The organism is Escherichia sp. WS568 (assembly GCF_046486085.1).
Taxonomy (GTDB): domain Bacteria; phylum Pseudomonadota; class Gammaproteobacteria; order Enterobacterales; family Enterobacteriaceae; genus Escherichia; species Escherichia coli.
In genome coordinates, this window is record NZ_JBJQMC010000005.1 from 1 (window position 1) to 230,686 (window position 230,686).

General features: G+C 51.2%; 210 protein-coding genes, 15 tRNA genes and 5 pseudogenes (1 of these 230 cut by a window edge). 100 read left to right on the plus strand and 130 right to left on the minus strand.

Features of this window, described 5'->3' with window-relative positions; genetic code table 11:
* From ACJHWR_RS07020 to glxK, 3 genes and pseudogenes are all read left to right on the plus strand, one after another.
* Nucleotides 1–378 (plus strand): IS1 family transposase (locus tag ACJHWR_RS07020; protein WP_001513096.1); only part of this gene is annotated, 378 nt, incomplete at its 5' end.
* A 14-nt stretch (nt 379–392) separates the two neighbouring features.
* A pseudogene (locus ACJHWR_RS07025) lies at nt 393–629 on the plus strand (uracil/xanthine transporter); the annotation flags it as partial.
* A 21-nt stretch (nt 630–650) separates the two neighbouring features.
* The gene (gene glxK / locus ACJHWR_RS07030) at nt 651–1,796 is read left to right on the plus strand and encodes a glycerate 3-kinase (RefSeq protein WP_012311668.1); all 1,146 of its coding nucleotides are present in this window, start codon (nt 651–653) and stop codon (nt 1,794–1,796) included.
* Nucleotides 1,797–1,925: 129 nt separating this feature from the next.
* On the opposite strand, the gene allE is transcribed toward glxK, so the two are convergent.
* The 3 genes from allE to allD are packed head-to-tail and all read right to left on the minus strand — an operon-like array spanning nt 1,926 to nt 5,028.
* Nucleotides 1,926–2,711 (minus strand): (S)-ureidoglycine aminohydrolase, encoded by a 786-nt coding sequence (gene allE / locus ACJHWR_RS07035; protein ID WP_000540951.1) that lies wholly within the window; start codon nt 2,709–2,711, stop codon nt 1,926–1,928.
* A 10-nt stretch (nt 2,712–2,721) separates the two neighbouring features.
* The gene (gene allC / locus ACJHWR_RS07040; protein WP_012311707.1) at nt 2,722–3,957 is read right to left on the minus strand and encodes an allantoate deiminase; all 1,236 of its coding nucleotides are present in this window, start codon (nt 3,955–3,957) and stop codon (nt 2,722–2,724) included.
* Between the two features lie 21 nt (nt 3,958–3,978).
* Complete coding sequence (gene allD, locus ACJHWR_RS07045; protein ID WP_000703911.1) at nt 3,979–5,028, minus strand: ureidoglycolate dehydrogenase; 1,050 nt, start codon at nt 5,026–5,028, stop codon at nt 3,979–3,981.
* Between the two features lie 316 nt (nt 5,029–5,344).
* On the opposite strand from allD, the gene ACJHWR_RS07050 reads away from it, so the two are divergent.
* Genes ACJHWR_RS07050 through ACJHWR_RS07065 form a run of 4 tightly spaced genes read left to right on the plus strand, consistent with a single transcriptional unit; the run spans nt 5,345 to nt 9,997 of the window.
* Entirely contained in the window at nt 5,345–7,012 is a 1,668-nt protein-coding gene (locus ACJHWR_RS07050; RefSeq protein ID WP_000580809.1) for an acyl-CoA synthetase FdrA, read from the plus strand.
* A 9-nt stretch (nt 7,013–7,021) separates the two neighbouring features.
* Nucleotides 7,022–8,281, plus strand: a complete 1,260-nt coding sequence (locus ACJHWR_RS07055; RefSeq protein WP_000495396.1) for a DUF1116 domain-containing protein — start codon at nt 7,022–7,024, stop codon at nt 8,279–8,281.
* Nucleotides 8,282–8,291: 10 nt separating this feature from the next.
* Nucleotides 8,292–9,107, plus strand: a complete 816-nt coding sequence (locus tag ACJHWR_RS07060) for a DUF2877 domain-containing protein (RefSeq protein WP_012311617.1) — start codon at nt 8,292–8,294, stop codon at nt 9,105–9,107.
* A complete protein-coding gene (locus ACJHWR_RS07065; RefSeq protein ID WP_000855399.1) occupies nt 9,104–9,997 on the plus strand; it encodes a carbamate kinase in 894 nt (297 codons plus the stop codon). Before ACJHWR_RS07060 ends, ACJHWR_RS07065 begins: the two co-directional genes overlap by 4 nt.
* 232 nt (nt 9,998–10,229) lie before the next feature.
* Here the strand turns inward: ACJHWR_RS07065 and purK are convergent, their stop codons facing one another.
* The 4 genes from purK to ppiB form a co-directional block, all read right to left on the minus strand.
* A complete protein-coding gene (gene purK / locus ACJHWR_RS07070) occupies nt 10,230–11,297 on the minus strand; it encodes a 5-(carboxyamino)imidazole ribonucleotide synthase (protein ID WP_000815534.1) in 1,068 nt (355 codons plus the stop codon).
* A complete protein-coding gene (purE, locus tag ACJHWR_RS07075) occupies nt 11,294–11,803 on the minus strand; it encodes a 5-(carboxyamino)imidazole ribonucleotide mutase (RefSeq protein WP_001295318.1) in 510 nt (169 codons plus the stop codon). Before purE ends, purK begins: the two co-directional genes overlap by 4 nt.
* Nucleotides 11,804–11,919: 116 nt before the next feature.
* Entirely contained in the window at nt 11,920–12,642 is a 723-nt protein-coding gene (lpxH, locus tag ACJHWR_RS07080; protein WP_000212253.1) for a UDP-2,3-diacylglucosamine diphosphatase, read from the minus strand.
* 2 nt (nt 12,643–12,644) lie between these two features.
* Entirely contained in the window at nt 12,645–13,139 is a 495-nt protein-coding gene (ppiB, locus tag ACJHWR_RS07085) for a peptidylprolyl isomerase B (protein WP_000256006.1), read from the minus strand.
* Between the two features lie 173 nt (nt 13,140–13,312).
* Between ppiB and cysS the strand changes: the two genes are divergently transcribed.
* A complete protein-coding gene (cysS, locus tag ACJHWR_RS07090; protein WP_000912352.1) occupies nt 13,313–14,698 on the plus strand; it encodes a cysteine--tRNA ligase in 1,386 nt (461 codons plus the stop codon).
* Between the two features lie 35 nt (nt 14,699–14,733).
* Here cysS and ACJHWR_RS07095 read toward each other — a convergent pair whose 3' ends face one another.
* From ACJHWR_RS07095 to folD, 3 genes are all read right to left on the minus strand, one after another.
* Nucleotides 14,734–15,255, minus strand: coding sequence for a metal-dependent hydrolase (locus ACJHWR_RS07095; protein ID WP_001143518.1), 522 nt, complete (start codon nt 15,253–15,255; stop codon nt 14,734–14,736).
* Nucleotides 15,256–15,362: 107 nt separating this feature from the next.
* Nucleotides 15,363–15,575 carry a ribosome-associated protein YbcJ gene (gene ybcJ / locus ACJHWR_RS07100; RefSeq protein WP_000190288.1) on the minus strand — a complete coding sequence of 71 codons (213 nt, stop codon included), beginning with the start codon at nt 15,573–15,575 and terminating at the stop codon, nt 15,363–15,365.
* A gap of 1 nt (nt 15,576) precedes the next feature.
* On the minus strand, nt 15,577–16,443 hold the full coding sequence (folD, locus tag ACJHWR_RS07105; protein ID WP_000729161.1) for a bifunctional methylenetetrahydrofolate dehydrogenase/methenyltetrahydrofolate cyclohydrolase FolD: 867 nt from the start codon (nt 16,441–16,443) through the stop codon (nt 15,577–15,579).
* A gap of 471 nt (nt 16,444–16,914) precedes the next feature.
* Between folD and fimA the strand changes: the two genes are divergently transcribed.
* The 5 genes from fimA (at nt 16,915) to sfmF (ending at nt 22,554) form a co-directional block, all read left to right on the plus strand.
* A complete protein-coding gene (fimA, locus tag ACJHWR_RS07110; RefSeq protein WP_000776555.1) occupies nt 16,915–17,457 on the plus strand; it encodes a type 1 fimbrial major subunit FimA in 543 nt (180 codons plus the stop codon).
* Nucleotides 17,458–17,675: 218 nt separating this feature from the next.
* The gene (gene fimC / locus ACJHWR_RS07115) at nt 17,676–18,368 is read left to right on the plus strand and encodes a type 1 fimbria chaperone FimC (protein WP_000988384.1); all 693 of its coding nucleotides are present in this window, start codon (nt 17,676–17,678) and stop codon (nt 18,366–18,368) included.
* Nucleotides 18,369–18,398: 30 nt separating this feature from the next.
* On the plus strand, nt 18,399–21,008 hold the full coding sequence (locus ACJHWR_RS07120) for a fimbrial biogenesis usher protein (RefSeq protein WP_012311894.1): 2,610 nt from the start codon (nt 18,399–18,401) through the stop codon (nt 21,006–21,008).
* A gap of 12 nt (nt 21,009–21,020) precedes the next feature.
* A complete protein-coding gene (fimH, locus tag ACJHWR_RS07125; RefSeq protein WP_000691065.1) occupies nt 21,021–22,028 on the plus strand; it encodes a type 1 fimbria D-mannose specific adhesin FimH in 1,008 nt (335 codons plus the stop codon).
* A 10-nt stretch (nt 22,029–22,038) separates the two neighbouring features.
* Nucleotides 22,039–22,554, plus strand: a complete 516-nt coding sequence (gene sfmF, locus ACJHWR_RS07130; protein ID WP_001255235.1) for a fimbria assembly protein — start codon at nt 22,039–22,041, stop codon at nt 22,552–22,554.
* Nucleotides 22,555–22,556: 2 nt separating this feature from the next.
* Here sfmF and fimZ read toward each other — a convergent pair whose 3' ends face one another.
* Nucleotides 22,557–23,189 carry a fimbria biosynthesis transcriptional regulator FimZ gene (fimZ, locus tag ACJHWR_RS07135; RefSeq protein ID WP_000805414.1) on the minus strand — a complete coding sequence of 211 codons (633 nt, stop codon included), beginning with the start codon at nt 23,187–23,189 and terminating at the stop codon, nt 22,557–22,559.
* A gap of 241 nt (nt 23,190–23,430) precedes the next feature.
* On the opposite strand from fimZ, the gene ACJHWR_RS07140 reads away from it, so the two are divergent.
* Nucleotides 23,431–23,507, plus strand: a tRNA-Arg gene (locus ACJHWR_RS07140).
* A gap of 45 nt (nt 23,508–23,552) precedes the next feature.
* Here the strand turns inward: ACJHWR_RS07140 and envY are convergent.
* The 6 genes from envY to cusR all read right to left on the minus strand — a co-directional run bounded on the left by envY (nt 23,553) and on the right by cusR (nt 32,849).
* Nucleotides 23,553–24,314 carry a DNA-binding transcriptional regulator EnvY gene (gene envY / locus ACJHWR_RS07145; RefSeq protein ID WP_001177457.1) on the minus strand — a complete coding sequence of 254 codons (762 nt, stop codon included), beginning with the start codon at nt 24,312–24,314 and terminating at the stop codon, nt 23,553–23,555.
* A 182-nt stretch (nt 24,315–24,496) separates the two neighbouring features.
* Entirely contained in the window at nt 24,497–25,387 is an 891-nt protein-coding gene (locus ACJHWR_RS07150) for a DUF4434 family protein (protein WP_001224581.1), read from the minus strand.
* Nucleotides 25,388–28,360, minus strand: coding sequence for a bacteriophage adsorption protein NfrA (gene nfrA, locus ACJHWR_RS07155; RefSeq protein ID WP_012311579.1), 2,973 nt, complete (start codon nt 28,358–28,360; stop codon nt 25,388–25,390).
* Nucleotides 28,347–30,584, minus strand: coding sequence for a cyclic di-3',5'-guanylate-activated glycosyltransferase NrfB (gene nrfB, locus ACJHWR_RS07160; protein WP_000383926.1), 2,238 nt, complete (start codon nt 30,582–30,584; stop codon nt 28,347–28,349). The genes nfrA and nrfB overlap by 14 nt, the downstream gene beginning before the upstream one ends.
* Nucleotides 30,585–30,733: 149 nt before the next feature.
* Nucleotides 30,734–32,176, minus strand: a complete 1,443-nt coding sequence (gene cusS, locus ACJHWR_RS07165; RefSeq protein WP_410226684.1) for a Cu(+)/Ag(+) sensor histidine kinase CusS — start codon at nt 32,174–32,176, stop codon at nt 30,734–30,736.
* Nucleotides 32,166–32,849 carry a copper response regulator transcription factor CusR gene (cusR, locus tag ACJHWR_RS07170; protein ID WP_000770953.1) on the minus strand — a complete coding sequence of 228 codons (684 nt, stop codon included), beginning with the start codon at nt 32,847–32,849 and terminating at the stop codon, nt 32,166–32,168. Before cusR ends, cusS begins: the two co-directional genes overlap by 11 nt.
* Nucleotides 32,850–33,005: 156 nt before the next feature.
* On the opposite strand from cusR, the gene cusC reads away from it, so the two are divergent.
* The 5 genes from cusC to pheP all read left to right on the plus strand — a co-directional run bounded on the left by cusC (nt 33,006) and on the right by pheP (nt 40,616).
* Nucleotides 33,006–34,388 (plus strand): Cu(+)/Ag(+) efflux RND transporter outer membrane channel CusC, encoded by a 1,383-nt coding sequence (cusC, locus tag ACJHWR_RS07175; RefSeq protein ID WP_000074222.1) that lies wholly within the window; start codon nt 33,006–33,008, stop codon nt 34,386–34,388.
* A 23-nt stretch (nt 34,389–34,411) separates the two neighbouring features.
* Nucleotides 34,412–34,744 carry a Cu(+)/Ag(+) efflux RND transporter periplasmic metallochaperone CusF gene (cusF, locus tag ACJHWR_RS07180; RefSeq protein WP_000709860.1) on the plus strand — a complete coding sequence of 111 codons (333 nt, stop codon included), beginning with the start codon at nt 34,412–34,414 and terminating at the stop codon, nt 34,742–34,744.
* A gap of 15 nt (nt 34,745–34,759) precedes the next feature.
* Nucleotides 34,760–35,983 carry a Cu(+)/Ag(+) efflux RND transporter periplasmic adaptor subunit CusB gene (gene cusB, locus ACJHWR_RS07185; protein WP_000717105.1) on the plus strand — a complete coding sequence of 408 codons (1,224 nt, stop codon included), beginning with the start codon at nt 34,760–34,762 and terminating at the stop codon, nt 35,981–35,983.
* A gap of 11 nt (nt 35,984–35,994) precedes the next feature.
* Entirely contained in the window at nt 35,995–39,138 is a 3,144-nt protein-coding gene (cusA, locus tag ACJHWR_RS07190; RefSeq protein ID WP_000573983.1) for a Cu(+)/Ag(+) efflux RND transporter permease subunit CusA, read from the plus strand.
* Between the two features lie 101 nt (nt 39,139–39,239).
* Nucleotides 39,240–40,616 (plus strand): phenylalanine transporter, encoded by a 1,377-nt coding sequence (gene pheP / locus ACJHWR_RS07195; protein WP_000786307.1) that lies wholly within the window; start codon nt 39,240–39,242, stop codon nt 40,614–40,616.
* 67 nt (nt 40,617–40,683) lie between these two features.
* Here pheP and ybdG read toward each other — a convergent pair whose 3' ends face one another.
* The 6 genes and pseudogenes from ybdG to ACJHWR_RS07225 all read right to left on the minus strand — a co-directional run bounded on the left by ybdG (nt 40,684) and on the right by ACJHWR_RS07225 (nt 45,124).
* Nucleotides 40,684–41,931 carry a mechanosensitive ion channel YbdG gene (gene ybdG / locus ACJHWR_RS07200; RefSeq protein ID WP_001153128.1) on the minus strand — a complete coding sequence of 416 codons (1,248 nt, stop codon included), beginning with the start codon at nt 41,929–41,931 and terminating at the stop codon, nt 40,684–40,686.
* A gap of 107 nt (nt 41,932–42,038) precedes the next feature.
* Complete coding sequence (gene nfsB, locus ACJHWR_RS07205) at nt 42,039–42,692, minus strand: oxygen-insensitive NAD(P)H nitroreductase (protein WP_000351480.1); 654 nt, start codon at nt 42,690–42,692, stop codon at nt 42,039–42,041.
* Between the two features lie 78 nt (nt 42,693–42,770).
* A complete protein-coding gene (locus ACJHWR_RS07210) occupies nt 42,771–43,154 on the minus strand; it encodes an MmcQ/YjbR family DNA-binding protein (protein WP_000360950.1) in 384 nt (127 codons plus the stop codon).
* A gap of 64 nt (nt 43,155–43,218) precedes the next feature.
* Entirely contained in the window at nt 43,219–43,467 is a 249-nt protein-coding gene (locus ACJHWR_RS07215; RefSeq protein WP_000682524.1) for a DUF1158 domain-containing protein, read from the minus strand.
* A 65-nt stretch (nt 43,468–43,532) separates the two neighbouring features.
* A complete protein-coding gene (locus tag ACJHWR_RS07220) occupies nt 43,533–44,651 on the minus strand; it encodes a YbdK family carboxylate-amine ligase (protein ID WP_001130634.1) in 1,119 nt (372 codons plus the stop codon).
* Nucleotides 44,652–44,855: 204 nt separating this feature from the next.
* Nucleotides 44,856–45,124, minus strand: a pseudogene (locus tag ACJHWR_RS07225) (hypothetical protein).
* Here ACJHWR_RS07225 and hokE point away from each other — a divergent pair.
* Nucleotides 45,093–45,245 carry a type I toxin-antitoxin system toxin HokE gene (gene hokE, locus ACJHWR_RS07230; RefSeq protein ID WP_000956465.1) on the plus strand — a complete coding sequence of 51 codons (153 nt, stop codon included), beginning with the start codon at nt 45,093–45,095 and terminating at the stop codon, nt 45,243–45,245. The pseudogene ACJHWR_RS07225 and the gene hokE sit on opposite strands and share 32 nt — an antisense overlap.
* 121 nt (nt 45,246–45,366) lie before the next feature.
* Here hokE and entD read toward each other — a convergent pair whose 3' ends face one another.
* Both entD and fepA read right to left on the minus strand, forming a co-directional pair.
* Nucleotides 45,367–45,987, minus strand: a complete 621-nt coding sequence (gene entD / locus ACJHWR_RS07235) for an enterobactin synthase subunit EntD (RefSeq protein WP_012311827.1) — start codon at nt 45,985–45,987, stop codon at nt 45,367–45,369.
* A 174-nt stretch (nt 45,988–46,161) separates the two neighbouring features.
* On the minus strand, nt 46,162–48,402 hold the full coding sequence (fepA, locus tag ACJHWR_RS07240; RefSeq protein ID WP_001034891.1) for a siderophore enterobactin receptor FepA: 2,241 nt from the start codon (nt 48,400–48,402) through the stop codon (nt 46,162–46,164).
* A gap of 242 nt (nt 48,403–48,644) precedes the next feature.
* Here fepA and fes point away from each other — a divergent pair, with 242 nt between their 5' ends.
* The 4 genes from fes to wzz(fepE) all read left to right on the plus strand — a co-directional run bounded on the left by fes (nt 48,645) and on the right by wzz(fepE) (nt 55,294).
* Nucleotides 48,645–49,847, plus strand: coding sequence for an enterochelin esterase (gene fes / locus ACJHWR_RS07245; protein WP_000125861.1), 1,203 nt, complete (start codon nt 48,645–48,647; stop codon nt 49,845–49,847).
* A 2-nt stretch (nt 49,848–49,849) separates the two neighbouring features.
* Nucleotides 49,850–50,068 (plus strand): enterobactin biosynthesis protein YbdZ, encoded by a 219-nt coding sequence (gene ybdZ, locus ACJHWR_RS07250; protein ID WP_000885787.1) that lies wholly within the window; start codon nt 49,850–49,852, stop codon nt 50,066–50,068.
* A complete protein-coding gene (gene entF / locus ACJHWR_RS07255) occupies nt 50,065–53,946 on the plus strand; it encodes an enterobactin non-ribosomal peptide synthetase EntF (RefSeq protein WP_000077773.1) in 3,882 nt (1,293 codons plus the stop codon). Before ybdZ ends, entF begins: the two co-directional genes overlap by 4 nt.
* Before the next feature lie 214 nt (nt 53,947–54,160).
* The gene (wzz(fepE), locus tag ACJHWR_RS07260; protein WP_000096726.1) at nt 54,161–55,294 is read left to right on the plus strand and encodes an LPS O-antigen length regulator Wzz(fepE); all 1,134 of its coding nucleotides are present in this window, start codon (nt 54,161–54,163) and stop codon (nt 55,292–55,294) included.
* Here wzz(fepE) and fepC read toward each other — a convergent pair.
* From fepC to fepD, 3 genes are read right to left on the minus strand one after another with little or no spacing between them, the layout of a single operon-like run.
* The gene (gene fepC / locus ACJHWR_RS07265; protein ID WP_000140646.1) at nt 55,291–56,106 is read right to left on the minus strand and encodes an iron-enterobactin ABC transporter ATP-binding protein; all 816 of its coding nucleotides are present in this window, start codon (nt 56,104–56,106) and stop codon (nt 55,291–55,293) included. The two genes, wzz(fepE) and fepC, sit on opposite strands and share 4 nt — an antisense overlap.
* Complete coding sequence (gene fepG, locus ACJHWR_RS07270) at nt 56,103–57,095, minus strand: iron-enterobactin ABC transporter permease (RefSeq protein WP_000640926.1); 993 nt, start codon at nt 57,093–57,095, stop codon at nt 56,103–56,105. The genes fepC and fepG overlap by 4 nt, the downstream gene beginning before the upstream one ends.
* The gene (fepD, locus tag ACJHWR_RS07275) at nt 57,092–58,096 is read right to left on the minus strand and encodes a Fe(3+)-siderophore ABC transporter permease (protein ID WP_001295314.1); all 1,005 of its coding nucleotides are present in this window, start codon (nt 58,094–58,096) and stop codon (nt 57,092–57,094) included. Before fepD ends, fepG begins: the two co-directional genes overlap by 4 nt.
* A 110-nt stretch (nt 58,097–58,206) precedes the next feature.
* On the opposite strand from fepD, the gene entS reads away from it, so the two are divergent.
* On the plus strand, nt 58,207–59,457 hold the full coding sequence (entS, locus tag ACJHWR_RS07280) for an enterobactin transporter EntS (protein ID WP_001041787.1): 1,251 nt from the start codon (nt 58,207–58,209) through the stop codon (nt 59,455–59,457).
* Nucleotides 59,458–59,460: 3 nt separating this feature from the next.
* On the opposite strand, the gene fepB is transcribed toward entS, so the two are convergent.
* Nucleotides 59,461–60,417 (minus strand): Fe2+-enterobactin ABC transporter substrate-binding protein, encoded by a 957-nt coding sequence (fepB, locus tag ACJHWR_RS07285; RefSeq protein ID WP_001234346.1) that lies wholly within the window; start codon nt 60,415–60,417, stop codon nt 59,461–59,463.
* 188 nt (nt 60,418–60,605) lie between these two features.
* On the opposite strand from fepB, the gene entC reads away from it, so the two are divergent.
* The 7 genes from entC to ACJHWR_RS07320 all read left to right on the plus strand — a co-directional run bounded on the left by entC (nt 60,606) and on the right by ACJHWR_RS07320 (nt 68,030).
* Complete coding sequence (gene entC, locus ACJHWR_RS07290) at nt 60,606–61,781, plus strand: isochorismate synthase EntC (protein WP_012311984.1); 1,176 nt, start codon at nt 60,606–60,608, stop codon at nt 61,779–61,781.
* Nucleotides 61,782–61,790: 9 nt separating this feature from the next.
* The gene (entE, locus tag ACJHWR_RS07295) at nt 61,791–63,401 is read left to right on the plus strand and encodes a (2,3-dihydroxybenzoyl)adenylate synthase EntE (protein ID WP_000026787.1); all 1,611 of its coding nucleotides are present in this window, start codon (nt 61,791–61,793) and stop codon (nt 63,399–63,401) included.
* Between the two features lie 13 nt (nt 63,402–63,414).
* Nucleotides 63,415–64,272 (plus strand): enterobactin biosynthesis bifunctional isochorismatase/aryl carrier protein EntB, encoded by an 858-nt coding sequence (entB, locus tag ACJHWR_RS07300; protein ID WP_000997099.1) that lies wholly within the window; start codon nt 63,415–63,417, stop codon nt 64,270–64,272.
* The gene (gene entA / locus ACJHWR_RS07305; protein WP_000347636.1) at nt 64,272–65,018 is read left to right on the plus strand and encodes a 2,3-dihydro-2,3-dihydroxybenzoate dehydrogenase EntA; all 747 of its coding nucleotides are present in this window, start codon (nt 64,272–64,274) and stop codon (nt 65,016–65,018) included. Before entB ends, entA begins: the two co-directional genes overlap by 1 nt.
* Nucleotides 65,019–65,020: 2 nt before the next feature.
* Nucleotides 65,021–65,434 (plus strand): proofreading thioesterase EntH, encoded by a 414-nt coding sequence (entH, locus tag ACJHWR_RS07310; protein ID WP_410226686.1) that lies wholly within the window; start codon nt 65,021–65,023, stop codon nt 65,432–65,434.
* Between the two features lie 180 nt (nt 65,435–65,614).
* Nucleotides 65,615–67,720, plus strand: coding sequence for a pyruvate/proton symporter CstA (gene cstA, locus ACJHWR_RS07315; protein WP_001043116.1), 2,106 nt, complete (start codon nt 65,615–65,617; stop codon nt 67,718–67,720).
* Nucleotides 67,721–67,832: 112 nt separating this feature from the next.
* A complete protein-coding gene (locus tag ACJHWR_RS07320; protein WP_000460431.1) occupies nt 67,833–68,030 on the plus strand; it encodes a YbdD/YjiX family protein in 198 nt (65 codons plus the stop codon).
* 9 nt (nt 68,031–68,039) lie between these two features.
* Here ACJHWR_RS07320 and hcxA read toward each other — a convergent pair whose 3' ends face one another.
* A complete protein-coding gene (gene hcxA, locus ACJHWR_RS07325) occupies nt 68,040–69,128 on the minus strand; it encodes a hydroxycarboxylate dehydrogenase HcxA (RefSeq protein ID WP_001120404.1) in 1,089 nt (362 codons plus the stop codon).
* 108 nt (nt 69,129–69,236) lie between these two features.
* On the opposite strand from hcxA, the gene ybdL reads away from it, so the two are divergent.
* Nucleotides 69,237–70,397 (plus strand): methionine-oxo-acid transaminase, encoded by a 1,161-nt coding sequence (gene ybdL, locus ACJHWR_RS07330; RefSeq protein WP_000183920.1) that lies wholly within the window; start codon nt 69,237–69,239, stop codon nt 70,395–70,397.
* Here ybdL and ACJHWR_RS07335 read toward each other — a convergent pair whose 3' ends face one another.
* The 4 genes from ACJHWR_RS07335 to dsbG all read right to left on the minus strand — a co-directional run bounded on the left by ACJHWR_RS07335 (nt 70,398) and on the right by dsbG (nt 74,220).
* The gene (locus tag ACJHWR_RS07335) at nt 70,398–71,027 is read right to left on the minus strand and encodes an IbrB-like domain-containing protein (RefSeq protein ID WP_000502940.1); all 630 of its coding nucleotides are present in this window, start codon (nt 71,025–71,027) and stop codon (nt 70,398–70,400) included.
* Nucleotides 71,000–72,220, minus strand: coding sequence for a phosphoadenosine phosphosulfate reductase (locus ACJHWR_RS07340; RefSeq protein ID WP_000029771.1), 1,221 nt, complete (start codon nt 72,218–72,220; stop codon nt 71,000–71,002). Before ACJHWR_RS07340 ends, ACJHWR_RS07335 begins: the two co-directional genes overlap by 28 nt.
* A 146-nt stretch (nt 72,221–72,366) precedes the next feature.
* Nucleotides 72,367–73,269 (minus strand): DNA-binding transcriptional repressor CitR, encoded by a 903-nt coding sequence (gene citR / locus ACJHWR_RS07345; RefSeq protein ID WP_012311945.1) that lies wholly within the window; start codon nt 73,267–73,269, stop codon nt 72,367–72,369.
* A gap of 204 nt (nt 73,270–73,473) precedes the next feature.
* Complete coding sequence (dsbG, locus tag ACJHWR_RS07350; RefSeq protein ID WP_001301891.1) at nt 73,474–74,220, minus strand: thiol:disulfide interchange protein DsbG; 747 nt, start codon at nt 74,218–74,220, stop codon at nt 73,474–73,476.
* A 371-nt stretch (nt 74,221–74,591) separates the two neighbouring features.
* Between dsbG and ahpC the strand changes: the two genes are divergently transcribed.
* Complete coding sequence (gene ahpC / locus ACJHWR_RS07355; RefSeq protein ID WP_000052796.1) at nt 74,592–75,155, plus strand: alkyl hydroperoxide reductase subunit C; 564 nt, start codon at nt 74,592–74,594, stop codon at nt 75,153–75,155.
* A 128-nt stretch (nt 75,156–75,283) separates the two neighbouring features.
* A complete protein-coding gene (ahpF, locus tag ACJHWR_RS07360; RefSeq protein ID WP_410226687.1) occupies nt 75,284–76,849 on the plus strand; it encodes an alkyl hydroperoxide reductase subunit F in 1,566 nt (521 codons plus the stop codon).
* Between the two features lie 120 nt (nt 76,850–76,969).
* Here ahpF and uspG read toward each other — a convergent pair whose 3' ends face one another.
* The 11 genes from uspG to citC form a co-directional block, all read right to left on the minus strand.
* Nucleotides 76,970–77,398, minus strand: a complete 429-nt coding sequence (gene uspG, locus ACJHWR_RS07365) for a universal stress protein UspG (protein ID WP_001308472.1) — start codon at nt 77,396–77,398, stop codon at nt 76,970–76,972.
* A gap of 123 nt (nt 77,399–77,521) precedes the next feature.
* The gene (yldA, locus tag ACJHWR_RS07370; protein WP_001287361.1) at nt 77,522–77,611 is read right to left on the minus strand and encodes a small membrane protein YldA; all 90 of its coding nucleotides are present in this window, start codon (nt 77,609–77,611) and stop codon (nt 77,522–77,524) included.
* A 142-nt stretch (nt 77,612–77,753) separates the two neighbouring features.
* The gene (rnk, locus tag ACJHWR_RS07375; RefSeq protein WP_000089731.1) at nt 77,754–78,164 is read right to left on the minus strand and encodes a nucleoside diphosphate kinase regulator; all 411 of its coding nucleotides are present in this window, start codon (nt 78,162–78,164) and stop codon (nt 77,754–77,756) included.
* A 229-nt stretch (nt 78,165–78,393) separates the two neighbouring features.
* Nucleotides 78,394–79,200 (minus strand): ribonuclease I, encoded by an 807-nt coding sequence (gene rna, locus ACJHWR_RS07380; protein ID WP_012311587.1) that lies wholly within the window; start codon nt 79,198–79,200, stop codon nt 78,394–78,396.
* Between the two features lie 113 nt (nt 79,201–79,313).
* A complete protein-coding gene (gene citT, locus ACJHWR_RS07385) occupies nt 79,314–80,777 on the minus strand; it encodes a citrate/succinate antiporter CitT (protein WP_000050336.1) in 1,464 nt (487 codons plus the stop codon).
* Nucleotides 80,778–80,826: 49 nt separating this feature from the next.
* A complete protein-coding gene (gene citG, locus ACJHWR_RS07390; RefSeq protein ID WP_000062471.1) occupies nt 80,827–81,705 on the minus strand; it encodes a triphosphoribosyl-dephospho-CoA synthase CitG in 879 nt (292 codons plus the stop codon).
* Nucleotides 81,680–82,231 (minus strand): citrate lyase holo-[acyl-carrier protein] synthase, encoded by a 552-nt coding sequence (gene citX, locus ACJHWR_RS07395; RefSeq protein ID WP_000550418.1) that lies wholly within the window; start codon nt 82,229–82,231, stop codon nt 81,680–81,682. Before citX ends, citG begins: the two co-directional genes overlap by 26 nt.
* A 3-nt stretch (nt 82,232–82,234) precedes the next feature.
* Complete coding sequence (citF, locus tag ACJHWR_RS07400) at nt 82,235–83,767, minus strand: citrate lyase subunit alpha (protein WP_012311967.1); 1,533 nt, start codon at nt 83,765–83,767, stop codon at nt 82,235–82,237.
* Between the two features lie 10 nt (nt 83,768–83,777).
* Nucleotides 83,778–84,686 carry a citrate (pro-3S)-lyase subunit beta gene (gene citE, locus ACJHWR_RS07405; RefSeq protein ID WP_000622357.1) on the minus strand — a complete coding sequence of 303 codons (909 nt, stop codon included), beginning with the start codon at nt 84,684–84,686 and terminating at the stop codon, nt 83,778–83,780.
* Nucleotides 84,683–84,979, minus strand: coding sequence for a citrate lyase acyl carrier protein (gene citD, locus ACJHWR_RS07410; protein ID WP_000700703.1), 297 nt, complete (start codon nt 84,977–84,979; stop codon nt 84,683–84,685). Before citD ends, citE begins: the two co-directional genes overlap by 4 nt.
* Before the next feature lie 14 nt (nt 84,980–84,993).
* On the minus strand, nt 84,994–86,052 hold the full coding sequence (citC, locus tag ACJHWR_RS07415; protein ID WP_000467705.1) for a [citrate (pro-3S)-lyase] ligase: 1,059 nt from the start codon (nt 86,050–86,052) through the stop codon (nt 84,994–84,996).
* A gap of 378 nt (nt 86,053–86,430) precedes the next feature.
* Here citC and dpiB point away from each other — a divergent pair, with 378 nt between their 5' ends.
* Nucleotides 86,431–88,089: a sensor histidine kinase DpiB gene (gene dpiB, locus ACJHWR_RS07420; RefSeq protein ID WP_001305557.1), complete on the plus strand. Its 1,659-nt coding sequence runs from the start codon at nt 86,431–86,433 to the stop codon at nt 88,087–88,089.
* A complete protein-coding gene (gene dpiA / locus ACJHWR_RS07425) occupies nt 88,058–88,738 on the plus strand; it encodes a two-component response regulator DpiA (protein WP_000126500.1) in 681 nt (226 codons plus the stop codon). The genes dpiB and dpiA overlap by 32 nt, the downstream gene beginning before the upstream one ends.
* Nucleotides 88,739–88,778: 40 nt before the next feature.
* Here dpiA and dcuC read toward each other — a convergent pair whose 3' ends face one another.
* A complete protein-coding gene (gene dcuC, locus ACJHWR_RS07430) occupies nt 88,779–90,164 on the minus strand; it encodes an anaerobic C4-dicarboxylate transporter DcuC (protein ID WP_000955057.1) in 1,386 nt (461 codons plus the stop codon).
* Nucleotides 90,165–90,752: 588 nt separating this feature from the next.
* Here dcuC and pagP point away from each other — a divergent pair.
* The gene (gene pagP, locus ACJHWR_RS07435; RefSeq protein WP_001103097.1) at nt 90,753–91,313 is read left to right on the plus strand and encodes a lipid IV(A) palmitoyltransferase PagP; all 561 of its coding nucleotides are present in this window, start codon (nt 90,753–90,755) and stop codon (nt 91,311–91,313) included.
* A 174-nt stretch (nt 91,314–91,487) separates the two neighbouring features.
* Nucleotides 91,488–91,697, plus strand: coding sequence for a transcription antiterminator/RNA stability regulator CspE (gene cspE / locus ACJHWR_RS07440; RefSeq protein ID WP_000034825.1), 210 nt, complete (start codon nt 91,488–91,490; stop codon nt 91,695–91,697).
* A 53-nt stretch (nt 91,698–91,750) separates the two neighbouring features.
* Here cspE and crcB read toward each other — a convergent pair whose 3' ends face one another.
* A complete protein-coding gene (crcB, locus tag ACJHWR_RS07445; RefSeq protein ID WP_000939738.1) occupies nt 91,751–92,134 on the minus strand; it encodes a fluoride efflux transporter CrcB in 384 nt (127 codons plus the stop codon).
* Between the two features lie 95 nt (nt 92,135–92,229).
* Between crcB and ACJHWR_RS07450 the strand changes: the two genes are divergently transcribed.
* The gene (locus ACJHWR_RS07450; RefSeq protein ID WP_001305561.1) at nt 92,230–93,018 is read left to right on the plus strand and encodes a deaminated glutathione amidase; all 789 of its coding nucleotides are present in this window, start codon (nt 92,230–92,232) and stop codon (nt 93,016–93,018) included.
* Between the two features lie 128 nt (nt 93,019–93,146).
* A complete protein-coding gene (tatE, locus tag ACJHWR_RS07455; protein WP_000503931.1) occupies nt 93,147–93,350 on the plus strand; it encodes a twin-arginine translocase subunit TatE in 204 nt (67 codons plus the stop codon).
* A gap of 100 nt (nt 93,351–93,450) precedes the next feature.
* On the opposite strand, the gene lipA is transcribed toward tatE, so the two are convergent.
* From lipA to leuS, 15 genes are all read right to left on the minus strand, one after another.
* Nucleotides 93,451–94,416 (minus strand): lipoyl synthase, encoded by a 966-nt coding sequence (gene lipA / locus ACJHWR_RS07460; RefSeq protein WP_000042632.1) that lies wholly within the window; start codon nt 94,414–94,416, stop codon nt 93,451–93,453.
* A gap of 208 nt (nt 94,417–94,624) precedes the next feature.
* The gene (locus ACJHWR_RS07465; RefSeq protein ID WP_000378059.1) at nt 94,625–95,578 is read right to left on the minus strand and encodes a YbeF family transcriptional regulator; all 954 of its coding nucleotides are present in this window, start codon (nt 95,576–95,578) and stop codon (nt 94,625–94,627) included.
* A 259-nt stretch (nt 95,579–95,837) separates the two neighbouring features.
* The gene (lipB, locus tag ACJHWR_RS07470) at nt 95,838–96,479 is read right to left on the minus strand and encodes a lipoyl(octanoyl) transferase LipB (protein ID WP_000284018.1); all 642 of its coding nucleotides are present in this window, start codon (nt 96,477–96,479) and stop codon (nt 95,838–95,840) included.
* Nucleotides 96,480–96,579: 100 nt separating this feature from the next.
* On the minus strand, nt 96,580–96,843 hold the full coding sequence (gene ybeD, locus ACJHWR_RS07475; RefSeq protein ID WP_000850550.1) for a DUF493 family protein YbeD: 264 nt from the start codon (nt 96,841–96,843) through the stop codon (nt 96,580–96,582).
* Between the two features lie 109 nt (nt 96,844–96,952).
* Complete coding sequence (gene dacA, locus ACJHWR_RS07480; protein WP_001092082.1) at nt 96,953–98,164, minus strand: D-alanyl-D-alanine carboxypeptidase DacA; 1,212 nt, start codon at nt 98,162–98,164, stop codon at nt 96,953–96,955.
* Nucleotides 98,165–98,303: 139 nt separating this feature from the next.
* Nucleotides 98,304–99,392 carry an endolytic peptidoglycan transglycosylase RlpA gene (gene rlpA / locus ACJHWR_RS07485; RefSeq protein ID WP_001231428.1) on the minus strand — a complete coding sequence of 363 codons (1,089 nt, stop codon included), beginning with the start codon at nt 99,390–99,392 and terminating at the stop codon, nt 98,304–98,306.
* 10 nt (nt 99,393–99,402) lie between these two features.
* Nucleotides 99,403–100,515, minus strand: a complete 1,113-nt coding sequence (mrdB, locus tag ACJHWR_RS07490) for a peptidoglycan glycosyltransferase MrdB (RefSeq protein WP_000131717.1) — start codon at nt 100,513–100,515, stop codon at nt 99,403–99,405.
* 2 nt (nt 100,516–100,517) lie between these two features.
* Nucleotides 100,518–102,419, minus strand: coding sequence for a peptidoglycan DD-transpeptidase MrdA (gene mrdA / locus ACJHWR_RS07495; RefSeq protein WP_000776191.1), 1,902 nt, complete (start codon nt 102,417–102,419; stop codon nt 100,518–100,520).
* Nucleotides 102,420–102,449: 30 nt separating this feature from the next.
* Complete coding sequence (gene rlmH, locus ACJHWR_RS07500; protein WP_000776104.1) at nt 102,450–102,917, minus strand: 23S rRNA (pseudouridine(1915)-N(3))-methyltransferase RlmH; 468 nt, start codon at nt 102,915–102,917, stop codon at nt 102,450–102,452.
* Between the two features lie 3 nt (nt 102,918–102,920).
* Nucleotides 102,921–103,238 carry a ribosome silencing factor gene (gene rsfS, locus ACJHWR_RS07505; RefSeq protein WP_001161664.1) on the minus strand — a complete coding sequence of 106 codons (318 nt, stop codon included), beginning with the start codon at nt 103,236–103,238 and terminating at the stop codon, nt 102,921–102,923.
* A gap of 259 nt (nt 103,239–103,497) precedes the next feature.
* Nucleotides 103,498–104,109 (minus strand): adenosylcobalamin/alpha-ribazole phosphatase, encoded by a 612-nt coding sequence (locus tag ACJHWR_RS07510; protein ID WP_001241895.1) that lies wholly within the window; start codon nt 104,107–104,109, stop codon nt 103,498–103,500.
* Nucleotides 104,110–104,132: 23 nt separating this feature from the next.
* On the minus strand, nt 104,133–104,774 hold the full coding sequence (gene nadD, locus ACJHWR_RS07515; RefSeq protein ID WP_000838889.1) for a nicotinate-nucleotide adenylyltransferase: 642 nt from the start codon (nt 104,772–104,774) through the stop codon (nt 104,133–104,135).
* A gap of 1 nt (nt 104,775) precedes the next feature.
* Entirely contained in the window at nt 104,776–105,807 is a 1,032-nt protein-coding gene (gene holA, locus ACJHWR_RS07520; RefSeq protein WP_000620530.1) for a DNA polymerase III subunit delta, read from the minus strand.
* Complete coding sequence (lptE, locus tag ACJHWR_RS07525) at nt 105,807–106,388, minus strand: LPS assembly lipoprotein LptE (RefSeq protein ID WP_001269673.1); 582 nt, start codon at nt 106,386–106,388, stop codon at nt 105,807–105,809. Before lptE ends, holA begins: the two co-directional genes overlap by 1 nt.
* Nucleotides 106,389–106,402: 14 nt before the next feature.
* Nucleotides 106,403–108,985, minus strand: coding sequence for a leucine--tRNA ligase (leuS, locus tag ACJHWR_RS07530; RefSeq protein WP_012311951.1), 2,583 nt, complete (start codon nt 108,983–108,985; stop codon nt 106,403–106,405).
* A gap of 234 nt (nt 108,986–109,219) precedes the next feature.
* Between leuS and ACJHWR_RS07535 the strand changes: the two genes are divergently transcribed.
* A complete protein-coding gene (locus tag ACJHWR_RS07535; protein WP_001044880.1) occupies nt 109,220–109,702 on the plus strand; it encodes a zinc ribbon-containing protein in 483 nt (160 codons plus the stop codon).
* A gap of 70 nt (nt 109,703–109,772) precedes the next feature.
* On the opposite strand, the gene ybeQ is transcribed toward ACJHWR_RS07535, so the two are convergent.
* Entirely contained in the window at nt 109,773–110,750 is a 978-nt protein-coding gene (gene ybeQ / locus ACJHWR_RS07540; protein WP_001361274.1) for a Sel1 family TPR-like repeat protein YbeQ, read from the minus strand.
* A gap of 163 nt (nt 110,751–110,913) precedes the next feature.
* Here ybeQ and ACJHWR_RS07545 point away from each other — a divergent pair, with 163 nt between their 5' ends.
* Nucleotides 110,914–111,621, plus strand: a complete 708-nt coding sequence (locus ACJHWR_RS07545; RefSeq protein WP_000367049.1) for a DUF1266 domain-containing protein — start codon at nt 110,914–110,916, stop codon at nt 111,619–111,621.
* The gene (locus tag ACJHWR_RS07550; protein ID WP_000786592.1) at nt 111,618–113,045 is read left to right on the plus strand and encodes a J domain-containing protein; all 1,428 of its coding nucleotides are present in this window, start codon (nt 111,618–111,620) and stop codon (nt 113,043–113,045) included. The genes ACJHWR_RS07545 and ACJHWR_RS07550 overlap by 4 nt, the downstream gene beginning before the upstream one ends.
* A gap of 9 nt (nt 113,046–113,054) precedes the next feature.
* On the opposite strand, the gene ACJHWR_RS07555 is transcribed toward ACJHWR_RS07550, so the two are convergent.
* Nucleotides 113,055–113,609, minus strand: coding sequence for a tetratricopeptide repeat protein (locus tag ACJHWR_RS07555; protein ID WP_001035660.1), 555 nt, complete (start codon nt 113,607–113,609; stop codon nt 113,055–113,057).
* 101 nt (nt 113,610–113,710) lie between these two features.
* Here ACJHWR_RS07555 and ACJHWR_RS07560 point away from each other — a divergent pair, with 101 nt between their 5' ends.
* Together ACJHWR_RS07560 and djlC are read left to right on the plus strand one after the other, a co-directional pair.
* Nucleotides 113,711–114,418: a DUF1266 domain-containing protein gene (locus ACJHWR_RS07560; protein WP_001030943.1), complete on the plus strand. Its 708-nt coding sequence runs from the start codon at nt 113,711–113,713 to the stop codon at nt 114,416–114,418.
* On the plus strand, nt 114,415–115,866 hold the full coding sequence (gene djlC / locus ACJHWR_RS07565; RefSeq protein WP_001361275.1) for a co-chaperone DjlC: 1,452 nt from the start codon (nt 114,415–114,417) through the stop codon (nt 115,864–115,866). The genes ACJHWR_RS07560 and djlC overlap by 4 nt, the downstream gene beginning before the upstream one ends.
* Nucleotides 115,867–115,976: 110 nt before the next feature.
* Here djlC and hscC read toward each other — a convergent pair whose 3' ends face one another.
* The 11 genes from hscC to miaB form a co-directional block, all read right to left on the minus strand.
* A complete protein-coding gene (hscC, locus tag ACJHWR_RS07570; RefSeq protein WP_000367864.1) occupies nt 115,977–117,647 on the minus strand; it encodes a molecular chaperone HscC in 1,671 nt (556 codons plus the stop codon).
* An 83-nt stretch (nt 117,648–117,730) separates the two neighbouring features.
* Entirely contained in the window at nt 117,731–118,666 is a 936-nt protein-coding gene (gene rihA, locus ACJHWR_RS07575; RefSeq protein WP_001207493.1) for a pyrimidine-specific ribonucleoside hydrolase RihA, read from the minus strand.
* A gap of 117 nt (nt 118,667–118,783) precedes the next feature.
* Nucleotides 118,784–119,509: a glutamate/aspartate ABC transporter ATP-binding protein GltL gene (gene gltL / locus ACJHWR_RS07580; RefSeq protein WP_000631389.1), complete on the minus strand. Its 726-nt coding sequence runs from the start codon at nt 119,507–119,509 to the stop codon at nt 118,784–118,786.
* A complete protein-coding gene (gltK, locus tag ACJHWR_RS07585; protein WP_000272820.1) occupies nt 119,509–120,183 on the minus strand; it encodes a glutamate/aspartate ABC transporter permease GltK in 675 nt (224 codons plus the stop codon). Before gltK ends, gltL begins: the two co-directional genes overlap by 1 nt.
* The gene (gene gltJ / locus ACJHWR_RS07590; protein ID WP_000020944.1) at nt 120,183–120,923 is read right to left on the minus strand and encodes a glutamate/aspartate ABC transporter permease GltJ; all 741 of its coding nucleotides are present in this window, start codon (nt 120,921–120,923) and stop codon (nt 120,183–120,185) included. Before gltJ ends, gltK begins: the two co-directional genes overlap by 1 nt.
* A 169-nt stretch (nt 120,924–121,092) precedes the next feature.
* Entirely contained in the window at nt 121,093–122,001 is a 909-nt protein-coding gene (gltI, locus tag ACJHWR_RS07595; protein ID WP_410226688.1) for a glutamate/aspartate ABC transporter substrate-binding protein GltI, read from the minus strand.
* A gap of 396 nt (nt 122,002–122,397) precedes the next feature.
* Nucleotides 122,398–123,936: an apolipoprotein N-acyltransferase gene (lnt, locus tag ACJHWR_RS07600; protein ID WP_000853046.1), complete on the minus strand. Its 1,539-nt coding sequence runs from the start codon at nt 123,934–123,936 to the stop codon at nt 122,398–122,400.
* 24 nt (nt 123,937–123,960) lie between these two features.
* On the minus strand, nt 123,961–124,839 hold the full coding sequence (gene corC / locus ACJHWR_RS07605; protein WP_001278605.1) for a CNNM family magnesium/cobalt transport protein CorC: 879 nt from the start codon (nt 124,837–124,839) through the stop codon (nt 123,961–123,963).
* Between the two features lie 89 nt (nt 124,840–124,928).
* Complete coding sequence (ybeY, locus tag ACJHWR_RS07610) at nt 124,929–125,396, minus strand: rRNA maturation RNase YbeY (protein ID WP_000084467.1); 468 nt, start codon at nt 125,394–125,396, stop codon at nt 124,929–124,931.
* Nucleotides 125,393–126,433, minus strand: a complete 1,041-nt coding sequence (locus ACJHWR_RS07615; protein ID WP_001018040.1) for a PhoH family protein — start codon at nt 126,431–126,433, stop codon at nt 125,393–125,395. Before ACJHWR_RS07615 ends, ybeY begins: the two co-directional genes overlap by 4 nt.
* A 152-nt stretch (nt 126,434–126,585) precedes the next feature.
* On the minus strand, nt 126,586–128,010 hold the full coding sequence (gene miaB, locus ACJHWR_RS07620) for a tRNA (N6-isopentenyl adenosine(37)-C2)-methylthiotransferase MiaB (RefSeq protein WP_000162740.1): 1,425 nt from the start codon (nt 128,008–128,010) through the stop codon (nt 126,586–126,588).
* A 145-nt stretch (nt 128,011–128,155) separates the two neighbouring features.
* Here miaB and ubiF point away from each other — a divergent pair, with 145 nt between their 5' ends.
* A complete protein-coding gene (gene ubiF / locus ACJHWR_RS07625; protein WP_000184558.1) occupies nt 128,156–129,331 on the plus strand; it encodes a 3-demethoxyubiquinol 3-hydroxylase in 1,176 nt (391 codons plus the stop codon).
* Between the two features lie 215 nt (nt 129,332–129,546).
* On the opposite strand, the gene ACJHWR_RS07630 is transcribed toward ubiF, so the two are convergent.
* From ACJHWR_RS07630 to nagB, 12 genes are all read right to left on the minus strand, one after another.
* Nucleotides 129,547–129,621: transfer RNA gene (locus ACJHWR_RS07630), tRNA-Gln, on the minus strand.
* Nucleotides 129,622–129,658: 37 nt separating this feature from the next.
* A tRNA-Gln gene (locus ACJHWR_RS07635) sits at nt 129,659–129,733 on the minus strand.
* A 48-nt stretch (nt 129,734–129,781) separates the two neighbouring features.
* Nucleotides 129,782–129,858: transfer RNA gene (locus tag ACJHWR_RS07640), tRNA-Met, on the minus strand.
* 15 nt (nt 129,859–129,873) lie between these two features.
* A tRNA-Gln gene (locus ACJHWR_RS07645) sits at nt 129,874–129,948 on the minus strand.
* Nucleotides 129,949–129,982: 34 nt separating this feature from the next.
* A tRNA-Gln gene (locus ACJHWR_RS07650) sits at nt 129,983–130,057 on the minus strand.
* Nucleotides 130,058–130,080: 23 nt separating this feature from the next.
* Nucleotides 130,081–130,165, minus strand: a tRNA-Leu gene (locus tag ACJHWR_RS07655).
* A gap of 8 nt (nt 130,166–130,173) precedes the next feature.
* Nucleotides 130,174–130,250 (minus strand) — tRNA-Met (locus tag ACJHWR_RS07660).
* A 380-nt stretch (nt 130,251–130,630) separates the two neighbouring features.
* Nucleotides 130,631–132,295, minus strand: coding sequence for an asparagine synthase B (gene asnB / locus ACJHWR_RS07665; protein ID WP_000337077.1), 1,665 nt, complete (start codon nt 132,293–132,295; stop codon nt 130,631–130,633).
* A 256-nt stretch (nt 132,296–132,551) separates the two neighbouring features.
* Nucleotides 132,552–133,304, minus strand: coding sequence for a ribonucleotide monophosphatase NagD (gene nagD / locus ACJHWR_RS07670; RefSeq protein WP_000153129.1), 753 nt, complete (start codon nt 133,302–133,304; stop codon nt 132,552–132,554).
* Between the two features lie 47 nt (nt 133,305–133,351).
* Nucleotides 133,352–134,572 (minus strand): DNA-binding transcriptional regulator NagC, encoded by a 1,221-nt coding sequence (gene nagC, locus ACJHWR_RS07675; protein WP_000187594.1) that lies wholly within the window; start codon nt 134,570–134,572, stop codon nt 133,352–133,354.
* 8 nt (nt 134,573–134,580) lie between these two features.
* The gene (gene nagA, locus ACJHWR_RS07680; RefSeq protein ID WP_000271160.1) at nt 134,581–135,729 is read right to left on the minus strand and encodes an N-acetylglucosamine-6-phosphate deacetylase; all 1,149 of its coding nucleotides are present in this window, start codon (nt 135,727–135,729) and stop codon (nt 134,581–134,583) included.
* A 59-nt stretch (nt 135,730–135,788) separates the two neighbouring features.
* Complete coding sequence (gene nagB / locus ACJHWR_RS07685; RefSeq protein WP_001237072.1) at nt 135,789–136,589, minus strand: glucosamine-6-phosphate deaminase; 801 nt, start codon at nt 136,587–136,589, stop codon at nt 135,789–135,791.
* Between the two features lie 332 nt (nt 136,590–136,921).
* Between nagB and nagE the strand changes: the two genes are divergently transcribed.
* The 4 genes from nagE (at nt 136,922) to chiQ (ending at nt 142,959) form a co-directional block, all read left to right on the plus strand.
* Entirely contained in the window at nt 136,922–138,868 is a 1,947-nt protein-coding gene (gene nagE / locus ACJHWR_RS07690; RefSeq protein ID WP_001023111.1) for a PTS N-acetyl glucosamine transporter subunit IIABC, read from the plus strand.
* A gap of 202 nt (nt 138,869–139,070) precedes the next feature.
* The gene (gene glnS / locus ACJHWR_RS07695) at nt 139,071–140,735 is read left to right on the plus strand and encodes a glutamine--tRNA ligase (RefSeq protein WP_001287164.1); all 1,665 of its coding nucleotides are present in this window, start codon (nt 139,071–139,073) and stop codon (nt 140,733–140,735) included.
* Between the two features lie 441 nt (nt 140,736–141,176).
* Nucleotides 141,177–142,583 carry a chitoporin ChiP gene (gene chiP, locus ACJHWR_RS07700; RefSeq protein WP_001201177.1) on the plus strand — a complete coding sequence of 469 codons (1,407 nt, stop codon included), beginning with the start codon at nt 141,177–141,179 and terminating at the stop codon, nt 142,581–142,583.
* A 49-nt stretch (nt 142,584–142,632) separates the two neighbouring features.
* Complete coding sequence (gene chiQ / locus ACJHWR_RS07705) at nt 142,633–142,959, plus strand: ChiQ/YbfN family lipoprotein (RefSeq protein WP_000733582.1); 327 nt, start codon at nt 142,633–142,635, stop codon at nt 142,957–142,959.
* Nucleotides 142,960–143,042: 83 nt separating this feature from the next.
* On the opposite strand, the gene fur is transcribed toward chiQ, so the two are convergent.
* The 5 genes from fur to ybfF all read right to left on the minus strand — a co-directional run bounded on the left by fur (nt 143,043) and on the right by ybfF (nt 145,645).
* Nucleotides 143,043–143,489: a ferric iron uptake transcriptional regulator gene (gene fur / locus ACJHWR_RS07710; RefSeq protein ID WP_000131702.1), complete on the minus strand. Its 447-nt coding sequence runs from the start codon at nt 143,487–143,489 to the stop codon at nt 143,043–143,045.
* Nucleotides 143,482–143,568 carry a fur leader peptide gene (gene uof / locus ACJHWR_RS07715; protein ID WP_001406816.1) on the minus strand — a complete coding sequence of 29 codons (87 nt, stop codon included), beginning with the start codon at nt 143,566–143,568 and terminating at the stop codon, nt 143,482–143,484. Before uof ends, fur begins: the two co-directional genes overlap by 8 nt.
* A 209-nt stretch (nt 143,569–143,777) precedes the next feature.
* On the minus strand, nt 143,778–144,308 hold the full coding sequence (gene fldA, locus ACJHWR_RS07720) for a flavodoxin FldA (protein WP_001018618.1): 531 nt from the start codon (nt 144,306–144,308) through the stop codon (nt 143,778–143,780).
* Between the two features lie 139 nt (nt 144,309–144,447).
* The gene (gene ybfE / locus ACJHWR_RS07725) at nt 144,448–144,741 is read right to left on the minus strand and encodes a LexA regulated protein (RefSeq protein WP_001300829.1); all 294 of its coding nucleotides are present in this window, start codon (nt 144,739–144,741) and stop codon (nt 144,448–144,450) included.
* Between the two features lie 139 nt (nt 144,742–144,880).
* Nucleotides 144,881–145,645 (minus strand): esterase, encoded by a 765-nt coding sequence (gene ybfF / locus ACJHWR_RS07730; protein ID WP_000773282.1) that lies wholly within the window; start codon nt 145,643–145,645, stop codon nt 144,881–144,883.
* 184 nt (nt 145,646–145,829) lie between these two features.
* Between ybfF and seqA the strand changes: the two genes are divergently transcribed.
* The 3 genes from seqA (at nt 145,830) to ACJHWR_RS07745 (ending at nt 148,740) form a co-directional block, all read left to right on the plus strand.
* Nucleotides 145,830–146,375, plus strand: a complete 546-nt coding sequence (gene seqA, locus ACJHWR_RS07735) for a replication initiation negative regulator SeqA (protein ID WP_000848387.1) — start codon at nt 145,830–145,832, stop codon at nt 146,373–146,375.
* A gap of 25 nt (nt 146,376–146,400) precedes the next feature.
* A complete protein-coding gene (gene pgm / locus ACJHWR_RS07740; RefSeq protein ID WP_012311843.1) occupies nt 146,401–148,041 on the plus strand; it encodes a phosphoglucomutase (alpha-D-glucose-1,6-bisphosphate-dependent) in 1,641 nt (546 codons plus the stop codon).
* A 204-nt stretch (nt 148,042–148,245) separates the two neighbouring features.
* The gene (locus tag ACJHWR_RS07745) at nt 148,246–148,740 is read left to right on the plus strand and encodes a hypothetical protein (protein ID WP_000851059.1); all 495 of its coding nucleotides are present in this window, start codon (nt 148,246–148,248) and stop codon (nt 148,738–148,740) included.
* A gap of 40 nt (nt 148,741–148,780) precedes the next feature.
* Here ACJHWR_RS07745 and ACJHWR_RS07750 read toward each other — a convergent pair whose 3' ends face one another.
* From ACJHWR_RS07750 to kdpF, 11 genes and pseudogenes are all read right to left on the minus strand, one after another.
* Nucleotides 148,781–149,431 carry a DUF2625 domain-containing protein gene (locus ACJHWR_RS07750; protein ID WP_001209503.1) on the minus strand — a complete coding sequence of 217 codons (651 nt, stop codon included), beginning with the start codon at nt 149,429–149,431 and terminating at the stop codon, nt 148,781–148,783.
* Nucleotides 149,432–149,554: 123 nt separating this feature from the next.
* Nucleotides 149,555–149,688: pseudogene (locus ACJHWR_RS07755) on the minus strand (winged helix-turn-helix domain-containing protein); the annotation flags it as partial.
* A 91-nt stretch (nt 149,689–149,779) separates the two neighbouring features.
* Nucleotides 149,780–151,099 (minus strand): putrescine-ornithine antiporter, encoded by a 1,320-nt coding sequence (gene potE, locus ACJHWR_RS07760; protein ID WP_000084154.1) that lies wholly within the window; start codon nt 151,097–151,099, stop codon nt 149,780–149,782.
* On the minus strand, nt 151,096–153,294 hold the full coding sequence (gene speF / locus ACJHWR_RS07765) for an ornithine decarboxylase SpeF (RefSeq protein WP_000040183.1): 2,199 nt from the start codon (nt 153,292–153,294) through the stop codon (nt 151,096–151,098). Before speF ends, potE begins: the two co-directional genes overlap by 4 nt.
* Nucleotides 153,295–153,551: 257 nt before the next feature.
* Nucleotides 153,552–153,656, minus strand: a complete 105-nt coding sequence (locus tag ACJHWR_RS07770) for a leader peptide SpeFL (protein WP_211180488.1) — start codon at nt 153,654–153,656, stop codon at nt 153,552–153,554.
* Nucleotides 153,657–153,889: 233 nt separating this feature from the next.
* Nucleotides 153,890–154,567 (minus strand): two-component system response regulator KdpE, encoded by a 678-nt coding sequence (gene kdpE / locus ACJHWR_RS07775; RefSeq protein WP_000186076.1) that lies wholly within the window; start codon nt 154,565–154,567, stop codon nt 153,890–153,892.
* On the minus strand, nt 154,564–157,248 hold the full coding sequence (gene kdpD, locus ACJHWR_RS07780) for a two-component system sensor histidine kinase KdpD (protein ID WP_012311813.1): 2,685 nt from the start codon (nt 157,246–157,248) through the stop codon (nt 154,564–154,566). Before kdpD ends, kdpE begins: the two co-directional genes overlap by 4 nt.
* A complete protein-coding gene (kdpC, locus tag ACJHWR_RS07785; RefSeq protein ID WP_012311911.1) occupies nt 157,241–157,813 on the minus strand; it encodes a K(+)-transporting ATPase subunit C in 573 nt (190 codons plus the stop codon). The genes kdpD and kdpC overlap by 8 nt, the downstream gene beginning before the upstream one ends.
* An 8-nt stretch (nt 157,814–157,821) precedes the next feature.
* Nucleotides 157,822–159,870 carry a potassium-transporting ATPase subunit KdpB gene (gene kdpB / locus ACJHWR_RS07790; RefSeq protein WP_000088008.1) on the minus strand — a complete coding sequence of 683 codons (2,049 nt, stop codon included), beginning with the start codon at nt 159,868–159,870 and terminating at the stop codon, nt 157,822–157,824.
* A gap of 22 nt (nt 159,871–159,892) precedes the next feature.
* Nucleotides 159,893–161,566, minus strand: coding sequence for a potassium-transporting ATPase subunit KdpA (gene kdpA, locus ACJHWR_RS07795; protein ID WP_000741158.1), 1,674 nt, complete (start codon nt 161,564–161,566; stop codon nt 159,893–159,895).
* Nucleotides 161,566–161,655, minus strand: a complete 90-nt coding sequence (gene kdpF, locus ACJHWR_RS07800; protein ID WP_001365534.1) for a K(+)-transporting ATPase subunit F — start codon at nt 161,653–161,655, stop codon at nt 161,566–161,568. Before kdpF ends, kdpA begins: the two co-directional genes overlap by 1 nt.
* Nucleotides 161,656–161,967: 312 nt before the next feature.
* Between kdpF and ACJHWR_RS07805 the strand changes: the two genes are divergently transcribed.
* The 3 genes from ACJHWR_RS07805 (at nt 161,968) to phrB (ending at nt 164,199) form a co-directional block, all read left to right on the plus strand.
* Nucleotides 161,968–162,174, plus strand: a complete 207-nt coding sequence (locus tag ACJHWR_RS07805; protein ID WP_000424926.1) for a YbfA family protein — start codon at nt 161,968–161,970, stop codon at nt 162,172–162,174.
* Nucleotides 162,175–162,274: 100 nt separating this feature from the next.
* Nucleotides 162,275–162,784 carry a YbgA family protein gene (locus ACJHWR_RS07810; protein ID WP_001075781.1) on the plus strand — a complete coding sequence of 170 codons (510 nt, stop codon included), beginning with the start codon at nt 162,275–162,277 and terminating at the stop codon, nt 162,782–162,784.
* On the plus strand, nt 162,781–164,199 hold the full coding sequence (gene phrB, locus ACJHWR_RS07815; RefSeq protein ID WP_000207177.1) for a deoxyribodipyrimidine photo-lyase: 1,419 nt from the start codon (nt 162,781–162,783) through the stop codon (nt 164,197–164,199). The genes ACJHWR_RS07810 and phrB overlap by 4 nt, the downstream gene beginning before the upstream one ends.
* A gap of 41 nt (nt 164,200–164,240) precedes the next feature.
* Here the strand turns inward: phrB and dtpD are convergent, their stop codons facing one another.
* A complete protein-coding gene (dtpD, locus tag ACJHWR_RS07820; protein WP_001032680.1) occupies nt 164,241–165,722 on the minus strand; it encodes a dipeptide permease DtpD in 1,482 nt (493 codons plus the stop codon).
* Nucleotides 165,723–165,992: 270 nt separating this feature from the next.
* Between dtpD and ybgI the strand changes: the two genes are divergently transcribed.
* From ybgI to nei, 5 genes are read left to right on the plus strand one after another with little or no spacing between them, the layout of a single operon-like run.
* Nucleotides 165,993–166,736, plus strand: a complete 744-nt coding sequence (gene ybgI / locus ACJHWR_RS07825) for a radiation resistance protein YbgI (RefSeq protein WP_000798871.1) — start codon at nt 165,993–165,995, stop codon at nt 166,734–166,736.
* A gap of 22 nt (nt 166,737–166,758) precedes the next feature.
* The gene (pxpB, locus tag ACJHWR_RS07830) at nt 166,759–167,415 is read left to right on the plus strand and encodes a 5-oxoprolinase subunit PxpB (RefSeq protein WP_001188335.1); all 657 of its coding nucleotides are present in this window, start codon (nt 166,759–166,761) and stop codon (nt 167,413–167,415) included.
* Complete coding sequence (gene pxpC, locus ACJHWR_RS07835) at nt 167,409–168,341, plus strand: 5-oxoprolinase subunit PxpC (RefSeq protein WP_000912713.1); 933 nt, start codon at nt 167,409–167,411, stop codon at nt 168,339–168,341. The genes pxpB and pxpC overlap by 7 nt, the downstream gene beginning before the upstream one ends.
* Entirely contained in the window at nt 168,331–169,065 is a 735-nt protein-coding gene (pxpA, locus tag ACJHWR_RS07840; protein WP_000687175.1) for a 5-oxoprolinase subunit PxpA, read from the plus strand. The genes pxpC and pxpA overlap by 11 nt, the downstream gene beginning before the upstream one ends.
* Before the next feature lie 35 nt (nt 169,066–169,100).
* Nucleotides 169,101–169,892, plus strand: coding sequence for an endonuclease VIII (nei, locus tag ACJHWR_RS07845; RefSeq protein WP_001114010.1), 792 nt, complete (start codon nt 169,101–169,103; stop codon nt 169,890–169,892).
* Here nei and ACJHWR_RS07850 read toward each other — a convergent pair.
* The 4 genes and pseudogenes from ACJHWR_RS07850 to ACJHWR_RS07865 form a co-directional block, all read right to left on the minus strand.
* The gene (locus ACJHWR_RS07850; protein ID WP_012311780.1) at nt 169,889–170,935 is read right to left on the minus strand and encodes an AbrB family transcriptional regulator; all 1,047 of its coding nucleotides are present in this window, start codon (nt 170,933–170,935) and stop codon (nt 169,889–169,891) included. The genes nei and ACJHWR_RS07850 overlap by 4 nt on opposite strands.
* 151 nt (nt 170,936–171,086) lie before the next feature.
* Nucleotides 171,087–171,482: pseudogene (locus tag ACJHWR_RS07855) on the minus strand (type 1 fimbrial protein); the annotation flags it as partial.
* A 125-nt stretch (nt 171,483–171,607) separates the two neighbouring features.
* Nucleotides 171,608–172,891, minus strand: coding sequence for a citrate synthase (gene gltA / locus ACJHWR_RS07860; RefSeq protein WP_000785834.1), 1,284 nt, complete (start codon nt 172,889–172,891; stop codon nt 171,608–171,610).
* A 205-nt stretch (nt 172,892–173,096) separates the two neighbouring features.
* Nucleotides 173,097–173,204: a hypothetical protein gene (locus ACJHWR_RS07865; RefSeq protein ID WP_001305582.1), complete on the minus strand. Its 108-nt coding sequence runs from the start codon at nt 173,202–173,204 to the stop codon at nt 173,097–173,099.
* 380 nt (nt 173,205–173,584) lie between these two features.
* Here ACJHWR_RS07865 and sdhC point away from each other — a divergent pair, with 380 nt between their 5' ends.
* From sdhC to ACJHWR_RS07910, 9 genes are all read left to right on the plus strand, one after another.
* Nucleotides 173,585–173,989, plus strand: a complete 405-nt coding sequence (gene sdhC, locus ACJHWR_RS07870; RefSeq protein WP_000263355.1) for a succinate dehydrogenase cytochrome b556 subunit — start codon at nt 173,585–173,587, stop codon at nt 173,987–173,989.
* Nucleotides 173,983–174,330: a succinate dehydrogenase membrane anchor subunit gene (gene sdhD, locus ACJHWR_RS07875; RefSeq protein ID WP_000254365.1), complete on the plus strand. Its 348-nt coding sequence runs from the start codon at nt 173,983–173,985 to the stop codon at nt 174,328–174,330. The genes sdhC and sdhD overlap by 7 nt, the downstream gene beginning before the upstream one ends.
* Nucleotides 174,330–176,096 carry a succinate dehydrogenase flavoprotein subunit gene (sdhA, locus tag ACJHWR_RS07880; RefSeq protein ID WP_000775540.1) on the plus strand — a complete coding sequence of 589 codons (1,767 nt, stop codon included), beginning with the start codon at nt 174,330–174,332 and terminating at the stop codon, nt 176,094–176,096. Before sdhD ends, sdhA begins: the two co-directional genes overlap by 1 nt.
* A 15-nt stretch (nt 176,097–176,111) precedes the next feature.
* Nucleotides 176,112–176,828: a succinate dehydrogenase iron-sulfur subunit SdhB gene (gene sdhB, locus ACJHWR_RS07885; RefSeq protein ID WP_001235263.1), complete on the plus strand. Its 717-nt coding sequence runs from the start codon at nt 176,112–176,114 to the stop codon at nt 176,826–176,828.
* 200 nt (nt 176,829–177,028) lie between these two features.
* Entirely contained in the window at nt 177,029–179,830 is a 2,802-nt protein-coding gene (gene sucA / locus ACJHWR_RS07890) for a 2-oxoglutarate dehydrogenase E1 component (RefSeq protein WP_001181473.1), read from the plus strand.
* A gap of 14 nt (nt 179,831–179,844) precedes the next feature.
* Entirely contained in the window at nt 179,845–181,062 is a 1,218-nt protein-coding gene (gene odhB, locus ACJHWR_RS07895) for a 2-oxoglutarate dehydrogenase complex dihydrolipoyllysine-residue succinyltransferase (protein ID WP_000099823.1), read from the plus strand.
* Between the two features lie 93 nt (nt 181,063–181,155).
* Nucleotides 181,156–182,322: an ADP-forming succinate--CoA ligase subunit beta gene (sucC, locus tag ACJHWR_RS07900; RefSeq protein WP_001048602.1), complete on the plus strand. Its 1,167-nt coding sequence runs from the start codon at nt 181,156–181,158 to the stop codon at nt 182,320–182,322.
* Nucleotides 182,322–183,191: a succinate--CoA ligase subunit alpha gene (sucD, locus tag ACJHWR_RS07905; RefSeq protein WP_000025458.1), complete on the plus strand. Its 870-nt coding sequence runs from the start codon at nt 182,322–182,324 to the stop codon at nt 183,189–183,191. Before sucC ends, sucD begins: the two co-directional genes overlap by 1 nt.
* 665 nt (nt 183,192–183,856) lie before the next feature.
* Entirely contained in the window at nt 183,857–184,762 is a 906-nt protein-coding gene (locus ACJHWR_RS07910) for a LysR substrate-binding domain-containing protein (RefSeq protein ID WP_001214258.1), read from the plus strand.
* 33 nt (nt 184,763–184,795) lie between these two features.
* Here the strand turns inward: ACJHWR_RS07910 and cobO are convergent, their stop codons facing one another.
* The 11 genes from cobO to ACJHWR_RS07965 all read right to left on the minus strand — a co-directional run bounded on the left by cobO (nt 184,796) and on the right by ACJHWR_RS07965 (nt 196,833).
* Complete coding sequence (cobO, locus tag ACJHWR_RS07915) at nt 184,796–185,398, minus strand: cob(I)yrinic acid a,c-diamide adenosyltransferase (protein ID WP_000388207.1); 603 nt, start codon at nt 185,396–185,398, stop codon at nt 184,796–184,798.
* Between the two features lie 9 nt (nt 185,399–185,407).
* Complete coding sequence (locus tag ACJHWR_RS07920; RefSeq protein ID WP_000042466.1) at nt 185,408–187,060, minus strand: class I fumarate hydratase; 1,653 nt, start codon at nt 187,058–187,060, stop codon at nt 185,408–185,410.
* A 107-nt stretch (nt 187,061–187,167) separates the two neighbouring features.
* The gene (locus ACJHWR_RS07925) at nt 187,168–188,448 is read right to left on the minus strand and encodes a dicarboxylate/amino acid:cation symporter (protein ID WP_000724204.1); all 1,281 of its coding nucleotides are present in this window, start codon (nt 188,446–188,448) and stop codon (nt 187,168–187,170) included.
* A gap of 160 nt (nt 188,449–188,608) precedes the next feature.
* On the minus strand, nt 188,609–188,926 hold the full coding sequence (locus ACJHWR_RS07930) for a DUF4387 domain-containing protein (RefSeq protein WP_000813947.1): 318 nt from the start codon (nt 188,924–188,926) through the stop codon (nt 188,609–188,611).
* Nucleotides 188,923–190,293, minus strand: coding sequence for an acyclic terpene utilization AtuA family protein (locus tag ACJHWR_RS07935; protein WP_000124270.1), 1,371 nt, complete (start codon nt 190,291–190,293; stop codon nt 188,923–188,925). Before ACJHWR_RS07935 ends, ACJHWR_RS07930 begins: the two co-directional genes overlap by 4 nt.
* A gap of 3 nt (nt 190,294–190,296) precedes the next feature.
* Complete coding sequence (locus ACJHWR_RS07940; RefSeq protein ID WP_000695027.1) at nt 190,297–191,538, minus strand: methylaspartate ammonia-lyase; 1,242 nt, start codon at nt 191,536–191,538, stop codon at nt 190,297–190,299.
* Entirely contained in the window at nt 191,538–192,983 is a 1,446-nt protein-coding gene (locus ACJHWR_RS07945; protein ID WP_410226690.1) for a methylaspartate mutase subunit E, read from the minus strand. Before ACJHWR_RS07945 ends, ACJHWR_RS07940 begins: the two co-directional genes overlap by 1 nt.
* Before the next feature lie 18 nt (nt 192,984–193,001).
* On the minus strand, nt 193,002–194,390 hold the full coding sequence (gene glmL / locus ACJHWR_RS07950) for a methylaspartate mutase accessory protein GlmL (protein WP_001167698.1): 1,389 nt from the start codon (nt 194,388–194,390) through the stop codon (nt 193,002–193,004).
* Nucleotides 194,390–194,839, minus strand: coding sequence for a methylaspartate mutase subunit S (glmS, locus tag ACJHWR_RS07955; protein ID WP_000710397.1), 450 nt, complete (start codon nt 194,837–194,839; stop codon nt 194,390–194,392). Before glmS ends, glmL begins: the two co-directional genes overlap by 1 nt.
* Nucleotides 194,840–195,385: 546 nt before the next feature.
* The gene (locus ACJHWR_RS07960; RefSeq protein ID WP_000613114.1) at nt 195,386–195,808 is read right to left on the minus strand and encodes a hypothetical protein; all 423 of its coding nucleotides are present in this window, start codon (nt 195,806–195,808) and stop codon (nt 195,386–195,388) included.
* Between the two features lie 80 nt (nt 195,809–195,888).
* Nucleotides 195,889–196,833, minus strand: a complete 945-nt coding sequence (locus tag ACJHWR_RS07965) for a hypothetical protein (RefSeq protein ID WP_012311832.1) — start codon at nt 196,831–196,833, stop codon at nt 195,889–195,891.
* An 805-nt stretch (nt 196,834–197,638) separates the two neighbouring features.
* Here ACJHWR_RS07965 and cydA point away from each other — a divergent pair.
* From cydA to pnuC, 20 genes are all read left to right on the plus strand, one after another.
* Nucleotides 197,639–199,207, plus strand: coding sequence for a cytochrome ubiquinol oxidase subunit I (gene cydA, locus ACJHWR_RS07970; protein ID WP_000884361.1), 1,569 nt, complete (start codon nt 197,639–197,641; stop codon nt 199,205–199,207).
* Between the two features lie 15 nt (nt 199,208–199,222).
* Nucleotides 199,223–200,362, plus strand: coding sequence for a cytochrome d ubiquinol oxidase subunit II (gene cydB, locus ACJHWR_RS07975; protein ID WP_000568275.1), 1,140 nt, complete (start codon nt 199,223–199,225; stop codon nt 200,360–200,362).
* 14 nt (nt 200,363–200,376) lie between these two features.
* Entirely contained in the window at nt 200,377–200,490 is a 114-nt protein-coding gene (gene cydX, locus ACJHWR_RS07980; protein WP_000270282.1) for a cytochrome bd-I oxidase subunit CydX, read from the plus strand.
* Nucleotides 200,490–200,783: a cyd operon protein YbgE gene (gene ybgE, locus ACJHWR_RS07985; protein ID WP_000034602.1), complete on the plus strand. Its 294-nt coding sequence runs from the start codon at nt 200,490–200,492 to the stop codon at nt 200,781–200,783. Before cydX ends, ybgE begins: the two co-directional genes overlap by 1 nt.
* A gap of 149 nt (nt 200,784–200,932) precedes the next feature.
* Nucleotides 200,933–201,337 carry a tol-pal system-associated acyl-CoA thioesterase gene (gene ybgC / locus ACJHWR_RS07990; RefSeq protein WP_001098384.1) on the plus strand — a complete coding sequence of 135 codons (405 nt, stop codon included), beginning with the start codon at nt 200,933–200,935 and terminating at the stop codon, nt 201,335–201,337.
* Nucleotides 201,334–202,026 (plus strand): Tol-Pal system protein TolQ, encoded by a 693-nt coding sequence (gene tolQ, locus ACJHWR_RS07995; protein ID WP_000131314.1) that lies wholly within the window; start codon nt 201,334–201,336, stop codon nt 202,024–202,026. Before ybgC ends, tolQ begins: the two co-directional genes overlap by 4 nt.
* Nucleotides 202,027–202,029: 3 nt before the next feature.
* Nucleotides 202,030–202,458 carry a colicin uptake protein TolR gene (gene tolR, locus ACJHWR_RS08000; RefSeq protein ID WP_000090097.1) on the plus strand — a complete coding sequence of 143 codons (429 nt, stop codon included), beginning with the start codon at nt 202,030–202,032 and terminating at the stop codon, nt 202,456–202,458.
* Between the two features lie 64 nt (nt 202,459–202,522).
* The gene (tolA, locus tag ACJHWR_RS08005) at nt 202,523–203,803 is read left to right on the plus strand and encodes a cell envelope integrity protein TolA (protein ID WP_000030636.1); all 1,281 of its coding nucleotides are present in this window, start codon (nt 202,523–202,525) and stop codon (nt 203,801–203,803) included.
* Between the two features lie 132 nt (nt 203,804–203,935).
* A complete protein-coding gene (gene tolB / locus ACJHWR_RS08010; protein ID WP_001295307.1) occupies nt 203,936–205,228 on the plus strand; it encodes a Tol-Pal system beta propeller repeat protein TolB in 1,293 nt (430 codons plus the stop codon).
* Nucleotides 205,229–205,262: 34 nt separating this feature from the next.
* Nucleotides 205,263–205,784, plus strand: a complete 522-nt coding sequence (gene pal / locus ACJHWR_RS08015; RefSeq protein ID WP_001295306.1) for a peptidoglycan-associated lipoprotein Pal — start codon at nt 205,263–205,265, stop codon at nt 205,782–205,784.
* A 9-nt stretch (nt 205,785–205,793) separates the two neighbouring features.
* The gene (gene cpoB, locus ACJHWR_RS08020) at nt 205,794–206,585 is read left to right on the plus strand and encodes a cell division protein CpoB (protein WP_000097890.1); all 792 of its coding nucleotides are present in this window, start codon (nt 205,794–205,796) and stop codon (nt 206,583–206,585) included.
* A gap of 164 nt (nt 206,586–206,749) precedes the next feature.
* Nucleotides 206,750–206,825: transfer RNA gene (locus ACJHWR_RS08025), tRNA-Lys, on the plus strand.
* A gap of 35 nt (nt 206,826–206,860) precedes the next feature.
* A tRNA-Val gene (locus ACJHWR_RS08030) sits at nt 206,861–206,936 on the plus strand.
* A 2-nt stretch (nt 206,937–206,938) separates the two neighbouring features.
* A tRNA-Lys gene (locus ACJHWR_RS08035) sits at nt 206,939–207,014 on the plus strand.
* Between the two features lie 51 nt (nt 207,015–207,065).
* Nucleotides 207,066–207,141 (plus strand) — tRNA-Val (locus ACJHWR_RS08040).
* Nucleotides 207,142–207,144: 3 nt separating this feature from the next.
* Nucleotides 207,145–207,220 (plus strand) — tRNA-Lys (locus tag ACJHWR_RS08045).
* Between the two features lie 48 nt (nt 207,221–207,268).
* Nucleotides 207,269–207,344, plus strand: a tRNA-Lys gene (locus ACJHWR_RS08050).
* A 33-nt stretch (nt 207,345–207,377) separates the two neighbouring features.
* Nucleotides 207,378–207,453, plus strand: a tRNA-Lys gene (locus ACJHWR_RS08055).
* A 248-nt stretch (nt 207,454–207,701) separates the two neighbouring features.
* Entirely contained in the window at nt 207,702–208,745 is a 1,044-nt protein-coding gene (gene nadA / locus ACJHWR_RS08060; protein WP_000115281.1) for a quinolinate synthase NadA, read from the plus strand.
* 37 nt (nt 208,746–208,782) lie between these two features.
* The gene (gene pnuC, locus ACJHWR_RS08065) at nt 208,783–209,502 is read left to right on the plus strand and encodes a nicotinamide riboside transporter PnuC (protein ID WP_000345389.1); all 720 of its coding nucleotides are present in this window, start codon (nt 208,783–208,785) and stop codon (nt 209,500–209,502) included.
* On the opposite strand, the pseudogene zitB reads toward pnuC, so the two are convergent.
* A pseudogene (gene zitB, locus ACJHWR_RS08070) lies at nt 209,499–210,440 on the minus strand (CDF family zinc transporter ZitB). The gene pnuC and the pseudogene zitB overlap by 4 nt on opposite strands.
* A gap of 113 nt (nt 210,441–210,553) precedes the next feature.
* Nucleotides 210,554–210,934, minus strand: a complete 381-nt coding sequence (locus ACJHWR_RS08075) for a YbgS-like family protein (RefSeq protein WP_000784351.1) — start codon at nt 210,932–210,934, stop codon at nt 210,554–210,556.
* A gap of 315 nt (nt 210,935–211,249) precedes the next feature.
* On the opposite strand from ACJHWR_RS08075, the gene aroG reads away from it, so the two are divergent.
* Entirely contained in the window at nt 211,250–212,302 is a 1,053-nt protein-coding gene (gene aroG / locus ACJHWR_RS08080; RefSeq protein WP_001109194.1) for a 3-deoxy-7-phosphoheptulonate synthase AroG, read from the plus strand.
* 147 nt (nt 212,303–212,449) lie between these two features.
* On the opposite strand, the gene gpmA is transcribed toward aroG, so the two are convergent.
* From gpmA to modE, 7 genes are all read right to left on the minus strand, one after another.
* Entirely contained in the window at nt 212,450–213,202 is a 753-nt protein-coding gene (gene gpmA, locus ACJHWR_RS08085) for a 2,3-diphosphoglycerate-dependent phosphoglycerate mutase (RefSeq protein WP_001295305.1), read from the minus strand.
* A 202-nt stretch (nt 213,203–213,404) separates the two neighbouring features.
* On the minus strand, nt 213,405–214,445 hold the full coding sequence (gene galM / locus ACJHWR_RS08090; protein ID WP_000931389.1) for a galactose-1-epimerase: 1,041 nt from the start codon (nt 214,443–214,445) through the stop codon (nt 213,405–213,407).
* Nucleotides 214,439–215,587 (minus strand): galactokinase, encoded by a 1,149-nt coding sequence (gene galK / locus ACJHWR_RS08095; protein WP_000053426.1) that lies wholly within the window; start codon nt 215,585–215,587, stop codon nt 214,439–214,441. The genes galM and galK overlap by 7 nt, the downstream gene beginning before the upstream one ends.
* A gap of 3 nt (nt 215,588–215,590) precedes the next feature.
* A complete protein-coding gene (galT, locus tag ACJHWR_RS08100) occupies nt 215,591–216,637 on the minus strand; it encodes a galactose-1-phosphate uridylyltransferase (RefSeq protein ID WP_000191514.1) in 1,047 nt (348 codons plus the stop codon).
* A gap of 9 nt (nt 216,638–216,646) precedes the next feature.
* Nucleotides 216,647–217,663: a UDP-glucose 4-epimerase GalE gene (gene galE / locus ACJHWR_RS08105; protein WP_001265443.1), complete on the minus strand. Its 1,017-nt coding sequence runs from the start codon at nt 217,661–217,663 to the stop codon at nt 216,647–216,649.
* A gap of 261 nt (nt 217,664–217,924) precedes the next feature.
* Nucleotides 217,925–219,397: a molybdate ABC transporter ATP-binding protein ModF gene (gene modF, locus ACJHWR_RS08110; protein WP_000096846.1), complete on the minus strand. Its 1,473-nt coding sequence runs from the start codon at nt 219,395–219,397 to the stop codon at nt 217,925–217,927.
* Nucleotides 219,398–219,464: 67 nt separating this feature from the next.
* Nucleotides 219,465–220,253, minus strand: a complete 789-nt coding sequence (gene modE / locus ACJHWR_RS08115; protein ID WP_001147406.1) for a molybdenum-dependent transcriptional regulator — start codon at nt 220,251–220,253, stop codon at nt 219,465–219,467.
* Between the two features lie 128 nt (nt 220,254–220,381).
* Between modE and acrZ the strand changes: the two genes are divergently transcribed.
* The 4 genes from acrZ to modC all read left to right on the plus strand — a co-directional run bounded on the left by acrZ (nt 220,382) and on the right by modC (nt 223,221).
* Nucleotides 220,382–220,531 (plus strand): multidrug efflux pump accessory protein AcrZ, encoded by a 150-nt coding sequence (acrZ, locus tag ACJHWR_RS08120; protein WP_000891515.1) that lies wholly within the window; start codon nt 220,382–220,384, stop codon nt 220,529–220,531.
* A 166-nt stretch (nt 220,532–220,697) separates the two neighbouring features.
* Nucleotides 220,698–221,471: a molybdate ABC transporter substrate-binding protein gene (modA, locus tag ACJHWR_RS08125; protein WP_000113014.1), complete on the plus strand. Its 774-nt coding sequence runs from the start codon at nt 220,698–220,700 to the stop codon at nt 221,469–221,471.
* On the plus strand, nt 221,471–222,160 hold the full coding sequence (modB, locus tag ACJHWR_RS08130; RefSeq protein ID WP_000604037.1) for a molybdate ABC transporter permease subunit: 690 nt from the start codon (nt 221,471–221,473) through the stop codon (nt 222,158–222,160). The genes modA and modB overlap by 1 nt, the downstream gene beginning before the upstream one ends.
* Before the next feature lie 2 nt (nt 222,161–222,162).
* The gene (modC, locus tag ACJHWR_RS08135; RefSeq protein WP_000891660.1) at nt 222,163–223,221 is read left to right on the plus strand and encodes a molybdenum ABC transporter ATP-binding protein ModC; all 1,059 of its coding nucleotides are present in this window, start codon (nt 222,163–222,165) and stop codon (nt 223,219–223,221) included.
* Here modC and ybhA read toward each other — a convergent pair whose 3' ends face one another.
* Nucleotides 223,222–224,040 (minus strand): bifunctional pyridoxal phosphate/fructose-1,6-bisphosphate phosphatase, encoded by an 819-nt coding sequence (gene ybhA / locus ACJHWR_RS08140; protein WP_012311842.1) that lies wholly within the window; start codon nt 224,038–224,040, stop codon nt 223,222–223,224.
* 154 nt (nt 224,041–224,194) lie between these two features.
* On the opposite strand from ybhA, the gene pgl reads away from it, so the two are divergent.
* Nucleotides 224,195–225,190, plus strand: a complete 996-nt coding sequence (pgl, locus tag ACJHWR_RS08145; protein ID WP_000815439.1) for a 6-phosphogluconolactonase — start codon at nt 224,195–224,197, stop codon at nt 225,188–225,190.
* A gap of 40 nt (nt 225,191–225,230) precedes the next feature.
* Here pgl and ACJHWR_RS08150 read toward each other — a convergent pair whose 3' ends face one another.
* The gene (locus ACJHWR_RS08150) at nt 225,231–226,184 is read right to left on the minus strand and encodes a LysR family transcriptional regulator (protein WP_000679971.1); all 954 of its coding nucleotides are present in this window, start codon (nt 226,182–226,184) and stop codon (nt 225,231–225,233) included.
* Between the two features lie 183 nt (nt 226,185–226,367).
* Here ACJHWR_RS08150 and ACJHWR_RS08155 point away from each other — a divergent pair, with 183 nt between their 5' ends.
* The 3 genes from ACJHWR_RS08155 to ACJHWR_RS08165 form a co-directional block, all read left to right on the plus strand.
* Nucleotides 226,368–227,420, plus strand: coding sequence for a 4-oxalomesaconate tautomerase (locus ACJHWR_RS08155; RefSeq protein ID WP_000723627.1), 1,053 nt, complete (start codon nt 226,368–226,370; stop codon nt 227,418–227,420).
* Between the two features lie 75 nt (nt 227,421–227,495).
* Nucleotides 227,496–228,929, plus strand: coding sequence for an anion permease (locus ACJHWR_RS08160; RefSeq protein ID WP_001036491.1), 1,434 nt, complete (start codon nt 227,496–227,498; stop codon nt 228,927–228,929).
* 182 nt (nt 228,930–229,111) lie between these two features.
* Nucleotides 229,112–230,686, plus strand: the 5' portion of a protein-coding gene (locus ACJHWR_RS08165; RefSeq protein ID WP_000593889.1) for a hydratase. 687 nt of this gene lie beyond the right edge of the window; the window shows 1,575 of its 2,262 coding nt (coding positions 1–1,575); it begins with the start codon at nt 229,112–229,114; its stop codon lies beyond the right edge, outside the window.

Consider the following 230,686-nt stretch of genomic DNA (forward strand, 5'->3'; position numbering starts at 1 on the left):
ATGGACGAACAGTGGGGATACGTCGGGGCTAAATCGCGCCAGCGCTGGCTGTTTTACGCGTATGACAGGCTCCGGAAGACGGTTGTTGCGCACGTATTCGGTGAACGCACTCTGGCCACACTGGAGCGTCTTCTAAGCCTGCTGTCGGCCTTTGAGGTCGTGGTATGGATGACGGATGGCTGGCCGCTGTATGAATCCCGCCTGAAGGGAAAGCTGCACGTAATCAGCAAGCGTTACACTCAGCGAATTGAGCGGCATAACCTGAATCTGAGACAACATCTGGCAAGGCTGGGACGGAAGTCACTGTCGTTCTCAAAATCGGTGGAGCTGCATGACAAGGTCATCGGGCATTATCTGAACATAAAACACTATCAGTAAGTTGGAGTCATTACCATCTGCCTTTACTCTTTTCCGCGCTGGTGTTTAGCCAGCAAATAACGTTTACCGCTCGCAATATTTATCGACTCGCATTGCCGTTATTTGTCGGCATATTTTTAATGGCATTACCGCCTGTGTATCTGCAAGACCTTCCATTAACGCTTCGTCCTCTGCTCAGTAACGGCTTACTGGTCGGAATTTTACTGGCTGTTCTTATGGATAATCTTATTCCGTGGGAACGCATCGAATAATTTGTTGAAAAAGGATTGATAATGAAGATTGTCATTGCGCCAGACTCTTTTAAAGAGAGCTTAAGTGCAGAAAAATGTTGTCAGGCAATTAAAGCCGGGTTTTCGACCATATTTCCCGATGCGCACTATATCTGTTTGCCGATAGCGGATGGCGGCGAAGGGACGGTGGAGGCGATGGTCGCCGCGACGGGCGGTAACATCGTGAAGCTTGAAGTCTGCGGGCCGATGGGCGAAAAAGTGAATGCTTTTTATGGACTTACCGGCGACGGGAAAACGGCAGTGATTGAGATGGCGGCAGCAAGTGGCCTGATGCTGGTCGCGCCTGAAAAGCGTAATCCGTTGCTGGCCTCCAGTTTTGGTACGGGGGAGTTAATTCGCCATGCGCTGGATAACGGCATTCGCCATATTATTCTCGGCATTGGCGGCAGTGCGACGGTCGACGGCGGTATGGGCATGGCGCAGGCGCTCGGTGTGCGTTTCCTTGATGCCGACGGTCAGCCGCTGGCGGCTAACGGCGGCAATTTAGCGCGGGTGGCAAGTATTGAGATGAATGAATGCGATCCGCGTCTGGCGAACTGTCATATTGAAGTAGCATGTGACGTTGATAACCCGCTGGTAGGGGCACGCGGCGCGGCGGCGGTGTTTGGTCCGCAAAAAGGGGCAACGCCGGAAATGGTCGAAGAACTGGAACAGGGGCTGCAAAATTACGCCCGTGTTTTACAACAGCTAACTGAAATCAACGTCTGCCAGATGGCGGGTGGCGGCGCGGCGGGCGGTATGGGCATTGCGGCGGCGGTATTCCTCAATGCGGATATTAAACCGGGTATTGAGATTGTACTGCGGGCGGTCAACCTGGAGCAGGCGGTGCAGGGTGCAGCGCTGGTGATCACCGGGGAAGGGCGCATCGATTCGCAAACGGCAGGTGGTAAAGCGCCGCTGGGCGTGGCGTCGGTGGCGAAGCAGTTTAATGTCCCGGTGATTGGGATTGCTGGCGTATTGGGTGATGGCGTGGAAGTGGTGCACCAGTACGGCATTGACGCGGTGTTCAGCATTTTGCCACGTCTGGCACCTTTAGCCGAAGTGCTCGCCAGCGGTGAAACCAATCTCTTCAACAGCGCACGAAATATTGCCTGCGCCATTAAAATAGGTCAGGGAATTAAAAACTGACTATTACCTTTAAAGCGGATGCGATTTATATCGCATCCGTTTTTTACCTGAATTTACCGCAAAAAAAGCCACGGAATAAACCGTGGCAAAATCCAACATAGCTAAAAATAATCAGGCGAGTGGTATGACTTAAATCTCTACGTCGCGGTTGCAATCTTTCGAGTAAATATAGCTGAACGCTTCACCACGCCCTACGCCATAACCAGCCTGTAAAGAATAAGCGCCCATAAAGATGTAATCGCCTTTTTTCACCGGGATCCAGTTATTGTCGAGGTTATAAACCCCCTGACCGGAAAGAATATAGGCACCGTGTTCCTGAACGTGGGTTTCGATATAACCGTGGCTGGCACCTGGTGCAAAAGAGAGGATATGCATGTTCATATCAAAACCTAACTCTTTGGGCAGAAAATCCAGCAGAATAACATCGTCCATGCCTTCATAATGAATGCGTTCCAGTTCGCTGGCATTGCCAGAAACCAGCCACGGCGCATGACCTTCTACCGGAATATAGCGACGCTTATATAAAAAGATTTGGCTGTCTTCGGCCTGGACGTTAACAAACGTCATTAAGGAGCCTGGCGGGCAATAAAGATAGCCACCTTCGCTTAAGGCAAATGTTTTACCTTCGGCTTTGGCAGTGATATTTCCAGAGATCACATACAGGAACGTTTCAATGCCTTCGCCACCGAAGCCCTGTTGGTTGCCGCCGTTTTGATGCAGTGTGACCAGATAATCAACAAAAGAGGCACCCAGTTTTGGCGTGGAGAGGATTGTCGCGTCACAATTTTCAAAGCCCGGAATAATATTTTTTACCAGGCCGTCCGGGGTTAACAGCGCGAAATTACCATGTTTCACAATCGCACGGTTAGCCAGTAAATCATCGCGGTAACCGGTGACGTTATTTAAATATCCCATTTATGACTCCTTATTTCTGCCAGGCAAGTTGATAAAGCATGAGTGCCAACGTTTTGACCCCTTCGGCAAGGTCGGTAATATTGGTGCGTTCCGCCGGGTTATGGCTGATCCCGTTGATGCTGGGAATGAAAATCATGCAGGTCGGCACGCGAGGCGCGAAAATTTGTGCGTCGTGCCCGGCACCACTGTGCATTACCCGGTAATTCAGTTTTTCGCTTTCACACAATTCTGTCAGGGTGGCGACCAGCTCCTTATTCATCGGCACCGGTTCTTCGTCCATCCATAAATCGATATCAATACCAATGTCCATTTCATCGCAAATCGCCCGCATGTCGTTTTCTAACTGTTGGGTGAAATTGCGCAGCACGGCGGCGTCGGTATGACGACAATCAATGGTGAACGTGGTTTTCCCCGGCACCACATTTACCGTATTCGGGCGCGGTTCCACCTTGCCAAAGGTCAGCACCAGCGGGTCGCCCATCTTTTTCGCTTTTTCGATCGACTGATGGCAAATGCGACTGAAAGCGTAAACCGTATCACGACGATAACCCATCGGCGTGGTGCCTGCATGGTTTGATTCGCCATTCAGCGTCACCGTATAGCGACGTTGCCCGACAATTGCATTCACCACGCCAATTGATTGCCCATTACTTTCCAGCACACAGCCCTGTTCGATATGCAGTTCGACAAAGGCTTTAATATCCTGACGCGGAGTTAGTGGGGCGTTCGGCAGAGTAAATCCGCAAGCCTTCATCGCATCGACAAAACTATTTCCTTTGGCATCACAGATATTCCGCACGTCGTCAGGATTCGCCAGCCCAAAGATATTTTTACTGCCCCAGAAGACATACGGGAAGCGGCTGCCTTCTTCTTCTGCCATCGCCACCACTTCGACCGTACGTAACGGCGCGCCGTATTGCGTTTTCAACCAGTCAATTGCCAGCCACGCCGCCAGTGCGCCGAATTGTCCGTCGAGGTTACCGCCGTTAACCACGGTATCGATATGCGAACCGCTCAGAACCACTTCCTGTGGATATTCGGTGCCACTCAGGCGACCGTATAAATTCCCCACTTCATCGAAACGTGTTTCCAGCCCGCTTGCTGCCATTCTTTTTTTAAATTGCTGCTGGGTTTCCAACCATTCCGGCGAATAAAGTAAACGGGTCATTCCACCCGTTGGGTCAGAGCCAAAAGAGGAAAGCCAGGGCAGCGTTTCTTCTATAGCTTGACGGAAATGTGTAATCATAAGAAAGTCCTGTCTCAATAATTATTGCGCAAAGGGATTTTTCGTTTCGTATGACGTGTTATAAAGCGCGTCGGAAATCAAATACTGGTAAATATCATCAACAATTTCGATGCCTTCGACGGCGGCTTTGCGTTGTTTAATATCCTGATCCTGTCCGGGATAATAAACCTGATTAAAACCGGGCGCGGGGGTAATGGCATTTAATTCGCGCATGGTCTGGCTAAGATGTTGACGGAATAATTCGCTGGAGGAGAAAAAGTTCGGGTTAATAACGATATGTAATTGCCCCAAATTACGCCCGGCGTGTAAATCGTCATACATCGAACTAACCTGTCGCCCAAACGGTAAGCCGAGTAAGACGCCTGAGAGGACGTCAATCATCATCATCAGGCCATACCCTTTCGGCCCAGCGGCGGGGAGCAGAGCATGTACCGCGAACGGATCGGTTGTTGGTGCACCGTTTTTATCGACCGCCCAGGTATCCGGGATAGACATATTACGCGAACGGGCGTCGAGCACTTTTCCCCATGCCTGTACGGTAGTCGCCATATCAAAGGTAAGGATCTCGTCGCCTTCTCCCGGCGCGGCAAAGGCCAGTGGGTTAGTACCGTAGTAAATTTCCGCGCCGCCAAACGGCACCACCATTGGATCGGACTGGCACATCGAAATGCCAATTAACCCGGCGCGAGCTGCCTGCTGTACAAAATAAGAGATTGCGCCGCTGTGACCCATCCGGCTGATACCGACCACCGCAACGCCATTTTGCTGGGCGGTTTTGATGGCATGTTCCATACCCATTTTCGCCGCGACCTGTCCGGCGGCATTGTCGGCATGTAAAATTGCCGAGCACGGTCCGGTTTCTTCAAGACGAAATTCCGGTTCACGGTTGGTGCCGCCTTTTGAAATGCGTTCGGCGTAGTATTCCACGCGCACCGCGCCATGAGAGTGGATCCCTCTGGCATCGGCGTAAACCAATACTTCAGCCACGGTTGCAGCGTGCTCACGTTTTAACCCAGCCTGGCAGAGTTTATTCTCAATTAGCTGGTGGAGTGTTTCCCGACTGATTTTCATCTGTCTTCCTTTTTAACGACGATGTGAAGCATGACTGCAATTAACATACAGGGAAAATATCTGGATTATGTGATCCAGACAGGCAAAAAAATATAGTTAGAATTTATTTGATAATCCGCTCGCTTTTAACCTGGTTTTTAAAACAATCACGCTTATTAAAAAATAACGCGTAATAGCCCGGCGGTTATTTGAATTCTTTTGTTAATAATCCCTGTGTGATATTCATCACCTTATTTACTCGTTGTCATCGATACCGTAATCGCCACATTAACACTGCTCGTGCAATTGCCATGGGTGCAATTTTTAAGGAGTTGTTATGATCCACGCCTTTATTAAAAAAGGGTGTTTTCAGGATTCGGTCAGTTTAATGATTATTTCACGAAAACTCAGCGAATCAGAAAATGTTGATGATGTTTCCGTAATGATGGGTACGCCCGCCAATAAAGCGTTATTAGATACCACAGGTTTCTGGCATGACGATTTTAATCACGCCACGCCGAACGATATTTGCGTGGCAATTCGTAGCGAAGCGGCAGATGCGGGGATCGCGCAGGCGGTTATGCAGCAGCTTGAAGAGGCGCTAAAACAACTGGCGCAGGGTTCAGGCAGCAGCCAGGCGTTGACGCAGGTGCGTCGTTGGGACAGTGCCTGTCAGAAATTACCCGATGCCAGTCTGGCGCTGATTTCAGTGGCTGGCGAGTATGCGGCGGAGCTGGCGAACCAGGCGCTGGATCGCAACCTCAACGTGATGATGTTCTCCGATAACGTCACGCTGGAAGATGAAATCCAACTTAAAACCCGCGCGCGGGAAAAAGGCTTGCTGGTGATGGGGCCGGACTGCGGTACGTCGATGATTGCCGCCACGCCGCTGGCTTTTGCTAACGTGATGCCGGAAGGCAACATTGGCGTCATTGGCGCTTCCGGTACCGGGATTCAGGAGCTGTGCTCACAGATTGCGCTGGCAGGGGAGGGAATTACTCATGCGATTGGCCTTGGCGGGCGCGACCTCAGCCGTGAAGTGGGCGGCATCAGTGCGCTAACGGCGCTGGAAATGCTTAGTGCAGACGAGAAAAGCGAAGTGCTGGCATTTGTTTCAAAACCACCTGCCGAAGCTGTGCGTCTGAAAATTGTTAATGCCATGAAAGCAACTGGCAAACCGACGGTGGCGTTGTTTTTAGGTTATACCCCGGCGGTGGCCCGCGACGAGAATGTCTGGTTTGCCTCCTCGCTGGATGAGGCCGCACGCCTGGCTTGTCTGCTTTCACGCGTCACTGCGCGACGTAACGCGATAGCGCCTGTCAGCAGCGGATTTATTTGCGGTTTGTATACCGGCGGTACGCTGGCTGCTGAAGCGGCGGGATTACTTGCCGGACACCTTGGCGTGGAAGCCGACGATACCCATCAACATGGCATGATGCTGGACGCCGACGGACATCAGATCCTCGACCTGGGCGATGATTTTTACACCGTCGGGCGTCCCCATCCGATGATCGACCCGACCTTACGCAACCTGTTAATTGCCGATCTCGGCGCTAAACCGCAAGTGCGCGTGTTGCTGCTTGATGTCGTGATTGGCTTCGGTGCGACCGCCGATCCTGCCGCCTCGCTGGTGAGCGCCTGGCAAAAAGCCTGTGCCGCGCGTTCAGACAATCAACCACTGTATGCCATTGCCACGGTGACAGGCACTGAACGTGACCCGCAATGCCGCGCGCAGCAAATCGCCACGTTGGAAGATGCGGGGATCGCGGTAGTGAGTTCGCTACCGGAAGCCACCTTGCTGGCGGCGGCGTTAATTCATCCGCTCTCGCCTGCCACACAGCAACACACACCGTCATTACTGGAAAACGTCGCCGTGATTAACATCGGATTACGCAGCTTTGCGCTGGAGCTACAAAGCGCCAGCAAACCGGTTGTGCATTACCAATGGTCGCCAGTCGCCGGCGGCAATAAAAAACTGGCTCGTTTATTAGAACGTTTGCAATAAGGGGTTCCCATGTTTACATCAGTGGCGCAAGCCAATGCTGCGGTTATCGAACAAATTCGTCGCGCTCGTCCACACTGGCTGGATGTGCAACCGGCTTCTTCACTTATCAGCGAACTAAACAAGGGCAAAACACTGCTTCACGCCGGGCCGCCAATGCGCTGGCAGGAGATGACCGGACCCATGAAAGGGGCGTGCGTGGGCGCATGTCTGTTCGAAGGCTGGGCGAAAGATGAAGCGCAGGCGCTGGCGATGCTGGAGCAGGGGGAAGTGAACTTCATTCCTTGTCACCATGTGAATGCCGTCGGGCCAATGGGTGGCATTACTTCTGCCAGTATGCCGATGCTGGTGGTCGAGAACGTGACCGACGGCAACCGGGCCTACTGCAACCTCAACGAAGGTATCGGCAAAGTGATGCGTTTTGGCGCTTACGGCGAAGATGTCCTGACTCGCCATCGCTGGATGCGCGATGTGTTAATGCCAGTATTAAGCGCGGCGCTGGGGCGCATGGAGCGCGGTATCGATCTCACCGCGATGATGGCACAGGGCATTACCATGGGCGATGAGTTCCATCAGCGCAACATTGCATCCTCAGCACTGTTGATGCGCGCGCTGGCCCCACAAATTGCTCGCCTCAATCACGATAAACAGCACATCGCGGAAGTGATGGATTTCCTCAGCGTGACCGATCAGTTCTTCCTCAACCTCGCGATGGCCTATTGCAAGGCGGCGATGGATGCAGGCGCGATGATCCGCGCGGGCAGCATCGTTACGGCTATGACCCGCAACGGCAATATGTTCGGGATTCGGGTAAGTGGGCTGGGCGAGCGCTGGTTTACTGCGCCTGTAAACACTCCGCAAGGTCTGTTTTTCACCGGCTTCTCGCAGGAGCAGGCGAACCCGGATATGGGCGATAGCGCGATTACCGAAACCTTTGGTATCGGTGGTGCGGCAATGATCGCCGCCCCTGGCGTAACACGCTTTGTCGGTGCGGGTGGTATGGAAGCAGCCAGAGCAGTATCTGAAGAGATGGCAGAAATCTTCCTTGAACGCAATATGCAGTTGCAGATCCCTGGCTGGGATTTCCAGGGCGCGTGTCTGGGGCTGGATATTCGTCGCGTGGTAGAAACCGGCATTACACCACTCATCAATACGGGTATCGCCCATAAAGAGGCGGGGATCGGGCAGATTGGTGCAGGCACCGTGCGGGCACCGCTGGCGTGCTTTGAACAGGCGCTGGAAGCTCTGGCTGAAAGCATGGGTATTGGTTGAGGAACGCGCAATGACGATCATCCATCCTCTGCTTGCCAGCCGTAGTGCACCGAATTATTGCCAGTCCTGGCGGTTAGCGGGCATCTGGCGGCGGGCGATTAACCTGATGACGGAAAGCGGCGAACTGTTAACGCTGCATCGTCAGGGGAGTGGTTTCGGCCCCGGAGGATGGGTGCTTCGCCGCGCGCAATTCGATGCGTTATGCGGTGGATTATGCGGCAATGAACGACCACAGGTTGTGGCTCAAGGCATTCGCCTCGGACGTTTCACGGTTAAACAGCCACAGCGTTATTGTTTGCTGCGTATTACGCCGCCTGCGCATCCTCAACCGCTTGCAGCTGCATGGATGCAACGCGCGGAGGAAACCGGGCTTTTCGGGCCACTGGCGATGGCGGCAAGCGATCCGCTGCCTGCTGAGTTACGCCAGTTTCGTCACTGTTTTCAGGCCGCGCTCAATGGCGTTAAGACCGACTGGCGGCACTGGCTGGGTAAAGGCCCAGGATTAACGCCAAGTCATGATGACACGCTGAGCGGAATGCTGCTGGCGGCCTGGTATTATGGCGCTTTAGATGCGCGCTCCGGTCGCCCGTTTTTTGCCTGTTCCGACAATCTTCAACTCGTTACCACAGCGGTGAGCGTCAGTTATTTACGTTATGCCGCGCAAGGATATTTCGCCTCGCCACTCCTGCACTTTGTTCATGCTCTGAGTTGCCCGAAACGTACCGCAGCGGCGATCGATTCGCTGCTGGCGCTGGGGCATACGTCAGGGGCCGATACGCTGCTGGGGTTCTGGCTTGGCCAACAATTATTACAAGGAAAACCATGAAAACACTGGTTGTGGCTCTTGGGGGCAACGCCTTACTCCAGCGCGGTGAGGCGCTGACGGCAGAAAATCAATATCGCAATATTGCCAGTGCTGTACCCGCGCTGGCGCGCCTGGCCCGTTCTTATCGGCTGGCGATTGTTCACGGCAACGGGCCACAGGTGGGGCTGTTGGCGTTACAGAATCTGGCGTGGAAAGAGGTAGAACCGTATCCGCTGGATGTGCTGGTGGCGGAAAGCCAGGGGATGATTGGCTATATGCTGGTGCAGAGCTTGAGCGCACAGCCGCAGATGCCGCCTGTCACGACGGTGCTGACGCGCATTGAGGTTTCGCCTGATGATCCGGCGTTTTTGCAGCCAGAGAAGTTTATCGGTCCGGTTTATCAGCCAGAAGAACAAGAGGCACTGGAAGCTGCTTACGGCTGGCAGATGAAACGTGATGGTAAATATTTGCGCCGGGTGGTGGCGTCTCCGCAACCGCGTAATATTCTCGACAGCGAAGCCATCGAGTTGTTGCTCAAAGAGGGGCATGTGGTGATTTGCAGTGGCGGCGGCGGTGTGCCTGTGACGGATGACGGAGTAGGGAGTGAAGCAGTGATTGATAAAGATCTCGCCGCTGCGTTGCTCGCCGAGCAGATTAATGCCGATGGACTGGTGATCCTCACCGATGCTGATGCGGTATATGAAAACTGGGGAACGCCGCAGCAACGTGCCATTCGCCATGCCACACCGGATGAGTTAGCGCCACTTGCCAAAGCCGATGGTTCGATGGGGCCGAAGGTAACGGCAGTGAGTGGCTATGTCAGAAGCCGTGGTAAACCCGCGTGGATTGGGGCGTTATCGCGAATTGAAGAGACGCTGGCGGGCGAAGCGGGGACCTGTATTTCGCTGTAGTGATGGGCACCAGGCAATTGGCACATCTAGCCTGATGCGATGCTGGCGCGTCTTATCAGGTCTACAGGCGGTGTCGGAACGGTAGGCCGGATAAGGCGTTCACGCCGCATCCGGCAATCGGCACACCATGCCTGATGCGATGCTGGCGCATCTTATCAGGCCTACAGTCGGTGTTGGAACGGTAGGCCGGATAAGGCGTTCACGCCGCATGCGGCAAGAAAATGAGCATCAATTAACTGAACTTGCTCTGCGCCCAAATCACGCCGCTAGCATATTCTGGCGGCAGCAGCGGGATTAAGGCTTCCAGCGTCGCGGTCAGACGCGATGTGTCGCTGTCGGTCAAATTTAAATGCCCCACTTTACGCCCCGGACGGACTTCTTTGTCGTACCAGTGCAGATGCACCAGCGGCAGTTTCAGCCAGTCATAATTCACATCGCTACCAATCAGGTTGATCATCACCGACGGACTATTCACCACCGGTTGTGGTAACGGCAGATCGGTAATCGCCCGCAGATGCAGCTCAAACTGGCTGATGCTGGCACCGTTTTGCGTCCAGTGCCCACTGTTATGCACACGCGGAGCCAGTTCGTTGATCAGCAGACCTTGTGGGGTGACAAAACACTCCATCGCCATCACGCCCACATAGCCCAGCTCCTGCATAATCGCCGACAGCATCTCTTCGGCCTGCGCCTGCTGCTGCGCGTTGGCCTGCGGGAAAGCGACGCTGGTGCGCAAAATACCGTCCTGATGCAGGTTATGCGTCAGCGGATAAAACACGGTACTACCATCAAAGCCGCGCGCGCCAACCAGCGACACTTCACCAGAGAAGTTTATGCCCTGCTCGACAATACATTCGCCGTAGCATTCAGTCGGTAACTGTTCGGTTTCATCGGCGCGTAAACGCCATTGACCGCGTCCGTCATAGCCACCAGTGCGACGCTTAACAATCGCCAGCTCACCTAAACGATCAAACACCGCAGGCCACTCGCTGCGATCGGCAAGTAACTGCCACGGTGCGGTCGGCAGGTGGAGCTTATCGAAAAGCTGCTTCTGAGTCAGACGGTCAGCAATAATCGGGAACACATCGCGGTTCACAAAGGCCGGATGGCGCGCCAGCTCGCGGGTTAATGCGGTTTCCGGCCAGCGTTCGATCTCAGCGGTAATCACACTTTGTTGAAAAGGCACCGCCGCCGGTTCAGCGTCCAGCCCGACTGGCCAGACAGCAATGCCTAACGGTTCGCCTGCCTGACGCAGCATACGGCCTAACTGCCCGTTACCGAGGACGCAAACCTGTTTCATGCCGCACCTCGCGGGTCCGGGTTTTCCAGCACTTCGTCAGTCTGGGCTTTGCGCCAGTCATTCAGACGCTGGTGCAGTTCTTTATCATGAGTCGCAAGAATTTGTGCTGCCAGTAACGCCGCGTTTGCCGCGCCAGCTTTACCAATCGCCAGCGTACCCACCGGAATGCCGCGCGGCATTTGTACGATGGAGTAGAGACTATCGACACCGCTCAGTGCGGCGCTCTGTACTGGCACGCCCAGCACCGGCACCAGCGTTTTGGCGGCAATCATACCTGGCAGGTGCGCCGCGCCGCCTGCGCCCGCAATAATCACCTGATAACCGTTTTCTTCGGCGCTTTCGGCGAAGCTGAACAGTTTGTCGGGGGTGCGGTGAGCAGAAACCACTTCAACGTGGTGCGGGACATTCAGGATTTCGAAGATTTCGGCGGCGAACTGCATGGTAGCCCAGTCGCTTTTGGACCCCATCACGATGGCGACACGCGCCGGATTATTGCGGGAAGACATGCGTCTTAAAACTCCTGTGGTGCACAACTCTCGGCTTTAGAGGGCACAGAGAATAGCACGGAAAGAGAGCAAGGAAAACGGTTGCGTGGCTGTGAAATCAGCAAAGTTGCGGGTATTTAAAACGGAAAATGAATCAGCTCAACGTCATCCGCCGTGACTTTCACCATTGAACCTTCCGTATGCCAGGCACCCAGCACGACGCGGAAAGCAGGTTGCTGATTGGCGATAAGTTCATGTACTGCCGGGCGATGGGTATGCCCGTGAATCAGCCATTGCACCTGATGTTTTTCCATCGCACTGACCACCGCGTTTTGGTTAACGTCCATGATCGCCAGCGATTTACTGCTGTTGGCTTCTTTGCTGTTCGCTCGCATTCGCGCGGCAATGCGTTTGCGCACAAACAACGGCAGGGCGAGGAATAGCGTTTGCAGCCACGGCTTGTGGACTTTGGCGCGAAAAGCCTGATAACCGGCGTCATCGGTGCACAGCGTGTCGCCATGCATAATCAACACCCGACGACCATAAAGTTCGAGCACCTTTTCTTCCGGCAATAACGTCATGCCGCTTTCACGGGCAAAGCGTTTGCCGAGCAGAAAATCACGGTTGCCATGAATGAAATAACAGGGAACGCCGGAATCGGACACCGCTTTGATCGCTGCCGCCATCTGGCGATGGAGTGGGTTGGGATCGTCGTCGCCAATCCACGCTTCAAACAGATCGCCAAGAATATACAGCGCGTCGGCCTTGCGGGCTTCCCCCGCTAAAAAACGCAGAAAACCGGCGGTGATCGCCGGTTCTTCCACGCAGAGATGAAGATCTGCAATAAAGAGTGTCGCCACGATTACTCGCTAACGGTCACGCTTTCAATGATAACGTCTTCTTTTGGCACGTCCTGGTGCATACCGCTACGACCGGTTGCAACACCTTTGATTTTGTCTACCACGTCCATGCCTTCAACCACTTCAGCAAACACGCAGTAACCCCAACCTTGCAGGCTTTCGCCAGAGAAGTTCAGGAAGTCGTTATCAACTACGTTGATGAAGAACTGTGCAGTTGCAGAGTGCGGTGCCTGAGTACGGGCCATTGCCAGCGTACCACGGGTATTTTTCAGACCGTTATTGGCTTCGTTTTTGATCGGGTCTTTGGTGGTTTTTTGCTTCATGCCAGGTTCAAAACCGCCGCCCTGAATCATAAAGCCGTTGATTACACGGTGGAAAATGGTGTTGTTGTAAAAACCTTCGCGGCAGTAGTCCAGGAAGTTTTTAACTGTTTCAGGTGCTTTATCGTCAAAAGTTTTGATGACAATATCGCCGTGATTGGTGTGGAAAGTAACCATTTTTGCATCCTGTTCCGTTTGATTGGTGCTTCAACCCGGTTCGGGTCATATATAGGGGGGTGTTATAGCATAACCGCACGATCGGATCATCACGCAATGTATGCTGATTCGCGCGGGAAATATGGGTATTATACGCAACTCAATTACCCACACATGTCTAAACGGAATCTTCGATGCTAAAAATCTTCAATACTCTGACACGCCAAAAAGAGGAATTTAAGCCTATTCACGCCGGGGAAGTCGGCATGTACGTGTGTGGAATCACCGTTTACGATCTCTGTCATATCGGTCACGGGCGTACCTTTGTTGCCTTTGACGTGGTCGCGCGCTACCTGCGTTTCCTCGGCTATAAGCTGAAGTATGTGCGCAACATTACTGATATCGACGACAAAATCATCAAACGCGCCAATGAAAATGGCGAAAGCTTTGTGGCGCTGGTGGATCGCATGATCGCCGAAATGCACAAAGATTTTGATGCTTTGAACATTTTGCGCCCGGATATGGAGCCGCGCGCGACGCACCATATCGCAGAAATTATTGAACTCACTGAACAACTGATCGCCAAAGGTCACGCTTATGTGGCGGACAACGGCGACGTGATGTTCGACGTCCCGACCGATCCAACTTATGGCGTGCTGTCGCGTCAGGATCTCGACCAGCTGCAGGCAGGCGCGCGCGTTGACGTGGTCGACGACAAACGCAACCCGATGGACTTCGTTCTGTGGAAGATGTCGAAAGAGGGCGAACCGAGCTGGCCGTCTCCGTGGGGCGCGGGCCGTCCTGGCTGGCACATTGAGTGTTCGGCAATGAACTGCAAGCAGCTGGGTAACCACTTTGATATCCACGGCGGCGGTTCTGACCTGATGTTCCCGCACCACGAGAACGAAATTGCCCAGTCCACCTGTGCGCACGATGGCCAGTATGTGAATTACTGGATGCATTCCGGTATGGTGATGGTTGACCGCGAGAAGATGTCCAAATCGCTGGGTAACTTCTTCACCGTGCGTGACGTGCTGAAATACTACGATGCGGAAACTGTGCGTTACTTCCTGATGTCGGGTCACTATCGCAGTCAGTTGAACTACAGTGAAGAGAACCTGAAACAGGCGCGTGCGGCGCTGGAACGTCTCTACACTGCGCTGCGCGGCACAGACAAAACCGTTGCGCCTGCCGGTGGCGAAGCGTTTGAAGCGCGCTTTATCGAGGCGATGAACGACGATTTCAACACCCCGGAAGCCTATTCCGTACTGTTTGATATGGCGCGTGAAGTAAACCGTCTGAAAGCAGAAGATATGGCAGCGGCGAATGCAATGGCGTCTCACCTGCGTAAACTTTCTGCCGTATTGGGCCTGCTGGAGCAAGAACCGGAAGCGTTCCTGCAAAGCGGTGCGCAGGCAGACGACAGCGAAGTGGCTGAGATTGAAGCGTTAATTCAACAGCGTCTGGATGCCCGTAAAGCGAAAGACTGGGCGGCGGCAGATGCGGCGCGTGACCGTCTTAACGAGATGGGGATCGTGCTGGAAGATGGCCCGCAAGGGACCACCTGGCGTCGTAAGTAATTGCGCTATTGCCGGATGCGAGTTTTCGCATCCGGTTATCGTCTGCGCCACCACAACATTCCCATCAGTAGCATCCCCGGCAACCACACCCACATCAATTCAGAAATAATCACCTGATGCCCGTACGGCGTGGTGTAACGAGACAATGCAAACGGCGCGACTTTAATCACCTGCCAGGGAGCGAAAAAGAGTTCATCTGACCACGGCCACAGCCAGCCAACCCCTTTACCGCCAGTGGTTACCGAATCCAGCAAGCTGTGCGATAGCAACGAGACGGTTAAAAACAGCCAGCAGCGAATCAGCCCAGCCCTGAACCATCGACGTCCAATCAGCACACATAACAGCGGGACAACAAACGCAAACACCAGCGAATGGGTAAACCCGCGATGACCAAAAATGTTGCCGTAAGCAACGCCAAATTTAAACGATAATACGTCGGCATCAGGCAACATCGCCAGGACGATTCCGGCAAATAACAGACGCGGTGGGATGGCTTTCGAACCCAACCCTAAACCAATGCATAGGGGAACGGCGGCGTGCGTAATAACGGTTGGCATGATGATCGCTTCGGCAAAACGTCGATGCTATCAGCATGGATGAACGGGGCGTAGAGGGCAAAAGTCTGAAAAGAGAACCGGCCTGTTGATACAGGCCGGGAAAGGGATCAGGCAACAACCTGTACGCTGTGACCTGCAAAACTCACTGTCTGCCCGGCGACGATTTTGCAGCGTTTGCGCGTTTCAACCGCACCGTCGACTTTCACCTGGCCTTCGGCAATCGCGATTTTCGCCTGTGCGCCGCTTTCGCTCCAGCCTTCCAGTTTCAGCAAGTCGCACAGCTCAACGTGCGGATGTTTACCTAAAGAAAATGTCGCCATGTTACTCACCCTGTGGATCATGATATTCAACGCACGCCTGTAGCGTGTTTTCAATCAGCGTGGCAACCGTCATCGGGCCAACGCCGCCGGGAACAGGCGTAATGTATGAGGCGCGTTTAGCCGCGTCTTCAAACACCACGTCGCCCACAACTTTGCCATTTTCCAGACGGTTGATGCCGACATCAATCACAATTGCGCCTTCTTTGATCCAGTCACCAGGAATAAAGCCCGGCTTGCCGACGGCAACGATCAGTAGATCGGCATTTTCTACGTGGTGACGCAGATTTTTAGTGAAACGGTGAGTCACGGTGGTGGTGCAACCTGCCAGTAGCAGTTCCATGCTCATCGGGCGGCCAACGATATTCGATGCGCCAATCACCACGGCGTTGAGGCCGAAGGTATCAATGTTGTAACGCTCAAGCAGCGTGACAATACCGCGCGGGGTGCAGGGACGCAGACGCGGCGCGCGCTGGCACAGGCGACCGACGTTATAAGGATGGAAACCGTCTACGTCTTTGTCCGGGTGTATACGTTCCAGCACTTTGACGTTATCAATACCCGCCGGTAACGGCAGTTGAACCAGAATGCCATCGATGGTGTTGTCGGCATTCAGCGTATCGATAAGCTCCAGCAGCTCCGCTTCGCTGGTGGTTTCTGGGAGGTCGTAAGAGCGGGAGACGAACCCGACTTCTTCACAAGCCTTGCGTTTGCTTGCGACATAAATTTGCGATGCAGGGTTACTACCCACCAGCACAACGGCCAGTCCTGGTGCCCGCAGTCCGGCTGCAATACGCGCCTGAACTTTTTGAGCAACTTCAGAGCGCACCTGCTGCGCAATCGTTTTACCGTCAATAATCTTTGCTGCCATCAGAGAGAGGATTCCATCTGTTACGTAGGTCGAAGGGGATGCGCCTATTTTGTCAGAAGCGGGGCGCGCTGTCAGGTTTCGTTTCAGATTTATCGCGTGAAGCGACCTCTTGCGAAGGTGAGGCGCACCGTCGCTGAGATTGAAAGCTTCATTTTTCGTCCATGATGACGTTGTAAATCTGGAACTGATTTATTTCCTTGTCTAAGGATTAAGATAATTTAAGAAATACCTGACAATATAAAAAGAATTTTCAGCCTGGTAATTTACCGCTTCAGGTCTATATTTGTGTTGAATATATTTTGCGCGGAAATATTCATCTAACGGGGCTCTCTATTTTTTAGAATAGAGTGCATATTTTCAATTAAGACATTCTTAGAGGATAAAAAGGAATTTTACTACTATCAGTGTCTTAAATAAAGTAATCGGTTATATACGGATGTGGAGTCGATAAATGAGATTGAAGGAATATATATGAAATTAAGATTTATTTCGTCTGCGCTGGCTGCCGCACTATTCGCCGCTACGGGTAGTTATGCTGCCGTTGTAGATGGCGGTACAATTCACTTTGAAGGCGAACTGGTGAATGCTGCCTGTTCAGTGAATACTGACTCGGCAGACCAGGTTGTCACACTCGGTCAATATCGTACCGATATTTTCAATGCTGTTGGTAATACCTCTGCATTAATTCCATTCACTATACAGTTGAACGACTGCGATCCTGTCGTTGCCGCTAATGCTGCCGTTGCATTTTCTGGTCAGGCGGATGCAATCAATGATAATTTATTGGCCATTGCATCCAGTACTAATACAACAACAGCAACGGGTGTCGGTATTGAAATACTTGATAATACATCCGCAATTCTCAAACCTGATGGGAATAGCTTCTCAACCAACCAGAACTTGATCCCCGGGACCAACGTTCTTCATTTTTCTGCACGTTATAAAGGCACCGGTACAAGTGCATCAGCAGGGCAAGCAAATGCTGACGCGACTTTTATTATGAGATACGAATAATCAAAACCACGTTGTTTTGAATTATATATCACGTCTTATAACAAAGTAATGTACCGGTTGTCTGAAGCGGTATGGTGGCAATGTAAATCGAAATCATGTTCACTTTGTATCATGCCGCTTTATTAAATGAAAAGGGAATGATGTGTGTAAGAAACCAAAGCAATCATTTCTTTATACTCCTTATTTTTGCCGTCAGGAATACACAAGGCGTATTAACTATGATGACTAAAATAAAGTTATTGATGCTCATTATATTTTATTTAATCATTTCGACCAGCGCCCATGCTGCCGGAGGGATCGCATTAGGTGCCACGCGTATTATTTATCCCGCTGATGCTAAACAGACTGCGGTATGGATCAGAAATAGCCATACCAATGAGCGCTTTCTGGTCAATTCGTGGATTGAAAACAGCAGCGGTGTAAAAGAAAAGTCATTCATCATTACACCGCCACTGTTTGTTAGTGAACCCAAAAGCGAAAATACTTTGCGTATTATTTACACCGGTCCACCGCTGGCGGCAGATCGTGAGTCTCTGTTCTGGATGAATGTTAAGACGATCCCTTCGGTAGATAAAAATGCATTGAACGGCAGGAATGTTTTGCAACTGGCGATTTTATCGCGCATGAAATTATTTCTCCGTCCAATTCAATTACAAGAATTACCCGCAGAAGCGCCGGACACACTCAAGTTTTCGCGATCCGGTAACTATATCAATGTTCATAATCCATCACCTTTTTATGTCACCCTGGTTAACTTGCAAGTGGGCAGCCAAAAACTGGGGAATGCTATGGCTGCACCCAGAGTTAATTCACAAATTCCCTTACCCTCAGGAGTGCAGGGAAAGCTGAAATTTCAGACCGTTAATGATTATGGTTCAGTAACCCCGGTCAGAGAAGTGAACTTAAACTAACCGAATCATCTGACAATATCAGAGCTAATTATGAAAATACCCACTACTACGGATATTCCGCAGAGGTATACCTGGTGTCTGGCCGGAATTTGTTATTCATCTCTTGCCATTTTACCCTCCTTTTTAAGCTATGCGGAAAGTTATTTCAACCCGGCATTTTTATTAGAGAATGGCACATCCGTTGCTGATTTATCGCGCTTTGAGAGAGGTAATCATCAACCTGCGGGCGTGTATCGGGTGGATCTCTGGCGTAATGATGAGTTCATTGGTTCACAGGATATCGTATTTGAATCGACGACAGTAAATACAGGTGATAAATCAGGTGGGTTAATGCCTTGTTTTAACCAGGCACTCCTTGAACGAATTGGCCTTAATAGCAGTGCATTCCCCGAGTTAGCCCAGCAGCAAAATAATAAATGCATCAATTTACTGAAAGCTGTACCTGATGCCACAATTAACTTTGATTTTGCAGCGATGCGCCTGAACATCACTATTCCTCAGATAGCGTTGTTGAGTAGCGCTCACGGTTACATTCCGCCTGAAGAGTGGGATGAAGGTATTCCTGCTTTACTCCTGAATTATAATTTCACCGGTAACAGAGGTAATGGTAACGATAGCTATTTTTTTAGTGAACTCAGCGGGATTAATATTGGCCCGTGGCGTTTACGCAACAATGGTTCCTGGAACTATTTTCGCGGAAATGGATATCATTCAGAACAGTGGAATAATATTGGCACCTGGGTACAGCGCGCCATTATTCCGCTGAAAAGTGAACTGGTAATGGGAGACGGTAATACAGGGAGTGATATTTTCGATGGCGTTGGATTTCGAGGTGTACGGCTTTATTCTTCCGATAATATGTATCCTGATAGCCAGCAGGGGTTTGCTCCAACGGTACGTGGGATTGCCCGTACGGCGGCCCAGCTAACGATTCGGCAAAATGGTTTTATTATCTATCAAAGCTATGTTTCCCCCGGTGCTTTTGAAATTACAGATTTGCACCCGACATCTTCAAATGGCGATCTGGACGTCACCATCGACGAGCGCGATGGTAATCAGCAGAATTACACTATTCCGTATTCAACAGTGCCAATTTTACAACGCGAAGGGCGTTTCAAATTTGACCTGACGGCGGGCGATTTTCGTAGCGGTAATAGTCAGCAATCGTCGCCTTTCTTTTTTCAGGGCACGGCACTCGGCGGTTTACCACAGGAATTTACTGCCTACGGCGGGACGCAATTATCTGCAAATTACACCGCCTTTTTGTTAGGGCTGGGGCGCAACCTCGGGAACTGGGGCGCAGTGTCGCTGGATGTAACGCATGCGCGCAGTCAGTTAGCCGACGACAGTCGTCATGAGGGGGATTCCATTCGCTTCCTCTATGCGAAATCAATGAACACTTTCGGCACCAATTTTCAGTTAATGGGTTACCGCTATTCGACACAAGGTTTTTATACCCTTGATGATGTTGCGTATCGTCGAATGGAGGGGTACGAATATGATTACGATTATGACGGTGAGCATCGCGATGAACCGATAATCGTGAATTACCACAATTTACGCTTTAGTCGTAAAGACCGTTTGCAGTTAAATATTTCACAATCACTTAATGACTTTGGCTCGCTTTATATTTCTGGTACCCATCAAAAATACTGGAATACTTCGGATTCAGATACCTGGTATCAGGTGGGGTATACCAGCAGCTGGGTTGGCATCAGTTATTCACTCTCATTTTCGTGGAATGAATCTGTAGGGATCCCCGATAACGAACGTATTGTCGGACTTAATGTTTCAGTGCCTTTCAATGTTCTGACCAAACGTCGCTACACCCGGGAAAATGCGCTCGACCGCGCTTATGCCTCCTTTAACGCCAACCGTAACAGCAACGGGCAAAATAACTGGCTGGCAGGCGTTGGTGGGACCTTACTGGAAGGCCACAACCTGAGTTATCACGTAAGCCAGGGCGATACCTCGAATAATGGGTATACGGGCAGCGCCACGGCAAACTGGCAGGCCGCTTACGGTACGCTGGGGGTCGGGTATAACTACGACCGCGATCAACATGACGTTAACTGGCAGCTGTCTGGCGGTGTGGTCGGGCATGAAAATGGTATAACGCTGAGCCAGCCTTTAGGGGATACCAATGTTTTGATTAAAGCGCCAGGCGCAGGAGGTGTACGCATTGAAAATCAAACTGGAATTTTAACCGACTGGCGCGGCTATGCGGTGATGCCGTATGCCACGGTTTATCGGTATAACCGTATCGCGCTTGATACCAATACGATGGGGAACTCCATCGATGTTGAAAAAAATATTAGCAGCGTTGTGCCGACGCAAGGCGCGTTGGTTCGTGCCAATTTTGATACCCGCATAGGCGTGCGGGCGCTCATTACCGTTACCCAGGGCGGAAAACCGGTGCCGTTTGGATCACCGGTACGGGAAAACAGTACCGGAATAACCAGTATGGTGGGTGATGACGGGCAAGTTTATTTAAGCGGTGCGCCATTGTCTGGTGAATTACTGGTTCAGTGGGGAGACGGCGCGAACTCACGCTGCATAGCGCACTATGTATTGCCGAAGCAAAGCTTACAGCAAGCCGTCACTGTTATTTCGGCAGTTTGCACACATCCTGGCTCATAAAGGAAATTATCAATGAAGATAATCTGCAGATTATTATTGGCAATGGCATGTTTGTGTCTGGCAAACATATCCTGGGCTACTGTTTGTGCAAATAGTACTGGCGTAGCAGAAGATGAACACTATGATCTCTCAAATGTCTTTAATAGCACCAATAACCAGCCAGGGCAGATTGTTGTTTTACCGGAAAAATCCGGCTGGGTAGGTGTATCAGCAATTTGTCCACCCGGCACGCTGGTGAATTATACATACCGTAGTTATGTCACCAACTTTATTGTTCAGGAAACTATCGATAATTATAAATATATGCAATTAAATGATTATCTATTAGGTGCGATGAGTCTGGTTGATAGCGTGATGGATATTCAATTCCCTCCGCAAAATTATATTCGTATGGGAACAGATCCTAACGTTTCGCAAAACCTTCCGTTCGGGGTGATGGATTCTCGTTTGATATTTCGTTTAAAGGTTATTCGTCCCTTTATTAACATGGTGGAGATCCCCAGACAGGTGATGTTTACCGTGTATGTGACATCAACGCCTAACGATCCGTTGGTTACACCTGTTTATACCATTAGTTTTGGTGGCCGGGTTGAAGTACCGCAAAACTGCGAATTAAATGCCGGGCAAATTGTTGAATTTGATTTTGGTGATATCGGCGCATCGTTATTTAGTGCGGCAGGGCCGGGGAATCGACCAGCTGGTGTCATGCCGCAAACCAAGAGCATTGCGATCAAATGTACGAATGTTGCTGCGCAGGCTTATTTAACAATGCGTCTGGAAGCCAGTGCCGTTTCTGGTCAGGCGATGGTGTCGGACAATCAGGATTTAGGTTTTATTGTGGCCGATCAGAACGATACGCCGATCACGCCTAACGATCTCAATAGCGTTATTCCTTTCCGTCTGGATGCAGCTGCGGCAGCCAATGTCACACTTCGCGCCTGGCCTATCAGTATTACCGGTCAAAAACCGACCGAAGGGCCGTTTAGCGCGCTGGGGTATTTACGCGTCGATTATCAATGAGGTACGGAGAATGAGAAGAGTACTCTTTAGCTGTTTCTGCGGGCTACTGTGGAGTTCCAGTGGATGGGCAGTTGACCCTTTAGGAACGATTAATATCAATTTGCACGGTAACGTTGTTGATTTCTCCTGTACCGTAAACACAGCGGATAAGGATAAGACGGTAGATTTAGGCAGATGGCCTACGACACAATTACTGAGCGCTGGCGATACCACGGCACTCGTCCCTTTTAGCCTGCGGCTGGAGGGATGTCCTCCGGGTTCAGTTGCGATTTTATTTACGGGAACGCCGGCATCTGATGCCAACCTGCTGGCTCTGGATGATCCCGCAATGGCACAAACCGTCGCCATCGAATTACGTAATAGCGATCGCTCCCGGCTCGCACTGGGGGAGGCGAGCTCGACTGAGGAAGTTGATGCAAATGGCAATGTCACACTAAACTTTTTTGCCAATTATCGAGCGTTAGCCAGCGGTGTTCAGCCTGGTGTGGCGAAAGCGGATGCGATATTTATGATCAATTATAATTAATATTATATTAATTCATATAATTTGGCGTAGTCGATAAGCTCTACAATTGAATGCAAACCTAGCTTGCCATAAATATTAGATTTATGTGCACTAACTGTTTTATTGCTAAGTAATAACTTATCGGCAATTTCTTTATTAGATAATCCGCTAACCAGATAACGTAATATGGTTACTTCACGATTAGATAGCACAGTGACCGTTGAACTATTCGTACTACATTTATTGCTTTTTATATAGTTGAGCGTTTCGCTGGGAAAAAAAGTGTATCCGGAGAGGATCATCTGAACGGCATGAAAAATATCATTCTGATCATTGCATTTACTGACAAAACCGTTAGCACCAGCTTGTATCGCTCTGCCAGCATAAAAGCATTCTGATTTCGATGATAAAAATAATACTTTCACTGTACTCTGGATTTGTTTGATCCTTTTCAGGAAGGTAAAACCGTCTGTTCCGGGCAAGTCTATATCCATAATGATTAAATCAACAGGACGGGTTCGGAGATAATCGATGGTTATGCGATAATCATCCGTTTTCAGGACAATTTGCAATTCATTGTTTTTTTGCAACAGAACTTCAATAGACATTCTGATGATAGGATGAGTATCCATAATGATCACCGACGTTGGTTTCATAGTTACCAGTCTCATTGGATCGGACAATTTTCCGTTAGGGCGGGAAATTGTACTTGATACATGAAAATACGGGTTTTCTTGATTCAGACGCGCAGCGGTGTGCGTTTGTTTGCCGCTATAACGAAATAAATCAGAAAATCAGACGCGGTCGTTCACTTGTTCAGCAACCAGATCAAAAGCCATTGACTCAGCAAGGGTTGACCGTATAATTCACGCGATTACACCGCATTGCGGTATCAACGCGCCCTTAGCTCAGTTGGATAGAGCAACGACCTTCTAAGTCGTGGGCCGCAGGTTCGAATCCTGCAGGGCGCGCCATTTCTTCTTCATTTATCCCCGTCTTATCCGTTTCCGCTTTGCCCTTCACCACATCACTTTTTGTCGCTGTTTGGCGAGATAATTCAACGGTGTCAGGCCGTAAAACGCCTTAAAAACAGAGATAAAGTACGACGTGCTGCTATAGCCACATAATTGCGCTACCTGAGTGATATTTTTGTTATCCATCAATAACATCTGTACGGCGTAACGCATACGACACTCTGTGACAATCTGGCTATAGCTGGTATTTTCGTTTTTTAATTTCTTTTTGAGCAGGCTGGGGCTTAAACATAGCGAACTGGCGACAATTCGCAGATTCCAGTAATGCTGAATATCGCTTTGAATAATGCGGCAGACGCTGTCGCGGACGCTGCTGCGTAAGATATACATCAGTAGGGCAATAAACCGCGATTGCTCAAGAAAGTTAGACAATACGGTAAAAAGCAATGCGCGCGTCAACTCCGCTTCGCAGGGTTTGCTGGGTTGCTGCTTGCTGTGGTTGGCGGCTAGCCGGAACACTTCCGGTGTACGGCTATGACAAGCGATAACCGGAGTTGCCAGCCGCGACCAGGGCTTTATACAGGTTAAGTTCTTATTTAAAAACAACAGATAATCGTTGATGATGTTACGGTTGATGTGGGTGATTAATACGTGATTTAACGTTGAGAGTTCAATGACGTTATTGTTGCACGCGAAGGCGGCCAGGTAGTTTTTCGGAAGGGTAAACGTAGCATGGTTATTGACGCTTACCTCTACCTCTTTTTCGGTCAGGATCACCACGCAAGGTTCACTGCTGCTCAATTGCATTTCGCACTCCTCAGATATCAGAAACTCCGCTCAAAGGATCTATGCTTCCTGCATGAGTGATCGGCCCGTTCGCCGATAACGATCTTCTTTCTTTAGCACGCTTTTTAGCAATTAATCTTGATGGAATTCTGACGAGAGCGAAAGAGGTAAGCCAGGTCGTACCCGACTTACCTGGAGGAGATTTAATACTCGAGAATGCCGTGCGCGACGGGCAAATAGCGCAGAGAGAAATAGAGCGTGTCTTTACCGCAAGAGGAACGTTTCGCTAACAGCGAGGCAATTTCTGCGTCCGGTTTCGGTTTCGCTGTAAAGGTTTTGCCTTTGCCGGCGACAAACAGTTCATAAACAATGCCGCTTGCTGGGGCGGAGCTTTGGCAATCGGCGCTGGCCTGTAGATAGCGTTCACGCTGTTCAGCGGTCAGTTTATCCACGCCGCTGCCATCCTGTACCCAGACATTAACGCCGGTTGCTTTAACGTGTTCCAGCAGTTGGCGATAGCCATCGGGCGACATGTTTCCGGCGAAAAAACTACTGATATAAACCGGTTTTGCTGAAACATCGCTAATCAACCGCTGCGCGTTGTTTAACCATGTTAGCAAAGGCTGACGGGCGGCTTCGCTGCGCCAGTTCAGGTCGTCAATTTCCGCGCTGATGTACCAGCCATCCGGCGTTACGCCAGGTACGGCGCTCCATAATCTGGCTTGCTGGAGATCGGCAGCCAGCAGGCGGTTAAGATAGCTTTCCAGCGCTGCAGACGACTGTTTCTGGTGCATAAAAAATTCCGGATCGGCATTCAGCCCGACAATCAGCTTCAGGCCAGCCTGTTGCGCAGCTGCGGCACGCTTAAACAATAACGCGCGCTGTTCTGGCTGGGTGAATGCATCGCCGTAACGAGTCCATTGCAAAACCAGGGTATCGAAGCCTTGCAAACGTAACTGACTCATCAGCCCCTGCCACTGGGTATCGGTAACCTGACTATCACGGTTTTGTGGTTGCCAGATAATACCTTTCATCGCAAAGGAAAAAGGGCTGACCAAAAGCAGTGTCAGCAATACGAAAATGAACTTACGCATTTACCAGTGCACTCCAATGGTGAGAAACGCATTGTTGCGCTCTCCGTTACGTTGATTAATCGCCTTAAAGGTATGTTGATACTCGACGCCGAGACTGACTTTGTGCGGCCAGGCGTCGTAGTGCGTCTCGCCGGTCCAGATATTCCAGCGGACCCCGACACCGCCAAGCTGCGCGCCCTGAGTGCCTTTATCACGATAGCCGTTGTCCTGAACGTGAGCGTAAGGCTCAATAGTCTGTCCGTTAGCTACCTTCTGATGCCAGCTGACGCGATAATCTGCCGTCCACGCCTGAATATCCTGGCGGATATATTGCGCTGCATCGAGGTACAGGTTTTGGGCAAACCAGCCTGAACCGTTCGGGTGCCATTCGTCGCTGTATTTGCCGCCATTAAAGAATGAGGCGCTGGCGCGCAGCATGGTATCGGATGCACCATTTTGGCCGTTCAGCGGCAACTGCTGTTCGACGGCGAGGAAAAAGATCTGATCGCGCAGCGGCTTCCAGCGCAGACCGGTGCCGGACATCGGATTTTTCACCGGCATCATCACCCCGTTTTCTCCGGTATCGGCAAATACACGGCTGTAAACCGAGAGCAGGTCGCCTTCCAGCAGCATATTGCGTCCGATGCGATACTCGGCTTCCAGTTGCCCGTAGCTACGATAGCTTTTCCCTGGCGCTGCGCCGCCGACATTATTGTTAGCGGTACTCATTGCGCCGGAACGCAAGCCGATAGAAGAATCGAAACTGAACGTCCAGCGGCGACCGACCTCCTCATGCAGACGGCGGAAATTGAAGCGTTGCTGATTTTGCTCTGGGGTCAGTGGGGTTATCAGCGCCTGATTATCAATGTCATCAATCACCAGCCGGGCGTAGTGCTGCGTCGCAGGCATGTCATCCAGACGCTGGTTCACGTAGGCCAGTTGTCGGATAAGTGCCGGATCGTCCGGTAGCCCTTTATGCGCCTGTTCGAGCATTTCCCGCGACTGTGCGATATCACCGCTATCCCACAAGGCGTAACCGAGCGCTGCCTGGGTGTTGCTATTATTCGGTTCCAGTTCCAGCGCGGCGCGCAAATCACTCACCGCCGCCGGGACATTATGACGTTGGCGATAAATTGTCGCCCGCGCAACGTAAGCGTTGGCAGAAGGCGCAATATTGATTGAGCGCGTGAGATCGTTCAGTGCGAGTTCCGGCTGACCAGGAATGTAACGTTGCGCATGCAGCCACCAGTAGAGGGCATTGTTTCCCAGCCCACGTTGTTCTGCCTGCTGAAGCCAGCGATCGCGAGTTGCGCCATTTCCTGCCGCCTGGGCGGTATTGGCAGCAGCAAGCAGATCCTCATTGCTCATGTCGTGAAGACTGATTTTCTGCCAGGCCGCCAGTGCGGTGGCGTAGTCCTCAACCTGATACGCCTGATAGGCTACCGCACGATGTTGCCAGGCGTTCGGTTGTCGTTGTTCGGCCTGAAGCCATGCATACAACGCCACACCGGGTAGCGTGTCCCGATAACACTTTGCCAGACGGTTCCAGGCGGCGGCATCGTAGGAAGGCGACATATCGCCCAGCAAGCGAACTATAGCCGGGCAATTATCTGCAATACCCGGCAACTGACTTTGCCACTGACGTTGCTCCGCCAGCGGTAAGGGTTTCGATAAAATCGCCACCTTCGCCGGCGTTGCCAGGTAAGGATGACTTTCCAGCAGAGACGCCAGTCGCGCCATTAACGTCTGGCTGACACGCGCATCGCCCTGGAAAGGATAGCGTTGCAGCAATAAATCGGCAGCTTCGCGTGACTGCTCGTTCTGCATCAGTTGCCAGGTCAGTTGATCCAGGCGGGTAAGATTTGCCGGTTCTTGCTGATACAGCAATCGTGCCAGACGCAGAGCTTCAGCCTTGTTATGGGTCGCTACGCTAACGGTATAACGCTCCTCAAGCATTTCATTGGCGGGGAGGGTGGCGAGCAGTTTTTGCGCTGCGTCGTACTGACCTTCTTTTAACAGCACCGGTAGCGTCGCGCCAACAACATACTGGCGGTTATCGGCAAACTGTACCGTATAATTCGCCAACGCCGGAACGGGGTTGGCGCTGTATTTAGATAACAGATAGAGCCAACTTTTCTCTTGTGCGTCCGTGGTAAACAGCGGCTTATTTTCAATGAGATAACGCTGGAGGCGTGCTTTTTCGTCACGATAAGCCAGCGCGGTCGCGTAAGTAATATATGACTGCGGATCGGTGAAGATCCCCTGTGATTGCAGCGCCAGGATCCGATCGTCCAGCTGCCCGGCAAGAAGCACATCAAACCACTGGCGGCGTTCTGCCGCGCTTAATGTGTTCTGCTGGCGTGCTTCATTGTATAGCGTATCTGCCTGGGACCATTGTTTCAGGTAGATTGCGCGTTGCAGCAGATCGGTTCGCAGCGTTTTTCCTTCCGGCGATGCAGCAAACGTCGCATCGTTCAGTTGCGCTCTGGCGACAGGTAATTGTGCCAGCCGCAGGGCATTCTGCCCAACTTCACTGCGACAACGCAGGGTCGGCGCAGCGTCGCACGCTTTTTGCTGGGCAAGCAGTTCTTCAACAGTCGTAACGCTTTTCACTTCAACTGGAATAGCCGCCAGACTGCGCTCAAGTCGGGCATCTCCTGGGTGACGTTTCAGTTGATCCTCAAGCAATAGCCGCGCCCGGTCATCATGACCAAAATGGCGATAGGCTTCCGCAAGGTATAAAGTTAGTGGAATATTATCCGGCACCTGTTGGTGTATATATTCAAATTCGCGGATGGCGGTTGCTTCGTCGTTATTTTTCTGTGCCTTCAGCGCCTTGTCGAGACGGGGATAAATAACAAAATGGCGATAATCGCTCAGCCCCAGCTCTTCTGCGCTGGTGCCGATATTGTCTGCGAGTGCGCTGGTACTCAATAAAGACGTCAGCAGTAAACCAGACCATCCGATGACGCGATTAAGGTTATTCTCCTTCATTTTCGGACTCCAGTTGCGCAACCTTTTCTGTGTTTAAACCTGCTTTGAGTAATAGTGATTGCATCGAAACTTGTAATTCGCGTTGAATTGTCAGGACGCGATCCAACGTTTCCTGGCTGATAACGCCTTCGGTGACCAAAAACTTGCCGAGCGGCAGAGAACTGCGTTCATGGCGCAATAACAACACGTTAATTGCTGAACGATTAATATGACCGAGCGTGGTCAGTATTTCGGCGAACAGGAACTGATGCGGCACATATTGCCGCCAGATTTCACCGGCCTGCTGTTCCGTGAGCCACTGATGCTGAACTGCATTGTACAACATTGCCCGCGGATCGTGACCGCGTCGGCGTGCATACCAGTGGCGTAATCCGGTGACAATTTGTCCCCGCAGAACAATGACGTAACGCACTTTGCGTCCGACTTTACGCGTCAGGGCCGCCAGCGAAACCGGGTCAATACCATCTTCACTGCCGACAATTAACTCATCATTGTCCAGACGCAGCGGCAGTACCGCATAATGCAGCGCCACGGAGGCCGGCATTTCGGCAATCAGCGAGGAAGGGATCTGCCAGGCATCGATGGATTCCCACGCCACGCCGTTTTGCTCTGCCAGCGCCTGTGCCAGTTGCTCGGCGCTAATCAGCCCCTGCATCAGCATTGAACCGCCCAGGCGTAGACCTTCGACGCGATTACGCAGTGCTGTATCGAGTTGTTCTTCAGTGATGACCTGATTTTCCAGCAGGATTTGACCTAACGGGCGCAACGAGCGGGTATCGCCAGTCACGCTGGGGAAGTCATGCGTTGTTTTATCCCACGCCACTCGACGCGGATCGCCGTGTTGAAGTACCTGTTTTAACGCGCGCCAGTTGGCCATGAAGTTAATCAGGTTACCCCAGAAAAGACGCAGGACAGATAGCAGCCCCTGCGTCAGACCGTAGTAGCCAGTGACAAAAATCACCCGCTGCACGATGCGGTTAACCATCAAACCAAAGTTTAGCCACAGCAGGGTCATTAACCATGCGCTGCCGCTGAAAATAGAAAGGAAATGCCAGGCATCGGGCCACAAACTTTCATACGCCAGTAACAGCAAAAGCTGGATCATCACCAGCATCGCGAGGAAGCTGACAAAGTTACTGATTGCCCCTTTGCGGTCGCGCCAGAGAAAGTAGTTCAGCGTCAGGCTGGAGGTCCATTTGTGGGTTTTAAAGCCCTGGAAAACAATGCCGATGATCCAGCGAGATTTTTGTCGAACCGCAGTCGAAAAGGTATCGGGGAAATATTCGCGCACGCAGATCATGTTTGACGTCCGTGCGTGCTGTAAAAATTTACGCTGCTCGCGTTCTTTGGCTTCGTCCACCACCGGAAAACGGACAAAAATTTCCGTCATACCTTTTTCTTTCAGGCGGAAGCCAATATCGTAATCTTCAGTCAGACTCTGCACGTCGAAAGCAATACCGTCACCGTCAGCTAACAGAGCGGTCACGGCGCGGCGGCTGAAACAGGTGCCGACGCCTGCGCTGGGCACCTGTCCGGCGAGGGCTTCACGCACCGGAACATCTTTGCCATGCAGTTCTGAAAACTCATCAATGTAAGTCATGCTGGTGAAGTGCGTCCATTCGCGTTCGAACGGATACACTGGGATCTGAATCAGATCTTTACGCTCGACCAGATAGTTGAACAGACGCAATTCCATCGGTGAAATCACATCTTCGGCGTCATGCAGAATAAAACCAGCAAAAGCGAAATTGGCGCTACGTTCAAATTGGGTGATGGCGTCCAGCACGTTGTTCAGACAGTCGGCTTTGCTGGTGGGGCCAGGACGCGCGCAGACTACCTTATGCACGTTCGGGAAGCGAGCGCACACTTCGTCAACATCACGCTGAGTATCGGGGTCGTTGGGGTAGGTGCCAACAAAGATATGATAGTTTTCGTAGTCGAGCGTGGTCGCCGCCAGCTCGGCCATATTGCCGATGACGCCCGTTTCATTCCACGCCGGAACCATAATCGCTAACGGTTTTTCATCTGGTTTATACAGTTCGCGGTAACTCATTCGCGGGTAGCGGCGATAAACACTCAACTTGCGTTTAATGCGGCGTACCCAGTAGACGACATCAATAAAAAAATCGTCCAGCCCGCTGATGAACATGATGACCGCTAACGTTATCGCGATTACTTTTAAGCCGTAGAGCCAGGTAGCAAAAACATCAAGAAGCCAGTCCACACAAAAACCTTACATTAACGCTGGTTATGTTTAGGGTGGCGTATATTAAAGTTTTTTATGAATTGTGACAGCTTTTTATCATTAATAGGTAGGATTATTGCGGCACGTTATTTTTACACTGGTTATAAAAGTTGCCGTTTGCTGAAGGATTAAGCGGGTAATATGATAACAAACCTTGTTCCCCGCGCATCTGACGTTACCGCAAGCGTGCCTTTATGCGCGACAACAATCGATTTCACTATCGCCAGGCCAATACCGCTACCTTCGCCTTTTCGCTGGCGGGAAGGATCAATGCGGTAGAAACGGTCAAACAATCGCGGTAAGTGCTCAGGCGCAATGGGCGTACCAGGGTTTTCGACGGTAACTTGCACCAGGTGATCGACCGTCTGGCAGCGCACGACAATTGTCTCTCCGGTTGGCGTATAACGCAGGGCATTAGAAAGTAGGTTGCTTAACGCCCGACGCAACATCAGCGGATCGCCCGCAACCTGACACTCGTCACCAACAAACCGCAACTCCACGCCGCGATCTTCCGCTAACGCCTCGAAAAAATCGAACACTTTGCCGACTTCATCCGCCAGGTTGAGCATTTTCTTTTCGGGGATTAACTGGTTGTTATCGGCCTGGGCGAGAAACAACATATCGCTGACCATTTTCGCCATTCGCGTCAGCTCTTCGAGATTAGAGTAGAGCACATCTTCCAGCTCCTTCTGGCTGCGCGACTGGCTGAGGGCGATTTCCGTTTGCGTTATGAGATTCGTAATTGGTGTACGAATTTCGTGGGCGATATCCGCTGAGAAATTGGACTGGCGGGTAAAGACATCCTCAATACGCTCGATCATATGGTTGAACGACAGCACCAGTTGTTCGAGTTCAATGGGCACGGTCTGTGGATCGAGGCGAACGTCGAGATCTTTCGAGGTAATGTTCTGGATTTGACGGCTGACGCTGCGGATCGGCGCGTGACCTTTATGTACCGCCAACAGCACGATAAAGACGATCAGAATGCTGATTACCGATGCGGTCATAATAAGTTTATTCATCAAATCATTAATGTAATGAAGATGAAAATCGATAGACAGCGCGATGTAGAGCGTATAAATCGGTTTGCCGTCCACCAGCGGGCCAACCGGCAAGTTAATCATCCGCCAGTTGCTGTGTTCCATATGTCCGTGACCGTGGCCTGGCATCATCATTGTCGGGCCGGAAAGGAGATACACCTCGCCGCCCCGAGCGTCTTTATCGGGTATGGCATCACGTGCAAACTCGCGGATATCCGGCGCACCGGGGGAGTGATACACCGTTTTACCGTGGCTATCTACCAGAGAAATCAACACGTTGGAATAACCACTGACGATATCTTCCAGCGTCATTAAGCGTCGGGCTTGCGTTTCGTCAGGGTGATTAAGTACCCGTTCAAGGGTGGCGCTAATCTCTTTTAAATCATTAATATCCTGCTCGGCAAAATGCACTTTTACCGAGTGGATCATGATCCATGCAAAGGCGAAAAACGCCGCGATGGTGGCCAGGCTGATAAAAAAGGTCAGACGGGTTGCCAGCGAAAACGGGCGCTGAAATGGCTTACTGACCATCCGGCACCTCAAGCATATAGCCCACGCCGCGCACGGTCTGAATCAGCTTCGGCTCAAAGTCGTTGTCGATTTTGCCGCGTAGCCGCTTCACCGCCACATCAATGGCGTTAGTGTCGCTGTCGAAATTCATGTCCCACACCTGCGAGGCGATAAGCGAGCGGGGCAGCACTTCACCCTGATGGCGGAGGAAAAACTCCAGCAAAGTAAATTCTTTACTGGTCAACGTGATGCGCGTGCCGCTACGGGTGACTTTGCGGCTGACGAGATCGACCATCAGATCGGCAACCTGAAACTGACTTTCGATAATCACCGCCGCCCCGCGCCGCAGTAGAGTGCGCACCCGCGCCAGCAGTTCAGCAAAAGCGAACGGCTTAACCAGATAGTCATCCGCCCCCAACTCCAGCCCCTTGACGCGATGTTCAATGGTGCCAAGCGCGGTAAGCAACAGAATCGGCATCCCCTTATTGGCGGAACGCAACATGCGCACGATATCCCAGCCGTTCACGTCCGGCAGCATAATATCGAGGATTATCAGATCATAATCACCGGTCATCGCCAGATGGTAGCCATTCAGCCCGTTGTCGGCCAAATCGACCACAAAACCGGCTTCGGTTAACCCTTTGGTCAAGTATTCTCCGGTTTTCTTTTCATCTTCGACAATCAACAGTTTCATATTTCCTCCGCATGTTGCCCGGGCAATTCTAGAGTAGCGGGATCAGATGGCAATCGCTTATTGGCAAAATGACAATTTTGTCATTTTCCTGTCACCGGAAAATCAGAGCCTGGCGAGTAAAGTTGGCGGCATAAAATCACCAGAAATTATGAGCCTATGTCTCCTTGTAAACTTCTGCCATTTTGTGTGGCCCTTGCGCTAACCGGTTGTTCACTGGCACCGGATTATCAGCGTCCGGCAATGCCCGTGCCGCAGCAGTTCTCACTCAGCCAGAACGGCCTGGTTAACGCAGCAGATAACTACCAGAACGCGGGCTGGCGCACCTTTTTTGTTGATAATCAGGTGAAGACGCTGATTAGCGAGGCGTTGGTGAATAACCGGGATTTGCGCATGGCGGCGCTGAAAGTGCAGGAGGCACGGGCGCAATATCGTCTGACCGATGCCGACCGCTACCCACAGCTCAATGGCGAGGGCAGCGGCAGCTGGAGCGGTAATCTTAAAGGGAATACCGCCACGACACGGGAGTTTTCGACCGGCCTTAACGCCAGCTTTGACCTCGATTTTTTCGGGCGCTTAAAGAACATGAGCGAAGCCGAGCGTCAAAATTATTTAGCTACTGAGGAAGCTCAGCGCGCGGTGCATATTCTGCTGGTTTCTAATGTCGCGCAAAGCTATTTCAATCAGCAACTGGCGTATGCGCAATTGCAAATAGCCGAAGAAACGCTGCGTAATTATCAGCAGTCATATGCATTTGTCGAAAAACAACTGTTGACCGGTAGCAGCAATGTTCTGGCGCTAGAACAGGCTCGCGGGGTGATAGAAAGTACCCGCAGCGACATCGCTAAACGTCAGGGGGAACTGGCGCAGGCGAATAATGCATTGCAACTGTTATTGGGAAGCTACGGCAAGCTGCCGCAAGCGCAGACAGTAAACAGCGACAGCCTGCAAAGCGTTAAATTACCGGCGGGCTTGCCGTCGCAAATCTTATTGCAGCGCCCTGATATTATGGAAGCTGAACACGCGTTAATGGCGGCTAATGCCAATATTGGCGCTGCACGCGCGGCATTTTTCCCGTCTATCAGCCTGACCAGCGGAATATCGACCGCCAGTAGCGATCTGTCGTCATTATTTAACGCCAGCAGCGGGATGTGGAATTTTATACCCAAAATTGAGATCCCCATTTTTAATGCCGGACGCAACCAGGCCAATCTGGATATCGCCGAAATTCGCCAGCAGCAGTCGGTGGTGAATTATGAACAGAAAATCCAGAATGCCTTTAAAGAAGTGGCAGATGCGCTGGCATTACGTCAAAGCCTGAACGATCAAATCAGCGCCCAGCAGCGTTATCTGGCATCGCTGAAAATTACTTTGCAACGGGCGCGGGCATTATATCAGCACGGCGCAGTAAGTTATCTGGAAGTGCTGGATGCCGAGCGTTCTTTATTTGCAACCCGACAAACTTTACTTGACCTGAATTATGCCCGTCAGGTTAACGAAATTTCTTTATATACCGCCTTAGGCGGCGGTTGGCAGCAATAATTTTTAACTCCAGGAGAGAATAAATGAAAAAAGCACTGCAAGTCGCAATGTTTAGTCTGTTTACCGTTATTGGCTTTAATGCCCAGGCTAACGAACATCATCATGAATCCATGAGCGAAGCACAGCCACAGGTTATTAGCGCCACTGGCGTGGTAAAAGGTGTTGATCTGGAAAGCAAAAAAATCACCATCCATCACGATCCGATTGCTGCCGTGAACTGGCCGGAGATGACCATGCGCTTTACCATCACCCCGCAGACGAAAATGAGCGAAATTAAAACCGGCGACAAAGTGGCGTTTAATTTTGTCCAGCAGGGCAACCTTTCTTTATTACAGGATATTAAAGTCAGCCAGTAACCCAGGTTTAATGAGATGAAAAAAATCGCGCTTATTATCGGCAGCATGATCGCGGGCGGTATTATTTCTGCGGCAGGTTTTACCTGGTTTGCAAAGGCTGAACCGCCCGCAGAAAAAACGCCGACCGCAGAACGTAAAATCTTATTCTGGTACGACCCGATGTATCCCAATACGCGGTTCGATAAACCAGGTAAATCGCCGTTTATGGATATGGATCTGGTGCCGAAATATGCCGATGAAGAGAGTTCTGCGTCTGGTGTACGCATTGACCCGACCCAGACGCAGAATCTGGGGGTGAAAACGGCGACCGTCACGCGCGGGCCGCTGACTTTTGCCCAGAGTTTCCCGGCGAATGTCAGTTACAACGAGTATCAGTATGCCATTGTGCAGGCTCGCGCTGCCGGGTTTATCGACAAGGTGTATCCGCTTACCGTGGGCGATAAAGTACAAAAGGGCACACCGCTTCTCGACCTGACCATTCCCGACTGGGTGGAAGCGCAGAGTGAGTATTTACTGCTGCGCGAAACCGGCGGTACGGCGACCCAGACTGAAGGCATTCTTGAGCGGCTGAGACTGGCGGGAATGCCGGAGGCGGATATTCGCCGCCTGATCGCCACGCAAAAAATCCAGACTCGCTTTACGCTCAAAGCGCCCATTGATGGCGTGATCACCGCGTTTGATCTGCGCGCGGGAATGAATATCGCCAAAGATAACGTGGTCGCGAAAATTCAGGGTATGGACCCGGTGTGGGTCACTGCTGCGATCCCGGAGTCCATCGCCTGGCTGGTGAAAGATGCCTCGCAGTTTACCCTCACCGTTCCGGCGCGACCGGATAAAACACTCACCATTCGCAAATGGACCCTGCTACCCGGCGTGGATGCCGCGACCCGCACGCTACAACTGCGTCTGGAAGTCGACAACGCCGACGAGGCGCTAAAACCGGGCATGAACGCCTGGTTGCAACTCAATACCGCCAGCGAACCGATGCTGCTCATTCCGTCACAGGCGCTGATTGATACCGGCAACGAACAGCGGGTGATTACCGTTGATGCTGACGGGCGCTTTGTACCGAAACGCGTTGCCGTTTTCCAGGCATCGCAAGGCGTCACCGCGTTACGCTCTGGTCTGGCGGAAGGTGAAAAGGTGGTTTCCAGCGGCCTGTTCCTGATTGATTCTGAAGCCAATATTTCTGGCGCACTGGAGCGGATGCGCTCTGAAAGTGCTACCCATGCGCATTGAGGGAATAACCAATGATTGAATGGATTATTCGTCGCTCGGTGGCGAACCGTTTTCTGGTGCTGATGGGCGCGTTGTTTCTGAGCATCTGGGGCACCTGGACCATCATTAACACGCCAGTGGATGCGCTGCCGGATCTCTCTGATGTACAGGTGATTATTAAAACCAGCTATCCCGGTCAGGCACCGCAAATCGTTGAAAATCAGGTGACTTATCCGCTAACCACCACCATGTTGTCGGTACCTGGCGCGAAGACAGTGCGCGGTTTCTCGCAGTTTGGCGACTCTTATGTGTATGTCATTTTTGAAGATGGCACCGATCCGTACTGGGCGCGCTCGCGGGTGCTGGAGTACCTCAATCAGGTACAGGGGAAGCTGCCTGCGGGAGTCAGCGCCGAGCTGGGGCCAGACGCCACGGGCGTTGGCTGGATCTATGAATATGCACTGGTAGATCGCAGCGGTAAGCACGATCTGGCCGATTTACGCTCATTGCAGGACTGGTTTCTCAAATATGAGCTAAAAACCATCCCTGACGTTGCGGAAGTGGCGTCGGTGGGCGGTGTGGTGAAAGAGTATCAGGTGGTTATCGATCCTCAGCGCCTGGCGCAGTATGGCATCAGTCTCGCCGAAGTAAAAAGCGCGCTGGATGCTTCAAACCAGGAAGCGGGCGGTTCGTCGATCGAACTGGCGGAAGCGGAATATATGGTGCGCGCCAGCGGATATCTGCAAACGCTCGACGACTTTAATCACATCGTTTTAAAAGCCAGTGAAAATGGCGTGCCCGTTTATCTGCGTGATGTTGCGAAGGTCCAGGTTGGCCCGGAGATGCGCCGGGGCATTGCCGAACTGAACGGCGAAGGCGAAGTGGCGGGCGGGGTGGTGATCCTGCGTTCCGGCAAAAACGCCCGTGAAGTGATCGCTGCCGTGAAGGACAAACTGGAAACGCTGAAAAGCAGTCTGCCGGAAGGCGTGGAGATAGTTACAACATACGATCGCAGCCAGCTCATTGACCGCGCCATTGACAACCTCAGTGGCAAGTTGCTGGAAGAGTTTATTGTGGTGGCGGTAGTCTGTGCGCTGTTTCTCTGGCATGTGCGCTCGGCGCTGGTGGCGATTATTTCGTTGCCGCTGGGGTTGTGTATTGCTTTTATTGTCATGCACTTTCAGGGACTGAACGCCAATATTATGTCGCTGGGCGGTATTGCGATTGCCGTCGGGGCGATGGTCGATGCCGCTATCGTCATGATCGAGAATGCGCATAAACGGCTGGAAGAGTGGCAGCACCAGCATCCTGACGCCACGCTGGATAATAAAACGCGCTGGCAGGTGATTACCGATGCATCTGTTGAAGTGGGGCCGGCGCTGTTTATCAGTCTGCTGATTATCACGCTGTCGTTTATCCCGATCTTCACCCTGGAAGGGCAGGAAGGTCGTCTGTTTGGCCCGCTGGCGTTCACCAAAACCTATGCGATGGCGGGCGCGGCGCTACTGGCGATCGTAGTGATCCCGATCCTGATGGGCTACTGGATCCGTGGCAAAATTCCGCCGGAAAGCAGTAACCCGCTCAATCGCTTTTTGATTCGTGTTTATCATCCGCTGTTGCTGAAAGTACTGCACTGGCCGAAAACCACGCTGTTGGTGGCAGCGCTTTCGGTGCTGACGGTACTCTGGCCGCTCAATAAAGTTGGCGGGGAATTTTTACCGCAGATCAATGAAGGCGACTTGTTGTATATGCCATCGACGCTGCCGGGGATTTCCGCAGCAGAGGCGGCGAGCATGCTGCAAAAAACCGACAAGCTGATTATGAGCGTACCGGAAGTGGCGCGGGTATTTGGCAAAACCGGGAAAGCGGAAACCGCCACCGATTCAGCTCCACTGGAGATGGTAGAAACGACTATCCAGCTTAAGCCACAAGATCAGTGGCGGCCAGGCATGACGATGGACAAAATCATTGAGGAACTGGATAACACCGTGCGTCTGCCGGGGCTGGCGAATCTGTGGGTGCCGCCAATTCGTAACCGTATCGATATGCTCTCGACTGGCATTAAAAGCCCTATCGGCATTAAAGTTTCCGGCACTGTGCTGGCGGATATCGACACGATGGCGGAGCAAATTGAAGAAGTGGCGCGAACGGTGCCAGGCGTAGCTTCTGCTCTTGCCGAGCGGCTGGAAGGTGGGCGCTATATCAACGTTGAGATTAACCGTGAAAAAGCCGCGCGTTACGGTATGACGGTGGCGGATGTGCAATTGTTTGTGACATCTGCGGTGGGCGGGGCGATGGTTGGCGAAACGGTGGAAGGGATTGCTCGTTATCCAATTAATCTGCGTTATCCGCAAAGCTGGCGCGATAGCCCGCAGGCACTGCGCCAGTTGCCGATCCTCACGCCGATGAAGCAGCAAATCACCCTGGCAGACGTGGCCGACGTTAAAGTCTCTACCGGACCGTCGATGCTGAAAACCGAGAATGCGCGCCCGACGAGCTGGATTTATATCGATGCCCGCGATCGTGACATGGTGTCGGTGGTTCACGATCTGCAAAAAGCGATAGCTGAAAAAGTGCAGTTAAAACCGGGCACCAGCGTGGCATTCTCCGGGCAGTTCGAGCTACTGGAGCGCGCCAACCATAAGCTGAAACTGATGGTGCCGATGACGCTGATGATCATCTTCGTGCTGTTGTATCTGGCGTTCCGTCGGGTGGGCGAAGCGTTGCTGATTATCAGCAGCGTACCGTTTGCGCTGGTGGGCGGCATCTGGTTGCTGTGGTGGATGGGCTTTCATCTTTCCGTGGCGACGGGCACCGGTTTTATTGCCCTTGCCGGGGTCGCCGCCGAATTTGGCGTGGTGATGCTGATGTATTTACGTCACGCCATAGAGGCCGAGCCGTCGTTGAATAATCCGCAAACATTCAGCGAGCAGAAGCTGGATGAGGCGTTGTATCACGGCGCGGTCCTGCGCGTGCGCCCGAAAGCGATGACGGTGGCGGTGATTATCGCCGGTCTGCTGCCGATTCTGTGGGGAACGGGAGCAGGTTCAGAGGTGATGAGCCGGATTGCCGCGCCGATGATTGGCGGCATGATCACCGCGCCTTTGCTATCGCTGTTTATTATCCCGGCGGCGTATAAGCTGATGTGGCTGCACCGACATCGGGTACGGAAATAAAAGCAGGATACCCCGTTTAACCGTGTGGATTGTGTCTTGCGACGATGGGCACTAAATGTTAAAAGGTGCCCCTCAACAAAAAAGACACACAGGGGAAAGGCGTGAAAAACGCGTCAACCGTATCGGAAGATACTGCGTCGAATCAAGAGCCGACGCTTCATCGCGGATTACATAACCGTCATATTCAACTGATTGCGCTGGGTGGCGCAATTGGTACTGGTCTGTTTCTTGGCATTGGCCCGGCGATTCAGATGGCGGGTCCGGCTGTATTGCTGGGCTACGGCGTCGCCGGGATCATCGCTTTCCTGATTATGCGCCAGCTCGGCGAAATGGTGGTTGAGGAGCCGGTATCCGGTTCATTTGCCCACTTTGCCTATAAATACTGGGGACCGTTTGCGGGCTTCCTCTCTGGCTGGAACTACTGGGTAATGTTCGTGCTGGTGGGAATGGCAGAGCTGACCGCTGCGGGCATCTATATGCAGTACTGGTTCCCGGATGTTCCAACGTGGATTTGGGCTGCCGCCTTCTTTATTATCATCAACGCCGTTAACCTGGTGAACGTGCGCTTATATGGCGAAACCGAGTTCTGGTTTGCGCTGATTAAAGTGCTGGCGATCATCGGTATGATCGGCTTTGGCCTGTGGCTGCTGTTTTCTGGTCACGGCGGCGAGAAAGCCAGTATCGATAACCTCTGGCGCTACGGTGGTTTTTTTGCCACCGGCTGGAATGGGCTGATTTTGTCGCTGGCGGTGATTATGTTCTCCTTCGGCGGGCTGGAGCTGATTGGGATTACTGCCGCTGAAGCGCGCGCTCCGGAAAAAAGCATCCCGAAAGCAGTGAATCAGGTGGTGTATCGCATCCTGCTGTTTTACATCGGTTCACTGGTGGTTTTACTGGCACTCTATCCGTGGGTGGAAGTGAAATCTAACAGTAGCCCGTTTGTGATGATTTTCCATAATCTCGACAGCAACGTGGTAGCTTCTGCGCTGAACTTCGTCATTCTGGTAGCATCATTATCGGTGTATAACAGCGGGGTTTACTCTAACAGCCGCATGCTGTTTGGCCTTTCTGTGCAGGGTAATGCGCCGAAGTTTTTGACTCGCGTCAGCCGTCGCGGTGTGCCGATTAACTCGCTGATGCTTTCCGGAGCGATCACTTCGCTGGTGGTGTTAATCAACTATCTGCTGCCGCAAAAAGCGTTTGGTCTGCTGATGGCGCTGGTGGTAGCAACGCTGCTGTTGAACTGGATTATGATCTGTCTGGCACATCTGCGTTTTCGTGCAGCGATGCGACGTCAGGGGCGTGAAACACAGTTTAAGGCGCTGCTCTATCCGTTCGGCAACTATCTCTGCATCGCCTTCCTCGGCATGATTTTGCTGCTGATGTGCACGATGGATGATATGCGCTTGTCAGCGATTCTGCTGCCGGTGTGGATTGTATTCCTGTTTGTGGCATTTAAAACGCTGCGTCGGAAATAAGGCATTCACGCCACATCCGACAAAACGATGTCCGCTCTCATCCATGCGATGAGAGCGGTTTTTTTAATTACTGCTTAAATGCACCCGCCAGAGAGCGAATATCATTGCCGGTTGGCGACTGATGAAGTCGCAGACCAAACTCTTCGACAATCGCAAATATGTGGTCGAATATATCAGCCTGAATGCTTTCATATTCCAGCCACACCACGGTGTTGGTAAACGCATAGATCTCGAGCGGTAAACCGTTATCGCCAGGAGCCAGTTGGCGTACCATTAAGGTCATATCTTTACGAATCCGCGGATGGTTACGTAGATATTCGTTCAGATAGGCACGAAAGGTTCCAATATTGGTCATTCGGCGCAGGTTTAATACCGACTCCGTAGAACCTTGCTGGCGATTCCACTCATTAATTTCCTTGTGGCGGCTGGTTAAATAAGGTTTTAACAAATGCGCTTTATTCAGACGTTGCATTTCGTCTTCATCAAGAAAACGAATACTGGTGACATCAATACTGATACTGCGCTTAATACGTCGCCCGCCAGATGCTGACATCCCGCTCCAGTTTTTAAAGGAGTCAGAGACCAGAGACCAGGTGGGAATAGTGGTAATGGTATTGTCCCAGTTACGCACTTTGACGGTGGTTAACCCAATATCGATCACCGCGCCATCCGCGCCGTATTTCGGCATCTCCAGCCAGTCGCCCAGTTTCAGCATATCGTTCGCGGAAAGCTGAATACCTGCCACCAGACCAAGAATCGGATCTTTAAATACCAACATCAGCACGGCAGCCATTGCACCAAGACCGCTGATCAGAATCGCTGGCGACTGACCAATCAGCAGTGAGATCATCAAAATGCCGACCAGAATCGCGCCGATCAGTTTAATCCCCTGAAATATCCCTTTCAGCGGTAACTGAGATGCCGCCGGGAATTTCTGTGCCAGATTCAAAATAACATCCAGCAGAGAGAAAACTGAAAGCAGCGCATACATCATGATCCACAACTGCGCGCAGGTAGTCAGAATATCTGCCGCTTCGGTGCCTTTTTGCAGCCAGAATACCGCCTGAATATTGACGATAATCCCCTGCAGGGTAAAAGCTAAACGGTGGAAGAGTTTATTCTGGGTAATGATTTGCAACCATAGCCGTGAACTGGCGATGGCACGTTTTTCGAAGGTCCGCAGTACCACCCAATGCAAAAAAATATGCACCACGACGGCGGTCAGAAAAATAATACCGAAAATCATCACCATTGAGGTGGTGTGATCGATCTCAATACCCGCTAAATCTTCAACCTGGGATATTAAATCCTGCATAACGTCTCCTTTATACAACAGCAGACTATGATGACGGCTGAAACAGGGTTATGCAAATCAGGAGAATCTGAGGGGAAATAGCCGGGCAGATGCCCGGCAAGAGAGAATTACACTTCGGTTAAGGTGATGTTTTGCGGCAGACGAGATTTCGGCAGCGTAGCGTTAAAATCTTCAACGCTGTGATGACCCACCGGAACAACTACCAGACTGGTGTAGCCTTTCTCTTTCAGACCAAATTCTGCATCGAGGATGGCGGCGTCAAAACCTTCGATGGGTACCGCGTCCAGACCCAGCGCCGCCACGCCGAGCAGGAAGTTGCCGACGTTGAGATAAACCTGTTTTGCCATCCACTCTGCATCATCATGCAGATCTTTACGGTGCATATCGGCGAAGAACTTGCGACCTTTATCGTTCGCGGCTTTCGCTTCCGGCGTGGCAAAGCGGCCATCGGCATCTTCCTGGTCAACAACCAGCTTCAGCCAGGCATCGTCCATCGCGGTTTTTGCACAGAACACCACGACGTGCGAGGCATCAAGCATTTTACGCTCGTTGAACACGTAATTACCGGCAGCGGATTTGGCAACACGCGCTTTACCTTCTTCCGTGCTGGCAACAATAAAATGCCACGGCTGGGAGTTGGTGCTGGATGGGCTGTATTGCAGTAGAGTTTTTATCTGCTCGGCCTGTTCCGGGGTAAGTTTTTTGCTGGCATCAAATGCCTTAGTGGAATGACGCTTTAAGGCGACAGAAATGATATCCATAAAGACTCCATGTGAAAGTAATTTTGCGTGCCAGCAGATTACAAGGATCGAGATGAAATGGTAAGCGAGAAAAATGCGCTATTGATTTACGGTTGAGTCAGGACGCACTCTTTTTTGATCGCGTTTAGCCAGACCATCAACCACCAGATTCCACGAATCGTTGATCAGATCGCGAAGTAACGCTTCGGAGATTTCCTCGCCGGGATACACCGAAATCCAGTGCTTTTTATTCATGTGATACCCTGGCTTGATGCTTGGGTATATTTGCTGATTTAGCAGGGATTTTTGTGGATCGGACTTCAGATTGATAAAGGGGACGCCGCGCAGCTCCGACGACAGCATAAAAATCTTGCCGCCAATTTTAAAAACATCGAACTCCGGGCCAAAAGGCCAGCAAAGCTCGACAAAGGGTAACTCAAGAGCCAGGCGTTTCGCCGTTTCGTGCAGTGATTGCTTATCCATAAACGTTCCTTTAGGCGAAGGAGAATAAGCAAAGTATGCCGCGAAGTTCGGCGATAATCGACGTTTAATCCGCCAGCGAGAACCAGCGTCGCCAGATAAAGCGCAGAACAAAATACTCAATAGCGCCCAGCACTAAAAACCACAGACAAAACAATAAAGTGTAAAGCTGGCTAAGATCCATCAGATGGAACGTGGTCACCAGTTTTTGTGCCAGCGTCAGCCCCAATGCGGGGGCGGGAAGCAGCAGGCAAGAGAGGAAAGCCATCAGCAAAATGCCTGCTGCGGTGGTCAAGGTTTCTAAAGGGTGTTTCATAACATTGTTAAATGTAAGTTAAAACACCATTGTCAGGGATATTCTTCTGTAAGGCAATTCCCGGCTTAGTCACCGGCCCAGATCTCACAATGCTTTTTCACCAGCCCAATCAGCGAGCCGCCATCGGCGACGAAATCGCGCATCAGCTGCGCTTCATTCAGACCGCTGACGACCTGGCGATGCAGGGCTTCAATTGCGCTCGATGCGCCAATTTTATTTGCAGAAGGGGCGATTTTTTCCAGCAATCGCAAGGTGTCTTCCGTTAGCGGTCGACGATCGCCAGTGTGCGGATCGGTAATGACACCTGCCAGCCCATAGCGGCAGGCCTGGAAACGGTTGAATTTATACAGCAGGTAATCTTTCTCCTGATGTTTAAACGGGCGTTCCGTCAGTAACCAGTGGGCGGTAGCCTGAATCAATCCTGCCATATTTACCGCATGGCTAAGGGTTAACGGGGTATCCATTACCCGAACCTCCACCGTGCCAAAATGAGGACTGGGGCGAATATCCCAGTGCAGATCTTTAATGCTGTCGATCATCGTGGTGTAACTCAGGCAGCGAAACAGGGCTTCAAATTGTTGCCAGTTACTGACCCACGGCATCGGGCCATTATCGGGAAAGGCGGAAAAAATATTCGGTCGTGAGGAGGCAAAACGCGTATCCGTTCCTTGCATATATGGCGACGCGGCGGAAAGGGCGATAAAGTGCGGCACAAACCGTGACAGGCCGTGCAGCAAATAAATGGCATCATCGCCACTGGCGCAACCAACATGGACATGCTGACCAAAAACGGTCGCCTGTTGAATGAGATAACCAAAGTTTTCCAGCGTTCGTTGATAGCGTTCGTTATCGCATACCTCCTGACGCTGCCATTTCTGAAACGGGTGCGTGCCACCGCCGCAAATTTCCAGATGATGATCTGCGGCTGCCTGCAATACGACTTTCTGCATCGCTGAAAATTGCCCGGCAGCCTGGTTGATATCACGGCAAACATCCGTCGCCAGCTCCAGCATACTTTCGGTGATATCGTGCTTTACCTCTCCGGCCGTGATCTTATTTTTAACTGCGTCAATCAGCATTGAAGAGTCCTGGCTTAAGTCATAGCCCGGCGGATTAACCACCTGCATTTCCAGTTCAATACCGAGGGTAAAAGGTTCAGAAACATGAAAATCGGGTAATGGCATAGGTTTCTCTTATGTTGGCGTTTTCTATTCAGTATAGAAGTGGGAGCGACTGGGCGAGATGCGGAAGTTCTGGAATATTTCTTTTTTTGGTGATGGTGACTGAAGCAAATTGGCTACATTTTGCAATGTGACCAGTTGCGTCATAGTTGGCTGGCGGCGAAGAATTTTGACGATTGAGGCGTGCAGATAAAAACGGGTTCAGCTTCAGTTGATCAAATGGGGAGTGAGAAGTCCGAAACAGGATTTACTGTATAAATAAACAGCTATTTTGTTGAGGAAGGGTAAGATAACGGCGGGTGCCTGAAGCTTTCCGGTTTCAGGTTAACTTTGAGGTCTGGAAAGATGAAGCCCCAGGAGATATTTCTATCAACCCTGGGGCTGCCACTCCAAACCCGAACAATTTGGATGGTAGTCCCTTCTTCGCATGGAGGCAATATAAACATGCTGACGAAATATGCCCTTGTGGCAGTCATAGTGCTGTGTTTGACGGTGCTGGGATTTACGCTTCTGGTCGGAGACTCGCTGTGTGAGTTTACGGTGAAGGAACGTAATATTGAGTTTAAGGCTGTTCTCGCTTACGAACCGAAGAAGTAGCCGTTGTGCGGGGAGCAATCCCCGCATATCCGGTTGTCAGGTCAGGATGGTAAGGCACCTGCTTTACACTTTCGCCCGTGGTCAGTGATGGCTGCGGGCGAATCGTACCAGATATTGTCAATTAATTGTGTTGGCACAGCGTTATGACTATCTTTTCTTTTATCTGCCAGTGCACAGCAAACATCTTATTCTCACGATGAATGATGACCTGCTGTTTATTCCAGTTAATTATCTGATAGTCCAGAAATCCTGCATCAGTTTGTCTCTCACATGCCTTAAATGCGCTCTCTTTGGCGGAAAATGCCAGTGTCAGCGCCAGAGAAAAGGCTAAACCGCAGTCTGCGAGTCGCTTGTGTTCCGCTGGCGTAATAATGTTGTCTGTCAATTCTGCCGCTGTTTGCGCAGAAAAAATCTCTTCAATATCAATGCCAATCGGTTGACGAGATACCACGGCTAATGCCGTAGTCCCACAGTGACTAATGCTGCCGTATACCCCCGCAGGCCACACAGGTTGGCGTAGCTCGCCGATTGCGGGCACACATTTATAGCCATATTCCCGCAGCGCATAAACTGCAGCGATCCGTCCGGCTAAATGCTCTGTTTTACGTTTACGTCCAGCGTGTTGCAGTTGCGCGTAGTGTGGCAGCCAGAGTAAATCCTGCTCACAAAAACTCGCCGGATCGAACTTAACAAAATGCAGCGTATTTCCGGCAAAGGGGAGGGCGGTATGCGTAGTTTTCATGTCGACCATATTAGAGACTGATGACAAACGCAAAACTGCCTGATGCGCTACGCTTATCAGGCCTACACTATCCTGCAATATATTGAATTGGCAAGATTTTTGTAGGCCGGATAAGGCGTTCACGCCGCATCCGGCATGAACGACGCGCACTTTGTCAACAATCTGACGTTAGCATCAGAAGTGAGTGTTTACGCTCATATACCACGTACGTCCCGGCTCGTTATAGGTATACGCACCGGCACCGGCGATATAGTTGGCCCCTGCCAGATCGCCCGTGGTCTGGGCATTACCCGCACGCCACAAACGTTTGTCGAACAGGTTGTCCACGCCGCCGGTCAGACTGACATTCTTCGTCACATCCCAGGTCGCGCTCAGGCCAACAATGCTGTACGGGCTGATTTCTTTGGTTTCCGGTCCAACCGCTGGCTGACCTTTATAGTTGTACTTCTTCGGCTGCTGCTTGCCGTACCAGGTGAAGGTTGTTTGCATCGACAAATCTTCCCGTGCCTGCCAGCTCAGCGTTGAGTTCAACGTATACTCCGGGATGATCGACAAACGGTCGCCCGTGGTTTTGTTTTCACTCTTCAGCATATAAGTGATGTTATTGGTCCACATCACCGTTTCGCTAACCGGTACGTTTAACGATCCTTCCAGACCTTCAACCACCGCTTTCGGCACGTTATCCCACTGATAGAGATCGGTGCCAGCCGCATTTTGCCCTACAGCCACATAGCCCGCTTCAATCTTATTGCGATAATCGTTACGGAACCAGGTCACGCCCGCCAGCCAGCCGTCGCGTTTGAACTCCAGACCAATCTCTTTGTTGATACTGGTTTCCGCTTTCAGGTCATCGTTCCCCTGCAGATAGCAGCCGCCCGCGCTGGCGTAACAGCCCTGACCTTTACTGTAGAGAATGTAGTTCGGGTTAGTCTGGTACAGGCTCGGCGCTTTATAGGCGCGGGCAATGCCCATTTTCAGCGTGAAGTCATCACCTAAACCTTGCGATATGTTTAGAGCCGGACTCCAGTTATTGCCAACAATGCTGTGATGATCGAAACGCAGCCCCGGCGTTACGATGGTGCTGTCAGTCAGCTCCATATTGTTTTCGGCAAATAGCGAGAAAATTTCTGCTTTTGAATACGGGCTACGGTCGGTGGCACTCACACCATCAATAGCGCCGCCGGTATTCGTCCCGGTGAGCGCCTGGGTGTTGGAACTTAAATCCTTCATCCGCTGCTGATTCCACTCTGTACCCAGCGTCAGCGTTTGGTTTACGAGGAAATCAATCGGCAGGTTAACTTCGCTGTGCAGCATCACGTCATCAAGATCGATATCTACAAAATCCTGTGCCGCTTTTTCGTTAAATTTCCCTTCAGTACCGCCCGCCAGACCTTCCGGAATACGCGAGTTACGGGTGTGTTCGTACTGCACCCAGTTGCTGGTGGTCACGCCGTTATCCCAGCCACCGTTCCAGGTCAGCGAGTAGTTCTGGCGATACAGGCGGTTGGTTTCATCGCCATATTTCGAGCGAGTGTAAGCGTCAGAGTTGGTGTTCTGCGTATCACCCGCATACAGGTTACCCTGGCGGCTGTAGCCCGCTTCCAGTTCGAGTGACTGCAGAGGCGCGAAGTCCCAGCGCACCACGCCATTAATATCTTTGTTGATCACCCCTTCGCGCCCGGCTGGTAACGTCGTGGCATACGTTCCGGCACGCGCGGACTGATGGCCCTGGTTGATATCCCACGCGTCAGCCTGGGTTTTGTCGAGGTTGCCATACAAGCGGAAGCTGAATTCGTCGCCCAGCGGACCGGTCAGGCTGAAGTTGGTGCGTTTGGTGGCACCTTCCTCTTTATGTTCTGGCGCATTGAAATAAGCATCCCAGGAGCCGTGCCACTCACCGCTGCCTTTTTTGGTAATGATGTTAACCACGCCGCCCGCCGCGCCGTTGCCATAACGCGCAGCTGCCGGACCACGCAGAACTTCAATACGTTCAATCATTTCAGGCGGCACCCAGGAGGTATCACCACGGGTATCGCGCTCGCCACGCCAGCCCTGACGCACTGAGTTACGGCTGCTTACTGGCTTGCCGTCAATCAAAATCAGCGTGTTTTCCGGACCCATGCCGCGAATATCAATCTGGCGGTTATTACCACGCTGACCACTGGTGGAATTACCGGTCAGGTTAACGCCAGGCATGGTACGGATAATCTCCGATACATCGCGGGCAACCGGGTTTTTGCGGATTTCATCTGCGGTGATGGTCGAAACGCCGGGCGCCTGCAAGTTCTGCTCGGCGGCGGTAACAACAATAGTATCGTCATGTGAAACAGGAGTATCGGTCGGCTCTTGTGCCTGTGCTACCCCATAAATCCCCAGATTGACCAACAAGGCCAGGGAATGAATCTTCTTGTTCATTGTTTTATTCCTGCATTTTTGCCACGAATTGCAACTGTCGGGCATGGTCGTCATCAACACGACGCATCCCGCTACCGCGAAAACCTTTGATCCTGAAAGACACGCAGTGCAGCTGATTAATTAATGTCCGCGCTTCCCACGGCGCGCCATTACGCTATTGCAAATGCAAATAGTTATCAATAATATTATCAATATATTTCTGCAATCAATAAAAAATTGCACAGTAAACATGGGGTTATGGTGTGACGGCGTTAAAAGTAGGAAGTGAGAGCTGGTGGCAGTCGAAACATGGCCCGGAATGGCAACGTCTGAATGACGAAATGTTTGAGGTCACTTTCTGGTGGCGTGATCCACAAGGTTCTGAAGGCCACTCGACGATAAAGCGCGTATGGGTCTATATCACTGGCATGACCGATCACCATCAGAACAGCCAGCCCCGGTCGATGCAGCGAATTGCAGGAACCGATGTTTGGCAGTGGACGACACAACTCAATGCCAACTGGCGCGGCAGCTACTGCTTTATTCCTACCGAACGCGATGACATTTTTTCTGCACCATCCCCCGATCGCCTCGAATTACGCGAAGGCTGGCGAAAACTATTACCCCAGGCGATAGCCGATCCGCTGAATCCACAAAGCTGGAAAGGCGGGCGAGGGCACGCTGTTTCTGCACTCGAAATGCCGCAAGCGCCTCTGCAACCGGGATGGGATTGTCCGCAAGCGCCAGAAACGCCTGCCAAAGAAATTATCTGGAAAAGTGAACGGTTGAAAAATTCACGCCGTGTATGGATTTTTACCACCGGCGATGCAACAGCAGAAGAACGCCCGCTGGCAGTTTTGCTTGATGGCGAATTTTGGGCGCAGAGTATGCCCGTCTGGCCTGCGCTGACTTCGCTGACCCATCGTCGGCAACTTCCGCCCGCCGTGTATGTGTTGATCGACGCTATCGACACCACGCACCGCGCCCACGAACTGCCGTGTAATGCGGATTTCTGGCTGGCAGTACAGCAAGAGTTATTACCCCAGGTGAAAGCTATTGCCCCTTTTAGCGATCGCGCCGATCGCACCGTGGTCGCCGGACAGAGTTTTGGTGGGCTTTCCGCGCTGTATGCCGGACTGCACTGGCCTGAACGCTTTGGCTGTGTATTAAGCCAGTCAGGCTCGTACTGGTGGCCGCATCGGGGCGGGCACCAAGAGGGCATGTTACTTGAACAGCTAAATACTGGTGAAGTTAGCGCCGAAGGTCTGCGCATTGTGCTGGAAGCGGGTGTTCGCGAGCCGATGATCATGCAGGCCAATCAGGCGCTGTATGCGCAATTACACCCCCTAAAAGAATCCATTTTCTGGCGTCAGGTTGACGGCGGACATGATGCGCTTTGTTGGCGCGGTGGCTTGATGCAGGGGCTAATCGACCTCTGGCAACCACTTTTCCATGACAGGAGTTGAATATGGCATTCAGTAATCCCTTCGATGATCCACAGGGAGCGTTTTACATTTTGCGCAATGCGCAGGGGCAATTCAGTCTGTGGCCGCAACAATGCGCCTTACCGGCAGGCTGGGACGTTGTGTGTCAGCCGCAGTCACAGGCGTCCTGCCAGCAGTGGCTGGAAGCCCACTGGCGTACTCTGACACCGGCGAATTTCACCCAGTTGCAGGAGGCACAATGAGCCAGCATTTACCTTTGGTCGCCGCACAGCCCGGCATCTGGATGGCAGAAAAACTGTCGGATTTACCCTCCGCCTGGAGCGTGGCGCATTACGTTGAGTTAACCGGAGAGGTTGATGCGCCACTACTGGCCCGCGCGGTGGTTGCCGGACTAGCGCAAGCAGATACGTTGCGGATGCGTTTTACGGAAGATAACGGCGAAGTCTGGCAGTGGGTCGATGATGCGCAGACGTTCGAACTGCCAGAAATTATCGACCTGCGAACCAACATTGATCCGCACGGTACTGCGCGGGCATTAATGCAGGCGGATTTGCAACAAGATCTGCGCGTCGATAGTGGTAAACCACTGGTCTTTCATCAGCTGATACAGGTGGCGGATAACCGCTGGTACTGGTATCAGCGTTATCACCATTTGCTGGTCGATGGCTTCAGTTTCCCGGCCATTACACGCCAGATCGCCAATATTTACTGCGCATGGCTGCGTGGCGAACCAACGCCTGCTTCGCCGTTTACGCCTTTCGCTGATGTAGTGGAAGAGTATCAGCAGTACCGCGAAAGTGAAGCCTGGCAGCGTGATGCGGCATTCTGGGCGGAACAGCGTCGTCAACTGCCACCGCCCGCGTCACTTTCTCCGGCACCTTTACCGTGGCGCAGCGCTTCGGCAGATATTTTGCGCCTGAAACTGGAATTTACCGACGGGGAATTCCGCCAGCTGGCTACGCAACTTTCAGGTGTGCAGCGTACCGATTTAGCCCTTGCGTTGGCAGCTTTGTGGCTGGGGCGATTGTGCAACCGCATGGACTACGCTGCCGGATTTATCTTTATGCGTCGACTGGGCTCGGCGGCGCTGACGGCTACCGGACCCGTGCTCAACGTTTTGCCGTTGGGTATTCACATTGCGGCGCAAGAAACGCTGCCGCAACTGGCAACCCGACTGGCGGCTCAACTGAAAAAAATGCGCCGCCATCAACGCTACGACGCCGAACAAATTGTCCGTGACAGTGGGCGAGCGGCAGGAGAGGAACCGCTGTTCGGTCCGGTACTCAATATCAAGGTATTTGATTACCAACTGGATATTCCTGGTGTTCAGGCGCAAACCCATACCCTGGCAACCGGTCCGGTTAATGACCTTGAGCTGGCCCTGTTCCCGGATGAACACGGTGATTTGAGTATTGAGATCATCGCCAATAAACAGCGTTACGCTGAGCCAACGTTAATCCAGCATGCTGAACGCCTGAAAATGCTGATTGCGCAGTTCGCCGCGGATCCGTCGCTGTTGTGCGGCGATGTCGATATTATGCTGCCAGGCGAGTATGCGCAGCTGGCGCAGATCAACGCCACTCAGGTTGAGATTCCAGAAACCACGCTGAGCGCGCTGGTGGCAGAACAAGCGGCAAAAACACCGGATGCTCCGGCGCTGGTTGATGCGCGTTACCAGTTCAGCTATCGGGAAATGCGCGAACAGGTGGTGGCGCTGGCGAATCTGCTGCGTGAGCGCGGCGTTAAACCAGGCGACAGCGTGGCGGTGGCATTACCGCGCTCGGTCTTTTTGACCCTGGCGCTACATGCGATTGTTGAAGCTGGTGCGGCCTGGCTACCGTTGGATACCGGCTATCCGGACGATCGCCTGAAAATGATGCTGGAAGATGCGCGTCCGTCGCTGTTAATCACCACCGACGATCAACTGCCGCGCTTTGCCGATGTTCCAGATTTAACCCGCCTTTGCTATAACGCCCCGCTTACACCACAGGGCAGTGCGCCGCTGCAGCTTTCACAACCGCACCACACGGCTTATATCATCTTCACCTCCGGTTCCACCGGCAGACCAAAAGGGGTAATGGTCGGGCAGACGGCTATCGTTAATCGCCTGCTTTGGATGCAAAACCATTACCCGCTTACAGGCGAAGATGTCGTTGCCCAAAAAACGCCATGCAGTTTTGATGTCTCGGTGTGGGAGTTTTTCTGGCCGTTTATTGCCGGGGCGAAACTTGTGATGGCTGAACCGGAAGCGCACCGCGACCCGCTCGCTATGCAGCATTTTTTTGCTGATTATGGCGTAACGACCACGCACTTTGTGCCGTCGATGCTGGCGGCATTTGTTGCATCGCTGACGCCGCAAACCGCTCGCCAGAGTTGCGCGACGTTGAAACAGGTTTTCTGTAGTGGTGAAGCCTTACCGGCTGATTTATGCCGCGAATGGCAACAGTTAACCGGCGCGCCGTTGCATAATCTATATGGCCCGACGGAAGCGGCGGTAGATGTCAGTTGGTATCCGGCTTTTGGCGAGGAACTGGCAGAGGTGCGCGGCAGCAGTGTGCCGATTGGTTATCCGGTGTGGAATACGGGCCTGCGCATTCTCGATGCGATGATGCATCCGGTGCCGCCGGGTGTGGCGGGAGATCTCTATCTCACCGGTATTCAACTGGCGCAGGGGTATCTTGGACGACCCGATCTGACCGCCAGCCGCTTTATTGCCGATCCTTTTGCCCCAGGTGAACGGATGTACCGTACCGGCGATGTGGCCCGCTGGCTGGATAACGGCGCAGTGGAGTACCTCGGGCGCAGTGACGATCAGCTAAAAATTCGCGGGCAGCGTATCGAACTGGGCGAAATTGATCGCGTGATGCAGGCGCTGCCGGATGTCGAACAAGCCGTTACCCACGCCTGTGTGATTAACCAGGCGGCAGCCACTGGTGGTGATGCGCGTCAGTTGGTGGGCTATCTGGTGTCGCAATCAGGTCTGCCGTTGGATACCAGCGCATTACAGGCGCAGCTTCGTGAAACATTGCCACCACATATGGTACCGGTGGTTCTGCTGCAACTTCCACAGTTACCACTTAGCGCCAACGGCAAGCTGGATCGCAAAGCCTTACCGTTGCCTGAACTGAAGGCACAAGCGCCTGGGCGTGCGCCGAAAGCGGGCAGTGAAACGATTATCGCCGCGGCATTCTCGTCGTTGCTGGGTTGTGACGTGCAGGATGCCGATGCTGATTTCTTTGCGCTTGGCGGTCATTCGCTACTGGCAATGAAACTGGCTGCGCAGTTAAGTCGGCAGTTTGCCCGCCAGGTGACGCCGGGGCAAGTGATGGTCGCGTCAACTGTCGCCAAACTGGCAACGATTATTGATGGTGAAGAAGACAGCTCCCGGCGCATGGGATTCGAAACCATTCTGCCGTTGCGTGAAGGTAATGGCCCGACGCTGTTTTGTTTCCATCCGGCCTCCGGTTTTGCCTGGCAGTTCAGCGTGCTCTCGCGTTATCTCGATCCACAATGGTCGATTATCGGCATTCAGTCGCCGCGCCCCAATGGCCCCATGCAGACCGCGGCAAATCTGGATGAAGTCTGCGAAGCGCATCTGGCAACGTTACTTGAGCATCAACCGCACGGCCCTTATTACCTGCTGGGTTATTCGCTGGGCGGTACGCTGGCGCAGGGTATTGCGGCGCGGCTGCGTGCCCGTGGCGAACAGGTGGCATTTCTTGGCTTGCTGGATACCTGGCCGCCAGAAACGCAAAACTGGCAGGAAAAAGAGGCTAATGGCCTGGACCCGGAAGTGCTGGCGGAGATTAACCGCGAGCGCGAGGCCTTCCTGGCGGCACAGCAGGGAAGTACTTCAACGGAGTTGTTTACCACCATTGAAGGCAACTACGCTGATGCTGTGCGCCTGCTGACGACTGCTCATAGCGTACCGTTTGAAGGTAAAGCGACGCTGTTTGTTGCTGAACGCACGCTTCAGGAAGGTATGAATCCCGAACGCGCCTGGTCGCCGTGGATTACGGAGCTGGATATCTATCGTCAGGATTGTGCGCATGTGGATATTATCTCTCCAGGGGCGTTTGAAAAAATTGGGCCGATTATTCGCGCTACGCTAAACAGGTAAATTAATATTATCTATAAACCCATAATTACAGGAAATAATTATGGGTTTATCATTTATTTAATTTATAAGTTTGGTGGATATTTCTCTTAAATAGAGTGAATGTTGCATTCAGTGGAAGGAATTTACAAACTTCAGCTTCGGATAATTCTCACCAACTGGTAAAGTGAGCGCCGTGGAGATTTACTCTTATTGGACCCATTTCAGGTTATACCCCATGTCATCACTGAATATTAAACAGGGAAGTGACGCTCATTTTCCCGAGTATCCTCTGGCGTCGCCCAGTAATAATGAAATTGATTTACTTAATCTAATCGAAGTTTTATGGCGGGCAAAAAAAACGGTCATGGCGGTCATTTTTGCGTTTGCCTGCGCAGGATTGCTGATCTCTTTCATCCTGCCGCAAAAATGGACCAGCGCGGCGGTTGTCACGCCTCCAGAACCTGTTCAGTGGCAAGAACTGGAGAAAACATTCACTAAGCTTCGTGTGCTGGATCTGGATATCAAAATTGATCGTACAGAAGCATTTAACCTGTTTATCAAGAAGTTTCAGTCGGTTAGCTTGCTGGAAGAGTACCTGCGTTCATCACCTTATGTGATGGACCAATTAAAAGAGGCGAAAATCGACGAACTGGATTTGCATCGAGCTATCGTCGCATTGAGCGAAAAAATGAAAGCGGTTGATGACAATGCCAGTAAGAAAAAAGATGAACCGTCACTGTATACCTCCTGGACGCTAAGTTTTACCGCGCCAACCAGTGAAGAGGCGCAGACCGTTTTGAGCGGGTATATCGATTATATCTCTGCGTTGGTGGTGAAAGAGTCGATAGAAAACGTCCGTAATAAACTGGAGATCAAAACCCAGTTTGAAAAAGAAAAACTGGCTCAGGATCGCATTAAAACGAAAAATCAACTTGATGCAAACATTCAGCGCCTCAATTATTCACTCGACATTGCCAACGCGGCAGGAATTAAAAAGCCCGTTTACAGTAATGGTCAGGCCGTTAAAGATGACCCCGATTTCTCTATTTCTCTCGGCGCAGACGGTATTGAACGCAAACTGGAAATTGAAAAAGCGGTTACTGACGTTGCGGAATTGAACGGTGAATTACGTAATCGTCAGTATCTTGTTGAGCAGCTAACAAAAGCAAATATCAACGATGTGAATTTTACGCCGTTTAAATATCAGTTAAGCCCGTCATTGCCAGTGAAAAAAGACGGTCCGGGTAAGGCGATTATTGTGATCCTTTCTGCGATGATCGGCGGGATGGTGGCTTGTGGTGGCGTGCTGTTGCGCCATGCGATGGCATCCAGAAAACAGGATGCCGTGATGGAAGAGCACTTAGTTTAAATCTTGGCAGTTGAAGGTGCCGTTCGTCCGAGCGGCACCACGAGCGGCGTTCCGGCAACCGGATCGTCAATAATCATGCAGCGCAGACCATAAATGCGCTCAATCAGTTCAGCAGTGACAATCTCCTTCGGCGCTCCCTGAGCAACAATTTTCCCTTCCCGCAATGCAATCAAATGGCTGGCGTAACGACAGGCCTGATTAAGATCGTGCAGCACCGCCGCCAGGGTATAGCCTTTCTCGCGGTTCAGTTCGCTTAACAGTTCCAGGAGATCAATCTGATGACTGATATCCAGCCAGGTCGTGGGTTCGTCGAGCAGCATAATTGCCGTTTCCTGGGCCAGCACCATTGCTATCCACGCTCGCTGGCGTTGTCCGCCAGAAAGGGTATCCACGCTTTGATCTGCCAGATGAGTGATTCCCGTGGCCTGCATCGCTTTTGTGACTGCCTCTTCATCTTCTTTCCGCCAGCGGGTAAACAGCGGTTGATGCGGATAACGCCCACGCGCCACCAGCTCCTGCACGGTGATATCGCCCGGCGTGGTAGCATTTTGCGCCAACAGACCAATCCGCCGGGCAACTTCTTTACTGGCGTAATGTTGAATGTGCTCGCCATCCAGCCAGACATGCCCGTGAGCAGGCGTCATCAGGCGGCTTAAAGTACGCAGTAAAGTGGATTTACCGCAGCCATTTGGCCCGATAATTGCCGTGAAGTGACCATCAGGTATTTCTACAGTCAGATTCTCCGCAACGGTATATTTGCCATATCCGAGGGTTAACTGTTCGCCGCGCAAACGGGCTACTGATTCGGTCATTTTTTGCGAGACTCCTGAATTAACAAGACGATAAGGTAAATACCGCCGAGGCTGACGGTAACGACGCCAACCGGAAGTTGATACGGCATAAACAGTTGTTGGGCGCAGAGATCGGCCGCCAGTAATAACAACGCCCCGCACAGCGCCGCCTGGGTCAGCCCCCAGCGAGCGGTGCCGCTAATGCGGCGGGCAATGTGTGGCGCGACTAAAGCAATAAAGGAAATCGGCCCCGCCAGGGCAGTGGCAGCTGCGGTAAGCACTACGGCGACCAGCATCATTAACAGCCGCGAACGTTCGACGCTGACGCCCAGCGCACACGCGGTATCATCGCCCATTTCCAGCAAGCGCATCCGGCGTACCAGTAAGGCGGCGGCAATTAGCATCAATATAATGATGGGTGCGGAAGGCGAGGTTTTTGCCCACGTCAGGCCGTTGAGCGATCCGGCATTCCATAAACCCGCTGTTAGCGCCGTTTCTAAAGACGCTTTCAGCAACAGCCAGGTATTAAAGGCCACCAGCATGGCGCGAACGCCGATACCAATAATAATCAACCGAAAGGTGTCGATACCGTTACGCCAGGCAAGCAGCCAGACCAGCAGCGAGGTGACAATGCCGCCCGCTATTGCTGCCAGCGCGATAGCCGTCAGGTCCTGACCAAACAGCACCATCGCCACCAGCACGCCGCTCCACGCCCCGGTGTTAAAGCCCATTACGTCAGGGCTACCGAGCGGGTTACGCATCAGCGACTGAAAAATCGCGCCGCTGACGCCCAGAGCCGCGCCAATTAACAGCGCCATCAGCACGCGTGGTAAACGCCATTCAGTGACCACCATCGTCATACTGCGCGGCGCATCGCCCATCAGCGCGGCGAATACCTGCGAGGTTTCCAGCGTGACGGTACCGCTGCGTAATCCCCAGATACCTGCAACCACACAGGCGGTAATTAGCAGCAAACAGGTGATGATTAATCGGCGAGAGACGTAAATCATGCGCCACCTCGCGTTTTACGTCGCACGAGGAAGATCAGCACCGGTGCGCCAATAAACGCACTGACCACAGAAACGCGTAACTCGCCGGGCACAATCACCCGCCCGATGATATCGGCAAACAGCAGCAGGGCAGGGGTGGCAAGTAGCGTGACGGGCAGCGACCAGCGATGATCGGCACCTACCAGCCAGCGCGCCATATGCGGCATCATCAGGCCAATAAAGGCAATCGGGCCAACTACCGCCGTCGCACTACCACAAAGCACGGTAATCGCCAGCAGACCAATCAACTGTGTGCGCGCCACGCGGCTGCCCAGCGCCGTCGCGGTGTCACTGCCAAGGCTCAAACTGTTCAGTGCACGGCTCAGTAATAACGCAGTTGCTCCGGCGATCAGCACCGGGATCAGCACCACTTTTAAGGTGTGTAAATTACGAATATCCAGTGAACCGGCTTGCCAGAAACGCAGTTGATCGTAGACGTCAGGATTAAGCAGGGCGATGCCGCTGGTCAGCCCTTCCAGCACCGCCGCCAGCGCCACGCCCGCCAGGGTTAAACGCACCGGACTTAACTGCCCGCCGCCCTGGCTGCCGGTAAAGGCAACAATCAACGAGGCCACCAGCGCCCCGGCGAAGGCCATCGCCAGTTGTTCCTGTGCGGAAGAGTAACCAAACAGCGCCGCACCCAGCACAATGGCAAAACTGGCACCGGCGTTCACGCCAAGCAAACCAGGATCGGCAAGTGGGTTTCGGGTGAGGGTTTGCATTAACGCCCCGGCAAGGCCAAGCGCACCGCCTGCCAGTAAACCGGCAAGGGTGCGCGGCAGTCGTGCGTCGAGCACGATGGTGCAGTCGGCGCTCTGGCAGGTGCCGGAGAGGGCCTCCAGCACTACGGAAGCGGGGAGTGATTTTGCTCCAATGAGCAGGCTTAATGCCGTCGCGATAATCAGTAATAACAGCAATCCGGGCACGGCAATGGCGCGTGTCACGGCAACAGAACCAGACATACGAACTTCCATGATAATGAAATTAATTATCGTTATCGATCTTATTTGGATATGTTAGCATGTGCAGCCTAAGAATAGGTATTTAAAATATTTGATGGCAAGGCATTGTAATGAATAAACAATCCTGGCTGCTTAACCTCAGCCTGTTGAAAACGCACCCGGCGTTTCGCGCAGTATTCCTCGCTCGTTTTATCTCTATTGTTTCTCTGGGTTTGCTCGGCGTCGCGGTGCCGGTGCAGATCCAGATGATGACGCATTCTACCTGGCAGGTGGGGCTTTCGGTGACGCTGACCGGCGGGGCGATGTTTGTCGGTTTGATGGTCGGCGGTGTGCTGGCGGATCGCTATGAGCGCAAAAAAGTGATTTTGCTGGCGCGCGGCACCTGTGGCATTGGCTTCATTGGACTGTGCCTGAACGCGCTGCTGCCGGAGCCGTCATTGCTGGCAATATATTTACTTGGTTTATGGGATGGTTTTTTCGCATCGCTTGGCGTTACGGCGCTACTGGCGGCGACACCTGCACTGGTAGGGCGTGAAAACTTAATGCAGGCCGGGGCGATCACCATGTTGACCGTGCGTCTGGGATCGGTGATTTCGCCCATGATTGGCGGTTTATTGCTGGCGACCGGAGGCGTAGCCTGGAACTACGGACTGGCGGCGGCGGGCACGTTTATTACCTTGCTACCGTTGTTAAGCCTTCCGGCGTTGCCACCACCGCCGCAGCCGCGTGAGCATCCGTTGAAATCATTACTGGCAGGATTTCGTTTTCTACTCGCCAGCCCGCTGGTGGGAGGGATTGCGTTGCTGGGTGGTTTATTGACGATGGCGAGCGCGGTGCGGGTCCTGTATCCGGCGCTGGCTGACAACTGGCAGATGTCGGCGGCACAGATTGGTTTTCTCTATGCGGCGATTCCGCTCGGCGCGGCTATTGGCGCGTTAACCAGCGGGAAGCTGGCACATAGTGCGCGACCAGGGTTATTGATGCTGCTCTCCACGCTGGGATCGTTCCTTGCCATTGGTCTGTTTGGCCTGATGCCGATGTGGATTTTAGGCGTGGTTTGCCTGGCGCTGTTCGGTTGGTTGAGCGCGGTTAGTTCGTTGCTGCAATATACAATGCTGCAAACGCAAACCCCGGAAGCGATGTTAGGGCGGATTAACGGTTTGTGGACGGCGCAAAACGTGACGGGCGATGCCATAGGCGCAGCGCTGCTGGGCGGTTTGGGCGCGATGATGACACCGGTTGCTTCCGCAAGCGCGAGCGGTTTTGGTTTGTTGATTATCGGCGTGTTGTTATTGCTGGTGCTGGTGGAGTTGCGACGTTTTCGCCAGACGCCGCCGCAGATGACAGCGTCCGACAGTTAATGCTTAAAACAGCGCCTTAAGTCGTTCCAGCACTTGCATGGCGCTGTAGTAATCCAGGCGGAACGTCTCGGTTCCCAGCGCATAAACCTGCTTGTTTTGTACTGCGGGCAGGTGCGCGAGCAGTGGATTGGCATAAATCGCATCGGCATCTTTCTGATCACCAGCGAACAGGAATAGTGACTCGCCATTTAACCCTGCAGCCAGATTTTCTCCACCAAGCTGAATGATGTCATGGCGTTTGCCCTGGCTTTGGCTGGCGTTTAACCCTGCGGGCAATTTCGCCAACGTAAAGCCGAGTTGTTCCAGCATCTGCCCTTGTGCTGATTCCGGCGTCCAGAGATTGGCACTGTGTGCAGCGGCGGTATAGACAATGGCAGTGACCGGCTGCGGCGGTAATTTGATTTGCTCTTTCGCCGCCGCCAGTTGCTTATCAAACTGTGCAATCCGCTCTGCCGCTTGTTTCTCATGCCCGGTAATTTCGCCAAGCTGCGTTAACAGCGACTGCCAGCTTTTGTCGTCGTAATTGATGATTAATGTTGGGGCGATGGTAGAAAGCTGATCGTACAGCGCCAGCGCCGAATCCCCGCCGGTTGCGCTAATTAAAATCAGATCCGGCATTTGCGCGGCAACGGCTTCTGCACTCGGTTCGCCGATATAGAGCCGTTGCAGTTTGCGTTCTTTCGCCACCTTGCTCCACTGGCGTAAAAAGCCCTGGTCATCCGCGACGCGGTTATTCGGCGTGGTCGCGCCGCTGGCGATCACCGGAGCATCAATCGCCAGCAGTGAGCCAGTCAGGGTGACGCTGGTGGAAACAATACGCTGCGGCTGGCTTTCCAGGGTATGAGTGCCCCGGCTGTCAGTAATCTGACGCGGCCAGTCGGCGGCCTGAACTGCGACTATTCCTGAAAGCAAAAGTCCTGTTAATAGAAGGGCGTTGCGGTAGAGCGGGGCGAGTCTCACAAATTAGCTTCCTGTTATTAATAGAGTTAATGCTTCTCATTTTCATTGCAATCACAAACAGATGCAACCCCGAGTTGCAGATTGCGTTACCTCAAGAGTTGACATAGTGCGCGTTTGCTTTTAGGTTAGCGACCGAAAATATAAATGATAATCATTATTAAAGCCTTTATCATTTTGTGGAGGATGATATGGATACGTCACTGGCTGAGGAAGTACAGCAGACCATGGCAACACTTGCGCCCAATCGCTTTTTCTTTATGTCGCCGTACCGCAGTTTTACGACGTCAGGATGTTTCGCCCGCTTCGATGAACCGGCTGTGAACGGGGATTCGCCCGACAGTCCCTTCCAGCAAAAACTCGCCGCGTTGTTTGCCGATGCCAAAGCGCAGGGCATCAAAAATCCGGTGATGGTCGGGGCGATTCCCTTCGATCCACGTCAGCCTTCGTCGCTGTATATTCCCGAATCCTGGCTGTCGTTCTCCCGTCAGGAAAAACAAGCTTCCGCACGCCGTTTCACCCGCAGCCAGTCGCTGAACGTGGTGGAACGTCAGGCAATTCCGCAACAAGCCACGTTTGAACAGATGGTTGCCCGCGCCGCCGCACTTACCGCCACGCCGCAGGTCGACAAAGTGGTGTTGTCACGGTTGATTGATATCACCACTGACGCCGCCATTGATAGTGGCGTATTGCTGGAACGGTTGATTGCACAAAACCCGGTTAGTTACAACTTCCATGTCCCGCTGGCTGATGGTGGCGTTCTGCTGGGGGCCAGCCCGGAGCTGCTGCTACGTAAAGACGGCGAGCGTTTTAGCTCCATTCCGTTAGCCGGTTCCGCGCGTCGTCAGCCGGATGAAGTGCTCGATCGCGAAGCGGGTAATCGTCTGTTGGCCTCAGAAAAAGATCGTCATGAACATGAATTGGTGACTCAGGCGATGAAAGAGGTACTGCGAGAACGCAGCAGTGAGTTAAACGTTCCTTCCTCTCCACAATTGATTACCACGCCGACGCTGTGGCATCTCGCAACTCCCTTTGAAGGTAAAGCGAATTCGCAAGAAAACGCACTGACTCTGGCCTGTCTGCTGCATCCGACCCCCGCGCTGAGCGGTTTCCCGCATCAGGCCGCGACCCAGGTTATTGCTGAACTGGAGCCGTTCGACCGCGAACTGTTTGGCGGCATTGTGGGTTGGTGTGACAGCGAAGGTAACGGCGAATGGGTTGTGACCATCCGCTGCGCGAAGCTGCGGGAAAATCAGGTGCGTCTGTTTGCCGGAGCGGGGATTGTGCCTGCGTCGTCACCGTTGGGTGAGTGGCGCGAAACGGGCGTCAAACTTTCTACCATGTTGAACGTTTTTGGATTGCATTAAGGAGTGAGGATGAGCATTCCATTCACCCGCTGGCCGGAAGAGTTTGCCCGTCGCTATCGGGAAAAAGGCTACTGGCAGGATTTGCCGCTGACCGACATTCTGACCCGTCATGCCGCAAGCGACAGCATCGCGGTTATCGACGGCGAGCGGCAGTTGAGTTATCGGGAGCTGAATCAGGCGGCGGATAACCTCGCGTGTAGTTTGCGCCGTCAGGGCATTAAACCTGGTGAAACCGCGCTGGTACAGCTGGGTAACGTCGCTGAACTTTACATTACCTTTTTCGCGCTGCTGAAACTGGGCGTTGCGCCGGTGCTGGCACTGTTCAGCCATCAGCGTAGTGAACTGAACGCCTACGCCAGCCAGATTGAACCGGCGTTACTGATTGCCGATCGCCAGCATGCGCTGTTTAGCGGAGATGATTTCCTCAACACATTTGTTGCAGAGCATTCTTCCATTCGCGTGGTGCAGCTGCTCAACGACAGCGGTGAGCATAACTTGCAGGATGCGATTAACCATCCGGCTGAGGATTTTACTGCCACGCCATCTCCTGCTGATGAAGTGGCCTATTTCCAGCTTTCCGGCGGCACCACCGGCACTCCGAAACTGATCCCGCGCACTCATAACGACTACTACTACAGCGTGCGTCGTAGCGTCGAGATTTGTCAGTTCACACAACAGACGCGCTACCTGTGCGCGATCCCGGCGGCTCATAACTACGCCATGAGTTCACCGGGATCGCTGGGCGTCTTTCTCGCTGGCGGCACTGTCGTTCTGGCTGCCGACCCCAGCGCCACGCTTTGCTTCCCATTGATTGAAAAACATCAGGTGAACGTCACCGCGCTGGTGCCGCCAGCAGTCAGCCTGTGGTTGCAGGCACTGGCTGAAGGCGAAAGCCGGGCGCAGCTTGCCTCGCTGAAACTGTTACAGGTCGGCGGCGCACGTCTTTCTGCCACGCTTGCGGCGCGTATTCCCGCTGAGATTGGCTGCCAGTTGCAGCAGGTGTTTGGCATGGCGGAAGGGCTGGTGAACTACACCCGTCTTGATGATAGTGCGGAGAAAATTATCCATACCCAGGGTTACCCAATGTGCCCGGACGATGAAGTATGGGTTGCCGATGCCGAAGGAAATCCACTGCCGCAAGGGGAAGTTGGACGCCTGATGACGCGCGGGCCGTACACCTTCCGTGGCTATTACAAAAGCCCGCAGCACAATGCCAGCGCCTTTGATGCCAACGGTTTTTACTGTTCCGGCGATCTGATCTCTATTGATCCAGAGGGTTACATCACCGTGCAGGGGCGCGAGAAAGATCAGATCAACCGTGGCGGCGAGAAGATCGCTGCCGAAGAGATCGAAAACCTGCTGCTGCGCCACCCGGCGGTGATCTACGCCGCACTGGTGAGCATGGAAGATGAGCTGATGGGCGAAAAAAGCTGTGCTTATCTGGTGGTAAAAGAGCCGCTGCGCGCGGTGCAGGTGCGTCGTTTCCTGCGTGAACAGGGTATTGCCGAATTTAAATTACCGGATCGCGTGGAGTGTGTGGATTCACTTCCGCTGACGGCGGTCGGGAAAGTCGATAAAAAACAATTACGTCAGTGGCTGGCGTCACGCACATCAGCCTGAAGGAGAGAACACGATGGCTATTCCAAAATTACAGGCTTACGCACTGCCGGATTCTCACGATATTCCGCAGAATAAAGTCGACTGGGCCTTTGAACCGCAACGTGCCGCGTTGTTAATCCATGATATGCAGGACTATTTTGTCAGCTTCTGGGGTGAGAACTGCCCGATGATGGAGCAGGTGATCGCGAATATTGCGGCACTACGCGACTACTGCAAACAGCACAATATCCCGGTTTATTACACCGCCCAGCCGAAAGAGCAGAGCGATGAAGATCGGGCGCTGTTGAATGATATGTGGGGGCCAGGCCTGACCCGTTCGCCGGAACAGCAAAAGGTGGTGGATCGCCTGACGCCAGATGCTGACGACACGGTGTTGGTGAAGTGGCGCTACAGCGCGTTTCATCGTTCCCCGCTGGAGCAAATGCTGAAAGAGAGTGGACGTAACCAGCTGATTATTACCGGGGTATATGCCCACATTGGCTGTATGACCACCGCAACGGACGCATTTATGCGCGATATTAAACCGTTTATGGTGGCGGATGCGCTGGCCGATTTCAGCCGTGACGAGCATTTGATGTCGCTGAAATATGTGGCCGGACGTTCTGGTCGGGTGGTGATGACCGAAGAATTGCTGCCAGCACCTATCCCCGCCAGCAAAGCGGCGCTGCGTGAGGTGATCCTGCCGTTGCTGGACGAGTCCGATGAACCGTTCGATGACGACAACCTGATCGACTACGGTCTGGATTCGGTGCGGATGATGGCGCTGGCGGCGCGCTGGCGCAAAGTGCATGGCGATATCGACTTTGTCATGCTGGCGAAAAACCCGACCATCGACGCCTGGTGGAAGCTACTTTCCCGCGAGGTGAAATAATGGATTTCAGCGGTAAAAATGTCTGGGTAACTGGCGCAGGGAAAGGTATCGGCTACGCCACGGCGCTGGCGTTTGTTGAGGCGGGAGCGAAAGTCACCGGTTTTGATCAAGCGTTCGCTCAGGAGCAATATCCCTTTGCGACCGAAGTGATGGATGTTGCCGATGCTGCGCAGGTGGCGCAGGTATGTCAGCGACTGTTAGCGCAAACGGAGCGACTGGACGTGCTGGTCAATGCGGCGGGAATTTTGCGCATGGGCGCGACCGATCAGCTCAGTAAAGAGGACTGGCAGCAGACTTTTGCGGTCAATGTCGGCGGTGCGTTTAACCTGTTCCAGCAGACCATGAACCAGTTTCGCCGTCAGCGGGGCGGGGCGATTGTTACTGTTGCGTCCGACGCCGCACACACGCCGCGCATTGGTATGAGTGCTTATGGCGCGTCGAAAGCGGCGCTGAAAAGCCTGGCGTTGAGCGTTGGGCTGGAACTGGCGGGTAGCGGGGTGCGCTGTAATGTGGTTTCGCCGGGCTCCACCGACACCGATATGCAACGCACGCTGTGGGTGAGCGATGACGCCGAAGAGCAGCGTATTCGCGGCTTTGGCGAGCAGTTTAAACTCGGAATTCCGCTAGGGAAAATCGCCCGTCCGCAGGAGATCGCCAATACGATTTTGTTCCTCGCCTCTGACCTCGCCAGCCATATCACCCTACAGGATATTGTGGTCGATGGCGGCTCAACGCTGGGGGCATAAGCATGATCTGGAAACGCCATTTAACGCTCGACGAGCTGAACGCCACCAGCGATAACACAATGGTGGCGCATCTGGGAATTGTGTATACCCGTCTGGGCGATGATGTACTCGAAGCCGAAATGCCGGTTGATACCCGTACTCATCAGCCGTTTGGCCTGCTGCATGGCGGCGCGTCGGCGGCGCTGGTGGAAACGCTGGGATCGATGGCCGGATTTATGATGACCCGCGACGGACAGTGTGTGGTGGGCACGGAACTTAACGCCACACATCATCGCCCGGTGTCTGAGGGAAAGGTGCGCGGTGTCTGCCAGCCGCTGCATCTTGGACGACAAAATCAGAGCTGGGAAATCGTCGTTTTCGATGAACAGGGGCGGCGTTGCTGCACCTGTCGGCTGGGCACAGCGGTTTTGGGATGAACCCGACAGAATAAAATGAGATTGCAGGAAAATTCGGTTAACGGAGTGATCGAGTTAACGTTGTTAAGTTAAATATTGGTTTTAACTCTGATTTATATGGTTGCTGTGTTGTTAAATTGTACAAAGATGTTATAGAAACAAAATGTAACATCTCTATGGACACGCACACGGATAACAACTATGAACAAATCAGGGAAATACCTCGTCTGGACAGTGCTCTCTATAATGGGAGCATTTGCTCTGGGATACATTGCTTTAAATCGTGGGGAACAGATCAACGCGCTGTGGATTGTAGTGGCGTCGGTCTGTATCTATCTGATCGCTTACCGTTTTTATGGTCTTTATATCGCCAAAAATGTATTGGCGGTTGATCCGACGCGTATGACGCCAGCGGTGCGCCATAACGACGGGCTGGACTATGTGCCGACGGACAAGAAAGTGCTGTTCGGTCACCATTTTGCGGCCATTGCCGGAGCTGGCCCGCTGGTGGGGCCGGTACTGGCGGCGCAAATGGGTTACCTGCCAGGGATGATCTGGCTGCTCGCCGGGGTGGTTCTCGCCGGTGCGGTGCAGGATTTCATGGTGCTGTTTGTTTCTACGCGCCGTGACGGTCGCTCGCTGGGTGAGCTGGTCAAAGAAGAGATGGGGCCAACCGCCGGGGTGATAGCGCTGGTGGCCTGCTTTATGATCATGGTCATTATCCTTGCCGTGCTGGCGATGATCGTGGTGAAAGCCCTGACTCATAGCCCGTGGGGAACGTATACCGTTGCGTTCACCATTCCGCTGGCGCTGTTTATGGGGATCTACCTGCGCTATTTGCGTCCGGGGCGTATTGGGGAAGTGTCGGTGATTGGCCTGGTATTCCTGATTTTCGCCATTATCTCTGGCGGCTGGGTGGCAGAAAGCCCGACCTGGGCACCGTACTTTGACTTTACCGGCGTGCAGCTGACCTGGATGCTGGTGGGTTACGGCTTCGTGGCGGCGGTGCTGCCGGTGTGGTTGCTGCTGGCCCCGCGTGACTACCTCTCAACCTTCCTGAAAATCGGGACTATCGTCGGTCTGGCGGTAGGCATTCTGATTATGCGCCCGACGCTGACCATGCCTGCGCTAACTAAATTTGTCGATGGCACTGGCCCGGTATGGACCGGTAACCTGTTCCCGTTCCTGTTTATCACCATCGCCTGTGGCGCGGTGTCTGGCTTCCATGCGCTGATCTCTTCCGGCACCACACCGAAGATGCTGGCGAACGAAGGGCAGGCGTGCTTTATCGGCTACGGTGGGATGTTGATGGAATCCTTCGTGGCGATTATGGCGCTGGTTTCCGCCTGTATCATCGATCCAGGTGTGTACTTCGCTATGAACAGCCCGATGGCAGTGCTGGCTCCGGCAGGGACGGCGGATGTAGTCGCTTCTGCCGCGCAGGTGGTGAGTAGCTGGGGCTTTGCGATTACCCCGGATACGCTAAATCAGATTGCCAGCGAAGTGGGGGAACAGTCGATCATTTCCCGTGCGGGCGGTGCGCCGACCCTGGCGGTGGGGATGGCCTACATTCTGCACGGTGCGCTGGGCGGCATGATGGATGTGGCGTTCTGGTATCACTTCGCCATTCTGTTTGAAGCACTGTTTATTCTGACGGCGGTGGATGCAGGTACGCGTGCTGCGCGCTTTATGTTGCAGGATCTGCTGGGCGTGGTGTCTCCGGGCCTGAAACGGACCGATTCACTGCCTGCTAACCTGCTGGCAACGGCGCTGTGCGTGCTGGCGTGGGGCTACTTCCTCCATCAGGGCGTGGTCGATCCGCTGGGCGGTATTAACACTCTGTGGCCGCTGTTTGGTATTGCCAACCAGATGCTGGCAGGGATGGCGCTGATGCTCTGTGCTGTGGTGCTGTTCAAAATGAAACGTCAACGTTACGCCTGGGTGGCGCTGGTACCAACGGCCTGGCTGCTGATTTGTACCCTGACCGCAGGCTGGCAGAAAGCGTTTAGCCTGGATGCAAAAGTCGGCTTCCTGGCGATTGCTAACAAGTTCCAGGCAATGATCGACAGCGGCAATATTCCGTCGCAGTATACCGAGTCACAGCTGGCGCAACTGGTGTTCAACAACCGTCTGGATGCCGGGTTAACCATCTTCTTTATGGTGGTCGTGGTGGTTCTGGCACTGTTCTCGATTAAGACGGCACTGGCGGCATTGAAAGAGCCGAAGCCAACGGCGAAAGAAACGCCGTATGAGCCGATGCCGGAAAATGTCGAGGAGATCGTGGCGCAGGCGAAAGGCGCGCACTAAAGTCAGAGTGAGGGGGAATGTGCTGAGCGTTCCCCTTACTCTCATCCCGAGCGTGTTGATAGCAATTAAGCCCTCTTAATTCAGGAGGGCATTTGTATTACCGGAGGTTTAGATGTTTGATTCACTGGCAAAAGCCGGAAAATATTTAGGTCAGGCGGCGAAACTGATGATTGGTATGCCTGATTACGACAACTATGTCGAACATATGCGGGTTAACCATCCCGATCAAACGCCGATGACCTACGAAGAGTTTTTCCGTGAGCGGCAGGACGCGCGCTACGGTGGAAAAGGCGGCGCGCGCTGCTGCTAAATATGTACGTCAGGCTTTAAACGATTCCACTTTTTCGAACGCTGCACGCAACGTATCTGGTGTCAGCGTGACCGGCAGGTAATGAATGGATTCCACCGGACGTAAGGTGTGGGCAATCACTTTGTCGATCTCCGCCTGATTATTGATATCCACTTCCAGCTCCGCCAGCGTAGTCGGCAGATGAAAACGCTGATACGCTCCAGTTAATTGCGCCAGCACATCATCCTGACCCAGCAAGGCGCTTTGCACCAGAATTCCGTAGGCGACTTTGGTGCCGTGGAGAAACTTCTCGGTTTGCGGCAGCACGGTCAGACCGTTATGCACGGCATGAGCTGCCGCCACACGCGTAAAACGATCGCCCAGACCACCAACCATCCCACCACCAGCAATAATGGCATCCACCACATCGCAAAATGATTGCGTTAACTGGTGATTTTGCTGATCGGCAAGCGCCTGTTCGCTACTGTTTAACAAGACGTCGCGAATGGCCTGCGCGTTATTAATCCCCAGCCGCACGGTTAACGGCAACGTTTCTGGTTGCGGGGCCAGCACCACCGCTTCATACCATTTCGCCAGCGTGTCACCGATCCCCGCCAGCAGATATTCTTGCGGCGCGTTGAGGATAATCTCCGGTTCCACCAGCACCATAAAATTGGCGTCGTCGAAAATCTCATAATGCAGCGCTTGTCCGGCATCGTTGTACCAGACAGAGAGCGGTGTCCAGGCTGCGCAGGTAGCGGCGATCGTCGGAACGGCAACAAACGGCAGACCGAGACGGCGGGCGAGGGCTTTCGCGGTGTCGAGCAGTGCGCCGCCGCCGACGCCAATCACCACGCTGCGATCGTCACCGGACTCAGCCGCCAGTTGTTGTACATCGCTTTCGCTGCAATGACCACGAAACAAAATATGCTTTGCCCCTGGCAGTTCAAACGCTGGCGGAAGTTTTGTTTGCGCCGCAGCAATGGCGCGTTCGCCGTAGATCCACGCCGCGCGAGAAAGTTGTTCATCAGTGAAAAAATCGTGCAGGTGATTGAAACTTCCGGGATGTGAAAAGTAGTTAGCCGGGCCGACGACCACGCGGATAGGATTGTGAGGCATGTTGTGTTGTCCTTATTGTTTTATTTAGACATCTAAACGTCTTGATTGCCAAATACTAGCATCGTGTTATAGTGCCTTCAACACGCAACTTCATCAGGCACAATAAAAATGACAAATAACCCTCTGATTCCACAAAGCAAACTTCCACAACTTGGCACCACTATTTTCACCCAGATGAGTGCACTGGCGCAGCAACACCAGGCGATTAACCTGTCGCAAGGCTTTCCTGATTTTGATGGTCCGCGCTATTTGCAGGAACGGCTGGCGTACCACGTTGCCCAGGGGGCAAACCAATACGCACCCATGACCGGCGTGCAGGCATTACGCGAGGCGATTGCTCAGAAAACGGAACGGCTGTATGGCTATCAACCAGATGCCGACAGCGATATCACCGTAACAGCAGGGGCGACGGAAGCGCTATACGCAGCGATTACTGCATTGGTTCGCAATGGCGATGAAGTGATTTGCTTTGATCCCAGCTATGACAGTTACGCGCCCGCCATCGCGCTTTCGGGGGGAATAGTGAAACGTATTGCACTGCAACCACCGCATTTTCGCGTGGACTGGCAGGAATTTGCCGCATTGTTAAGCGAGCGCACCCGACTGGTGATCCTCAACACCCCGCATAACCCCAGTGCAACTGTCTGGCAGCAGGCTGATTTCTCCGCTCTGTGGCAGGCGATTGCCGGGCACGAGATTTTTGTCATTAGCGATGAAGTCTACGAGCACATCAATTTTTCACAACAGGGCCATGCCAGCGTGCTGGCGCATCCGCAATTGTGTGAGCGAGCGGTGGCGGTGTCATCGTTTGGCAAGACCTATCATATGACCGGCTGGAAAGTGGGGTATTGCGTTGCACCTGCGCCCATCAGCGCCGAGATCCGCAAAGTGCATCAGTATCTGACCTTTTCGGTGAATACCCCGGCACAGTTGGCGCTTGCCGATATGCTACGTGCAGAACCTGAGCATTATCTTGCGTTACCGGACTTTTATCGCCAGAAGCGCGATATTCTGGTGAATGCCTTAAATGAAAGTCGGCTGGAGATTTTACCGTGCGAAGGTACATACTTTTTGCTGGTGGATTACAGCGCCGTATCTACGCTGGATGATGTTGAGTTTTGCCAGTGGCTGACGCGGGAGCACGGCGTAGCGGCGATTCCGCTGTCGGTGTTTTGCGCCGATCCCTTCCCACATAAACTGATTCGTCTCTGTTTTGCCAAGAAGGAATCGACGTTGCTGGCAGCAGCAGAACGCCTGCGCCAGCTTTAGTTATTTAACCGTCCAGGCGCGGGAAAATTGACGGTCGGCAAACAACTCTTGCAGGCCGTTAATTTGCTTCAGGCGCAACACTTCGTCGCTGTCCATTCCCAGCTCTTTGCCAATTTTATTATCGTCCCATCCCAACTGGCTGAGTTCTCGGACGATTTCTGACATGGCAGTGATTTGGTGACGTCCACGAGCGCGATTATGACGAATAGTTGCGGCGATGCGTTGATTACGCGTACCTTCCAGACAGGTCACCGGCAAATAACCTTTTAAGCGTAATTTTAACGATGATGAGCCTTTACCAATTTCATGGCGGTGAAAACCATCCACGATTTCCAGGGCATTTTTATCCGTATGCGTGACCACAATGGGTTGGGTAAAACCATCTATTTCAATGGATTTTTTCAGCAGTTTTTTTTCGGGTGGTGCCACGTTGTTTGGGTTGTAATCATTAGGCATAAGTTGGCTGTTTTTAACCCACAGAACGCAATCCACTGGCTCTTCACGAAAGGGGCTAACCTGATGGATCGCCATGCGGATTTCATTAATCGCTTTGATGCGATCATCTTCCGGCAAGCTGGCGAGAAATTGGGTTAAATCCTGCGTTAATCGTTGTTGCATAGTATCCCCCATTCCTGACGTTTTCCTTTTATCCGTTCGTTATAACGCTGATAGTTCTTCGCTTTCGTAGGACTAAATGATAATGCCCGGCACCAGTAATCGTTATTGAGTAAAACTTTGCATATTCGCCGCCAGGAGGGGATATCTTTCGCGCCAATGTCCCCTTGCTGGGTTTGTGGAACTTCGATGCCTTTTTTCTGATACCAGTGCAAATAAATGGCGATTTTATTGCGGTAATGCTCAGCTGTTTTTTCCGGCATGCTATTGAGCAGCAATAATGCATATTCTTGCCAGTCTAAATGTTCTGGCTTGAGGATTTTCCGATGACCATAAAAATGATTATCATGTCCGGCGTAAATGCCGCCACTTTTTACCCCGCTGACTCGTGCGCACATAGCAGCCCAGCGATCCGGTTCGATAACGTGATAGAGCCATAATCCTTGCCGTTGCTCCGGGCCAAAAGGTTCGCAAATTCGCATATGACGCAGAGGAACGCCTGCCTGATACATTATATTATACAGTGGGTTACAGAGCTGTTGATGGTTAGCATACCAGGTCCAGATATCAGCGACTTTCCAGTCGTAGATGGGGTAAATGTACCAGCTATGACCGCCTGGTGCGGCAGTAGTCCAGGGCTTATCATCGGCAAAACGTTGTTTATTTAAACTGGCGATGGCGACAAAACGGTTGTAGGACTCATCCGCACGGATGCCGATCATCATCGCCGCCGGACGTTTTTGCGAAAACCATTCGGCAAACTCACGCACAAATTGTTCGAAGGTCATGCCAGGCTGGTAAAAGGAGAAAAAGTCAGGATCGGTTATCGCATCTTGCGGGGGCTGACGTACCCATTCGACATCAGGTTCCCAGCACTGCCATTCGGGTTGGTATTGAGAAAGGGAATTTTGCGTCGTAAGCGGGAGCGCAACCCAGTAAAACTCTTCGATGACATCGGCGTAAAACTCACGTAATGACTGAACATAGTTAATAGTGCATGAGAACTGCGCTTCCCAGTCGATAAACAAAACGCAGATTTTTTTGCCCATTTGTCGGGCAATTTCGGCGGTCAGATGCAGCATTAATCCGGAATCTTTACCACCCGAAAAAGAAACACAGATACGGGGTAGGGTATTAAGTGTCCAGGTAATACGTTCTTTTGCAGCTTCCAGAATATTCAGTGGAAGCGGGATTTTATAAATAGACATCTAAAAACGCTCTCTGAACGTTACGGGGTGACTCGTGAGATGAATCCGCTAATTATAGGATAAACGAAGCAAGATAGAGCACATTATTTTATATTCACATAATGAATTAATTGATGCGTAATATATTATTTGTCAGTGGTAATGAATCAGAAGCTATCATTTAAACGATCTATGAATCGGGAGAAGACAAGGTTGTTCAACGAAGCCTTGTTATAGGAAATATAAAGTTTAACCGCAGGAAGAGGTTGTTCCAGTTTTATTTCTTTTAACTTCAAAAAGTCACGATGTAAATTGTACAGTTCGGTGGGCACAATGCCTAATAAGTCAGTAACAGAAATACTATTAATTATAGTCATCAAAGAAGAACTGCGAAATGAAACTTTACGGTTCATAAAACGTTCATCTATGTCCATTTGAATTTCGTCAATCCCTGCTGATTTAGATATCAACAGGGTGAATTCTTCGGCGATAATTTGTTCATAGTTACTGGTATCGGTAATACGAGGATGTCTGTTGCTACATATAAGAGAATTGCGAATAGTATGTAACGGCATGCAGATGACAGAGCGGCTAATTACTGGTTGTAGTGTAATTGCCAGGTCAGTTTTGCGTTGAACCAACAGTTCTTCGGCATTTTCAGCTGAAAGCAGTATGTCATGGCATTCTATATCGATTGAAGTATCTTGTCTAAGACAGCGGATTAGCATGTTGTTATTAGTACAAGAAATAAGCTGAGGACCGTAGATAATAAAATTTTTCTTTAGTTCAGACTTATTAACGATATTGATCGTTTGTTCAAGGCCTCTGAGATTTTTCTCAAGATGGTGATGCAGGTTTAACCCTGTTGTAGTCGGCGCGATACCTTTCCCTGAGCGAATGAATAACGGGTCATTAAATTGCGCACGTAAACGTTGTAACGACTGACTAACAGCAGAGGGCGTTATATATAATGATTCTGCCGCTTTACTAATGCTGAGATGTTGATAAATACATTCAAATATAACCAGTAAATTGAGGTCAAATTTTTTTAGATCATAAAGATTAGCCATAACATACTCCGTTGTATTGTCTCTTCCATAAATCATTCACTTGATCAATAATGTTGTTGTATTTATATGTGTTATGTTTTTCTGCTTAACTTTGGATTAAGATTTTCTAAAATAGCATAGCTGTCAGGTGGGTTACGAGCAATTCATGCTTTTTTAGGATGGTTGAAAAGCAGGAATATATTTCAACCATCCATGAATTATCTTTTATTTATTCCCCATAATGATATTAAGCGTTTTCTGATCGGGCAACCCCACGGCCTGTTGCAGTGTATTTTCCTTACTCATGTAATAGATAGCTGGCGTGACATTTGCCCCCAGATCGTCCATCAGTTTCTCGTTATCGCTTAACACTTTCATTTGCTCTGTACTTACGTTTGCAGGCACGTTTAGCTTAAGCTTGCCACCAGAGGCTTCATATTCTTGCCAGGTTTTTGCGGGATCTTTGGAGGCAAGAATTGCCGCTGCTGTCGCCGGGCTTTCTGGCTTGATAACGCCAACCAACAATGTTCTTAATTGCACTTTGCCAGAATCTACCCACGGGCGAGCCTGCTGCCAGAACTGTTTACAATATGGGCAGAACGGATCGGCGAAGACGTAGACAATGACCGGCGCGTCTTTTTTACCGTCGAGGAGCCAGTGGGATTGTTCCATCCGTTGCCACATTTCGCGTCCGGCGGGTGCGTAAATTTCTTTTTCGATAAGTGTGTTACTCAGGTTTTCACCTTTCTCGTTGTACATGTAACCGGAGATAGCGTGCTTACCATCTGGAGTCAGGTAGATGGTGACGCCCATATCCTGATACTTGCCGAGATAACCTTTCATTCCTCCGGGAGCATCGAACGTTTTGATGATTGTAATGCCCTGTTTTTCAATCGCTTTTACTGGGGCAGGAAGTTCCTCTGCGAAGGCGATTGCAGGAAGCAGAGCCAGTAAAAGTATCTTTTTTAACATTAATTTGTCCTTTTCAGTCAGTGCAAAAGTCGGGTAAAAGGCATAACCTATCACTGTCATAGGTAAGAGCTTAGATCAGGTGATTGCCCTTTGTTTATGAGGGTGTTGTAATCCACGTCGTTGTTGCATTTGTAAGGGCAACACCTCAGCCTGCAGGCAGGCGCTGAAGATACCAAAGGGTAGTTCAGATTACACGGTCACCTGGAAAGGGGGCCATTTTACTTTTTATCGCCGCTGGCGGTGCAAAGTTCACAAAGTTGTCTTACGAAGGTTGTAAGGTAAAACTTATCGATTTGATAATGGAAACGCATTAGCCGAATCGGCAAAAATTGGTTACCTTACATCTCATCGAAAACACGGAGGAAGTATAGATGTCCTTGATTAACACCAAAATTAAACCTTTTAAAAACCAGGCATTCAAAAACGGCGAATTCATCGAAATCACCGAAAAAGATACCGAAGGCCGCTGGAGCGTCTTCTTCTTCTACCCGGCTGACTTTACTTTCGTATGCCCGACCGAACTGGGTGACGTTGCTGACCATTACGAAGAACTGCAGAAACTGGGCGTAGACGTATACGCAGTATCTACCGATACTCACTTCACCCACAAAGCATGGCACAGCAGCTCTGAAACCATCGCTAAAATCAAATATGCGATGATCGGCGACCCGACTGGCGCCCTGACCCGTAACTTCGACAACATGCGTGAAGATGAAGGTCTGGCTGACCGTGCGACCTTCGTTGTTGACCCGCAGGGTATCATCCAGGCAATCGAAGTTACCGCTGAAGGCATTGGCCGTGACGCGTCTGACCTGCTGCGTAAAATCAAAGCAGCACAGTACGTAGCTTCTCACCCAGGTGAAGTTTGCCCGGCTAAATGGAAAGAAGGTGAAGCAACTCTGGCTCCGTCTCTGGACCTGGTTGGTAAAATCTAAGTTCCGCAATCGCGTAATTAATCGGGTGCTGCGGCACCCGATTTTCTTCCCCGCACCATGATGCAAGCTGCATCCAGGTAGCCGCAGAGGCCGCTTGCATGATGATGTTTAAAGCCCAGGAGATAAACATGCTCGACACAAATATGAAAACTCAACTCAAGGCTTACCTTGAGAAATTGACCAAGCCTGTTGAGTTAATTGCCACGCTGGATGACAGCGCTAAATCGGCAGAAATCAAGGAACTGTTGGCTGAAATCGCAGAACTGTCAGACAAAGTCACCTTTAAAGAAGATAACAGCTTGCCAGTGCGTAAGCCGTCTTTCCTGATCACCAACCCAGGTTCCAACCAGGGACCACGTTTTGCAGGCTCCCCGCTGGGCCACGAGTTCACCTCGCTGGTACTGGCGTTGCTGTGGACCGGTGGTCATCCGTCGAAAGAAGCGCAGTCTCTGCTGGAGCAGATTCGCCATATTGACGGTGATTTTGAATTCGAAACCTATTACTCGCTCTCTTGCCACAACTGCCCGGACGTGGTGCAGGCGCTGAACCTGATGAGCGTACTGAACCCGCGCATCAAGCACACTGCAATTGAGGGCGGCACCTTCCAGAACGAAATCACCGATCGCAACGTGATGGGCGTTCCGGCAGTGTTCGTAAACGGGAAAGAGTTTGGTCAGGGCCGCATGACGTTGACTGAAATCGTTGCCAAAATTGATACGGGTGCGGAAAAACGTGCGGCAGAAGAGCTGAACAAGCGTGATGCTTATGACGTATTAATCGTTGGTTCCGGCCCGGCGGGTGCAGCGGCAGCAATTTACTCCGCACGTAAAGGCATCCGTACCGGTCTGATGGGCGAACGTTTTGGTGGTCAGATCCTCGATACCGTTGATATCGAAAACTACATTTCTGTACCGAAGACCGAAGGCCAGAAACTGGCAGGTGCGCTGAAAGTTCATGTTGATGAATACGACGTTGATGTGATCGACAGCCAGAGCGCGAGCAAACTGATCCCGGCAGCGGTTGAAGGCGGCCTGCATCAGATTGAAACAGCTTCTGGCGCGGTACTGAAAGCACGCAGCATTATCGTGGCGACCGGTGCAAAATGGCGCAACATGAACGTTCCTGGCGAAGATCAGTATCGCACCAAAGGCGTGACCTACTGCCCGCACTGCGACGGCCCGCTGTTTAAAGGCAAACGCGTAGCGGTTATCGGCGGCGGTAACTCCGGCGTGGAAGCGGCAATTGACCTGGCGGGTATCGTTGAGCACGTAACGCTGCTGGAATTTGCGCCAGAAATGAAAGCCGACCAGGTTCTGCAGGACAAACTGCGCAGCCTGAAAAACGTCGACATTATTCTGAATGCGCAAACCACGGAAGTGAAAGGCGACGGTAGCAAAGTCGTAGGTCTGGAATATCGCGATCGTGTCAGCGGCGATATTCACAACATCGAACTGGCCGGTATTTTCGTCCAGATTGGTCTGCTGCCGAACACCAACTGGCTGGAAGGCGCAGTCGAACGTAACCGCATGGGCGAGATTATCATTGATGCGAAATGCGAAACCAACGTCAAAGGCGTGTTCGCAGCGGGTGACTGTACGACGGTTCCGTACAAGCAGATCATCATCGCTACTGGCGAAGGTGCCAAAGCCTCTCTGAGTGCTTTTGACTACCTGATTCGCACCAAAACTGCATAAGAAGAAGTAAGATTCACCTGCAATTGCTTAGCCGCCGGGGTCAAACCTGGCGGCTTTTTTATTGCATTAAAAAGCCCTGCAGGGATGGCTCCGGGCAGGGCGGGATACTTATTCTGGCAATTAACGCACAACCAGCACCGGCAAATTGGCGTGGCGGATCACGCTCGAGGCGTTAGAACCCAACAGATGAGTTGAAATTGATGGGTTACGCGAACCAATCACTACTACATCTGCATCAAGTTCTTTCGCTAACTCGTTAACTTCATCCCGCACACTACCAAAACGGACATGTTGCTTAATGCGGGAAGGATCGATGGTGAAGTGGCTGACCATCGTTTGCAGACGTTCTTCTGCTTCATGTTGCAGATGCTCTTCAAAACGACGTACATCAGCGGCAAAACGGTGCAGGCTCAGGCTGGCTGACCCCGGTAGTACGTGAAGTAGATGAATAACTCCGTCATCCTGGGCGAGGAATTCAGCGTGGCGAACCGCTTTGTCGCTCAATTCCATTTCGAAAACATCCACTGGCATGATGATTGTTTTGTACATAAGCATTCTCTCCTTGTTTTTGCATGTATACATAACAGCACATTATTGGTTATGAATCTATGATTTGCGAGGCTGATTTGATCTGAATTTGCTATTGAGCTGGAAAATAAATAAAACCAGGCGCTACCAGCGTTGTTCAAGGTATAGCACTGCAGCAACAATAATTGCTGCTATGAATATATAAAATGCAGTGATACCGAGAGCTTCGCTCATATGAGGTTCCGCAGATGAATAACCAGTTCAGATTAGAATGCTGCGCTTAAGAGCAAAATGATAAATCTGGTTGATATTTGAGCGGAAAGAGGATGCGAGTGCATCCTCTGGGCAAAGCGAGTTATCGCTTGTGCAGATGGGATTAAAGCAGGTAATCGCCAGCAGCTTCTGGCTGGTATTCGAGTTCCAGCACTTCAAGGTGGGTTGCAACGCCGCCCGGCAGTTCCCAGTGAATGGAATCGCCAACGCGCAGCCCCAGCAGTGCGGCACCTACCGGAGCCATAACGGAAAGCTGAGTATTGCTGTCGGTCATTTTTGCCGGATACACCAGCGTGCGCACACGCACTTCGCCATCGCTAAGATTGCGGAATTTAACCCGGCTGTTCATTGTCACCACGTCGTGTGGCATCTCTTCTGGCGAACACATTTGGGCGCGATCCAACTCTGCGTTTAACGCGTCGGCGATTGGCAAACCAGCATAGGCGGGTTGCTCCAGCAGAATATCGATGCGTTCGGCATCCAGGTCGTTAATGATGATAGTTGGTCTGGACATTTTTACTCCATGTCGTCGGTACTGCGAGTGTCGCAGATAAACATACCCAAAAGAAAACCCTCACCGTCAGGCGGCGAGGGTTTAACTCACATGATGATACTGACTGTTGCTCACTCTTTGAAGTGATTTGCGTCACATTCAGGGAATTCCTCAATGTAGCGCATTATGTATAAATCTTAATCGTCATGGTTTATGGAAGACGAATTAGCGTGTTTTGTAAATCAGAGGATTAATAACCTGCTTTATCAATCACAAAGGTTTTGCCACAGTTGCCTGGGTGTGGTTGTGGCAAGAATGAGTTGGCAGAAAGCGGAGCGTTGATGGCGTCAGCTTTGATCGAGATCTGAATTTCAGTCAAATACGCAGGGTTACCCTGGCACGTTAGCTTAACTGCTTTCACGTTCTCTTTTCCCCAGCTTTTGGCAAAGGCGGCATCAAAGTCACGGCGGCTCACTGTTTTACCGTAGTTATCCGCAAGGAATTTTCCGGCTTCGTTCTCTTTAATTTCTTGATTCAGGCGTACCATCGTGCCGAAGTATGCGTCTGGATCAAAACCAAAGCAGGCACCGTGTTTGGCATATTCGTAGCGTTCCAGGCAGGAACGTCCGCCAGCTCCTGGCATGACTTCACTTAGTTTAGCGGCCGTTTCCAGCGATAACCCGGTTTCCGGAGATGAACACATTCGGCTGGCGCGCGCTTCTGGTAGATTCGGGATTGGGCGAGTAGCGCAACCGAAGCGCATCCAGCGGCGTTCATCAACACCACGGGCAGCAACCGATTTAGGCAATCCTGGCCACAGACCATGTACGGTCAGAAAATCAGCTTTGTTGGTCGTTTCGGTTTGCAGGCGACATTCATCTCGTTCGTTACGATTTCGATCGTGTTGACTCTGGCAAAATCCGGTTTGCCAGGAGAGGGCCAGGACATAGCGATCAAAATCGCCATACTGTTTTGCCTGCAACGCCACGGCGTTGGCAGAAGAGAAGGGAAGCAGAGAAACCGCGAGCAACGCGGCGTTACGCCAGAATGCTTTCATAATGGGTGTGGAACTCATACATATACTGAATACTATCTATTAAATCATAAAAAAGCCCGCCAGGTGGGCTTACCTGGCGGGCGTGATGATTTATTCAGCGTTTGGCGAACGTATTAGTTCCACATGGCGAGAATCGGCCAGCCAACCAACAGCAGCATAGAGATGTAAATCACCCCGAAGATTGCGCCAAGACGCCAGTAATCTTTTGATTTCACATAGCCACAGCCGTAAATAATCACCCCAGGACCGGTTGCATACGGCGTCAGACAGCCCATGATACCGATAGACAGCACCAGCAGGATACACAGTTGTTCCATTGGTACGCCCGGAATACCTTTACCGACGGCCAGAATAACCGGCAGCATGGTTGCGGTGTGCGCAGACAGGCTGGCAAACAGGTAGTGTGCAAAGTAGAACACCAGAACCAGTACAATTACCGTTGCGTTCGGTGAGAAGCCTTCCAGGTGCGTGCTCATGGTGCTAGCGAACCAGTCGATAAAACCAGAGCGGGTCAAACCGTTCGCCATAACAACCAGCGTTGCCAGGTTGACCAGTGTGTTCCAGGCGCTGTTGTAGCGGGTAATGTCTTTCCACGGTACAACGTGCAGGGCCAGCATCAGCGAAACCGCCAGCAGACCTACCGCCGTGGCGTCGATCATTTCGCCGCCGAATACCCATAAGCCTAAGCTCAGCAGCACCAGACCTATCAGGGTCCACTCTTTACGGCTCAATGCACCCATCGTTTTCAGTTCATCACCGGCCCATGCTGCCACTTCGGCACTGTGAGTCACTTCCGGCTTGTACAGCACATAGGAGAGCCACGGAGCAACGATCAGCAAAATAATACCGACCGGCAGGAAGCTCAGGAACCATTGCAGCCAGCTAATCTGGATCCCTGCGATTTTGCTGACGAACTCCAGACCCAGCACGTTTGGTGCCGCACCGGTGACAAACATGGACGAACTCAGACTGGTACTAATGACCATCATCCACATCAAATAGCCGCCAATACGACGCGCGGACGGATCGTTCGGGAATGATTTAAACAGCGGCGGCAGGTTTTTAATGACCGGAAAAACCGTACCCCCGGTACGCGCGGTGTTGGACGGTGTAAACGGTGCCAGCAGAATGTCGATAATGACAATCGCGTAACCCAGCGTCAGCGTGCGTTTACCCATGAATTTCACCAGGAAAAGGGCGATACGACGGCCCAGACCGGTGACTTCATAGCCCAGCGCAAAAATAAATGCGCCAAACACCAGCCAGACGGTGGTGCTGGAGAAACCTGCCAGCCCCCATTTCAGCGCCTGTTTTTGCGCATTAAACGCTGGGTCAGCTAATTCTTTGGCATCAAAGAGCAGGTAATTACTGCCAATAACGCAAATAGTAACCGCAATAAAACTGATCGCCGTTGCCGGAATTGGCTCGAGGATCATGCCGACAATCATTGCCACAAACACTGCAAAGTAATGCCACGCCTGCGGCGGCATACCGTCAGGTACAGGGATAAGAAACATGACACCCATCACCACCAGGGGCGCCAATAATTTCCATATATTATCTTTTGCTAAAGACATACGGGTTCTCCGACAATTAATATTCCAATTTTATCAAGTGCTTAAATTATTAAATCTGTGCTAAAAACCAGGTAATAATCAGCAGGTCGGCACTGCCGCCTGGACTGAGATTTCGTTCGATACACTCCCTGTCGAACTGCCGGAGATAATCGAGATCGGCGGGGGTTCGGATGCCCCCATTGTTTAATAGTGTTTGCGCCTCGCGCTGTAGCCAGCGCAGGCCCCCCTCGCCACCGCGCGATGCAACGTTGGTATCGCCGTTAGTAGCCATCAGTAGGAGCAAGGTATCGAGCAATGCCAGTTCAGGATCTAACCCCTGATCCAGCAGAGTGAGGTAATGCGGCAAGGCGTGGTTGATCACCAGTGGATAACCCGCTTCGGCTTCACCGCGTGCGCCGGTAAGGCCAAGCTGCTGGTACAACCGTTGACCTGCCGTCAGTTGTGAATTATTGGTACGCAGTTCGCGATCGGTCAGGCCACGACAGAAACTTGCCGCCGTCGAACAAACGGTTGTTGGCGTTACCGGCTGGTTGAGCTGAAGCAAACGGCCAATTGCCGCACACAGTAGCCCTAAAGAAAAAATGCTTCCTTTATGCGTGTTTACGCCCGCAGTGGCGCGGAACATATCACCTTCGCAAGCCATACCAATTGGGCGTAATCCGTTGAGTACTGCTTCCGGTGCCATTTCTGCACTACAGGCACCAAATTCAATGAAACGGGGTAACCAGCCCTGAATCGCCAGCGCGCTGCGGTGGAAATCTTCCAGCGCCATATCTTTGTGCGCACCGCAGTTAATGCGATCCACGAGGCCTGGTTTCGGTGACAGATTGACTTCAGTCAGCATGGCGCGCCAGCCCAGCAGGGCGTACTCATCGATTAATGACGTCGCAAGCTTTGTGGTTTTAGTTGACGTTGCAGGCATCGACATCGTTCAGCAGCGCCTCCATGCGGTTGAGTAAATCGGTCAGTTGATGGGTTTTTCCACGCGCGCAAACAGCTGCGCTTTGCTCGCACAACAGGCAGCGGCGAGGCGGCAGTGAATAATCGCGGCGGGAGAGAATGTCGCCTTCGGGTGTCAGGACATCGATATCCCATAACCGCCCGAGAGGATGACTATGTTCAAGCTCAATGGTGGCGAGCTTGAGGTCGCGAGCCGGGGCGGCAATGCTCAACATGCCCTCCGGCCCGCTGGCGGAAACCAGTGCAGCCTGCTCCTGAATTTGCCAGCCCTGTTTTGCGGCTAAGGCACGCAAGGCTGTCACGCCATGATTAAAAATTCGGCGTGTGACCTCGCTGTCTTTAATCGGCCCAGGCGCAACCACGGTAAAGGAGACCAGTGGAACAGGATGGCGCTTGAGCCAGACGTGTTGCCGTGCTTGCCTTTCATCCCGGCTGACGAGCAGCTCGGGAATTGACACCGCATGGTGGCTGGCGAGTTCAGGAAGCAGGTGCATGGCTTATTCCTTCACCTGATGCACAACATCGATCACCGAGCCATCGCGGTAACGCACAACGGCAACGACGCGGTCGGTGAATTCAATCGGCTGTGGTTCACCGGTCAGCAGACGCGCACGTTCACGCAGCCACTCAATGGAAACCACTTTAATGCCCGCTTCCTGCAGACGTTCTGCCAGTTCCGGACGTGCCGGGTTAACTGCGATACCGTGGTCTGTGACCAGAATATCGACACTGGAGCCCGGGGTGATGCAGGTCAGCACGTTATCCACCAGAGTCGGAATACGACCGCGTACCAGCGGTGCGACGATGATGGAAAGTGCAGAGGCAATCGCGGTATCGCAGTGACCACCGGAAGCGCCACGCAGTACGCCGTCAGAGCCGGTCAGCACGTTAACGTTGAACTGGGTGTCAATTTCCAGCGCGCTCAGTACCACCACGTCGAGACGATCAACCGATGCACCTTTCGAACCCCAGTTAGCGTACTGGTTGGCGCTGATTTCGATGTGATTGGGGTTACGGGCCAGCGATTGCGCAGCGTGGCTGTCAAAGCTCTGCACATCCAGCAGTTTGCGGATCAAACCTTTTTCGTGCAGATCAACCATCGTTGCGGTAATACCGCCGAGGGCGAAGTCGGCGCGAATATCGCGGCTACGCATTTTGTCTTCCAGGAAACGGGTTACCGCCAGCGAAGCGCCGCCGGTGCCGGTCTGCATGGAGAAACCTTCTTTGAAGTAGCCAGAGTTAACAATCACATCCGCAGCGCTACGGGCAATAAGCAGTTCGCGCGGGTTAGTGGTCATACGGGTAGCACCAGCGCCGATTTTTGCAGCATCGCCAACGCGATCAACTTTGACGATCAGATCAACCTGATCTTGCTCAATGCTTGCCGGATTATGCGGATAAGGCAGCAGTTCTTCGGTAAGCATCACGACCTGTTTTGCGTTGTCGGCATCAACCATTGCATAGCCGAGGGAGCCGCAGCAGGCTTTACCGGAGTAGCCGTTGGCATTACCGAATTCATCACAGGACGGGACGCCGAGGAAAGCCACATCGATATTCAGTTCGCCGCTCTGTACCAGATGCACACGTCCGCCGTGAGAGTGGATTTGCACCGGTTCCGCCAGCAGACCACGGGAGATTTCTTCCGCCAGTGGACCGCGCAGGCCAGAGGTATAAATGCGGGTAACCACGCCCCGGCGAATGTGTTCTACCAGCGGCGCATGGCAATCACTCAGGGAGCTGGAGGCCAGAGTCAGGTTTTTAAAGCCCATCTTCGCGATGACGTCCATCACCATATTGACGGTCAGGTCACCGCCACGGAAAGCGTGATGGAAGGAAACCGTCATACCGTCCTGTAAACCAGAGCGACGAATCGCTTCTTCCAGGTTGGCGCACAGTTTGCGATCGCGCGCTTTTTCAGCCTGGTAGGTTTGCTTTGGCGAGTTCTGGAAAGCGGCAAGATCGCATTCAGCGCGACGATTCCAGGCCGCTACCCGTTCTTGTCGTTGAGATTGTTCAATTTTCTGCGTCATTTTGATTGCCTTATTCTTCGCGGATGCCGGAAAGTTCTGCACGGGAGAGCACCAGACGGGCGCGATCGATAACCGGACCGTCCACCATCTTGCCGTTCAGGGAAACCACGCCGAGGCCTTCGCGAGCGGCGGCTTCAGCGGCTTCTACGACGCGGCGGGCGTGATCCACTTCTTTCTGAGTCGGTGCGTAGAGGTTGTGCAGCAGATCAATCTGACGCGGGTTGATCAGCGATTTGCCGTCAAAGCCCAGCTGTTTGATGTGGGCGGCTTCTTGCAGGAATCCGGCTTCGTTGTTAGCGTCGGAATAGACGGTATCGAACGCCTGAATACCCGCAGAGCGCGCGGCCTGCAAAATGGAGCAGCGTGCGAACAGCAGTTCAGTTCCTTCCGGGGAGCGTTCTGTACGCAGGTTGCGCACATAGTCTTCTGCACCGAGGGCGATACCGATCAAACGCTCGGAAGCGTGAGCGATTTCCACTGCGCGGGTAATGCCCAGCGGAGATTCAATCGCTGCCAGCAGGCCGGTGCTGCCGGGTTCACGACCACAGGCTTTTTCGATGCGCAGGATCTCTTTTTCGATATCCAGAACATCCTGAGCGGTATCGGTTTTCGGCAGACGCACAACGTCCGCACCACCGCGAACGACGGCTTCCAGGTCGTTAACACCCCATTCGGAATCCAGCGCGTTTACACGCACAATGGTTTCAATATCGCGATACAGCGGATGTTGCAGCGCGTGGTAAACCATGCGGCGGGCGGTGTCTTTTTCACGCAATGCCACGGAGTCTTCGAGGTCAAACATCAGGGCATCAGCCGGGTAGATGAATGAGTTGCTGACCATCGCGGCATTGGCACCTGGCACAAACAGCATGCTGCGGCGGGTGCGAGTTTTACGTTGTTGCAGCGAAGCGGAAATCATTGGCAATCCTCCCATGGCAGAGCCGGGATACCGCTGGCGCGTGCCAGCAGGGCTTCCAGTCGTGCACGTAAAATGCAGTCCAGTGCGCCTTTGTCATCGACATTCAGCTGTACGCCGCGCACGTTGTAGCGGGCGAGAACGTCCAGAATGGTGGTGCGAATTGCATCGCCAAACTGTTTCTCAACGCTGCTGTTGATTTGCAGGTCGATATCCTGCGTATCGAGTGGGGCGATGCGTATCATCACATCCCCAGACTCAAGGGTGCCTGCAACGGCGGGCTGGTTTATTTTCATTTTTCACCTGTTTCTCATGCGGGGGTCTTTTGACGAGCTGCCGCGTCCTGGCGGGAGTGCTCAAGCAGGTTCTGCAAATAATGCAGCGTGACTGCAGGGACCAGCGGCGCGATAGCCGTGAGATCGTTTTTCGCCAGCAGTTGACGTACCCGGGAAGCGGATATCGGCATCTCCTGGTAACGCAGCCGCTCAATTTCAACCAGTTCGATGGGCGGTGCGGAGATAGTCGGCGTTTCCAGCCAGTAGCGCATATCCTGGTTGTACTGGGCGGTAACACGACAAAAGGGTTCAGTACCGACAAAGCGGTGAGTTACACCCAGCGCGGGAGCGAGGTACTGACGGAAAATCTTCAGATCAATTTCGGTGTAACAATGGTTAATGACGCTCTGTTCTTTAATGAAGTAGCAAGGGAACGTAGCGCGGGAGATGATGTATTCGGAGCCGCGATGCACAGTCAGGCGTGGAATATCGGCGGTGCCTTTTAACACCAGATCCAGCCGGTCTTCATAGGGAAAGCGTGAAGAATCTTCTTTAACTAAAAACAGATGCAACCAGTCGCACTGTGCTGCAGCCTGTTGAATCAGATAACGGTGACCATTCGTAAAGGGATTGGCGTTCATCACAATGCAGCCAATCTTGTTCCCTGGATGACGAAATTTTTTCAGCGATTCGGCATAGCGTTTCAGTCGCGTGGCGCTGTTTTCCATCAGCACCATCACGCCGGGTACACTGGTCAGCGTGGAAAAACCGCACTGGCGGAACAGCGCCTCGTATTCGGTTTTGGTATAAATAAACAGATGCGTGCTGTGCCGCTCATAGGCGAGGTTTATCAATTCAGTGGCTAATGTCAGCGCCAGTCCTTCACCGCGAACGGATTCACTGATAGCAACGCATTTAATAATATTTCCGGCAATTCCACCGCACGCGATAAGCTTTTCATCGCGGGTTACGGTAATAAATACTTCGACTGTGGTGTCAACGCTCAAATCATTTTCATGCAGGAATTGGGCGATTTCCGCCATTTTTTTATTTTCTGAACGTTTTACACGGGTGAAAATATCATTGCCGAACATAATAAATAGTATCCTGAAGGTGCATGTTGTTATCGATTTGCAACGAATGTTGTTCGATGTTGCAAACTGATAACCTTTTATTTTCACTTGGGAGAAAGGGGGTGATCGAGATATATCTTTTTCTCCTTTCGCTATACATCCTAAGGAGTATTTCGGCGTGAAATTTTGATTTATTTCACATAGAGTTAGTGGTTTTTTATTTATTTAATGGTTTTAAGTTTTTTAACTAATGTAATTACGAAATGACCCGCAGGTTTAAGTGATTTAATTGATTTAATGAATAAAATTTGCCACGATCATATTTAATATCTATGTATTTTGATTCAACATTTTAATTACATCCGTCAAAGAGGCTCGGGACAACCCGCAAGGAAAACAATGTTGCAGCTTAACGAGAATAAACAGTTTGCATTTTTCCAAAGACTGGCATTTCCGCTGCGTATCTTTTTGCTGATTCTGGTGTTCTCAATATTTGTCATTGCAGCCCTGGCGCAATATTTTACAGCCAGTTTTGAGGACTATTTAACGCTTCATGTGCGCGACATGGCAATGAATCAGGCAAAAATTATTGCTTCTAATGACAGTATCATCAGCGCAGTGAAAACGCGTGACTACAAGAGGCTGGCGACCATCGCTGACAAATTACAAAGAGATACTGATTTCGATTATGTGGTGATTGGCGATCGGCACTCGATTCGTCTTTACCATCCTAATCCGGAGAAAATTGGTTATCCTATGCAGTTCACCAAACCGGGCGCGCTGGAGAAAGGGGAGAGCTACTTCATCACCGGGAAAGGGTCAATTGGCATGGCGATGCGTGCCAAAACGCCAATCTTTGATGACGATGGAAAAGTCATCGGCGTGGTGTCGATTGGCTACCTGGTGAGTAAAATCGATAGCTGGCGGGCTGAGTTTTTATTACCGATGGCTGGCGTGTTTGTCGTGCTGTTAGGGATTCTGATGTTGCTATCGTGGTTCCTGGCCGCGCATATCCGTCGGCAGATGATGGGCATGGAGCCAAAGCAAATCGCACGCGTGGTCCGTCAGCAAGAGGCGCTGTTTAGTTCGGTTTATGAAGGGCTCATTGCGGTGGATCCGCATGGTTACATTACCGCCATCAATCGTAACGCAAGAAAGATGCTGGGTCTGAGTTCCCCCGGACGGCAATGGTTGGGTAAACCCATTGCTGAAGTGGTCAGGCCCGCCGATTTCTTTACCGAACAGATTGATGAAAAACGTCAGGATGTGGTGGCGAACTTTAACGGTCTGAGCGTTATTGCCAACCGGGAAGCTATTCGTTCTGGTGATGATTTGCTGGGGGCCATTATCAGCTTTCGTAGTAAAGACGAAATATCCACCCTCAATGCGCAACTGACGCAAATTAAACAATACGTCGAGAGCCTGCGCACATTGCGACACGAGCATCTCAATTGGATGTCGACGCTCAATGGTCTGTTGCAGATGAAAGAGTATGATCGCGTGCTGGCGATGGTGCAGGGGGAGTCTCAGGCCCAGCAACAGCTTATTGATAGCCTGCGCGAGGCGTTTGCCGATCGCCAGGTGGCGGGGCTGCTTTTTGGTAAAGTGCAGCGCGCCCGCGAACTGGGGCTAAAAATGGTCATCGTCCCCGGAAGTCAGCTTTCGCAACTGCCGCCAGGACTGGACAGCACCGAGTTTGCAGCCATTGTTGGCAATTTACTTGATAACGCCTTCGAAGCCAGCCTACGTAGCGATGAAGGAAACAAGATCGTTGAATTATTCCTCAGCGATGAAGGCGATGATGTGGTGATTGAAGTCGCCGATCAGGGCTGCGGCGTTCCAGAGTCTCTACGAGACAAAATATTTGAGCAGGGTGTCAGTACGCGTGCTGACGAGCCCGGCGAACATGGCATTGGGTTGTACTTGATTGCCAGCTACGTAACGCGCTGCGGTGGTGTTATCACTCTCGAAGATAATGATCCCTGCGGTACCTTATTTTCAATCTATATTCCGAAAGTGAAACCTAATGACAGCTCCATTAACCCTATTGATCGTTGAGGACGAAACGCCGCTGGCAGAGATGCATGCGGAATATATTCGTCACATTCCCGGATTCAGTCAGATATTACTGGCGGGAAACCTGGCGCAGGCCCGAATGATGATCGAGCGTTTTAAGCCGGGGCTAATCTTGCTCGATAACTATCTTCCTGACGGTAGAGGGATTAATTTACTGCATGAACTGGTGCAGGCGCATTATCCCGGCGACGTGGTGTTTACCACTGCAGCCAGCGATATGGAAACGGTGTCTGAAGCCGTACGTTGTGGTGTATTTGATTATCTCATTAAGCCCATTGCCTATGAACGGCTGGGGCAAACGCTAACCCGTTTCCGCCAGCGTAAACATATGCTGGAAAGTATTGATAGCGCCAGCCAGAAGCAAATTGATGAGATGTTTAATGCCTATGCTCGCGGTGAACCCAAAGACGAACTGCCGACCGGCATTGACCCCTTGACGCTAAACGCAGTGCGAAAACTGTTTAAAGAGCCTGGTGTGCAACATACGGCAGAAACGGTGGCGCAGGCACTGACTATCAGCCGCACCACTGCCAGACGTTATCTTGAATATTGCGCCAGCCGCCATCTGATTATTGCTGAAATTGTTCACGGCAAAGTTGGCAGACCGCAACGCATATACCACAGTGGGTGACATGATAAAGCCGGAGGAAACTTGCCTCCGGCATGACTATTTACTTGCCTGTGACCGCGGCTGCCGTTCCTGGCACCATCAGCTCTGTAGCAACGATAACAATCACCAGCCCAACAAGCACCGGCACCGAGGTGCGTTTTACGACTTCAAATGGTGAGATTTTCGCCATCCCGGCAACCGCAACGACTACGCCAGAAACGGGTGACAGGGTACGGCCGAGGTTTGACGCCTGCAGCATTGGGATAGTCAAATACGCCGGGTTAATGCCGGAAGAGTGCGCCAGTTTCGGGATCATCTCAACAAACGCATAAAACGGCGCATTGCCTGAACCGGTCGTGACTGCCGCCAGCATTGTCAGGATCACTAATACCAGCATCAGGATGATACTCGCCGAACCAAACGAGGTGGCGATAGAAATCAGACTTTGAATAAAGCCGATGGTGCTAAGCCCCTGAGCGAATACCCCAGCGGCAACCAGCAGCATCACCACGTTAGCAAACGCATCGGCCATCCCGCGATAAGCCACTTCCAGACCAGAGAAAACTTTCTGGGTATTAAAGCTGCGGATGAACTCCAGAATGGAGGCAATCAGCATACAAATCACCAGAATAGTGATGATGTGTAATTGCGGACCCCATTTGCCGTCAAAAATCAGCACTCCGATGATCGGCGTGAACGGCAAAATGGCATAAAACGCAGGAGCAGTAGTGGTGATTTCACTGACATCTAACATTTCATGAGAGATGTGCTCTTTTTTATCCAGATAACGTTGCCAGAAGAAGTGGGCGATCGCCATGCCGATAATTGCAGCAATTGAGATAGGCAGCGTCGTTTTGAAGGCGAAGTCAATCAGCGACATTTCGGAAGCCTGCGCCGCCAGCACCACATCCCCTGAAGTCGGTGCGAGAATAATCGCCGCCGGGGAGGCACAAATAGCAGCAGCTGCACCACGGCTGATACCAACGTTTACCATCACCGGAAACAGGGTTGCCATCAGCAAAACACCCAGACCGGTTGCGGAAGAGACGGCCAGAGACATCAGACAGGCGACAAAATAGGCGGCAATCATCAGCAGGTAAGGGGAGTTAATATACTGCAATGGTTTTGACGCCAGCTTGACCACCATATCATTCGCGCCGATATGGGTCATGTAAGCGGCAAAGCCACACAGCATCATAATCATCATGCCGAGGTCGCCGCCGCGGCTCATTAGCAATATTTTAACGTATTCAACGATATCCGTGGCGCTGTAGCCTGTTGAAGCCTGGCTGGACGGTAACACTTTGTGCCCCATAATGGCACTGATAATCAGCAATAACAGGCCACCGACAAATAACACGCCAGTGGCGGAATACCCTTTAATGATGTAGCGAGCTACACCCACAATAACCACAACCCCAATAAGGAGTTCAATGAATGTCAGCATAATTTTTCCTGTCTCCAGGCCCCAAAGTAAATAATAAAAAATTCCTAAAAACTAAGGAAAAAATATGCCCAATAAATTGGCGGTGAATGCTGATTAAAATCAAGAAAAACTGCCATTAAGACATTGAAGTTGCTGTTTTTATACGTAGATAACAAAACGCATATTTAGCGGTTGGCAAATATCACATAATAATGTGTGTAAATTGATGGTGGATTGATGCAAATTTGTTAATTGCAATGGTGTTAGCTGCGGCCATGCGCTCAAAAAATAATCTAATATGAGCATGGGTTGACGATATATATTATATACTTCGTTAAGATGATTGTTGTATCTCGTTAAAAAATAAAATAATTTTTCCTTGATTGCATTTTGTCATCAAAAAAGACTTGGTTTTTCTTTTTTGACTATTCCCATCGCAGAAAACGACGCATCATCTTTAATCGATGTGCGGAAATATTTAACTTAAACAAGCGGAAATAAATAGAGCAGCTATTCAGATTATTTTTTATGTTGGGGCTATTAAGGTTATGTTAATTGTAGCTTTGCTATGCTAGTAGTAGATTTTTGATAAATGTTTAATGGTCACAAATGAACGTGAGTAAATATGTCACTATATTTTTCTTTGTTTTTATTCAGTTAATCAGTGTTGGTAAAGTTTTTGCTAACGCTGATGAGTGGATGACAACGTTTAGAGAAAATATTGCACAAACCTGGCAACAGCCAGAACATTATGATTTATATATTCCTGCCATCACCTGGCATGCGCGTTTTGCCTATGACAAAGAAAAAACCGATCGCTATAACGAGCGACCGTGGGGTGGCGGTTTTGGTCAGTCGCGTTGGGACGAAAAAGGAAACTGGCATGGCCTGTATGCCATGGCATTTAAGGACTCGTGGAACAAATGGGAACCGATTGCCGGATACGGATGGGAAAGTACCTGGCGACCGCTGGCAGATGAAAATTTTCATTTAGGCCTGGGATTCACCGCTGGCGTAACGGCACGCGATAACTGGAATTACATCCCTCTCCCGGTTCTACTGCCATTGGCCTCTGTGGGGTATGGCCCCGCGACGTTTCAGATGACCTACATTCCGGGTACCTACAACAATGGCAATGTGTACTTTGCCTGGATGCGCTTTCAGTTTTGAGACAAATGAAGTTTTAGTAAATTCTTTAAAATCAACCACTAAAATAATTAACATCAAAAATAACGCGACTTTTATCACTTTTTAGTAAAGTTGCACTGGACAAAGCGTACCACAATTGGTGTACTGGTAACCGACACAGCATTTGTGTCTATTTTTCATGTAAAGGTAATTTTGATGTCTAAGATTAAAGGTAACGTTAAGTGGTTTAATGAGTCCAAAGGATTCGGTTTCATTACTCCGGAAGACGGCAGCAAAGACGTGTTCGTACACTTCTCTGCAATCCAGACTAATGGTTTTAAAACTCTTGCTGAAGGTCAGCGCGTAGAGTTCGAAATCACTAACGGTGCCAAAGGCCCTTCTGCTGCAAACGTAATCGCTCTGTAAGATACGTCAGCAAGAATTCAAAACCCGCTTAATCAGCGGGTTTTTTTTGGTCTTTAGTGTGCGGTTGAGGCCGAAAACAGCCAGAAAGCCAGTGCGGTCATGGCAAAAGACCCCAGAAGGTTGACGAAAACGTTCAGTAATGCCCAGCCAAAGCGACCCTCTTGTAACAAAAACACCACTTCTGCCGAAAATGTTGAGAAGGTTGTTAGACCGCCACAAAATCCGGTGGTGATTAATACTTTCCACACGGGATCAATGTTCGTCATCCTGCTGAACCAGGCGAATCCCATTCCTATGATGAATGCCCCAATCAGGTTGGCTGCCAGCGTCCCCAACGGAATCGCCTGATGCAGCGGGTTAAATCGCATACTTAACAGCCATCTCGCCACGCTTCCCGTACCACCGCCTATAAAAACTGCTAAAAGAAGTTGTAACACTGCAAAATCCTGCTATTTGATTTGTATGAGTGATAAGTGTAACGCCGAATAATCGCCGTTGGCGAATTTTACGACTCTGACAGGAGGAGGTGGCAATGCTGGTTGCCGCAGGACAGTTTGCTGTGACATCTGTGTGGGAAAAGAACGCTGAGATTTGTGCCTCGTTGATGGCGCAGGCGGCGGAAAACGACGTTTCGCTGTTTGTCCTGCCGGAAGCATTGTTGGCGCGTGATGATCATGATGCAGATCTATCGGTTAAATCAGCACAGCTGCTGGAAGGCGAATTCCTCGGACGTTTACGTCGAGAAAGTAAACGTAACATGATGACGACAATTCTGACGATTCATGTTCCTTCAACGCCGGGGCGCGCATGGAATATGCTGGTGGCGCTACAGGCAGGAAACATCGTCGCCCGTTATGCCAAACTTCATCTCTATGATGCATTTGCCATTCAGGAATCACGCCATGTTGATGCTGGTAATGAAATAGCTCCGTTACTGGAGGTGGAAGGGATGAAGGTCGGTCTGATGACCTGTTATGACTTACGCTTTCCAGAGCTGGCGCTGGCACAGGCATTACAGGGAGCTGAAATCCTGGTACTTCCTGCTGCCTGGGTTCGTGGGCCGCTCAAAGAGCATCACTGGTCAACGTTGCTTGCCGCTCGTGCGCTGGATACCACCTGTTATATGGTGGCGGCGGGGGAGTGCGGGAACAAAAATATCGGGCAAAGCCGGATTATAGATCCCTTTGGCGTCACCATTGCGGCAGCGTCAGAAATGCCTGCACTCATTATGGCGGAAGTGACGCCCGAACGTGTGCGTCAGGTGCGCGCGCAACTGCCCGTCTTAAACAACCGTCGCTTTGCGCCGCCGCAATTATTATGATGTTTTTTTACTCGGCGCTTGATTCACCTTGTTACAGATTGCTATTGTGTGCGCGCGTCGAATGACCGTTAATATTCTCTGGTTTTTAAGGCGCGTTCTGTTGCCGGTTATATGTCAAGAAGGTATCTATGGGTGAGATTAGTATTACCAAACTGCTGGTAGTTGCGGCGCTGGTCGTTCTGCTGTTTGGGACTAAGAAGTTACGTACGCTGGGCGGAGACCTTGGAGCGGCCATTAAAGGGTTCAAGAAGGCGATGAATGATGACGATGCTGCGGCGAAAAAAGGCGCAGACGTTGATCTTCAGGCTGAAAAGCTCTCTCATAAAGAGTGACGTGGCGAGCAGGACGCTCCCTCAATATCTTGTTCGATACAAAAAACCCGCTTCAAAAAGCGGGTTTTTTATCAGACAGATGTAAGTAATTATTACAGGATTACTTAACTTCCATCCCTTTCGCCTGCAAATCGGCGTGGTAAGACGAGCGGACAAACGGACCGCATGCAGCATGGGTAAAGCCCATCGCCAGCGCTTCGGCTTTCATTTCGTCGAACTCATCCGGGCTAACGTAACGTTGAACCGGCAGGTGATGGCGGCTTGGCTGCAAATATTGCCCCAGCGTTAACATCGTCACACCATGACGGCGCAGGTCGCGCATTACCTCAATAATTTCTTCATTGGTTTCACCCAGACCCACCATCAGACCAGACTTGGTCGGGATTTCCGGATGCGCTTCTTTAAAGCGTTCCAGCAGCTTCAGCGACCAGTTGTAATCTGCACCAGGCCGTACCTGACGGTAAATACGCGGTACGTTTTCCAGGTTATGGTTGAACACATCTGGTGGTGTGGCGGTCAGAATATCCAGAGCACGATCCATACGACCGCGGAAATCCGGCACCAGAGTTTCAATTTTGATTTGCGGGCTTTTTTCCCGAATGGCAGTAATGCAATCCGCAAAGTGTTGGGCACCGCCATCGCGCAGGTCATCACGGTCAACGGAGGTGATAACCACATAACGCAGCGCCATATCGGCAATGGTCTGCGCCAGTTTCACTGGTTCATTGGCATCCGGAGCTACCGGGCGACCGTGGGCAACGTCACAGAACGGACAACGGCGGGTACAAATAGCGCCGAGGATCATAAAAGTTGCTGTGCCGTGGTTGAAGCATTCCGCCAGGTTAGGGCAGGAGGCTTCCTCGCAGACAGAATGCAGGCCATTTTTGCGCATTGCGGCTTTGATGCCCTGGATACGTGTAGAGTCCGCTGGAAGCTTGATTTTCATCCATTCCGGCTTGCGCAGCAGGGCTTCGCGCTCTGTTGCCACGTTTTTAACCGGGATAAGGGCCATCTTATCGGCATCGCGGTATTTAACACCGCGTTCCATCACAATGGGTTTACTCATAGCGTGCGTGTTCCAGTTGCGAATTACGAAGGAAAGCGTTTCAATTCAATAGATTGTTGTAATTATCAACTATTTTTGAATTAACGACTGGCAGTATATCATTGAAACGGACCTGAAAGCAGCCAAAGCGGTCGCGAAAATGTAAAATTGTTGTTGGATTGTGCCATTTTTTCGTTCTTCGCTGTGATCTGGCTGTAACAATACTTTTTCAAAATGCATTCCGGATAACATCTATTACCCCGTGCAGGATGGGATCACGCAGGCTGAATTTGTTGTAGTGGATAGAGAAATCTATTTGCTCCTCATTTAAGGACGGAAAAGGCAGTTTTTCTAGCGGCCAACAACGGCTAAACAGGTTATAAAAACGGCTGGGAATAATCGCTAACATGTCACTGTTGGCAACCAGTGCAGCGATTGTCAAAATGTTGTAGCTGGTGAAACTGATTTGCCGGTCCGGAAACATCTCTTGAACTCTCTGCCGCAGACCGCTGAAATTTTGCCCTTCCGGTAACAGGAGTATATGCGCAGCGTTGTCGATAGTCTCTCTGTCATCTTCTAAAGAGAGTAGTGGATTTCCCTCACGGCAAATTAACACCATATTGTCGGTGAACAGAACATGATGTTGCACCGTACGATTGGTGCAAAACATGTTATCGATGATGAGATCGGTTTGAAACTGACTGAGTTGGTTTTCCGCGTCGCTGGTGGGTGGGTTGCGCAGTAAAAGCTGCGGATAGTGAGATTTAATCGCCCGATAGATGACAGGAAGGACCAGGGCTCCGACCGAGGGGGTGGTCGCAATAGTTATCGTTCGTTGCTTATCATAGCTTCCTTCGATATCCAGCGCGCCAAGAATGGACTCAAGGCCCTGACTGATATACTCATGTAGATGCATCGCAAATGCGGTAGGAGTGACACCCTGGCCTTTGCGAATAAACAATGGGTCAGGGAATATAACGCGCAGTTTCTGAATAGACTGACTGATTGCCGAGGGTGTCAGATTAAGCACTTTCGCTGCATTAACGATCCCTTTATGTACATATACAGCTTCAAAAATAGTCAGAAGGTTAAGATCAATATTTCGTAAGGTTGTAAATATTTGTGGTTTACCTTCTGACGACTTTCTGCTTAAACAGGTTTCAATTTGATTATTACTATCCACGCACTTACTCCAATTTTATTCATGGAAAAATAATATTAAAAAAAATTACAATAATCTTATGTCTAATTGGAACGGAACGCTTTTGCTCACCATAATCAACTATTTCAATAAGTTAATCAATGGGGTGAGTTACGGAGCAAGGCGTAGCATCGCATTTCTGCTAGTGATAAAGAAAATATACAAACGCGAAGGAGATGTAAAGCATTAGCAGGTATTATGAGTAATGACCCAGTGTAAATTGGGCCATTGATGTATGCAATTAAGCGGTAATATATTCGAAGTCAGGATTGTTTAGTAGCGCTAAAATATTTTCCAGTAAACGCGGTGCAATATTATTAGTCGTCGCTTCGGGTTTCCATTGTGATATTTTAGCCATTTCCATTCCGGCATACCCACAAGGATTAATACGTAAAAATGGTGAAAGATCCATATTGACGTTTAATGCCAGACCGTGGAATGAACAACCGCGTCGAATACGTAAACCCAGTGAGCAAATTTTCTTTTCCCCGACATAGACACCAGGCGCGTCAGCCCGAGGATGCGCTTCTATACCCAGTTCAGCCAGGGTATTCACCACTGTTTGCTCAAGCAAGGTCACCAGTTCACGCACACCGAGTTTACGGCGTTTCAGGTTAAGCAACACATACATCACCTGTTGCCCCGGCCCGTGATAAGTCACCTGCCCACCGCGATCGCTCTGAATCACCGGAATATCACCCGGCATTAAAATGTGCTCCGCTTTTCCTGCCTGCCCTTGGGTAAATACCGGATAGTGCTCGACCAGCCAGATTTCATCAAGGGTACTTTCATCGCGGGTATCGGTGAATTCATGCATAGCCAGGGAGATTGGCTCGTAAGGCTGAAGACCGAGCTGGCGGACAAGAATTTTATCCTGATACAAAACGGCATCTCCGTGGAGAATGAGTAAAAGTGGGGGAAAAGTATATCACAGCGAGGAGAGGGGAGTTACCCGACCAGGAGCCGGGTAACGGAGAAGCGAGTTACAGAACCATGCGGACAATATCGATTTTGCCCAGTTCTTCATACAGTGTTTCAACCTGCTCGATATGAGTCGCGTTGATAGTGATAGATACCGAGTGGTAGTTGCCTTTGCTGCTTGGTTTTACCGTTGGGGTGTAGTCACCTGGCGCATGGCGCTGTACCACTTCAACCACCTGATCAACCAGCTCAGGTAACGCCTGCCCCATAACTTTGTAAGTAAAAGGAGTAGGGAATTCAAGCAGTTCGTTAAGTTTGGTTTTCATGTCAGCTCCGGCGTAACGTAATTAAATAGCAACTCCCGCCAGAAGGCGGGAGTTTTTTACTGATGCTTAGTATATGGGGACGGAAATTACACTTTCAAGTGTTCGATTTTTAACCAAACCAGTGATGGAACATTAATTTAATGTAATCAATGATTTTGCCGAAGAAGTTGCCTTCCGGGATTTCTTGCAGCACAACCAGCGGGCGTTGTTCGATCGTTTTGCCATCAAGCTGGAAGTTGATAGTACCGACGACCTGATTCTTTTGCAGCGGCGCATGCAATTCACTGCTGTTCAGCACATAGCTGGCTTTCAGATCTTTCATGCGGCCACGCGGAATGGTCAGATACACGTCTTTATCAACACCTAACGAAGCGCGATCAGAATCACCAAACCAAACCGGTTCAGAGGCGAACTCTTTACCTACTTTCAGTGGGTTAACGGTTTCGAAGAAACGGAAGCCCCAGGTTAGCAGTTTTTTACTTTCGGCTTCACGGCCTTTAAAAGTACGTCCGCCCATCACCGCAGAGATCAAGCGCATCTGGCCTTCAGTCGCAGAAGCAACAAGGTTGTAACCTGCTTTGTCAGTGTGTCCGGTTTTGATGCCGTCGACATTCAGGCTGTTATCCCATAACAGGCCGTTACGGTTCAGCTGGCGAATACCGTTAAACGTAAATTCTTTTTCTTTATAGATCGAGTATTCATTCGGTACGTCACGGATCAACGCCTGGCCGATCAGCGCCATATCTCGCGCGGAGCTGTACTGACCATCAGCATCCAGACCATGTACCGTCTGGAAGTGGGTATTTTTCAGGCCCAGTGCGTTAACGTAGCTGTTCATCAAGCCAACAAAAGCGTCCTGGCTACCAGCGGCAAAATCGGCCATGGCGACACAAGCATCGTTACCCGATTGCAGGTTAATACCGCGGATTAGCTGAGAAACCGGAACCTGCATGCCCGGTTTGAGGAACATCAGTGAAGAACCTTTAAACACCGGGTTACCGGTGGCCCATGCGTCGTTGCCGATAGTGACTAAATCAGTTTCTTTAAATTTACCGGCTTTCATTGCCTGGCCGATAACGTAACTGGTCATCATTTTGGTCAGGCTGGCAGGATCGCGGCGGACATCTGCGTTCTGTTCGGCGAGCACTTTGCCGGAGTTATAGTCAATCAGGATGTAGGACTCCGCATCGATCTGCGGTACACCCGGGATCATAGTTTTGATATTCAGGTCATCGGCATGTGCAGCAGAGATAAAGGCTGTGCAAAGAGCCGTGGTGAGCGCCAGGCGCTTCATGATACGAGCGGAAAAAATGGTATTCATGGTCTGAACTACGACATCCGTGATGGAATTAAAAAAAGTGCCCTACTATAGCAAATGCACTACCGGCAGGCATCTGACTTTCCGCGTGACTTTGTTAACGTCATTTACAGAAATTGACACATCAGATGCCTGCTTTACGCTACTGCGCGGTGGTAATAAATGACTGTAATTGGGCTTCGGTTTGCAAACGTTGCTGCAAGGTACTGGCTTCGGCTTTGCTGGCGAATGGGCCAAGCTGGATCCGCCAGACCGCGCCATTTTGAGTTACGCGACCGGGGACGCCGAACTTCTGTCCCAGTTGCTGTTGGTACTGTTGCGCACGAGCCTGATCGCTAACGGCCCCGACTTGCACCATAAAGTTGCCGCTGGCGCTTTGCGAGGCGGCTTGCGGTGTCACCATTGCAGGCGAGGTTGCAGGCGTTGTCGACGGAGCTGTAACAACGGGCTGTGGTGCAGGCGTTGGTTCGCTGCCTTCCAGAACACCAGGCGCTAAGGTCGTTGGTGCGCCGAGGAAACCGCTGCTGGTTACCGGCGCGCCAGTCGGATCTTCGCTTTTTAGCGTCGAATTACTGACCGGAAGAATGTCACCCTGCGGGCCAGACACTGAACTTGTTCCTGCGCCGCCGCTTAAATCGGGAGGTGCAGGCAGGGCGTAAGTCTGTTTGGCAACTGTGGTACAGGCCATACCAGGACCAGAAAGCGAACCATCCTGGGCGACAATAATCGGATCGATACGAACTTTGGTGTTGTTTGACGTGTTAAGACGGTCAGCTGCCGCGCGAGAAAGCGAAATAACGCGGTCGTTGCCGTAAGGACCGCGATCATTAATGCGCACCACGATCATTCGCCCGTTAGCCAGGTTAGTGATTCTGGCGTAGCTGGGGATCGGAAGCGTTGGATGGGCCGCCGTCAACTGTGTCGGATCGAAAGCTTCGCCAGAGGCCGTCAGGTTACTGCCGGGTTCGGCATCATAGATTGCCGCCAGTCCCGCCTGGCTAAATCGAGACGGATCCTGCACGATTTTGTAGCTTTTACCGTCGCGCTGGTAATCCTGATTTGCCGTCGCGTTCAGTGGTTCGAAACGCGGGTCCGCCCCGCTAATTTCAACTATGGGGCCGTTACATACCGCAGGCTGCGGTACACTTACCGTCTGTTGCTGACCATCATCGCTTGTACATGCCGCGAGCATTCCTGCCGCGATGCAGATCCCGAGCCACTGCTTACGCATTGCGCACCTCTTACACGCTTTTCGACAACATTTTCCTGTGGGTGTGGATTGACATTACAATCCCGAACCCAGCCATCAGCACAATTAGCGCCGATCCTCCATAACTGACCAGTGGGAGCGGAACCCCTACAACCGGCAGAATACCGCTTACCATACCAATATTTACGAAGACATAAACGAATAATATCAGCATTAAGCCGCCAGCCATGACGCGACCAAAGGTGGTTTGCGCTCTGGCGGCTATCCACAGCCCGCGCATGATCAGCAGAATGTAAAGAGCGAGCAGAATCAAAATGCCCACTAATCCCAGCTCTTCCGCCAGTACCGCGAAGATAAAGTCGGTATGGCGTTCGGGGAGAAATTCAAGCTGTGACTGAGTACCGTGCAGCCAGCCTTTGCCGCGTAATCCGCCGGAGCCAATAGCAATTTTAGATTGAATAATATGATAGCCCGCGCCGAGTGGGTCTGATTCCGGGTCCAGGAGCATCATTACGCGCTGGCGCTGGTAATCATGCATCAGGAAGAACCACAGAATCGGAATGAACGCCGCTACCAGCACTACTGCGACGCCAATCAGACGCCAGCTAAGGCCAGAGAGGAACAGTACAAACAGGCCGGAAAGCGCAACGAGGATTGATGTTCCCAGGTCAGGCTGTGCAGCCACCAGCAGCGTGGGCATAAATATCAGCACCAGCGCGATAGCTGTATTCTTCAATGAAGGTGGGCAAACGTCGCGGTTGATAAAGCGTGCAACCATCAGTGGTACGGCTATCTTGGCAATTTCCGACGGTTGAAAACGAACAATACCGAGGTCCAGCCAGCGTTGAGCGCCTTTAGAGATGGCACCGAAAGCATCTACCGCCACCAGCAAAATAATACAGATGATATAGAGATAGGGGGCCCAGCCTTCATAAACGCGTGGAGGAATTTGCGCCATCACCACCATGATGACCAGACCCATCGCAATCTGGCCGATTTTACGCTCCATCATGCCAATATCCTGACCGCTGGCGCTCCAGATAACCAGGGCGCTGTAAACCAGCAATGCCAGTAAGATCAGCAGCATTGTGGGATCGAGATGGACTTTATCCCAGAATGTTTTTTTATTCGGATTATCCGTCATGATTAATGGTCCTCCGCTGCGGCAACCGCTGGATTTTCCGCAGGCAGATCGGTGTTGTTATCACCCAGCATAATGTGGTCGAGGATCTGGCGCATCAGCGTACCAACCGCCGGACCCGCGCCACCGTTCTCCAGAATCATGGCGACAGCCACTTGCGGATTGTTGTATGGCGCAAAGGCGGTCATCAGTTTGTGGTCACGTAAACGCTCGGCAATTTTGTGCGCATTATAGGTTTCGTTCGCTTTCAGGCCGAAGACCTGAGCCGTACCGGATTTTGCTGCAATTTTGTACGGTGCGCTGGCAAAGTATTTATGCGCCGTACCGTTAGGGCGGTTAGCAACACCGTACATACCGTCTTTTGCCAGCTCCCAGTAACCGGAATGAATATCGCCGACGGGCGGTTCATGCGGTTGTACCCATGGCACCTGTTTGCCGTCTTCGGCGGTGCTCATCAGCAAATGCGGAACCTTCACGATACCGTCATTAATCAGGATCATCAGTGCCTTACTCATCTGGATTGGGGTCGCTGTCCAGTAACCCTGACCGATACCAACCGGAATGGTGTCACCCTGATACCACGGTTTTTTAAAGCGTTTCTGTTTCCATTCGCGGGTAGGCATGTTGCCGGAACGTTCTTCCGCCAGGTCGATACCGGTGTAATGACCATAACCGAATTTACCCATCCATTCGGAGAGGCGATCGATTCCCATATCGTAGGCCACCTGATAGAAGAAGGTATCCGCAGATTCTTCCAGCGATCTTGTGACATTCAGACGCCCGTGGCCCCATTTTTTCCAGTCACGATAACGTTTTTCCGAACCTGGCAGTTGCCACCAGCCTGGGTCAAACAGCGTCGTATTGCGCGTGATCACTCCGGCGCTCAATGCCGAAACCGCCACATAGGGTTTAACTGTAGACGCGGGAGGATAAACCCCTTGTGTGGCGCGGTTCACCAGCGGTGTATTCGGGTCGTTCAGCAAGGCGGAATAATCTTTGCTGGAGATACCGTCAACAAACAGGTTTGGGTCATAACTAGGCGTGGAAACCAGCGCCAGCACCCCACCTGTACGCGGATCGGTGACTACCACAGCTGCGCGGCTACCCGCCAGCAGCGTTTCAATATATTGCTGGAGTTTGAGATCCAGCGTCAGGTAAATATCGTGTCCGGCTTGCGGTGGTACTTCTTTTAACTGGCGGATAACACGCCCACGGTTGTTAACTTCAACCTCTTCATAACCAGTCTGACCGTGCAGCACGTCTTCATAGTAACGCTCAATGCCCAGCTTACCGATATCATGCGTTGCCGCATAGTTGGCCAGTTTGCCGTCATTATTCAGGCGTTCGACGTCTTTATCGTTGATTTTCGACACATAGCCGATGACGTGGGTCAACGCCGAACCGTAAGGATAGTAACGACGTTTATAGCCTTTAACTTCAACACCCGGAAAACGGTACTGGTTGACGGCAAAGCGAGCTACTTGTACTTCGGTCAGGTTAGTTTTCACCGGAATGGAGGTGAAACGGTGTGAACGTGCGCGCTCTTTTCGGAATGCAGCAATATCATCATCGGTCAGATCAACCACGCTGCGCAAAGCGTCCAGCGTTTGCTGCACGTTATCGACTTTCTCCGGCATCATTTCTATCTGGTAGATAGTGCGGTTGAGAGCCAGAGGGATACCGTTACGGTCGTAGATAATGCCGCGGCTGGGTGCGATAGGCACCAGCTTAATGCGGTTTTCATTAGAGCGGGTCTGGTAGTCGGTAAAGCGAACAATTTGCAGATTATACAGGTTGGCGATAAGCACGCCGGTCAGCAGCAAAATCCCCAAAAAGGCGACCAGCGCCCGGCGCACAAACAGCGCGGACTCTGCCGTATAGTCGCGAAAAGAGTTCTGTAGTTTCATCCGCTGCGTTTTCTACTCAAGGCTCCCTTATCACTCACGGTGATAAGGATGGTTGGTGGTGATGCTCCACGCCCGGTACAGACTCTCTGCGACCAGCACGCGAACCAGCGGATGGGGGAGGGTAAGCGCCGACAGCGACCAGCTCTGCTCAGCCGCCGCTTTACAGGCAGGCGACAACCCTTCAGGCCCGCCAATCAGTAGACTGACGTCGCGACCATCCAGCTTCCAGCGTTCCAGCTCAGCGGCTAACTGCGGCGTATCCCAGGGCTTGCCTGGAATATCGAGGGTGACAATGCGGTTTTTGCCTGCGGCCGCCAACATCTGCTCACCCTCTTTGTCGAGTATGCGCTTGATGTCCGCATTCTTGCCGCGTTTTCCGGCCGGAATTTCAATCAGCTCGAAGGGCATATCTTTCGGAAAACGACGCAGGTACTCGGTAAAACCGGTTTGTACCCAGTCCGGCATTTTCGTTCCCACGGCGACAAGTTGCAGCTTCACGCATTAACTCCAGAGTTTTTCCAGTTCATACAGGCGACGGCTCTCTTCCTGCATGACATGGACAATCACATCGCCCAAATCCACGACAATCCAGTCGGCGCTGTTTTCACCTTCTACGCCGAGCGGTAACAGGCCCGCTGCGCGAGACTCCTGCACAACGTGGTCAGCAATGGACATAACATGACGGCTGGACGTACCCGTACAGATGATCATGCAGTCGGTGATGCTGGATTTGCCCTGAACGTCTAAGGCGATGATGTCCTGACCTTTGAGGTCATCAATTTTGTCGATAACAAAATCCTGGAGTGCTTTACCCTGCAAGTTTTCCCCCTGGGTGAATCAAATAGATAAAAATGGTCTGTCAGTATACCTGAACCAGAGGCGATTTCGGGACAATTGTCGCCGAATCGGCTTTCGAAAGTGGGCTATCATCCCACCCCGCGCCGCAGATTGCATCGCCATTTTTGTAAAACAATTTCTACAAAGTCGTGTCTGGCGGAAAAAGTCTGGCTGCGGAGAATATCAGCCTGCCCGGGGCTGTCAATGGTCGTTGCGGCTTACCCGTAAAAAAACAGAAAAGTCATGCATTCTCGACCCCGATGGCACGGCTATTGAGGACGCGTAGCGTCGCGAATTTTTGGTTGATATCAATGGCGCTCCAACACCCTTGATCAACGCGAAAATGCCACATAGCCTCGGCAGGCATGCCAATTAAACGAGCGATTAACAGACTCAGTACACCCTGATGGCTGACGACTAAAATATTCTGATAGTGCTGAAATTCACTAAGCCTTGCGATAAACCGTTCCACACGTTGTGAAAATGCCTGAAATCCTTCACCGTTCGTGGGGATAGCATGCTGCCAGTCATTGCACCACGCGCTATAGTTTTCGGCATCTTCTTGCATGAGGTCGCGATGATGTCGCATCTCCCAGTCGCCAAAAAACATTTCGTTGAGTTCAGGGATGATTTGCACGGGGAGCTGGCGATCACTGAGAACCCGTCGCGCGGTATGCTGTGCCCGTTCCAGTTCACTGCATAAAACCAGGTCAAAGGAAACATCATGTAGCAGCGTATGCAGATTTTGCGCTTGCTCAATACCGCGTGCGGTCAGGGGAGTGGGCGCATGACCGCTGTACAGACCATCGACATTCGCTTGCGTTTCGCCATGACGAATTAACCACAGTCGCATCATGCCCTCCGTAACGACAGGTATCAGCGATACAAGCCTTGTTGGTTAATGTAAGTCAGTACCGGTTCCGGCAATAAATCCTCACACGATTCACCGTTTTGCAAACGTTCGCGGATGATGGTCGCCGAGATGTTAAACCACGGCGTTTCAGCCAGATAAATTTTACCGGCAGGCTGAAGGTGAAGATCTTCCGGGTTATGTGTCAAATGATCTTCCAGCCATTGCTGGTATTGCGGTTGCGCCATTTCAAGTGGGTAACCTGGACGCCGACAGACGATCAAATGTGCATTGTCGAGTATCGTTTCGTATTCGTACCAGGTCGGAAAGGTCAGCAATGAATCCTGACCAATAATAAACGCCAGCGGCACGTCCGGTCCTTGTTCCTGCCGCCACTCTTTCAGTGTTTGCGCAGTGTAAGAGGGGGCATTGCGCTTTAGCTCGCGTTCATCAAGAGTAAATAATGGCTTGTCGGCAATCGCCAGTTCAAGCATGTGTTTACGCTGCACGCTGTTCGCTTCCGGCTGGGGACGATGCGGAGGAACATTATTAGGGATGATTGTGACCCGCGTCAGACCAATCAAATTCGCCAGCGTTTCCACGGGTTTAAGATGACCATAGTGCACCGGATCAAAGGTGCCGCCAAACAGAGCCTGTAAAGATTTCATATCAACCGTCGATAAATACGTCCGCCAGGGGTTTATGGCACAACAGAAGAGATAACCCTTCCAGCTCTGCCCACACTGACTGACCGTAATCTTGTTTGAGGGTGAGTTCCGTTCGTGTCAGGAGTTGCACGGCCTGACGTAACTGCGGCTGGCTTAAGCGATTTAACGCCTCGCCCATCATGCCCCGGCGGTTCTGCCATACCCGATGCTTATCAAACAATGCACGCAGTGGCATATGGGCAGACTGGCGTTTCAGGTTAACCAGTAACAACAGTTCACGTTGTAATGTGCGCAACAAAATAACCGGTTCGCTGCCTTCCAGACGCAGTTGCTGAAGAATATGCAACGCGCGCTTACTTTTTCCCATCAACAAAGCATCAACCCAATGAAAAGGGGTGAAATGCGCGGCATCATTCACCGCCTGTTCAACGCGCGGTAATGTCAGTTTGCCGTCTGGCCAGAGCAGCGATAAACGCTCCAGTGCCTGGGCCAGCGCCAGCAGGTTACCTTCATAACAGTAGCAGAGCACCTGATTTGCAGCGTCATCCAGTTCTAAGTTGAGCTGTTTTGCACGCGCAGCAACCCAGCGGGGAAGCTGAGCCTGCTCCGGTGTCTGACAGGTCACCTGCACGCTGCGATTCGCAAGAGCAGTAAACCAGGCGGCATTTTCTTGCGCTTTGCTTAATTTATTACCGCGGACGATCAACAGCAGGTCGTCATGCAGAAGTCCGGTGAGTGTGAGAAGTTGTTCATTGATCGCCGCATTCGGTCCGTTTTCTGGTAACAACAGCAATAGCGTTTGTCGACTGGCAAACAGACTCATAGCCTGGCATAACGAAAAGATCGCATTCCAGTCAGTGTTGGGATCAATGGAAAAAGTGTGGTGTTCTTCGAATCCTTGTGCCGCAGCGACCTGACGAACAGCGTCCTGGCTTTCCTGCAATAACAGAGGATCGTTACCAAGTAAAAGATACGCCGCGCGCAGCCCTTCATTGAGCTGCGCGCGGAGTTGTTCCGGGTACAACCGAATCATCAGTTACCCAGCGTGGTGGAGACGCGTGCAGGCGTTGCCGGAGTATCCGTTGTGGTCGACGTCTGTTCTTCGTCGGAACGAATATCCGCAGCACGGATGCTTGGCAGCTTACGAATCAGCTGTTCGGCAGCACGGTCGTACATCTCTTTTACGATCATGTCTTGTTCGTTATCTTTCGCTAACGCCATTTGCGGGTTATCGAAGAACGAACGGAAGACTTTGGCGCTAATCGGGTAGATATCACGGCCGGGGATCAACACGGTCGCATTCACCGTCATGATCATCTGATACTCTGCTGTTTGACCGTTACGGAATACCGATGCGGTATCTTTCGCGATGCTCACTTTACCCAAACGCAGGGATGGAACGTCCTTACGCGTGGTTTCTTTATCAAGCAACTCGACACCATTCAGACGTAACTGATTACGCACCGCACGGCTTAATGGCCCGTTCGGATCGCCTGAGTCCAGGATCATGACCTTCATAGTGGAAGGAACCTGCGTGGTATCACGCAGATGCCAGCCACACCCGGCGGTGATTAACACCGCCAGAGATAACAACAATGTTGCCAGATATCGCACGCTTCCTCCCGCGCTTAGCCAACGACCAGATTGAGGAGTTTACCTGGTACGTAAATCACTTTACGTACAGTAACGCCATCAAGATATTTTGCTACCAGATGTTCCTGGCCAGCACGTTCGCGAACCTGTTCTTCCGTTGCGTCCACCGGAACGGTGATTTTTGCACGGACTTTACCGTTAACCTGCACCACGACCAGCGTGGAGTCTTCCACCATCGCTTTTTCGTCAGCAACCGGCCACGGCGCGTTGTCGATATCGCCTTCGCCTTTCAGTTCCTGCCACAGCGTGAAGCAGATGTGTGGGGTGAACGGGTTAAGCATACGGATTACCGCCAGCAGCGCTTCCTGCATCAGGGCGCGATCCTGCTCGCTATCGGTCGGTGCTTTCGCCAGTTTGTTCATCAGCTCCATAATCGCCGCAATAGCGGTGTTGAAGGTCTGACGACGGCCGATATCATCGGTCACTTTAGCGATAGTTTTATGCACATCGCGACGCAGCGCTTTCTGATCTTCAGTCAGCGCATCAACGTTCAGTGCCGCAACATCACCTTTTGCTGTGTGCTCGTACACCAGTTTCCAGACACGTTTCAGGAAGCGGTTAGCCCCTTCCACGCCGGATTCCTGCCATTCGAGAGTCATATCCGCCGGAGAAGCAAACATCATAAACAGACGAACGGTGTCCGCGCCGTAACGTTCAACCATCACCTGCGGGTCGATACCGTTGTTCTTCGACTTGGACATTTTGCTCATGCCGGTATAAACCAGTTCATGACCTGCCGCGTCTTTCGCTTTCACGATACGGCCTTTCTCGTCACGTTCAACGATAGCATCAACCGGGGAAACCCAGTTACGTTCGCCGTTTTCGCCAACATAGTAGAAGGCATCTGCCAGCACCATACCCTGACACAGCAACTGTTTCGCTGGTTCGTCAGAGTTCACCATGCCTGCATCACGCATCAGTTTGTGGAAGAAGCGGAAGTAGAGCAGGTGCATAATGGCGTGTTCGATACCACCAATGTAGATATCCACCGGCAGCCAGTAGTTAGCCGCTTTGGAATCCAGCATACCTTCTTTGTACTCCGGGCAAGTGTAGCGCGCATAGTACCAGGAGGACTCCATAAAGGTGTCGAAAGTGTCGGTTTCACGCAGCGCTGGCATACCGTTAACGGTAGTTTTTGCCCACTCCGGATCTGCTTTAATCGGGCTGGTAATACCGTCCATCACCACATCTTCCGGCAGGATCACCGGCAGCTGGTCGTCCGGGGTCGGCATCACAGTGCCGTCTTCCAGCGTTACCATCGGAATTGGCGCGCCCCAGTAACGTTGACGGGAAACACCCCAGTCGCGCAGGCGGTAGTTCACTTTACGCTCGCCAACGCCCATCGCAGTCAGTTTATCGGCGATGGCGTTGAAGGCCGCTTCATGGTCAAGACCGTTGAACTCGCCAGAGTTGAACAGAACGCCTTTTTCAGTCAGGGCTTGCTGAGAAAGATCTGGCTCAGAGCCGTCAGCTGCCAGGATAACCGGTTTGATGTTCAGGCCGTATTTAGAGGCAAACTCGTAGTCGCGCTGGTCGTGACCCGGAACCGCCATAACTGCGCCCGTGCCGTACTCCATCAATACGAAGTTTGCTGCCCAAACGGGAATTTCTTCGCCCGTTAATGGGTGAACCGCTTTAAAGCCAGTATCGACGCCTTTTTTCTCCATCGTTGCCATTTCAGCTTCGGCAACTTTGGTGTTACGGCATTCGTCAATAAAGGCCGCCAGTTCAGGATTATTTTCCGCCGCTTTCTGCGCCAGCGGATGACCCGCCGCTACCGCCAGGTAGCTACAACCCATAAAGGTGTCCGGACGGGTAGTGTAAACGGTCAGCGTGTTGTCATAGTCGTTAACGTTGAAGGTGATTTCCACGCCTTCGGAACGACCGATCCAGTTACGCTGCATGGTTTTAACGGTGTCTGGCCAGTGATCCAGTTTATCCAGATCGTTAAGCAGCTCGTCAGCGTAAGCGGTGATTTTGATAAACCACTGCGGGATCTCTTTACGTTCAACTTTGGTATCGCAGCGCCAGCAGCAGCCGTCGATAACTTGTTCGTTCGCCAGTACGGTCTGGTCGTTCGGGCACCAGTTGACCGCAGAAGTCTTTTTATATACCAGGCCTTTTTTATACAGCTCGGTGAAGAATTTCTGTTCCCAACGGTAGTATTCCGGCGTACAGGTTGCCAGCTCGCGGCTCCAGTCATAACCAAAGCCCAGCATTTTGAGCTGGTTTTTCATGTATGCGATGTTGTCGTACGTCCACGGTGCCGGAGCGGTGTTGTTTTTCACCGCCGCGCCTTCCGCAGGCAGACCAAACGCGTCCCAGCCGATCGGCTGCAGGACGTTTTTGCCCAGCATACGCTGGTAGCGGGCGATCACGTCACCGATGGTGTAGTTACGTACGTGGCCCATGTGTAGTCGACCAGAAGGATAGGGAAGCATAGACAGGCAGTAATACTTCTCTTTGCTCTCGTCTTCGGTTACTTCAAATGTGCGCTTCTCATCCCAATGAAGCTGTACTTTGGATTCTATCTCTTCCGGGCGGTATTGCTCTTGCATGGCAGCCAGTGGTCCTGTTTTCAATACGGCTACAAATGTAGCGTTGAGGTGGTTTTTCAGATCCGCATAGCATAGCCCAAACGTCCGCGTCAAAACAGCCTTTCGCGCACTCGACGTTGAAATGATGCCCGGATTATTCATACATTAATTTACAGAGTTTGTGGGCGTATTAGCAAAGCAAGGAACAAAGAACGTCTATTATTATAGTCAGTTAACGACCCGGGAGATGAAACGATGAACAAGGTTGCTCAATATTACCGTGAACTGGTCGCGTCACTGAGCGAACGCCTGCGTAATGGGGAACGTGATATCGACGCACTGGTGGAGCAGGCGCGCGAGCGCGTAATAAAAACAGGGGAGTTAACGCGAACCGAGGTCGATGAGCTGACGCGAGCTGTCAGACGTGACCTGGAAGAGTTCGCCATGAGCTATGAAGAGAGCCTGAAAGAAGAATCTGACAGCGTCTTTATGCGGGTGATTAAAGAAAGCTTATGGCAGGAGCTGGCAGACATCACCGATAAAACGCAGCTTGAATGGCGCGAAGTTTTCCAGGACCTCAATCATCATGGGGTTTATCACAGCGGAGAAGTGGTAGGGCTGGGAAATCTGGTCTGCGAGAAATGTCATTTCCATCTCCCAATCTACACACCGGAAGTGCTGACGCTATGCCCGAAATGTGGTCATGACCAGTTCCAGAGACGCCCGTTCGAGCCTTAATGGTCTGATTTCGCACAGCAATAAAGAGAATATGGGCCGAATAAAATTCCCCGGCCCTTGTTTTTATCTCTTACAGTAAATCTTCAATCTCACGGATTTCTTGACTGACATCCCTGGTACCGGATGCCTGAACTTTACGATACAGGTCGAGAGCCTGTCGGAGATCGACAGGTCTTCCTTCTCCGTAGTGATACATAATGGCCAGGTTATACCAGGCAGTGGCGTCATTGCATTCAGCGGCTTTCATAAACCATTCAAAGGCGGCCTGATAATCTTTCTCAACGCCTTGTCCATGTTTATACATATAACCGATGTTGACGTAAGCGCCGACGCTTTCCTGAGCGGCAGCCTTCAGATACCAGTACATCGCTTGCTTATAGTCCTGGTCCACCCCTTCGCCAGCGTTATAATCCCATGCAATTTGAAACTGGGCATGCCGATTACCCTGCTGTGCGCTTTTCAAATACCAGAATGCGGCGAGTGTCTTGTTTTGAGCAACGCCTTCTCCGTCTTTATAGAGATCGGCCAGGTTGTCTTGCGCGTAACTATGGCCTTGTAATGCAGCTTGTTTGTACCAGAAAAATGCCAGCGCATAGTCTTGTGCGACTCCGTTACCATTTCTGTACATCCATCCAAGATTATTTTGCGCATAAGGCATTCCGCTCTCCGCGGCTATCTGATACCAGGCAACCGCTTCTTTATAGTTGGGGTCTTCTCCACGATCCAGTATCCAGCCAAGGGCGTTGGAAGCGAAAGTATGGCCTTGTAGGGCAGCTTTTTTCAGCCAAAAGATGGCTTGCTCATTATCTTTATGACGGCTTTTATCCTCGGAGTATTTCCGCCCTAAGGAATATTGTGCTTCACAATGGCCTTGTTCAGCGGCAAGCTTCAGCCAGTAGAAGGCTTTTTCGTCGTCCGGAGAGTCAATTGCGCTATCGCGATTATAATAAAACCCAACAATATATTGAGCCTCGCTATCGCCTTTTTCAGCACGTTTAACAATCTTTTCTATTGATAAATTATCGCAGCAACTTGACGTAAAAATCATTATCATTTCCTTATGGTTGCATATAAAACATATTATATTTTTATGTGTTCCATTTTTGCGTAAGCCTTATTTTATGCGTATTATGTTGCGTCAGAAAAGTATAAATAAATGAGCCTCGCAACGTGGTTAATATTCATTGAATGAATATTTAAGGATGAATTATATGGACATGGAGTCGCAAAAAATATTGTTTGCACTTTCCACTCCGATGGAAATACGCAATGAATGCTGTTTACCTTCGCATTCATCCCCCAAAATGTATTTAGGTACACGCTTTTTTGACCTTTCTTCCTCCTGGAGAATTGATGACCGTGATGACCTGCTGCGCACAATTTACCGAATGATTGATAACGGTCATGCCGCGCGGTTGGCAGGGTTTTATCACTGCTGGTTTCGTTATTCGCCATGTGAATGGCGTGACTATCTTGCTGAATTAAATGAGCAAGGTCAGGCTTATGCGCAATTTGTCGCCAGCACCGCCGAATGCTGTGGTGAGGGAGGAATTAAAGCCTGGGATTATGTCCGGATGGGTTTTTTAAGCCGAATGGGCGTACTTAATAACTGGTTGAGTGAAGAAGAAAGCCTGTGGATCCAGTCGCGCATTCATCTACGGGCTCTACGTTATTATAGTCACTGGCGGCAATACTTTGCCGGTTATACCTTTGGTCGGCAATATTGGCAGTCTCCCGAGGATGATGATCTGCCTTTATTACGTGAATTCTTAGCGCGTAAAGAATACGACGATTCCGGCAATGATATGTTTTATCAATTATTTGCCAGTGACGATGCATATTACGCGACCTTACCCTGGCAACCACTGGCTGACTACCCCACATGCCCGGAAACGCTTAAGGATATGAGCGACCTATGAAAAATTGCTGGAAGATTCTCGAAATAGAGGAAACGACTGACGTAGATATTATCCGCCGCGCTTATCTGGCGCTGTTACCGTCCTTTCATCCAGAAACCGATCCGCAGGGTTTTAAACAACTTCGTCAGGCGTATGAGGACGCGCTACGGATTGCGCAGTCGCCTGCTAAATCTGTTTGGCAACCAGAAGAACATGAAGTTGCAGAACATGAAATTCTGCTCGCCTTTCGTGCGTTACTCGCCTCTGATAGCGAACGTTTTCTGCCCTCTGCCTGGCAGCGATTCATTCAGCAATTAAATTATTGCTCGATGGAAGATATTGATGAATTACGCTGGTCGCTGTGCACAATAGCCATGAACACTGCCCATTTATCCTTCGAGTGCGTGGTGTTATTAGCAGAAAGATTGCGGTGGTTGCAGGAGGAAAACGTCGGGGAAATAGACGAAGAAGAACTGGAATCCTTTTTATATGCCATTGCGAAGGGGAATGTTTTTAACTTCCAGACCATTCTGCATCTGCCCGTTGCCGTACAAAATGACACCATTGATTTTTACCAAATGTTCGCTCGGATTTGGTCATCGCATCCAGAATGGCTGACATTGTATTTAGCGCAACATCGCGCAGTGATTATCCCCGATGATGCAAATTTGCACAGAAATTTACTCCGCTGGTATAGCACAAGCCGTCTGGATATCCCCGAACTTCTGGATTACGCCCGGTCGTGGCGGGAAGCTGAACCTGATAATGAAGATGCGCGTTATTATGAATACGCGCAACGCGTCTATTGTGGAGAAGGCGAAAGCCTGCTGGCAGAACTTTGTGACTACTGGCGCGAGTATCCCTCCACCCAGGCGGATGCTTTAATGTTGCAATGGTGCCGTCAGCATCGGGTCGATTATTACCCGTTAGTGGTGATGATGATTGAAGCGCGTGATCTGGTTAACGATCAGGGAAAACCGCTACTTTATGTCCCTGGTGACAGCGCTCGTACGCGTTTTCATTTATACGAAATACTCAGTGATGAAAAACTCTCTGCGCTGGGGCGTTCTCTGGTCGAGATGGTTTTGCACAAAGGACGTAAGCCGCGGATCTCACTCACGCGTGATACAGAACATCCCTTATGGCCATTATATTTAGTTGCTAAACAATTAGTTCAGGCCAGCCAACCGACAGAAGAATCATTAATGCCGATCGTCAGCCGCCTTGATGCAGAAGATCGTTGTCCACTGGAAGCATTAATGATTCGTCGATTATTAATTCAGGCGGCAAATTTTACCGAGAAGCAAACCGTCGAACCGGAGCCGCAACCGCAGTCGATGCCCGTTGACGATGGTGGGCCGGGCTGCCTGGGCGTCATCAAAATTATTTTCTACATTTTTATCTTTGCCGGTTTGATAGGGAAAATACTCCATCTGTTCGGGTGACAGTCGACGTTAATGTGCGGGAAGCCCGGCAAGTAATCTTTCCGCGTTTTTGTAATGTTGTTTGGCGGCCAGTTTTAACCATTTTTGAGATTCATAATGGTTAACATTAATACCTGAGCCGTTTCTGTAGATCAAACCTAAAGTATATTGAGCATGAGCATACCCTTGTTCAGCTGCTTCCTTATACCAGAGAATTGCTTTACGGGTATCGGGTTTGACCCCCAGACCTTTGAGGTAGATCCACCCCAGTTTACTTTGCGCGCGTGGATTTTCCTGTTCCGCTGATTGCTCATACCAGTATCTCGCCTGTGTATAATCCAGTGGTTTACCGTCGCTACCATGAAGATAAAATTCTCCAAGGCGATATTGCGACGTTGAGTGACCATGAATCGCGGAAAGCTCCGTGGCTGCCGTGGTGAATGGAAGACTGCCCGGTGAGCTTAAATAATCAAAGGCATAATTCGCCATGGCTTTATCACGCAACGTCGTTTTCTTGGGTTGGCTAATACAGGTTATTGCTGCAACTATAAATATTGCGAATATATACATTAATTTTTTATTCATGAGTGAATGCTTCGATTTTCTTTTTATTTTGAAAGCGTCAAGTTTATACTCATCAATAATAAAAAAGTAGTCAGTTAATGCACATAAGGGATTATTAACAAATGAATAAGGAAGAACAATATCTTCTTTTTGCGCTTTCTACGCCCATGGAAATACTTAATCAGGGTTGCAAGCCCGCGCATGACTCGCCAAAAATGTATACCGGGATAAAAGAATTCGATCTCTCATCATCCTGGGGAATAAATAATCGTGATGATTTAATTCAGACTATTTATCAGATGACCGATGATGGTCATGCCAATGATTTAGCTGGCTTATATCTGACATGGCATCGCTCTTCCCCTGAAGAGTGGAAAGCATTAATTGCTGGCGGCTCGGAGAGAGGGTTGATTTATACCCAATTCGTTGCCCAAACCGCTATGTGTTGTGGGGAAGGGGGAATCAAAGCCTGGGATTATGTGCGGATGGGTTTTTTATCACGGGTTGGTGTGCTCAACAAGTGGCTGACGGAAGACGAGAGTTTATGGCTGCAATCGCGCGTCTATATACGAGCACACCATTACTATCACAGCTGGATGCACTATTTTTCCGCCTATTCGTTAGGGCGTCTCTACTGGCAATCTTCTCAGTGCGAAGACAACGCTTCGCTACGCGAGGCGCTAACCCTGTACAAATACGATAGCGCCGGGAGTCGGATGTTCGAAGAGCTGGCAGCGGGAAGCGACCGTTTCTATGCCACGCTTCCCTGGCAGCCATTAACTGTCCAGCCTGAATGCCCGGTAACGCTTAAGGATGTGAGCGACCTATGAAAACATGTTGGCAAATCCTCGAAATTGAAAGCACGACGCAAATAGACATTATCCGCCAGGCTTATCTTGCTCGCTTACCGTTGTGTCATCCCGAAACCGATCCGCAGGGGTTTAAAGCATTACGCCAGGCCTATGAAGAGGCGCTGCGACTGGCGGTAAATCCTGTCGAGGAAGCAGATGATGAAGAAAAAGATGCCGCCGCTGAACATGAAATACTACGTGCATTCAGGGCATTACTGGATTCTGAAAGTGATCGTTTTCAGCCCTCCGCCTGGCAGAAATTTATTCAGCAATTAAATACCTGGAACATGGAGGATGTCGATCAATTACGCTGGCCGCTGTGTGCAGTCGCTATAGAAGCGCGATATCTTTCATTAAATTGTGCTTCTTTGCTGGCAGAGCGTTTGAACTGGCATTCGTTTAATGACAGCGAAGGAATGGATGAGGAAGAAAGGGAGGCTTTTCTTGAGGCCATTCAGGCTGGTGATTGTTTCGATTTCCTTAGCCTTCTGGAATATCCCGTCGCGTTGCAGAACCAGACTGTTGAGTATTACTTCGCGCTGGAACGCTGCTGCCGTTACCATCCTGACTATGTCACTGCGTTTATGGCAATGGAAGGTCCGTGGTTCATTCCTGATGATGTCAAGTTACATCGCAAACTGTTGCGCTGGTACAGCTCGGTGAAAACAGGTATGGCGGAACTTATTCCTGTTGCCCAACAGTGGCAAGCAGAAAATCCAGAAAGCGAAGATGCCCGTTATTACCAGTGTGCGCAACGGTTGTACTGTGGCGAGGGGGAAAGCCTGCTTGCCGATCTCTGCGCATACCGGGAGAGTTACCCATCTACACAAGCTGATAATTTGTTGTTGCAGTGGAGCAAGCGTCATTGCCCGGATTATTTCGCGTTATTAGTGATGGTTATCGAAGCGCGAAGCATGATAGATGCGCAAGGTCAACCGTTGAAATATGTTCCTGGTGAGAGCGCCCGGACGCGGCTGTTATGGGCGGAAATTTTACATAGCGGAAAATTATCGCCGTTAGGTCAATCGTTTATTGAGTCGTTATTCTTCAAGCGCAAAGCATGGGCATGGTGGAAATCGAGAGTCGGTAGCGAGACAGAACAAGATTCACCGTTACTGGATTTGTATCGGGTAGCGGAACAGGTTGTGCTGGAAGCGTTCCCGAAACAAGAGATGCTGGCCCGTCTTAATACAAGGCTGGAAGGTGGAGATGCTCATCCATTAGAGGCCATTATCACGCGGATGCTGTTGACGAAAGTGAAACTCGAGCCGGAGGATGAAGATGTCGATGAGCCAACACCTGAAAACCACGAAGAAAAAAATGATGAGGATGAAAAACCACAGAGCATTACCAGCATTATCAAAATCAGCTTAACGGTGCTGGTGATAGGTTACGCGATCGGTAAAATCGCGATGTTGTTCAGTTAGATGTGAGGCTAACGCATCTTATCCTTCAACGTCGGATGCGATGCTAACGCATCTTATCCGACCTACGAGTAGGCCGGATAAGGCGTTTACGCCGCATCCGGCAGCCGTGTTTAAGGGATCTCAATGGCCAAATAATCGCTCGCCCGTCGACGAACTTCATCGACGCGGGCCATATCGTTTGATTGCAGCGCCGCATCAAAATCGGTGATTACCCGGCCAATCTCTTCTCGCTCGTCACCCAGCGCCCGCGCCCATAACTCTTCCAGTTTGGCTTTAAAGGTACGGTTGATGAGCATATCGCGCGGATAAATTTTTAATGCGGATAACCGTGCCCGACTCTCTTCAATTTGCTGGGTACTTAACGTTACCGGGCTGTGGTTAATGACTCTGGACTTAACGCTGCCGTCTTCCAGAAGCACGTCAACTTCAAGCAATCCGTTAATATCATAACTAAAGCGAATATCAATAGACTGATAAGCCCCGGTTTTCTTCAGCGGAACATCAAAGGATTCAACCAGTATATTATTCTTAACTTTGTGATTTTCTCCCTGATAAACATTAATCGTTATTGAATCCTGCTCCGGGTGCATGGTCGAGTAAGTTTCTACTCGCGACACCGGCACAGTGGTATTTCGTTCAATAATCGGTGAGAAAATGCCGGAAACGCCCTGGCGGTTAACTTCAACACCTAAGGAGTAGGGGCAAATATCAGTGAGGATCACTTCTTCAATATCTTCACTGCGTAAGCGGCAGGCGGCCTGGATTGCTGCGCCCAGCGCGACAATGGTGCTCGGATCGTAACTTTGATACGGTAATTTGCCAAACAGACGCACGGCGATTCGCTGCACCAGCGGCATTTGTGATGCGCCGCCAACCAGCACCAGACTGTCGATTTGACTTGGCTTCAGACGTGCATCGCGCAACGCCTGTTCAATCGGCACTCGCAAGCGATTGAGCAGCGGCAACCACAAATCTTCCAGTTCGTTCTCGTAAAATTCGCACTCACGCGTTTCTTCCTGATACTGCCAGCTAATTTGCAGCGGTAATTGATTGCTACATTTTGCCGCTTCCACGCTGGTGTACAGGGCTGCCAGCTCACTTTCGTTGAGCATGTTTTTAGCCACTGCGGCGCGTTTTAAAACTTCATCCACCAGCATATGAGTAAAATCTTCGCCGCCAAGAAAGTTGTCGCCAGCGGAGGCGTGAACTTCAATCACCGGCGTGGCGTATTCGAGCACCGTGACGTCAAACGTGCCGCCACCGAGATCAAAAACCAGCGAGCGGGTATTTTGTTGCGTATGCAGGCCATATGCCATCGCAGCTGCTGTGGGTTCATTAATTAAGCGTACCGCATTTAACCCGGCTAACTCCGCTGCTAAACGGGTATGCTTGCGTTGTTCATCGCTGAAATAAGCCGGAACGGAGATCACCACATCTTTAATCGGACGTTGCAGAAATTCTTCGGCATCTTCTTTTAATGAGCGTAATACCAAAGAGGACAGTTCTGGCGCGTTAAATGTGTCGCTGCCTAACCGCCAGTTGGTATTACTGCCCATTGCACGTTTAAATAACGCTGCCGTTTTATCCGGATGCGAAGTACGCCGTGATACAGCCGGTTTTCCGACTAAAATATGATTATTTTCATCCATGCTAATTATGGATGGTGTTAAATATTCACCGAACTTATTTGGAATTAATTGCGCGGCACCGTCTTTCCAGACGGCAATTAAACTATTGGTAGTACCGAGATCGATACCAATGGCGAGTTCTGCATTATCCATTGCATTTATATCTTGAAAGAAAAAGAGATAAACAGATTAAGACCACCCAGGTAACGCGTGGTGATCTTAATCAATGACGTGTGTTAAGCGTAAAATTTCAGACGATCGGCCAGTAAATCAACAAAGCCCTGACGATCAACATCGACCATTACAGTGGCATTCGGTTTATTGCCAGTCAGATAATAATAATCAACAACCGTCATACCTTGGGTATATTTCCCTTGTGTTTCCACGCCAACCCAGCGCTCAACAGTGGTAAACAACTCCGGTTTTAACAGCCAGGCGATGGTGCATGGGTCATGCAGCGGTGCGCCGACAAAGCCCCATTTTTCGTCTTTATGATATTCGAGGAAGAAATCCAGCAGTTCGGCAACAATGGTTGAAACAGGGTTGCCAATGGCGCGGAAACGCTCGGTGTCCTCAACGTGAATTTGTGCTTTGTGAGTAACATCCAGACCGGCCATCACCACCGGGATCCCTGACTGGAAGACAATTTCTGCCGCTTCCGGGTCAACGTAAATATTAAATTCAGCCGCAGGCGTCCAGTTACCAAGCCCCATTGCGCCGCCCATAATCACGATACGGGCAATTTTGCTATGCAGTTCCGGGTGGCTATTGAGCAGCAAGGCAACGTTAGTTTGCGGTCCGGTAGAAACAATGGTGACAGGTTCCTCACTTTCACACAGCGTTTTCGCCATCAGCTCCACCGCCGTACAGTTTTGCGGTGCGAACGTCGGTTCCGGTAATGCCGGGCCGTCGAGACCGCTTTCGCCGTGCACATTGTCCGCGATAATCAAATCACGCATTAATGGTTTTACCGCACCGCTTGCTACCGGAATATCGGTGCGATTAAGCAAGGTCAGCATACACAGAACATTGCGTAAGGTTTTTTCTGGTGTCTGGTTTCCGGCGGAAGACGTAATTGCTTTGACATCAAGCTCTGGTGAGGCGAGGGCGAGAACGATTGCGATAGCGTCGTCATGACCTGGGTCGCAATCTAACAGAATTGGCAGTGCCATTGTTGCTCCTTGTTGTGTGCTTCTTTGCGACAAGGGTACCGCCAGGATGTAACAGATACGAGGAGCGAAACGATAAAGCGTGAGATGGCGCGCACTTGGGTATGCGCGCCAGAGTGATTAATGCAGGATTTTCGCGAGGAAGTCTTTTGCGCGGTCCGATTTCGGATCATCGAAGAAAGCGTCTTTCGGCGAGTCTTCGACAATTTTACCCTCGTCCATAAAGATCACCCGATTCGCCACTTTACGGGCAAAGCCCATTTCGTGGGTCACCACCATCATCGTCATTCCTTCGTTCGCCAGTTCGACCATCACGTCCAGCACTTCGTTGATCATCTCCGGATCCAGCGCCGACGTTGGTTCGTCGAACAGCATGGCAATAGGATCCATGCACAATGCGCGAGCGATCGCCACTCGCTGCTGCTGGCCGCCGGAAAGCTGCGCCGGAAACTTATTGGCATGTGCGGAAAGCCCGACGCGCTCCAGCAATTTCAATGCTTTTTCACGAGCCGGCGCTTTATTGCGTTTAAGCACTTTCACCTGCGCCAGGGTCAGGTTTTCGATAATCGACAGATGGGGGAACAGCTCGAAATGCTGAAACACCATCCCGACGCGGGAACGCAGCTTTGCCAGATCGGTTTTCTTATCATTAACCACGATGCCATCGACGGTGATTTCACCTTGCTGCACCGGTTCGAGGCCGTTGACGGTTTTAATCAGCGTTGATTTGCCGGAACCAGACGGGCCGCAAACCACCACCACTTCGCCTTTTTTCACTTCGGTTGAGCAGTCGGTCAGCACCTGAAAGTGACCATACCATTTTGAAACATTTTTCAGGGTAATCATTATGCTGTCCTTCTTTTCAAGTAGCTGACCAACAACGATGCGCTAAGGCTAATAACGAAATAAACAAACCCGGCAAACAGGATCATCTCGACCTGCGTACCATCACGCTCACCAATGGTTGAGGCGGTACGGAAGAAATCGGCCAGAGATAACACATACACCAGTGAGGTATCCTGGAACAGTACGATGCCCTGAGTGAGCAGCAGCGGCACCATCGCGCGGAACGCCTGCGGCAGAATAATCAGTTTCATCGACTGCCAGTGATTCATCCCCAACGCCAGCGCGGCGCTCGACTGACCACGGGAAATACTTTGAATACCGGCACGGATAATCTCTGAATAGTAGGCCGCTTCAAACATCGAAAACGCCACCATCGCCGAGATTAAACGGATATCATTTTTTGGCGATAATCCCAGCACGTTTTGCAGAAAACCCGGCACAATCAGGTAAAACCACAGCAAAACCATAACTAAAGGAATCGAGCGGAATACGTTAACGTAGGCTTTGGCAAACCACGCTACGGGCGCAAAGCTGGACAAGCGCATCACCGCCAGCATGGTGCCCCACAAAATACCAATCACGACTGCCGTGACGGTGATTTTCAGGGTGATCACCAGCCCGTCGAGCAGATATGGCAGGGAAGGAACTATGGAACTCCAGTCAAACTCGTACATTATTTGCCCCCCATGTTGCCGGGCAGGCGAACTTTACGTTCAACCAGCGTCATTACCAGCATGATAACCGCGTTAATCAACACATACGCAAGCGTAATGGCGGTAAACGACTCCCAGGCATGAGCTGAGTAATCGAGCAATTTACCCGCCTGCGCCGCCATATCTACCAGACCGATAGTCGAGGCGATGGCGGAGTTTTTCACCAGGTTCATCATCTCGGAGGTCATCGGCGGGACGATAACGCGATAAGCATTAGGCAGCAGTACATAGCGGTAAGCCTGCGGTAGCGTCAGACCCATTGCCAGCGCGGCATTCTTTTGCCCACGCGGCAACGACTGAATCGCGGCGCGTACCTGTTCGCAAACACGGGCGGCGGTAAACAGCCCCAGGCAGAGCATGGATGAAAGGAAAAACTGAATATTGGGATCCAGCTCGGCCTTAAACCACATGCCGATTTTCTCCGGCAACAGCTCCGGGATCACCAGATACCAGGTAAAGAATTGCACAATCAACGGCACGTTGCGGAACAGTTCGACATACAACGTACCCAGACCGGAGAGAAAACGGTTTGGAACGGTACGTAAAATGCCGAAAAATGAACCGACGAGGAAAGCGATAATCCAGGCGCAGATCGACAAAGCGATCGTCACCTGAAAACCACTCCAGATCCAACCAAGATAGGTGGTGTTGCCGAACGGGGCTTGTTGTAAAAAAATACCCCAGTTCCAGTCTATAGACATAAATCTACTCCAGAAAAAAGAGGGTAGCAGCGTTAACTGCTACCCTCGAAGATTGTTACCCAGCGTATTGCGGTTTTCAGGCCCGATGGGGAACGACCATCAGGCGTATAGTCTGTCCGTGCTACGTAACAATCGAGAGGGCTGGAATTTCCGCCCCTGGTTCTTGTAATTAGTTCAGTGCCTTGTCATTCGGTTCTTTGAACAGTGCTTTCATTTCGTCCGACAGTTCGAAATTCATGTTCAGGTTTTTCGGCGGAATTGGGTTTTTGAACCATTTATCAAACCATTTTTCCGCTTCACCGGAGGTCTGCACCTGAGCGATAGTGTCATCCATCAGCTTTTTGAACTGCGGATCGTCTTTACGCAACATGCAACCGTAGGCTTCCTGAGACTGCGGCTTGCCGACGATTTCCCAGTTGTCTGGTTTCTTCGCTTTCGCACGTTCACCAGCCAGCAGAGCATCATCCATCATAAAGGCAACGGCACGACCGCTTTCCAGGGTACGGAAAGAGTCACCGTGATCTTTGGCGCTGATGATGCGCATGTTCATTTTTTGCTCTTCATTCAGTTTGTTGAGCAAAACTTCAGAGGTGGTGCCGGAAGTGACTACGACGGCTTTGTCTTTCAGATCGGCAAAATCTTTAATATCGCCGCCTTTTTTTGTCAGCAGGCGCGTACCGACCACGAAAATAGTGTCGGAGAAAGCCGCCTGTTTTTGGCGTTCGACGTTGTTGGTGGTAGAACCACATTCAAAATCGAAAGTGCCGTTTTGCAGCAGCGGAATACGGTTTTGTGAGGTGATCGGAATCAATTTCACCTGCAAGTCCGGTTTGTTGAGTTTCTTTTTCACTGCTTCAACAATGGAGTTGGAGTAATCCTGCGAGTAACCCACCACTTTTTGCTGATTGTCGTAATAAGAGAAAGGTACTGAAGATTCACGGTGACCGACGACAATCACACCGTTTTTGGCGATTTTGTCCAGCGTACTGCCTGCTGCCGGGGCGGCGTCATCTGCCTGTGCCAGTCCTGCGGAAAGCGCCAGGGCCAGGATTGCTGTGGCAGGTTTACGTAATTGCATATCCAACTCCTTTATCTTCTGCGTTAAGAACGCATGGATACCCGTTGTGAGTGTTTGTGTTGTTATCATCTGCAACTTTATTGTGCAGTGTTGTGTTTGTTAGGTAACATTTAGTTTGGCTAAATGTAAAGATATTGATGTTTTATTGTTTGTTTTTGCGAGATGCGCCGCACCATTCCGAAGCAAAATTCTTAAAATGCACTCTTTTGGTGCTACCGGTGGATTGCTGTGGTGCAACCGGGTTGTACTGATGCGGGTTCAAGCTTTGCCTTGTATAACAAAGCAATAGATGTGCCAAAGTTGGATAGGGGAATTTTGTCATCCGGATAACGCACTGATGCCACATCCGGCGAGCGTGCCGAAATACGGGATGTATTCCGGCACGATAAGAAGGGATTATTTACGTCGTTGACGCAGACTCATCAACACAGCGGCAAAACCAAACAATGCCGTCAGTACCCACAGCGGCCAGTTGCCGGTACGTGCATACGGTGTGAGTCCGGTGGTCGGCGTCACATTAGTGGTTAACACCTCGCGGGTGAACTGCGGGATCATCGCCTGAATCTCACCCTGCGGGCCAATCACCGCCGTAATGCCGTTGTTGGTGCTGCGCAACAGTGGGCGCGCCAGCTCCAACGCACGCATTCGCGCCATCTGGAAGTGCTGCCATGGACCAATAGACTTACCAAACCACGCATCGTTGGAGATAGTCAGCAGATAGTCGGTATCCGGGCGGAAGTTATCGCGCACTTGCTCGCCGAGAATGATCTCGTAGCAAATAGCCGCAGTAAGCTCAATACCATTTACCGACAGCGGCGGCTGGATATATGGCCCACGGCTGAACGACGACATCGGCAGATCAAAGAACGGTGCTAACGGACGCAGAATCGACTCGAGCGGGACAAACTCGCCAAACGGCACCAGATGGTTTTTGTTATAGCGATCGGCTGATTCGTAGCTGTACGGTGCACCTTTACCCAGTGTGATGATGGTGTTGTAGGTATCGTAGCGGTTCTGCTTATTGAGACGCGCGTCGACAATCCCGGTTACCAGCGAGCTACCTTTATCGCGCAACTCACCGTCCAGTGCTTTGAGGAACGGTTGCTGATTAATTTCCAGATCGGTTATCGCCGACTCCGGCCAGATAATCAACGATGATTTGCCCATCAGCGGTGCCGTTGCGTTGTAGTAAATCTTCAGCGTATTAAGTAGCTGGTCTCCGTCCCATTTCAGCGATTGCGGAATATCGCCCTGAACCATCGAAACCTGAATGGTTTTCTCCGGTTGCGGGGTAAACCACTGGATGTAACGCAGCGGGAAGGGTAGGGCAAACAGCACGACGGCCACCACCAGCGGACGCCAGTTGCGTTTGACTAACGCCAGTGCCAGCAGGCCGCTAACCATCATAAGCAGGAAGTTAATGGCTTCCACGCCCATTAGCGGTGCCAGCCCTTTTAACGGGCCATCAATCTGGCTATAGCCGAACTGTAACCACGGGAAGCCTGTTAGTACCCAACCGCGCAGAAACTCGGTCACTTGCCAGAGAGCAGGGGCGGCAATCGCCACGCGCAGCCAGGTGGTTTTCGGCCACAGACGCGACAGCACGCCAGCAAACAGTCCGGTATACAGCGACAAATACGCCGCCAGCAGTACCACCAGGAAGATGTTAACCGGGCCAGGCATTCCGCCAAAGGTCGCGATGCTGACATAGACCCAGTTAATACCGCTGCCAAAGAGGCCAAATCCCCAGCAAAAGCCAATAGCGGCAGACTGGAGTGGACGGCGGTTAAAGGTCAACGCCTGAAGCCCCATCAGCGAAATAATCGCCGCAGGCCAGACGTCGTAAGGAGAGAAGGCCAGCGTTCCGCAGGCACCGAATAATAACGCCAGCAGCAGGCGAATGCGCTGGCGTTCAATTAATGAGGCAAAAGCCATGTAGTTATCTATCCAGTTTCGGTTTTATTCATCCAGCTTCGGCTGGGGTGAGTCATCCGGGATTTTGACATGAACCTGAATAATACGCCGACTGTCGGCCATCGCCACTTTGAACTGGTAACCGTCGATGTCGATGGTTTCGCCACGCGCCGGAAGATGCCCAAATGCCTGCATCACCAGACCACCGATAGTGTCAACCTCTTCATCGCTAAAGTGGGTGCCGAACGCTTCGTTGAAGTCTTCAATAGAAGCCAGTGCGCGCACGGTCCAGGTATGACGACTCAGCTGACGGAAGTCGATATCATCTTCTTCGTCATACTCGTCTTCAATCTCACCAACAATCAGTTCCAGGATGTCTTCAATGGTCACCAGACCGGAAACTCCACCGAATTCGTCAATGACGATCGCCATGTGGTAACGCTGAGAGCGAAACTCTTTCAGCATCCGGTCTACGCGCTTACTTTCAGGAACGACAACCGCCTGACGTAACACTTTGTCCATGCTGAAGGCTTCAGCATCGCTGCGCATAAACGGCAGCAAGTCTTTCGCCATCAGAATCCCTTCAATGTGATCTTTGTCTTCGCTAATCACCGGGAAACGTGAGTGGGCGGACTCAATGATGACATCAAGGCATTCGTCCAGCGTCTGGTTGCGTTTCAGGGTAATCATCTGGGAGCGGGGGATCATGATGTCGCGGACGCGTTGGTCTGCGATGTCCATCACCCCTTCGAGCATATCGCGCGTATCTTCGTCGATAAGGTCGTTCTGCCCGGAATCACGGATCAGCGCCAGCAGTTCGTCACGGTTTTTCGGTTCACCGTGGAAAAGTTGGCTGAGTAACAGGGAGAAAAATCCCTTCTTGTTGCTTATCGTGTCACTACTGTGTGAATTGTCGTCGCTCATGGCGTCGTATGGGTTCTCATGTTAGTTAATCAAAACGCCGTCGTTAATCACCAACGGCGGGGACGTCTGCCAGTCAAATGCCTGGCAAATTATTCTTTCTCGGCAATGTACGGATCCTCATAGCCCAGAGCAAGCATAATCTCTGTTTCGATGGCTTCCATTTCTTCTGCTTCGTCATCTTCGATGTGATCGTAACCTAACAAATGCAGACTGCCGTGCACCACCATATGCGCCCAGTGCGCCTCCAGTGGTTTGCCTTGCTCCTGAGCTTCCTTCTCAACCACCTGACGGCAGATAACCAGATCGCCCAGTAGCGACATTTCCATGCCAGGCGGCACTTCAAACGGGAAGGAGAGCACGTTGGTCGGCTTATCCTTACCGCGATAGGTCAGATTCAGACTGTGGCTTTCGGCGGTATCGACCACGCGAATAGTCACTTCCGATTCTTCCTGAAACTGCGGGATCACCGCATTCAGCCATGTCTGAAACTGGCTCTCTTCCGGTAACCCGGAATTATCTTCACATGCCAGTTGTAAATCGAGGATCACCTGACTCATTTTTGTTCCTGTTCTTCGCGCTTGCGTTCTGCTGCCAGCGCCGCTTTACGTTTTTGTTCTGCTTCTTCCCAGGCTTCATAAGCGTTAACGATACGCGCCACCACCGGGTGACGAACCACGTCTTCGCTGTGGAAGAAGTTAAAGCTGATCTCTTCGACATCGGCTAACACTTCGATAGCGTGACGTAAGCCTGATTTAGTATTACGCGGCAAGTCGATCTGCGTGACGTCGCCGGTGATAACCGCTTTTGAGTTAAAACCGATACGGGTCAGGAACATCTTCATCTGTTCGATGGTAGTGTTCTGGCTCTCATCGAGAATGATAAACGCGTCGTTCAGCGTACGACCACGCATATAGGCCAGTGGCGCGACTTCAATAACGTTGCGCTCAATCAGTTTCTCGACTTTCTCAAAGCCCAGCATTTCAAACAGCGCGTCGTACAGTGGGCGCAAATACGGGTCTACTTTCTGGCTTAAATCGCCAGGCAGGAAGCCCAGTTTCTCACCGGCTTCTACCGCCGGACGAGTCAGCAGAATACGGCGAATTTCCTGACGCTCCAGGGCATCAACTGCCGCAGCCACTGCCAGGTAGGTTTTACCCGTACCCGCCGGGCCAACGCCGAAGGTGATGTCATGGTCGAGAATATTGGCGATGTACTGCGCCTGGTTTGGCGTACGCGGCTTGATTACGCCGCGTTTGGTTTTGATATTGACCGCTTTGCCGTACTCCGGCACGCTCTCCGCGCTTTGCTCCAGTACCCGCGCTTCTTTAATCGCAAGGTGGATCTGTTCCGGTTCGATATCCTGAATCTGACCACGCATCGGGGCAGTATCGACATACAGGCTACGCAGAATGTCTGCCGCAGCGGTGACGCAAATCGGACGGCCGGTCAGTTTAAAGTGGTTATCGCGGCGATTGATCTCGATGCCGAGACGGCGTTCGAGCTGCTTGATGTTGTCATCAAACGGGCCGCACAGGCTCAACAGACGCGCATTGTCTGCTGGCTCCAGGGTGATTTCGCGAGTGTCTATGTTCAAACCGTTCCTCTTATCTGTATGCCGCCGGAAGCTGAACATTCACCGGCCTATAAGGAAATTATTCACGCCACAGGAAAAAGGCGCAAGCATTGCGATAAAGATGGGGATAAAGAGAGAAAAAACAAGGCCCACCGGAACGGCGGGCCTGAGAATTACGGCTGATAATAACCCACGCCAAGGTCGTTTTCTTTGCGGGTACGGGCAATCACCGATTCCGGCGTTTCTGCCACGCGCAGACCCATTTCATCTTCAGTACGCACCACTTTACCGCGCAGAGAGTTCGGGTAGACGTCGGTAATTTCTACATCGACGAATTTACCGATCATATCTGGCGTGCCTTCAAAGTTGACCACGCGGTTATTTTCAGTGCGACCGGAAAGCTCCATGATGCTCTTACGCGATGTACCTTCTACCAGAATACGCTGGGTGGTGCCGAGCATCCGGCGGCTCCATGCCATCGCTTGCTGATTAATACGTTCTTGCAGAATATACAGACGCTGCTTCTTCTCTTCTTCCGGAACATCATCAACCATATCGGCGGCTGGCGTACCCGGACGTGCAGAGAAGATAAAGCTGTAGCTCATGTCGAAATTGACGTCGGCAATCAGCTTCATCGTTTTCTCGAAGTCTTCGGTGGTTTCGCCAGGGAAGCCAACGATGAAGTCAGAACTGATCTGAATATCCGGACGCGCCGCACGCAGTTTACGGATGATCGCTTTGTACTCCAGCGCTGTATGGGTACGTCCCATCAGGTTCAGAATGCGATCGGAACCGCTCTGTACCGGCAGATGCAGGAAACTCACCAGCTCCGGCGTGTCGCGGTACACTTCGATGATATCGTCGGTGAATTCGATCGGATGGCTGGTGGTAAAGCGAATACGATCGATCCCGTCGATCGCCGCAACCAGACGCAGCAGGTCGGCAAACGATCCGGTGGTGCCGTCGTAGTTCTCACCACGCCAGGCGTTCACGTTCTGACCGAGCAGGTTGACTTCACGCACGCCCTGAGCCGCAAGCTGGGCAATTTCAAACAGAATATCGTCGGACGGACGGCTTACCTCTTCACCACGGGTGTAAGGCACTACGCAGTAGGTGCAATATTTATTGCAGCCTTCCATGATGGAGACAAACGCGGTCGGCCCTTCGGCGCGCGGTTCCGGCAGACGGTCAAACTTCTCGATTTCCGGGAAGCTGATATCTACAACCGGGCTGCGGTCGCCGCGCACGGAGTTGATCATCTCCGGCAGACGGTGCAGCGTTTGCGGCCCAAAAATAATATCGACATAGTGGGCGCGCTGGCGAATGTGCTCGCCTTCTTGCGATGCCACGCAGCCGCCGACGCCGATAATCAGGTCTGGATTCTTCTCTTTTAACAGTTTCCAGCGACCCAACTGATGGAAGACTTTTTCCTGAGCCTTCTCGCGGATTGAGCAGGTGTTCAGCAGCAGCACATCCGCTTCTTCCGCCACATCGGTCAGTTGATAGCCGTGGGTGGCATCCAGCAGATCGGCCATCTTCGATGAATCGTACTCGTTCATCTGACAGCCCCAGGTTTTAATATGGAGTTTTTTGGTCATCGACTTGCTCTTGCGAAATAGTAGCCAGGAATGCAGGGCGCATAGTGTAATGCTTTGCTGCCGTTGTGACCAGTATGAGCGTTATCAGCCCTTGGGGGTAAAAATCCTGTAAACTTAAAGCATATTGCTAACAGGATGATTGACCATGACAAATCAACCAACGGAAATTGCCATTGTCGGCGGAGGAATGGTCGGCGGCGCACTGGCGCTGGGACTGGCTCAGCACGGATTTTCGGTAATGGTTATCGAACATGCCCAACCTGCACCGTTTGTCGCTGACAGCCAGCCGGACGTGCGGATCTCGGCGATTAGTGCGGCTTCGGTATCATTGCTTAAAGGGTTAGGGGTCTGGGATGCAGTACAGGCTATGCGTTGCCATCCTTACCGCAGACTGGAAACGTGGGAGTGGGAAACGGCGCATGTGGTGTTTGACGCCGCTGAACTTAAGCTACCGTTGCTTGGCTACATGGTGGAAAACACTGTCCTGCAACAGGCGCTGTGGCAGGCGCTGGAAGCGCATCCGAAAGTAACGTTACGTGTGCCAGGCTCGCTGATTGCGCTGCATCGCCATAATGATCTTCAGGAGCTGGAACTGAAGGGCGGTGAAACGATCCGCGCGAAGCTGGTGATTGGTGCCGACGGCGCAAATTCGCAGGTGCGGCAGATGGCGGGAATTGGCGTTCATGCCTGGCAGTATGCACAGTCGTGTATGTTGATTAGCGTACAGTGCGAGAACGATCCCGGCGATAGCACCTGGCAGCAATTTACCCCGGACGGACCGCGTGCGTTTCTGCCGTTGTTTGATAACTGGGCATCGCTGGTGTGGTATGACTCTCCGGCGCGCATTCGCCAGTTGCAGAATATGAATATGGCGCAGCTACAGGCGGAAATCGCGAAGCATTTCCCGTCGCGTCTGGGTTACGTGACACCGCTTGCCGCGGGGGCGTTTCCGCTGACACGTCGCCATGCGTTGCAGTATGTTCAGCCGGGATTGGCACTGGTGGGAGATGCCGCGCATACCATCCATCCGCTGGCGGGGCAGGGGGTGAATCTTGGTTATCGTGATGTCGATGCCCTGATTGACGTTCTGGTGAACGCCCGCAGCTACGGCGAAGCGTGGGCCAGTTATCCTGTGCTCAAGCGTTACCAGATGCGGCGCATGGCGGATAACTTCATTATGCAAAGCGGTATGGATCTGTTTTATGCCGGATTCAGCAATAATCTGCCACCACTGCGTTTTATGCGTAATCTCGGATTAATGGCGGCGGAGCGTGCTGGCGTGTTGAAACGTCAGGCGCTGAAATATGCGTTAGGGTTGTAGCGTAACGGTTGATACCAAAGCTACAAAAGCGTGCGGACGGTCCCCTCGCCCCTCGGGTGAGGGTTAGGGTGAGGGGGAAAACCGCGCCTGAGTGTGCTTCCAGGCTGGTTTGCCCTGAACCGTGGGCCAAATTCAAATTAGCTGTATCAACATCGCATTCGACATTGAATATACGCAGAAAAGCAAAAAGCTCGCCGAAGCGAGCTTTTTTAATGTGGCTGGGGTACGAGGATTCGAACCTCGGAATGCCGGAATCAGAATCCGGTGCCTTACCGCTTGGCGATACCCCAACTGGGTGCACTTACAAGGTAAGTGTCTTGAATAAATTGGCTGGGGTACGAGGATTCGAACCTCGGAATGCCGGAATCAGAATCCGGTGCCTTACCGCTTGGCGATACCCCAACAAATTGGTTTTTGAATTTGCCGAACATATTCGACACATTCAGAATTTGGTGGCTACGACGGGATTCGAACCTGTGACCCCATCATTATGAGTGATGTGCTCTAACCAACTGAGCTACGTAGCCAGATTGTTTCTTCGATGGCTGGGGTACCTGGATTCGAACCAGGGAATGCCGGTATCAAAAACCGGTGCCTTACCGCTTGGCGATACCCCAATAACCGGGCGGTGAACCGCTTACTCGAAGAAGATGGCTGGGGTACCTGGATTCGAACCAGGGAATGCCGGTATCAAAAACCGGTGCCTTACCGCTTGGCGATACCCCATCCGTACAACGCTTTCTGGTGAATGGTGCGGGAGGCGAGACTTGAACTCGCACACCTTGCGGCGCCAGAACCTAAATCTGGTGCGTCTACCAATTTCGCCACTCCCGCAAAAAAGATGGTGGCTACGACGGGATTCGAACCTGTGACCCCATCATTATGAGTGATGTGCTCTAACCAACTGAGCTACGTAGCCATCTTTTTTTTCGCGATACCTTATCGGCGTTGCGGGGCGCATTATGCGTATAGAGCCTTGCAGCGTCAACCTCTTTTTCAAGGAAAATTGCTCGAAAGTGACTGTTTGGTTAGGTTGCGAACAGCGTGGCGCTATATTCGTCAATTATTGTTTACTTTGTGTTTTTTCCCCACCCTACAGCCATTCTTTTGTCATACAGGATGAAATTCGGAATTCAACAATAGTGGTGGGAAATTAATCTATGAAATACTGGCCTACAGTAATGAGTTGTCAAACAGCGATGTGGCAAACCCGGAACATTTCCTTACTGCATATCAGAATCAACAAGCGCCCCAGTAACTGAAATTGCCCCGGATTTCTCCGGGGCAATATTATACGTCTTATTTATATGCCGACTGGTGAACACCAACCGCGCGACCAGACGGATCGTCCATTTTCTTGAACGCTTCATCCCACTCAATCGCTTTAGCGGAAGAACACGCGACGGAAGGACCGCCCGGCACGCACTCAGCGGCGCTCGGAAGCGGGAACAGTTCTTCAAAGATCTCCCGGTACAGATACGCTTCTTTTGAGGTCGGTGTGTTGTACGGGAAGCGGAAGCGGGCAGTTTCCAGCTGTTGATCAGAAACCTGCTGCGCCGCCACTTCTTTCAGGGTGTCGATCCAACTGTAACCGACGCCATCGGAGAACTGCTCTTTCTGCCGCCAGGCCACGCTTGCGGGCAGATACGCTTCAAAACATTCACGCAGGATGTGTTTTTCCATTTTGCCGTTACCGCACATTTTATCCTGTGGGTTAATGCGCATCGCCACGTCGAGGAATTTTTTGTCGAGGAACGGAACGCGTGCTTCCACGCCCCAGGCTGACATCGCTTTGTTGGCACGCGCGCAGTCATACATATGCAGGGCCAGCAGTTTACGCACCGTCTCTTCATGCAGTTCTTTGGCATTCGGCGCTTTGTGGAAGTAAAGATAACCGCCAAACACTTCATCAGATCCTTCACCGGACAGCACCATTTTAATGCCCATCGCCTTGATCTTACGCGACATTAAATACATCGGTGTTGAAGCGCGGATTGTCGTCACGTCATAGGTTTCGATGTGGTAAATCACGTCGCGGATGGCGTCCAGACCTTCCTGTACAGTGAAGTGAATTTCATGATGCACAGTGCCCAGATGGTTTGCCACTTCCTGGGCTGCCTTCAGATCCGGTGAACCCGGCAGACCTACAGCAAAGGAGTGCAGCTGCGGCCACCAGGCTTCAGAGCGTTCCTGATCTTCCACGCGACGGGCGGCGTATTTCTTGGTGATAGCGGAAATGATTGAGGAATCCAGGCCACCAGATAGCAGCACACCGTAAGGCACATCAGACATCAGATGGCTTTTAACGGAATCTTCCAGTGCCTGACGCAGCTCGTTTTTGTCGGTCACGTTATCTTTCACCGCATCGTAGTCGAACCAGTCGCGATGATAATAAGAACGGATTTCGCCGTCCTGACTCCACAAATAGCTCCCCGCCGGGAACTCTTTAATCGTGCGGCATACCGGCACCAGGGCTTTCATTTCTGAGGCCACATACAGCTGACCATGTTCGTCATAGCCCATATACAGTGGGATGATCCCCAGATGGTCGCGACCAATCAGGTAGGCATCTTTTTCGCTGTCGTACAGGGCAAAGGCAAACATGCCCTGCAAGTCGTCAAGAAATTCCGGCCCTTTTTCCTGATACAGCGCGAGGATCACTTCGCAGTCAGATCCGGTCTGGAACTGATAACGATCGCCATATTCGGCGCGCAGTGCCTGGTGGTTGTAGATTTCACCGTTTACCGCCAGTACGTGGGTTTTTTGTTGGTTGTAGAGAGGTTGCGCCCCTGCGTTAACGTCAACAATTGACAGACGTTCGTGAGCGAGAATGGCGTTATCGCTGGCATAAATACCGGACCAGTCCGGGCCACGATGACGCATCAGGCGTGACAGCTCGAGGGCTTTCTTCCGCAGCTCAACTGCGTCTGTTTTGATATCGAATACGCCAAAAATTGAACACATAACCTTCTCCGTTAACCTGGTATTTGTTGCTTGTTGTGTTTGCTTGTTTAAAAAAATGCCGCAAAGCAGCACTGTGCGCAAGCGATTTGGCGGTGGAAAAATAAAAAACGTAATGGCGATTGCTGATTTGTGAAAAAGGATAGGGTGTGGTGACGTATTTATTGATGGATCGATAATTTTGGGCGGGTTTTATTGAATAGGATGATTTTAATGATGGCTAAAAATAAGAAACCACGCCCTGAGGCGTGGTTGCTATTCAGATAACGTCGATTTCAGCGACCGACGGGTAAATCCAGCTTGGGCGGAACGGCATACTGTCGATATCGTCGAGCGATGAAACACCAGAAAGCACCAGAATCGTCTCCAGACCCGCCTGGAAGCCCGCCAGAATGTCGGTGCGCAAGTTATCGCCGACAATCACCGTTTCTTCCGAATGCGCCTGCATTTTGTTTAATGCTGCGCGGATGATCCACGGACTCGGCTTACCAACATAGAACGGTTTACGTCCGGAGATTTTTTCGATGCCTGCACACAACGCGCCACAGGCCGGATAAAAACCGCGCCCGTGGGTGTCCGGGTTGGTGGCGATAAAGCGTGCACCGTTAGCGACGAAATAGGCTGCTTTATGCATCATGTCCCAGTTGTAGGAACGCGTTTCGCCAACAATCACAAAATCAGGGTTCACATCGGTAATAGTGAAACCGGCTTTGTACAGTTCATGAATCAGTGCGCCTTCGCCCACCACATACGCTTTCTTGCCTTCCTGGCGACGCAGGAAATCGGCGGTCGCCATCGCGGAGGTATAAAACACGCTGTCCGGCACATCGACACCCGCAGTGGCAAAGCGGTTCGCCAGATCTTGCCCGGTCTGCGAAGGATAGTTGGTCAGCAACACCAGCGGCAGGCCTTTATCCATAATCCCGTGCAAAAATTCCGCTGCACCCGGTACGGCGACGTTATCGTGCATCAGCACGCCGTCGATATCGCAAATTACATTTTTAATGGTCATGGACTACCCAGAATATTGACAACAATAAGCGCCACTATAAAAGCACATTAATTTTCCAGCAAATGCTGGAGCAAAATACCGTTGAGCATGGCGCGTTTTACCAGCGCAAAAGCGCCGATTGCCGAGCGGTGATCCAGCTCAGAACGTACCACCGGCAGATTAGTACGAAACGCCTTCAGCGCCTGGGTATTAATGCAGCTTTCAATAGCAGGGAGCAGCACTTTATCGGCTTCGGTGATTTCTCCGGCAATAACAATCTTTTGCGGGTTAAACAGGTTGATGGCAATGGCGATGGTTTTGCCCAGATGACGACCGACATACTCAATCACTTCCGACGCCAGGCTATCGCCTTTGTTCGCGGCTTTGCAGATAGTTTTGATGGTGCAGTCGTCCAGCGGCACGCGGCTCTGGTAGCCCTGCTTTAACAGATTCAACACCCGTTGTTCAATGGCAGCGTTGGCGGCGATAGTTTCCAGGCAGCCAAAGTTGCCACAGTGGCAGCGTTCACCCAGCGGTTCGACCTGAATATGGCCAATTTCACCGACGTTGCCGTTGCGCCCGATAAAAATTCGCCCGTTAGAGATAATCCCGGCCCCGGTTCCGCGATGGACACGCACCAGAATGGAGTCTTCGCAATCCTGACTTGCACCGAAGTAGTGCTCTGCCAGCGCCAGACTGCGGATATCGTGGCCGACAAAACAGGTCACTTTAAAACGCTCTTCCAGTGCTTCTACCAGCCCCCAGTTTTCCACCTGAATATGCGGCATGTAATGAATTTTACCGCTGTCCGGGTCAACAAGCCCTGGCAGGATCACGGAAATGGCGATCAGCTCGCGCAGCTTGCGCTGGTAGCTATCAATAAACTGAGCAATGGCATTCAGCAGGGCATGTTCCAGCGTCTGCTGGGTACGTTCCGGCAGCGGGTAATGTTCTTCTGCCAGCACTTTGCTACTAAGATCAAACAGAGTGATGGTGGCGTCGTGACGACCAAGCCGTACGCCGATTGCGTGGAAATTGCGGGTTTCGGTGACGATAGAGATAGCGCGGCGGCCCCCGGTGGAGGCCTGCTGATCAACTTCTTTGATCAGCCCGCGTTCGATAAGCTGACGCGTAATTTTGGTTACGCTGGCGGGGGCAAGCTGACTTTGCTCGGCAATCTGAATCCGCGAGATTGGCCCGTACTGGTCAATCAGGCGATAAACCGCCGCGCTGTTAAGCTGTTTTACGAGATCAACATTACCTATCTGAGCTTGTCCGCCTGGTGTCATACTTTCTCTTATTGAGTTACGACCTCGTTACCGTTAACGATGGTCCTGGTGATTTTAAAATCAGGTGTGAATGCAGTCAGGTTGGCTACTTTACCTGCGGCGAGCGTGCCGAGACGTTTCTCAACGCCAATCGCACGTGCCGGATAGAGCGTCGCCATACGCAGCACTTCATCCAGTGCGATACCACAATGTTCGACCAGATTACGCACGCCTTCAATCATGGTTAAGGATGAACCGCTTAACGTACCGTTCTCATCCACACAAAGTCCATTACGGTAGTATATTGTTTTACCCGCAAAAATGAACTGTTCAATGTTGGCACCTGCTGGCGCGGTGGCATCGGTAACCAGACACAATTTGTCGCCTTTCAGACGTTTAGCGTTACGAATGTTGGCGTAATCAACATGCAGGCCATCAGCAATAATACCGCAATAAATGTCAGCTTCGTCGAGGATCGCGCCCGCCAGGCCCGGTTCACGACCGGTAATATACGGCATCGCGTTGTACAGATGGGTGGCAAAGGTAATCCCCGCGCGGAAACCGGCTTTCGCTTCTTTCAACGTCGCGTTGGAGTGACCAGCAGAAACCACAATCCCGGTATTTGCCAGTTTGCTGATGACTTCCGCTGGAACCATTTCCGGTGCCAGAGTCACTTTGGTAATCACGTCGGCGTTCTCACACAGGAAATCGACCAGCGCGGCATCAGGCTTACGCACAAAATTCGGATTATGGGTGCCTTTTTTTACCAGATTCAGCCACGGACCTTCCAGATGCAGACCTAACGCCTGGTTCGGATGTTTTGCCAGGTACTCGCGCATAACGCGCACGCCCTGTTTCATCAGCTCATCGCTGGTGGTGATAAGCGTCGGCAGATAGTTAGTACAGCCTGATTTCTCATTGGCTTTCTGCATGATTTCCAGCGTTTCCACGCTGACTGCTTCAGCGGTGTCGTTAAACTGTACGCCGCCGCAGCCGTTTAGCTGCACATCGATAAAACCGGGGGAGAGAATGGCCCCGTTCAGTGAACGTTGTTCGATCTCTGGCGGCAGTTCCGCTACCGGACAGACGCTTTTAATCAGGCCATCAGCGATAACAACCGCGTGGTCATCAAGAAATTCGTGGCCGGTAAAGATCCGGCCCTGGGTTAATGCATACATTCTGACCCCCGATTTTAAAAAATATTGCCCTGAGCAAGGAGCCAGGGCAGGGATAACAATTACAGACCTTTGATATTTTCTGCTTCTAATTCATTGAAATATCTTAAAGTCTTAACTTTCAGCTCCATGGTGGAAGGTTCATCACACACCATGATCGCTTTTGGATGCAGTTGCAGACAGCTGATGGTCCACATGTGGTTCACGCAACCTTCAACGGCGGCCTGCAGTGCCAGTGCTTTCTGACTACCCAGCACCAGAATCATCACTTCTTCGGCATCCAACAATGTACCAACACCGACAGTCAGGGCATATTTTGGCACCTGATTAACATCGTTATCAAAGAAACGAGAGTTCGCGACGCGAGTGTCATGAGTCAGGGTTTTGATACGAGTACGAGAAGCCAGAGAAGACGCCGGTTCGTTAAATGCAATATGACCGTCGTTACCTACACCGCCCATAAACAGATGAATTTTTCCGTAAGAACGGATTTTTTCTTCATACTGGCGGCACTCGGCGTCGATATCCGGGGCGTTGCCGTTGAGAAGGTTGATGTTTTCTGCTGGAATATCAACGTGATCGAAGAAATTACGGTGCATAAAGCTGTAGTAGCTTTCCGGATGCTCTTTCGGCAGACCGACATATTCGTCCATGTTGAAGGTGACAACGTGCTTAAAGCTGACCTGGCCTGCTTTATGCATTTCGACTAACGCTTTATAGGTGGTCATCGGCGTGCCGCCAGTCGGCAGGCCCAGAACAAACGGACGATCGGCAGTCGGTTTGAACGCATTGATACGATTGACGATATGGCGAGCAGCCCATTTGCCGACCTGTTCAGCGGTAGTCAGGGGGATCAGTCTCATTATTCACCTCAATAAGTAAAATGTAAGCCGTTGGCGGATTAGGCATCTTTAAGCGTAACCTGGATTTGCGCAGACAGGCGTCAATCCGACCTGATTTTTTGAATGATAAAATAAGTTTTCTGGTTTAGCCAGTAAAAGGGAGTGATGATAACGATATTTGGTGACAAAACTCACAAAAGACACGCGTTTAATTTGCGATACGAATTAAATTTTCACACACTCTGTAGCAGATGATCTAACAATCTGATTACAGAACATCGGCAGTACAATTTGCAGCAAAATAAAAATACGGCTTTAAACGAGCCAAATAGGGTTCTCGTAGGGGGAATAAGATGAATATTTTAGGTTTTTTCCAGCGACTCGGTAGGGCGTTACAGCTCCCTATCGCGGTGCTGCCGGTGGCGGCGCTGTTGCTGCGATTCGGTCAGCCAGATTTACTTAACGTTGCGTTTATTGCCCAGGCGGGCGGTGCGATTTTTGATAACCTCGCATTAATCTTCGCCATCGGTGTGGCATCCAGCTGGTCGAAAGACAGCGCAGGTGCGGCGGCACTGGCGGGTGCGGTAGGTTACTTTGTGTTAACCAAAGCGATGGTGACCATCAACCCAGAAATTAACATGGGTGTACTGGCGGGTATCATTACCGGTCTGGTTGGTGGCGCAGCTTATAACCGTTGGTCCGATATTAAACTGCCGGACTTCCTGAGTTTCTTCGGCGGCAAACGCTTTGTGCCGATTGCCACCGGCTTCTTCTGCCTGGTGCTGGCGGCCATTTTTGGTTACGTCTGGCCGCCGGTACAGCACGCTATCCATGCAGGCGGCGAGTGGATCGTTTCTGCGGGCGCGCTGGGTTCCGGTATCTTTGGTTTCATCAACCGTCTGCTGATCCCAACCGGTCTGCATCAGGTACTGAACACCATCGCCTGGTTCCAGATTGGTGAATTCACCAACGCGGCGGGTACGGTTTTTCACGGTGACATCAACCGCTTCTATGCCGGTGACGGCACCGCGGGGATGTTCATGTCCGGCTTCTTCCCGATCATGATGTTCGGTCTGCCGGGTGCGGCGCTGGCGATGTACTTTGCAGCACCGAAAGAGCGCCGTCCGATGGTTGGCGGGATGCTGCTTTCTGTTGCTGTTACTGCGTTCCTGACCGGTGTGACTGAGCCGCTGGAATTCCTGTTCATGTTCCTTGCACCGCTGCTGTACCTCCTGCACGCACTGCTGACCGGTATCAGCCTGTTTGTGGCAACGTTGCTGGGTATCCATGCCGGCTTCTCTTTCTCTGCGGGGGCTATCGACTACGCGTTGATGTATAACCTGCCGGCCGCCAGCCAGAACGTCTGGATGCTGCTGGTGATGGGGGTTGTCTTCTTCGCTATCTACTTCGTGGTGTTCAGTTTGGTTATCCGCATGTTCAACCTGAAAACGCCAGGTCGTGAAGATAAAGAAGACGAGATCGTTACTGAAGAGGCTAACAGCAATACTGAAGAAGGTCTCAATCAACTGGCAACCAACTATATTGCTGCGGTTGGCGGCACTGACAACCTGAAAGCAATTGACGCCTGTATCACCCGTCTGCGCCTTACAGTGGCTGACTCTGCCCGCGTTAACGATACGATGTGTAAACGTCTGGGTGCTTCTGGGGTAGTGAAACTGAACAAACAGACTATTCAGGTGATTGTTGGCGCGAAAGCAGAATCCATCGGCGATGCGATGAAGAAAGTCGTTGCCCGCGGTCCGGTAGCCGCTGCCTCTGCTGAAACTGCTCCGGCAACTGCCGCGCCTGTAGCAAAACCGCAGGCTGTACCAAACGCAGTATCTATCGCGGAGCTGGTATCGCCGATTACCGGTGATGTTGTGGCACTGGATCAGGTTCCTGACGAAGCATTCGCCAGCAAAGCGGTGGGTGACGGTGTGGCGGTGAAACCGACAGATAAAATCGTCGTATCACCAGCCGCAGGGACTATCGTGAAAATCTTCAACACCAACCACGCATTCTGCCTGGAAACTGAAAAAGGCGCGGAGATTGTCGTCCATATGGGTATCGACACCGTAGCGCTGGAAGGTAAAGGCTTTAAACGTCTGGTGGAAGAGGGCGCGCAAGTAAGCGCAGGGCAACCGATTCTGGAAATGGATCTGGATTATCTGAACGAAAACGCCCGCTCGATGATTAGCCCGGTGGTTTGCAGCAATATCGACGATTTCAGCGGCTTGATCATTAAAGCTCAGGGCCATGTCGTGGCGGGTCAAACGCCGCTGTATGAAATCAAAAAGTAATCTTCTTTATGCCTGATGCGACGCTTGAGCGTCGCATCCAACAATGACAAGCGGTGGAGATCTTCTCTGCCGCTTTTTTTTTCATCAATAATCCCCATAATCTCAGTGAGATTGTCGATTTTCACTAACTAACAGTTGTCAGCCTGTCCCGCTTATAAGATCATACGCCGTTATACATTGTTTACGCTTTGAGGAATCCACGATGAGTGAGGCAGAAGCCCGCCCGACTAACTTTATTCGTCAGATCATCGATGAAGATCTGGCCAGTGGTAAGCACACCACAGTACACACCCGTTTCCCGCCGGAGCCGAATGGCTATCTGCATATTGGCCATGCGAAATCTATCTGCCTGAACTTCGGGATCGCCCAGGACTATAAAGGCCAGTGCAACCTGCGTTTCGACGACACTAACCCGGTAAAAGAAGATATCGAGTATGTTGAGTCGATCAAAAACGACGTTGAGTGGTTAGGTTTTCACTGGTCTGGTAACGTCCGTTACTCCTCCGATTATTTTGATCAGCTCCACGCCTATGCGATCGAACTGATCAATAAAGGCCTGGCGTACGTTGATGAACTGACACCGGAACAGATCCGCGAATACCGTGGCACCCTGACGCAGCCGGGTAAAAACAGCCCGTACCGCGATCGCAGCGTTGAAGAGAACCTGGCGCTGTTCGAGAAAATGCGTACCGGCGGTTTTGAAGAAGGTAAAGCCTGCCTGCGTGCGAAGATCGACATGGCTTCGCCGTTTATCGTGATGCGCGATCCGGTGCTGTACCGCATTAAGTTTGCTGAACACCACCAGACTGGCAACAAGTGGTGCATCTACCCGATGTACGACTTTACCCACTGCATCAGCGATGCGCTGGAAGGTATTACGCACTCTCTGTGTACGCTTGAGTTCCAGGACAACCGTCGCCTGTACGACTGGGTGCTGGACAACATCACCATTCCTGTTCACCCGCGCCAGTACGAATTCTCGCGCCTGAATCTGGAATACACTGTGATGTCCAAGCGTAAGCTGAACCTGCTGGTGACCGACAAGCACGTTGAAGGCTGGGATGACCCGCGTATGCCGACCATTTCCGGTCTGCGTCGTCGTGGTTACACTGCAGCTTCTATTCGTGAGTTCTGCAAACGCATCGGCGTGACCAAGCAGGACAACACCATTGAGATGGCGTCGCTGGAATCCTGCATCCGTGAAGATCTCAACGAAAATGCGCCGCGCGCAATGGCGGTTATCGATCCGGTGAAACTGGTTATCGAAAACTACCAGGGCGAAGGCGAAATGGTTACCATGCCGAACCATCCGAATAAACCGGAAATGGGCAGCCGCCAGGTGCCATTTAGCGGTGAGATTTGGATCGATCGCGCCGATTTCCGCGAAGAAGCTAACAAGCAGTACAAACGTCTGGTGCTGGGTAAAGAAGTGCGTCTGCGTAATGCTTACGTCATTAAGGCAGAACGCGTGGAGAAAGATGCCGAAGGCAATATCACCACCATCTTCTGTACTTATGACGCCGACACCTTAAGCAAAGATCCGGCAGATGGTCGTAAAGTCAAAGGTGTTATTCACTGGGTGAGCGCGGCACATGCGCTGCCGGTTGAAATCCGTTTGTATGACCGTCTGTTCAGCGTGCCGAACCCTGGTGCTGCGGATGATTTCCTGTCGGTGATTAACCCGGAATCGCTGGTGATCAAACAGGGCTTTGCTGAACCGTCGCTGAAAGATGCGGTTGCGGGTAAAGCATTCCAGTTTGAGCGTGAAGGTTACTTCTGCCTCGACAGCCGCCATTCTACGGCGGAAAAACCGGTATTTAACCGCACCGTTGGGCTGCGTGATACCTGGGCGAAAGTAGGCGAGTAAGTTTACGTTGTCGGATAGAGCGTTCACGCCGCATCCGGCAAAAAATAGCAAACAAACCCAAACGCCGCGCTCCGCGGCGTTTTTTTTCTGCTTTTCTTCGCGAATTAATTCCGCTTCGTAATTTATTCATAAAGCAAATTTAAAATTACAAATCATAATTAAATAAAATGTAACCGCTTTCATCTTGCTGGAATTTCACGTTTTTATTCTTCTGCAAGCCTTTCAACTGCAAACTTAAGCCTTGTAACAAAAATCATCAAAATATGTGCGGTTGCTCATGTTATTACATTCTGGTTACAGAAAGAGATTGATAATTCGCGTCGCGAAAAATAGTCTGTTCCTGTAGTCAGCGAGACTTTTCTCAACGCTACTTTTTTAATTTTTATTTTTTTCGCTGTTCACCTTTGGTGCAGCAATTTATACGTCAAAGAGGATTAACCCATGCGTGCGTTTAGTGGCAAACGTAGTACGCTGGCGCTGGCTATCGCCGGTGTTACAGCTATGTCGGGCTTTATGGCAATTCCGGAGGCTCGCGCCGAAGGATTCATCGACGATTCAACCTTAACCGGCGGTATCTATTACTGGCAGCGTGAACGCGACCGTAAAGATGTTACCGACGGCGACAAATATAAAACCAACCTTTCTCACTCCACCTGGAACGCTAATCTCGATTTTCAGTCTGGCTATGCCGCTGATATGTTCGGTCTGGATATTGCCGCGTTTACAGCGATTGAAATGGCAGAAAACGGCGACAGCTCTCACCCGAACGAAATCGCGTTTTCAAAAAGTAATAAAGCCTATGACGAAGACTGGTCCGGCGATAAAAGCGGTATAAGTCTGTATAAAGCGGCGGCTAAATTTAAATACGGTCCGGTTTGGGCGAGGGCAGGTTACATTCAGCCAACTGGTCAAACGCTGTTAGCGCCGCACTGGAGCTTTATGCCGGGTACTTATCAGGGGGCGGAAGCCGGGGCGAATTTTGATTATGGCGATGCTGGTGCGTTGAGTTTCTCCTACATGTGGACCAACGAATACAAAGCACCGTGGCATCTGGAAATGGATGAGTTTTATCAGAACGATAAAACCACCAAAGTTGATTATCTACACTCCCTTGGGGCGAAGTACGACTTCAAAAATAACTTCGTACTGGAAGCGGCGTTTGGTCAGGCCGAAGGGTATATCGATCAATATTTTGCCAAAGCCAGCTACAAATTTGATATCGCCGGTAGCCCGTTAACCACCAGCTACCAGTTCTATGGTACGCGCGATAAAGTTGACGATCGCAGCGTCAACGATCTTTATGACGGCACCGCCTGGCTGCAGGCGTTGACCTTTGGTTACCGGGCGGCTGACGTAGTGGATTTGCGCCTCGAAGGTACCTGGGTTAAGGCTGACGGTCAGCAGGGATACTTCCTGCAACGTATGACTCCAACCTACGCTTCCTCGAACGGTCGCCTGGATATCTGGTGGGATAACCGTTCCGACTTCAACGCCAACGGCGAAAAAGCGATCTTCTTCGGTGCGATGTATGACCTGAAAAACTGGAATCTTCCAGGCTTCGCCATCGGCGCTTCCTACGTTTACGCATGGGATGCTAAACCTGCGACCTGGCAGAGCAATCCGGATGCGTACTACGATAAAAACCGGACTATTGAAGAGTCTGCCTACAGCCTGGATGCGGTGTACACCATTCAGGACGGTCGCGCCAAAGGCACGATGTTCAAACTGCACTTCACCGAATACGACAACCACTCCGACATCCCAAGCTGGGGCGGTGGTTACGGCAACATCTTCCAGGATGAGCGTGACGTGAAATTTATGGTAATCGCACCATTCACCATCTTCTGATGCCCGACGCGGCAGGTTTTGTGCCTGCCGCACGTTTGAGGAATTTGCTATGAAAAAACTGATTCTCATCGCCATAATGGCATCGGGGCTGGTAGCTTGTGTGCAATCAACCGCGCCACAGGAAGACAGTCGTCTGAAAGAGGCATACAGCGCCTGTATCAACACCGCACAAGGTTCGCCAGAAAAAATTGAAGCCTGCCAGAGCGTGTTAAACGTGCTGAAGAAAGAGAAACAACATCAGCAGTTTGCCGACCAGGAAAGTGTCCGCGTACTGGATTATCAGCAGTGTCTGCGCGCAACGCAAACCGGAAATGATCAGGCGGTGAAAGCCGATTGTGATAAGGTCTGGCAGGAAATTCGCAGTAATAACAAATAAGTGAGAGCTGTAACTCTCGCTTTTCTTATTTCCCTTGCATAAAAAAGCCAACCCGCAGGTTGGCTTTTCTCGTTCAGGCTGGCTTATTTGCCTTCGTGCGCGTGCTCATCTTCGCGGCAATCGCCTTCGGCACAGTGACCGTAAAGATAGAGACTGTGGTTAGTCAGGCGAATGCCATGTTTTGCGGCAATTTCACGCTGACGCGCTTCGATGGAATCATCACTAAATTCGATTACCTTGCCGCAGTCGAGGCAGATCAGGTGATCGTGGTGATGTTGCTGTGTCAGTTCAAATACGGATTTACCGCCTTCAAAATTGTGGCGGGTGACGATACCAGCGTCGTCAAACTGGTTCAGTACGCGATATACCGTAGCCAGACCAATTTCTTCACCCATATCGATCAGACGTTTGTATAAATCTTCCGCACTGACGTGATGGTTGTCCGGCTCCTGAAGAACTTCCAGGATTTTTAAACGAGGAAGCGTTACTTTCAGGCCAGCTTTCTTTAGGGCGGTATTGTTATCAGTCATGCGGAATCTGTCCTGTTACTAAGCGGTTCACTTCATTAGAAGAAGTGACAGAATTTGCTCTTGAGATAATGCGTATCATTATAGAATTGCCACGCCTAAATGAAAACCACAAGTCCCTGGCAAATATTGTTAATAAAAACGTGGCACAGCTTACATTTACAACGGCAAGGCCACTTGAACACCGGGACATTGTACAGGTACAACAGCAAAAGTTACAAATTTGTAGCAATTATTTTGATTGGCATTATCTATTAATACGGCGTAGACATGAGTCTACGCCGCATCACATCAGGCATTGAGAATTTCGTCGAGATGCAGCTCTTCAGAAATTTGTTTAACCCATTTTTCTACACGTTCAGCGGTCAGTTCCGGCTGACGATCTTCGTCGATAGCCAGACCGACAAAGTGGTCATCATCAGCCAGACCTTTTGACGCTTCGAAGTGGTAGCCCGCGGTTGGCCAGTGACCAACGATAGTTGCGCCGCGCGGTTCAATGATGTCGCGGATGGTGCCCAATGCATCGCAGAAGTATTCTGCGTAATCTTCCTGGTCGCCACAACCAAACAGCGCAACCAGTTTACCATTAAAATCAATCTCTTCGAGAGTCGGGAAGAAGTCATCCCAGTCACACTGCGCTTCGCCGTAATACCAGGTTGGGATGCCCAGCAGCAGAATGTCATATGCTTCCAGATCTTCTTTGCTGCTTTTTGCAATGTCATGGACATCGGCAACGTCTTTACCAAGCTGTTTTTGAATCATTTTTGCGATATTTTCGGTATTACCGGTGTCGCTGCCGAAAAAGATGCCAGTGATAGCCATGAGTGAAATAACCTCTTGAAACTTATTGAAATGGGGGTGGAAAATTGCCCACGGATAAAGGCAATCATAGCAGAACAGGCAGTCTTGCGGAATCAGCAAACGAGCAGGACTGCACACTGTGCTACATGAAAGTGGAAATTTAAACGATGCCCTGACTACGCAGCGCCGCCAGTTGCTGCATTAACATCTCTTCGATCAGCTCGCTACGGCTCATATTGCGCGATTCCGCCAGCTCGTTCAGTGCCTCGACAGCTTCCGCGTTCAACTTCAGTTCGACACGCTTAAGGCCACGTACTTTGTCGCGTTTTAGTTGGTTGCGTTTATTAATACGCAGCTGTTCATCGCGCGAAAGCGGATTAGTTTTCGGTCGTCCCGGTCGACGCTCGTGCGCGAACAGATCTAATGTCGTACGGTCCGTTTGTTCTTTGGCCATGATCTTGGTGACTTCGGGGGAAACAATCAGCCAGGCGCCTGCCCGGATGGATAGCGCGCCATAATACATCAGCGCGATGAGTCACGCCAACGCCCACGCGCGGAAAGCGACGCGGACGCTGGGTTTTTAATCAGTTGCGTTAATCATTGAGATAGCGACGGATAGCGCGTAATACCGCATCCGGTTTTTCAGCATGGACCCAGTGACCCGCGCCTGCAATCACATGCGCCCGAGCCTGTGGAAATTGTGCCAGTAAATCATCACGGTACTGCTCGCTAACATACGGAGAATTGCCGCCAGGGATAAACAGGGTAGGATGATCCCATGCCGGGATTTTCTCCCAACCCACAATATGCGGATACTGATCCCACAATACTGGCACGTTAAAGCGCCACTCCCCGTCAACAAAAGATTTCAACAGAAACTGAATCACCCCTTCTTCATTAAGATGCTGGCGCATTATTGCCGCTGCTTGCTGGCGTGTTTGTGCGTCTGATTCACTGACTGCGTTGATGGCCGCGAAAATCTCATCATGACGGCGTACGTGATAGTCGACCGGCGCAATATCAATCGCCACCAGCTTGTCAATGCGATCGGGGGCTAGTGCAGTAAGAGCCATTACCGCTTTACCGCCCATGGAGTGACCGATAAATGTTGCTTTGTCGATCTGCTGTGCATCCAGGGTATCAACAAGATCCTGCGCCATCGCCGGGTAATTCATTACCGGATCTCTCGGTGAAAGACCGTGGTTACGCATATCAACCTGGATGATATTGTGATCGTTTACCAGATCGCGAGCCAGTACGCCAAGGTTGTCGAGGCTGCCAAACAGACCATGGACAAGAACGATGGGAGAATTATTGTGCTGGTTTTGTGCAGTTTGCGCGCGGATATTCAATTTCATGGCAAAGTTCTTTTTTTCGCGTTGTCGGGTTAGGGTATTATGTTGACCATTGTGCCACAGGGCTGCAACAAATAAGGTTTATTCCGAGTTTTTCTGCAAGCCAGGCTTGACGCTATCCGCTGCCGGGATTTATTCATATACTCCTGGCGACTTGTATTCAGCTAAGACACTGCACTGGATTAAGATGAAAACGATTGAAGTTGATGATGAACTCTACAGCTATATTGCCAGCCACACTAAGCATATCGGCGAGAGCGCATCCGACATTTTACGGCGTATGTTGAAATTTTCCGCCGCATCACAGCCTGCTGCTCCGGTGACGAAAGAGGTTCGCGTTGCGTCACCTGCTATCGTCGAAGCGAAGCCGGTCAAAACGATTAAAGACAAGGTTCGCGCAATGCGTGAACTTCTGCTTTCGGATGAATACGCAGAGCAAAAGCGAGCGGTCAATCGCTTTATGCTGCTGTTGTCTACACTATATTCTCTTGACGCCCAGGCGTTTGCCGAAGCAACGGAATCGTTGCACGGTCGTACACGCGTTTACTTTGCGGCAGATGAACAAACGCTGCTGAAAAATGGTAATCAGACCAAGCCGAAACATGTGCCTGGTACGCCGTATTGGGTGATCACCAACACCAACACCGGCCGTAAATGCAGCATGATCGAACACATCATGCAGTCGATGCAATTCCCGGCGGAATTGATTGAGAAGGTTTGCGGAACTATCTAAAACGTTGCAGACAAAGGACAAAGCAATGGCAATCCACAATCGTGCAGGCCAACCTGCACAACAGAGTGATTTGATTAACGTCGCCCAACTGACGGCGCAATATTATGTACTGAAACCAGAAGCAGGGAATGCGGAGCACGCGGTGAAATTCGGTACTTCCGGTCACCGTGGCAGTGCAGCGCGCCACAGCTTTAACGAGCCGCACATTCTGGCGATCGCTCAGGCAATTGCTGAAGAACGTGCGAAAAACGGCATCACTGGCCCTTGCTATGTGGGTAAAGATACTCACGCCCTGTCCGAGCCTGCGTTTATTTCCGTTCTGGAAGTGCTGGCAGCGAACGGCGTTGATGTTATTGTGCAGGAAAACAATGGCTTCACTCCAACGCCTGCCGTTTCCAATGCCATCCTGGTTCACAATAAAAAAGGTGGCCCGCTGGCAGACGGTATCGTGATTACACCGTCCCATAACCCGCCGGAAGATGGTGGTATCAAGTACAACCCGCCAAATGGTGGCCCGGCTGATACCAACGTCACCAAAGTGGTGGAAGACAGGGCCAACGCACTGCTGGCCGATGGCCTGAAAGGCGTGAAGCGTATCTCCCTCGACGAAGCGATGGCATCCGGTCATGTGAAAGAGCAGGATCTGGTGCAGCCGTTTGTGGAAGGTCTGGCCGATATCGTTGATATGGCGGCGATTCAGAAAGCGGGCCTGACGCTGGGCGTTGATCCGTTGGGCGGTTCCGGTATCGAATACTGGAAGCGCATTGGCGAGTATTACAACCTCAACCTGACCATCGTTAACGATCAGGTCGATCAAACCTTCCGCTTTATGCACCTCGATAAAGACGGTGCGATCCGTATGGACTGCTCCTCCGAGTGTGCGATGGCGGGTCTGCTGGCACTGCGTGATAAGTTCGATCTGGCGTTTGCTAACGACCCGGATTATGACCGTCACGGTATCGTCACTCCGGCAGGTTTGATGAATCCGAACCACTACCTGGCGGTGGCGATCAACTACCTGTTCCAGCACCGTCCGCAGTGGGGCAAAGATGTTGCTGTCGGTAAAACGCTGGTTTCATCTGCGATGATCGACCGTGTGGTCAATGACTTGGGCCGTAAGCTGGTAGAAGTCCCGGTAGGTTTCAAATGGTTTGTTGATGGTCTGTTCGATGGCAGCTTCGGCTTTGGCGGCGAAGAGAGCGCAGGGGCTTCCTTCCTGCGTTTCGACGGCACGCCGTGGTCGACTGATAAAGACGGCATCATCATGTGTCTGCTGGCGGCGGAAATCACCGCTGTCACTGGTAAGAACCCGCAGGAACACTACAACGAACTGGCAGAACGCTTTGGTGCGCCGAGCTATAACCGTTTGCAGGCAGCTGCGACTTCCGCACAAAAAGCGGCGCTGTCTAAGCTGTCTCCGGAAATGGTGAGCTCCAGCACCCTGGCAGGTGACCCGATCACCGCACGCCTGACGGCGGCTCCGGGTAATGGTGCTTCTATTGGCGGTCTGAAAGTGATGACTGACAACGGCTGGTTCGCCGCGCGTCCGTCAGGCACAGAAGACGCATACAAAATCTACTGCGAAAGCTTCCTCGGGGAAGAACATCGCAAGCAGATTGAGAAAGAAGCGGTTGAGATTGTTAGCGAAGTTCTGAAAAACGCGTAAACACATTTAATAAGAAAAAGGGCGGTCAGAAGATCGCCTTTTTTTACTTATGACTGCCTGATGCGCTACGCTTATCAGGCTTGGGAAGATGGTGCAATATATTGAATTTACGCGATTTTGTAGGCCGGATAAGACGTTCACGCCGCATCCGGCATGAACAACGAGCACTTTGCCAACAAACTGAATAGCTCAAGGGAATTCAAAATGAAGACCAAAAGGAGTCTGGTCGTCAGAGTGGCATTAATTACCGCCACACTACTGCTGACAGCATGCGCCCAACCTGAACAATCATCATTAGCTGGTGACTGGTTACTGACCCCTAAAGATAAAACCAGAGGATTAACGGGGAGCATTACGGTAAATATTGCGCCTTCCCGGTGTAAGACAAATTGCCGTGGCGATAACTTACCTGATAATACCCGCCGCTGGCAGTTGTCAGGCGGGAACGAAAAAGAACTTACTTATCTTCATGATATGTCAGCACAAGAAAAGACCGGTTTAAATCCTGAATGGCAATGCTACACCTCATTTTTTATGGGGATTTGCCAGGGTAAGCCCGGCACTCGACCGCTAGTTAATGAGGATTATGTCAGCGAAAGCGGATTTTTTGGCTCGATGATGCATGTAGGGATTATTGAGTTGCGACGCTGTCAGTCAGAAAATTGCCAGCAAGAATTGAAAGCGATAAACACACATTAAAATAGCGAGTCCGGGAATGAAACCCGGACCTGAACATGTCTTATTGCGTGATTGTTTCTTTCATTTGATACTGCATTTCCCAGAGTTCAGTAAGCGAAATAACTTTTCTTGTTCTTGCTTCTTCACATTGTACCCATAAGAAAGGGTAGAAAGTGAAGGCTTCCGTTGCCGATAATTTTATTACGTCTTCTTGCCATTGCGGCCAGCGTACATTTTCATAGAAGGTATCTAAATCACCGGATAATGCCCACTGAAGAAACTCAGAATATCCAACCTCCAGACTTTCCCAATTCAGCGTATCTGGCGCAAAATAATAAACGCAGCCAGTATCTTCCCCAAGATCGCCACCATTAAGAGCAAAAATTCCCCCTGCGACATCATCGGCGATGGGTAAAGCCCGCACGCTTGCGAATTCAGGGCGTTGTGTCCAACTTGCTGGATCTCGTGGTAACCGGGGGTGACCAGAGCCTGCTATGCGTAACCAACCGTTATCAATCAGCAGACCTCCGGAGCCATAGACAAGCGCACCCATCGGTGATTTTGTTGTAACCTGTAATTGATAAAGTGCGGTTTCGGCTAAATCTTTATTAACCGGTAAGAGTTCGGCATGGTTTGTGGCTTCTTTTAACCAATTCTGGATTATTGGCCAGGCTGAATCTTCAGTATTTACTAACTGACTCACTTCACGCATCGCTACTTGCTCCTTGTGTGCTACGGTGTCATTTATGATGAGGCATTGTATGGGACATTTTTTAAATATTAAGTTCCTTATATTTGAATAAAAAATGACTTTATCCATACATTGCCACTTTTTTCAAAGCATAAACCGATACCCAATACCGGTTTCAGTAATGAAATGGCGGGGCGGACGAGATCCTGTTCCAGTTTTTGTCGCAAATGCCTCATATAATTACGCAAATAGTTGCTGTGTTCGACCGCGTTTGGACCCTACACCTGCCGGATGCGGCATAAATAACGAACTCTTTGTCAACAAACAGAAAGGGCGATCATTCAATCGCCCTTTTTTATTTCGCTTTTTTTAACCGTGTTTATTTTTCAGTTCAAAGCGTGGAGATACCAGACCATACAGTGTCCAACCAAGGAAGGTCACGATGGAACCGTACAGCATGGCTTCTTCCCCGGATGAGTACAGCGCATAGAAACTGTACATCGCACCAACAAAGGCAACAAAGTTTGCTACTTTCGCTTTTGACGGTGGCACATTGGCGACCTGCTGAATAATAACTAATGCTGCCATCGACAGAATATACGGGATGATATTGGTCACCACGGCCAGGTTAACCAGCACGTTGAACTGGCTGTTCAGTGACGGGCTAATGGTCATCAGTGCCAATCCACTCTGAATAATCACAATGATCAACATTCCCTGAACCGGTGCATCCACTTTGGTTACACGGGAGAAAATTTTAGGGAAGTAGCCTTCATCAGATGAAGATTTAAACACCTGGGCAATGGTGAACTGCCAGCCAAGCAGTGAACCGCAGCAGGACATCACCATCAGCGCCATAATGACTTTACCCACTTCTGGTGTGAACATCTGTGCGAAGGCCAGGCCAAATGGTGCCGTTGAATTTGCCAGCTCCATATTGGGCACAATCCCGGCAATCACGTTGGTGGAGACGATATAAATCACTGCCGCACCTAACGTACCGCCAAGGACTGCTATTGGCACGTTACGTTCCGGGTTTTCCACTACTTCGGCGTTGGCACAGGCAGACTCCAGACCGAGGAAAGCCCACAACGTCATGGCGATGGAGGAACCTACAGCGCTAAAGAACGGTACATGATGAGGGTTCCATGAGTTAGCGTACAGCGTCGGGCTAAACCAGAACCAGCCGATAATGCACAGACCGACGACCGGAATGATTACCCCCCACACAGTAATGCTACTGATTTGCCCGGTAATGCGCGCACCACCGAAGTTAGCCACGGTACAAATCCACAGCACCCCGATGGTCGCAAGACCAATCTGCACTGGCGACAAACTCGCGCCGAGCAGTTCGGTGCCGTAACCAACCGCCGAAATAGCAATCGCGACGTTAGCAATCAGCAGCGAGACACCGTAGGTGTAGTTCGCCATAAAGTTACCGGATTTACCGAAAGCATACTCCGCATAACCGCCCATACCACCTGCCTTACGGCTGAACATACCGCATTTTGCGAATGCCCACGCCAGTGCCATTGAGCCTACGGCTGTCACCAGCCAGGAGATAATTGAGATTGTCCCAACTTCGGCAAGCTTTGTCGGCAGCATGATGATACCGGAGCCCATCATGTTGACCATCGTCAGTATGGTTAACTGAACGACGCCCATCTTGTTCGATTTAGTCTGACTCATAATTTTTCCCCTTTCAGCAGGGTGCTTTGCGCACCACGAGGCTTGATGACATAGCACCAAACTTGCTTACGACCATCATGTTCTTCGATATAGACACCCTGAAGCTCCGGTGCAAAACCTGGCAGCAGGTTGATCCCTTCTTCCAGAGCGCTGAAGTAACGCAGAACAGCACCACCCCAGATTTCACCCGGAACAACACACAGCACTCCCGGAGGATAAGGAAGCGCACCTTCTGCAGCGATACGGCCTTCTGCATCCGGCAGACGAACCAGCTCCACTTCACCGCGTAAATAGGCGTAGTTGGCTTCTTGTGGATTCATGCTGACACGTGGGAAGTGTTCCTTACGAAACATCTCTTTTTGCAGTTGTTTCACGTTGTGACGGGCATACAAATCATGCATTTCCTGACACAACTGACGCAGGGTATAACCGGTGTAGCGCTCTTCATGCTGTTTGTAGATGGAAGGCAGTACTTCTGATAATGGCGCGTCGGACTCAAGCAGTTTTTCGAAGCGTACCAGCAGAGCAGCAAGTTGCTGAAGTTTGGCCATATCTTCTGCCGGAGTCAGCAGAAAGAGGATGGAGTTAAGATCGCATTTTTCCGGCACTACGCCATTTTCGCGCAGGAAGTTAGCAAGAATCGTCGCGGGTACACCGAACGCTTCATATTCGCCGTTACGTGCATCAATACCTGGGGTTGTCAGCAACAGTTTGCACGGATCGACAAAGTATTGATTCTCTGCATAGCCTTCAAAAGAATGCCAGTGCTCACCTGGTACAAACTGGAAGAAGCGCAGATCAACCGCAATTTGCGCTGTTTCATACGACTGCCAGGGTTTACCATCCACCAGTTCAGGTACGAATGGACGAATATGCTGACAGTTATCGAGGATCAGTTTGCGGGCATTAATGCCATTTACCACACAATCCATCCACATATTACGACCGCTGACGCCTTCATGCATTTTGGCGTTGATATCCAGTGCGGCAAACAGCGGATAGAACGGGCTGGTGGAGGCATGCATCATAAAGGCGTTGTTCATGCGTTTGTGCGGTACATAACGCTGTTGCCCTTTGATATGGCTGTCTTTTTTATGGATTTGTGAAGTCTGGGAAAAACCAGCCTGCTGTTTATGCACAGATTGCGTAACCAGAATACCCGGATCGTTCTCATTAAGATCCAGCAACAGTGGTGAACAGTCCGCCATCATCGGGATAAACTGCTCATAGCCGACCCATGCGGAGTCAAAGAGGATGTAGTCACACAGATGACCAATTTTATCCACCACCTGACGGGCGTTATAAATCGTACCGTCGTAAGTGCCTAGCTGAATAACGGCGAGGCGGAAAGGACGCGCCTCTTTTGCCCGCTGCGGTGCGACTTCTGTAATCAGTTCGCGCAGGTAATTTTCTTCGAAGCAGTGGGCATCAATACCACCGATAAAGCCATACGGGTTGCGTGCGGTTTCCAGATAAACTGGTGTTGCGCCAGCCTGTAGCAACGCTCCGTGGTGATTAGATTTATGGTTATTACGGTCAAACAGCACCAGATCCCCCGGTGTTAACAGGGCGTTTAAAACCACTTTGTTAGAAGATGAAGTGCCATTTAGAACGAAGTATGTTTTATCGGCATTAAACACTTTTGCCGCATGTTGCTGTGCAATGCATGGCGCGCCTTCGTGAATCAGCAGATCGCCCATTGCCACATCCGCGTTGCACAAGTCAGCACGGAACAGCGCCTCACCAAAGTATTCCACAAACTGATTCCCCGCCGGATGGCGACGGAAAAATTCGCCGCCCTGATGACCGGGGCAATTAAACGCGCTGTTACCCTGATTGACATAATCGACCAGTGCGCGGAAGAAGGGCGGGCGCAGTTGAGTTTCATAATGGCTGGCTGCGGTTTCTAACTGACGACCATAAAATTCTCGTCGCGATTCGCAATTCTCAAAGACACCCGAAATACGGGGCAAATACTCTGCGGGTACACGTTCTTGATTTTCAGTAGCAATAAATACCGGGATGCCATAACCCGTGGCATCGATTTCATCGAGTTTTCCGCGTGTAACATCGTTGAGCGATAAAACTATTGCCGCCACATCGATATTACTGTTTTCATTAATATAGATACATTCTCGCTGCGTGGTAAAACAGTCCGGGCAAGAATCACTAACCGCAATTTTTAATTTTGACATTTTCCAACTCTTTATTTTTGGTAATAGCAGGTCCTCAATTTCTCGAATGAGAAATCGATCGTGCCGGAAAAAAAGCAAAGTTACCCCGCTGATAAATTAATCAGAAGTTTGCTTTTTTCAGAATGCAGAAACCCTTATCAGTCCGGTGGCTGATAATACAAGGGTTAACAGAGAATGAGCACTGCGGAATACAGGCATATGCCTGTAATACAGAGAGTCAGGAAGACCTGTACGCTGAAGTGCCCTTAGTCGGTAGACTAACGGGCATTGAAGAAGTGAAAGTCGAAGCTATTGCGATGAGCAAACTTCATAATATGAGTTGTCCGCCTTATATGGGGCATAGTGCGGCTGTTATTTTCCATTTAATTTACCTTTCCTGATGTGAATGAAGGTGAAGGTATTCTATCCAGGAAATACTGTTGAACTGTGAAGGTGATCAATAAAAAATGATCAATCTTAATTTATTTAATGATGAACTTTTTACTCAGTAATATAAAATATTGAATTGTTATTTTTGTGTGTTGTTTAAGATAAAAAGCCGTATTTATTATTACGGCTTTAATTAATAAAAGGCAGGATGTATTAAAATTAATATTCAAAGCATAAACCGATACCCAATACCGGTTTCAGTAATGAAATGGCGGGGGCGGGCGGGATCTTGCTCCAGTTTTTGTCGCAGATGCCCCATATAAATACGCAAATAATGACTGTGTTCGACCGCGTTTGGTCCCCACACCTGATTGAGTAACTGGCGCTGGGTGAGCACTTTTCCGGCGTTGTTGAGCAGCACGGCCAGCAGGCGGAATTCAATCGGCGTGAGATGCACCTCTTCCTCACCCCGGTGAATCACGCGGGCGGCTAAATCGACGGTCACATCGGAAAATTTCACCAGCGGATCGGGCGCGGTGGTGGCGGAGTGGCGGCGTAAAGCGACGCGCAGACGGGCCTGCAATTCGCCAATGCCAAACGGCTTACTCAGGTAATCATCCGCTCCGGCATCCAGTGCGGCGATTTTGTCGCTCTCTTCGCTGCGTGCGGAAAGCACAATCACCGGCACCGCGCTCCACTGGCGCAGGTCGCGGATAAACTCAATCCCATCACCATCGGGCAGGCCGAGATCGAGAATAATCAAATCTGGCTTACGGGTTGCCGCTTCCAGCAAGCCGCGTTGCAGCGTTTCGGCCTCAAAGACGCGCATCCCGTCGCCCTCCAGCGCCGTGCGCAGAAAGCGACGAATAGCCTGTTCATCTTCAACAATCAGAACGTTTGTCACATATCCTCATGAAATTCTTCAAGTTCAGGGGCAGTTTGCTGGGGAAGTGTAACACGAAAACAGGCACCACCTTCCGGTCGGTTGAACGCGGTAATGGTGCCGCCGTGTACATCCACAATCGCCCGACAAATTGCCAGCCCAAGCCCTACCCCCGGCACCGCCGACTCTTTATTTCCACGAGCAAACTTATCGAAAATCGTCTGCTCCTGGCCTGGTGGAAGACCGGGGCCATTATCCCAGACATCCAGTTGTAGATTTTCGCCCTCAACGTGGGCATCGATACCAATTTCGGCCTGCGCACCCGCGTATTTCACCGCGTTCTCCAGCAGATTAATCAGCACCCGTTCAAACAGTGGCCCGTCAACGTGGATTAAGGTCAGCGGTTCTGGCAGAGAAAGATTGATGGGCGACGATAAACCCGGTTCCAGCATTTGCAGCGCGCTGCCGACCACTTCTTCCAGCGTTAACCACTCTTTCTTCAAATTAAAGCCGCCGGACTGAATTCGCGCCATATCCAGTAGATTATTCACCAGTCGGGTCGTGTTCAGCACATGCTGGCGAATCTCGCTGGCCTGGCGGGCGTGGGGCGATCCTTCGCTTGCCAGATCGAGCGTTAAGATTTCTGCCTGACCGAACAGCACCGTAAGCGGCGTGCGTAAATCATGCGAAAGTGCCGCCAGCAGGGCGTTGCGGATCTGTTCTCGTTCGCTTGCCATCCGCGCCTGTTCTTCGCTGGCGGTCAGCGTCAGCCGCTCAAGGGCATTGGCGACTAACAGCGTAAACGTCTCCAGCAGGCGCTGCTGTTCCGGGATCATCAATTGACGCAGATTCCCCGGTTCCACCACCACCAGTCCGTAGGTTTTCTCGCCGCTTTTTAGCGGCAAAATCTGGTACGGTACACCGGGTAACGTGTCGGTGCCCGCGCCCGCAGGCAGGCCTTTATCAAAACTCCACTGCGCGATGGCATCGTCCCACGGCGTCATTCCTTGCGGATGTGTTAACGGCTGCAATTTACCGTTGTCATCGGGTAACAGCACCTGACTGCGGGCATGAAACGTGGAGGCAATAAATTGTTCGCTGGTGGCGGCGATGTCCTGCGGACTGCGGCCCACAGCCAGAGCTTTCGACATTTCATATAAGTGCCGTGTGCGTTGCTCGCGGTAACGGGCTACCCGCGCCTGATAACGCACGCCCGCAGTAAGGTTCCCGATCACCAGCCCGACGGTTAACATCACCGCGAAGGTCAGTAGATATTGCACATCAGAGACGGCGAGCGTGCCGCGTGGGGCGATAAAAAAGAGATCGAAACTCACCACATTAATGACGGTGGCAACCACTGAAGGCCAGCGTCCATAAAATAGCGCCACCATCACCACGCCAAGCAGATACAGCATCACCAGGTTGGCGGCATCAAACGCCATCAGCCACTGCATGGCAATTAAGGTGATAACGGCGCATAACGCGGCGGCAACCACGCATCCCTGAATCTGTACCCGCCACTTGTCTTTAAAAGAGCGGCTATCCAGCGCGTTGTTTATCGTGCGGGCGGGTGGTTCATCAAGCGCGACCAGCACCTGATCGAGATCGGGGGCGATTCGCGCCAGTCGGTCAGCAAACGTTTCCCGACGCCACCAGCGGCGCGAGGCTGGGCGACCGAGAATAATCTTGCCGAGATTATGTTCACGGGCATAACGCACTACCGCTTTCTCTTCCGCTGGATCAGAAAGTGTTGCCGTCTCTGCGCCCAGCTCCTGCGCCAGACGTAAGGCGCTGAGAATTGCCCGACGTTTTTTCTCCGGTAAGCGGTGCAGGGCAGGGGTTTCAACATACACCGCGTGCCAGACGCTTCCCAGCCGTGACGCCAGCCGCGCCGCCGCGCGGACCAGTTTTTCGCTGCCGGTGTTATGCCCGATGCATAAAAGGATCGCGTCGCGCGTGTGCCAGACTTTCTCTTCGCCAGGATGCCCCCGCCAGGCGCGCATTTGCTCATCAACGCGATCGGCAGTACGGCGCAGTGCCAGTTCGCGCAGGGCGATCAGATTACCTTTACGAAAAAAATGTTCAATGGCGCGCTCCGCCTGCCCGGCAATATAGACTTTGCCTTCTTTCAGTCGCTGGCGCAGATCGTCCGGGGGCAAGTCCACCAGTACTACGTCGTCGGCGGCATCAAAAAAAGGATCGGGCACGGTTTCCCGTACCTGAATTCCGGTGACGCCGCTGACCACATCATTCAGACTTTCCAGATGCTGAACGTTGACGGTAGTGAAAACATCAATGCCAGCTTCCAGCAGTTCTTCAATATCCTGCCAGCGTTTGGGATGACGAGAACCTGGCGCATTACTGTGCGCCAGTTCGTCCATTAAGATCAGTGCCGGACGGCGGGCGAGGGCGGCATCGAGATCAAACTCGCTGATGTGCCGCCCACGGTACGCCTGGCGTTTTAACGGCAGAACAGCCAGCCCTTCCAGCATTGCGGCGGTATCTTTCCGCCCGTGGGTTTCTACCACGCCAACCACAATATCCAGCCCTTGCGCCCGCAGTCGCTGGGCTTCTGCCAGCATCGCCCAGGTCTTCCCGACGCCTGCGCAGGCACCGAAGAAAACTTTCAGCTTCCCCCGATGCGGCGCGGCAGTTTGTTCCAGCAGACGATCGGGGTCGGGACGTAAGGGTTCGTTATTCATCAAGCTTATCCAGCGCCAGATTGAGTTCGACAATGTTGACGACCGGCTGGCCGATATAGTTCACCAGCGGTTGTTGGCTGTATTTTGCGATCAGTTGCGTGAGCTGTTCAACGCTGAGATTACGCGCTTTCGCCACGCGTGGGATCTGCCATGCCGCCGCTTGCGGGGTGATATTATTGTCCAGCCCGCTTGCCGATGCCGTCACCAGCTCAACCGGAACGCTCGCGCTGGCATCCGGGTTAGCGGCCCGTAATGCAGCAACGCGTGCGGCTATTAGTTTATCCAGCTCAGGGTTACTGACCGCCAGATTGCTCCCGCCAGAAGCCTGTGGATTATAGGGCATTTCTGCCGTTGCCGACGGGCGACCATGAAAATAGCCGTTGCCAGTAAAATTCTGCCCGATCAATGCCGAACCGCGCACCGTATCACCTTCACGAATCAACGAACCGTTGGCCTGCCAGGGAAACCACCATTGCCCCAGCGCGGTGGTCAGCAGCGGGTAAACGCCGCCAGTAATCAATAACAGAAAGAGAAATGTCGATAATGCCGGACGTAATCCACTCATGGTAAACCTCACACCAGACCGCAAACGGTTAGCAGTAAATCAATGACTTTGATACCAATAAACGGCACCAGCAGCCCACCCAGACCGTAAATCCATAAGTTACGGCGCAACATGGCAGAAGCGGTAAGCGGTTTATAACTCGCGCCTTTTAACGCCAGGGGAATCAAAAAGACGATAATCAAGGCGTTGAAAATCACCGCACTGAGAATGGCGGAGTCGGGCGAATGCAGGCGCATGATGTTCAGCGCATTTAACTGCGGATACGTTGCCGCGAACGCCGCCGGAATAATGGCGAAGTATTTCGCCACATCGTTGGCAATGCTGAAGGTGGTCAGCGAGCCACGGGTCATCAGCATCTGTTTGCCAATATGTACCACCTCGATCAACTTGGTCGGGTTGGAGTCGAGATCCACCATATTGCCCGCTTCTTTCGCCGCCTGAGTACCAGAGTTCATCGCCACCGCGACATCTGCCTGCGCCAGCGCCGGAGCATCGTTGGTGCCGTCGCCGGTCATCGCCACCAAACGGCCTTCCGCCTGATACTGACGAATCAATGCCAGCTTGGCCTCCGGTGTCGCTTCGGCGAGAAAATCATCGACACCCGCTTCCGCAGCTATCGCGGCGGCAGTCAGACGGTTATCACCGGTAATCATCACCGTTTTAATGCCCATTTTGCGCAGTTGGGCGAAGCGCTCTTTAATACCGCCTTTGACGATATCTTTCAGCGCAATAACGCCCAGCACACGAGAACCTTCCACCACCACCAGCGGCGTGGCTCCCTGACGCGCAACCTGATCGACTTTTTGATCGACGTCGGCAGGGAAGTGACCGCCGTTAGCCTCAACATGGCGGCGAATGGCATCGACAGAACCTTTACGGATCATGCGGTTGTCGATGTTGATCCCGCTCATCCGGCTTTGCGCAGTAAACGGTACAAAGGTGGCGTGAAGCGACTGCACATCGCGCTCACGCAGGTTAAAACGCTGCTTGGCGAGGATCACAATACTGCGGCCTTCCGGCGTTTCATCAGCCAGCGAAGCCAGTTGTGCGGCGTCAGCCAGCGTTTTTTCATCCACGCCCTGCGCAGGGATAAACTCCGACGCCTGACGGTTACCAAGTGTGATGGTGCCGGTTTTATCCAGTAGCAGAACGTCAACGTCACCTGCCGCTTCAACTGCACGTCCGCTGGTGGCAATCACATTCGCGCCCAGCATCCGACTCATCCCGGCGACGCCGATCGCTGACAACAGACCGCCAATGGTCGTTGGGATCAGACAGACCAGCAGCGCCACCAGTACCGTTACGCTGACTGCATTACCGCCCCACGCGGAAAACGGCCACAGCGTGGCGGTTGCCAGTAAAAAGACGATAGTCAGGGCAATCAGGAGAATGGTCAGGGCAATCTCGTTTGGCGTTTTGCGTCGCTGCGCGCCTTCCACCATCGCGATCATCCGATCCAGAAATGTCTCGCCGGGGTTAACGCTGCACTCAATCACCAGCCAGTCAGAAAGAATACGCGTACCGCCAGTGACGGAGGCAAAATCGCCGCCGGATTCACGGATCACCGGTGCCGATTCCCCGGTGATGGCGCTTTCATCGACCGATGCCCCCCCTTCAATAACTTCACCATCGCAGGGGATAATATCGCCAGCTTCTACCAGTACGATATCGCCTTTACGCAGTTGATCGGCAGGTACTTTGTCCGCCGCAGCGCCATATTTCGGCTCACGCAGCTTGCGGGCAAAGGCGGTTTTTTTTACACCTTTCAGACTGTTGGCCTGCGCTTTACTGCGGCCTTCAGCCAGCGCCTCGGCGAAATTAGCGAACAGTACGGTGACCCACAGCCATGCGCTAATTGCCGCGCTAAACAGCGCATTGCCAGGCATCGCGCCGCTTGCCATTGCGATGCTAATAAAGGTGGTCAGCAGACTGCCGATCCAGACGATAAACATCACCGGATTGCGCCATTGCGCCTGCGGGTTTAATTTTTTCACCGCTTCTTTCAGCGCCTGAACGACAAGTGTTGGTTCGAATAGCGCCAGTTGTTTACGACTCATATTCAGTGCTCACTCAATATCATCAGGAGAGATATTCCGCCACCGGACCAAGCGCCAGGGCAGGGATAAAGGTCAGTGCGCCAACCAGCAACACGGTGCCGATTAACAGGCCAACAAACAGCGGGCCGTGCGTAGGCAGTGTACCGGAGCTGGCGGGCTGGCTCTTTTTACTCACCAGCGAACCGGCAATCGCCATCACCGGGATAATCACCCCGAAGCGACCGACAAACATGCAGAACGCCAGTAAACAGTTCCAGAACGGAGAGTTGGCGCTTAATCCGGCAAAGGCGCTGCCGTTGTTGTTAGCGGCGGACGACACGGCGTACAGCACTTCGCTAAAACCATGCGGGCCAGGGTTGAGCATGGCGCTACGTCCGGCGTCGGTCATCATTGCCAGAGCCGCGCCCATCAGCACCAGCGTCGGGGTGACCAGAATCGCCAGTGCAGTCAGTTTCATCTCGCGTACGTCGATTTTTTTACCCAGATATTCCGGTGTACGACCAATCATCAGCCCGGCAATAAACACCGCCAGCAGGACAAACAGCATCATGCCGTAAAGGCCGGAACCGACGCCGCCGAATACCACTTCACCAATTTGCATCAACCACATCGGCACCATGCCACCAAGAGCGGTAAACGAATCATGCATCGCAATCACCGCGCCGCAGGAAGCCGCCGTAGTCACGACCGCAAACAGGCTACTGACCAGCACGCCGAAACGGCTCTCTTTACCTTCCATATTGATGCTGCTGTCCGCGCCGAGCGCCAGCAGATGAGGATTACCCTGAACTTCTGCCCACATCACTACGCCTACGCAGATGACAAAAATCACTGACATCGCCCACAGCAACATGCGCCCCTGGCGGCGATCGCCCGCCACTTCACCAAAGGCAAAGCACAGCGCTGTTGGGATCAAGAAGATCGCCAGCATCTGCACGAAGTTGGTCAGTGTGGTTGGGTTTTCAAATGGATGCGACGAGTTGGCATTAAAGAAGCCACCACCGTTAGTGCCGAGCATCTTGATCGCTTCCTGAGAAGCCACCGGACCCATTGGTAACAGCTGTTTCGCTCCTTCAACGGTATTCACCGCCTGATAGGGCAGAAAGTTTTGCAGCGCACCTTGTTGAATAAAAAACAGTGCGATCAACAACGCCACAGGGACTAGCACCCATAACGTGATGCGTAGCAGATCGACCCAGGCATTCCCGAGTGTGCTCATGCTCTGGCGGGTAAATGCACGGATGAAGGCAAAAATCACCGCAATCCCGCTGGCGGCAGAAAGAAAGTTTTGCACCGTTAAGCCCGCCATCTGGCTGAAATAGCTCAACGTGGTTTCACCGCTATAAGATTGCCAGTTGGTATTGGTGACAAAGCTGACGGCGGTATTCAGCGCCAGATCCCATGACAGCCCTGGCAACTGCTGTGGATTAAGCGGCAGATAGTGCTGACCGAGCAACATAAAAAACAGCACCGCCAGCCCCAGCATGTTCAGGCCGAGAATGGCAGAGAGATACTGCTTCCAGTTCATCTCGCGGTCAGAGACGCCAAGCGCGCTAAAGAGTACGCGTTCAACGCCCGTCGTGCCAGGAAGAGGAATATCATTAATCAGCCGCGCCAGCCCGCTGCCTAAAGGACGTGCCAGCACCATTAACACCAGTAAAAACGTGGCAATCAGTAAGAACCCTTGCGCAGCCATCAGAACGCCTCCGCATTGATCAGGGCATAAACCAGATAACCCAGTAATAAAAACACCAGCAACACGCCGGCTATCACGCCTGCACTCACAGTGCACCTCCAGTGGCCTAAAAGTGATATCGGAAGGGTAGAATTCTGGCTGCAAAGATTTCGCAAAAATCTGCGGGCGGGGTGTAAAAAAAGTATAAAAATGGCAAAAGCCATGATTTAACTAATGGTTAGTATTAATTTAACTTTTGTGTAACTTAATTACACAGTGAATGTAAATAAACCATCAATAAACAAAAATAAGTGGTCGGATGAGTAGTAAAATTACACAAAAGGCGGTACTATTTTCATCAGATAAACAAATTCATTTTTCCGGTGCCATTCACCGGGTAGATACAAAAGGGGGAGAAAAGTATGGAACTCTACAGAGAATATCCTGCATGGCTTATCTTTTTACGCCGTACTTATGCGGTTGCAGCGGGCGTTCTGGCGCTGCCTTTCATGCTTTTCTGGAAAGACCGCGCCCGCTTTTACAGCTACCTGCACCGCGTCTGGTCGAAAACCAGCGAGAAACCGGTGTGGATGGATCAGGCCGAAAAGGCAACGGGTGATTTTTACTGATTGCTAAATATTACGTTCAAAGAAAACCGCCAGCGGAAACGCTGGCGGTTTTCTTTTTTCGGCGTCTACACTTACTCCTGTAAACCGTTCAGGAGCAGTAATGAATCAACAACTTTTTGATGACAGCACCCTTATCCGCATTTTTGCTTTGCATGAGTTACACAATCTCAAAGATCGAGGACTAACGCGCGGGGCGCTTCTCGATTATCACAGCCGCTATAAACTCGTCTTTCTGGCCCATTCCCAGCCCGAGTACCGCAAACTTGGCCCGTTTGTGGCTGATATTCACCAGTGGCAAAATCTGGATGACTATTACAACCAGTACCGCCAACGCGTAATTGTTTTGCTTTCTCACCCTGCCAACCGGCGTGATCATACTAACGTTTTGATGCACGTTCAGGGTTATTTTCGCCCTCATATTGATTCCACAGAACGCCAGCAGCTGGCTGCGCTTATCGACAGTTATCGCCGTGGCGAGCAACCACTTCTTGCGCCGCTGATGCGTATCAAACACTATATGGCGCTTTATCCTGACGCCTGGCTTTCAGTGCAGCGTTATTTCGAACTTTGGCCGTGTGTGATTAACTTGCGCCATTCAGGAGTTTTATGACTACCCATCTGGTCTGGTTTCGCCAGGATTTACGTCAGCACGATAATCTCGCGCTGGCTGCCGCCTGCCGCAATTCGTCTGTGCGCGTGCTGGCGTTGTATATCGCTACCCCACGCCAGTGGGCGGCGCATAATATGTCGCCGCGTCAGGCTGAATTTATCAATGCACAACTGAACGGGCTACAAATCGCGCTGGCGGAAAAAGGCATTCCTTTGCTGTTTCATGAAGTGGATGACTTTGCCGCCAGCGTCGAAATAGTTAAACAGGTGTGCGCGGAAAATCGTGTTACCCATCTGTTTTATAACTATCAGTATGAGGTGAATGAGCGGGCGCGGGATGTGCAGGCTGAGAGGGCGCTGCGTAACGTGGTGTGTGAAGGATTTGACGACGGCGTGATCCTGCCGCCGGGGGCGGTGATGACTGGCAATCATGAGATGTACAAAGTCTTTACGCCATTTAAAAACGCCTGGCTTAAACGGCTGCGAGAAGGGATGCCGGAGTGCGTCGCTGCGCCAAAAGTACGTAGTAGCGGATCGATAGATCCCGCGCCATCCATTACGCTGAATTATCCTCGTCAGCCTTTCGATACTGCGCATTTCCCGGTGGAAGAGAAAGCGGCGATTGCGCAATTACGCCAGTTTTGCCAGAACGGTGCCGGAGAGTATGAGCAACAGCGAGATTTCCCTGCGGTAGAAGGCACCAGCCGTTTGTCCGCCAGCCTGGCAACGGGCGGGTTATCGCCTCGCCAGTGTTTGCATCGCCTGTTGGCGGAACAGCCGCAGGCGCTGGACGGTGGGGCCGGTAGTATCTGGCTTAATGAGCTGATCTGGCGCGAGTTTTACCGTCATCTGATAACGTATTACCCCTCGCTGTGTAAACATCGTCCGTTTATTGTCTGGACCGACCGCGTGCAGTGGCAGAGCAATTCCGCGCATTTAAAGGCCTGGCAGGAAGGCAAAACGGGATACCCGATTGTTGATGCTGCCATGCGTCAGCTTAACAGCACTGGCTGGATGCATAACCGGCTACGGATGATTACAGCCAGTTTTTTGGTGAAAGATTTATTGATCGACTGGCGCGAAGGTGAGCGATATTTCATGTCGCAGCTGATTGATGGTGATTTGGCAGCCAATAACGGTGGCTGGCAGTGGGCCGCTTCAACCGGAACCGATGCAGCGCCGTATTTTCGTATTTTTAACCCGACAACCCAGGGCGAGAAATTTGACCGCGAAGGCGAGTTTATCCGCCAGTGGCTACCGGAACTGCGCGATGTGCCAGGGAAAGTGGTGCATGAGCCGTGGAAGTGGGCGCAGAAAGCAGGTGTGACGCTGGATTATCCGCAACCGATAGTTGATCACAAAGAGGCAAGGCTGCGAACGCTGGCAGCGTACGAAGAAGCGAGGAAAGGAGCCTGATAAAACGCAGCGAGCGTTTTATCAGGTATGGTGCTGGCCTATTAAGACTCCAGCGCCAGCGCGCGGTTTCTGAATTTCAGCGCCTGATACAGCCAAATCATCAACACCACTCCTACACACGCCAGTGCGCCCCAGGTAATTTGATCAAACACTTCAATATATGCATTGATGGAATAGTTGATCGCCCCGGAAGCATCAAACGAAGCTTGCGATGTCTGATCGGCAATAACGCCAGCCAGATAGTTCGCAATCGCGCCGGAAAGCAGCATATAAATGCCAGTTAATACGCCAGTCACGCCAGGGATTTCAATGCGCGTAATCTGCGACATAGCAACCGGGTCGATAAACAGTTCCGCAAAGCCCATCACCGCCAGGCCTAACACCATCAGTGGCAGAGAAGAATGACCATACATTGCGGACCAGCGGGCGCTTAAGGTCAGAATGCAGAATCCGGCGCTCATCAGGCCGAGACCAAGAGCAAATTTTCCCCAGATGCGCACGGTACGATTACCTGCGACGCTCTCTTTAACCACCCACGCCAGGAACACACCGCACAGCATAACTGCGAAGGCATTAATCGACTGGAACATAGCAGTCGGAACGGTATAACCAAACATATCGCGGTTAACGAAGCGGTCGATATAAAGGCTAATCGAGCTGCCGCCCTGTTGTGCGAAGGCCCAGAACAACATGCTGAAGAAGGTGAGGGTAACAATCAGCCCCAGCTCCTTACGCTGTTTTTGGTTTTCTGCTTTGCGATAAATTTTTGCCAGAACGCCAAGGCCGATGATCGTGGCGACAATCAAGGCGTATACCGACCACTCTTTCCAGAACAACACGGTAATCAGCGCAGGCGTTGCCACCAGCAGAACCAGCAGCCATCCCCAGTTGGGCAGGAGGAAGTTTGTCGCACGCAGTACCTTTTTGTTAACGCCGCGGGTATGAGAGAAATGACGATTGCCACATAAGAAAATGACCAGACCCGCGATCATACCCACCGCCGCCAGGCCAAAGCCCATCGCCCAACTGTATTCTTCCTGGGCGAAACCACAGGCGATAGGTGCGATAATAGACCCCACGTTACCCGCCGCATACATCAGCGAGAAACCGCCATCACGACGTGGATCGGTTGGCTCATACAGCTCACCGAGCAGGCAACTGACGTTGGATTTAAACAGACCATAGCCGCAGACGATAATCGCCAGTGACAGATAGAGGAATGACGGATGGATCTCACTGGCACCCAGCACCACATGACCGATCGCCATCAACAACGCCCCCAGCATCACCGCCATGCGATTGCCGAGAACTTTATCCGCCAAAAAGCCACCGAGGATTGGCGTGACATACACCAGCGAACAGTAGGCGCTAAATAACTCGTAGGCGTGAGTATCGTTGTATTTTAGTTGATTGGTGAGATAGAGAATCAGCAGGGCACGCATGCCGTAAAAGCTAAAATATTCCCAGATTTGCAGCGCAACGACATAGTAAATAGCGCGCGGCTGTGATGCGTGTTTATTCATAATAATTCCACAATTGACTGCAACGTCACGTAATAGTTGCGCGGCGTGCTTGTGTTTCCTTAAAGTTAAAACTTTGATACAGATCTGATTATTTATGCAATATGCTGTCTGATTGCATAAATATACATTAGCTGAAGCGTGATGATATAAACAATTTGCGTCTTTTGGCGTCGGGTTTGTTTCTTAATATGTCAAAAGATTGGCTATCGACGAACAGGCGAGGTAACGCTATGTTAACGGTGTAGCTATCAGAATACGGAAGGCGCGAAGATGAAAAACACCGAACTGGAACAACTGATTAACGAAAAACTGAACAGCGCGGCGATTAGTGATTACGCGCCGAATGGTTTGCAGGTGGAAGGCAAAGAGACGGTGCAAAAAATTGTTACCGGTGTCACTGCCAGCCAGGCTTTGCTCGATGAGGCAGTGCGTCTGGGCGCGGATGCGGTCATTGTGCATCATGGCTACTTCTGGAAAGGTGAATCTCCGGTCATTCGCGGAATGAAGCGTAACCGTTTAAAAACGTTGCTGGCGAATGATATCAACCTGTATGGCTGGCATCTGCCCCTGGACGCGCATCCGGAGCTGGGTAATAACGCACAACTGGCGGCGTTACTGGGGATCACGGTCATGGGCGAAATTGAGCCGTTGGTGCCGTGGGGCGAACTGACCATGCCTGTGCCGGGACTGGAACTGGCCTCCTGGATTGAAGCGCGTCTGGGACGTAAGCCGTTATGGTGTGGCGATACCGGACCTGAGGTGGTCCAGCGCGTTGCCTGGTGCACGGGCGGCGGGCAAAGTTTTATCGATAGCGCCGCGCGTTTTGGCGTGGATGCTTTTATTACTGGCGAAGTTTCTGAACAGACCATTCATTCAGCCCGCGAGCAGGGATTGCATTTTTATGCTGCGGGTCACCATGCCACTGAACGTGGTGGTATTCGCGCGTTGAGCGAGTGGCTGAATGAAAATACCGATCTTGATGTGACCTTTATTGATATTCCTAATCCTGCATAACGAATAATCAGAGGGATCGAAAGTGCAACGAGCGCGTTGTTATCTGATAGGTGAAACGGCGGTAGTGCTGGAGCTGGAACCGCCGGTGACGCTGGCTAGCCAGAAACGGATCTGGCGATTGGCACAGCGTCTGGTGGATATGCCGAATGTGGTTGAAGCTATTCCCGGCATGAACAATATCACGGTGATTTTGCGTAATCCTGAGTCGCTGGCGCTGGATGCCATAGAGCGTTTGCAACGCTGGTGGGAGGAGAGTGAGGCGCTGGAGCCGGAGTCTCGCTTTATTGAAATTCCGGTGGTTTACGGTGGTGCAGGCGGACCGGATTTAGCAGTGGTCGCGGCGCATTGTGGGTTGAGTGAGAAACAGGTTGTTGAATTGCACTCCTCCGTGGACTACGTGGTCTGGTTTTTAGGTTTTCAACCGGGCTTCCCGTATCTCGGGAGTTTGCCGGAACAACTACACACGCCACGGCGCGCTGAACCGCGCTTGCTCGTTCCTGCAGGTTCTGTCGGGATCGGCGGGCCGCAGACTGGTGTTTATCCGCTGGCAACGCCGGGTGGCTGGCAGTTGATTGGTCATACCTCACTCAGCCTGTTTGATCCGGCGCGTGACGAACCCATCTTATTACGTCCGGGAGACAGCGTGCGCTTTGTACCGCAGAAGGAGGGAGTATGCTGAAGATTATTCGTGCGGGCATGTATACCACTGTGCAGGATGGCGGTCGTCACGGTTTTCGCCAGTCGGGTATCAGCCACTGCGGCGCACTGGATATGCCTGCGCTGCGCATTGCTAACCTGCTGGTGGGTAATGACGCCAATGCCCCCGCGCTGGAGATCACGCTCGGTCAGTTAACGGTTGAGTTCGAAACTGATGGGTGGTTTGCTCTGACGGGGGCCGGTTGCGAAGCGCGGCTGGATGATAACGCCGTCTGGACCGGCTGGCGATTGCCGATGAAAGCAGGCCAGCGTTTAACGCTTAAACGCCCGCAGCACGGGATGCGCAGTTATCTGGCGGTCGCGGGTGGTATTGATGTTCCGGCGGTAATGGGGTCATGCAGTACCGATCTCAAAGTGGGGATTGGTGGGCTGGAAGGCCGTTTACTGAAGGATGGTGACCGTCTCCCGATTGGCAAAGCGAAGCGTGATTTTATGGAAGCGCAGGGCGTTAAACAGCTGCTGTGGGGCAACCGCATTCGCGCCTTGCCGGGGCCGGAATATCATGAGTTCGATCGCACCTCGCAGGATGCATTCTGGCGTTCGCCCTGGCAGCTTAGCTCGCAAAGTAACCGCATGGGCTATCGCTTACAGGGGCAAATTTTAAAACGCACCACCGATCGCGAACTGTTATCTCACGGTTTGTTACCGGGCGTGGTGCAGGTGCCGCATAACGGGCAGCCCATTGTGTTGATGAACGACGCACAGACCACCGGTGGTTATCCGCGTATTGCCTGTATCATCGAGGCTGATATGTACCATCTGGCGCAAATTCCGCTCGGTCAGCCGATTCATTTTGTCCAGTGTTCACTGGAAGAAGCACTGAAAGCACGGCAAGATCAGCAACGTTATTTCGAACAATTAGCGTGGCGGCTGCACAATGAAAATTGACCTGAACGCCGATCTGGGCGAAGGCTATGCCAGCGACGCAGAGCTATTAACGCTGGTTTCCTCTGCCAATATTGCCTGTGGATTTCATGCAGGCGATGCGCAAACCATGCAGGCTTGCGTGCGTGAAGCAATAAAAAATGGTGTTGCGATTGGCGCTCACCCGAGTTTTCCCGACAGGGAAAATTTTGGTCGCAGCGCCATGCAGCTGCCGCCAGAAACCGCTTTCGCCCAGACGCTGTATCAAATTGGCGCGCTGGCAGCGATTGCCCGTGCGCAAGGCGGCGTAATGCGTCATGTCAAACCGCACGGCATGTTATACAACCAGGCGGCGAAAGAGGCACAACTGGCAGACGCCATCGCCAGAGCGGTATACGCTTGCGATCCGGCATTGATTCTCGTCGGGCTGGCGGGAAGCGAGCTGATTCGTGCAGGCAAGCAATATGGCCTGACAACGCGCGAGGAAGTGTTTGCCGATCGCGGTTACCAGGCTGACGGCTCGCTGGTGCCGCGAAGCCAGCCAGGCGCGCTGATTGAAGACGAAGAACAGGCGCTTGCGCAAACGCTGGAGATGGTGCAACACGGCAGAGTCAAAAGTATCACCGGCGAATGGGCAACGGTCACGGCGCAAACGGTCTGCCTGCATGGCGATGGCGAGCACGCACTGGCGTTCGCCCGCCGATTACGAGCTACATTTGCTGAAAAGGGGATTGTTGTCGCAGCATAACCCCGCTTAATAAAGAATGAAAAAAGGATATCACCATGCCTGAAGGCCCGGAGATCCGCCGTGCAGCGGATAACCTGGAGGCGGCGATCAAAGGCAAACCACTAACTGATGTCTGGTTTGCCTTCCCGCAGTTAAAATCTTATCAATCACGACTTATCGGTCAACACGTTACCCATGTGGAAACGCGTGGTAAGGCGTTGTTAACTCATTTTTCCAACGACTTAACGCTCTACAGCCATAATCAGCTTTACGGCGTCTGGCGCGTGGTTGAAACCGGCGAAGAGCCGCAGACCACGCGAGTATTGCGGGTAAAACTGCAAACGGCTGACAAAACCATTCTGCTTTATAGCGCCTCGGATATTGAGATGTTGACCCCGGAACAACTGACCACGCATCCGTTTTTACAACGCGTTGGTCCCGATGTGCTGGATCCGAAACTGACGCCGGAGGTGGCGAAAGAACGGTTATTGTCGCCGCGCTTTCGTAACCGTCAGTTTGCTGGATTACTGCTCGATCAGGCGTTTCTGGCAGGACTTGGCAATTATTTGCGGGTGGAGATCCTCTGGCAGGTTGGGTTGACCGGAAATCATAAAGCGAAAGATCTCAATGCGGCGCAACTGGACGCACTCGCACACGCGTTACTGGATATTCCGCGACTTTCTTACGCTACGCGGGGGCAGGTGGATGAAAACAAATATCATGGGGCGCTGTTTCGCTTTAAGGTTTTTCATCGTGATGGCGAACCTTGCGAACGCTGTGGCGGCATCATTGAGAAAACCACGCTGTCATCGCGCCCGTTTTACTGGTGCCCTGGCTGCCAGCACTAGGCCGAACGCTTCGGCGCATAGGTTGAAATAAACCGTGCGATGGCAGGCCCCGTTAGCAAAATACTGAACAGGCGCAGGGTTTGCATCGCCATGATGAGCGCCATATCGGCATTGCTCCCTGCGGCGATGACCGCCACGGTATCAAGCCCGCCGGGACTGGTGGCGAGGTAGGCAGTCATAAAATCAATATGCATAAATCGGGTCAGTCCCCACGCCATACCTGCACAAATAGCCAGCAGAGCAAAAATCGACAGCAAGATTTGTGGCAGCGGGCGCAATGCCCGCAGTAAGATTTGCTTATCGAAACCAAGACCAATCCGCCAGCCAATTGCCATATACGCCATCGCCAGCAGCCATTCTGGTAGTTCGATGGTGATGAGCTGACCAGACTGGAGCACTGCGCCCGCCAGCATCGGGATGAGCATCGTGCCGGAAGGAAGACGTAGCAAGCATCCCGCCGTACCGGCAACGACCGCGAGCAAAATCGTAAGCAGGAGATTAATGCTCACTGGCGGGAACCAGACGATCTGCTGGTTAACCGCTTCAGCGTTATCGCCCAGCATCATGCGGGTGACCAGAACAGCGGCCCCCGCGACGAACAGCACGCGCAGATATTGCATAAACGCCACCAGGCGAATATCTGCGCCGTAATCTTGCGCCATAGCGACCATTGCCGCCGCGCCGCCAGGAGAAGAACCCCAGGCACCGGTATTTCCAGGCAATGAGCTATAGCGCACCAATAACCAACCCACGATGGCGCTGGAAAGCAGCGTCACCAGTAAAATAGCTAACACAATCGGCCAGTTCACCGCTAGCGTGGTCAGGATCGAACCGGTCAGGTTTTGCGCAATCATGCAGCCAAGAATGGCCTGCGCGGCGAGAAAAGCGGAGCGGGGGAGTTGTAAAGTAATTCCGCGCATACTGAAGATGATCCCGGCGAGCATCGGCCCAAGTAATAGCGCCGCCGGGAGATGTAATCCGAGGAAGCCAATAGAAAGTAGAAGTGAGAGCACACATAACATTCCCCACTGCAAAACTGGCATCCTTCGCTTCCTCATTATTTTCTCTTTGGTGTATCGATACAGCATAAAGAAAGCTGGGTCTGGAAAAAATAACGGTAATCAAGGAAAAGGGGAAAATCAGCAATAATCTGAATACGTTGCCCTTTCCGGCTGAAAAGGGCGTCGTGTTAAATCAGTTATAGTTAATCTTAAAAAGTACCACTGTATCGAAGGGACCCGCCGCGATGAGAGTGCCAGGTGTGGACGATAATTCAGCCGTATAGGTTTTTTCGTAGATCAGCATATCACTGGTGAAATCGGCGTATTCAGCATATTTATTGAATGTATAAGGCGAGGCGTTTTCATCCAGCAAACGTAGCTTCAGACTATTACCAATCAACAATGCTTTATCTTCTTCAACCAACGTTTCTTCGGTATAAAAGGAGGAACTGACTTTAAATCCGTCGGTGCATTGGTCATTTTGTGATTTTGTCGTGTTAATACTGAATGTTTTCGACATTGTGTGGCGGCGAATATCCAGCAGATTAAATTTACCAAAATCAATCACCTGTGTTTCCGGTGAAATATTTTTTCACCTTATTAATGGGTATTTGCATCTGGTTTAATTTTTACAATTTTTTATGTTCAGCCATATAAAAAGAACCCGCTCTATTAAAGGCGGGTCCGGAAAGTGAACGGCTTAGCAATCAACCATTAACGCTTGATATCGCTTTTAAAGTCGCGTTTTTCATATCCTGTATACAGCTGACGCGGACGGGCAATCTTCATACCGTCACTGTGCATTTCGCTCCAGTGGGCGATCCAGCCAACGGTACGCGCCATCGCGAAGATCACGGTGAACATAGAAGACGGAATACCCATCGCTTTCAGGATGATACCAGAGTAGAAATCGACGTTCGGGTAGAGTTTCTTCTCGATAAAGTACGGGTCGTTCAGCGCGATGTTTTCCAGCTCCATAGCCACTTCCAGCAGGTCATCTTTGGTACCCAGCTCTTTCAGCACTTCATGGCAGGTTTCACGCATTACGGTGGCGCGCGGGTCGTAATTTTTGTACACGCGGTGCCCGAAGCCCATCAGGCGGAAAGAGTCATTTTTGTCTTTCGCACGACGAACAAATTCCGGAATGTGTTTAACGGAGCTGATTTCTTCCAGCATTTTCAGCGCCGCTTCGTTAGCACCACCGTGCGCAGGTCCCCACAGTGAAGCAATACCTGCTGCGATACAGGCAAACGGGTTCGCCCCCGAAGAGCCAGCGGTACGCACGGTGGAGGTAGAGGCGTTCTGTTCATGGTCAGCGTGCAGGATCAGAATACGGTCCATAGCACGTTCCAGAATCGGATTAACTTCATACGGTTCGCACGGCGTGGAGAACATCATATTCAGGAAGTTACCGGCATAGGAGAGATCGTTGCGCGGGTAAACGAATGGCTGACCAATGGAATACTTGTAACACATCGCGGCCATGGTCGGCATTTTCGACAGCAGGCGGAACGCGGCAATTTCACGATGACGAGGATTGTTAACATCCAGCGAGTCGTGATAGAACGCCGCCAGCGCGCCGGTAATACCACACATGACTGCCATTGGATGCGAGTCGCGACGGAAAGCATGGAACAGACGGGTAATCTGCTCGTGGATCATGGTATGACGGGTCACCGTAGTTTTAAATTCGTCATACTGTTCCTGAGTTGGTTTTTCACCATTCAGCAGGATGTAACAAACTTCCAGGTAGTTAGAATCGGTCGCCAGCTGATCGATCGGGAAACCGCGGTGCAGCAAAATACCTTCATCACCATCAATAAAAGTAATTTTAGATTCGCAGGATGCGGTTGAAGTGAAGCCTGGGTCAAAGGTGAACACACCTTTTGAACCGAGAGTACGGATATCAATAACATCTTGACCCAGCGTGCCTTTCAGCACATCCAGTTCAACAGCTGTGTCCCCGTTGAGGGTGAGTTTTGCTTTTGTATCAGCCATTTAAGGTCTCCTTAGCGCCTTATTGCGTAAGACTGCCGGAACTTAAATTTGCCTTCGCACATCAACCTGGCTTTACCCGTTTGTTATTTGGCTCGCCGCTCTGTGAAAGAGGGGAAAACCTGGGTACAGAGCTCTGGGCGCTTGCAGGTAAAGGATCCATTGATGACGAATAAATGGCGAATCAAGTACTTAGCAATCCGAATTATTAAACTTGTCTACCACTAATAACTGTCCCGAATGAATTGGTCAATACTTCCACACTGTTACATAAGTTAATCTTAGGTGAAATACCGACTTCATAACTTTTACGCATTATATGCTTTTCCTGGTAATGTTTGTAACAACTTTGTTGAATGATTGTCAAATTAGATGATTAAAAATTAAATAAATGTTGTTATCGTGACCTGGATCACTGTTCAGGATAAAACCCGACAAACTATATGTAGGTTAATTGTAATGATTTTGTGAACGGCCTATACTGCCGCCAGGTCTCCGGAACACCCTGCAATCCCGAGCCACCCAGCGTTGTAACGTGTCGTTTTCGCATCTGGAAGCAGTGTTTTGCATGACGCGCAGTTATAGAAAGGACGCTGTCTGACCCGCAAGCAGACCGGAGGAAGGAAATCCCGACGTCTCCTGGTAACAGAAAGTTAACCTCTGTGCCCGTAGTCCCCAGGGAATAATAAGAACAGCATGTGGGCGTTATTCATGATAAGAAATGTGAAAAAACAAAGACCTGTTAATCTGGACCTACAGACCATCCGGTTCCCCGTCACGGCGATAGCGTCCATTCTCCATCGCGTTTCCGGTGTGATCACCTTTGTTGCAGTGGGCATCCTGCTGTGGCTTCTGGGTACCAGCCTCTCTTCCCCTGAAGGTTTCGAGCAAGCTTCTGCGATTATGGGCAGCTTCTTCGTCAAATTTATCATGTGGGGCATCCTTACCGCTCTGGCGTATCACGTCGTCGTAGGTATTCGCCACATGATGATGGATTTTGGCTATCTGGAAGAAACATTCGAAGCGGGTAAACGCTCCGCCAAAATCTCCTTTGTTATTACTGTCGTGCTTTCACTTCTCGCAGGAGTCCTCGTATGGTAAGCAACGCCTCCGCATTAGGACGCAATGGCGTACATGATTTCATCCTCGTTCGCGCTACCGCTATCGTCCTGACGCTCTACATCATTTATATGGTCGGTTTTTTCGCTACCAGTGGCGAGCTGACATATGAAGTCTGGATTGGTTTCTTCGCCTCTGCGTTCACCAAAGTGTTCACCCTGCTGGCGCTGTTTTCTATCTTGATTCATGCCTGGATCGGCATGTGGCAGGTGTTGACCGACTACGTTAAACCGCTGGCCTTGCGCCTGATGCTGCAACTGGTGATTGTCGTTGCACTGGTGGTTTACGTGATTTATGGATTCGTTGTGGTGTGGGGTGTGTGATGAAATTGCCAGTCAGAGAATTTGATGCAGTTGTGATTGGTGCCGGTGGCGCAGGTATGCGCGCGGCGCTGCAAATTTCCCAGAGCGGTCAGACCTGTGCGCTGCTCTCTAAAGTCTTCCCGACCCGTTCCCATACCGTTTCTGCGCAAGGCGGCATTACCGTTGCGCTGGGTAATACCCATGAAGATAACTGGGAATGGCATATGTACGATACCGTAAAAGGGTCGGACTATATCGGTGACCAGGACGCGATTGAATATATGTGTAAAACCGGGCCGGAAGCGATTCTGGAACTCGAACACATGGGCCTGCCGTTTTCGCGTCTTGATGATGGTCGTATCTATCAACGTCCGTTTGGCGGTCAGTCGAAAAACTTCGGCGGCGAGCAGGCGGCACGTACTGCGGCGGCTGCTGACCGTACCGGTCACGCACTGTTGCACACCCTTTATCAGCAAAACCTGAAAAACCACACCACCATTTTCTCCGAGTGGTATGCGCTGGATCTGGTGAAAAACCAGGATGGCGCGGTGGTCGGTTGTACCGCACTGTGCATCGAAACTGGTGAAGTGGTTTACTTCAAAGCTCGCGCTACCGTGCTGGCGACTGGCGGGGCAGGGCGTATTTATCAGTCCACCACCAACGCCCACATTAACACTGGCGACGGTGTCGGCATGGCTATCCGTGCAGGCGTACCGGTACAGGATATGGAAATGTGGCAGTTCCACCCGACCGGTATTGCCGGTGCGGGCGTACTGGTCACCGAAGGTTGCCGTGGTGAAGGCGGTTATCTGCTGAACAAACATGGCGAACGCTTTATGGAGCGTTATGCGCCGAACGCCAAAGACCTGGCGGGCCGTGATGTGGTGGCGCGTTCCATCATGATCGAAATCCGTGAAGGTCGCGGCTGTGATGGTCCGTGGGGGCCACACGCGAAACTGAAACTCGATCACCTGGGTAAAGAAGTTCTCGAATCCCGTCTGCCGGGCATCCTGGAGCTTTCCCGTACCTTCGCTCACGTTGATCCGGTGAAAGAGCCGATTCCGGTTATCCCAACCTGTCACTACATGATGGGCGGTATTCCGACCAAAGTGACCGGTCAGGCGCTGACGGTGAACGAGAAAGGCGAAGATGTGGTTGTTCCGGGGCTGTTTGCCGTTGGTGAAATCGCTTGTGTATCGGTACACGGCGCTAACCGTCTGGGCGGCAACTCGCTGCTGGACCTGGTGGTCTTTGGTCGCGCAGCGGGTCTGCATCTGCAAGAGTCTATCGCCGAGCAGGGCGCACTGCGCGATGCCAGCGAGTCTGATGTAGAAGCGTCTCTGGATCGCCTGAACCGCTGGAACAACAACCGTAACGGTGAAGATCCGGTGGCGATCCGTAAAGCACTGCAAGAATGTATGCAGCATAACTTCTCGGTCTTCCGTGAAGGTGATGCGATGGCGAAAGGTCTTGAGCAGTTGAAAGTTATCCGCGAGCGTCTGAAAAATGCCCGTCTGGATGACACTTCCAGCGAGTTCAACACCCAGCGCGTTGAGTGCCTGGAACTGGATAACCTGATGGAAACGGCGTATGCAACGGCTGTTTCTGCCAACTTCCGTACCGAAAGCCGTGGCGCGCATAGCCGCTTCGACTTCCCGGATCGTGATGATGAAAACTGGCTGTGCCACTCCCTGTATCTGCCTGAGTCGGAATCCATGACGCGCCGAAGCGTCAACATGGAACCGAAACTGCGCCCGGCATTCCCGCCGAAGATTCGTACTTACTAATGCGGAGACAGGAAAATGAGACTCGAGTTTTCAATTTATCGCTATAACCCGGATGTTGATGATGCTCCGCGTATGCAGGATTACACCCTGGAAGCGGAAGAAGGTCGCGACATGATGCTGCTGGATGCGCTTATCCAGCTGAAAGAGAAAGATCCCAGCCTGTCGTTCCGCCGCTCCTGCCGCGAAGGTGTGTGCGGTTCCGACGGTCTGAACATGAACGGTAAGAATGGTCTGGCCTGTATTACCCCGATTTCGGCACTCAACCAGCCGGGCAAGAAGATTGTGATTCGCCCGCTGCCAGGTTTACCGGTGATCCGCGATTTGGTGGTAGACATGGGACAATTCTATGCGCAATATGAGAAAATTAAGCCTTACCTGTTGAATAATGGACAAAATCCGCCAGCTCGCGAGCATTTACAGATGCCAGAGCAGCGCGAAAAACTCGACGGGTTGTATGAATGTATTCTCTGCGCATGTTGTTCAACCTCTTGTCCGTCTTTCTGGTGGAATCCCGATAAGTTTATCGGCCCGGCAGGCTTGTTAGCGGCATATCGTTTCCTGATCGATAGCCGTGATACCGAGACTGACAGCCGCCTCGACGGTTTGAGCGATGCATTCAGTGTATTCCGCTGTCACAGCATCATGAACTGCGTCAGTGTATGTCCGAAGGGGCTGAACCCGACGCGCGCCATCGGCCATATCAAGTCGATGTTGTTGCAACGTAATGCGTAATTAAATGTTGATGCCGGGGAAATCCCCCGGCTATTCAGGAAATCTTTAAAAACTGCCCCTGACACTAAGACAGTTTTTAAAGGTTCCTTCGCGAGCCACTACGTAGACAAGAGCTCGCAAGTGAACCCCGGCACGCACATCATTGTGCGTGGTAGTATCCACGGCGAAGTAAGCATAAAAAAGATGCTTAAGGGATCACGATGCAGAACAGCGCTTTGAAAGCCTGGTTGGACTCTTCTTACCTCTCTGGCGCAAACCAGAGCTGGATAGAACAGCTCTATGAAGACTTCTTAACCGATCCTGACTCGGTTGACGCTAACTGGCGTTCGACGTTCCAGCAGTTACCTGGTACGGGAGTCAAACCGGATCAATTCCACTCTCAAACGCGTGAATATTTCCGCCGCCTGGCGAAAGACGCTTCACGTTACTCTTCAACGATCTCCGACCCTGACACCAATGTGAAGCAGGTTAAAGTCCTGCAGCTCATTAACGCATACCGCTTCCGTGGTCACCAGCATGCGAATCTCGATCCGCTGGGACTGTGGCAGCAAGATAAAGTGGCCGATCTGGATCCGTCTTTCCACGATCTGACCGAAGCAGACTTCCAGGAGACCTTCAACGTCGGTTCATTTGCCAGCGGCAAAGAAACCATGAAACTCGGCGAGCTGCTGGAAGCCCTCAAGCAAACCTACTGCGGCCCGATTGGTGCCGAGTATATGCACATCACCAGCACCGAAGAAAAACGCTGGATCCAACAGCGTATCGAGTCTGGTCGCGCGACTTTCAATAGCGAAGAGAAAAAACGCTTCTTAAGCGAACTGACCGCCGCTGAAGGCCTTGAACGTTACCTCGGCGCAAAATTCCCTGGCGCAAAACGCTTCTCGCTGGAAGGCGGTGACGCGTTAATCCCGATGCTTAAAGAGATGATCCGCCACGCTGGCAACAGCGGCACCCGCGAAGTGGTTCTCGGGATGGCGCACCGTGGTCGTCTGAACGTGCTGGTGAACGTGCTGGGTAAAAAACCGCAAGACTTGTTCGACGAGTTTGCCGGTAAACATAAAGAACACCTCGGCACGGGCGACGTGAAATACCACATGGGCTTCTCGTCTGACTTCCAGACCGATGGCGGCCTGGTGCACCTGGCGCTGGCGTTTAACCCGTCTCACCTTGAGATTGTCAGCCCGGTAGTTATCGGTTCTGTTCGTGCCCGTCTGGACAGACTCGATGAGCCGAGCAGCAACAAAGTGCTGCCAATCACCATCCACGGTGACGCCGCAGTGACCGGGCAGGGCGTGGTTCAGGAAACCCTGAACATGTCGAAAGCGCGTGGTTATGAAGTTGGCGGTACGGTACGTATCGTTATCAACAACCAGGTTGGCTTCACCACCTCTAATCCGCTGGATGCTCGTTCTACACCGTACTGTACTGATATCGGTAAGATGGTTCAGGCACCGATTTTCCACGTAAACGCGGATGATCCGGAAGCCGTTGCTTTTGTGACCCGTCTGGCGCTCGATTTCCGTAACACCTTTAAACGTGATGTCTTCATCGACCTGGTGTGCTACCGCCGTCACGGCCACAACGAAGCCGACGAGCCGAGCGCAACCCAGCCGCTGATGTATCAGAAAATCAAAAAACATCCGACGCCGCGCAAAATCTATGCTGACAAGCTGGAGCAGGAAAAAGTCGCGACGCTGGAAGATGCCACCGAGATGGTTAACCTGTACCGCGATGCGCTGGATGCTGGCGATTGCGTTGTAGCAGAGTGGCGTCCGATGAACATGCACTCTTTCACCTGGTCGCCGTACCTCAACCACGAATGGGACGAAGAGTACCCGAACAAAGTTGAGATGAAGCGCCTGCAGGAACTGGCTAAACGCATCAGCACGGTGCCGGAAGCAGTTGAAATGCAGTCTCGCGTTGCCAAGATTTATGGCGATCGCCAGGCGATGGCTGCTGGTGAGAAACTGTTCGACTGGGGCGGCGCGGAAAACCTCGCTTACGCCACGCTGGTTGACGAAGGCATTCCGGTTCGCCTGTCGGGTGAAGACTCCGGTCGCGGTACCTTCTTCCACCGCCACGCGGTGATCCACAACCAGTCTAACGGTTCCACTTACACGCCGCTGCAACACATCCATAACGGCCAGGGCGCGTTCCGTGTCTGGGACTCCGTACTGTCTGAAGAAGCCGTACTGGCGTTTGAATACGGTTATGCCACCGCAGAACCACGCACTCTGACTATCTGGGAAGCGCAATTCGGTGACTTCGCCAACGGTGCTCAGGTGGTTATCGACCAGTTCATCTCCTCTGGCGAGCAGAAATGGGGCCGGATGTGTGGTCTGGTGATGTTGCTGCCGCACGGTTACGAAGGGCAGGGGCCGGAGCACTCCTCCGCGCGTCTGGAACGTTATCTGCAACTTTGCGCTGAGCAAAACATGCAGGTGTGCGTACCGTCTACCCCGGCACAGGTTTACCACATGCTGCGTCGTCAGGCGCTGCGCGGGATGCGTCGTCCGCTGGTCGTGATGTCGCCGAAATCCCTGCTGCGTCATCCGCTGGCGGTTTCCAGCCTCGAAGAACTGGCGAACGGCACCTTCCTGCCAGCCATCGGTGAAATCGACGAGCTTGATCCGAAGGGCGTGAAGCGCGTAGTGATGTGTTCTGGTAAGGTTTATTACGACCTGCTGGAACAGCGTCGTAAGAACAATCAACACGATGTCGCCATTGTGCGTATCGAGCAACTCTACCCGTTCCCGCATAAAGCGATGCAGGAAGTGTTGCAGCAGTTTGCTCACGTCAAGGATTTTGTCTGGTGCCAGGAAGAGCCGCTCAATCAGGGCGCATGGTACTGCAGCCAGCATCATTTCCGTGAAGTGATTCCGTTTGGGGCTTCTCTGCGTTATGCAGGCCGCCCGGCCTCCGCCTCTCCGGCGGTAGGGTATATGTCCGTTCACCAGAAACAGCAACAAGATCTGGTTAATGACGCGCTGAACGTCGAATAAATAAAGGATACACAATGAGTAGCGTAGATATTCTGGTCCCTGACCTGCCTGAATCCGTAGCCGATGCCACCGTCGCAACCTGGCATAAAAAACCCGGCGACGCAGTCGTACGTGATGAAGTGCTGGTAGAAATCGAAACTGACAAAGTGGTACTGGAAGTACCGGCATCAGCAGACGGCATTCTGGATGCGGTTCTGGAAGATGAAGGTACAACGGTAACGTCTCGTCAGATCCTTGGTCGCCTGCGTGAAGGCAACAGCGCCGGTAAAGAAACCAGCGCCAAATCTGAAGAGAAAGCGTCCACTCCGGCGCAACGCCAGCAGGCGTCTCTGGAAGAGCAAAACAACGATGCGTTAAGCCCGGCGATCCGTCGCCTGCTGGCTGAACACAATCTTGATGCCAGCGCCATTAAAGGCACCGGTGTAGGTGGTCGTCTGACCCGTGAAGATGTGGAAAAACATCTGGCGAAAGCCCCGGCGAAAGAGTCTGCTCCGGCAGCGGCTGCTCCGGCGGCGCAACCGGCCCTGGCTGCACGTAGCGAAAAACGTGTGCCGATGACTCGCCTGCGTAAGCGTGTGGCAGAGCGTCTGCTGGAAGCGAAAAACTCCACCGCCATGCTGACCACGTTCAACGAAGTCAACATGAAGCCGATTATGGATCTGCGTAAGCAGTACGGTGAAGCGTTTGAAAAACGCCACGGCATCCGTCTGGGCTTTATGTCCTTCTACGTGAAAGCGGTGGTTGAAGCCCTGAAACGTTACCCGGAAGTGAATGCTTCTATCGACGGCGATGACGTGGTTTACCACAACTATTTCGACGTCAGCATGGCGGTTTCTACGCCGCGCGGCCTGGTGACGCCGGTACTGCGTGATGTCGATACCCTCGGTATGGCAGACATTGAGAAGAAAATTAAAGAGCTGGCAGTTAAAGGCCGTGACGGCAAGCTGACGGTTGAAGATCTGACCGGTGGTAACTTCACCATCACCAACGGTGGTGTGTTCGGTTCCCTGATGTCTACGCCGATCATCAACCCGCCGCAGAGCGCAATTCTGGGTATGCACGCTATCAAAGATCGTCCGATGGCGGTGAATGGTCAGGTTGAGATCCTGCCGATGATGTACCTGGCGCTGTCCTACGATCACCGTCTGATCGATGGTCGCGAATCCGTGGGCTTCCTGGTAACGATCAAAGAGTTGCTGGAAGATCCGACGCGTCTGCTGCTGGACGTGTAGTAGTTTAAGTTTCACCTGCACTGTAGACCGACGTGGATAGGGTGTCGGTCTACGGTTTAAAAGATAACGATTACTGAAGGATGGACAGAACACATGAACTTACATGAATATCAGGCAAAACAACTTTTTGCCCGCTATGGCTTACCAGCACCGGTGGGTTATGCCTGTACTACTCCGCGCGAAGCAGAAGAAGCCGCTTCAAAAATCGGTGCCGGTCCGTGGGTAGTGAAATGTCAGGTTCACGCTGGTGGCCGCGGTAAAGCGGGCGGTGTGAAAGTGGTAAACAGCAAAGAAGACATCCGTGCTTTTGCAGAAAACTGGCTGGGCAAGCGTCTGGTAACGTATCAAACAGATGCCAATGGCCAACCGGTTAACCAGATTCTGGTTGAAGCAGCGACCGATATCGCTAAAGAGCTGTATCTCGGTGCCGTTGTAGACCGTAGTTCACGTCGCGTGGTCTTTATGGCCTCCACCGAAGGCGGCGTGGAAATCGAAAAAGTGGCGGAAGAAACTCCGCACCTGATCCACAAAGTTGCGCTTGATCCGCTGACTGGCCCGATGCCGTATCAGGGACGCGAGCTGGCGTTCAAACTGGGTCTGGAAGGTAAACTGGTTCAGCAGTTCACCAAAATCTTCATGGGCCTGGCGACCATTTTCCTGGAGCGCGACCTGGCGCTGATCGAAATCAACCCGCTGGTCATCACCAAACAGGGCGATCTGATTTGCCTCGACGGCAAACTGGGCGCTGATGGCAACGCACTGTTCCGCCAGCCTGATCTGCGCGAAATGCGTGACCAGTCGCAGGAAGATCCGCGTGAAGCACAGGCTGCACAGTGGGAACTGAACTACGTTGCGCTGGACGGTAACATCGGTTGTATGGTTAACGGCGCAGGCCTGGCGATGGGCACCATGGACATCGTTAAACTGCACGGCGGCGAACCAGCTAACTTCCTGGACGTTGGCGGCGGCGCAACCAAAGAGCGCGTAACCGAAGCGTTCAAAATCATCCTCTCTGACGACAAAGTGAAAGCCGTTCTGGTTAACATCTTCGGCGGTATCGTTCGTTGCGACCTGATCGCTGACGGTATCATCGGCGCGGTAGCGGAAGTGGGTGTTAACGTACCGGTCGTGGTACGTCTGGAAGGTAACAACGCCGAACTCGGCGCGAAGAAACTGGCTGACAGCGGCCTGAATATTATTGCAGCAAAAGGTCTGACGGATGCAGCTCAGCAGGTTGTTGCCGCAGTGGAGGGGAAATAATGTCCATTTTAATTGATAAAAACACCAAGGTTATCTGCCAGGGCTTTACCGGTAGCCAGGGGACTTTCCACTCAGAACAGGCTATTGCATACGGCACTAAAATGGTTGGCGGCGTAACCCCAGGTAAAGGCGGCACCACCCACCTCGGCCTGCCGGTGTTCAACACCGTGCGTGAAGCTGTTGCTGCTACTGGCGCTACCGCTTCTGTTATCTACGTACCAGCACCGTTCTGCAAAGACTCCATTCTGGAAGCTATTGATGCAGGCATCAAACTGATTATCACCATCACTGAAGGCATCCCGACGCTGGATATGCTGACCGTGAAGGTGAAACTGGATGAAGCGGGCGTTCGCATGATCGGCCCGAACTGCCCGGGCGTTATCACTCCGGGTGAATGCAAAATCGGTATCCAGCCTGGTCACATTCACAAACCGGGTAAAGTGGGTATCGTTTCCCGTTCCGGTACACTGACCTATGAAGCGGTTAAACAGACCACGGATTACGGTTTCGGTCAGTCGACCTGTGTTGGTATCGGCGGCGACCCGATCCCTGGCTCTAACTTTATCGACATCCTCGAAATGTTCGAAAAAGATCCGCAGACCGAAGCGATCGTGATGATCGGTGAGATCGGCGGTAGCGCTGAAGAAGAAGCGGCTGCGTACATCAAAGAGCACGTTACCAAGCCTGTTGTGGGTTACATCGCTGGTGTGACTGCGCCGAAAGGCAAACGTATGGGCCACGCGGGTGCCATCATTGCCGGTGGGAAAGGGACTGCGGATGAGAAATTTGCTGCTCTGGAAGCCGCAGGCGTGAAAACCGTTCGCAGCCTGGCGGATATCGGTGAAGCACTGAAAACTGTTCTGAAATAAATATCTGTAATAAGAAATAGCCCTCGCCGCTTCCCTCTACAGGAATGGCGAAGGGCTGTCGGTTTCGACATGGTTGGCCATCATATGATGGCCTTTTTTATGCCTTAAACGTTAACCACGGTCGGAATCTGACTGCAGGCTTGACTGCATGACCACAGCCACTGTGGATTGCCGCGACCGACCGCAAGCCACGAATAAGAACGACGGCGAATTTCGAATCGTTACCTGATGCACTGGCTTCCCAGCGTTTGACCGTAGCGTTAAGTAAATCAACAAAAGCGATGTTCACCGCTTATCGTCAAGTCGTGCCATTTGTCAGTCAGGATCGGGTCTTTACCCCGGATATTGAAGCATCGCAAAAATTCTTAGAGGGATATGCTATAAATCAAAAATAAAATCTATGTTGATTGTTTATCATAATATCCACAGATATGATAAATGATATCAATTTAATAATTTTCACTTAATGTAATTCCTGATAATTCGAAAGGTGCTGTGCTTTTCGGATTATTATTATCTGATTAAGACAATTGTCACGCCAGGCTTACCAGGTTATAAATATCGAACATGATTTTTATAAAATATTGATTGCTGCTTTGGTTGCCATTACTTAGCAATAAGTAATGGTTTTTTGATAGTTTCAACTATTTTTAAGGGAAGGCATTATGCGAGGAAAAATACCTAAAACGGAACTGCTGGTGACTTTTGAGGTCGTCGCACGTCATGAAAGTTATACCAGAGCGGCAGAGGAGTTAGCGTTAACCCAAAGTGCAGTATTCAGACAAGTAAGTGCGCTGGAGGAATTTTTACATACTCCGTTATTTTCACACTCTAAAAAACGCATTTTTCTTAATGATGCAGGGAAGTATTACCTGGGGATAGTAAAAGAAACATTAAATAAGCTGGAACGCGATACCAATACCATTATGACCTGGCAGCCTACGGTTCAGGTTATTGAACTTGCCGTGAATCCTACGTTTAGTACCCACTGGTTAATCCCAAATTTACATGAATTCACAAAGTTACATCCCGATATTATTGTTAATATTCATTCTTTAGCTAATAACGGCGATTTTCTTAATCGGGAGTACGATGCTGTCATTATGCGCGAAAATTTTTGCGCGCCCTGGGCGGAAGTAGAATATCTCTTTGATGAGGAGATTTTGCCGGTATGCAGCGGCAGTTTGCTTGCAATGTCCGATCAAAAACTGTCAGTGGCAGAACTGCTTACTGAGTTACCACTTCTGCATCAAAGCACCCGTATTACTGGCTGGGAAGAGTGGTTTGCTTTATCTGGCGTTAGCAGTCCGCTGGTCAATAACGGACCACGTTTCGATTTGCTTTCAATGCTGATTGCCGCCGTGCGCTCTAATCTCGGCGTGGCGCTGTTACCACGGTTCGCTATTCAACATGATTTGGATAGTGGCGATATGGTGATTCCCTGTGATGTGCCTATTCGTACCGGTAATCGTTTTATTATGACGTGGCAGGAAGAGAAGTCTGACTCACCGCACTTGCAGCAATTTCGTGAATGGTTGCTGGCGAAATCGGTCGTACCGCAGGAGATGTAAAACCTGCGCCTGGCGGGATGCCAGGCGCAGTTATTACCAGTCGATACCCGGCTGGGCCTGAATGCCGTTATCAAAAGCATGTTTGACGGGGCGGATTTCGCTGACCGTATCCGCCATTTTTAATATCTGACTGTGGCAACCGCGTCCGGTGACAATGACACTTTGTTGTGCCGGGCGGTTTTGCAGAGAAGCGATCACTTCTTCGGTATCCAGATAATGGTAAGCCAGCATATAGGTCAGCTCATCAAGCACCACTAAGTCGTAACGCTTGTCAGCCAGCATCCGTTTGCTTTCCGACCAGACCTCTTTCGCCGCGTCGATATCCGCTTGCCGGTTCTGTGTCTCCCAGGTAAAACCGGTTCCCATAATATGAAACTCAACCCCCAGCGGCTGGAGAAGGTTGTATTCGCCGTTGTCCCATTGCCCCTTGATGTACTGCGCAACCCCCACCGTTTTGCCATGACCCACCGCGCGCGTCACAGTACCAAACGCGGCAGTGGATTTCCCTTTGCCATTGCCGGTGAAAACAATCAAAATCCCTTTTTTCTCTATCGCCGCCGCGACGCGCGTATCGACCTGTTCCTTCAATTTCTGCTGGCGCTGCACATGCCGTTCAGTTGAAATTCGCGCTTCCATTCATTTTCCTTAATGTCCCGCAGGGCAACTGGCGCAGCGGTGTTGCTGCTCAAACTGACTAAAGAAATTATTGCCTTTATCATCTACCAGGATGAATGCGGGTAAATTTTCCACTTCCATCATCCACACCGCTTCCATACCCAGCTCCGGGTATTCCAGGCAACGCAGACTTTTGACATATTCTTGCGCCAGTAACGCAGCTGCACCGCCAATACTCCCCAGATTGAAGCCGCCATGTTTGTGACAGGCATCGGTGACCTGCTGGCTGCGGTTACCTTTCGATAACATCACCAGACTGCCGCCAGCCGCCTGGAAGGTATCGACATAACCGTCCATTCGACCGCCCGTGGTTGGACCCAGTGAACCGCAGGCCATGTTCTCCGGTGTTTTCGCCGGGCCAGCGTAATAGACAATATGATGCTTCAGGTAATCCGGCATCGGTTCGCCGCTATCCAGCCGCGCTTTTATTTTGGCGTGGGCGATATCGCGCGCCACTACGATGGGACCACTTAACGACACGCGGGTGCCTACCGGTAATCTGGCGAGATCCTGCATCACGTCACGCAACGGACGGTTTAGATCCAGCTGTACATGTTGCGCGTGATTTTCTTCCCGCAGTGAGGCTGGAATATATTGCCCCGGATTGTGTTCGAGTTTTTCCAGCCAGATACCGTGCTTGTTAATTTTTGCTTTGATATTGCGATCCGCAGAACAGGAGAGCGCCATAGCTATCGGGCAAGAGCCACCGTGACGCGGCAGACGAATGACGCGAATATCATGAGCGAAATATTTACCCCCAAATTGCGCACCAATACCAAATTGCTGACTGGCCTCGAGCAATACTTTTTCCAGCTCAATATCACGGAATGCTTGTCCTTGCTCGTTTCCGCTGGTGGGCAAATTGTCGTAATATTTCGTTGAGGCCAGCTTGGCAACTTTTAAGGTTTGATCGGCTGAAAGCCCTCCGACGACAAAGGCGATGTGGTAAGGCGGGCAGGCAGCGGTGCCCAGCGATTTCATTTTTTCGATTAAAAATGCGGTCAGTTTTTCTGGTTGCAATAGGGATTTGGTTTCCTGATAAAGCGCGGCTTTATTGGCAGAGCCGCCCCCTTTATTAATACAGAGAAAATGGTACTCATCACCAGCGACGGCGCTGATATCAATCTGCGCCGGGAGATTGGTTTGCGTATTGACTTCGGTAAACATATCCAGTGGCGCATTTTGTGAAAAGCGCAGATTATTTTCCTGAAAAGTGGTGTAAATGCCTTTGCTTAAGGCTTCAGCGTCGTTACCTCCGGTCCATATCTGTTGCCCTTTACTGGCAACAATAGTTGCGGTGCCGGTATCCTGACAGTTGGGTAATACCCCTTTTGCTGAGACTTCAGCATTACGTAATAACTGCAACGCAACGTATTTATCATTACTACTGGCGTGCGGATCGTTAAGAATGCTGGCGACCTGTTGCAAATGAGCGGAACGTAAGAAAAAAGAGGCTTCATAAAATGCCTGCCGGGCAAGCAGCGTTAATGCTTCAGGAGCGATTTTTATCACTTCTTCGCCGTCTAATTCCGTTACTGTAATATGTTGATCGCTAATTAATGTATATTCTGTACCGTCTTTATTTTGTAGAAACGGTTCTTGCCAGATAAATGGTTTGGACATATTTCACTTTTCACCTTAAACGTTAGTTTTACTTAATTGCCGTCTAACTTCATGATCCGGCTTATAAAAATGCGTAGTCATTGGCTTCTGATTGCTTAAGATCCCCCTCAGGGCAGAGCAACGTTCGATTCATTGGGTTTTAATGCTTTACCCCGACAGCCCTCGCCGAAATGTTCGCCTTCCCACCGACTCACCATCGCAGCGCCCATTGCGTTGCTCATGACGTTTGTCGCGGAACGCCCCATATCAAGGAACGGATCAACGCCCATCAGCAAGATCAGCCCCGCTTCCGGAATATTGAACTGGTTGAGCGTGGCGGCGATAACCACCATTGAGGCGCGTGGTACGCCAGCCATTCCTTTCGAGGTCAACATCAGGATCAACAGCATGGTGATTTGCTCACCGATGGATAAATGGATATTGCAGGCCTGGGCGATGAAAACTGTGGCGAAGGAGCAGTAGGCCATTGATCCAACGAGATTAAATGAGTAGCCAATGGGTAAGACAAAGCTGGCAATTTTGGGGGAAACGCCAAATTGCTCCAGTTTTTCAAGCGTTCCCGGAAAAGCCGCTTCAGAACTGGATGTGGTAAATGCCAGCAGGGCGGGTTCCGAAAGGGCACGGGTCAGGCGTCTGATGCAGGGGCCGACATAAACGATGGCCAGACCGATAAGCAGCACCCAAAGTAACAACATGGTGAAATAAAATTCACCCATAAAGATCCCGGCGCTCACCATAACTGCCAGTCCTCGTTCAGCAATCAATGCTGAAATAGCGGCGAATACGGTCAGGGGAGCGAAGAGCATGACGTAGCCAGTGAGCTTTAACATGGCATGTGCCAGCGAATCTAAGGCGTGAACGATGGCGCTGCCTTTCTCACCAATCGCCGTCAGGCTACAGCCGAGGAAAATTGAGAACACCACGATTTGCAAAATTTCATTGTGCGCCATGGCATCGACAATGCTGGTGGGGAAAGCATGCGAAATAAATACTTTTAGCGTAAAGGGTTCTGACGCGACCACTCCGGTGGTTTCGGCTCCGTGTGCAACAAAATTAATTCCTGTGCCTGGCATGAAGAAATTTACTGTTATCAAGCCTAAGGCGATTGACAGCAATGAGGCGCAAATAAATAAAAAGAGTGTTTTAGAAAAAATACGACCAAGGGCTTTGGCATCTCCCATTTTAGCTATACCTACCACCAGGGTAGAGACCACTAACGGAGCGATAATCATTTTTATCAGTCGTAAGAAAATCGTCGTGAATATCGATATTTCTTGCGCATAGAGTTTTGCGGTTTCCGGTGAAGCAGTGTTATTGAGCACTACGCCGATAATCATTCCAAGTACCAGCGCCAAAAGAATCATCGTGGTTAAACTTATTTTCTTCATTTTTTCCTCCATCAGGTGCACGGCGATAAATCAGAATCAGGAGAAGTAGAAGCCTGAATAGAGATTCAGGCATCTACCTGCTATTACAACCTTACAAATAGCTGAAGTGTTGAACTGCAATAAGTGACGGGATGTCAGTTGGCTAAAAGTATTCGGATTTTTACAAATCGAAACTCATATTTAATAAAGGTGCATGTTGCTGTGCACCATAGACATCATTGTCACCTACATTCCCGGAGATAATATCTCGTGGCATGACGATTTTTACTGCGTTAGAAGGATCAAACCAGACAATACGGTGAATAAAGTCAGGTTCAACATGATATAAGCGCGCAATCAGTTCTGGGGTTAATTGCCCTGATGATTTAACTCGCTCATAGTTTTCTTTCGTTTTAAATAAAATATCTAAAACCAGTTCGTAAGGTCCGGCATTTTTCGAACGAATGACTTGCGCCAGTGAGACAATTGACTGTTTCATGCCTGAACTCCTTCTGGCGTCACCTGTTCAATATGGAAATCAAAACGCAGAGCGTCGTTGGCTTCAATCAGGTGATATATGGAAAATTCGTATACCGGCCCGCCCTGGATATCAGAAGGGGAGAACGGGAACGCCAGATTGCCTGCGGTAGCGATGCGGTTTTCATAGCCGTAGTGCAGCATGGTAGAGCGCACCAGCGAGCAAACGCTATTGGCAATTTCCTGGGTCGGTGCAACTACATCAAGGACAATCCCCAGCTCATGCCCGGCAGTTTGCATCGGTTCATGGTCGCCCATCACCCCGTTTTTGCCGTACAGGTGGAAATTGATGCGAATGCTGTCATCGTCGAGCGACAGGTTACGTGAAACGCTGGTTTTGACTTCATCGATGATTTTATCGATCCCGGCGATCATGATCGGGTCGCGCGTTCCTGCGATGGTCAGACAGCGGAAGCCCACCCGTCGCGCACCTTCCAGTTTCAGGGCATACGGCGTTTCTTCATGCTTAGAACCGCTGACGTACACTTCGCCGTCATTGACCGCTTTAAATGTGCAGCCTTTCAGGTTCAACACGCCGCCAGGTCCAGGCAGGAAGTAGGGATCGGATTTCTCATACAGTGTGTGTGCAGCCGCTGACGTTTCGGTAAATTTACGCTTCGGATTAAATGTCTTCAGCGTAAAGCCGTTGTCATCAATGATGCCCATCGCACAGTCAGAGCCTGAGCCGGGCGTTGCGGCGATTGCCGCGCATTCAAGGATTTTCCCACAATGCAGCGCCAGACCTTCATCAAAGCCTTGCATGATCGGGAGCGCAGCAAAGCAGGCCGGGTCGTAAGCGCGCCCGCCCAGCACCACTTGCGCGCCTTCTTTCAGCGCCCGCTGGAAGGGTTCGATGCCCATTTGCGCGACGATATACGTACTTTCGTCAATCGCGTCGTGGGTTAACGGCGGGACAAAATCCAGCGCCGTGATTTTGCCGTTATCCAGCGCCTGGTGGACGATGGCTTTGTCAACGTCTGCCGGGATCAGCGCCATCGAGAACGCGAGTTGCTCTTCCCGGGCAATCTCATGAATTATTTCTCGGCACCACTCCAGGTGTGGAGCGGCACCAGAACCGCCGGCCGTTCCGATCACCACCGGTATATTATTTTGCACGCCTGCGGTGATCATATAGCGCAAATCACGCTTGACCCCTGCGCGATCGGTAAACGGTTTGCCCGCCCCGAGGTAGTGGGGGCCAGGATCGGAAGAGCCTGCATCAACGGCGATCAGATCGGGCGATTCTGCCATCGCTTTGCGGAAGCTCTCTTCCGGGAATCCATACCCGAGGATTGCCGTTGGCGATAAGACTTTAAAAGAACGAGCCATTTGTTAATCCTTAGCCTGCAACAGCGCGATAGTACGATTCATTTCGTTGAAGACGATATCGAGGCCTTCGTCAAAGCCCATCCCTGGTTTTACCAGCATACGCATGGGGCGAGCGGCAAGGGCGACGTGGACACAGGTGCGGGCACTGACATCAGTTTCATTGCAGGTGCCGCCCTGGTACGCTTCCATGCTGTGGCTGTTGCAATAAAGAACTGCATCGACGATGTTGTGAATACTGCCCAGATCCGGGGTTTTGATTTGCACCATGTGGCAACTGGCGGCATCAGTGAAATCAACAATATCCTGGTAGGTGTTACACCATTCATCGGCCACAATTTTCACGCCGGAACCGAGGCGCGTCAGCTCTTTGGTAATCGCGGTCAGCAGGCGAATTTGATCGGGCTTGTTACCGGCATCGACCGGCCCTTCAATGTAGAGCGGCAGGCCTTGCGCTTCTTTTTCCAGGCTGGCGATGTATTGCGCACAGCGAAGCGGATCCATATCGAAGATCAGACCGATAGTGCCGTATACATCGATGTGCAGGGTAGGGTGGTAGCGTGCGCTGGTGCGCTTGCTCAGAATACGATCCGACAGCCAGCGGACATATTCGCGCAGTTTTTCACCTTTAAAGCCCAGTTTCTCTTCGACGTTATTAATCAGTGCATGGGGCAGCACGTCGATGCCCTTAAGGATCATCTTATCGACGGCGATATATCGATCGTCCCCGCTCTGACCAAATAATGGAATGGATTCCGCCACGCGTGGCAACTGCCATTCATCACAGACCACTTCAGTTTTCAGACGGCCGGTTGCCAGCGCGGTAGCATCAAGCAGCGCCTGTGATAATCCGTAGCGCACGGCGGTATGCAGCAAGTTGCCGTCAATACGCAATTTGTCGAAGAAACGGGCATTCGGCAGGAAAGCATCCACATCGCGGCCTACCAGTAATGGCTTGATATGGTCGTTGAGGAACGGAATAAAGTGCTCAGCGAGGAACAGTGGATCGCGACCACCTGCCCCGGAATACTGTACGGCAGCACAGTCACCTACGGCGACCGCGCCGTTTTCCAGAATCAACTGTACCGATACGCACTCCCCGGCCTGACGAACGGCGTTAAACCCCTGTGTTACCGGCTCCCCGGTATAAAAAAAGCCGTCATGACCCGCTCCGTTTTTTATCGCCTGCTGGTCATCGAAATAGAATGAGGAGTAGCCAGCGGTGAACAGAGCCTGTTTTATTTTCATTATGGTCTTCCTATTAATTTACTGTGGGATACAGCATTGATGTCATCTACAACCATCTGGAATGTCGGTTGGCGTCCTTCAAAGCGTGCGCGTTCCGCAACGTAATCGTGGTGGAGGTCGAGAATATCTTTTGGCAATGGAACGGCTCCGGCTTCCAGTACGCGTATCGCGCCGGTGTTGTCACGGACCGGAAGAATTTTGCCCGCGTTGCAGGCGGCTGGCGCAAACGGCACATCCAGTACGCCCGCTTCAAATGCCAGCACCGTACCGCGCGCAATATCACCATTACCCAGTTCGAACACTTTATTCAGTACCGCGCGAACCTCGCTCTTAATCAGTTCAATTTCCAGTTCAACCGCAGGGCACGGCGGGAATTTCTGCTCGTTGACCATGTTGAGCATCTGGCGGGAGGCTTTCAGCCCCTGAATGTTGGCAGCGGCAGTCGGGATACCCCAGGCTTCGTGCGGACTTTTGGTGATGACTTTGGTGGCACCAGACATCCCCGCGACGGCTGCGCCCCAGGAGATAATAGCGAACGCTTTCGATTCGTCTTCCGGAAAGCCGCCCATCCACTGGTGAAACACGGTACTTAATTCATAGTCGGTATAGCCATAGATCTGAAAATATTCGTGTGCAAGTTCACGCAGAGACTGGATCGCCGCAACATCCTGCGTCAGGCTGCCGACCTGTCCATAACCAACGGTGATAGATTTCACACCCTGTTCCAGCGCCAGCAAGCCTTCGATTATCGCGATAGAGTGCGAGATAAACGGCGGGATCAGGGTACCCGTTAGTGGGCCAAACGGTTCGCGGTTGATGCGGATCCCGTGTTCTTCATACATCCCCATTAAACGGTCGCAGTACTGCCAGTCGCGGATCGATTTTTCCAGCGTTACGCGCTTGGCATACGGAATATTGTAGGAAATGCCGCCGCCTTCATAACTGGTAAAGCCGCTGGCCATCGAGATTTCAGCCAGCAGACGCGCATCTGGCGTGCCGTGGCGGATCTGTAGCGGTTTTTGCAAAGTTTCGGTGAGGCGACGGCAAGCTGCGACGCCGTGGTTAACGACCGGTAAACCGTTCAGTTTAGAGGTTCCGGCTTCGATGGATTTTTTAATCCCTACAGCCGCTTCTTCGTACCGATTCAGACGGGTATATGCGTCGATGGTGCTCGGCAGCAGATCGCATTCTTCTTGTAGTGTTTTCAGTAGTTCGATGTGTTCGTCCATCAGCGCCACGCCTGCGCGCGGTTGGCTAAGAGTTTTACCTTCCTTGTCTGCTTTCAGCAGGGCAAGAGAGAAGCGTTTATGCTCAGGAATGGTTTGTTGGTATTTAACGCCATCTTCAAAGTTTTCAACATCCTTGCCGGTTTCCCAGGTTTTCAGTACCTGTTGCCGCTCGGTCATGAATTCGTCATGGGTTAATTTCTTATTTCGAAGTTCCATTGATTGCAGCCTTAATTGTTATAGGGTTAAGCATTGAATACTGGTGCGCGCGGCGGCCAGCGGATCGACTCTGGCGACGTTTGCCAGCAGTGGTAATAGCCCCCGGGAATCGCGGTAATATTCAAATTCGGTCGGTAAGAGAATGCGTTTACCGTCGTCGTTTAACTCGCGGTATTTCAACCAGTGATGCATATCGAACTGACTGGCACGCGAGAGCCATCCGCCGGTTCCGACGACTTTACGCACGGTTGTCAGGTCACGTCCCATCTGTAAATCGACATTGCCGACACAGGTGCAGACCTCTTTTTTGGTGCCCGCATGTCTTTCGGTGGCATAACCCACACACAGTCCGGCCAGGACGGTATCGAAATATTTTTCTTCTGCATTCGCGGGTAAGTAGTCGGGATGAGCGACTAGATGACGGAGGTAATGATAAAAAGCGTCCAGCTGTGCGGGTTGCTGAGCAAAATTCACATTGACTAACTCTTTCGCACTTTCACCAACCACCATTGCCGAGACGCGCATTCCCAGATCGCCTTCCACCGTCCGTTTCACGAAGGGTTCCGGTACGCCGTGTAAAACGGTGTCGGGCGAGAGCGTGTTGGCACAGGCGGAATAGACATCGGTGGTTGCGCCACCCATGTCGATCAGCATGAACTCTTTCCAGCTGTGATCGACATTACTGATTGCCTTAACCAGTTCAAAGACTGTCCACGGTGTCGGCATTGGTTCTTCGCCTGTTTTATCAACAACGACATCCAGCCCTTTCCCTTTAACGATGCGTTTAAGGAATATGTCGCAGATAGCCTGGCGTGCAGCTAAAGGGTTCGGATGGTCAAGATCGGGCAGAACGTTGTCGACGATGGTCAGGTCTTTATGCCCTAGGATCTCCTGCACCTCGTCCTGAATATCCCGGTTTCCGGCATAAATAATGGCGCAGTCGAGTTTGGATTCTGCCAGCACACGGGCGTTATTCAGGCCGTAGCTTTCTTCTCCGCCGTCGGTGCCGCCGGTGAACAAGAGAATATCGGGCTGCGTTTCTTCCAGTGCCTGGATATCACGGCGGTTCAGCTTGTAGGAGTAATATTGCGCAATTTTAGCCCCCGCAGAGTGAGCGGTTACTTTCGCGGTTTCCAGGGTGATAGAAGGCACCAACCCCATTGCGGCAACCGCCAGCCCACCTTTGGCAGAGGAGGAATACTTCAATGCAACCTCACCGTTGTTAAACAGGGGGAGGGCATTATCTACGTTTAACACCAGGTTCAGGCTGGAGAAAAACCCCTTCGCCAGATGATGGGTGGTGGTTGGGGTCAGTACGTGGTTAACCAACGTTAACGCGTCCCCCTCCCGGGCGAAGAGGGCTGCTTTGGTCCACGTCGATCCAATATCGACAGAGACGATTTGCATCAGATTGCCTCTTCAAGAATACGAGTATCAACGTCATGACGTTGGTTGATATCGTGGGCCATCAGCTGACAAACATCTTCTAAGTCATGACTTGGGGCAAAGACGCGATCAAATCCCATCTCTTTGAATTTGGTTTCCACGTCAGCGAAGTCATGTTTTCCGACCACCAGGTTACCGCCCACATAGAGCAGGATGTCCCCCAGTCCACGCTCGATGCAGCGTTCGCGCATGCCCAGACAGTCGATATCGCCATGCCCATAGATAGAGGAGACGACAATCGCGTCAGCGCCAGTTTCAATGGCCGCATCAATATATTCGTCCTGGCTGACCATTACGCCCAGATTAATGACTCTGAAGCCATGGTTGCTAAAAACGCGGTCCAGAACTTTATTGCCTACTGCATGGCAGTCCGCGCCAATAACGCCAATCACAAGTGTTGCTTTCTTCATGGGTAATCCTTTGTAAGACAGAGAGTAAAATAAGTTACACACGTCGTATTTATGGCCGTTCATAACGGCACAGGTTTAATATCACAGGAGTGTCTTTATCTGACCGTAATGTTGCAATTGATCTATTTTCAAAATGTCTTTCGGGAAATGATTGTTTAAAGTATGTTGTTAAATTCTCATGTTAATTCAGTGTGTTATGTCAACTAATGTCATGAATGTTAAATTTTTAAAATTAACTTGATTTGGTGTATTGAGGTATTTGTGATCTACTTCTAATTTGCATTTTAGTGATATGGGTTTAGCCATGAGTAAATGCATTTCATAAAATTTAAGTCGAATTTCACTGCAATTCATCTCTGCTTAATGTAAAAATAATGTTGAAAATAACAAATGGTTAATGATTCATGCGAATTATGACCTTAGTTAGCTCTTTTGATTTTTCGTAAAAAAGAGAGGTACATGAAGGTGCTACCAGTATGAGTAACGTTAATCAAAGGTTTTATTACCTCTGGCAATAACGCAGGCCATTTTCGCGACTGGGTGGATTTAATCAGTATAATCCTCATACAATAGTTCACGATTAACTGAACCGTTAACGGGGATTTGGTGTTGAAATTTAGAAATGGCGGAGTCAATTAATGAAGACAATATCGAAAAAATGACAGTGTCAGAATTAATTTCAATTAATCCTTCTCGTTGTTGACCAAAAAAGATATTTATCTTGATTTCATTTGTACTACGGCAATCAATATGTAGTAATTTTTGATCGCTGAGATTTTCTGTTTCATAAATGTTTTTGGCGATAGTCGGATGTATTGATGCCAGACATCTGCTCAGATAAGCCAGATCCTTTAGGGAACACCCCGCTGAGTAGAGGATGTCAGAGAATTTTTGTGTGTCAACTGTTGTCTCTGAAGCGTATGTTGCATTGACAGGAAGGGTGTTGAAAGAGATTTGAGATGGGATCATTATTTAAATCTTTCCGTGAGTAATAAAAATTAATCCCCAGGCATTGTTTAGCAATATTTGCCACAGGGAATATATAAAAATTAAAGTATTTGATTGGCATCAGTTAACTGATCAATAACCAGTGCCAGATTGGTAAACATTTTGAAAAAGCGATACTGGCTCGGAATATCTCTTTCAAAGACGAAACATTCAATGTCATTGTTTGAAAAATAAAGGACTAGTGTTGCTGATTCGTCAGGAAAAATATGGAAATATATCTGGTTACCAGAAGGAGGATAGTCCAGAAGAAGGGTATCTTTGCCCGTCACATACCTGTTGTGGTCGTGGATGCTACGCTCACACTTCATCAGAGGTGTCATGATACTCATGTATTCATCTGATGTTAATATATTAAAATCACCATCCATTTTAAAGAAACGATAAAGTAACAGTACATCCTCTTGCGTAACCGGTTCGTTTGTTTTTAGAGGGAAATAAGTGGGAACCAGAAGATGAGGTTCTAATCTATTTTGTTGAGCGCTATAACTAAATTTGAACATAAATTCCGGATCTCTCATCAATTGAGCGACATAATTATGCCTGGCTTCAAAAATTTTAACTTTTATCAGGTTAAATAAGTCTGTTTCGTCATCCTGTATTAAAAGACATTGGCCATAGCAGCCAGGCTTTTTTTCATTATAAGCAGAAACGGTTATTCTGTCAGGAGTGTCAACGTTATATCCAAAAGCCAGATAGTGACCGTCCTCATCGAGATTTGTTTCCAGGTTATTTAAATTTATCACATGAAGTGTTTGCAATGCTGATTCAATGAGCTGTTGACTCTCTGAGGTAAATGTTTCGCGCTGCGTTGTATAAAGTGTATCGATTCCAACGACTATCCGATATGGGTCAAGGATGGCGGCAATCATCTTTATTACCTGCACAGCCACGGGTGATGTCATTGATTCGTTATCTGTTTTTAGAGGATCATTAGATGGCCAACCTGAGAAGCGATTGACAGCCGAACCGATATTATCAGGACTCATAGCAGCAACCTCATTGTAATCAAGCGAGGCGCTGAGCGTACTCGGCTATAGAAAAACTAACTTGCAAAAATCGCTCATTTTTCATTTATCAGGCTAAAGTGGTCTCTGTTCACTCAGAAACAATCACTCCCGCTAAGTCATACCTGTTTCATCGATACATTTAAGTGATTATTACTAATGAAACAATAACATAACGTGCTTACGGCCGGTGCTCATAAAGGCAACAATCAATTAACTTTGATAAAAATATGTTATGTAAAATAGCAACAAATTGGCTAATCTAATCAATTGGTATTATAAAAAGTGGATAAGGCGGTTCTGTTAAATAAAACACTGGTTTTTTATCTATACCTTTTCATTGTAATAATTGTGTTGCATAAATATTTCACAATAAATTAACAATAAAATCACCAATGATCTATGGTTTATACATAATTAACATATTTGGTTGGTTTTGATATAAATCAATTTTTAATTCTTGAAAAAAATCTGCAAAACACGATAAATTGTCGTAGATCAAATTGGTGAGATCGTGACAATTTCGCTATAAATTGATCACTGTCGAAAAATGCAAATTTGCTCAATAAAAACCTGTTTATTGTAAGGATTTTGCGGCGTAATATAATTACGGGATCAATTTGGTTTATTCATTAACATATTTGTAACTTTTTTATCATTGTCTTTTCCTCTTTTGATGAAATGGCAACGATAGAGGCGAGCAAATAATTTTGTATTGGGGCATGCGTGTGACCCTTTCTAACGGGGTTCACTCTCGGAGTCTTCATGCGATGAGCAAGGAGTCATGATGTTAGATATAGTCGAACTGTCGCGCTTACAGTTTGCCTTGACCGCGATGTACCACTTCCTTTTTGTGCCACTGACGCTCGGTATGGCGTTCCTGCTGGCCATTATGGAAACGGTCTACGTCCTTTCCGGCAAACAGATTTATAAAGATATGACCAAGTTCTGGGGCAAGTTGTTTGGTATCAACTTCGCTCTGGGTGTGGCTACCGGTCTGACCATGGAGTTCCAGTTCGGGACTAACTGGTCTTACTATTCCCACTATGTAGGGGATATCTTCGGTGCGCCGCTGGCAATCGAAGGTCTAATGGCCTTCTTCCTCGAATCCACCTTTGTAGGTCTGTTCTTCTTCGGTTGGGATCGTTTGGGTAAAGTTCAGCATATGTGTGTCACCTGGCTGGTGGCGCTCGGTTCAAACCTGTCCGCACTGTGGATTCTGGTTGCGAACGGCTGGATGCAAAACCCAATCGCGTCCGATTTCAACTTTGAAACTATGCGTATGGAGATGGTGAGCTTCTCCGAGCTGGTGCTTAACCCGGTTGCTCAGGTGAAATTCGTTCACACTGTAGCGTCTGGTTATGTGACTGGCGCGATGTTCATCCTCGGTATCAGCGCATGGTATATGCTGAAAGGTCGTGACTTCGCCTTCGCTAAACGCTCCTTTGCTATCGCTGCCAGCTTCGGTATGGCTGCCGTTCTGTCTGTTATTGTTCTGGGTGATGAATCTGGTTACGAAATGGGCGACGTGCAGAAAACCAAACTGGCTGCTATTGAAGCCGAGTGGGAAACGCAACCTGCGCCTGCTGCCTTTACTCTGTTCGGCATTCCTGATCAGGAAGAGGAGACGAACAAATTTGCGATCCAGATCCCTTACGCGCTGGGCATCATTGCAACGCGTTCCGTGGATACTCCAGTTATCGGCCTGAAAGAACTGATGGTGCAGCATGAAGAACGCATTCGTAACGGGATGAAGGCGTACTCTCTGCTCGAGCAACTGCGTTCTGGTTCTACCGACCAGGCGGTTCGTGACCAGTTCAATAGCATGAAGAAAGACCTCGGTTACGGTCTGCTGCTGAAACGCTATACGCCAAACGTGGCTGATGCGACTGAAGCGCAGATTCAACAGGCAACCAAAGACTCCATTCCGCGTGTAGCGCCGCTGTACTTCGCGTTCCGTATCATGGTGGCGTGTGGCTTCCTGCTGCTGGCAATCATCGCGCTCTCTTTCTGGAGTGTCATCCGCAACCGCATTGGCGAGAAAAAATGGCTGCTGCGCGCCGCGCTGTACGGTATTCCGCTGCCGTGGATTGCTGTAGAAGCGGGCTGGTTTGTGGCTGAATATGGCCGCCAACCGTGGGCTATCGGTGAAGTGCTACCGACAGCTGTGGCGAACTCGTCACTGACCGCAGGCGATCTCATCTTCTCAATGGTGCTGATTTGCGGCCTGTATACCCTGTTCCTGGTGGCAGAATTGTTCTTAATGTTCAAGTTTGCACGCCTCGGCCCAAGCAGCCTGAAAACCGGTCGCTATCACTTTGAGCAGTCTTCCACGACTACTCAGCCGGCACGCTAAGACAGGAGTCGTCAAATGATCGATTATGAAGTATTGCGTTTTATCTGGTGGCTGCTGGTTGGCGTTCTGCTGATTGGTTTTGCAGTCACTGACGGTTTCGACATGGGGGTGGGCATGCTCACCCGTTTCCTCGGTCGTAACGACACCGAGCGTCGAATTATGATTAACTCCATTGCACCACACTGGGACGGTAACCAGGTTTGGCTGATCACCGCGGGCGGCGCACTCTTTGCTGCCTGGCCGATGGTCTATGCCGCTGCGTTCTCCGGCTTCTATGTGGCGATGATCCTCGTGCTGGCGTCTTTGTTCTTCCGTCCGGTCGGTTTTGACTACCGCTCCAAGATTGAAGAAACCCGCTGGCGTAACATGTGGGACTGGGGCATCTTCATTGGTAGCTTCGTTCCGCCGCTGGTGATTGGTGTAGCGTTCGGTAACCTGTTGCAGGGCGTACCGTTCAACGTTGATGAATATCTGCGTCTGTACTACACCGGTAACTTTTTCCAGCTGCTTAACCCGTTCGGCCTGCTGGCAGGCGTGGTGAGCGTAGGGATGATCATTACTCAGGGCGCAACCTATCTGCAAATGCGTACCGTGGGCGAACTGCACCTGCGTACCCGTGCAACGGCTCAGGTGGCGGCACTGGTGACACTGGTCTGCTTCGCACTGGCTGGCGTATGGGTGATGTACGGTATCGATGGTTATGTCGTGAAATCGACAATGGACCATTACGCAGCCTCTAACCCGCTGAATAAAGAAGTGGTTCGTGAAGCTGGCGCATGGCTGGTTAACTTCAACAACACGCCAATTCTGTGGGCTATTCCGGCACTGGGTGTGGTTCTGCCGCTGCTGACCATCCTGACTGCACGTATGGATAAAGCCGCGTGGGCGTTTGTGTTCTCCTCCCTGACGCTGGCCTGCATCATCCTGACTGCCGGTATCGCAATGTTCCCGTTTGTGATGCCGTCCAGCACCATGATGAACGCAAGTCTGACAATGTGGGATGCAACTTCCAGCCAGCTGACGCTTAACGTCATGACCTGGGTTGCGGTGGTTCTGGTACCGATCATTCTGCTCTACACCGCCTGGTGTTACTGGAAAATGTTCGGTCGTATCACCAAAGAAGATATTGAACGTAACACCCACTCTCTGTACTAAGTAAGGAGCTAAAAATGTGGTATTTCGCATGGATTCTGGGAACGCTTCTTGCCTGTTCGTTTGGGGTAATCACCGCGCTGGCGCTTGAGCACGTCGAATCAGGCAAAGCCGGTCAAGAAGACATCTGATGAGTAAGATTATCGCAACCTTGTATGCGGTAATGGACAAGCGCCCCCTGCGGGCGCTTTCCTTCGTGATGGCGCTTCTGTTAGCAGGATGTATGTTTTGGGACCCGTCACGTTTCGCCGCGAAGACCAGTGAACTGGAAATCTGGCATGGTTTATTGCTGATGTGGGCCGTCTGTGCTGGTGTGATTCACGGCGTGGGCTTTCGTCCGCAGAAGGTTCTCTGGCAAGGGATTTTTTGCCCTTTGCTTGCCGATATTGTTCTCATTGTCGGGCTGATTTTCTTCTTCTTTTAAATCAGAATTCTCTTTAAAAATTTATGGGCCGCTTCAGGCCCATAAATTTTTACGCTCCCTTAACTTGCCCTCATTCCCAAACCTCAATCGCGCGCGTATAGTAGCAGCGTTTAAAAGCTCTAACTTTTGTTGCATTACCGGGATGTAAAGTGAATACAACGCTGTTTCGATGGCCGGTTCGCGTCTACTATGAAGATACCGATGCCGGTGGTGTGGTGTACCACGCCAGTTACGTCGCTTTTTATGAAAGAGCACGCACAGAGATGCTGCGTCATCATCACTTCAGTCAACAGGCGCTGATGGCTGAACGCGTTGCCTTTGTGGTACGTAAAATGACGGTGGAATATTACGCACCTGCGCGGCTCGACGATATGCTCGAAATACAGACTGAAATAACATCAATGCGTGGCACCTCTTTGGTTTTCACGCAACGTATTGTCAACGCCGAGAATACTTTGCTGAATGAAGCAGAGGTTCTGGTTGTTTGCGTTGACCCACTCAAAATGAAGCCTCGTGCGCTTCCCAAGTCTATTGTCGCGGAGTTTAAGCAGTGACTGACATGAATATCCTTGATTTGTTCCTGAAGGCTAGCCTTCTGGTTAAACTTATCATGTTGATTTTGATTGGTTTTTCAATCGCATCCTGGGCCATTATTATCCAGCGGACCCGTATTCTTAACGCAGCGGCGCGTGAAGCCGAAGCGTTTGAAGATAAATTCTGGTCTGGAATCGAACTCTCTCGCCTCTATCAAGAGAGTCAGGGGAAACGGGACAATCTGACTGGTTCGGAACAAATCTTTTACAGCGGGTTCAAAGAGTTTGTGCGCCTGCATCGTGCCAATAGCCATGCGCCGGAAGCCGTAGTGGAAGGGGCGTCGCGTGCTATGCGTATCTCCATGAACCGTGAACTTGAAAATCTGGAAACGCACATTCCGTTCCTCGGTACGGTTGGCTCCATCAGCCCGTATATTGGTCTGTTTGGTACGGTCTGGGGGATCATGCACGCCTTTATCGCCCTCGGGGCAGTAAAACAAGCGACACTGCAAATGGTTGCGCCCGGTATCGCAGAAGCGTTGATTGCGACGGCAATTGGTCTGTTCGCCGCAATTCCGGCGGTAATGGCTTATAACCGCCTCAACCAGCGCGTAAACAAACTGGAACTGAATTACGACAACTTTATGGAAGAGTTTACCGCGATTCTGCACCGCCAGGCGTTTACCGTTAGCGAGAGCAACAAGGGGTAAGCCATGGCCAGAGCGCGTGGACGAGGTCGTCGCGATCTCAAGTCCGAAATCAACATTGTACCGTTGCTGGACGTACTGCTGGTGCTGTTGCTGATCTTTATGGCGACAGCGCCCATCATCACCCAGAGCGTGGAGGTCGATCTGCCAGACGCTACTGAATCACAGGCGGTGAGCAGTAACGATAATCCGCCAGTGATTGTTGAAGTGTCTGGTATTGGTCAGTACACCGTGGTGGTTGAGAAAGATCGCCTGGAGCGTTTACCACCAGAGCAGGTGGTGGCGGAAGTGTCCAGCCGTTTCAAGGCCAACCCGAAAACGGTCTTTCTGATCGGTGGCGCAAAAGATGTGCCTTACGATGAAATAATTAAAGCACTGAACTTGTTACATAGTGCGGGTGTGAAATCGGTTGGTTTAATGACGCAGCCTATCTAAACATCTGCGTTTCCCTTGCTTGAAAGAGAGCGGGTAACAGGCGAACAGTTTTTGGAAACCGAGAGTGTCAAAGGCAACCGAACAAAACGACAAGCTCAAACGGGCGATAATTATTTCAGCAGTGCTGCATGTCATCTTATTTGCGGCGCTGATCTGGAGTTCGTTCGATGAGAATATAGAAGCTTCAGCCGGAGGCGGCGGTGGTTCGTCCATCGACGCTGTCATGGTTGATTCAGGTGCGGTAGTTGAGCAGTACAAACGCATGCAAAGCCAGGAATCAAGCGCGAAGCGTTCTGATGAGCAGCGCAAGATGAAGGAACAGCAGGCTGCTGAAGAACTGCGTGAGAAACAAGCGGCTGAACAGGAACGCCTGAAGCAACTTGAGAAAGAGCGGTTAGCGGCTCAGGAACAGAAAAAGCAGGCTGAAGAAGCCGCAAAACAGGCCGAGTTAAAGCAGAAGCAAGCGGAAGAAGCGGCAGCGAAAGCGGCGGCAGATGCTAAAGCGAAGGCTGAAGCGGATGCAAAAGCTGCGGAAGAAGCAGCGAAGAAAGCGGCTGCAGACGCGAAGAAAAAAGCAGAAGCAGAAGCCGCCAAAGCCGCAGCCGAAGCGCAGAAAAAAGCCGAGGCAGCCGCGGCGGCACTGAAGAAGAAAGCGGAAGCGGCAGAAGCAGCTGCAGCTGAAGCAAGAAAGAAAGCGGCAACTGAAGCTGCTGAAAAAGCCAAAGCAGAAGCTGAGAAGAAAGCGGCTGCTGAAAAGGCTGCAGCTGATAAGAAAGCGGCAGCAGAGAAAGCTGCAGCCGACAAAAAAGCAGCAGAAAAAGCGGCTGCTGAAAAGGCAGCAGCTGATAAGAAAGCAGCGGCAGAAAAAGCCGCCGCAGACAAAAAAGCGGCAGCTGCAAAAGCGGCAGCTGCAAAAGCAGCAGCTGAAAAAGCCGCTGCAGCAAAAGCTGCCGCAGAGGCAGATGATATTTTCGGTGAGCTAAGCTCTGGTAAGAATGCACCGAAAACGGGGGGAGGGGCGAAAGGGAACAATGCTTCGCCAGCCGGGAGTGGTAATACTAAAAACAATGGCGCATCAGGGGCCGATATCAATAACTATGCCGGGCAGATTAAATCTGCTATCGAAAGTAAGTTCTATGACGCATCGTCCTATGCAGGCAAAACCTGTACGCTGCGCATAAAACTGGCACCCGATGGCATGTTACTGGATATCAAACCTGAAGGTGGCGATCCCGCACTTTGTCAGGCTGCGTTAGCAGCAGCTAAACTTGCGAAGATCCCGAAACCACCAAGCCAGGCAGTATATGAAGTGTTCAAAAACGCGCCATTGGACTTCAAACCGTAATCGCGATGTTGACTGTTCGGACGGTCAACATCAGGCACCGGTTGCCACGGGGTTCTGGTAGTTTTGTGTATTTTAGTTTGTTAACATTCTGCTAAATTATCGTGGGCCATCGGTCCAGATAAGGGAGATATGATGAAGCAGGCATTACGAGTAGCATTTGGTTTTCTCATACTGTGGGCATCAGTTCTGCATGCTGAAGTCCGCATTGTGATCGACAGCGGTGTAGATTCCGGTCGTCCTATTGGTGTTGTTCCTTTCCAGTGGGCGGGGCCTGGTGCGGCACCTGAAGATATTGGCGGCATCGTTGCTGCTGACTTGCGTAACAGCGGTAAATTTAATCCGTTAGATCGCGCTCGTCTGCCACAGCAGCCGGGTAGTGCGCAGGAAGTACAACCAGCTGCATGGTCCGCACTGGGCATTGACGCTGTAGTTGTCGGTCAGGTCACTCCGAATCCGGACGGCTCTTACAATGTTGCTTATCAACTTGTTGACACTGGCGGCGCACCGGGTACTGTACTTGCTCAGAACTCGTACAAAGTGAACAAGCAGTGGCTGCGTTATGCTGGTCATACCGCCAGTGATGAAGTGTTTGAAAAACTGACCGGCATTAAAGGTGCGTTCCGTACCCGTATTGCCTACGTTGTTCAGACCAACGGCGGTCAGTTCCCGTATGAACTGCGCGTATCTGACTATGACGGTTACAACCAGTTTGTCGTTCACCGTTCACCGCAGCCGCTGATGTCTCCGGCGTGGTCACCAGACGGTTCTAAACTGGCTTATGTGACCTTCGAAAGCGGTCGTTCCGCGCTGGTTATTCAGACGCTGGCAAATGGCGCTGTACGTCAGGTGGCTTCATTCCCGCGTCACAACGGTGCACCTGCATTCTCGCCAGACGGCAGCAAACTGGCATTCGCCTTGTCGAAAACCGGTAGTCTGAACCTGTACGTAATGGATTTGGCTTCTGGTCAGATCCGCCAGGTGACTGATGGTCGCAGTAACAATACCGAACCGACCTGGTTCCCGGATAGCCAGAACCTGGCATTTACTTCTGACCAGGCCGGTCGTCCACAGGTTTATAAAGTGAATATCAACGGCGGTGCGCCACAACGTATTACCTGGGAAGGTTCGCAGAACCAGGATGCGGATGTCAGCAGCGACGGTAAATTTATGGTAATGGTCAGCTCCAATGGTGGGCAGCAGCACATTGCCAAACAAGATCTGGCAACGGGAGGCGTACAAGTTCTGTCGTCCACGTTCCTGGATGAAACGCCAAGTCTGGCACCTAACGGCACTATGGTAATCTACAGCTCTTCTCAGGGGATGGGATCCGTGCTGAATTTGGTTTCTACAGATGGGCGTTTCAAAGCGCGTCTTCCGGCAACTGATGGACAGGTCAAATTCCCTGCCTGGTCGCCGTATCTGTGATAATAATTAATTGAATAGTAAAGGAATCATTGAAATGCAACTGAACAAAGTGCTGAAAGGGCTGATGATTGCTCTGCCTGTTATGGCAATTGCGGCATGTTCTTCCAACAAGAACGCCAGCAATGACGGCAGCGAAGGCATGCTGGGTGCCGGCACTGGTATGGATGCGAACGGCGGCAACGGCAACATGTCTTCCGAAGAGCAGGCTCGTCTGCAAATGCAACAGCTGCAGCAGAACAACATCGTTTACTTCGATCTGGACAAGTACGATATCCGTTCTGACTTCGCTCAAATGCTGGATGCACACGCAAACTTCCTGCGTAGCAACCCGTCTTACAAAGTCACCGTAGAAGGTCACGCGGACGAACGTGGTACTCCGGAATACAACATCTCCCTGGGTGAACGTCGTGCGAACGCCGTTAAGATGTACCTGCAGGGTAAAGGCGTTTCTGCAGACCAGATCTCCATCGTTTCTTACGGTAAAGAAAAACCTGCAGTACTGGGTCATGACGAAGCGGCATACTCCAAAAACCGTCGTGCGGTACTGGTTTACTAAGAGAATTGCATGAGCAGTAACTACAGACATCAACTATTGAGTCTGTCGTTACTGGTTGGTATAGCGGCCCCCTGGGCCGCTTTTGCTCAGGCACCAATCAGTAGTGTCGGCTCAGGCTCGGTCGAAGACCGCGTCACTCAACTTGAGCGTATTTCAAATGCTCACAGCCAGCTTTTAACCCAACTCCAGCAACAACTCTCTGATAATCAATCCGATATTGATTCCCTGCGCGGTCAGATTCAGGAAAATCAGTATCAACTGAATCAGGTCGTGGAGCGGCAAAAGCAGATCCTGTTGCAGATCGACAGCCTCAGCAGCGGTGGTGCAGCGGCGCAATCAACCAGCGGTGATCAAAGCGGTGCGGCGGCATCAACGACGCCGACAGCTGATGCTGGTACTGCGAATGCTGGCGCGCCGGTGAAAAGCGGTGATGCAAACACGGATTACAATGCAGCTATTGCGCTGGTGCAGGATAAATCCCGCCAGGATGACGCAATGGTGGCATTTCAGAATTTCATCAAAAATTACCCTGATTCAACTTACCTGCCAAACGCCAATTATTGGCTGGGTCAGTTAAACTACAACAAGGGTAAAAAAGATGATGCGGCGTATTATTTTGCTTCGGTAGTGAAAAACTATCCGAAGTCACCGAAGGCTGCAGATGCGATGTTTAAAGTCGGCGTCATCATGCAGGACAAAGGTGACACCGCAAAAGCGAAAGCCGTATACCAGCAGGTTATCAGTAAATACCCTGGTACTGATGGCGCTAAACAGGCGCAAAAACGTCTGAACGCGATGTAATGCATAACGCACGACCAGAAGTCGCATTATTTCTGGTCGTGTCGTGCGAATCATAAGCAGTTGAGTGATCTGCATCGAAATTTTTGTTGCGCTCAAGTCTGAAATCAGTAATATATGCCGCCGTTGCCACGGGATATCAAACAAACCGAAAGCAACGAAAAAGTGGGTCGTTAGCTCAGTTGGTAGAGCAGTTGACTTTTAATCAATTGGTCGCAGGTTCGAATCCTGCACGACCCACCACTAACATAGTTAGTTGTAGTATCCAGCGTAGTATCGGGTGATTAGCTCAGCTGGGAGAGCACCTCCCTTACAAGGAGGGGGTCGGCGGTTCGATCCCGTCATCACCCACCACCGGGTCGTTAGCTCAGTTGGTAGAGCAGTTGACTTTTAATCAATTGGTCGCAGGTTCGAATCCTGCACGACCCACCACTAATTACGGTGGGTTCGGTGGAAGTAGTTTGTAGTATCCAGCGCAGTATCGGGTGATTAGCTCAGCTGGGAGAGCACCTCCCTTACAAGGAGGGGGTCGGCGGTTCGATCCCGTCATCACCCACCACTCGGGTCGTTAGCTCAGTTGGTAGAGCAGTTGACTTTTAATCAATTGGTCGCAGGTTCGAATCCTGCACGACCCACCAATTTTAAAGATTGGTTCCGAGTAGAAATCTTTCAGGTAACACCCGTATGGGTCGTTAGCTCAGTTGGTAGAGCAGTTGACTTTTAATCAATTGGTCGCAGGTTCGAATCCTGCACGACCCACCATCCTGAATGATTAAAGCAGCATAATCCCGCAAGGGGTCGTTAGCTCAGTTGGTAGAGCAGTTGACTTTTAATCAATTGGTCGCAGGTTCGAATCCTGCACGACCCACCAATGTAAAAAAGCGCCCTAAAGGCGCTTTTTTGCTATTCAGGTATCCTCAATTTCACTTTGTAAACCTGATGACATCGTCAGAGCTTACTGTGCAAGCAACTCTACGTCGGTGGAATTAGGCGTAATTCGAGTGACTTTTCCCCACCATTCGACTATCTTGTTTAGCATATAAAACAAATTTCACCGATAACAGCGAATATTACGCTCATGTCGGTTTTAACGTTAAGCCTGTAAAACGAGATGGTAAGATGAGCGTGATGTTTGATCCAGACACGGCGATTTATCCTTTCCCCCCGAAGCCGACGCCGTTAAGCATTGATGAAAAAGCGTATTACCGCGAGAAGATAAAACGTCTGCTAAAAGAACGTAATGCGGTGATGGTTGCCCACTACTATACCGATCCCGAAATTCAACAACTGGCAGAAGAAACCGGTGGCTGTATTTCTGATTCTCTGGAAATGGCGCGCTTCGGTGCAAAGCATCCCGCTTCTACGTTGTTAGTCGCTGGGGTGAGATTTATGGGAGAAACCGCCAAAATTCTCAGTCCGGAAAAAACAATTCTGATGCCGACACTTCAGGCTGAATGTTCACTGGATCTCGGCTGCCCTGTTGAAGAATTTAACGCATTTTGCGATGCCCATCCCGATCGTACTGTCGTCGTCTACGCCAACACTTCTGCTGCGGTAAAAGCGCGCGCAGATTGGGTGGTAACTTCAAGCATTGCCGTCGAACTTATTGATCATCTGGATAGTTTGGGTGAAAAAATCATCTGGGCACCCGACAAACATCTGGGGCGTTACGTGCAAAAACAGACGGGCGCAGACATTTTATGCTGGCAGGGTGCCTGCATTGTGCATGATGAATTTAAGACTCAGGCGTTAACCCGCTTGCAAGAAGAATACCCGGATGCTGCCATACTGGTGCATCCAGAATCACCGCAAGCTATTGTCGATATGGCGGATGCGGTCGGTTCCACCAGTCAACTGATCGCTGCTGCGAAAACATTGCCACATCAGCGACTTATCGTGGCAACCGATCGGGGCATTTTCTACAAAATGCAGCAGGCGGTGCCAGATAAAGAGTTACTGGAAGCACCAACCGCGGGTGAGGGTGCAACCTGCCGCAGCTGCGCGCATTGTCCGTGGATGGCCATGAATGGCCTTCAGGCTATCGCAGAGGCATTAGAACAGGAAGGAAGCAATCACGAGGTTCATGTTGATGAAAGGCTGCGAGAGAGGGCGCTGGTGCCGCTCAATCGTATGCTGGAATTTGCGGCTACACTACGTGGATAACGAATAATAAGGCGTAACGTTACGCTTTGGGGGAAAGATGGATTTTTTTAGTGTGCAGAATATCCTGGTACATATACCAATAGGGGCAGGCGGTTATGATCTCTCATGGATCGAAGCGGTAGGCACAATCGCCGGGTTGCTGTGTATTGGCCTTGCCAGTCTGGAGAAGATCAGCAACTACTTTTTTGGCCTGATCAACGTCACCTTGTTTGGCATTATTTTCTTTCAGATTCAGCTGTATGCCAGCCTGCTATTACAGATGTTTTTCTTTGCCGCGAATATTTACGGCTGGCATGCGTGGTCGCGACAAACCAGTCAGAACGAGGCGGAGTTGAAAATTCGCTGGTTGCCATTGCCGAAGGCGCTAAGCTGGTTGGCGGTTTGCGTTGTTTCGATTGGTCTGATGACGGTATTTATCAATCCGGTGTTTGCATTTTTGACCCGCGTGGCAGTCATGATCATGCAAGCATTAGGATTACAGGTTGTGATGCCTGAACTGCAACCGGACGCTTTCCCGTTCTGGGATTCATGCATGATGGTGTTATCTATCGTGGCAATGATTCTGATGACGCGTAAGTATGTGGAAAACTGGCTGTTGTGGGTGATTATTAACGTGATTAGCGTCGTTATTTTTGCACTTCAGGGCGTTTACGCCATGTCTCTGGAGTACATCATCCTGACCTTTATTGCCCTCAACGGCAGCCGGATGTGGATCAACAGCGCACGCGAAAGAGGTTCACGCGCGCTGTCCCATTAATGGTGATGATGTGAATGGCCAGACACCCCTTCATTCAGGTGGCAGTCTGGCCCATGACAAGGTTGATATTCCATCTGAATAGTGGCGTGCTCAATCTGATAGTGATCCATCAGGTAGTGTTGGATCTGATCTAACAAGGCATCGTGATCGTGTGGCGGGATCACCTGCACATGCAGCGTCATCACCGGCTTCTCGCCTACCATCCATACATGTACATGGTGCACATTGCGGACTTCCGGGATTTCCCGGCACATACGACGCTTCAGTTCGGCGATATCCAGCGATACCGGTGCACCTTCAAGTAATTCATTCACGCTATCTTTCAACAGTCGCCACGCGCTACGCAGAACCAGAAGCGACACCAGTATTGAGAGAATGGGGTCAGCAGGTGTCCAGCCGGTCCAGATAATAATCAACGCGGCAATAATAGCCCCAACCGAACCCAGCAGGTCCCCGAGCACATGCAGTGCCGCTGCTCGCACGTTGAGGTTTTTCTCTTAGCTGCCGTGATGAAGTAACCAGAAAGAAAGTATATTTGCCAGCAGCCCAGCCACGGCAATTGCCATCATCATGCCGCCCTCGACCGGACGCGGAGTGCGGAAGCGTTCTATCGCCTCCCAGACAATCAAAATAGTAATCACCACCAGGGCGATGGCATTCACAAACGCCGCGAGCGTGGTCAATCTTAGCCAACCGAAAGTGTGGCGAATGGTGGGAGGACGACGGGAAAATTGCACTGCGAGTAGGGCGAAAAGCAGGGCGGCAGTATCGGTCAACATATGACCCGCATCGGCCAGCAATGCCAGAGAACCGGAAAGAAAACCACCAATGACTTCTACGAGCATAAACCCGGCAGTCACGCCGAAAGCATACAACAAGCGACGAGCATTATTATCTTCTGGCAGGTGTGAGGAAGTGTGTGAGTGTGAGTGCGCCATGACGAGTCATCCCTTAATTATTCTCACTTAACTTTATGACATCATACTGCTTTTAGAAGGGAAAAATTAAAAGGGAGAGACTCCGCTCTCCCATTATTGGCTATTTCGCAGGGTTACTGCGTGGTACCGTCGGTTTTGGTATCGACATCATTGTTGATGCCATCACCGGTTTGGACTTTTTTATTGATATCAGGACAGCGGCCATCTTTGCACATGGTGTTCTTGTGCTCTTCATCTTTGGTCATTCCGTCATTGTTCATTGAAGAACCATCCGAATGCAGCATTGTGCCACCAGAACCGGTATTTACCCCGTTATTGTCGACGTTATTTGGCGCGACATTTTCACGGGCGTCAGGGGCTACCTGGCCCGCATCAGCTGCGGCGTTTGCCTGGCCGTTATTAGTTTGTGCTCCGCTATCGGCAGCCAGTGCGGCACCGCTGGCAAGGCTTAGAGTGGCAGTCAAAAATAGTGTGGCCAGTTTTGTCATTTTCATAGGATGCTCCTGTTATGGTCGTTATGTCGGATAACCTCTTCCAACAGTGCATTTGCAGGTGAATATAAGGCAATGGTTTAAGATTTCAGCCAGGCAAAGATACCCAGCAGAGAATCTTGAAATAATTAACAAACAAAGGAGTTACAGTTAGAAATTGTAGGAGAGATCTCGTTTTTCGCGACAATCTGGCGTTTTTCTTGCTAATTCCAGGATTAATCCGTTCATAGTGTAAAACCCCGTTTACACATTCTGACGGAAGATATAGATTGGAAGTATTGCATTCACTAAGATAAGTATGGCAACACTGGAACAGACATGAATTATCAGAACGACGATTTACGCATCAAAGAAATCAAAGAGTTACTTCCTCCTGTCGCATTGCTGGAAAAATTCCCCGCTACTGAAAATGCCGCGAATACGGTCGCCCATGCCCGAAAAGCGATCCATAAGATCCTGAAAGGTAATGATGATCGCCTGTTGGTGGTGATTGGCCCATGCTCAATCCATGATCCTGTCGCAGCAAAAGAGTATGCCACTCGCTTGCTGGCGCTGCGTGAAGAGCTGAAAGATGAGCTGGAAATCGTAATGCGCGTCTATTTTGAAAAGCCGCGTACAACGGTGGGCTGGAAAGGGCTGATTAACGATCCGCATATGGATAACAGCTTCCAGATCAACGACGGTCTGCGTATTGCCCGCAAATTGCTGCTCGATATTAACGACAGCGGTCTGCCAGCGGCGGGTGAATTCCTGGATATGATCACCCCACAATATCTCGCTGACCTGATGAGCTGGGGCGCAATTGGCGCACGTACTACGGAATCGCAGGTGCACCGCGAACTGGCGTCTGGTCTTTCTTGCCCGGTAGGCTTCAAAAATGGCACTGATGGTACGATTAAAGTGGCTATCGATGCTATTAATGCCGCCGGTGCGCCGCACTGCTTCCTGTCCGTAACGAAATGGGGGCATTCGGCGATTGTGAATACCAGCGGTAACGGCGATTGCCATATCATTCTGCGCGGCGGTAAAGAGCCTAACTACAGCGCGAAGCACGTTGCTGAAGTGAAAGAAGGGCTGAACAAAGCAGGCCTGCCAGCACAGGTGATGATCGATTTCAGCCATGCTAACTCGTCAAAACAATTCAAAAAGCAGATGGATGTTTGTGCTGACGTTTGCCAGCAGATTGCCGGTGGCGAAAAGGCTATTATTGGCGTGATGGTGGAAAGCCATCTGGTGGAAGGCAATCAGAGCCTGGAGAGCGGGGAACCGCTGGCTTATGGCAAGAGCATCACCGATGCCTGCATTGGCTGGGATGATACCGATGCTCTGTTACGTCAACTGGCGAATGCAGTAAAAGCGCGTCGCGGGTAATTTATAGTCGAATCGCTATGACTGTACGTTTGCAGCCCTGATAAGACGCGCAGCGTCGCATCAGGCAATGTGCTCCATTGTTAGCAACGACAAACAAAAAAGCCGACTCACTTGCAGTCGGCTTTCTCATTTTTAAACGAATGACGTTTACTTCGCTTTACCCTGGTTCGCAACGGCTGCTGCTTTCGCCGCGATCTCATCAGCATTACCCAGATAATAGCGTTTCAGCGGTTTGAAGTTCTCGTCAAACTCATAAACCAGCGGCACGCCGGTCGGGATATTCAGCTCAAGAATCTCTTCTTCGCTCATGTTATCGAGATATTTCACCAGCGCACGTAACGAGTTACCGTGTGCAGCGATGATGACGCGCTCACCGCTCTTCATACGCGGCAGAATGGTTTCATTCCAGTAAGGGATCACGCGGTCAATGGTCAGCGCCAGGCTTTCCGTCAGTGGCAGCTCTTTCTCGCTCAGTTTCGCGTAACGCGGATCGTGACCCGGATAACGCTCATCATCTTTAGTCAGTTCCGGCGGAGTCACCGCAAAACCACGACGCCACTGTTTCACCTGCTCGTCGCCATACTTTTCAGCGGTTTCCGCTTTGTTCAGACCCTGCAATGCACCGTAGTGACGTTCGTTCAGTTTCCAGGATTTCTCAACGGGCAGCCATGCCTGATCCAGTTCGTCCAGCACATTCCACAGGGTATGAATAGCGCGTTTCAGCACAGAGGTGTAAGCAAAGTCAAAGCTGTAACCTTCCTCTTTCAGCAGCTTACCTGCTGCTTTTGCTTCGCTTACGCCTTTCTCAGACAGATCCACGTCGTACCAACCGGTGAAACGGTTTTCTTTGTTCCACTGACTTTCGCCATGACGAACCAGAACCAGCTTAGTTACAGCCATATACTTACTCCTCAAATCATCTTTTAATGATAATAATTCTCATTATATTGCCGTGACGAAGCAACAGCAATGCTTACGCATAACCATAGCGAAAATAGTGTCGCAGTGTAAGGTTGTTGTGAATATTGAGTTGCAAATATGTCGGTGTTTGCTGGTGATTTGAACAATATGAAGATAAAGCCCTCATGACGAGGGCTTAACATTACTCAGCAATAAACTGATATTCCGTCAGGCTGGAATACTCTTCGCCAGGACGCAGGAAGCAGTCCGGTTGCGGCCATTCAGGGTGGTTCGGACTGTCCGGCAGAAATTCGCTTTCCAGAGCCAGCCCTTGCCAGTCGGCGTAAGGTTCGGTTCCCCGCGACGGTGTGCCGCCGAGGAAGTTGCCGGAGTAGAATTGCAGAGCCGGAGCGGTGGTGTAGACCTTCAGCTGCAATTTTTCATCTGCTGACCAGACATGCGCCGCCACTTTCTTGCCATCGCCTTTGGCCTGTAACAAGAACGCGTGATCGTAACCTTTCACTTTGCGCTGATCGTCGTCGGCAAGAAACTCACTGGCGATGATTTTGGCGCTGCGGAAATCAAAAGATGTTCCGGCGACAGATTTCAGACCGTCGTGCGGAATGCCGCCTTCATCAACCGGCAGATATTCGTCCGCCAGAATCTGCAACTTGTGATTGCGCACGTCAGACTGCTCGCCGTCGAGGTTGAAATAGACGTGATTAGTCATATTCACCGGGCAAGGTTTATCAACTGTGGCGCGATAAGTAATGGAGATACGGTTATCGTCGGTCAGACGATATTGCACCGTCGCGCCGAGATTACCCGGGAAGCCCTGATCGCCATCATCTGAACTCAGGGCAAATAGCACCTGACGATCATTCTGGTTCACAATCTGCCAGCGACGTTTGTCGAACCCTTCCGGGCCGCCGTGCAGCTGGTTAACGCCCTGACTTGGCGAAAGCGTCACGGTTTCACCGTCAAAGGTATAACGGCTATTGGCGATGCGGTTGGCATAACGACCAATAGAGGCCCCCAGAAATGCGGCCTGATCCTGATAGCATTCCGGGCTGGCGCAGCCAAGCAGCGCCTCGCGGACGCTGCCATCGGAAAGCGGAATACGGGCGGAAAGTAAAGTCGCACCCCAGTCCATCAGCGTGACTACCATCCCTGCGTTGTTACGCAAAGTTAACAGTCGGTACGGCTGACCATCGGGTGCCAGTGCGGGAGTTTCGTTCAGCACTGTCCTGCTCCTTGTGATGGTTTACAAACGTAAAAAGTCTCTTTAATACCTGTTTTTGCTTCATATTGTTCAGCGACAGCTTGCTGTACTGCAGGCACCAGCTCTTCCGGGATCAGCGCGACGATGCAGCCGCCAAATCCGCCGCCGGTCATGCGTACGCCACCTTTGTCGCCAATCACAGCTTTGACGATTTCTACCAGAGTGTCAATTTGCGGCACGGTGATTTCGAAATCATCGCGCATAGAGGCATGAGACTCCGCCATCAACTCGCCCATACGTTTCAGGTCGCCTTGCTCCAGCGCGCTGGCAGCTTCAACGGTGCGGGCGTTTTCAGTCAGGATATGACGCACGCGTTTCGCCACGATTGGGTCCAGTTCATGCGCAACAGCGTTGAACTCTTCAATGGTGACATCGCGCAGCGCTGGCTGCTGGAAGAAACGCGCACCGGTTTCGCACTGTTCACGACGGGTGTTGTATTCGCTGCCAACCAGGGTACGTTTGAAGTTACTGTTGATGATGACGACAGCCACGCCTTTCGGCATGGAAACAGCTTTGGTCCCCAGTGAGCGGCAATCGATCAGCAAGGCATGATCTTTCTTGCCGAGCGCGGAAATCAGTTGATCCATGATTCCACAGTTACAGCCTACAAACTGGTTTTCTGCTTCCTGACCATTAAGCGCGATTTGTGCGCCGTCCAGCGGCAGATGATAAAGCTGCTGCAATACGGTTCCGACCGCGACTTCCAGTGAAGCGGAAGAACTTAACCCGGCACCCTGCGGCACATTGCCGCTGATCACCATGTCCACACCGCCGAAGTTGTTGTTACGCAGTTGCAGATGTTTCACCACGCCACGAACGTAGTTAGCCCATTGATAGCTTTCATGTGCGACAATGGGCGCATCGAGGGAAAACTCATCGAGCTGATTTTCATAATCGGCTGCCATCACGCGAACTTTACGGTCATCGCGTGGTGCACAACTGATCACGGTTTGATAATCAATCGCGCAGGGCAGAACGAAACCGTCGTTGTAGTCGGTGTGTTCACCAATCAAATTCACGCGGCCAGGCGCCTGAATGGTGTGAGTGGCAGGGTAGCCAAATGCGTTGGCAAACAGAGATTGTGTTTTTTCTTTCAGACTCATTTCTTACACTCCGGATTCGCGAAAATGGATATCGCTGACTGCGCGCAAACGCTCTGCTGCCTGTTCTGCGGTCAGGTCTCGCTGGGTTTCTGCCAGCATTTCATAACCAACCATAAATTTACGTACGGTGGCGGAGCGCAACAGAGGCGGATAAAAGTGCGCGTGCAGCTGCCAGTGTTGATTCTCTTCGCCATTAAATGGCGCGCCGTGCCAGCCCATAGAGTAGGGGAAGGAGCACTGGAAGAGGTTGTCATAACGACTGGTCAGCTTTTTCAACGCCAGTGCCAAATCGCTGCGCTGGGCGTCGGTCAAATCGGTGATCCACAAAACGTGGGCTTTGGGCAGCAGTAGCGTTTCGAACGGCCAGGCAGCCCAGTAAGGTACAACGGCTAACCAGTGTTCGGTTTCGACAACGGTACGGCTACCGTCTGCCAGCTCGCGCTGAACATAATCCACCAGCATTGGTGATTTCTGCCCGGCGAAATATTCTTTTTGCAGGCGGTCTTCGCGCTCAGCTTCGTTAGGCAGGAAGCTATTTGCCCAAATCTGTCCGTGCGGATGCGGGTTAGAGCAGCCCATCGCCGCGCCTTTGTTTTCAAAGACCTGTACCCACGGGTACGTTTTTCCCAGCTCTGCGGTTTGCTCCTGCCAGGTTTTGACGATTTCCGTCAATGCCGCAACGCTCAGTTCTGGCAACGTTTTACTGTGATCCGGTGAAAAGCAGATCACCCGGCTGGTACCGCGCGCGCTCTGGCAACGCATTAGCGGATCGTTGCTTTCTGGCGCATCTGGCGTGTCAGACATCAAGGCCGCAAAGTCATTAGTGAAAACGTAAGTCCCGGTGTAATCGGGGTTTTTATCGCCTGTCACCCGCACATTACCTGCGCAGAGGAAGCAATCTGGATCGTGCGCAGGTAACACCTGTTTGGCTGGCGTTTCCTGCGCCCCCTGCCAGGGGCGCTTAGCGCGGTGCGGTGAAACCAGAATCCATTGCCCGGTGAGCGGGTTGTAGCGGCGATGTGGATGATCAACGGGATTAAATTGCGTCATGGTCGTTCCTTAATCGGGATATCCCTGTGGATGGCGTGACTGCCAGTGCCAGGTGTCCTGCGCCATTTCATCGAGTGTGCGCGTTACGCGCCAGTTCAGTTCACGGTCGGCTTTGCTGGCGTCCGCCCAGTAGGCCGGAAGGTCGCCCTCGCGACGCGGTGCAAAATGATAATTAACCGGTTTGCCGCAGGCTTTGCTGAAGGCATTAACCACGTCCAGCACGCTGCTGCCCACGCCAGCGCCGAGGTTGTAGATGTGTACGCCTGGCTTGTTCGCCAGTTTTTCCATCGCTACGACGTGACCGTCCGCCAGATCCATTACGTGGATGTAATCGCGCACGCCAGTACCGTCTTCGGTCGGATAATCGTTACCAAAAATCGCCAGCGAGTCGCGACGGCCTACAGCAACCTGGGCGATGTATGGCATCAGGTTATTCGGAATGCCTTGCGGATCTTCGCCCATATCGCCCGACGGATGCGCGCCAACTGGGTTGAAGTAGCGCAGCAGGGCAATGCTCCAGTCCGGCTGGGCTTTTTGCAGATCGGTGAGGATCTGTTCCACCATCAGCTTGCTTTTGCCGTAAGGGCTTTGCGGTGTGCCGGTCGGGAAGCTTTCAACATATGGAATTTTGGGCTGATCGCCATAAACGGTGGCGGAGGAGCTAAAGATAAAGTTTTTGACGTTAGCGGCGCGCATGGCGCTAATCAGGCGCAGAGTACCGTTGACATTGTTGTCGTAATATTCAAGCGGTTTTTGTACCGATTCGCCAACGGCTTTCAGCCCGGCGAAGTGGATCACGGTGTCGATAGCGTGATCGTGCAGGATCTCGGTCATCAACGCTTCGTTACGGATATCGCCTTCAACAAACGTTGGATGTTTGCCGCCTAAACGCTCGATAACAGGCAGTACGCTGCGCTTACTGTTACAGAGGTTATCAAGAATGATGACATCATGACCGTTTTGCAGTAATTGCACACAGGTATGACTTCCAATGTAACCGCTACCACCGGTAACCAGAACTCTCATAATTCGCTCCATTAGGCTTATGGTATGAAATAACCATAGCATAACAAAGATGCGAAAAGTGTGACATGGAATAAATTAGTGGAATCGTTTACACAAGAATTTAGCCGTTTTTTATGCGCGATTAAGTGATTATAAAACAGAGGGTTTATGAATGATTGCACTTTTTATCTGAAAAAAAGACGCGGTTTCATGCCTGCATGCGTCAAACCGTTGGCCGGATAACACGTTTACGCCGCCTCCGGCACGGTCAGCACTACCGACTCAGTTTATTTTTGTCAGCGCATAGCGATAAAAGTCACCGTCCGGCACGAACTCCAGACGATGGGTAATACAGGCAGGCGCATCTTCAGCGTGGTGCGAAACAAACAACAATTGCGTTTCACCTTCGCTAATCAGCACATCAACAAAACGGCGGATAAGCTGGCGATTGAGCGGATCAAGCCCCTGTAGTGGTTCATCGAGAATAAGCAATGTCGGATGTTTCACTAGCGCACGGACGATCAGCGCCAGACGCTGCTGTCCCCAGGAAAGACTATGGAAAGGAGCGTCAGCCGTGCGTTTATCAATGCCGAGAATATCCAGCCACTGCTGCACCAGTTTTTGCTGGCGATCCGATACGGCCTGATAAATGCCAATCGAATCAAAATAGCCAGAAAGGATCACATTACGCACAGTAGTGCTGACCCGGTAATCCAGATGCAAACTACTGCTGACGTAACCGATATGCTTTTTGATATCCCAGATGGTTTCGCCGCTGCCGCGACGTCGTCCGAAAAGCGTCAAATCGTTGCTGTAACCTTGCGGATGATCGCCAGTAATCAGGCTTAATAACGTCGATTTTCCCGCGCCATTTGGCCCGACAATTTGCCAGTGTTCGCCTGGATTCACCTGCCAGCTAAGGTTATTAAGAATGGGGCGTTCGTTATAAGAAACCACTCCATTGTTCAGCACAATGCGCGGTTCGTTGGCGGGTAAGGCGTGACGTGCTGAAGGTTCATCCGGCTCCGGCATTTGCACACCTTCAAGCTGTTCGCTATGTGCCAGTTGCGCGACGAGTGCTTGCTGGAGCAGTTCCTCTTTAGCGCCAGTTTCCGCTAACGTACAATCCGCCAGCACGCCAGCAAACTGGACAAATTCTGGGATCTCATCGAAGCGATTGAGCACCAGTACCAGAGTAATACCGGACTGATGTAACGAGGCGAGTAGCTCAGCCAGCTGCTGACGTGAGGCAACATCCAGGCCATCGAACGGCTCATCAAGAATCAACAAGTCAGGCTCCGACATCAGCGCCTGACACAGCAGGGTTTTTCGCGTCTCGCCAGTGGAAAGGTATTTAAAGCGTCGGTCGAGGAGGGCGGTAATACCGAACTGCTGCGCCAGTTGCATGCAACGCGGAGTATCCTTTACTTCATCCTGAATGATCTCAGCCGTGGTACGCCCGGTGTCATCTTCGCCAGGACTAAGCATATCGGTGTTATTCCGCTGCCATTCGTCGCTGACGAGCTTTTGCAATTGCTCGAAGGAGAGACGAGTGATGTGGGAAAACTGGCTTTGCCGTTCACCTTTCAAAAGCGGAAGTTCCCCCGACAGCGCGCGGGCCAGCGCCGATTTCCCGCTTCCATTCGAACCGACAAACGCCCAACTATCACCCGCGTTTAACGTTAGCCGAGGCAATTGCAGCGTTTTTGTGTCGCCAAGACGAAACGTGCCTTGCAAAATTTGCAACGATGACATTTTATATCCCATTTTGTGCAGCGATTACTGACAGGGATACGTGTTTCATAACAAATTGTCAACACGCTTAGCACAGCGTGGCGATAATCACGCTGTCGGCATTAAAGTAGGCCGTGACATTCTGTCCTTGCTGAAGAGAAGTCGCTTCATTTACCGGCACTGTGGCGCACAGTGTTTGCCCGTCGGGTAGCGCCATTAATACTTCGCACTGCTCTGCGCCGCGCTCAATATGACTAATAATACCCGGTAATTGGTTGTCAGCGTTTTGCGCGACCGCCTCGTCCTGAGTAATCCCTACCCACGGCGCTTTTAGCAATATCAACACTTCTTTGCCTTCATCCAGCCCCAGACGTGCGCCGCTTTGTGCGGTAATTGCGACTTTCAGGCGTGTTTTTCCATCAGCCAGTAAGACATCAACATGCTGTTGAACGTCATCATGATCGCGGGCGGTGATGGTACCGAACCACTGGTTACGGGCGCTGGTTTGCAGTGAAAAACGTGAGATCGCGGCCAGCAGGCTGTTCAGCGGCAGGGCGTCATCGTCACTTAACACATCAAAGGCTTTTTGCTGGATTTGCGCCAGTAAGTCATAGAGCTGAATCAGTCGCTGACCATAGCGGGTCAGTACTGCGCCGCCGCCACCTTTACCGCCTGTTGCGCGCTCGACCAGAATATGCTCACTTAACTGATTCATTTCGTTAATGGCATCCCAGGCGCTTTTATAGCTGATACCGGCATCTTTCGCTCCCTGGCTAATGGAACCGGAAAGCGCAATGTGTTTTAGTAGCGAAATGCGGCGCGGGTCGGCGAATAATTTTTCTTGGAGCTTAAGGGTGAGAAGGATTTCGGCCTGCATAACAATATCCTGGCAAAAGTCTTATTGTGACGGAAAACGAACGCCACGCAAAGCTGACCGCACAAAAGGGGAGTGCTTTTCTGTGCTTAGCGGTTAGAATAGTCTCATGACTATATCTGGAGTTGACCATGTTAGAGTTATTAAAAAGTCTGGTATTCGCCGTAATCATGGTACCTGTCGTGATGGCCATCATCCTGGGTCTGATTTACGGTCTTGGTGAAGTATTCAACATCTTTTCTGGTGTTGGTAAAAAAGACCAGCCCGGACAAAATCATTGATTCCCTGAATGCCCGCTTAGTCGGGCATTTTCTTTTTCTCAACTTCCTGCTTTTCCTGCCGATATTTTTTCTCATCTACCTCACAAAGGTTAGCAATAACTGCTGGGAAAATTCCGAACTTGCCGTTATATTGACGCCTACATAACGTTAGATTAAGGGGTTACCAATGGCTCGTAAATGGTTGAACTTGTTTACCGGGGCGGCGCTCTCTTTCGCTGTTGCTGGCAATGCACTGGCAGATGAAGGGAAAATCACGGTGTTCGCCGCCGCATCACTGACTAACGCAATGCAGGACATTGCTACGCAGTATAAAAAAGAGAAAGGCGTGGATGTGGTTTCTTCTTTCGCTTCGTCATCTACTTTGGCCCGTCAGATTGAAGCGGGTGCGCCTGCGGATCTGTTTATTTCTGCCGATCAGAAATGGATGGATTATGCGGTTGATAAAAAAGCGATCGATACGGCTTCGCGCCAGACACTGCTCGGCAATAGCCTGGTCGTTGTAGCACCGAAAGCCAGCGAGCAGAAAGATTTCACCATCGACAGCAAAACCAACTGGACTTCGCTGCTGAATGGCGGTCGCCTCGCGGTTGGTGATCCGGAACATGTCCCTGCTGGCATTTATGCGAAAGAAGCACTGCAAAAACTGGGCGCATGGGATACGCTCTCCCCGAAACTGGCTCCGGCGGAAGATGTTCGTGGCGCGCTGGCGTTGGTCGAACGCAATGAAGCGCCGCTGGGTATTGTTTACGGTTCTGACGCAGTTGCCAGCAAAGGGGTAAAAGTGGTTGCCACCTTCCCGGAAGATTCACATAAAAAAGTGGAATATCCGGTTGCTGTTGTGGAAGGGCATAACAATGCGACAGTGAAAGCATTTTATGATTATCTGAAGGGACCGCAGGCAGCGGAAATCTTTAAACGTTACGGATTTACAACCAAGTAATGATACTGACCGATCCAGAATGGCAGGCGGTTTTACTAAGCCTGAAAGTTTCTTCCCTGGCTGTGCTGTTTAGCCTGCCGTTTGGGATCTTTTTTGCCTGGTTACTGGTGCGTTGCACGTTTCCGGGCAAAGCTCTGCTCGACAGCGTACTGCATCTACCGCTGGTGTTACCGCCCGTGGTCGTCGGTTACCTATTATTAGTTTCGATGGGACGGCGCGGATTTATCGGTGAACGTCTGTATGACTGGTTTGGTCTTTCTTTCGCGTTTAGCTGGCGTGGTGCGGTTCTCGCTGCCGCTGTCATGTCTTTTCCGCTGATGGTGCGGGCGATTCGTCTGGCGCTGGAAGGTGTTGATATCAAACTGGAGCAGGCCGCAAGAACGTTGGGTGCCGGGCGCTGGCGTGTCTTCTTCACTATTACCTTACCGCTGACGTTGCCGGGAATTATTGTTGGTACGGTACTGGCATTCGCTCGTTCGCTCGGTGAATTTGGCGCAACCATCACCTTTGTGTCGAACATTCCTGGTGAAACGCGAACCATTCCTTCTGCTATGTATACCCTGATCCAGACCCCAGGTGGGGAAAGTGGCGCGGCGAGACTGTGTATTATTTCTATTGCGCTGGCGATGATCTCCCTGTTGATTTCAGAATGGCTGGCCAGAATCAGCCGTGAACGGGCGGGGCGCTAATCATGCTGGAACTGAATTTTTCCCAGACGTTGGGCAACCATTGCCTGACGATTAATGAAACGCTGCCCGCCAATGGCATCACCGCTATTTTTGGTGTCTCTGGTGCCGGAAAAACCTCGCTGATTAACGCCATCAGTGGGCTGACGCGCCCGCAAAAAGGGCGGATTGTCCTCAATGGTCGGGTACTAAATGACGCCGATAAAGGTATCTGCCTGACGCCAGAAAAGCGTCGCGTAGGCTATGTGTTTCAGGATGCGCGGCTGTTCCCGCATTACAAAGTGCGTGGCAATCTGCGCTACGGCATGGCGAAAAGCATGGTCGATCAGTTCGATAAGCTGGTGGCGCTTTTAGGCATTGAACCGTTGCTTGATCGTTTACCAGGCAGCCTGTCCGGAGGCGAAAAACAGCGCGTGGCGATTGGTCGGGCTTTGCTGACAGCACCGGAATTGCTGTTGCTGGATGAACCGCTGGCGTCACTGGATATTCCGCGTAAACGCGAACTGTTGCCTTATCTGCAACGTCTGACGCGGGAAATCAACATTCCGATGTTGTATGTCAGCCATTCGCTGGATGAGATCCTCCATCTGGCAGACAGAGTGATGGTACTGGAAAACGGTCAGGTGAAAGCCTTTGGCGCGCTGGAAGAAGTGTGGGGCAGTAGCGTGATGAATCCGTGGCTGCCGAAAGAGCAACAAAGTAGCATTCTGAAAGTGACGGTGCTTGAGCATCATCCGCATTACGCGATGACCGCGCTGGCGCTGGGCGATCAGCATTTGTGGGTCAATAAGCTGGACGAACCGCTGCAAGCTGCGCTACGTATCCGCATTCAGGCTTCCGATGTTTCTCTGGTTTTACAACCGCCGCAGCAAACCAGCATTCGTAACGTATTGCGGGCAAAAGTTGTTAATAGTTATGACGACAACGGCCAGGTGGAAGTGGAGCTGGAAGTCGGCGGTAAAACGCTGTGGGCGCGTATCAGCCCGTGGGCCAGGGATGAACTGGCGATCAAACCAGGCCTGTGGCTGTACGCGCAAATTAAAAGTGTGTCGATAACCGCCTGATTAAATCAGGTGGCTATAAATGAACTGGGCAATGCTGTCGGTGGTGTTCTCACCAATCACAATGTTGGCGCGCGCTTTTACTGCGTCATCGGCGTTGCCCATCGCCACGCCTGTACCAGCGGCTTCCAGCATACTAATATCATTGAAGTTATCGCCGAACGCCACGACGTTTTCCATCGACCAGCCTTGCGCCTCAACCCATTTCGTCAAACGTTTACCTTTGCTGTTGCCGCCGCGTGCAATATCAACCTGATCGTGCCAGGACCATTCACACTCCAGTCCCAGTTCATGTTCGACATGCTTACCAAAATGCTGCAATTGCGGCAGGTCGTCGTGCGTCAGGGCGAACTTCCATACGGCGTTAACTTGTTGCGCCGTTTCAGCCAGAGAAGCGACTTGTGTGAAAGTCGGACGCTGTTCCGGCGGCAGGGTTTGCGCCCAGTTAGACGTGCGAATGACATGCCCGGTCGGGTGCTCATAGACCATTGCATCATCGACATACATCAGACCGTGAATGTGGTGTTCATTCAGCATCTCAATGAGTTGCAGGGCTTTATTAACGGGCATTGGGTCCGCTTCCAGCACGGTTTTTGCATGATAATCATACAAATAGGTGCCATTACAGCAAATAGCAGGTGTATCCAGCGCCAGCGCCTGATAAAAAGGATGAATAGCGACGTGATGGCGACCTGTGACGATGATTAATCGATAGCCTGCTTCGCGAGCACGGGCCAGGGCTTCTATCGATGAAGGAAGCAGGGTCTTTTTCGGGGTCAATAAGGTGCCGTCTAAGTCGAGAGCAATCACGCGTGTGGTCATGGCGTATTCCAGATTAAGGTTAAGAATTTTCGTCTGCGCGAATGGTACACCGATACCACTATCGGACAAAATTCTGCGTTTTAATTCAGCATTCACCGCCAAAAGCGACTAATTTTAGCTGTTACAGTCAGTTGCTAAATGCAAAGGAGCATTCATGAAGCAAACAGTTTATATCGCCAGCCCTGAGAGCCAGCAAATTCACGTCTGGAACCTGAATCATGAAGGCGCACTGACGCTGACACAGGTTGTCGATGTGCCGGGGCAGGTGCAGCCGATGGTGGTCAGCCCGGACAAACGCTATCTCTATGTTGGTGTTCGCCCTGAGTTTCGCGTCCTGGCGTATCGTATCGCCCCGGACGATGGCGCGCTGACCTTTGCCGCAGAGTCTGCGCTGCCGGGTAGTCCGACGCATATTTCCACCGATCACCAGGGGCAGTTTGTCTTTGTCGGTTCTTACAATGCGGGTAACGTGAGCGTAACGCGTCTGGAAGATGGCCTGCCAGTGGGCGTCGTCGATGTGGTCGAGGGGCTGGACGGTTGCCATTCCGCCAATATCTCACCGGACAACCGTACGCTGTGGGTTCCGGCATTAAAGCAGGATCGCATTTGCCTGTTTACTGTCAGCGAGGATGGTCATCTGGTGGCGCAGGACCCTGCGGAAGTGACTACCGTTGAAGGGGCCGGCCCGCGTCATATGGTATTCCATCCAAACGAACAATATGCGTATTGCGTCAATGAGTTAAACAGCTCAGTGGATGTCTGGGAACTGAAAGATCCGCACGGCAATATCGAATGTGTCCAGACGCTGGATATGATGCCGGAAAACTTCTCCGACACCCGTTGGGCGGCTGATATTCATATCACCCCGGATGGTCGTCATTTATACGCCTGCGACCGTACCGCCAGCCTGATTACCGTTTTCAGCGTTTCGGAAGATGGCAGCGTGTTGAGTAAAGAAGGCTTCCAGCCAACGGAAACCCAGCCGCGCGGCTTCAATGTTGATCACAGCGGCAAGTATTTGATTGCCGCCGGGCAAAAATCTCACCACATCTCGGTATACGAAATTGTTGGCGAGCAGGGGCTACTGCATGAAAAAGGCCGCTATGCGGTCGGGCAGGGACCAATGTGGGTGGTGGTTAACGCGCACTAACCGCTGATTTACCCGGCGCAGTCTCTCCTGCGCCGGTGTATTAACCTATCTCCTGTAACGCATGTCTCTGGCGTTCGACGATATTGGTCCACAAATTGTCTTTATCGTCAGTCCACAAATTAATCAGCAAGGCAAAAAAGCGTTCAGCTGCCGGAGAAAGCACGGCATCTTTGCGGCGAATAATCCCCAATGTCCGACGTATAACGGGTTCCACCAGTGGGATACCAATAATCGAAGAATAGGGCGCATGGGGCATTGCCAGGCCTGGAAGCGCCGAAATCCCCAGTCCTGCCTCCACCAGTCCTAATGACGTCGAAAGATGACGCACTTCGTAAAACCAGTCCAGCTTCCAGGGCTTGTCGGCTAGCTGTTGTTCTATCAACAGTCGGTTGCCGCTGGAGGAGCGTACGCCAATCATTTTGTAACCCACTAACTCCTGCCATTCTACAAGCTGCTTTTTGGCCAATGGATGGTCACGCCGACAGGCCAGCACGAACGGCTCGTTGACCAGTGGGGTAAAATCGATGGATGAATTTGTGACGTTGTTCATGTTTATGCCAAAGTCTGATTCGTTACACAGCACCGATTCCATGCAATTATTCGTGCCTTGTTCCAGAATCCGCACTTTAATATTGGGATACAGCTCATTAAATTTACCGATTGCCAGCGGTAAAAAATAAAATACTGCGGTCGGAATACACGCTAATGTCACCATACCACGATGATAAGCATTCATATCACGAATATTAAAAATCGTTTCATCGAATTTCTTTATTAATTCCCGCGCCTCCGGGAGCAATCTTTTTCCTGCTTTTGTTAACGTAACCTTGCGAGTTGTACGCTCAAATAGTTGGATATGTAAATCTTCCTCCATCTTTTTTATTCTTCGCGTTAATGCAGGTTGCGTAATATTGAGTAATTTAGCGGCATTGTTAAATGAACTGGACTCTGCCAGTATGACAAATGCCTTCATACTTGATAATTCATGCTTCATTATTACTCCGGAAAATGGAAGCGTCGATTTTGGGTGGCTGACCGTTAAAAATTTTAACTGCATTTAACCAACTTAAATTAATGAAAAAATGTTATTAATCGTTGAGCTAAAGTCATTAGAGATGCTTTGCCCTTAATGTAACCATATCGCAATAAGTTATGTTTTTAAATTGAGGGCATTATTATGAAAAAAATACCCTGCGTGATGATGCGAGGTGGAACCTCGAGGGGCGCGTTCCTGTTAGCGGAACATCTACCCGAAGATCAAACGCAGCGCGATAAAATATTGATGGCAATTATGGGTTCCGGTAACGATCTGGAAATTGACGGTATTGGCGGCGGTAATCCGCTGACCAGTAAAGTCGCCATTATTAGCCGCTCCAGCGATCCGCATGCAGATGTCGATTATCTGTTTGCTCAAGTTATCGTCCATGAGCAACGTGTCGATACCACGCCTAACTGCGGCAATATGCTGTCTGGCGTTGGGGCATTCGCCATTGAAAATGGTTTGATTGCAGCGACTTCGCCAGTTACCCGCGTACGTATCCGCAACGTCAATACGGGTACGTTCATCGAAGCTGATGTGCAAACGCCAAATGGTGTTGTCGAGTACGAGGGTAGCGCCAGAATTGACGGCGTACCGGGTACTGCCGCACCGGTTGCGCTCACTTTCCTGAATGCCGCCGGAACGAAAACCGGAAAAGTCTTCCCGACAGATAATCAGATTGATTATTTTGACGATGTCCCGGTGACCTGTATCGATATGGCGATGCCAATTGTCATTATTCCTGCTGAATATCTGGGAAAAACAGGCTATGAATTACCGGCAGAGCTGGATGCCGACAAAGCATTATTAGCCCGCATTGAATCTATCCGTCTACAAGCGGGTAAAGCAATGGGCTTAGGCGATGTCAGTAATATGGTTATCCCTAAACCTGTACTTATTTCTCCAGCGCAGAAAGGCGGGGCAATTAATGTGCGTTATTTTATGCCGCATTCTTGCCATCGCGCTTTGGCGATAACCGGTGCTATTGCTATTTCCAGTAGTTGTGCATTGGAAGGCACCGTCACCCGACAAATCGTCCCTTCTGTAGGATACGGCAATATCAATATTGAACACCCCAGTGGTGCGCTCGACGTTCATTTAAGTAATGAAGGTCAGGATGCCACGACGTTACGCGCATCTGTTATTCGGACGACCAGAAAAATATTTTCCGGTGAAGTTTATCTTCCCTGAAAAATTTTGTTGTCGTGATAATGACAATCAATAAAGGAATTCTGTATGAGTCATACAGAAAGAACAGGATATTAAATGAATAAGAAATCGTTATGGAAGCTAATTCTGATATTAGCAATCCCATGTATTATTGGCTTTATGCCAGCTCCAGCAGGATTAAGCGAACTGGCGTGGGTGCTTTTTGGTATTTACCTGGCGGCCATTGTGGGGCTGGTTATCAAGCCTTTCCCGGAACCTGTCGTACTGTTAATTGCCGTCGCCGCATCGATGGTAGTGGTGGGTAACTTATCAGGTGGGGAATTTAAAACCACCGCTGTATTAAGCGGTTACTCTTCCGGTACCACCTGGCTGGTGTTTTCTGCGTTTACTTTAAGCGCCGCGTTTGTAACCACAGGCTTAGGTAAACGTATTGCCTATCTGCTGATTGGTAAAATTGGTAGCACTACCCTGGGTCTGGGTTACGTTACGGTATTTCTCGATCTGGTACTGGCTCCGGCAACACCGTCTAACACCGCGCGTGCGGGCGGCATCGTGTTACCGATCATCAACAGCGTGGCAGTGGCTTTGGGATCAGAACCGGAAAAAAGTCCGCGTCGTGTTGGACATTACCTGATGATGTCCATTTACATGGTCACCAAAACCACCAGCTATATGTTCTTTACCGCAATGGCGGGGAACATTCTGGCGCTGAAAATGATCAACGACATTCTGCACCTGCAAATTAGCTGGGGTGGATGGGCGCTAGCCGCCGGATTGCCTGGCATCATTATGCTGCTGGTCACCCCGCTGGTGATTTACACCATGTATCCGCCAGAAATTAAGAAGGTGGATAACAAAACCATCGCCAAAGCGGGCCTTGCCGAACTGGGACCGATGAAAATCCGCGAAAAAATGCTGCTCGGTGTCTTCGTGCTGGCGCTGCTGGGCTGGATTTTCAGTAAGTCACTGGGGGTTGATGAATCCACCGTGGCAATCGTTGTTATGGCGACTATGCTGCTGCTGGGTATCGTTACCTGGGAAGACGTGGTTAAAAATAAAGGCGGCTGGAATACCTTAATCTGGTACGGCGGTATTATCGGCTTAAGCTCCTTATTATCGAAAGTTAAATTCTTCGAATGGTTAGCTGAAGTCTTTAAAAATAACCTGGCATTTGATGGTCACGGTAACGTTGCTTTCTTCGTTATTATTTTCCTCAGCATCATCGTGCGTTATTTCTTCGCTTCCGGTAGTGCCTATATCGTTGCCATGTTACCGGTATTTGCCATGCTGGCGAACGTCTCCGGCGCGCCGTTAATGTTAACCGCGCTGGCACTGTTGTTCTCTAACTCCTATGGCGGCATGGTTACTCACTATGGCGGCGCGGCAGGTCCGGTCATCTTTGGCGTGGGTTACAACGATATTAAATCCTGGTGGTTGGTCGGTGCGGTACTGACGATATTAACCTTCCTGGTGCATATCACCCTCGGCGTGTGGTGGTGGAATATGCTGATCGGCTGGAACATGCTGTAAATATACTCGTCATACTTCAAGTTGCATGTGCTGCGTCTGCGTTCGCTCACCCCAGTCACTTACTTATGTAAGCTCCTGGGGATTCACTCGCTTGTCGCCTTCCTGCAACTCGAATTATTTAGAGTATATCCATTTATTATCTTTCTGCGCACTTCACGGTGCGCAGATATCTGGAGCATTTGATGATCAAGTTATCTGAAAAAGGCGTGTTTCTCGCCAGTAATAACGAAATAATTGCCGAAGAACATTTCACCGGTGAAATTAAAAAAGAAGAAGCCAAAAAAGGCACTATTGCCTGGTCTATTCTCTCTTCTCATAATACGTCTGGTAATATGGATAAACTTAAAATTAAGTTTGATTCATTAGCCTCTCACGATATTACCTTTGTTGGTATTGTACAGACCGCTAAAGCGTCCGGTATGGAACGTTTCCCGCTGCCGTATGTGCTGACCAACTGCCATAACTCACTCTGCGCCGTCGGCGGTACTATTAATGGCGATGACCATATTTTTGGCTTATCGGCAGCGCAACGTTATGGCGGTATTTTTGTGCCACCGCATATTGCGGTCATCCATCAATATATGCGTGAAATGATGGCGGGCGGCGGCAAAATGATTCTCGGGTCAGACAGCCATACCCGTTACGGTGCATTAGGGACAATGGCAGTCGGTGAGGGTGGCGGTGAGTTGGTAAAACAGCTGCTTAATGACACCTGGGATATCGACTATCCGGGAGTTGTTGCGGTGCATTTGACCGGAAAACCTGCGCCGTATGTGGGGCCACAGGATGTTGCGCTGGCTATCATCGGTGCCGTGTTCAAAAACGGCTACGTCAAAAACAAAGTGATGGAATTCGTAGGTCCCGGTGTTGCTGCGCTCTCTACCGATTTCCGTAACAGCGTTGACGTGATGACCACTGAAACGACCTGTTTAAGTTCTGTCTGGCAAACCGATGAAGAAGTCCATAACTGGCTGGCGCTGCACGGTCGCGGCCAGGATTACTGCCAGCTTAACCCTCAACCGATGGCGTACTACGATGGCTGCATCAGCGTTGATTTAAGCGCCATCAAACCAATGATTGCGCTGCCGTTTCACCCGAGCAACGTGTATGAAATCGACACGCTGAACCAGAACCTGACCGACATTCTGCGTGAGATTGAAATTGAGTCCGAGCGCGTGGCGCACGGTAAAGCCAAACTCTCGCTGCTGGATAAAGTCGAAAACGGTCGCCTGAAAGTGCAGCAGGGGATTATCGCGGGCTGTTCTGGCGGTAACTACGAAAACGTCATCGCGGCGGCGAATGCACTGCGCGGTCAATCCTGTGGCAATGACACCTTCTCGTTAGCGGTTTACCCGTCATCACAGCCCGTGTTTATGGATCTCGCCAAAAAAGGTGTGGTAGCAGATTTGATTGGCGCAGGCGCAATCATCAGAACCGCGTTCTGCGGCCCATGCTTTGGCGCGGGCGATACACCAATCAATAACGGTTTGAGTATTCGCCACACCACGCGTAACTTCCCGAACCGCGAAGGCTCTAAGCCAGCTAATGGGCAGATGTCAGCGGTGGCGTTGATGGACGCTCGTTCTATCGCTGCGACTGCGGCAAACGGTGGCTATTTAACCTCTGCCAGCGAGCTGGATTGCTGGGACAACGTGCCGGAGTACGCCTTCGATGTAACGCCGTATAAAAACCGTGTTTATCAGGGCTTTGTGAAAGGGGCGACCCAGCAACCGCTGATTTACGGACCGAACATTAAA

Bases quoted from the DNA above. Each gene is read 5' to 3' on its own strand.
- glxK (WP_012311668.1), top strand. From the start codon at position 651: ATGAAGATTGTCATTGCGCCAGACTCTTTTAAAGAGAGCTTAAGTGCA.
- allE (WP_000540951.1), bottom strand. From the start codon at position 2,711: ATGGGATATTTAAATAACGTCACCGGTTACCGCGATGATTTACTGGCT.
- allC (WP_012311707.1), bottom strand. From the start codon at position 3,957: ATGATTACACATTTCCGTCAAGCTATAGAAGAAACGCTGCCCTGGCTT.
- allD (WP_000703911.1), bottom strand. From the start codon at position 5,028: ATGAAAATCAGTCGGGAAACACTCCACCAGCTAATTGAGAATAAACTC.
- ACJHWR_RS07050 (WP_000580809.1), top strand. From the start codon at position 5,345: ATGATCCACGCCTTTATTAAAAAAGGGTGTTTTCAGGATTCGGTCAGT.
- ACJHWR_RS07055 (WP_000495396.1), top strand. From the start codon at position 7,022: ATGTTTACATCAGTGGCGCAAGCCAATGCTGCGGTTATCGAACAAATT.
- ACJHWR_RS07060 (WP_012311617.1), top strand. From the start codon at position 8,292: ATGACGATCATCCATCCTCTGCTTGCCAGCCGTAGTGCACCGAATTAT.
- ACJHWR_RS07065 (WP_000855399.1), top strand. From the start codon at position 9,104: ATGAAAACACTGGTTGTGGCTCTTGGGGGCAACGCCTTACTCCAGCGC.
- purK (WP_000815534.1), bottom strand. From the start codon at position 11,297: ATGAAACAGGTTTGCGTCCTCGGTAACGGGCAGTTAGGCCGTATGCTG.
- purE (WP_001295318.1), bottom strand. From the start codon at position 11,803: ATGTCTTCCCGCAATAATCCGGCGCGTGTCGCCATCGTGATGGGGTCC.
- ppiB (WP_000256006.1), bottom strand. From the start codon at position 13,139: ATGGTTACTTTCCACACCAATCACGGCGATATTGTCATCAAAACTTTT.
- cysS (WP_000912352.1), top strand. From the start codon at position 13,313: ATGCTAAAAATCTTCAATACTCTGACACGCCAAAAAGAGGAATTTAAG.
- ACJHWR_RS07095 (WP_001143518.1), bottom strand. From the start codon at position 15,255: ATGCCAACCGTTATTACGCACGCCGCCGTTCCCCTATGCATTGGTTTA.
- ybcJ (WP_000190288.1), bottom strand. From the start codon at position 15,575: ATGGCGACATTTTCTTTAGGTAAACATCCGCACGTTGAGCTGTGCGAC.
- folD (WP_000729161.1), bottom strand. From the start codon at position 16,443: ATGGCAGCAAAGATTATTGACGGTAAAACGATTGCGCAGCAGGTGCGC.
- fimA (WP_000776555.1), top strand. From the start codon at position 16,915: ATGAAATTAAGATTTATTTCGTCTGCGCTGGCTGCCGCACTATTCGCC.
- fimC (WP_000988384.1), top strand. From the start codon at position 17,676: ATGATGACTAAAATAAAGTTATTGATGCTCATTATATTTTATTTAATC.
- ACJHWR_RS07120 (WP_012311894.1), top strand. From the start codon at position 18,399: ATGAAAATACCCACTACTACGGATATTCCGCAGAGGTATACCTGGTGT.
- fimH (WP_000691065.1), top strand. From the start codon at position 21,021: ATGAAGATAATCTGCAGATTATTATTGGCAATGGCATGTTTGTGTCTG.
- sfmF (WP_001255235.1), top strand. From the start codon at position 22,039: ATGAGAAGAGTACTCTTTAGCTGTTTCTGCGGGCTACTGTGGAGTTCC.
- fimZ (WP_000805414.1), bottom strand. From the start codon at position 23,189: ATGAAACCAACGTCGGTGATCATTATGGATACTCATCCTATCATCAGA.
- envY (WP_001177457.1), bottom strand. From the start codon at position 24,314: ATGCAATTGAGCAGCAGTGAACCTTGCGTGGTGATCCTGACCGAAAAA.
- ACJHWR_RS07150 (WP_001224581.1), bottom strand. From the start codon at position 25,387: ATGCGTAAGTTCATTTTCGTATTGCTGACACTGCTTTTGGTCAGCCCT.
- nfrA (WP_012311579.1), bottom strand. From the start codon at position 28,360: ATGAAGGAGAATAACCTTAATCGCGTCATCGGATGGTCTGGTTTACTG.
- cusS (WP_410226684.1), bottom strand. From the start codon at position 32,176: ATGGTCAGTAAGCCATTTCAGCGCCCGTTTTCGCTGGCAACCCGTCTG.
- cusR (WP_000770953.1), bottom strand. From the start codon at position 32,849: ATGAAACTGTTGATTGTCGAAGATGAAAAGAAAACCGGAGAATACTTG.
- cusC (WP_000074222.1), top strand. From the start codon at position 33,006: ATGTCTCCTTGTAAACTTCTGCCATTTTGTGTGGCCCTTGCGCTAACC.
- cusF (WP_000709860.1), top strand. From the start codon at position 34,412: ATGAAAAAAGCACTGCAAGTCGCAATGTTTAGTCTGTTTACCGTTATT.
- cusB (WP_000717105.1), top strand. From the start codon at position 34,760: ATGAAAAAAATCGCGCTTATTATCGGCAGCATGATCGCGGGCGGTATT.
- cusA (WP_000573983.1), top strand. From the start codon at position 35,995: ATGATTGAATGGATTATTCGTCGCTCGGTGGCGAACCGTTTTCTGGTG.
- ybdG (WP_001153128.1), bottom strand. From the start codon at position 41,931: ATGCAGGATTTAATATCCCAGGTTGAAGATTTAGCGGGTATTGAGATC.
- nfsB (WP_000351480.1), bottom strand. From the start codon at position 42,692: ATGGATATCATTTCTGTCGCCTTAAAGCGTCATTCCACTAAGGCATTT.
- ACJHWR_RS07210 (WP_000360950.1), bottom strand. From the start codon at position 43,154: ATGGATAAGCAATCACTGCACGAAACGGCGAAACGCCTGGCTCTTGAG.
- ACJHWR_RS07215 (WP_000682524.1), bottom strand. From the start codon at position 43,467: ATGAAACACCCTTTAGAAACCTTGACCACCGCAGCAGGCATTTTGCTG.
- ACJHWR_RS07220 (WP_001130634.1), bottom strand. From the start codon at position 44,651: ATGCCATTACCCGATTTTCATGTTTCTGAACCTTTTACCCTCGGTATT.
- hokE (WP_000956465.1), top strand. From the start codon at position 45,093: ATGCTGACGAAATATGCCCTTGTGGCAGTCATAGTGCTGTGTTTGACG.
- entD (WP_012311827.1), bottom strand. From the start codon at position 45,987: ATGAAAACTACGCATACCGCCCTCCCCTTTGCCGGAAATACGCTGCAT.
- fepA (WP_001034891.1), bottom strand. From the start codon at position 48,402: ATGAACAAGAAGATTCATTCCCTGGCCTTGTTGGTCAATCTGGGGATT.
- ybdZ (WP_000885787.1), top strand. From the start codon at position 49,850: ATGGCATTCAGTAATCCCTTCGATGATCCACAGGGAGCGTTTTACATT.
- entF (WP_000077773.1), top strand. From the start codon at position 50,065: ATGAGCCAGCATTTACCTTTGGTCGCCGCACAGCCCGGCATCTGGATG.
- fepC (WP_000140646.1), bottom strand. From the start codon at position 56,106: ATGACCGAATCAGTAGCCCGTTTGCGCGGCGAACAGTTAACCCTCGGA.
- fepG (WP_000640926.1), bottom strand. From the start codon at position 57,095: ATGATTTACGTCTCTCGCCGATTAATCATCACCTGTTTGCTGCTAATT.
- fepD (WP_001295314.1), bottom strand. From the start codon at position 58,096: ATGTCTGGTTCTGTTGCCGTGACACGCGCCATTGCCGTGCCCGGATTG.
- entS (WP_001041787.1), top strand. From the start codon at position 58,207: ATGAATAAACAATCCTGGCTGCTTAACCTCAGCCTGTTGAAAACGCAC.
- entC (WP_012311984.1), top strand. From the start codon at position 60,606: ATGGATACGTCACTGGCTGAGGAAGTACAGCAGACCATGGCAACACTT.
- entE (WP_000026787.1), top strand. From the start codon at position 61,791: ATGAGCATTCCATTCACCCGCTGGCCGGAAGAGTTTGCCCGTCGCTAT.
- entB (WP_000997099.1), top strand. From the start codon at position 63,415: ATGGCTATTCCAAAATTACAGGCTTACGCACTGCCGGATTCTCACGAT.
- entA (WP_000347636.1), top strand. From the start codon at position 64,272: ATGGATTTCAGCGGTAAAAATGTCTGGGTAACTGGCGCAGGGAAAGGT.
- entH (WP_410226686.1), top strand. From the start codon at position 65,021: ATGATCTGGAAACGCCATTTAACGCTCGACGAGCTGAACGCCACCAGC.
- cstA (WP_001043116.1), top strand. From the start codon at position 65,615: ATGAACAAATCAGGGAAATACCTCGTCTGGACAGTGCTCTCTATAATG.
- ACJHWR_RS07320 (WP_000460431.1), top strand. From the start codon at position 67,833: ATGTTTGATTCACTGGCAAAAGCCGGAAAATATTTAGGTCAGGCGGCG.
- hcxA (WP_001120404.1), bottom strand. From the start codon at position 69,128: ATGCCTCACAATCCTATCCGCGTGGTCGTCGGCCCGGCTAACTACTTT.
- ybdL (WP_000183920.1), top strand. From the start codon at position 69,237: ATGACAAATAACCCTCTGATTCCACAAAGCAAACTTCCACAACTTGGC.
- ACJHWR_RS07335 (WP_000502940.1), bottom strand. From the start codon at position 71,027: ATGGGGGATACTATGCAACAACGATTAACGCAGGATTTAACCCAATTT.
- ACJHWR_RS07340 (WP_000029771.1), bottom strand. From the start codon at position 72,220: ATGTCTATTTATAAAATCCCGCTTCCACTGAATATTCTGGAAGCTGCA.
- citR (WP_012311945.1), bottom strand. From the start codon at position 73,269: ATGGCTAATCTTTATGATCTAAAAAAATTTGACCTCAATTTACTGGTT.
- dsbG (WP_001301891.1), bottom strand. From the start codon at position 74,220: ATGTTAAAAAAGATACTTTTACTGGCTCTGCTTCCTGCAATCGCCTTC.
- ahpC (WP_000052796.1), top strand. From the start codon at position 74,592: ATGTCCTTGATTAACACCAAAATTAAACCTTTTAAAAACCAGGCATTC.
- ahpF (WP_410226687.1), top strand. From the start codon at position 75,284: ATGCTCGACACAAATATGAAAACTCAACTCAAGGCTTACCTTGAGAAA.
- uspG (WP_001308472.1), bottom strand. From the start codon at position 77,398: ATGTACAAAACAATCATCATGCCAGTGGATGTTTTCGAAATGGAATTG.
- yldA (WP_001287361.1), bottom strand. From the start codon at position 77,611: ATGAGCGAAGCTCTCGGTATCACTGCATTTTATATATTCATAGCAGCA.
- rnk (WP_000089731.1), bottom strand. From the start codon at position 78,164: ATGTCCAGACCAACTATCATCATTAACGACCTGGATGCCGAACGCATC.
- rna (WP_012311587.1), bottom strand. From the start codon at position 79,200: ATGAAAGCATTCTGGCGTAACGCCGCGTTGCTCGCGGTTTCTCTGCTT.
- citT (WP_000050336.1), bottom strand. From the start codon at position 80,777: ATGTCTTTAGCAAAAGATAATATATGGAAATTATTGGCGCCCCTGGTG.
- citG (WP_000062471.1), bottom strand. From the start codon at position 81,705: ATGTCGATGCCTGCAACGTCAACTAAAACCACAAAGCTTGCGACGTCA.
- citX (WP_000550418.1), bottom strand. From the start codon at position 82,231: ATGCACCTGCTTCCTGAACTCGCCAGCCACCATGCGGTGTCAATTCCC.
- citF (WP_012311967.1), bottom strand. From the start codon at position 83,767: ATGACGCAGAAAATTGAACAATCTCAACGACAAGAACGGGTAGCGGCC.
- citE (WP_000622357.1), bottom strand. From the start codon at position 84,686: ATGATTTCCGCTTCGCTGCAACAACGTAAAACTCGCACCCGCCGCAGC.
- citD (WP_000700703.1), bottom strand. From the start codon at position 84,979: ATGAAAATAAACCAGCCCGCCGTTGCAGGCACCCTTGAGTCTGGGGAT.
- citC (WP_000467705.1), bottom strand. From the start codon at position 86,052: ATGTTCGGCAATGATATTTTCACCCGTGTAAAACGTTCAGAAAATAAA.
- dpiB (WP_001305557.1), top strand. From the start codon at position 86,431: ATGTTGCAGCTTAACGAGAATAAACAGTTTGCATTTTTCCAAAGACTG.
- dpiA (WP_000126500.1), top strand. From the start codon at position 88,058: ATGACAGCTCCATTAACCCTATTGATCGTTGAGGACGAAACGCCGCTG.
- dcuC (WP_000955057.1), bottom strand. From the start codon at position 90,164: ATGCTGACATTCATTGAACTCCTTATTGGGGTTGTGGTTATTGTGGGT.
- pagP (WP_001103097.1), top strand. From the start codon at position 90,753: ATGAACGTGAGTAAATATGTCACTATATTTTTCTTTGTTTTTATTCAG.
- cspE (WP_000034825.1), top strand. From the start codon at position 91,488: ATGTCTAAGATTAAAGGTAACGTTAAGTGGTTTAATGAGTCCAAAGGA.
- ACJHWR_RS07450 (WP_001305561.1), top strand. From the start codon at position 92,230: ATGCTGGTTGCCGCAGGACAGTTTGCTGTGACATCTGTGTGGGAAAAG.
- tatE (WP_000503931.1), top strand. From the start codon at position 93,147: ATGGGTGAGATTAGTATTACCAAACTGCTGGTAGTTGCGGCGCTGGTC.
- lipA (WP_000042632.1), bottom strand. From the start codon at position 94,416: ATGAGTAAACCCATTGTGATGGAACGCGGTGTTAAATACCGCGATGCC.
- ybeD (WP_000850550.1), bottom strand. From the start codon at position 96,843: ATGAAAACCAAACTTAACGAACTGCTTGAATTCCCTACTCCTTTTACT.
- dacA (WP_001092082.1), bottom strand. From the start codon at position 98,164: ATGAATACCATTTTTTCCGCTCGTATCATGAAGCGCCTGGCGCTCACC.
- rlpA (WP_001231428.1), bottom strand. From the start codon at position 99,392: ATGCGTAAGCAGTGGCTCGGGATCTGCATCGCGGCAGGAATGCTCGCG.
- mrdB (WP_000131717.1), bottom strand. From the start codon at position 100,515: ATGACGGATAATCCGAATAAAAAAACATTCTGGGATAAAGTCCATCTC.
- mrdA (WP_000776191.1), bottom strand. From the start codon at position 102,419: ATGAAACTACAGAACTCTTTTCGCGACTATACGGCAGAGTCCGCGCTG.
- ACJHWR_RS07510 (WP_001241895.1), bottom strand. From the start codon at position 104,109: ATGCGACTGTGGTTAATTCGTCATGGCGAAACGCAAGCGAATGTCGAT.
- nadD (WP_000838889.1), bottom strand. From the start codon at position 104,774: ATGAAATCTTTACAGGCTCTGTTTGGCGGCACCTTTGATCCGGTGCAC.
- holA (WP_000620530.1), bottom strand. From the start codon at position 105,807: ATGATTCGGTTGTACCCGGAACAACTCCGCGCGCAGCTCAATGAAGGG.
- leuS (WP_012311951.1), bottom strand. From the start codon at position 108,985: ATGCAAGAGCAATACCGCCCGGAAGAGATAGAATCCAAAGTACAGCTT.
- ACJHWR_RS07535 (WP_001044880.1), top strand. From the start codon at position 109,220: ATGAACAAGGTTGCTCAATATTACCGTGAACTGGTCGCGTCACTGAGC.
- ybeQ (WP_001361274.1), bottom strand. From the start codon at position 110,750: ATGATTTTTACGTCAAGTTGCTGCGATAATTTATCAATAGAAAAGATT.
- ACJHWR_RS07545 (WP_000367049.1), top strand. From the start codon at position 110,914: ATGGACATGGAGTCGCAAAAAATATTGTTTGCACTTTCCACTCCGATG.
- ACJHWR_RS07550 (WP_000786592.1), top strand. From the start codon at position 111,618: ATGAAAAATTGCTGGAAGATTCTCGAAATAGAGGAAACGACTGACGTA.
- ACJHWR_RS07555 (WP_001035660.1), bottom strand. From the start codon at position 113,609: ATGAATAAAAAATTAATGTATATATTCGCAATATTTATAGTTGCAGCA.
- ACJHWR_RS07560 (WP_001030943.1), top strand. From the start codon at position 113,711: ATGAATAAGGAAGAACAATATCTTCTTTTTGCGCTTTCTACGCCCATG.
- djlC (WP_001361275.1), top strand. From the start codon at position 114,415: ATGAAAACATGTTGGCAAATCCTCGAAATTGAAAGCACGACGCAAATA.
- hscC (WP_000367864.1), bottom strand. From the start codon at position 117,647: ATGGATAATGCAGAACTCGCCATTGGTATCGATCTCGGTACTACCAAT.
- rihA (WP_001207493.1), bottom strand. From the start codon at position 118,666: ATGGCACTGCCAATTCTGTTAGATTGCGACCCAGGTCATGACGACGCT.
- gltL (WP_000631389.1), bottom strand. From the start codon at position 119,509: ATGATTACCCTGAAAAATGTTTCAAAATGGTATGGTCACTTTCAGGTG.
- gltK (WP_000272820.1), bottom strand. From the start codon at position 120,183: ATGTACGAGTTTGACTGGAGTTCCATAGTTCCTTCCCTGCCATATCTG.
- gltJ (WP_000020944.1), bottom strand. From the start codon at position 120,923: ATGTCTATAGACTGGAACTGGGGTATTTTTTTACAACAAGCCCCGTTC.
- gltI (WP_410226688.1), bottom strand. From the start codon at position 122,001: ATGCAATTACGTAAACCTGCCACAGCAATCCTGGCCCTGGCGCTTTCC.
- lnt (WP_000853046.1), bottom strand. From the start codon at position 123,936: ATGGCTTTTGCCTCATTAATTGAACGCCAGCGCATTCGCCTGCTGCTG.
- corC (WP_001278605.1), bottom strand. From the start codon at position 124,839: ATGAGCGACGACAATTCACACAGTAGTGACACGATAAGCAACAAGAAG.
- ybeY (WP_000084467.1), bottom strand. From the start codon at position 125,396: ATGAGTCAGGTGATCCTCGATTTACAACTGGCATGTGAAGATAATTCC.
- miaB (WP_000162740.1), bottom strand. From the start codon at position 128,010: ATGACCAAAAAACTCCATATTAAAACCTGGGGCTGTCAGATGAACGAG.
- ubiF (WP_000184558.1), top strand. From the start codon at position 128,156: ATGACAAATCAACCAACGGAAATTGCCATTGTCGGCGGAGGAATGGTC.
- asnB (WP_000337077.1), bottom strand. From the start codon at position 132,295: ATGTGTTCAATTTTTGGCGTATTCGATATCAAAACAGACGCAGTTGAG.
- nagD (WP_000153129.1), bottom strand. From the start codon at position 133,304: ATGACCATTAAAAATGTAATTTGCGATATCGACGGCGTGCTGATGCAC.
- nagC (WP_000187594.1), bottom strand. From the start codon at position 134,572: ATGACACCAGGCGGACAAGCTCAGATAGGTAATGTTGATCTCGTAAAA.
- nagA (WP_000271160.1), bottom strand. From the start codon at position 135,729: ATGTATGCATTAACCCAGGGCCGGATCTTTACCGGCCACGAATTTCTT.
- nagB (WP_001237072.1), bottom strand. From the start codon at position 136,589: ATGAGACTGATCCCCCTGACTACCGCTGAACAGGTCGGCAAATGGGCT.
- nagE (WP_001023111.1), top strand. From the start codon at position 136,922: ATGAATATTTTAGGTTTTTTCCAGCGACTCGGTAGGGCGTTACAGCTC.
- glnS (WP_001287164.1), top strand. From the start codon at position 139,071: ATGAGTGAGGCAGAAGCCCGCCCGACTAACTTTATTCGTCAGATCATC.
- chiP (WP_001201177.1), top strand. From the start codon at position 141,177: ATGCGTGCGTTTAGTGGCAAACGTAGTACGCTGGCGCTGGCTATCGCC.
- chiQ (WP_000733582.1), top strand. From the start codon at position 142,633: ATGAAAAAACTGATTCTCATCGCCATAATGGCATCGGGGCTGGTAGCT.
- fur (WP_000131702.1), bottom strand. From the start codon at position 143,489: ATGACTGATAACAATACCGCCCTAAAGAAAGCTGGCCTGAAAGTAACG.
- uof (WP_001406816.1), bottom strand. From the start codon at position 143,568: ATGATACGCATTATCTCAAGAGCAAATTCTGTCACTTCTTCTAATGAA.
- fldA (WP_001018618.1), bottom strand. From the start codon at position 144,308: ATGGCTATCACTGGCATCTTTTTCGGCAGCGACACCGGTAATACCGAA.
- ybfE (WP_001300829.1), bottom strand. From the start codon at position 144,741: ATGGCCAAAGAACAAACGGACCGTACGACATTAGATCTGTTCGCGCAC.
- ybfF (WP_000773282.1), bottom strand. From the start codon at position 145,645: ATGAAATTGAATATCCGCGCGCAAACTGCACAAAACCAGCACAATAAT.
- seqA (WP_000848387.1), top strand. From the start codon at position 145,830: ATGAAAACGATTGAAGTTGATGATGAACTCTACAGCTATATTGCCAGC.
- pgm (WP_012311843.1), top strand. From the start codon at position 146,401: ATGGCAATCCACAATCGTGCAGGCCAACCTGCACAACAGAGTGATTTG.
- ACJHWR_RS07745 (WP_000851059.1), top strand. From the start codon at position 148,246: ATGAAGACCAAAAGGAGTCTGGTCGTCAGAGTGGCATTAATTACCGCC.
- ACJHWR_RS07750 (WP_001209503.1), bottom strand. From the start codon at position 149,431: ATGCGTGAAGTGAGTCAGTTAGTAAATACTGAAGATTCAGCCTGGCCA.
- potE (WP_000084154.1), bottom strand. From the start codon at position 151,099: ATGAGTCAGACTAAATCGAACAAGATGGGCGTCGTTCAGTTAACCATA.
- speF (WP_000040183.1), bottom strand. From the start codon at position 153,294: ATGTCAAAATTAAAAATTGCGGTTAGTGATTCTTGCCCGGACTGTTTT.
- ACJHWR_RS07770 (WP_211180488.1), bottom strand. From the start codon at position 153,656: ATGGAAAATAACAGCCGCACTATGCCCCATATAAGGCGGACAACTCAT.
- kdpD (WP_012311813.1), bottom strand. From the start codon at position 157,248: ATGAATAACGAACCCTTACGTCCCGACCCCGATCGTCTGCTGGAACAA.
- kdpC (WP_012311911.1), bottom strand. From the start codon at position 157,813: ATGAGTGGATTACGTCCGGCATTATCGACATTTCTCTTTCTGTTATTG.
- kdpB (WP_000088008.1), bottom strand. From the start codon at position 159,870: ATGAGTCGTAAACAACTGGCGCTATTCGAACCAACACTTGTCGTTCAG.
- kdpA (WP_000741158.1), bottom strand. From the start codon at position 161,566: ATGGCTGCGCAAGGGTTCTTACTGATTGCCACGTTTTTACTGGTGTTA.
- ACJHWR_RS07805 (WP_000424926.1), top strand. From the start codon at position 161,968: ATGGAACTCTACAGAGAATATCCTGCATGGCTTATCTTTTTACGCCGT.
- ACJHWR_RS07810 (WP_001075781.1), top strand. From the start codon at position 162,275: ATGAATCAACAACTTTTTGATGACAGCACCCTTATCCGCATTTTTGCT.
- phrB (WP_000207177.1), top strand. From the start codon at position 162,781: ATGACTACCCATCTGGTCTGGTTTCGCCAGGATTTACGTCAGCACGAT.
- dtpD (WP_001032680.1), bottom strand. From the start codon at position 165,722: ATGAATAAACACGCATCACAGCCGCGCGCTATTTACTATGTCGTTGCG.
- ybgI (WP_000798871.1), top strand. From the start codon at position 165,993: ATGAAAAACACCGAACTGGAACAACTGATTAACGAAAAACTGAACAGC.
- pxpC (WP_000912713.1), top strand. From the start codon at position 167,409: ATGCTGAAGATTATTCGTGCGGGCATGTATACCACTGTGCAGGATGGC.
- pxpA (WP_000687175.1), top strand. From the start codon at position 168,331: ATGAAAATTGACCTGAACGCCGATCTGGGCGAAGGCTATGCCAGCGAC.
- nei (WP_001114010.1), top strand. From the start codon at position 169,101: ATGCCTGAAGGCCCGGAGATCCGCCGTGCAGCGGATAACCTGGAGGCG.
- ACJHWR_RS07850 (WP_012311780.1), bottom strand. From the start codon at position 170,935: ATGCCAGTTTTGCAGTGGGGAATGTTATGTGTGCTCTCACTTCTACTT.
- gltA (WP_000785834.1), bottom strand. From the start codon at position 172,891: ATGGCTGATACAAAAGCAAAACTCACCCTCAACGGGGACACAGCTGTT.
- ACJHWR_RS07865 (WP_001305582.1), bottom strand. From the start codon at position 173,204: ATGCGTAAAAGTTATGAAGTCGGTATTTCACCTAAGATTAACTTATGT.
- sdhC (WP_000263355.1), top strand. From the start codon at position 173,585: ATGTGGGCGTTATTCATGATAAGAAATGTGAAAAAACAAAGACCTGTT.
- sdhD (WP_000254365.1), top strand. From the start codon at position 173,983: ATGGTAAGCAACGCCTCCGCATTAGGACGCAATGGCGTACATGATTTC.
- sdhA (WP_000775540.1), top strand. From the start codon at position 174,330: ATGAAATTGCCAGTCAGAGAATTTGATGCAGTTGTGATTGGTGCCGGT.
- sdhB (WP_001235263.1), top strand. From the start codon at position 176,112: ATGAGACTCGAGTTTTCAATTTATCGCTATAACCCGGATGTTGATGAT.
- sucA (WP_001181473.1), top strand. From the start codon at position 177,029: ATGCAGAACAGCGCTTTGAAAGCCTGGTTGGACTCTTCTTACCTCTCT.
- odhB (WP_000099823.1), top strand. From the start codon at position 179,845: ATGAGTAGCGTAGATATTCTGGTCCCTGACCTGCCTGAATCCGTAGCC.
- sucC (WP_001048602.1), top strand. From the start codon at position 181,156: ATGAACTTACATGAATATCAGGCAAAACAACTTTTTGCCCGCTATGGC.
- sucD (WP_000025458.1), top strand. From the start codon at position 182,322: ATGTCCATTTTAATTGATAAAAACACCAAGGTTATCTGCCAGGGCTTT.
- ACJHWR_RS07910 (WP_001214258.1), top strand. From the start codon at position 183,857: ATGCGAGGAAAAATACCTAAAACGGAACTGCTGGTGACTTTTGAGGTC.
- cobO (WP_000388207.1), bottom strand. From the start codon at position 185,398: ATGGAAGCGCGAATTTCAACTGAACGGCATGTGCAGCGCCAGCAGAAA.
- ACJHWR_RS07920 (WP_000042466.1), bottom strand. From the start codon at position 187,060: ATGTCCAAACCATTTATCTGGCAAGAACCGTTTCTACAAAATAAAGAC.
- ACJHWR_RS07925 (WP_000724204.1), bottom strand. From the start codon at position 188,448: ATGAAGAAAATAAGTTTAACCACGATGATTCTTTTGGCGCTGGTACTT.
- ACJHWR_RS07930 (WP_000813947.1), bottom strand. From the start codon at position 188,926: ATGAAACAGTCAATTGTCTCACTGGCGCAAGTCATTCGTTCGAAAAAT.
- ACJHWR_RS07935 (WP_000124270.1), bottom strand. From the start codon at position 190,293: ATGGCTCGTTCTTTTAAAGTCTTATCGCCAACGGCAATCCTCGGGTAT.
- ACJHWR_RS07940 (WP_000695027.1), bottom strand. From the start codon at position 191,538: ATGAAAATAAAACAGGCTCTGTTCACCGCTGGCTACTCCTCATTCTAT.
- ACJHWR_RS07945 (WP_410226690.1), bottom strand. From the start codon at position 192,983: ATGGAACTTCGAAATAAGAAATTAACCCATGACGAATTCATGACCGAG.
- glmL (WP_001167698.1), bottom strand. From the start codon at position 194,390: ATGCAAATCGTCTCTGTCGATATTGGATCGACGTGGACCAAAGCAGCC.
- glmS (WP_000710397.1), bottom strand. From the start codon at position 194,839: ATGAAGAAAGCAACACTTGTGATTGGCGTTATTGGCGCGGACTGCCAT.
- ACJHWR_RS07960 (WP_000613114.1), bottom strand. From the start codon at position 195,808: ATGATCCCATCTCAAATCTCTTTCAACACCCTTCCTGTCAATGCAACA.
- ACJHWR_RS07965 (WP_012311832.1), bottom strand. From the start codon at position 196,833: ATGAGTCCTGATAATATCGGTTCGGCTGTCAATCGCTTCTCAGGTTGG.
- cydA (WP_000884361.1), top strand. From the start codon at position 197,639: ATGTTAGATATAGTCGAACTGTCGCGCTTACAGTTTGCCTTGACCGCG.
- cydB (WP_000568275.1), top strand. From the start codon at position 199,223: ATGATCGATTATGAAGTATTGCGTTTTATCTGGTGGCTGCTGGTTGGC.
- cydX (WP_000270282.1), top strand. From the start codon at position 200,377: ATGTGGTATTTCGCATGGATTCTGGGAACGCTTCTTGCCTGTTCGTTT.
- ybgE (WP_000034602.1), top strand. From the start codon at position 200,490: ATGAGTAAGATTATCGCAACCTTGTATGCGGTAATGGACAAGCGCCCC.
- tolR (WP_000090097.1), top strand. From the start codon at position 202,030: ATGGCCAGAGCGCGTGGACGAGGTCGTCGCGATCTCAAGTCCGAAATC.
- tolB (WP_001295307.1), top strand. From the start codon at position 203,936: ATGAAGCAGGCATTACGAGTAGCATTTGGTTTTCTCATACTGTGGGCA.
- pal (WP_001295306.1), top strand. From the start codon at position 205,263: ATGCAACTGAACAAAGTGCTGAAAGGGCTGATGATTGCTCTGCCTGTT.
- cpoB (WP_000097890.1), top strand. From the start codon at position 205,794: ATGAGCAGTAACTACAGACATCAACTATTGAGTCTGTCGTTACTGGTT.
- nadA (WP_000115281.1), top strand. From the start codon at position 207,702: ATGAGCGTGATGTTTGATCCAGACACGGCGATTTATCCTTTCCCCCCG.
- pnuC (WP_000345389.1), top strand. From the start codon at position 208,783: ATGGATTTTTTTAGTGTGCAGAATATCCTGGTACATATACCAATAGGG.
- ACJHWR_RS08075 (WP_000784351.1), bottom strand. From the start codon at position 210,934: ATGAAAATGACAAAACTGGCCACACTATTTTTGACTGCCACTCTAAGC.
- aroG (WP_001109194.1), top strand. From the start codon at position 211,250: ATGAATTATCAGAACGACGATTTACGCATCAAAGAAATCAAAGAGTTA.
- gpmA (WP_001295305.1), bottom strand. From the start codon at position 213,202: ATGGCTGTAACTAAGCTGGTTCTGGTTCGTCATGGCGAAAGTCAGTGG.
- galK (WP_000053426.1), bottom strand. From the start codon at position 215,587: ATGAGTCTGAAAGAAAAAACACAATCTCTGTTTGCCAACGCATTTGGC.
- galT (WP_000191514.1), bottom strand. From the start codon at position 216,637: ATGACGCAATTTAATCCCGTTGATCATCCACATCGCCGCTACAACCCG.
- galE (WP_001265443.1), bottom strand. From the start codon at position 217,663: ATGAGAGTTCTGGTTACCGGTGGTAGCGGTTACATTGGAAGTCATACC.
- modF (WP_000096846.1), bottom strand. From the start codon at position 219,397: ATGTCATCGTTGCAAATTTTGCAAGGCACGTTTCGTCTTGGCGACACA.
- modE (WP_001147406.1), bottom strand. From the start codon at position 220,253: ATGCAGGCCGAAATCCTTCTCACCCTTAAGCTCCAAGAAAAATTATTC.
- acrZ (WP_000891515.1), top strand. From the start codon at position 220,382: ATGTTAGAGTTATTAAAAAGTCTGGTATTCGCCGTAATCATGGTACCT.
- modA (WP_000113014.1), top strand. From the start codon at position 220,698: ATGGCTCGTAAATGGTTGAACTTGTTTACCGGGGCGGCGCTCTCTTTC.
- modB (WP_000604037.1), top strand. From the start codon at position 221,471: ATGATACTGACCGATCCAGAATGGCAGGCGGTTTTACTAAGCCTGAAA.
- modC (WP_000891660.1), top strand. From the start codon at position 222,163: ATGCTGGAACTGAATTTTTCCCAGACGTTGGGCAACCATTGCCTGACG.
- ybhA (WP_012311842.1), bottom strand. From the start codon at position 224,040: ATGACCACACGCGTGATTGCTCTCGACTTAGACGGCACCTTATTGACC.
- pgl (WP_000815439.1), top strand. From the start codon at position 224,195: ATGAAGCAAACAGTTTATATCGCCAGCCCTGAGAGCCAGCAAATTCAC.
- ACJHWR_RS08150 (WP_000679971.1), bottom strand. From the start codon at position 226,184: ATGAAGCATGAATTATCAAGTATGAAGGCATTTGTCATACTGGCAGAG.
- ACJHWR_RS08155 (WP_000723627.1), top strand. From the start codon at position 226,368: ATGAAAAAAATACCCTGCGTGATGATGCGAGGTGGAACCTCGAGGGGC.
- ACJHWR_RS08160 (WP_001036491.1), top strand. From the start codon at position 227,496: ATGAATAAGAAATCGTTATGGAAGCTAATTCTGATATTAGCAATCCCA.